Here is a 169,555-nt window from a genome sequence, read left to right as displayed (position 1 = left end):
ACGCAGGAGGATAGGGTGAGCGGCCTATTGGATGGCCGCCTAAGCAGTAAGCCTGATGTGTAGGCAAATCCGCACATCATAAGGGTAAGCTGTGATGGCGAGGGAAATGTTAGTACCGAAGTCCCTGATTTCACACTGCCAAGAAAAGCGTCTAGTGAGCAATCTGGTGCCCGTACCGCAAACCGACACAGGTAGGCGAGGAGAGAATCCTAAGGTGCGCGGGATAACTCTTGCTAAGGAACTCGGCAAAATGGCCCCGTAACTTCGGGAGAAGGGGCGCCTCGGTAGGGTGTTAAAGCCCGAGGGGGCCGCAGTGAAAAGGCCCAAGCGACTGTTTAGCAAAAACACAGGTCTCTGCGAAGCCGCAAGGCGAAGTATAGGGGCTGACGCCTGCCCGGTGCTGGAAGGTTAAGGGGATGGGTTAGCGCAAGCGAAGCTTTGAACCGAAGCCCCAGTAAACGGCGGCCGTAACTATAACGGTCCTAAGGTAGCGAAATTCCTTGTCGGGTAAGTTCCGACCCGCACGAAAGGCGTAACGACTTGGGCGCTGTCTCGGCAAGAGACCCGGTGAAATCATAATACCTGTGAAGATGCAGGTTACCCGCGACAAGACGGAAAGACCCCATGGAGCTTTACTGTAGCCTGGTATTGGAACTTTGTGCATCATGTACAGGATAGGTGGGAAGCTGAGAAGCAGGGGCGCCAGCCTCTGTGGAGCTGTCGGTGGGATACCACCCTTGATGTACGGAGTTTCTAACTCGGCACCCTTATCGGGTGCGAGGACCATGCCAGGTGGGCAGTTTGACTGGGGCGGTCGCCTCCTAAAAAGTAACGGAGGCGCCCAAAGGTTCCCTCAGAATGGTCGGAAATCATTCGTAGAGTGTAAAGGCACAAGGGAGCTTGACTGCGAGACCTACAAGTCGAGCAGGGACGAAAGTCGGGCTTAGTGATCCGGTGGTTCCGCATGGAAGGGCCATCGCTCAACGGATAAAAGCTACCCTGGGGATAACAGGCTTATCTCCCCCAAGAGTCCACATCGACGGGGAGGTTTGGCACCTCGATGTCGGCTCATCGCATCCTGGGGCTGAAGTAGGTCCCAAGGGTTGGGCTGTTCGCCCATTAAAGCGGTACGCGAGCTGGGTTCAGAACGTCGTGAGACAGTTCGGTCCCTATCTGTCGCGGGCGTAGGAAATTTGAAAGGAGCTGCCCTTAGTACGAGAGGACCGGGGTGGACATACCGCTGGTGCACCAGTTGTTCCGCCAGGAGCACAGCTGGGTAGCTATGTATGGACGGGATAAGCGCTGAAAGCATCTAAGCGTGAAGCCCCCCTTGAGATGAGATTTCCCACAGAGTCAATCTGGTAAGACCCCTCATAGACGATGAGGTTGATAGGTTCGGTGTGGAAGTGCGGTAACGCATGGAGCTGACGAATACTAATCGGTCGAGGGCTTATCCACAATTAATCCACAAGCATACCTGCGTATCCAGTTTTCAAGGAATAACAAGGGGTGTCGGCATTTTGCCGGCATCCTTTTTGGCGTTTATCCAAAGAGTTGTCCACAGTTTGCACAGCAGGTTGTGACGAATCAGAACAATTTGAATAACCGCAACGAATCGATCAGCGCTATGATAGAGTGTGAGTGAAGATTGAAAATCGTAAGGAGGTCACCATAACAAACCGGCATGGTGGGCTGCCATCATGCACGAGGCCCAGGAGCACATCGAAATTGTGGGCATGGCGAACAGCTGCGATTCCAGTGAGACACTCATCCCCTATATCCGGGCACAGGCCGAGCAGGTGGAAGACGTTCATGCCGTGCATGATACCGTCGAAGCCGGTGGCTCCGAGGATGCCACCTACATGCTGCAGCGAGTTCAGGACAACGGCGGACTGGCCTCCTATCTCATGTTCGGGACGACGCTGGCTGCCGGCCACCACAACGAAAAATTCGACATCGACGAAAAAGTCATGGCCATCGCGATCCAAACATACGCGCTGTGCGCATTGAACGCGGACGACCTGGCGAAACGATAAACAGGCGAACGGCTCAGCGGGCGGTTTTCACGATGGGTCGTCAGCGGAGCGGTGTTCGTAATCATCGTAAATATCATCGAATATTGAACAAGGAAAAGCAAAGAAGCTGTCTTGCCGTCAACGCAAGGCAGCTTTTTTGCGCAGAAAAAGCGATCACCGAGGCAGGTTTGCAGGGACCGCCCAAAATGTGGGCTGACAAAAATCCCTTGACGCCTCTTCAAACGAGTTAATATAATAAAAACTATAACGTGCGTTAAAATAACGTTATATAAATGTTTCGTCACATATTTAGTTTCCATACACATAACATTGTTTAGGGAGGATGAAAGTATTATGGTGAAATTAGTGGCCGTATACAAAAAGCCGGAAGATGTAGAAGCATTCGATCGTCATTACTTTGAAGTACATGCTCCGCTTGCGGAAAAAATGCCTGGCCTGATCAAAATGGAAGTGAGCAAAATTTACGGCTCTCCAGCAGGCGAAAGCAATCTGCACCTGATCGCAGAAATGTATTTTGAAACTAGAGACGCACTGATGGAAGCGTTGTCATCTCCGGAAGGCCGCGCAGCCGGCAAAGACCTGATGGGCTTCGCAGGCAAAGTGGTGTCCATGCATTTCGCCGACGTGGTGTAAGCATGAGCAGGAAACAGTATCCTGACGAGCGCGAGCTGCACCGCAAGCATTACGATGAAATTTGCGCCAAGCTGGCACAGGACACGTTCGGGCAATTTCTCGGGATCAAGCTGATCGAGCTTGGCGAGGGGACGGCGACCGCCGAGCTGGTCGTCGGCGACCACATGCTGAATGCCCACGGAACCGCGCATGGCGCCGTTATTTTCTCGCTGGCTGATTTCGTGTTTGCAGCTGCGTGCAATTCTTATGGCAAAACGTCTGTCGCTTTATCCATGAACATCGGGTTTTTGGCTGCGGCATTAAAAGGCAACCGCCTCGTCGCCACGGCGACCGAGGAGAAGCGCAACAACCGGACAGCCTGGTACCGCATCCGCGTGGAGAGCGACGGCGAGCTGGTGGCTACGCTTGACGCGCTCGCATACCGCAAAAACGAGTATTTCGTTTCGCTTCCGGAAGAAGCGGAGTAGATGCATCATACAAAATGGAAAAGGGGTTCGGCGAGTAACGCGGCAGTATCCTTTTCCATTCTTTTTTCAGTTCTATCATCATCGATCTCTCGGCAGGTCATCGGGGAGGCTTATCATGGCAAACGTCAGCAACAATCGATTCAATCACTATCTCGGCATCGAGGTGCTGCATCGGGATGATCACGGGGCAAAAGTGGCGCTGCAAATCAGGCCGGAGCTGTGCAACAGCATCGAACATGTCGTGCATGGCGGCGTGACGGCCACGCTGGCAGATGTCGCGATGGGACACGGAGCCGCGCCGCACGTGGATGGCGTGCAGCAGTGCGTGACTGTGGAAAGCAAAATCCAGTATCTGTCCATGGCAAAAGGCAGCATGCTGACAGCAGAATCAAAGGTTCTGAAAAGTGGCAAAAGCATCATTGTGATGGAAGCGCGCGTTTTCTGCGACGGTCAGCTGGTCGCCTTCGCCACCGGCACGTATGCGCGGGTGAAGCCGAAGCAAGAGAAGGAAGCGTAATAGACAAGAGAAGCAAAGTGTGGAGTCTGGGAGGGTGGACGATGAGCATCAGCAATCAAGAGACCGTACGTTTGGAAATCAAGGGGCATCTCGGCATCATTACGCTGGCACGTCCCGATGAATTGAATGCGCTTAACTACGAGACGCTGGAGCGCTTGGGCGCGATCGTCGAAGAGCTGCGCCTGTCGAGCAAAGAGGTGCGCGCAGTATTGCTGCAAGCGGAAGGACGGGCATTTTGCGCCGGAGCGGACCTGAAAGAACGCCGCACGCTGACCGAGCAGCAGGTTCGCCGCAACGTTCGCAAAATTCGCGATGTTTTCTCAGCGTTGGAGCGGCTGCCGCAGCCGACAATCGCGTTGATCAATGGGTTTGCTTTTGGCGGGGGCTTCGAATTGGCGCTCGCTTGCGATTTCCGCTTTGCTTTGCGCGAGGCGAAGATGGGCTTGACCGAGGTGAGCCTCGGCATTATCCCAGGCGCAGGCGGCACACAGCGCTTGACTCGCTTGATCGGCCCGTCCAAGGCAAAAGAATTGATTTTGACCGCACGCCGGATCACGGCCGACGAAGCGTTTGCCATCGGCTTCGTGAACGGGGTAGCGGACAGCACCGAGCAGCTTGTACAGATGGCGAACTCGCTGGCAGACGAGATTTTGGCGAATGCGCCGCTGGCGGTTTATCAGGCGAAAGCGGCGATTGACCGGGGCGCGAGCGTCGATTTGCAGACCGGTTTGGATATCGAAACGATGTGTTACGAGGTAATTATTCCGACAAAAGACAGGCTTGAAGCATTGGAAGCGTTCCGTGAAAAACGAAAGCCAGTCTATCGCGGCGAATAGCCGGCATCCCGGAAAAGACCAAAAGACAGGGGGAGTATGGAATGATTTTCAACAAGGAAATGGAAACGCTGTCACGTCAAGACATGGAGGCTGTGCAGCTGGAACGTCTGCAATCGACGGTGAAGCGTGCATACGAGCGCGTGGCTTTTCATCGAAACTCGTTTGATCAAGCAGGGGTAGGGCCGGACGACATCAAATCGCTGGATGACCTTCGCCGTCTTCCGTTCATGAAAAAGACGGACTTGCGTGAAAATTATCCGTTCAACCTGTTTGCCGTCGACATGAAGGATGTGGTGCGCATTCACGGCTCATCCGGCACGAAGGGCAAGCCTACGGTCGTCGGCTACACCAAAAAAGACATTGAAAACTGGTCGGAGATCGTCGCTCGCGCCATCTGCAGTGCGGGTGGACAGCCTGGGGACGTGTTCCACAACGCGTATGGCTACGGCTTGTTTACTGGCGGACTCGGCATTCATTACGGCATCGAGCATCTGGGCGCCATCGCCGTACCGGTGTCCGGCGGCAATACATCCCGCCAAATCACATTGATTCAGGACTTCCAGCCGCGCGGATTGGCAGGAACGCCTTCTTACATTTTGAATATCGTCGAAGAAATGAAAAAAATGGGCATCAACCCGCGTGAAACAAGCATCAAGTACGGCATTTTCGGCGCCGAGCCGTGGTCGGAGGAAATGCGCAAGCAGCTCGAAGATGAGCTGGATATTAAAGCGGTCGACATTTACGGATTGAGCGAGGTCATGGGACCAGGCGTATCGATCGAGTGTCATGAGGCGCAGGATGGCCTGCACATCGCTGAAGATCATTTCCTTGCCGAAATCATCGATCCGAAAACAGGCGAGGTGCTGCCGTACGGAGAGGAAGGCGAGCTGGTATTCACCTCGCTCACGAAGGAAGCGTTCCCGGTCATCCGGTACCGCACAGGCGATATCGCGTCCCTGAATCCCGAGCCCTGCAAGTGCGGGCGGACAACCATGCGGATGTCGCGGATCAAAGGCCGCGTCGACGATATGCTGATCATCCGCGGCGTCAACGTATTCCCGACCGAAATCGAATCCGTGCTGCTTACCTTCAAGCAGCTGGCGCCGCACTATCAGGTCGTGATCGAACGCGACGGCGCACTCGACCGTTTCGAAGTGCATTGCGAGCTGACGCCGGAATACGCCAAACAGCTTGCCGAACAAGACAGCACCGCCAGCCAGTCGGCATTGGTGAAAGAGATCGGCCATATGATCAAAAATACGCTGGGCGTTTCCGTTGTGCTGCGCGTACTCGCGCCGAATTCGCTTTTGCGCAGTGAAGGAAAAGCGATTCGCATCGTCGACAATCGGAACAAGCCGCAAGCCATCTGATCGTTAGGGCTTAAAGGAGAAAGGTGTGAAAACGAGCATGGCCTATGAATTCATCACGGTCTCAATCGAGGATGCGATCGGCATCGTCGCGCTCAATCGGCCGAAGGTATTGAATGCGCTCAATCTGGCGCTTGTCGACGAACTGGTGGCGGAGCTGGAGAGGCTCGACCGCGATCCGGCGATTCGCGTCATCGTCCTGACGGGGAATGACCGTGCGTTTGCAGCAGGCGCCGACATCAACGAAATGGCAGAAGAATCAGCCATCTCCATCATGCAAAAAGACCAGTTCGCTGTATGGGACCGGATGCGTCTGATCTCCAAGCCGATCATCGGTGCGGTCAGCGGGTTCGTGCTCGGCGGCGGCTGCGAGTTGATGATGAACTGCGACTTGATCGTCGCTTCGGAAACCGCGGTCATCGGCCAGCCGGAAATCAAGCTCGGCGTCATGCCGGGAGCGGGTGGCACACAGCGGCTGACCCGCGCGGTCGGCTTGCGCAAGGCGATGGAGATGCTTTTGACCGGCGAGCCGATCAAAGCGGATGAAGCGCTGCGCTACGGACTGGTCAACAAGGTGGTGCCGGTGGAAATGTACCGAAAGGAAGCGGTGCAGCTGGCCAAACGGATTGCCGCGCAGCCGCCGCTCGCTGTGCAGGTGATCAAAAAAACGGTGCACAAGGCGGACGATTTGCCGCTTGATGAAGGCATGGATTATGAACGCAACGCCTTCTATCTGCTGCTCGCAAGCGAGGATCGGCAGGAAGGGATGAAGGCGTTTTTGGAAAAGCGCAAACCCCATTTTACCGGGAGATAGGAGGCAGTCATGTTTGAGACGATTACGTATGAAGTGACCGATCGCGTCGCCGTCATCACGATGAACCGCCCAGATAAATTCAACGCATTCACCGAGCGGATGCACAAGGAGATCATCGAAGCGCTCAAGCAAGCGCAAAAAGACGAGGAGGTCCGCTGCATCCTGTTCACCGGAGCGGGCCGCGCATTCAACGCAGGCCAGGACTTGGGCGATGTCATCGGCCAGGAGGTCGATTTCGGCGGATTTTTGCGCGAGCGCTACAATCCGATGGTGCTGCAGTTCCAAAAGACGGAAAAGCCGATCGTCGCCGCGATCAACGGGGTTGCGGCAGGCGCGGGGATGAGCGTCGCCTTGGCGTGCGACCTGCGCGTCATCTCCGCGAAAGCCTCGCTGGTCAACGCATTCGTCAACATCGGGCTCGTCCCGGATTCCGGCGGGTGCTACTTTTTGCCGCGCATCGTCGGGCTGGGCAAGGCGCTTGAACTGGCGATGCTGGGAGAAAAAATCACGGCGGATGAGGCGTACCGCATCGGCCTGGTCAACCAGGTGCTCCCTGCCGAAGATTTTGCAGAACAGGCGCTGGCCTATGCGCGCAAGCTGGCGAGCTTGCCAACCAAAGCCATCGGGCTGATCAAGCGCACCATGTACAAAGGCTTGCAGATGGATTTGGAACAGACGCTGGAATACGAGGCCTATGCCCAGGAGATCGCAGGCAAGACAGCGGATCACAAGGAAGGGGTCACCGCGTTCATCGAAAAGCGCGCGCCTTTCTTCACCGGGCAGTAGCTGCCAAAGGAGGTTGCCACAATGGAAATTACGACAGTCGGCGTGATTGGCGCCGGAACGATGGGGGCAGGCATTGCCCTCGTTTGTTCCCGCCGCGGCTATCAGGTGCTTTTGCTTGATGCCAATCAGGCTGTTTTGGATAAAGCGAATGCGTATTTCACGTCCACGCTGGAGCGGGATGTGGCCAAAGGGAAAATTACGGAAGCACAAAAAGAGGAGACGCAAAAGCGGATCACGCCCGTATCTGCGATGGAGCGGCTTGGCGATTGCGATGTCGTCATCGAGGCTGTCCCTGAACGGCTGGACTTGAAAAAGTCGATCTTTACGTCGCTCGCGCAGCTTTGCAGAAGCGACGCGCTGCTTTTGAGCAATACGTCCTCGATTTCGATAACCGAAATCGCCGGCGGGCTGCCGCATCCCGAACGGATTCTCGGCTTCCACTTTTTCAATCCGGCTCCGGTCATGCCGCTGGTCGAGGTCATTCGCGGGATGAAGTCGGGCGAGGAGGAAGTGCAGCGTGCCTATCGCTTTGCCGAGGCGCTCGGGAAGGTGCCGGTGCTGGTGACGGACACGCCTGGCTTTATCGTCAACCGGATTGCGCGTCCTTATTATAATGAAGCGCTGCGCATTTTAGGCGACGGCGTCGCGGACGTGGCCAAAATCGACCGGATCATGAAGCGGGCGGGCGGCTTCAAGATGGGGCCGTTTGAGCTGCAGGACATGATCGGCATCGACATCAATTTTGCTACGACCGAGTCGGTGTACAGCGACTTTTTCCAGGAAGGACGATTCAAGCCGAGCCGGATTCAGCAGCGGATGGTGCAGGCGGGCAGCTTGGGCAGAAAGACGGGTGAAGGTTTCTATGACTACAACAAGTAAAGCGATTTTGCTCGCGGGTGAGGGACCGCTGTATCCCGAGCTGGAGCAATTGATCACCGCGCACGGGTATCGTGTCGTGTCGGTTGAAGAAGCGGAGGCAAGCGAGGTCGGATTGGCGCTGGAAGTGACCAATGGCGATCTCGCTGCCAAAAAGGAGCGCGTCCGCGAGCTGGATCAACTGCTGCCTGCCTATGTGCCGATCGTGGCGACATCGCTTGCCATTACGGCGACAGAGGTGGCGGCGTGGACTGCGCATCCGGAACGCGTCTGCGGTTTCGGCACCTTGCTGCCGCTTGCCGAACGCGAGCTGTTTGAAATCGCGCCAGCTTTGCAGACGGAGGAACCGATTCTTTCGCAAACCGTGACGTTTTTCCAGTCGCTCGGCAAAGAGACCGAGATTGTGGACGATGAAGTGGGACTTGTGTTTCCGCGCATCCTGTCCTTGATCATCAACGAGGCGGCGTTCGCCCTGATGGAAAAGGCGGCGACCGCAGCCGACATCGATACCGCGATGAAAAAAGGCGTGAACTATCCGTACGGGCCGCTGGAATGGGCCGACCGGATCGGACTGGACGAAGTGTATGCGATCGTTCGCGGCCTGCACCGCGATTTGGCCGAAGAGCGATATCGTCCGGCGCCGCTTTTGCGCAAGCTGGTATTGGCCGGCCGAGTGGGGAAGCGCAGCGGACGGGGCTTTTATGTTTATGAGAATGAGGGTGACGCAACATGACGTACGCAAGAAAAGACGTATATGTCGCAGCGGCGGTTCGCACGCCGATCGGCAAGCTGGGTGGCAGCCTGAAGCACGTGGCCAACGATGAGCTTAGCGCGATCGTGCTTGATGCGGCTTTGAAGCGGACGCATGTGCCAGGCAATGAAGTGGATGGCGTCATCATGGGCAATGTCGTGTCGGCAGGGCCTTTCATTAATATTGCACGCGTAGGCTTGCTCAAGGCCGGTTTGCCGGAAAGCGTGCCGGGCTTGACCGTCAACCGGGTTTGCGCATCCGGTTTGGAGGCCGTCAATCTGGCGGCGCAATCGATCCAGGCCGGGCATGCCGAGGTGATGCTGGCAGGCGGCGTGGAAAACTTGACCCGTGCGCCTTATATCATGGAAAAATTCGAGCAGCCGTTTCAGCGCGGCGGCCAGACGCTGATGGAATCGTTCGGCGGACCGCGTTCCGCTCCGGTCGCGATTTACGGCGAGCTGACGATGGGCGACACGGCGGAAAACGTCGCGGAGCAGTTCGGGATCAGCCGGGAGGAGCAGGATCGATTCGCGGTGGAAAGCCACCGCCGCGCGATCGCAGCCATCGATGCAGGCCGGTTCAAGGACGAGATCGTGCCGGTTCACATCCCGGGGAAAAAAGGCGAAACCATCTTGTTCGATACAGATGAATTCCCGCGCCGCGATACGTCGATGGAGAGCTTGGGCAAACTGAAGCCGGCTTTCCGTAAAAACGGCACGGTCACCGCAGGCAATTCGTCGGGCATCAATGATGCAGCGGCAGCGCTCGTTTTGATGAGCGGCGATGCGGTGCAAAAATACGATGCCAAGCCGTTGGGACGGGTCATCCATTTTGTTGGCGCAGGCGTCGATCCGCGCGTGATGGGCATCGGGCCGGTCGCTGCGGTTCGCAAGCTGCTGGCAGAGGTCGGGATGAGCGTGGAGGAAATCGATCTGTTTGAGCTGAACGAAGCGTTCGCGTCGCAGTCGCTCGCCTGCATCCGCGAGCTGGGGCTCGATCCGGAAAAAACCAATGTCAACGGCGGAGCGATCGCGCTCGGCCATCCGCTCGGCTTCAGCGGGGCGCGGCTGTTGGGCACGATCCTGTATGAATTGCGGCGCCGCAAGCAGCGCTACGGCATTGTCACCTTGTGCATCGGCGGTGGACAGGGACTCGCCACACTGGTCGAAGCGATGCCGGAATCATAACAAGCCAACGAAAAGAAAAGCATGATTTGCCCACATGCTGCGGCCAGAGACGGGCCCAAACGCATCGTGGCGATAGATGGAGGGAGCAGGAGATGAAGACAGCTGTTATTGTTGATGCGGTGCGCACGCCGATCGGGCGGCACGGAGGTGCGTTGAAAGATGTGCGTCCGGACGATCTGGCCGCGCATGTGATCGCCAAGCTGCTGGAACGCAACGCGATCGATCCGCTTTTGATTGACGATGTAATCATGGGCTGTGCCAACCAGGCGGGGGAAGATAACCGCAATGTGGCGCGGATGGCATCCCTTTTGGCGGGGCTGCCGGTGGATGTGCCGGGCGTGACGGTGAACCGGCTGTGCGGCTCGGGGCTGGAAGCGGTGAACCAGAGCGCCAACGCGATCAAAGCGGGCGCAGGCAAGGTGTACATCGCGGGGGGCACCGAGAGCATGACGCGCGCGCCGCTCGTGATGATGAAGCCGGGAGCGGCGTTTGCACGCGGCAATCAGCCGCTGTACGACACGACATTGGGCTGGCGCATGGTCAATGAAAAGCTGGATGCGATGTATCCTGCCATCAGCTTGGGCGAGACGGCGGAAAATGTGGCAGAGCAGTACGGGATCACCCGCGAGATGCAAGATTTGTTCGCGCTGGAAAGCCAGCAAAAATACGCTCGTGCGCAAGCGGCTGGCCTGTTCGCGTCCGAGATCGTGCCGGTCGAGCTGCGCGGCAAAAAGGGCGAGGTTACGCTTTTCGAGCACGACGAGCATCCGCGTCCGCAGACCACGCTCGAGCAACTGCAAAAGCTGAAGCCCGCGTTTAAAGCGGACGGCAGCGTGACGGCGGGCAACTCTTCCGGGATCAATGACGGCGCGTGCGCGCTTTTGGTCATGGAGCAGGAGACAGCGGAACAGGCGGGCCTGAAACCGCGCGCGCGCATCGTGGCATCCGCCGTGGCAGGCGTCGATCCATCCGTGATGGGAATCGGTCCGGTTCCAGCCATTCGCAAGCTGCTGAAGCAGGCAGGGCTGACCGTGGCCGACATCGATTTGTTCGAAATCAACGAGGCGTTTGCGTCCCAGTCGGTTGCCAGCGTGCGCGAGCTTGGCATCGATCCGGAGCGGGTCAATGTCAATGGCGGCGCGATCGCGATCGGCCATCCGCTTGGCGCGAGCGGGGCGCGGATTTTGACGACTCTGCTGTATGAGATGGAGCGCCGTGGCGCGCGCTATGGCGTGGCGGCAATGTGCATCGGCGTTGGTCAGGGAATCGCGACATTGATCGAACGGGTGTAGGGAAGGGGGCGCCAAGCCTTGAAAAACGGACTTTTGCCAGGGGTGGAAGCGACCGTGCGGATCACCGTGACGGAAGCGATGCTTGCCGCCTTTGATGGAGAAGTGATTCATCCGGTCCTCTCGACGGTCAGCATGATCTACCATATGGAAAAGGCAGGGCGCGCCGTGATTTTGCCGTTTTTGGAAGAAGACGAGGAAGGCTGCGGCTTCGCGGTCGAGATCAAGCATGTCGGCCCGGCGGTGATCGGTCAGGAGGTCGTTTTCCGCGCGGTCTGCACGGAGGTGACCGACACCCGCGTCGTCTGCGAAGTGACGGCCCATACTGCGCTGGGCCGCGTCGGCTACGGCTCCTTTACCCAAGCGCTGTTCAAAAAGGAAGACATGAAGCGGCGCATCCAGGACTTGCAAAAGCAGGTCGAAGCAACGCGGTAGCACAGGAGAGTGACAAATCCTTGTCCAACCGTCAAAACAAATTGACTTAGGCTGGCTGGCTTCATTATAATGACGTACGAAATACGTCACATATCTTTCGCATCATATGAGCTGGAGCGATTTCACTCAATTGCGAATTCGTGTGAATCGATCTGGGGGTAAATGTACCATGAAACCGCAATCCATGTTGTTCACCATCTACGGTGAGTATGTCAGACATTACGGAAGTGAAATCTGGATCGGCAGCCTGACCAAGCTGATGGGTGAATTCGGACTGTCGGAGCCGGCTGTCCGCGCGGCGATTTCGCGCATGCTCCGCCAGGGCTGGCTGGATTCGCGCAAAGTGGGCAACCGCAGCTATTATTCGATGTCAGCACGGGGGAAAAACCGGCTTGAAGAAGCCGCCGCCCGTATTTATAAAGTGGAAGCGGCCGACTGGGACGGCCGCTGGTGCATCGCCAGCTACAATATTCCGGAGGAGCGCCGGGCTCTGCGCGACCAGCTGCGCAAAGAATTGTCGTGGATGGGCTTCGGCATGCTCACGACCAGCACGTGGATCAGCCCGAACAATCTGGCCGATCGCGTGAAGGAGCTTACCGAGTCCTATGACATCAAGGACCATGTGGAAATTTTTTACGCCGAGCATCTGGGCTGGAGCAATCCGAAGGAACTGGTGAAAAAGTGCTGGAACCTCGATGAGATCAATGACGCCTACAAAAGCTTCATCGATGTCTATCGCCCGCAGTACGAGCAGATGGCGGAAGATTTGCGCCAAAACAAGGACGTCGCGGACAGCTACTGCTTCGTGGAAAAGACCAAGCTCGTCCATGAATACCGCAAATTTTTGTTCATCGACCCGGACTTGCCGCAAGAGCTGGTGCCCGAGCTGTGGCTCGGCAAAGAGGCAGACCAGCTGTTCCAAGATTACTATGCCTTGCTGAATCCAGGTGCGGTCCGCTTTTTTGAAGATGCTTACGAAGTCGCGCCCGAGCAATAAGCCATTTGAATCACAGAGAAGAGAAAGCTCCGACCATGCCTGCATGAAGCATGTGTCTGGAGCTTTTTTCGCGCGAACAAGATTCATCCTGTTTCGCATCCACACGGTAAAATCAGCCCAAAATGAAGCAAATGACCGCCTATTGCGATTTTATATAACGTTATGTTATTATTACGTTACAGAAACGTATTATAATAATACCATAACATAAATCGTATCAAAGGGGGCAGGAGCATGCAGATCCAGACAGACATGAGGGAACTGACGGACAATGAAAAAATGGAAGCGTTTTTAGCCCGGATCGATCGCGGTGAAAAGATCGAGGCGGACGACTGGATGCCGGACGATTACCGCAATCAGCTGATCAAGCTGATCTCCATGCATGGCATCAGCGAAATTATGGGAGCGCTTCCGGAAAAGGAATGGGTGCCAAAAGCGCCGACGCTGCGCCGCAAGCTGGCGATCATGGCCAAGGTGCAGGATGAGATGGGACACGGGCAGCTCCTGCTGCGCGTAGCGGAAGATTTGATGGCGCCTTTGGGCAAAAATCGCGAAGACTTGCTGAACGACCTGTTTACCGGAAGACTGAAATTCCACAACGTGTTCCATATGGAAGCGCCGACGTGGGCCGACGCGGGCGTAATCGGCTGGCTGGTTGACGGAGCGGCGATCATCACGCAAACGATGTCGCTCGATTCGTCCTATGCCCCGTACGCGCGGGCGCTGCACCGCATCTGTGCGGAGGAAAAATTCCACGCGCAGCACGGCGAGAGCATCGTGCTCGAACTGGCGGAAGGAACGGCTGCGCAAAAGCAGATGCTGCAGGACGCCGTCACCCGCTGGTGGCCATCGCTGCTGATGTTTTTCGGACCGCCTGAAGACGGGCAGATTACCAGCAACCAGCAGCTGAACATGCGCTACAAAATCAGAACGCAGACGAATGAAGAGCTGCGCCAGGCTTTCTTGAGCAAATATGTGCCGCGGATTTTCCACCTTGGCTTGACGCTGCCGGATGAGACGATTCATTTTGATGAAGCGGCGAACAAGTGGGTGTATCAGCAGCCTGACTGGAATGAATTCAAGCAGATCGTCAAAGGGAACGGACCTCGCTCCAGCCAGCGTCTGCGCTTGCGGGAGATGTCCTATGAGGAATCAAAATGGGTGCGGGATGCCATCCTGGCATACGGCCGCGTCGCAGGGTAGGTGAAGAACAATGAGCAACCAGGTGAATCCGAACGAGTCGTTCTTGATTTTTGAAGTATTTAGTCAGAAGAATCCCACTTCCTCATTTGTTCACCAATTCAGTTTGCTTGCACCGAACAAGGAAGTCGCGATGACGATGGCGCGGGAAAACTTTTTGCGGCGGGAGCCGTGCATCAACCTGTGGGTGGTGCAGCGCGAGGACATTCACGTCCTGCCGGTGGAGGAGCGTCCGCTTTTGCAGCGGCTGGACAACAAGAGCTATCGGGAAACAAAGGGCTACGGCGATTTGCAATCCAGATGGCGCGCCCATAAAGAAGAGTACGAAAAACGCATGAAAAATGCGGAAAGCGGCAGCTAAGGGGGCAGGGATGATGAACGCTTACTCATTGGTGGAAACGGTCGAACAAGCAAAACAAAATCCCGACTACGCAAAAGCGCTGACGGAGCTTTTGTTTCAATTGGCAGACGATGATTTCATTTTGGCGTACCGGGGCTCGGAATGGCTTGGACTTGCGCCGCATATAGAAGAAGATGTGGCCTTTTCCTCCATGTCGCAGGACATGATGGGCCATGCGGTGATGTTTTACGAGATGCTCGAGGAGCTGGGCATGGGCAAAGCGGATGATTTGGCCCAGCTGCGCGGGCCGGAGGCATTCCGCAACGCGATTTTGGCCGAGCGCAAAAACGGCACGGGCGATTATTTGGCGGAGCCGCACTATGACTGGGCATACGCGATCGTGCGCAGCTATGTGTACGGGCTGTTCAAGCAGGCGCGCCTCGATGCGCTGGCGAAATCGTCCTACGTGCCGCTCGTGCATGCCAGCCGGAAGATGAAGACGGAGCACCGCTACCATCTGATGCACTGGCAAGTATGGATGAAGCAGCTGGCCAACAGCACACCGGAGGCGCGCGAGAAGCTGGAAGCGGCAATCGCGAGCGTGTGGGCGGACGCGGGCGAGCTGAGCAGCCTCGGGCCAAGTGCGGATGACATCGTGCGCTTCGGGCTTTTGGCTGATGAAGCGACGCTGCGCAAAGGGTGGCTGGCGCAGGCGGCAGCGGCTTTCGCACAGATCGGCATCGCGGCGCCGGGCGAGCCGGGTGTGCCGCAGCAAAACGGACGCGGCGGCGAGCATACCGCCGATTTGGCTCAAGCTTTGCAAACATTATCGGAAGTGTATCGTATCGATCCAGTGGCCAATTGGTAAAGGGAGGTGAGCCGTAAAATGGCATACGAAACGGCAGCTATGTTGGAGAATGCGTGCTGGAGGCTTCTGGAAGAGGTGAAAGATCCGGAAATTCCCGCGATCAGCATGGTGGAGATGGGCATGATCCACAAGGTCAGCGCGAATGACGGCGTCGTCGTCGTGGAGGTTTTGCCTACTTTTGTCGGCTGTCCCGCACTGGAAATCATGAAGAAAAACATAGAGGACGCCCTGGGTCCTGTTGAAGGAGTCAAGGAGGTTCATGTCCGGTTTGTCTATGATCCGCAATGGACGTCAGATCGGATATCCATAGAAGGCAGAGGGAAGCTGCGCAGCTTCGGCATCGCGCCTCCCCCGCTCGACTACAAAGAGGGCGATCCGTGGGAAGTCACTTGTCCGTACTGCGATTCGCCATACACGAAAATAGAAAATCTTTTCGGGCCGGCAGCCTGCCGCAGCATCCTGTACTGCCGCCATTGCAAAAATCCGTTTGAGGCATTAAAGCCCATCTATTAAAAAGCGGGCAGCGAAAACGAGCAGCGTAAATCGAAAGGAGCGATTCTAGTGGATCAGGTAAAACAAATGTATATCAATGGAGAATGGGTTGCAGCTGAAAGCGGCGAAACCCTTTCCGTCACCAATCCGGCAACAGGCGAAACCGTCGGCGTCGTCACATTCGGCGACAACCGCGATGCCGCAAAAGCGATCGATGCGGCACATGCAGCATTTGCCAGCTGGTCGCGCCTCACAGCGAGAGAACGCTCCAAATATCTCTACAATCTCTATGAACTCGTGCGCAACAGCCGCGATGAGCTGGCCGGCATCATTTCCGCGGAAATGGGCAAACCGCTGCGCGAAGCAAAAGGCGAGGTGCTGGGCGCTGCGGACAACTTCATGTGGTATGCAGAGGAAGCGAAGCGCGTGTACGGCGAAACGATTCCGTCCTCCGTGCCGAACAAACGCATCATGGTGCTCCGCCAGCCAGTCGGCGTCGTCGGCGCGATCACACCGTGGAATTTCCCGGTGAACATGGTTGCGCGTAAGATCGCACCGGCATTGGCAGCAGGCTGCACGGTTGTCCTGAAACCAGCGGAAAGCACACCGCTGTCTGCAATCCGCCTGTTTGAGCTGATCGAGCAAGCCGGCTTCCCGAAAGGCGTCGTCAACCTCGTCATCGGCAAACCGGAAGCAATCGGCCAGGAATTCATCGATAATCCGAAGCTTGGCAAAATCGGCTTCACCGGCTCGACCCGCGTCGGCAAGCTGTTGATGGAAGGCGCTGCGAAACAGGTCAAGCGCGTCAGCATGGAACTGGGCGGTCATGCGCCGTTCATCGTGTTCGATGACGCCGATCTGGATGCGGCGGTCGAAGGCTTGTTTGAAAGCAAATTCCGCAACTCCGGCCAAATGTGCATCTGCACCAACCGTCTGTATGTTCAGGAAGGCGTAGCGGACGCATTCACGGAAAAATTGGTCGAACGATTGAAAAAAACGAAAGTCGGCGACGGCCGTTTGAAAGATACCGAGATCGGTCCATTGGTCAACGAGCGCGCGCTGGCGAAAGTGCTGGAGCATATCGAGGATGCGAAAGCGAAAGGCGGCGTGGTGGCTGCGGGCGGCAATCGCCTTGTAGATGGCGACTATGCCAAAGGCTTCTATTGCGAGCCAACCGTCATCACGGATGTAACCGGCGACATGAAGATCGCCTACGAAGAAACGTTCGGACCGGTAGTGCCGCTCATCCGCTTCAGCGACGAGAAAGAAGTCGTGAAGCTGGCGAACGATACGCGCTACGGCTTGGCAGCGTATGTGTATACGCGCGACAATGCCCGCTGCTTCCAGATGGCCGAGCAGCTCGAATACGGGATCGTCGGCATCAATGACGGCTCCCCGACCCAAACCCAAGCGCCGTTTGGCGGCTTCAAGGAAAGCGGCATCGGGCGCGAAGGCGGCCATTTCGGCTTGGACGAATATTTGGAAACCAAATTCGTTTCGTTCGGCGTGTAGCTCAATCGAGTCAGATACAGCCAGTGTGTTCCCGGATTTACCGGGTCGCACTGGCTTTTCTATTTTACAAAAAAAGGATCTACCTCAAAGGAGGTACGGGTCATCGCTGGCGATATTTTTTGGCGAGTAGGCGAAAGTTCTAACTTTGGTTAGGTTTTTTTTACACCCCGTTCTGATAGGATGTACGCGAGTCTTTGAAAGATGGGGGAGAGATACATGGCGGGAAGAAGGACAGATCAGCCGCTGCTGGCAACATACATCAAGATCATGTTGGCATTTTTCATCGCCTTTTCGGGATGGGCAATCGTTTTTGTAAACTTGGCGCAGCCGGCAAAGGCAGCGACAGGCGACGGGACCCCGGCGAATCCGTATATCATCACGACGGCGGAGGAATTGGCGAACATCCGTACGAATTTGAGTGCGTCGTACAAGCTCGGCGATGACATCGATTTGAGCGACTTTAGTGAGGGAGAAGGCTGGGAGCCGATCGGTTCTGAATGGACATACCATCATCGGGCTTACGATCAACCGCCCGGAAGCAACGGGGCCTGTCGGGTTGTTTTCCGTTTTGAAAGGCATCGTCACGAATTTGGAGCTGAGGAATGTATCCATCACAGGGGGCAGTAGCGTAGGGGCGCTTGCAGGGGAAACCGAATGGCTGGAGCCCAGCCCTGATCCGGGGCCAGTCGCCATTCTGAGCACGATCTCGAATGTTAAGGTATCCGGTCAAGTAACGGGAGACTCAAGTGTCGGAGGGGTGATCGGCGCAGCGAGCAATGCGCGGATCGAGCAGGTTCAATCCTTTGCGCGTGTAGTCGGAATGGAGAATGTGGGAGGAGTTGCAGGCAGTCTGTCAGATTCCGTGCTTAGCCAATCGATGGCAGGCAGCCTCGTCAAGGAAGCGGATGAAAATCAAGGCACCAACTTGGGCGGCCTTGCAGGAAGTGTGATGAGGTCTACGATCAGCACATCGATGGCAGGAGGAGACGTCGTCGGAAAACAGTGGGTAGGCGGTCTCGTTGGCAGGATGATAGAAGGCTCGGTTTTCGACAGCTATGCAGTCGGCGATGTTACAGCCGACAATCAGGTAGGCGGTCTCATCGGTCAGGCGGATTTCATGGAGATTAGGAACGCTTATGCTGCCGGAAAAGTGTTTGCCAGAACAGGTTCCCTTGTCGGCGGATTGGTGGGCAAATCCAACGATGCGCTTGTTCAAGACTCTTACTGGGATAAAGATACAACCAACCAGAATAGCGATGGAAGTAGAACAGAAGCAGGCAAAACCACAGCCCAAATGCAAACATTTGATCCGGAAGGTATATTCAAAGACTGGGATGGGGACAACATATGGTTTTTCTACAATGGCGACTACCCGTTCCTGCCAATTTTCAATCCAATTATGAATCTGCAGGGCATTGATGACGAACTGGAACTGGAAAAAGGAGCCACAGAAAAGGTTGACGATGTTTGGGCGATGCATCGAAACGAGCACTCCTATGACATCAGCGGCAAGTACAAGCTGGTGTCCGACGATCCAAACATCGTGGAAGTAGACGGTAACAATTTGGTAGCCAAAAACTACGGTACCACAACCGTCCATGTCCAATATCACGGCTTTGACCAAACGATCACCGTCACGGTCCTGTCGCCCGGCATGCCGGACCCGACACCGTATTATCCGGTGAGCGAAATCAAGTTCGAGCAAAAAGACGTGACGGTGAACGAGGGTGACGATGTGATCGTGCTGCGTCCCGTGATCACGCCATCGTATGCGACGAATCAGACGGTGAGATGGAGCAGCAGCGACCCGGACATCGCGGACGTGGATCAAAACGGGCGCGTGAAGCTCGGCCGCCCTGGGGTCGCGACCATTACGGCGACGACAGCGGACGGCGGCAAAGCGGCGGTCATCAAAATCACCGTCGTCGCGAAGAAAACGGTAGTCAAGCTGATCCCGTCGGAGCGGGTGCTGGTGGTCAAGCCGAACCAGACGGCTCGTTTTACCGTAACCGCGTTGTATGACAATGACGAAAAGCAAAACATTACGCAGGATAAACAGACGGCCTATGAAAGCAAGTCCAAGGACATGAAGTTCCGCTCCAGCCGGATCAAAGTCGGTTCAAAAGAAGGAACCACATCGTTTACGGTCACGTACCAGAATAAAACGATTACGATTCCCGTGATCATTTCCAAAATCAGCGTGAAGAGCGTGGCAATCAGCGATGCGCCTGCTGCGTTGAACGTAAAGGATACACAGCAGCTGAAGCTGATCGCGACCTTATCGAACAAAAAAACAAAGGACGCTGCGGAAGATGCCACCTGGACGACCAGCGATCCGAAAGTGGTTACCGTAAGCGATACAGGTGAGCTGGAAGCGGTCGGCGCAGGGAAAGCGACCATTACGGCCGTTTATGGCGGCAAGAAGACCAAAGCGGAAGTGAAAGTGACCGCTTCAACCAAGCTGGACAAGCTGCAGATCAGCAAGCGTACGCTGCGGATGGCTCCGCAAGAGACCCAGCAGCTAACCCTGACAGCGCTCTATACGGACGGTACAAAAGCGGACATCACGAAAGAGGCGACATGGAAGGTTGCGGACGAGGCGATTGCGAATGTGGAGGCAGGACTGATCACCGCCAAGTCGGCAGGGACGACCAAAATAACCGTGACTTATGAAGAGAAAAAGCTCACCATCAGCCTCATTGTGAAATGATGGGAGAAAAGAGAAGTGCCAGCGAGGAACCAGCCAAATGAAAGGGCTGGTTCCTTTCGCATGTGACGAATCTTCGACCGGCATGTTATCATGACTTATTCAAGATTATTTTTTCGAGTCAGCAGGGATTGTGTTAGAATAGGTTGGGGTGAATCAACGGATGGCAGAAAAATCGCTAAGGGACCGGATCATCGAATCGTCGCTGCGACTGTTTGAAGAGTACGGGTACCACAAAGTGACGGTAGATCAGATTGTGAAAGCGAGCGGCACGTCAAAAGGAGGATTTTATCATAATTTCAAGTCGAAAGACGAACTCCTTTATACCGTTCACGATCACTTCATATCGTATGTGCTGGAAAAAGGGCAGCAGGCGTACCAGACGTTTGCCACGCCAACGGAAAAGCTGGACGCAATCATTCGTTCATTTGTCATGATGATCGACCTGTACCGCTCGGAAGTCACGGTCTTTTATCAGGAAAGCTCTTATCTCGCGCCAGAGTATTTTTCCTTGATTGAGGAAAAGCGCGATCACTATAAGGGAATTATGTTCAAGGTCATCCAGGACGGGATCGACTGCGGGGAGTTCCGCCAAGAGCTGCCGGTGCCGATCATGGCCATGGCGATCTTCGGCATGATCAACTGGATATACAAATGGTATCAAAAGACGGGACGCTACTCGATCGAAGAAATTGCCGTCATTTACTCCGATATCATTCTCAAATCGATTCTTACGCCAGAAACGATGAACAAGCCTGAGTATTCGCGATTCTTTTTGACCTCCAGCGACATCAACATCGCACCTGTCTAACGGCAGGTGCTTGCTTCGTCCCTTTTGGCCTGGTACAGAAGGGATTTTTTACCATGCTTCATCCAAAAGGAGTGATACGATGAAATCGAGAGGCGCTTTGCTCATTCTCGCTTTTTTCATGGCTTCATTAAACTTGCGCCCGGCGATCACTTCAATCGCTCCCTTGCTGGAGACGCTCAGGGACCAGCTGGCGATGAGCGCTTCGGTGGCAAGCCTGCTGACATCGATTCCGGTCTTTTGCATGGGCATCTTTTCGCCGATGGCCGCTGCGCTCGGGGCGCGCTTCGGCATCGAGCGGGTCATCGGCTGGTCGCTGGCGCTGATTGGCGTCGGGACGGCGCTTCGCTTTTTCACGCATTCCACCTTCTTCCTGATGGTGACCGCTTTTGTCGCGGGCCTTGGCATCGCCTCGGCAGGCCCGCTGCTTTCCGGCTTTATCAAGCGCTATTTCCCGACACGGGTGCCGACGATGATCGGGTTGTTTTCCGTCGCCCTGACGATCGGCGCATCGCTTGGCTCCGGTCTGGCAGCTCCGTTCCAAAGCCAAACCCATTCCTGGCAGGGGGCGCTGGCGGTGTGGGCGCTGCTGGCCTTCATCGCGGTCCCGATCTGGTGGATGTCGCTGCGGCGCGCAGGCGGGCGCGGTGACGGGAATGCCGCTTCTGCCCAGACAGCCAGCTTGCCTTGGGGACAAAAAAAGGCGTGGCTTCTGACGCTGTCCTTTGGTTTCATGGCCATGATGTTTTATTCGATCACGGCCTGGCTGCCGCCGATCATCGAAGGCTTGGGCTACAGCAAAGTGTACGCGGGCAATGTGCTCACGCTGTTCGCTTTGGTGCAGGTGCCGGTCAGCCTGTTCCTGCCGGCATTGCTCAAACGCTATCCCGCGCGATTGCCGTGGATGCTGCTCTGCTCCGCCTTTGAGCTGGTCGGGCTTTCCATGCTCTATTTTTCCGTCGCTCCATGGATTGCGGCGATTGTCATCGGGATCGGGGCGGGAGCTTTGTTCCCGCTGAATCTGCTGCTGCCGATCGACGCCACGACAAACGGGCAGGAAGCGGCCAGTTGGTCGGCGATGACACAGTCGGCAGGATATGTGATCGGCGCGGCGGGCCCGCTCATTCTGGGGTGGATTCACGATGCGACACAGAGCTTTTCCATGGCGGTTGTCGCCTTGATCGCACTCGTGGTCATCATGATCGTCATCCAGCTGATCGCCGTGCCGCGCCATGATGGGCAGCGGGAGCGAAAAGCTGCATAAAATCGCAAGTAAAAAAACAGGTGCCGAGATAAAAAGGCGCCTGTTTTTTTGCATCGGGAATGATTAATCTTGCGAATTGCTGGTACTCTTCTCTGCTTCCATATTGGATAAGCGGCGTTGAAAGCTCTCCTGCCAATTGGCTTCGATTCTTTCGGCGGCAGCGTCAAAGTTTTTTTCTTTTAACGAAAGAATGATTTGTTTATGTTCTTCAACCGACTGTTCAACCCCGGAAATACCGTTGAAGTAGGTAATTTCATAACGGCGCAGCTTTTTCTTCAACCCTGCCAGCACATGAATCAGCTCTTCATTTTCCGATAAATCGATGATCACCTGGTGAAAGCGAGCATCGTGGTGCTGGGCGCCAAGCGCATCCCCCTGCTTGATAGCCTGGTCCAGTTCTTCATTAATGGCTTCCAATTCCTCGATGTGCTCGTCCTTCATATTCGCTTTGGCAAAGGAAACAGCAAGCTTCTCCAGCGTCCAGATAATCGGATAGAGGCGATAAGCCTGGTTGCTATCAACGGGAGCAACCTGTGTCCAGCTGTTCGCTTTGCTTTGAATCATTCCTTCCTCTTCCAGTCGCAACAGGGCTTCACGAATCGGCGTGCGGCTTGCCCCTAACGCCTCCGCCAAATCTTGATCTTTTAATCGGTCACCCGGCTTTAATACGCCGCTAATAATCCACTCCTGAAGCTGATGATATACCTGCTCACGAATGGATGAGCGTTTAACTTTTTTGGCATGCTCCAAGATCAAATGATACGCCTCCTTCTTAGTAACGCCTGAATGTAATATATCACGTACAATTTGCAGGTTTCAATATGGGACAATTCGATCAAGCGGCCAAGTTGACAGAGAATCATTCGTTTGGGTAGAATGTAATATATTACATACCAGCATTTCGTTTTTTTACTGCTTTTACTCACATGATGCACGGATTCAATTTGAAACAGGGGGCATGCAAATGGTAGACAGCACTTCATTCAAGTACATCCCAAATAAACAAGCGCGTTCAAGCGAAACCGAGCACCTATCCGTACCTTTTATGAACGAAGAAGTGATTGGGAAGGTCAGAAGCTTTCACAAGCGTTTTCCCGAATACCAGGTGACGCCGCTGCACAGTTTGCAAGCATTGGCACGCAGGCTGAACGTTCAGAATATATGGATAAAGGACGAGTCTTACAGATTTGGCCTCAATGCTTTTAAAGTATTGGGCGGCTCCTATGCGGTTGGAAAGTATGTAGCCAATAAACTGGGCATGGATATTTCGGAGCTTTCCTTTGAGAGGTTGAAGTCGAGAGAAATGAAAGAGAGATTGGGCGAAATTACTTTTGTTACAGCGACGGACGGAAACCATGGCAGAGGGATCGCGTGGGCCGCAAGCCAGTTGGGACAAAAATCAGTCGTGTTCATGCCCAAAGGCTCATCCGAAACCCGTTTGAACAATATTAAAAAAGAAGGCGCACAAGCTTCGATCACCGATCTGAATTATGACGATTCTGTCAAGTTGGCCAAGTATTATGCTTGCGAGAATAACGGGGTATTGGTACAGGACAGCTCCTGGGATGGCTATGAAGAAATCCCCACCTGGATTATGCAAGGATACTGTACCCTCATTGACGAGACGCTTGAACAGCTGGAAAAAGAGGGGGCTGAGTGGCCGACGCATGTGTTTTTGCAAGCAGGGGTTGGCTCCTTTGCGGCAAGCGTGCTTGGCTATCTCATCATGAGGATGGGAAAAAACCGGCCGATCACGACCATCGTGGAACCGAATGAAGCGGCATGTATTTATAAATCCGTTGAAGCAAATGACGGAAAGCCTCATGCGGTAACGGGTTTCATGCCCACCATTATGGCCGGCCTCGCCTGCGGAGAGCCAAGTACGGTCGCTTGGGGGCTTTTACGCGATTATGCAGACATGTATATTTCCTGTCCGGATTATGTGTCGGCAAAAGCCATGAGGATGCTTGGCAACCCATTGCCTGGAGATCCCCGTGTCATTTCCGGAGAATCTGGCGCGGTCGGATTAGGCGTTCTCAGTCTGATTCGGGAGGAGCAAGCATTGCACCAAATCGCTTCACAGCTCCACATCGATGCGGATTCGAGAATTCTCATCATCAGTACCGAAGGCGACACAGATCCCGAGGGATACCGAAACATCGTATGGGACGGCATGTATCCGTCTTTTTAATCGGGAACCCCCGCCAACTTACATCAGGACCGGATCTGGCAGCCGGAGCAAATGGATTGGCAGACGTGATCGGAAAACTTGCGAGCGAACGCGAAACATAAACGCCGCTTTTGGCAGATCAGCATGACCGGAATTCCTGAAGAAACAAGGAGTTCCGGTCTATTTCTTCAGGATCACGTAACAGCAAAGTCTCCACCCGGAACACAGCTAAGTCTTTAGACCTATATCAGACCAACTGGTCGGTCTGATAAAATGAAGAGAAGAATTAGGTGAATACTAGGTGAATGATGAATAGGAGTGAGCTGGCTTGTTTAAAATCCATGAAATTCGCGAAATGATTAAACTGGTGGATCAATCTTCCTTGCAGGAATTCGAGGTTAAAAGCGACGAGGTGCGCATTTATATGAAGAGAGGGGTCGCGGTTTCGCCTGTTTTCGTGGAAGAGACGGCAAGCGTAGCTGCTCCGGCTGTCGCACCGGCCCCAAATGCAGCCGCGCAAGCGCCAAGCGTACCTGCGGTTGAGGTGAAACCTGCGTCTGTGCAGACAGCAGCTGCCCAAACCGGGCAACCGGCAGCAGCAGCTCCAGCCGCTGTGGATTTGCACAAAATCACATCGCCGATGGTCGGGACGTTTTACCGCGCGCCGGAAGTGGGCGCCGCGCCTTATGTGCAGCCAGGCGACCAGATTAACCGCTCGACGGTTGTCTGCATCGTAGAAGCGATGAAGCTGTTCAATGAGATCGAAGCCGAGGTTGATGGCGAGATCGTGGAAGTATTGGTGGAGAACGGACAATTGGTTGAATACGGTCAACCTCTTTTTCTGGTGAAAGCACGATAAATAGGCGAGAAGGAAAGGGGAGGACGGCCGATGATGTTTCGGGATTTTTCCAAGCCGACGTATGAAGAATGGAAGGCGCGGGCCGAGAAGCTTTTGAACGGCGCTTCATTTGAGCAAAAGCTGGTCACACAAACGTATGAGGGAATCGCCATCCAGCCGCTGTATCGCGGCGAGGATACGCAAAGCCTGCCGCACATGGAAAGCGTTCCCGGCGCTGCGCCTTATGTGCGCGGCACAGACGAGCTTGGTTACGCTTCCAAGCCGTGGGCGATAGCGCAGGAAGTGGGCGCAGCGTCGCCGGAAGCTTTCAACCAGGCGGTGCGTTACGATTTGGAGCGGGGGCAGACGATGGTAAATGTGCCGCTGGACCGGGCATCATCCGCCGGAGTGGACGCCGATCAGGCCGAGGCGGACCAGCTCGGGCAGGGGGGCGTTTCGCTCTCTACGCTGGCTGATGTCGAGCAGCTGCTCGCAGGCATCGACCTTGGGCAGACGCCGATCATGGTGCAGGCTGGGAACGCGGGATTGGCGGTCTTGGCCATGGTGGCAGCCCATTTGCAAAAATCCGGACAAGGGACGGCGCAATTGCGCGGCGTGGTAGGTGCAGACCCGTTGGGCGAGCTGGCGCGGGCAGGCGCGCTGTCCGGAACGCTCGCGGAAGCGTACGATGCGATGGCTGACGCGACGCGCTGGGCGATTGCACATGCGCCTGCGCTGCAGACCGTTTTGGTGCAAGCGAATCCGTATCATGACGGCGGCGCAAGCGCGGTGGAGGAGTTGGCGTTTGCGCTGGCGACAGGCGTTGCGTATTTGCGCGAGCTGGATGCCCGCGGCATCGAGATCGACGATGCGGCACCGCGCATGCGTTTTTCATTTTCGCTCGGCTCACACTTTTTCACGGAAATCGCCAAGCTTCGCGCGGCACGGATGCTGTGGGCCAAAATCGTTGAGGCGTTCGGCGGCAATGAACAGGCGCAAAAGCTGTCGATCCATGCGCGCACATCCGCCCGGACCAAAACCGTCCATGATCCGTACGTCAACATGCTGCGCGGCACAACCGAAGCCTTCGCCGGCGTCGTCGGCGGGGCCGACAGCCTGCATGTGTCCCCATTCGATGAAGCGATTCGCCCTGCAGATGAATTTTCGCGGCGGATCGCCCGCAATACGCAGTTGATTTTGCAAAATGAAGCCCATCTGACAAAGGTGGCCGATCCGGCTGGCGGATCATGGTATATCGAAGCGCTGACCGACGAGCTGGCCCAAAAAGCGTGGGCGCTGTTCCAGGAGGTAGAGGCAGCGGGCGGCATGGCGCTGGCGCTGCAAGCCGGACTGCCGCAGGAAAAAGTGGCTGCGATCGCAGCGAAGCGCGCGGCTAACATGAGCAAGCGCAAGGACAAAATGGTCGGAACCAATGTGTATCCGAATTTGCACGAGGCGGCCGTACCTGTGCTGACGGACGAAGAGCTGGCAGCGATTCGGGAAGAGCGGCGCTCTGCAGTGCAAAAGCAGCGGGCAGCCGCAGATCGGTCGGTGCTTGCGGCAAAGCTCGCATCTTATCGTTCGGCGGTTGCAAGCCGGAACGCAGAGAACGTGATGGAAGCGGCGATCGATGCCGTTTCGCACGGTGCCACGCTGGGCGAAATCGTCCGTGGCGGCGCTGTTCCGAGTCATACTGGCACGACCGTGCAGCCGATCCCGCTGCGCCGCGATGCCGCCGCATTCGAAGCGCTGCGGGCCAATGCCGAGCGCTACAAGCAAAAGCACGGCAGCTACCCGCAAGCCTATATCGCCAAGCTCGGCACCGTGTCCCAGTACAAAGCGCGCGCGGATTTTTCCACCGGATTCGTGGAAGCGGGCGGTTTTCAGGGGATTCAAGGGCCAGGGTTCACAGAGGTGGAAGCGGCGGCAGAAGCCGCGCTTGCATCGGATGCCAGCCTCGTGGTCATCTGCTCGCACGACGAGCTGTATCCTGAGCTGGCGCCTGCATTCGCCTCGCTGATCAAGGCCAAAAATCCGCAGCTGACGGTCTGGCTCGCCGGACGTCCGGCACCGGAGCAGGCCGCCGTATACAAAGCGGCAGGCGTCGATGATTTCATTTACATGGGAGCGGACTGCGCGGGCCTCTTGGCGCGACTGTCCCGGCAGAAAGGAATAGGGCTATGAGAAAATCACCTGATTTCACGTCAATTCCATATCAGAGCGCCGTTTCTGCTGAGTCGCCTGCGCGCGCGGCGCAAACATCGTCCGTCTGGAACACGCTGGAGCAAATTCCGGTGAAGCCGGTTTATACGGCAAAAGATACGGCAGACCTTGAGCATATCGGCTTTTTGTCCGGCATTCCGCCCTTTTTGCGCGGCCCATACCCGACGATGTATGTGAACCAGCCGTGGACGATCCGCCAGTATGCCGGCTTTTCCACGGCGGAAGAGAGCAACGCGTTTTACCGGCGCAACCTGGCGGCGGGGCAAAAAGGCTTGTCCATCGCATTCGACTTGGCGACGCACCGCGGCTACGACTCGGATCATCCGCGCGTAGTCGGCGATGTCGGCAAAGCGGGCGTTGCCGTCGACTCCATTTTGGATATGAAAATTTTGTTCGATCAAATTCCGTTGGATCAGATGTCGGTTTCGATGACGATGAACGGCGCTGTGCTGCCGATTTTGGCGTTTTACATCGTCGCGGCGGAGGAGCAGGGCGTGCCGCAAGCCAAGCTGACCGGTACGATCCAGAACGACATTTTGAAAGAATACATGGTGCGCAACACGTACATTTATCCGCCGGAAGCATCGCTGCGCATCATCGCCGACATTTTTTCCTACACGGCCGAGCATATGCCGAAGTTCAACAGCATCAGCATTTCCGGCTACCACATGCAGGAGGCGGGAGCGACCGCCGACATCGAGCTGGCGTACACGCTGGCGGACGGACTGGAATATGTCCGCACCGGGATCAAGGCGGGGATCGACATCGATTCGTTCGCGCCGCGCCTTTCGTTTTTCTGGGCGATCGGCATGAACTACTTCATGGAAGTGGCGAAAATGCGCGCAGGCCGTCTGCTTTGGGCCAAGCTGATGAGCGAATTCAAGCCGAAGAGCGAAAAGTCGATGGCGCTGCGCACGCACTCGCAGACGTCCGGCTGGAGCTTGACCGAGCAAGACCCGTTCAACAACGTCGCGCGTACATGCATCGAAGCGATGGCAGCTTCCATGGGCCATACGCAATCGCTGCACACCAACGCGCTCGACGAAGCGATTGCACTGCCGACGGATTTCTCCGCGCGCATCGCCCGCAACACGCAGCTGTATTTGCAGGATGAGACAGGGATGTGCAGCGTGGTCGACCCGTGGGGCGGCTCCTATTATGTCGAGTCGCTGACAAATGAGCTGGTGGAGCGCGCATGGGCGCACATTCAGGAGGTCGAAGCGCTGGGCGGCATGACCAAGGCGATCGAGACCGGGCTGCCCAAGCTGCGGATCGAGGAAGCGGCGGCGCGCAGACAGGCGCACATCGATTCGGGCAAAGAAGTGATCATCGGGGTCAACAAATACCGCTTGGAAAAAGAAGAGCCGCTGGACATTCTCGAGGTGGACAACGCGGCGGTGCGCGAAGCGCAGATTCAGCGTCTGGCCGAGCTGCGGGCGAACCGCGATGAAGCGCGGGTGCAGGCAGCGCTTGGTGCCATCACGGAAGCGGCGAAAAGCGGCGAGGGCAACCTTCTGGCGCTCGCGATCGAAGCGGCGCGTGCGCGCGCGAGCCTCGGCGAAATTTCGGATGCGTATGAAAAAGTGGTGGGACGCCACAAGGAAGTGATTCGTTCCGTATCCGGCGTGTACGGATCGGAATACGGGGAGGACGAAGCCGTGGAAGACGTGCGCAAGCTTGCGGATGAATTCGAGGAGCGCGAAGGTCGCCGCCCGCGGATCATGATCGCCAAGATGGGGCAGGACGGCCATGATCGCGGCGCCAAGGTGATCGCGACGGCTTTTGCCGATCTGGGCTTTGACGTCGATATCGGACCGCTGTTCCAGACGCCGGAGGAAGCAGCACAGCAAGCGGTGGAAAACGACGTGCATGTCGTCGGGATGAGTTCGCTTGCGGGCGGACACAAAACATTGCTGCCGCAGCTTGTCGAAGAGCTGAAAAAGCTGGGACGCGAGGACATCATGGTCGTGATCGGAGGCGTCATTCCGGCACAGGATTATCAGTATTTGCGCGATCATGGCGCAGCCGCCATTTTTGGGCCGGGAACGGTGATTCCTATCGCGGCGCGCAGCGTCATTGAAGAGATCAACCGCAGGCTAGAGGCCGAATAATGCGCCGCCGCCTGACGGTAGACGAATACGTGGAAGGGGTGCTCGCCGCCAACCGGACGATTTTGGCCCAGGCGATCACGTTGGTGGAGAGCAACGCCCCCGCCCACATGGAAACGGCGCAGGAAGTGCTGAACCGCCTGCTGCCGCATACCGGCAACTCCATCCGCGTCGGCATCACAGGTGTGCCTGGCGCAGGCAAAAGCACGCTGATCGACACGTTCGGCACGATGCTGTGCGACCAGGGACATCAGGTCGCGGTGCTCGCGGTCGATCCGAGCAGCACGGTGACGCGCGGCAGCATTTTGGGCGACAAGACGCGGATGGATGCCTTGTCGCGCAACCCGCGCGCATACATCCGGCCATCGCCGGCGGGCGGGTCGCTCGGCGGGGTCGCCCGCAAAAGCCGGGAGACGATGCTTGTCTGCGAAGCCGCCGGTTTCGATGTGCTTTTGATCGAGACGGTCGGCGTCGGGCAAAGCGAGGTAACCGTCCGCTCGATGGTCGATTTTTTCCTTTTGCTGATGGTAACTGGCACAGGCGATGAGCTGCAGACGATGAAAAAAGGCGTCATCGAGCTGGCTGATGCCATTTTCGTCAACAAGGCGGACGGTGCCAACAAGTCGCTTGCCTTGGCGACGAAAGAACAGCTGAACCAGATGCTGCACTATTTGCAGCCCGCGACCGAAGGCTGGGAAAGCCGTGCCATGACCTGTTCGGCTTTGACAGGCGAGGGTGTCGGCGACATTTGGTCGGTTATCGGGGAGTTCCGCGAGGCGACCGAAAAGTCGGGGATGCTGCAAAAACGGCGGCAGGCGCAGGCGGTCGCGTGGATGAACAGCATGGTGCAAGATTCGCTGTATGCCCGCTTTTACGCGCACCCCGGCGTGAAGCAAGCGCTGCCCGCGATCAGGCAAGCCGTGGCGGAGGGAAATCTCTCGGTCACGCTGGCAGCGAACCAATTGATGAAGATCTTTGAGGCAGGTGAACCGTAGATGAGCGTGATTTACGAAAAAATTGATGAACTGATGGACCGAAAACGGAAGGTAGAGCTTGGCGGTGGAGATGCCCGCATCGATGCCCAGCACAACCGTGGCAAGCTGACCGCGCGCGAGCGGATCGACCTTTTGCTCGATGACCATACATTCGTGGAGCTGAATCCGTTTATTCAGCACCGTGCAACCAACTTCGGCATGGATAAGCTGGAAGCGCCGGGCGAGGGCGTCGTGACCGGCTACGGCAAGATCGACGGCCGCATCGTCTACGTTTTTGCCCAGGATTTCACCGTTTTCGGCGGCGCTTTGGGCGAAATGCACGCGATGAAAATCGCCCGCATCATGGACCTCGCCGCGAAAAACGGCGCCCCGATCATCGGACTGAACGACTCCGGCGGCGCGCGGATTCAGGAAGGCGTCGTGTCATTGGACGGCTATGGGCACATCTTTTACCGCAATTCCATCTATTCCGGCGTGATTCCGCAAATCTCCGTCATCATGGGGCCGTGCGCGGGCGGCGCCGTTTATTCTCCGGCGATCACCGACTTTGTGTTCATGGTTGAGGGCACCAGCCAAATGTTCATCACCGGGCCCAAAGTCATTGAAACCGTCACCGGCGAAAAGATCACCGCCGAAAATCTGGGCGGAGCCAATGTCCATGCGAGCATCAGCGGCGTCGCGCATTTCACCTCGCCGTCCGAGCCGGAAGTGTTGGCGGAAGTGCGCCGCTTGATCAGCTTTTTGCCGCAAAACAACGAGGAGAAGCCGCCGGTAGTCGCGTACGACGACTTGAACGACTGGCGTGAACAGCTGACCGACCTCGTCCCGGTGGAAGGCACCAAAGTGTACGATGTGCGCAAAGTGATCGCCGAAATCGTCGACCACGGCGATTTCATGGAGGTCCAGCCAAATTTCGCGAAAAACATCATCGTCGGATTCGGGCGCATCGACGGGCATAGCGTCGGCGTCATCGCCAACCAACCGAAGGTCATGGCAGGCGGCCTCGACATCAATTCGTCCGACAAGCTGTCCCGCTTTATCCGGTTCTGCGATTCGTTCAACATCCCGCTGATTACGTTCGAGGACGTGACCGGCTTTTTCCCCGGCATCAATCAAGAGTATGGCGGCATCATCCGCCACGGGGCCAAAATCTTGTACGCCTATTCCGAGGCGACCGTTCCGAAAATCACCGTCATTTTGCGCAAGGCGTACGGCGGCGCTTATGTGGCGCTCAACTCCAAGGCGATCGGCGCGGACATGGTGTACGCCTGGCCGAATGCGGAAATCGCCGTGATGGGCCCAGAGGGCGCGGCCAACATTATTTTTGCCAAGGAAATCGAGCAGAGCGACAATCCGGCGGCCACCCGCGCGGAAAAAATCGCCGAATACCGCAGCATGTTCGCCAATCCGTACGTCGCAGCGGCCAACGGTATGGTCGACGACGTCATCGACCCGCGCGAGACGCGCAAAAAGCTGAAGGAATCGCTTGAAATGCTGCGCAACAAAAAGGAAAGCCGCCCTGCGAAAAAGCACGGCAACATTCCGCTGTAGAGCACGGACCAAGAAAGGGGAGCCGTCTTTATGTTCAAAAAGGTACTGATCGCCAACCGCGGCGAAATCGCCGTCCGCATCATCCGGGCATGCCGCGAAATGGGGATCGCCACAGTCGCCGTTTATTCGGAACCGGACCGGGAAGCGCTGCATGTGCAGCTGGCTGACGAAGCATACTGCATCGGGCCAGCGCCATCCAAGCAAAGCTATTTGAACATGGCCGCGCTGATCAGCGTCGCCGAACGTACAGGTTCGGACGCGATCCATCCGGGCTATGGCTTTTTGGCGGAAAACGCGGCGTTCGCGCAGGCGTGCGCCGACAACAACATCATCTTCATCGGCCCTGAGCCGGACGCCATCACGCGCATGGGCGACAAATCGATCGCACGGCAAACGATGAAGGAAGCGGGCGTCCCGACCGTCCCTGGCACCGAAGGACTCATCGAACGCGAGGAAGAAGCGGTCGCCATCGCGGATGAGATCGGCTATCCGGTCATCATCAAGGCGACGGCAGGCGGCGGCGGAAAAGGCATGCGCGTCGCCAACAACGAGGAAGAGCTTGTTTATTCGCTCCATCAGGCGCGCAAGGAAGCGGAAGCCGCGTTCGGCAACGCTGGCGTGTACATCGAGAAGTATTTGGAGGAGCCGCGCCACGTGGAAATCCAGATCATGGGCGACAAGCACGGCAACGTCGTCTACCTCGGCGAACGCGACTGCTCCATCCAGCGCCGCCACCAGAAGCTGGTCGAGGAAGCGCCATCGCCCGCGCTGACGGAAAAGCTGCGCAAAGAGATGGGCAAGGCTGCGGTTGAAGCGGCCAAAGCCGTGAACTACCACGGCGCCGGCACGATCGAATTTTTGCTGGACCGGCACGGCAAGTTTTATTTCATGGAGATGAACACGCGCATTCAGGTCGAGCATCCGGTAACGGAGATGATCACCGGCATCGACCTGATCCGCGAACAAATCAGCGTCGCAGCAGGCAAGCCGCTGTCATTCGCGCAAAAAGACGTGAAGATCAACGGCTGGGCCATCGAGTGCCGGATCAACGCGGAAAACCCGGCGAAAAACTTCATGCCATCGCCCGGCAAAGTGGAGTTTTATTTGCCGCCCGGCGGGTACGGGGTGCGGGTGGACAGTGCGGTCTATTCGGGCTATTCTATTACCCCGTTTTACGACTCGATGGTCGCCAAGCTGATCGTCTGGGGCAAGGACCGGGAGGAAGCGATCCAGCGGATGAAGCGGGCGTTGGATGAGTTTGTGATTGAAGGTGTGAAGACGACGATTCCGTTTCATCAGCGGCTGTTGGAGCATGAGCTGTTTGTGGCGGGGGATTTTCATACGAAGTTTTTGGAGAGCCATCCGGTGAGGGTGGAGGAGTAGGGGGGAAAGAGGATGAGGGGCAAACGCTGGCTGTGGGGGCTGGCGTTTGTTTTTTTGTTGTTGGGGAGGGGGAGATTTCAATTACTGTAAGCAACCGGGACCTTTCATTGATTTTGAAGAGCATGCAGTTGCACGAATCGTGTATGATTCTCTACTTCCGGATGGGCATCCCGAGAAGCGGGGATGGATTAGTCAACATCAGTGGTTACTGTATTATAAATTGAGGTAACAATGAGTATACTAATTCTGTATACTGGAAAGAGGTGGGGAGCATGATTTTGACTGAGGCGAGACAAGAGCATCGAACGGAAACCATGTGCAAATGTGGAACGATTGCTAAGTTGCGTGTAGGAAGTCATGCTTTCTATATCGGTCATAAGAAAATTACCGTCCATAATGTACCTCATTTTTATTGCGCGCACTGCAATAAAGCAATATTTGACTCAAACACGGATATGACTTCAATCCTTAGACATGCTTTTCTTAACAATATGGATGAAGTTGACTGGGAGACCCGGGCATTGTATGTCTAATAAAGAGTGATAAACTGTCATTGGAGATCCACCACAAGTTGAGGTGGATCTTTTTGTACTGATCAAATTCTTATCCAGTATATGGGCAATCGCGGCTTAAGCCAAAAGCGTGGTGTAGCCAGGGTTTCTAATCAGCAGGTTTGCCGTGAGCCATAGCACTGGTATAGCCAATGCTTTTAGATGCGTCAAATATTATATTTGATGGAGCGACTACTAAAAATTAAGGATTTTAAGATATTGTTCAAATACTCGCAATCAGCTTTGCGGTGTTTGTTGTCATATAGTGGGCCTTATTACAAGTGACGGAAAATATTTTACAAAATTCGGATAACCTTTCTCATCCATACCACACACAACACAAAAAGCCCCATTTTGGCAAGGGGCCTTTGACTTGTCTATTCACATAACCGCATTTTTGCCACCAAACGCGCCTACTTCATCTTCGCCGCATCAGAAGTTTTCTAAAACAATTTTTCCAATTGTCCGCCTAGTTTCCAACTTCTCGTGCGCGAGACGCAGGTTTGCTGCATTGATCGGCTCTAGTCGTTCAGTCACCGTAGTTTTTATTTTTCCATCATCGATGAAGTGCGCCAGTTCATTCAGCAATTCGTGTTGTTTGATCATGTCTTTGGTATGAAACATGGACCGTGTAAACATGAACTCCCATACAAATGTTACACTTTTAGAAAACAGCAAGTCCATTTTCAAGCTCCCTGCCCAAGTTGCCTTGTTTGTAGGAACGATAGAGCAAATTTTCCCTTGGGGGGCAATAACTTCCGCCATATTTTCAAAATGTTGAACAGTATCATTCAAGCAAAAGATATAATCTACGGTGTCAATACCAACTTCCTTGAGCTGTGGGTGAAAAGGGTTGTTGTGGTTGATGATAAAATCCGCACCGAGGCTTTTGACCCATTGAATTGACTCTGGACGGGAAGCAGTACCGATGACGGTCAAACCTGCTAGTTTGGCAAGTTGAATGGCGATCGATCCTACTCCTCCAGCTGCACCGATAATCAGAATGTTTTTGTTTTCATTTGCGTCTAAGCTAATTCCTAAACGATCAAACAGGCCCTCCCATGCAGTTATCGAGGTAAGCGGCAATGCGGCGGCGGCAGCGAAATCCAAACTTCTTGGCATATTTCCCACAATTCGTTCATCAACCAAGTGAAATTCACTGTTACTGCCTGGTCGAGACACACTACCCGCATAAAAAATCTTGTCTCCAGGTTTAAACAATTGGCAGTCAGGACCAACTTGTTCGACGATTCCAGCAGCATCCCAACCCAAAATTTTCGGTGATTCGGCTTCGTAGTTATGTTTTTCGCGAACGCCTACGTCTGCAGGGTTGACAGAGATTGCTTTTACACGTACAAGCAATTCGCGGCCTGCAGGTTCCGGTTTATCCAGGTGCAGGTCAACAAGGCTTTCCGGATTGGATATGGGGAGGTATCGGTAAGCGCCGACAGCTTTCATCTTTTGGTGAGTATTCATGGGACATTCATCCTCTCAAATAGGAAATGTTGTACAGTTGCATTGTAAATCGACTCAATTACTTAAAGTAAGTACGCAGATTTTTATGGTATAGTATGAAAAATCAAACCATGGGGGGGATAAACTGATGGGAGACCGAAGAAACAAATATGGAGTGAGTCCGGATATGCAAGCATGTCCGGTTGAAACAACGCTGGATGTTATTGGTGGAAAGTGGAAGGGGATCATTCTCTATCAGCTCTTGGACGGAACGAAAAGATTCAATGAATTCAGGCGCCTTAATCCGGGGATTACACAGTTTATGCTCACATTGCAGTTAAGAGAGCTTGAGCGGGATGGCATCATTCATCGCGAAATATATAAAGAGGTTCCGCCAAGAGTGGAATACTCCCTTACTGATTTCGGAAGGACTTTGGAACCGATCATTATGGCAATGAAAGCATGGGGGGAGTCTTACAAAGTGCGGCTTGACGAAAATCGAACGATACAAGGGAATGATGAAATAAAATAATTTAGCGAGGTGATATTTAGGATGGATAAGAAGCATATCCGTACAGAGGTAGAAAAGGCAAAGCAACATCTTGAGGATGGAAAAGAAAATTTTGCTTTAAATATGTTTAAAGAATTATGCTACAAGTATCCAGATTCCAGTGAAGTATGGCTTGAACATGCTTAGCTTTAGATGGTCTCTCAAAGGAAGACGAGGCTTTTCCAAATTATCAAAGAGCGTTAGAAATTGGATTAGAACACGACCAAAAACGTATCGCATTGCCTTTACCATAGTCGGGGATCTGTACCCACCGGAATCAAGAGGGAAGTTCATGGGCTTGTTCAGCGATGTGTTTTCTATCTCCAGCATTCTCGGGCCGGTACTCGGCGGAATGATCTCCGAATACTTAGGCTGGGGTTGGATTTTTTTCATCAACCTCCCGATCGGTATTCCGGCCATTTACCTTATGGCTGCTGCTTGGAAAGAAAGCAAGCGCTATACGAGGCGATCCATCGATTGGGCCGGTGTTGTCACGTTCAGCATCTCTATCGTCTCTCTTTTACTGGCGCTGGTTCTAAGCGGGGACTCACCAACCATTATCGCCTTGTTCAGTCTAAGCGCTCTCTTTCTTGCTTTGTTTATATGGATCGAAACGAAGGCGGAAGAACCGATGCTACCGCTTCATCTATTTAAGATCCGCGTCATTGCTTTCGGAAACATTGCCGGATTTTTTATGAGCGCCGGAATGTTTGGTGCGATTGCGTTCATTCCTCTTTTTGCCCAGGACGTGATGGGAGTGAGCCCTACCTATGCCGGTTACATCCTGATACCGCTCATGCTGTCCGTAGTCGTTACTACGACAATAGGCGGAAGGTTGATGAGCAAGGTCTCGTACCGGACCATTCTCGTTCCCAGCATGGCTCTAATGGCAATCGGATTGGGGATGCTCGGTGGGATGACGGTTGATCCGACTGCGTTGCAGCTGGTCTTGTACATGATCATTACGGGACTGGGCATGGGTGCGCTGTATCCGGTAGTCGGCACTGCTGCACAAAGTGCAGTGGAGCCTGGAATCCGGGGTGTCGCTACCTCTTCCTCTCAATTTTTCCGGTCTATCGGAGGAACGATCGGAGTCAGCGTGCTTGGCAGTTTGCTAACGCAGCGAATGGTTGCAGGTGGAGCCGAAACAGATTCTAGAGTGGTGCTGAGCCATGCCTTGAATAGTGTCTTCCTGGTTGGGCTCGGCTTTGTCATTATCGCTCTGGTTGCCTGCTTCTTGATGGGAAATGCGAGATTAGTTCCAAAAGTTAGCAAAGTGAAGCAAAGGGCTTGAAAATACATTGTGTCAAATCCAGGTCGTGCAGATATTTCACGGAACGGATTGGTGTCCGTAAGATCGGTCTCTTCGTAAAATATGTTTAGACTGACCCAATAAATGAAACAGCGGCGGACTAAATTGTCTAAGAATGCCGCTGTTTTTTATTGAACTAAAGTCATCCGTTAGAGCGCAATTGTTGAACGGGTCTTCATTCATGGAAAAGTGAAACTCGCTTTAAACTGAGTGCACACCGGCACTCCCAGTCGAAGTCTATCAATTGCTTGAGTTAAGGCTCAAAACTTATCAAAATCGATATAATCAGCAATTGAAGATAACTGCCTGTTAGTTTAATGCCCGCTGCCAGTCTACAACTTTAATCGCTGGGTTGACGCTGGCTTCTATTTTGGTCTGGCTGGCTTAGGTTTGCATACACGCCCTAAGAGAATAACTTACTGCTTTTTGTTTTTCTTGCCCTAAAGAAAAGAACCCCAAGCGAATATTAATCCGTTGGAGTTAACATGAAACTGTATAATAAACGCTTACTTCTCTTTTAGAAGGAAATCGAAACGGGTTTGAAAAATAGATTTATTGAAATCTCAAAATGCTATATTTTAAATTATTCTACTGTTTGAAATGGTTTTGTTTGAATTACTTTCATCATTTTCATCCGAGCAAATCGCTCATCCAAATTATTTTCAAGTATCCATTCATGATGTGTTTCCGCAATCATTCGCCTATTCTGGGTAGAAAGACCTTCCCATTCAAAATCTACAGAAACAGTTATCGTATGATCAGCATTTTCTGTAACGGATAAGTTTTTCGGATAATGTCCGCTTTGTTTTACTTGATTAGAAATGGTCGTGAGCCATTCATTAAATCCTTCTAGTGTATTAATTTTTGAAGTTGTGCTTAAATCCAACTCAAAGTGATCAGCTAATAGTTCTTGAAATTTATCGCTGTTCACAGATGCTGTTTCCATTAAATATAACCAATAATGCATAAATGATTTTGCACGATTTTCAGCATAGGCAGATTGAAATTGTGGATTTTCCACCGTACCTGTAGGTTCTAAATGAACTTTTGTAAAAAGAGGCAAGTCATTGTCTCTAAGTCTCAATGTTGTGGAATAATGAATTTTATAGCTATACCTACTATTATCTGGACGTATATTTTGATAAAGAATATCTGCTTCTAATGAAAGTTCCTCATCATTCAACTGTTTGATTGTTGTGTGCTCAACATGATGTGCATTTTGCCATCCTTCAAACATTTTTAATCGCTCTTCAATTCCCAGTTTCCCTTTCAAGGTTCCTGCTTGTGATAAAATTTCTACGTCACTCGCCAAAATATCTAACTGATTATCAACACGTGCTTTGTTAAGTGGAACTTCATATACTTGATACCAACGATAGTATTGGGTTAATGCTAGATGGTTATTTTGAATCATTTTAAATTTGTCCATTTTTCTACGAATCCTTTCTTGTTCTCGTTACATATGGGTAAATGGGATCTCTTAATAGGAATTCATACGTTTCACCGTTTACAATGCCTACAACCTTTGTGCTGTCATAAAGTTCTAGCATAAATCCAGCCATTTCCTTCGCAGTATGAAACTTGGGAACTACACCTTCATATTGGAATTCATCTGCATCTATAGAACGTTTACCAAATTCCGTTGCAGTTGCAGCAGGAGCTAGAACTTTCGCTTGCATGGCTGACCCATTTTTTTTCAATTCATGTGCTAAACCTTCTGTAAAGGCACTTACATAGAACTTTGTCGCGCAATAGGTCACAGCATCAGCAACGATTAAGTATCCGCCTCCAGATGAAACATTGATGATTTGCGTTCCTTCAACCTTTGCATAATCTCGTACATAAAGTGAGGACAGAATGGTTAATGCCTCTATATTCAAGTGGAGCATCGTCTCGATTTTATTTAAGTTTTGTTCCCCTACAGAAGCAAAGTTTCCAAAGCCAGCATTGTTAATCCACGTTTCGATCTGATAATTGCGAATACTTTCGTAAAATTCATAAACGTTTGCTGTGACAGATAAATCAACAGTTCGAATGATAATATCCAGTTCTGAATTGATTTCTGTCAACTTCGACTTTAACTTTTCCAATTCTTCCGTTCTGCGGGCTGCTAAGATCAAATTTTTTCCTCGAGACGCAAAAGCAAGAGCTGTTTCATACCCAATTCCTGAACTTGCACCTGTGATAACTGTATATTTCAAATGAATTCCCCCTAAATTTTATTCATTTCGTTTATTGTGATCGATCAGTGAGTTGATTATACTGATTAGAGTAAACTCTAAGTCAATATGAAATTCAGTGTGGAGGTTTTCATGTTTACGATTGGGGAAGTGGCAGAAATTATGGGAATAAGCACGCATACATTGCGATATTACGAAAAGGAAAATATAATTGTTCCCGTTCGGGATGATAATGGGGACAGACGATATGATGATTCGCATCTGAAATGGCTACAATTTGTTATCAAGTTAAAAGAAACACAAATGCCCATCGCGAAAATTAAGGCGTATGCTTCGTTGGCTTTAGAGGGGGAACATACCACTCAAGAGCGATTAAAGCTACTAGAAGAACATAAGGACTCTATTAAGAAGCAAATTAGAACTTTACAAGCTGCGGATGAGATGCTTGAACATAAAATTGCCGTTTACAAAGATTTTATCAGTGAACGAGATTAGATGCAGGCTCTATAAGGGGGATCGCCACATATCCATGAGGGGTTTAAGCCCGCTGCCAGTCTGCGACTTTAATTTTAACGAAATGATAATCGCTGGGTTTACTTCTTTAGGGAAGGGTCGTACACTGTACGTTGTACACAGTAACCAGTCGATGATAGTACAAACGTAACCAACCTTGTTAATACAGACTTGAAACCACACTTAGAAGGCTTATTCAACTTGTTTTCAGTTGGAGTGAGCTTTTTTTGCATGCAAAAACGAAACACCCAAGCCCGGTCCCTAACCCCCAGGACCGGGCTTATTCACTTCTCCCCCACAATAAGCAAAACTTATCATCGTCATAAGCGATTCTGATTGCTCATACCCCCTTCCTGTGGTAGTTTTAATTCAAATAAAACAAAGTATATAAGTTTACTCGGAATAATTCCGTCCTATGCGAGGTGCATATTGTTGGTACTCAAGGTGACAGACAGTCCATTTAGTCAGGAACAAGTGGAGCTACTGAATCGGTTGCTACCCACGCTTTCGGGAGTGCAAAAGGTTTGGCTGAGCGGTTATCTTTCGGCTCTTTCCCAAGCGGAAACAACGGTGGCCGCCGGGGTTCAAGCGGCTTCACACGCAAATGCAAGCGGGCAAGTCATTTCCAAAGAGGTGACCGTGCTTTTCGGCTCCCAATCCGGCAACAGCCAAAAGTTGGCCAAAAAGCTGACCGGCAAGCTCCAGGAGCAGGGCTTTTCCGTAACGCTCTCTTCGATGAGCGATTTCAAGACGAACACGTTGAAAAAGGTGCAAAACCTGCTCGTTGTGGTAAGCACGCACGGCGAAGGCGAACCGCCGGATAACGCCATCTCCTTCCACGAATTTTTGCACAGCAAGAGAGCGCCTCAATTGGAAGGCCTGCGGTTTTCCGTGTTGGCATTGGGCGACACCTCTTATGAATTTTTCTGCCAAACCGGCAAAGAGTTCGACAAGCGGCTGGAAGAACTCGGAGGCAAGCGCCTGACGCCCCGCGTCGATTGCGATGTTGACTACGACGAGCAGGCCACTTCGTGGATCAACCAAGTCCTGGCTGCTCTCGGTGAAGCGTCGGCAAACCAGGTCGCAGCTACAAGCATTAGCGGCACAGCGACCTTAATCGGAACACCAACCGAAACCGAATACTCCCGGTCGAACCCGTTCCAGGCTACCGTGCTGGAAAACCTGAACCTGAACGGTCGCGGATCGGATAAGGAGACGCGCCATCTGGAAATCTCCCTGGAAGGGTCCAATCTTACCTATGAACCGGGCGATTGTTTGGGCATCTACGCCAAAAATCATCCGCGCCTCGTCAGTGAGTTAATTGATGCGATGGGTTGGAAGCCAGAAGAGCTTGTACCGATTCAGAAGAACGGGGAAGAACGCCCATTGGAAGAGGCGCTCACGAGCCATTATGAAATCACGGTTCTCACCAAGCCTATTCTGGAACAGGCGGCAAAGCTTGTTTCCGGAAACGGGCTGCAGGAGCTGCTTGCGGAAGGACGGGAGCAGGAGCTGCGAGAGTATGTCCGCAGTCGTGATTTGCTGGATCTGGTTCAAGACTACAACCTGAAGGGCGTGTCTGCCAAAGATTTCGTCCCCATTCTCAGAAAGCTGCCGCCGCGCCTCTATTCGATCTCCAGCAGCTTGCAGTCCTACCCGGACGAGGTGCATCTGACAATTCGCAAAGTTCAATACGAGGCGCATGGACGTGAGCGGTACGGCGTATGTTCGAGCTATGTCGCAGACCGTCTGGAAGCAGGGGAAACGCTGCCGGTCTTTGTGCAGAACAACCCCAACTTCAAGCTTCCGGCTAATCCGGATACTCCGCTGATCATGATCGGACCGGGCACCGGTGTCGCGCCATTCCGCGCCTTTCTGGGGGAACGCGAAGAGCTTGGGGCGCAGGGCAAGACGTGGCTTTTCTATGGCGACCAGCATTTCTCCACAGATTTTCTCTATCAGCTGGACTGGCAGCGTTGGCTCAAAGAAGGCGTGCTGACGCGCATGGATGTCGCATTCTCTCGCGATTCGAGCGAAAAGGTGTACGTGCAGCACCGGATGCTGGAGAAGAGCAAGGAGCTTTACCAATGGCTGCAGGATGGAGCGCACGTATACGTATGCGGCGACGAGAAAAAGATGGCGCACGACGTCCACGCCGCCTTGATCGCCATTCTCCAGCAAGAGGGTGGGCTTGACGCAGAGGAAGCTGTCGCCTATTTGAAACGGCTGCAGCAGGAAAAACGTTATCAGCGAGATGTGTACTAGGATTGATCATAGATAGCGAGAGGAGATATGAAGCATGTCAGAAAATCATTTGCTTTCGCCAAACAGTGCTCCTCACAGCGATGTCGAGGATATTAAACGCCGAAGCGATTATTTGCGGGGAAGCCTGGCGGAAACGCTGAAAGATCGAATTACAGGGTCGATCCCTGAAGACGATAACCGTTTGATGAAATTCCATGGCAGCTACATGCAGGATGACCGGGATTTGCGCAACGAACGGCAAAAACAAAAGCTGGAGCCGGCCTACCAATTCATGGTGCGCGTGCGTGCGGCAGGTGGGGTTGTCACGCCTGGGCAATGGCTCATGATGGACGATATTGCCCAGCGGTTTGCCAACGGGACGATTCGCTTGACGACCCGTCAGTCTTTCCAGCTGCATGGCGTCATCAAGTGGAATATGAAAAATGTCATCAAAGAAGTAAACGATGCTTTGCTGAGTACACTGGCTGCTTGCGGGGATGTGAACCGCAACGTCATGTGCAACCCGAATCCGTACCAGTCAGACGTGCATGAACAGGTGTACGAATGGGCCAAAAAACTGAGCAACCATCTGGACCCACGGACCCGCGCCTATTATGAAATTTGGCTGGATGAAGAGAAGGTAGTTGACAGTCTGGAAGCAGAAGAGCAAGAACCGATCTATGGCCCCGTCTACCTGCCGCGCAAGTTCAAGATTGGGATCGCGGTTCCGCCTGCCAACGATGTGGACGTTTTCTCTCAGGACCTGGGCTTCATCGCCATTCATGAGGAAGGGCGGCTGCTGGGTTTCAACGTTGCCGTCGGCGGCGGAATGGGCATGACGCACGGCGATCCGAAGACGTATCCGCAGGTGGCGCGGGTCATCGGATTCATTACGCCGGAGCAACTGCTGGATGTCGCCGAGAAAACGGTCATGATCCAGCGAGACTACGGCGATCGTGCGGTGCGGAAGCATGCCCGGTTCAAATATACGATCGACGACCGCGGTATCGAATGGTTCATCCACGAGCTGGAGCAGCGTCTTGGCTGGAAGCTGGAGGAGACGCGGGCCTATCATTTCGAGCATAATGGCGACCGCTACGGCTGGGTGAAAGGGAGCGACGACAACTGGCATTTTACCCTTTTCATTCAAAATGGCCGCGTGAAGGACGAGGACAACTACCGTTTGATGGCGGGCCTGCGGGAAATCGCCAAGGTGCATACCGGTGATTTCCGCCTGACGCCGAATCAGAACCTCATCATCGGGAATGTCACCGGCGAAAAGAAACAGGAAATCGAACAGCTCATTCAACAATATGGGCTTACCGACGGCGCTTCCTATTCCGCGCTGCGAAGAAACTCCATGGCCTGCGTTTCGTTGCCGACATGCGGATTGGCGATGGCCGAGTCGGAGCGCTATTTGCCGACGCTGCTGGATAAGCTCGAGCTGATCTTGGATGAGGCGGGCTTGCGCGATGAGGAGATCGTCATTCGCATGACAGGCTGCCCCAACGGATGCGCGAGACCTGCCCTGGCGGAAATCTCCTTTATCGGGAAGGCAGTCGGCAAGTACAACATGTATTTGGGCGGCAGTTTCACCGGCCATCGCTTGAACAAGCTGTATCGCGAAAACATCGGAGAGGCGGAAATTTTGGCGGAGCTGCGGCCGATCTTGAACCGTTACGCGAAGGAACGGGAGGAAGGCGAGCATTTCGGAGATTTCGTCATCCGGGCGGGGTATGTGAAAGAAGTGAAGTCGGGACTGGATTTTCATAGCTAAAATGGTTGGTTAATCAAGCACCGTTCAGCCTGATCACCAACCGGAATCCAAAAAGGAGCTGCCTCTTTTCAAAGCGGGCAGCTCCTTTTCGGTACCAAAATCTTCGATCGCCAGTCAGCCTCTCACAGCCGGAATCACCCACTCTTTGATCAATGTCCACCGATCGCGAGGAGCCATGACGAATTCAGATGCAATTGCGACGACCAGGTCTTTTTCTGGAATGCAGCAAATGACGTTACCGCCATCGCCCATTGCTAGGTATGCAAAAACGCCGCCCTCTTCGCGTAACCACCATAAATATCCGTAATGATGGTGGTTCATGGCGGTAGATTCGTCAATCCATGCCTTCGGGATCACCTGATGATTGTCCCACATGCCGCCGTTCAGATAGAGAAAGCCAAAACGCGCCATATCACGGGGAGTCAGCGTCAGCCCCCATCCTCCTGTGGAGTTGTTGTTTGGGTCTTTCACCCATCCCCTAACCTTTTCCCGAATAAATCCTCAAATCCGAATGATTCCATTTCATAATCCGGGATTTGCTTCATGCCGATGGGAGCAAATAAACGTTCGTTGGCAAACGCACGGGCACTTTTTCCTGTGCTGCGAGTGATGATCGCTGAAAGCAGATGGGCCCCTGCGGTGGAGTATTTAAACGTTCCAATCGTCCCTTTTTGGCCCAGCCTATCAAGCGTATACGTTACCCAGTCGGGCTGCATACACATCTTGTCCAGCGGTTCTTGCCAGTCTTCAAAAGGGTAAGGGGCGGTCATGGTGAGAAGATGGCGTATGGTGATGTCGCGTTTCTGCCGATCTGCAGCAGCGGGAACGTATTCGGGGAAAAAATCAAGCGCCTTCTGGTCTACGCTTTGTATACATCCTGCATCGATGGCAATGCCAATGAGGGCAGACAAGACGCTTTTCGTTACAGACGCCACATGGAGCGCATCATCCGGGCCATAGCCGTGATCATATCTTTCGTACGCCACATATCCATTTCTCACTACAACAATGCCGGTACAATTGCTGTACGCGGATTTTATCACCGGTTCAAGCTGTGAAAGCTTTTCATGGTCCATTCCCAAGGCTGCCGGGTCTGCGGATTGCCATTCAGTGGTTGGCCAGTAGTTTCTTTGCATGATAACTACCTCCTGCAATGCGTTTTTGTTTCATGAGCGGCTATTTTTTCTTTACAGGAAAATACACCTCCGTAACAATGTCCTCGGGAACGGCGGCTTGACGATGGTCCGTTACATATACTTCATAGGGCGATTTCACCAACTCGTATCCTTCATGTTCCGTCCATTCCCTCAGCTTGGCGTATACCGATGTCAATTCTTGATAGGAACCTTGTAAAACCGAACGCGCGCACAGTTCGCCAGGTACATCTCGCGTTCCTTTTACCCTCTCTTTTATCGGGATGGCAAACTCTGTATCATTGCCGGCAGGATCGTATTCCTGGCTGTGATAAAAAGTCATTGGCGTACCAAGCAAGGTGAGTTTTTCATTCGCAATCTTTTCATACAGCCTGCCAAAATGCTTTTCATACCCTGCAGCATAGTCATCCCTGCTCATCCTTTGACGGATTGAAAGGAGAGTCATCGGCTTGGTTTCAACAAGTTGTACATCGATTTGGTCAAGGTATGACATAATGGAAATGCCTTTCTCTACCTGTAAAATATCGCCGCTCATTTGTTTCAAGGTATCATCAAGAGCATTCCGTTTTTCCTGGATTTCATGCCTCTTGCGAATAAGGGCAGAACGAAGCTTCTCTTCTGCTTGATCCGCTTCCCATTCCAGAATGGTTTTGATTTCTTCCAAAGAAAAATGGTAAGATTTCAAACGGTTGATAAAAAGCATTCTTTTTAACTGCCGGATGGAATAATAGCGATAGCCGTTTTCCGGGTTAATCTCATCCGGAGTGAGTAAGCCCATTTCATCGTAATAGCGAAGCGTTTTTGTAGAGACTTCACATATCTTGGAGAATTCTCCAATCGACAGCAAGAAGACACCTCCTACATATATCTCGATTCGCTACTTTGTTCCATTTCTACTGTACACTTTCCCCCAAGGGAAAAGTCCACTGCAAAATACCGCAAAAACAACTGCCCAAAAGGAGCACAACCACATGGAAATAGGCCTCAGCACATTTGTAGAAACCACACCCGATGTCCAGACCGGTGAAGTCATCAGCCATGCGCAGCGCCTGCGCGAAGTGGTCGAGGAGATTGTACTGGCGGATCAGGTCGGGCTCGACGTCTTTGGCGTCGGGGAGCACCACCGCAAAGATTATGCGGCATCCTCGCCTGCGATCGTGCTGGCAGCTGCAGCCACACAGACGAAACGGATTCGGCTGACAAGCGCCGTGACGGTGCTTTCGTCCGCCGATCCGGTGCGTGTTTTCCAAGATTTTGCGACGCTTGATGCCGTATCGAACGGGCGAGCGGAAATTATGGCGGGACGCGGCTCCTTCATCGAGTCGTTTCCGTTATTCGGCTATGACCTGGACGATTATGACGAGCTGTTTGACGAGAAGCTGGCGCTGCTTTTGAAAATTCGCGAGTCGGAAAAAGTGACGTGGACGGGCAAGCATCGACCGGCGATTCACAATCTGGGGGTTTACCCGCGGCCGGTCCAGAATCCGCTGCCTGTCTGGATTGGCAGCGGCGGAAATGCGCAATCTGCCATCCGCGCAGGCATCCTGGGCTTGCCGCTTGTGCTTGCGATTATTGGCGGGCGGCCGGTGCAGTTTGCCCCGCTTGTCGAGCTGTACAAAAGAGCGGCAGCCCAGGCCGGACATGATCCGTCCACGCTGCGCGTTGCGTCGCATTCGCACGGCTTCATTGCGGAAGACACGCAGACGGCTGCCGACACGTTCTTCCCATCGACCCAGCAAGCGATGAACGTGCTGGGCCGCGAGCGCGGCTGGGGGCATTACGACCGTTCCAGCTTTGACGCGGCGCGCAGCTTTGAGGGCGCGCTGTACGTGGGCGATCCGAAAACCGTTGCCGAGAAGATCATCCATCTGCGCAAACAGGTGGGCATCACGCGGTTTATGCTGCACGTTCCTGTCGGCACGATGCCGCATGAGCACGTGATGAACGCGATTCGCCTCTTGGGTACCGAGGTGGCACCGCGTGTGCGGGAGGAAGTTGCCAAGTGGGAAGCTTCCGCGAAATAGAAGCGCTGTGCTGAAAATGAAAAAGCAAAGACCCCTCGTACCATACAAGGGGTCTTCGCTTCATTAAAACGGAATCCGCTCGGAATCAATCTGATACCCGTGCGCTGCTGCCCACTCCACAAGCCCGTTCCAAAACGCTTCGCATGCCGACACGATTTGCTCCGGTTCCGCCAGCTTTCCGGACATGACCATCTGTGCCACGCGGTCGTAGCCGGCCGGACGTTCAGGCAGCGTGACTGCCTCAGGCAGCACCATGGCACCGGTCGAGTACAGGTGCCGGTTGTGCAGGGGGACGTGTTTGGGATGCATGTGCATTCCTCCTGATCAGATGTCAGTGCTTAGTATGATTGTAGGAAATAAAAAAACATTTGGCAAAAGTTGCATATGCCAAATGTTTTTCAGCTGTTCTTAGTGAGCCGCAGCCCCGAGCATTTCTTGCATATCTGTCTGCGCGTCGCCAATCAGTTTGATCGCAAACAAGTCTTGCAGCACTTGCAGCACCCCTGGTTGAATGAACTCCGGCAATTTCGGCCCGATGCGGATGTCTTTGATGCCGAGGCTGAACAAGCCGAGCAGGATGGCTACCGCTTTTTGTTCAAACCAGGAAAGCACGATGCTGACAGGCAATTCATTGACCTCGCACTCGAACGCTTCTGCGAGTGCAGCGGCGATTTTGATCGTCGATACGGAGTTGTTGCATTGCCCCAAATCGATATAGCGAGGGATAGTGGTGCCCGGCACGGTGCCGTAATCGACATCGTTGAACCGGAATTTGCCACAGGATGTCGTGAGAATGACCGTTTCTGGCGGCAGCGATGTTGCCAATTCGCGGTAATAGTCGCCGCCTTTGCCCGGAGCGTCGCAGCCGGCGATGACGAAGAAGCGCTTGATATTGCCTGCCTTCACGGCTTGAATGATTTCAGGTGCGATACCCAGCACGGTTTCATGATGGAAGCCGGTCGATAGCGTTTGCGTCGATTCGATCGAAGCTTCGGGAAGCGCGAGCGCCTTTTCGATCAGCGGGGTAAAGTCGTCGTTCTCGATCTTGGTCACATGCTCCAGGCCGGCAATGTCATACGAGAAGAAGCGGTCGGCATAGCTGCCTTTGATCGGCATGACGCAGTTGGTCGTCGCCAAAATCGCGCCCGGGAATTCTTCAAACAGCCGTCTTTGGTCGTACCACGCCTTGCCGATGTTTCCTTTCAGATGAGGATACTTCCGCAGTTCAGGGTAGCCATGGGCAGGCAGCATCTCGGAATGGGTGTAGATGTTGATTCCTTTGCCTTCCGTCTGTTTCAACAGCTCTTCCAGGGCAAACAGGTTGTGACCAGTAACGACGATGCATTTTCCTTCAATTTTGTTTTGTGTTACCGTAATCGGTTGTGGGACGCCGAAATGTTCCGTATGCGCCCGATCCAGCAGCTCCATCACTTTGATCGCTGCTTTTCCCACCTTCATCGCCATTGCCAAGTGTTCGTCCAGATTAAAATTAACGTTGGTCAAGGTGAAATAGAGCGCTTCCTGTGTAATGCCATCCACTTCTGGATCGATATATCCAAGCTGTCGGGCATGGGTCGCATAAGCAGCGATGCCTTTCAGCGCAAAAATGATAGTGTCCTGAATACTTGCAAGCTCTTCGTTCTTTCCACAAACGCCAACAACCTTGCAACCACCTGTTGGAGTCTGTTCGCATTGGTAGCAAAACATGAGACCATCACTCCTCGTTTTCTGATTTCGCCTTGAGTATAAAGAGAAAAATCGGAGGAGGATGTGAGGTAAATCACACACGATGTGACAGAAAAGAAAATTGTGGCGGGACGGGGTCTTGAGGAGCTGGCGCATGTGTGCCGGCATGGTAAAACAAAACGAGTGATCCTGATCACAGACAAAACGGCGTCCCGTGCGGTAGAGTAACGATAAGAGAATAAAGTAAAGAAGAGGTGCACATATGGAAATGCCAGCGCATACGACGACGCTTTACCAGTTGGTTGGAGGAGAGGAGACGGTATCGCGATTGGTACAGGCTTTTTACCCGCGCGTGTATCGGCATCCGGACCTGGCTCCGCTGTTCGAAGGCGAGATGGCGGAGATCATGCGGAAACAGCGAATGTTTTTGACGCAATTTCTCGGCGGGCCGACCTTATACAGCGATGAATTCGGCCCACCCGCCATGCGCATGCGCCACATGCCGTTCCCGATCACGCCGGAACGAGCGGTGGCCTGGTTGGCCTGCATGAAGGAAGCCATGGATGAGATCGGGCTGGACGGAATGGGCCGCGACCTTTTTTACGGCCGGCTTAGTCAGGTGGCGCAGATTATGGTGAATACCGGAAGCGATGGAACCAGACCGTGATAGTGCGAACGATACAATAAAAAGAGAAACCATCCGCAGATGATTTCTCTTTTTTTTACCCATTTTTGGTGATGAATGTGCTCGGCATCACTACCGCGACGACTTCCCCGCGGGCGCAGAGGGTATCGCCGGCAAACACTTCGGAATGAACCTTCCATCGCTTCGGATGGATTTCTTCCACGGTGCCCAGCACTTTGAGCGGAACGTCCTGTGGCGTCGGTTTCAGAAATTCCACATTCAACGTGGCCGTGACAAATCGGGGCGGTTCCGCACCGTCACCGATTTCATGCCCGTTTTTGCGGTGCAGCGCCAGTGCGGCAGAACTGGTTCCATGGCAATCGATCAATGAGGCGATCAGTCCGCCATAGACGAACCCTGGAATCCCCATGTGCTTCTGCTCGGGCGTATAGATCGTCACCGTTCGTTCGCCTTCCCAGCTTGTCCGGAAATGATGCCCGTCTTCATTGAGTCGGCCGCAGCCGTAACACCAGGCAAAATCGTCAGGATACGTATCTTGAATCGCTTTTGCTGCGCTTTCCTGCATCGGCTTTTCTCCTTTGTTCATTATTTGTAAATTTCTGACTATATTGTACCACTGGAATGACAATCCGTCACGAAGGTTTCGAATCGATTGACACTTCTGAGAAATGCGGATAGAATGGCTCCGATTCCATCAATCGAAATGTTCGATCGTTTATCCTAAAACAGAAGGGCGGTTCATACGTCATGTCGCATGCACCGAATGCCGAGGCGATCAAAAGCCAACCATCGATTGCACAGCGGTACATCGATTCACCGGAAAAGCAGCAGCGGCTGTACAAGCGGACGCTGCTGATCATCGTGATTTCCCAAATTTTTGGCGGAGCCGGACTTGCCGCAGGCGTCACGGTCGGAGCGCTCCTCGCACAGGAGATGCTGGGGACGGAAAGCTATGCAGGAATTCCGTCTGCACTGCTCACGCTTGGTTCCGCTGCGGCCGCACTGCTCGTCGGGCGGCTCTCCCACAAGGCGGGGCGCCGCCTGGGACTCTCGGCAGGATTTTTCGCTGGCGGCATCGGGGCGGTCGGCGTGATTCTCGCGGCGGTCATGAACAATGTCTGGCTGCTGTTCGCCTCGCTGCTTGTGTACGGCGCAGGCACAGCGACCAACCTGCAAGCGCGCTATGCGGGGACAGACCTGGCGCAGCCGACACAGCGGGCGAAAGCGGTCAGCGTCGCCATGGTCTCGACGACGTTTGGGGCTGTAGCGGGCCCGAACCTCGTTGAGGTCATGGGGCGATTCGCCACTTCGCTCGGCATCCCGGCTCTTGCCGGTCCGTTCATTTTAGGAGCGGCCGCCTTCCTGTTGGCGGGTCTCGTCTTTGCGCTGTTCCTCCGGCCAGACCCGCTGGTTATTGCAAAAGCCATCGCAGAAGCGCAGAAAGCGGACCAAAAGGGCCAGGCCGCCGCGCAGCATGCTGGCACGCTGTCCGGCAACAAACGCGGGATCATCGTCGGTGCCACCGTCATGATCCTGACCCAAATCGTCATGGTCGCCATCATGACGATGACGCCGGTTCATATGAAGCATCACGGGCACGGGCTTGGAGACGTCGGCCTGGTCATCGGCATCCATATCGGTGCGATGTACTTGCCGTCGCTTTTGACCGGCGCTCTCGTCGACAAGATCGGTCGCATGACGATGTCGTATGCGTCCGGCGGGATCTTGCTTGCTGCCGGGATCACCGCCGCTTTTGCCCCTGCCGATTCTTTGCCATTGTTGATCGCGGCGCTGGCGCTGCTTGGGCTCGGCTGGAATTTCGGACTGATCAGCGGGACCGCGATCATCGTCGATTCGACCGATCCGTTAACCCGCGCCAAGACGCAAGGAACGATCGATGTCTTGATTGCGCTGGCCGGAGCATCCGGCGGCGCGCTTTCCGGCATGGTCGTCGCCCATTCCAGCTATGCCACCCTGGCGCTTGGCGGAGGCTTTCTCGCGCTGTTGCTCGTCCCCGTCGTCGTGTGGTCGCGCAGCAGCAGGAAAGCGGGCGCATCGGCTCACGTGTCGTCGTAACACTAACCGCCAGGCAAAAAAACAAAAGCCCGTTTTACCACACAGATGTTTCGTGGTTGAACGGGCTTTTTTCTCGCAACAGACGATTCCTATTCCTTGCTCAACGCATCCAGCGCCATAACGATCATATCGTTGAACGTGGTTTGGCGTTCTTCCGCCGTCGTTTCCTCGCCGGTGAAAATATGGTCGCTCACCGTCAGGATCGACAGGGCATGCGCGCCGTATTTTGCGGCCAGCGTATACAAGGCGGTCGTTTCCATCTCGACAGCCAGCACGCCGTAAGTCCCCAGCTTCTCGACCATTTCCATGCTGTCGCGGTAGAACACGTCCGCCGACAGCACATTCCCGACGCGAATCGGCATCTTGTTGTCCATGCCGGTCTGATACGCTTTTTGCAAGAGGGCAAAGTCCGCGCATGGCGCATAGTCGAATCCCGGGAAGTTGTTGCGGTTGATATTCGAATCGGTGGAGGAGGTCATCGCGAGAATCACATCGCGCACCTTGATGTCTTTTTGAATCGCGCCGCAGGAGCCGACGCGGATCAAATTTTTCACGCCGTATTCGCGGATCAGCTCATTGACATAAATCGAGATCGACGGAAGGCCCATGCCTGTCCCTTGCACGGAAATCCGTTTCCCTTTGTATGTGCCGGTAAAGCCGAGCATCCCGCGCACGGTATTGTAGCACGCGGCATTTTCCAGAAACGTCTCCGCAATGTATTTGGCGCGGAGCGGGTCACCCGGCAGCAGGATGCTTTCGGCGATTTCGCCTTGTTTCGCATTGATATGAACGCTCATAATGGTATGGCCGCGTGAAGGAAAGCAATGCCTGCGCGCGACCATGTACACCTCCTTGAAATGGATTGAATGACGTTACGATGCATGCTCCCGCGCCTTGGATGGGGATGTGCGGGTGATGGAAAACCATGCGCACAGCAGGGCGAGCAGCGTGATCAGGCCGCCGACGACCGCGTTATGCGAGACGGAATACTCGTTGATGACGAATCCGCCGATGGAAGAACCGAGCGCAATCCCCAGGTGCAGCGCAGAATTGTTAAGCCCTTGCTGGATGTCGGACGTTTCCGGAGCCGTTTCGATCAGATACGATTGCTGTGCTGGCGTGAGCGCCCAGCTCAACGCGCTCCAGATCATCATGACCAGAATGAAAAGGGGCATCGAAAACGTAACGGTCGGCAAGAGGAACAGGATCAGCGTAAAGAGTGAGACGATGACCAAAATGCTTTTCTTCGACCCCCATTTGTCCGCTGTCCAGCCGCCGATTCCGCCGCCCAGCACGGCGGAGATCCCGAACAGGAAGTAAAACAAGCTGATCCAGGTCGCATTGATATGCAGCGTGCTTTGCAAGAAAGGCGTCAAGTACGCGTACAGCGTCAAATGCCCCGTCAGGAAAAACAGCGAGGTGAGCTGCGCCGACAGCATTTTGGCGTTTTTTAAGGTACGCAGCTGTTGGCGCAAAGGAATGACAGGCTTTGGTTCCATTTTATCCATAAAGGCGTAAATGCCTAACATGGAAAGCAGCGTCAGGATCGAAATCAACAGGAAAATCACTCGCCAGCCGAAATGGGTACCGATGACCAGTCCGATCGGGATGCCCAACACCAGGGAGGCGCTGATTCCCATGAAAATCACGCCGATCGCACGGGCGCGGAACTCCTCCTTCACGAGGCTGGAAGCCATCGTCACGCAAAGGATGATCAAAAGCGAGCCGCTCGCTGCCGAGATGATGCGGGAGATCATCAGCATGGAAAAAACAGGGCTGAAATACGCGACGATATTGCCGCATAAAAAGATCAGCAGCGTCCATAAGCATAAGGCTTTTCGCTCGATTTTGGCGGTCAGCGTGAGCAAAATCGGGGAGGCGATCGCAAATACCAAAGAAAAGACCGTGATCAGTTCGCCCGCCTGACTGATGGAGATGTCAAACTGGCTTGCCACCTGATCCAAGATGCCGCCGATGATCAGCTCAACCATGCCGACGACAAACGAAGCGATGGCCAACATATATACACGAAAATTCATACAAAGCAACCTCCTTTCCTGCGAATTTCGAAATCATTCTATGTGGTTACCACTAACATAGTAACCTTATTCACGACCATTGCACAAGAGTATTTTTCGAAAACGGAAATATTTTTCTCTGGAACTTTTACATAATTTCATAAACTTCGCTGTATCCAGCCAAAATGATTTTGATAAAATAATTTAATATGACTTTTTTTCATAGGGGAATTGTATGGAGACGGATAAATTGAACAAAGTAATCGAGGCTGCCAAGCTTTATTACTTGCTTGATTATAACCAGCATGAGATCGCCAAGCGTCTGGGCGTGTCCCGGCCGACCGTATCGAGGCTTTTGCAAACCGCCAAAAATGAAGGGATCGTGCAAATCCAGATCAGGGATGCGGCAGGGGATATTCAAAATTTGTCAAATGAACTTGAACAAAAGTTCGGGTTGAAAAAAGCGATCGTGGTTTCGATCCCGCAGTACGAGAACAACATCATCAAAAATTTCATTGGCGAAAAAGCGGCGGCATACCTCATGGAAATCGTGAAGGATGGTGACATCATCGGGGTGACGTGGGGCACGACGCTGTATCATGTCGCCATCGAGCTGAAGCAAAAGTTCGTCAACGATGTGAAGGTCGTCCAATTGAAAGGCGGCGTCAGCCACCTGGAGACGCACACGTACGCATCTGAAATTCTTTATCATTTTGGAAAGGCTTTCAACACGGCCCCGCTCTATTTGCCGCTGCCGGCGATCGTCGACCATGTTGTGGTCAAGCAGGCGATGGAGGCGGACCGCCACATCCGCAAAGTCCTCGAGATGGGGAAGCAGGCAAATATCGCGATGTTCACCTGTGGGCCGATCATGTCGGAATCGCTCTTGTTCCAGCTCGGTTATTTCACCGAGCAAGATATGGAAATGCTGTATGCCAAAGCGGTTGGCGACATCTGCTCCCGGTTTTTCGATATGGACGGAAACATTTGCAATGAAAGCCTGAATGAACGGACGCTGGGCATCGAGCTGGATGAGTTCAAGAAAAAGGAGTATTCCATTCTCGTGGCCGGGGGTCCGCAAAAAATCGAAGGAATTTATGGCGCACTCAGGGGCGGGTATGCGAATGTGTTGATTACCGACCAATACACGGCGCAATTTTTGCTCGACAAGGAGAGAAACCGCTCCACATAAGGAAGCGTGCCGACCAAACCGCCGAGCGATCGCGTGAGGGTAGATTTTTCCTTCCCTGCTGCATAATTCCATCCCAATTTCCCATGATATTCAGTGAGAGATTGGGATTTTTTCGTATTCCCTTGCATCGCGTGCTGCCATGATTTTCCAACTGTTGGGCGTTGCTTTACATTTGTTCGGATTATAATTTACATTTGTTCAAATCGTGTGTTATAGTTTTCCTCGTAAAGTTTCTAGGTGTGCGATTTTCCTGAATTGTAAGCGTTAACGCTTACTGATCATAAATGCTGGAGGGCGTTAGCATGAGAATGGTTGATGTCATCGAAAAAAAGCGGAACGGTCATGAGTTGACCCAACAAGAAATTCAGTTTTTGATCAAAGGCTATACGAACGGCGACATTCCTGACTATCAAATGTCCGCTTTTGCCATGGCTGTATACTTCCAGGGAATGACCCAGGCAGAGCGGGTTTATTTGACGGAAGCGATGGTGCAGTCGGGCGACCAGATCGATCTTTCCCAAATTGACGGGATCAAGGTGGACAAACACAGCACCGGTGGCGTCGGCGACACGACCACTCTCGTGTTGGCTCCGCTTGTCGCGGCACTCGGCGTTCCTGTCGCCAAGATGTCCGGACGCGGGCTCGGCCATACCGGCGGAACCATCGACAAGCTGGAAGCCGTACCCGGATTCCACGTTGAAATTACGAACGAAGAGTTCATCAAACTGGTCAATACGAACAAGATCGCGGTCATCGGCCAAAGCGCCAACCTCACGCCAGCGGATAAAAAGCTGTATGCGCTGCGCGATGTGACGGCAACGGTCGACTCGATTCCGCTGATCGCAAGCTCCATCATGAGCAAAAAGATCGCGGCGGGCGCGGATGCGATCGTGCTCGACGTGAAAACCGGAAGCGGCGCTTTCATGAAAAGCCTGGAAGATGCAGAAGAGCTGGCAAAAGCCATGGTGGACATCGGCAACGGCGTTGGACGCAAAACGAAAGCGATTATCTCCGATATGAGCCAGCCTTTGGGCTTCGCGATCGGCAATGCGCTGGAAGTGAAGGAAGCGATCGACACCTTGCAAGGAAAAGGGCCGCAAGATTTGCATGAGCTGAGCCTGGCTCTCGGCAGCCACATGGTGATGCTGGCAGGGAAAGCACAATCGCTTGAAGAGGCGCGGGCGATGCTCGAAGAAGTGATGAAGAACGGCAAAGCGCTGGAAGCCTTCAAAACATTCTTGTCCTCGCAGGGCGGAGACGCTTCCGTCGTGGATGATCCGTCCAAGCTGCCAACCGCTCGCTATTTGATCGAAGTGCCGGCGAAGCAGGCGGGCTACATTTCGGCGATTACGGCTGAAGAGGTGGGCATCGCCGCGATGATGCTGGGCGCAGGACGCGCAACGAAGGAATCCCAGATCGATCTGGCGGTCGGCATCGTGCTCCACAAAAAAGTCGGCGACGCCGTGCAAGCGGGAGAAGCATTGGTCACCATCCACAGCAACACGGAAGATGTGGCGGAGGTCATGGAAAAAGTCTACGGCGCATACAGGATCGTCAACGAAAAAGTGGCAGCACCTACGCTGATTTATAAAGAAATTCAATAAAAAGTGCCCAGGGGAAAGGATGAATACACATGAACGTTGATTTGGCGAGAATGATTGACCACACGTTGTTGAAAGCGACGGCAACCGAAGAGGAGATCGTGAAACTGGCGGAGGAAGCGAAGACGTATCAGTTTGCCTCTGTTTGCGTGAACCCGACATGGGTGAAAACCGCCGCAGAGGTATTGAAAGACACGCCGCAAGTGAAAGTTTGCACCGTGATCGGCTTCCCGCTGGGAGCGACCACGACAGAGGTGAAAGCATTCGAAACGACGAATGCGATCGCAAACGGGGCGACCGAGGTTGACATGGTGATCAACGTCGGCGCGCTGAAAGACAAAAAGTACGATCTCGTCGAAGCCGACATCAGGGCGGTTGTCGAGGCGGCAAAAGGGAAAGCACTGACCAAGGTGATTTTGGAAACCGCGCTGTTGACCAAAGAGGAGATTGAAAAGGCGAGCCAGCTCTCCGTGCAAGCGGGCGCTGATTTCGTCAAGACATCCACAGGCTTTTCTACGGGCGGAGCGACTGTGGAAGACGTCGCGCTGATGAGAAAAACCGTCGGGCAAAAAGCGGGCGTGAAAGCGTCCGGCGGCGTTCGCAGTTTGGAAGACGCACTGGCTATGGTTGAAGCGGGAGCGACCCGCATCGGAGCGAGTTCCGGCGTGTCGATCATGAAAGGTCTGACATCTACTTCCGAATACTAGGCGCAAGCAACAGCAGGGAATCGGGAAGGCCGCGATATGCGGGTCCCTTATTTCCTGCGCTCAAAATTGACGCAAGACTGGGTGGAGTTAACGATGGATATCAACATGCTGGTCAATCAGGCGATCGAGGCGCGCAAGCAAGCCTATACTCCGTATTCCAACTTTCAGGTCGGTGCGGCGCTGATCACCAAAAACAAACGGCTGTATCTGGGCTGCAACGTAGAAAACGCTTCGTACGGGTTAAGCAATTGCGCGGAGCGGACGGCGATTTTCAAAGCCGTGTCCGAAGGGGAATCGGAGATTGAAGCGATTGCCGTCGTAGGCGATACAGACGGACCGATTTCTCCATGCGGCGCGTGCCGGCAAGTGCTCGCCGAGTTCGCGACCGAAAATACGCGCGTGTTTTTGGCAAATCTAAAAGGGGACGTGGTGGAAACTTCGATTGAGGAGCTGCTGCCCGGGTATTTCTCGTCCAAGGATCTCCTGAAATAAAGGTTTTCTAAAAAGCGGAATCATAAAACAAAGAGTGGATAGCATCCAAGTGGAGGCAACATGAGTTACTTACTATCGATAGCTGGATTGCTGATTGTGTTTGCCCTGGCCTTGCTTGCGAGCAGTGATCGGAAAAAGATTAAGGTAAAACCGCTTTTGATCATGGTCGTAATCCAAATCGCCTTGGCAGGGCTGCTCTTGAATACCCAATTTGGGCTGATCTTGATCCAGGGGATCGCCGAGGTGTTCAGCCAATTGCTGAAATACGCCAATGAAGGGGTATCGTTCGTGTTTGGCGGAATCGCCAACGAAGGGGCGTCCCCGTTTTTCCTCAACGTGCTGCTGCCGATCGTCTTCATTTCGGTTTTGATCGGGATTTTCCAGCACCTCAAAATTCTCCCGTTTCTCATGAAAGGGATCGGCCTCTTGCTCAGCAAGATCAACGGCATGGGCAAGCTGGAGTCGTATAACGCGATTGCGTCCGCGATGGTCGGGCAGTCGGAAGTATTCATCACGGTGAAAAAGCAGCTGGGTGCGCTGCCTGCGCATCGGCTGTATACACTGTGCGCGTCCGCCATGTCCACCGTCTCGATGTCGATCGTCGGCGCTTACATGACGATGATCGAGCCGAAATACGTGGTGACGGCAATCGTCATCAACCTGTTCGGGGGCTTCATCATTTCCTCGATCATCAATCCGTACACGGTCGATGATCGCGAAGATATTTTGATCGTGCAGGATGAAGAGAAGCAAACCTTCTTTGAAATGCTCGGCGAGTACATTATGGACGGATTCAAGGTCGCGATTATCGTCGGCGCCATGCTGATCGGGTTCGTCGCTTTGATGGCGGCGATCAACCATACGTTCGAGCTGATTTTCGGCATCTCGTTCCAAACGATCATGGGCTACATTTTCGCGCCAATCGCGATCATCATGGGCATCCCGACGGCGGAGGCTGTTTCAGCCGGCGGCATCATGGCGACCAAGCTGATCACCAATGAGTTCGTGGCGATGATGGACTTGACCAAAATCGCGTCCACCTTCAGCCCGCGCGCGCTCGGGATCATTTCCGTCTTCCTCGTTTCGTTTGCCAATTTCTCGTCCATCGGGATCATTGCGGGAGCGGTGAAAGGGCTGAACGAGAAGCAAGGGAACGTAGTGGCGCGCTTTGGTTTGAAGCTGCTGTATGGCGCCACGCTGGTCAGCATCTTGTCGGGAATCATCGTGAGCATCGTTTTATAATGGCTTGATCGCCGGAAACGCTTTTGAAAAAGCAATTCCTCTTTCCAAGATGGAACTGCTTTTTCTTTTTTTCGGCGAACGTAAACTATGATGGCGGGAGAAGGGAATCAGTATGGGACAGGTAGGCTTGCTGCTGTCGGGGGCGGCGCTTTTTTTAAACAGCTTGGTTTTAATGGGCAGAGCAAACGGCAAGAGCGTCGGCGTGTTTAATCTTTTTGTCGGTTTCCTGCAGATCGTTATCCCGTTTTACTTGATCGTGGTATCTGACCAAGCCAACTGGACGGTCTACGGGTACGCCGCAACCTTTTTGTTCGGCTTGACCTATCTGTATGTCGGTTTCACGGCGTGCATGGGGCTCGCAGGGAACGGTCTGGGCTGGTTTTCGTTGTGGGTATCGGTTATCGCCGTCGTGTACGCGGTGGTCGCAGCTCTTCATTTCAAAGATACCGTAAGCTCGCTGACGTGGTTTATGTGGGCATTTTTGTGGCTGCTGTTCTTTCTCGGCAATGCGCTTGGGAAACGGATTGACGGGTACATCGGAAAAGTCGCGTTCGTCCAGTCGTGGGTGACGCTGACCGCGCCGTCGCTGCTCGTGCTGACCGACGTGTGGGGAGCGCCGATTGTACAGCGCTTGTGGACGTATGTGTTGCTTGCGTCGATCGTGTATTTTCTGTTTGCGCTGCGCTCGGTAAAGAGAGCGCAGGGTGAGGGACGCGGTGATGGAACAAGTGATAGAGCGGCTCAGCCAACCGGAGAGACGAACATATAAGGTAGTAAGTCAAGGAGAACAGCGGTAGCTTGGAGAGAGACGAATCCCAAGACTGCCGCTGTTTCTTTTCTTTGGAAGGGTTTTTACCCTCATAGGGAGGCATTCCATGCCTGTGAGGCGCGGGGGCCGGTTCGAAGTGAGGCGCGGGAATACCCGCGCCGCTCACACGTTTTGCGCCTTTGCTTTTTCCACTCCTCATGAGCGTGGGACACCCGCTTCCACAGCTCATCCTTTTCCAGATCGCTATAGGCGACGAGATGCTCGCCGAAAACATCGCCCAGAACAGCCAGCCACTGCGATTTCGTCTGCAGCTCGGTCTTGTGGACGCCATCCTGGTCACGCTTGCTCCAGACGCAGCCTCTCAACTCATTGCTGCCGGTCGCATGCCGGTGGCGGATGAGAAACAGATTGATCCAGGGCGACTCGGCATGGTGGCTGTAATACGCATGCTTTGGCTTGAATTCTTCCAATGACTCCACAATGTCAGGGGCAAAATCAACGCCTGCATAATTAGCGAGCGGGTCGTGTTCCAAGCGCCAGCCATTGGCGGCTACGCCCGATTCCATTACCTTGTAGCGCAGCGGAGCATGCTCATACGTGCCGAAACGCAGTGGAAGAGGCTCGTAAGGCATGTCACCAAGCCCCACATCGACAATCCAGCGGTCTTCCTCCTGATCTGCACCGGCCAGGTTGACGGTCAGGCCAAGGTGGAACGAATTGATGCGCGGCTCGGCCCCGAGCGGCTGGACGCCTGCCCGATGCATCGAAACGTTGTATCCCAGGGAACGGAGAAGCGAGCTGAACGCTCCGTTCAACTGGAAACAATATCCGCTTCTCCCTTCCAGAATGAGCCGGATGGATTCTTCCGCATCCATCCCGGCGGGTTTTCCGGCAAAAATATCGATGCATTGCCACGCAAGGGTTTCTACATGGGCTTTGTGCAGGGCAAACAAGTAATCCTTGGTCGGTTCGTGCATGTCGGAGATACCGATTCGCCGCAAGTAAGCGGCAAGCTCTTCTTTTGTCATTTGGTACATGGCATATCACCCCTTGTTTTACGCGATCCTGTTTTTTCCAAAACCTGTAGTCTCATTGTAGAAGGGGGAGCGGTTTTCTACAATCTGAAAAAGGTCATCTGTATCGATATAGATCGGGATGAAACGGAAAAGAATGACATGCCGGCGCAGCATGTTTATCAAGCGGGGAAATTTTTTTTCTAATATTCCTTTACAAGAATATTCCTGTCGTGGTATATTGAATTCAGAAAGAACAAATGATAACCGTAACAAATGATGAAGCGGTGAAACGCTTCAAAAAAGGAAAGCGACGTCATGGACCCTACAACATTTAGCGCCTTGGCTGAACCGAACCGCTTTCGCATGGTAGAGCTTCTGCGTGACGGCCCGCTCACAGTAGGGGAGATTGCGGGACGGTTAGAATTGCGCCAGCCGCAAGCCTCAAAGCATTTGCGCGTCCTGCTTGAAGCAGGAATCGTGGAGGTGGAGGCCGATGCCAACAGGCGGCACTACAAGCTCCGGGCTGAACCGTTTTTAGCGATGGAGGCATGGCTTGAAACGTACCGCAGCACGTGGGAGGAACGATTCGACAATCTGGAGCGTTATCTTCAGCAGCTGCAAGCAAAAGAGGAGAAGGACAAGTAAACACTCACACTCAGGAGGGGGTTGGCGATGACGAGCAAAATGATTACCAAGGTTGATGGGCAGGAATTGACACTGGAGCGTGTGTTCCGTGCACCTCGCGAGCTGGTGTTCAAGGCGTTTTCCGAGGCTGAGCATCTGAAAAACTGGTGGGGGCCACGCGGCTGGACGCTCACCGTATGCAACATCGATTTTCGCCCAGGCGGGGTTTGGCATTACTGCATGAAGTGCATTGATAAAAACCAAGGGGATTTTTACGGATTCGAATCTTGGGGCAAAGGCGTCTATCAGGAAATCGTCGAGAATGAGAAGATCGTGTATGTCGACTATTTCTCAGATGCGGAGGGCAACGAAGCGGAAGGGATGCCGTCGTCGCACATTACCCTGATTTTTGAAGAGTATGAAGGCAACACGAAGCTCATCAACCGTGCTCGCTACGCATCTCCGGAAGCGCTCAAAACCGTTCTCGATATGGGAATGGAGCAAGGCATTACGGAAACCTGGGATCGTCTGGAGGAGCTTGTGGTATCGCTGCGATAACCTATTCGCATGGACCGTGAAAAAAGAAAGACTCGCATTTCGTTGGAAGACGAAGCGGGTCTTTCTTTTTTGGCGTTGGTACGGTGGGTATTTCATACAAATACTCCTTTGGGGAGAGGTACATGTTTGGTGTTCAAGGTAACTTGGATAGCATGTACGATAGCATGTACTTTTTGTGTAGGTCGGCATAACGAACGGAAGATTGAACGAAACGAGAAGGGATGGGGAAGATAGGCATGCGTGTGGGAAGGGTATTTCAAAAAAGATCGTTGCTGCGCATCGTTTTGATCATTGCAATGCTCGCCAGCGGCTGTTTGGGCGGGAGGATGCAGACCGCATCGGCGGCGGATGTGCAAGCCGAGCTTTTGCATCATTTTGATATTTTTAATACGGATATGAATGGACAAAGAGGGCCAATGACCGTCAGTTCCTACTTTTACAGCGAAGATGGCAGCACGGTGGTGAGAGGAGCTGCCAGTCTTCCGCCAAAGGTGAAGTGGGCGGCTGTCGAAAGGTACTACCACCCGAATTATCCCACTTTAAGCGCTGGCTTGCGTTACATGTACTGCCGCAACGGGGTGATCAGCAGCACGAGCGATGCCGGCCAGGTGCCTGCAGACGCGACTTGGGTCACAATTAGTGATTTTTACATGCTTGATGATCCCATCTTTCAGCAATCATATCGCTATTCTGTCGATGGCGTATCTGTACAGCAAGGTTCCACGGTTCCCAACGATGCGGTCTGGGCTACCCTTGCCGGTTTTATGGAGAAATATGGTTCATGGCCAAAAAATCAGTATTATCAGCCATACACGGCAGACGTCAACGTTTTGCCCAAGATTACAAACACGCAGCTTTCCTCCACTGGGTCCAATCCGCAGTTTGCAAAAGCGGGCGATCAAATCAACTTGACATTCTCTGCGAGTGAGCAGCTCCAGGCAAGTCCGACCGTCACGATCAATGGCAAGACAGCGCAAGTGGACGCCAGCGGTGATCAGATCACCTGGACGGCGCATGTGCCTGTTGATGCAGGGATGGCGGAAGGAAAAGTCGGGTTTACGATCAATTACACGGATTTGCAAGGCGGAGTAGGAACGCCGGTTACAGCCTCCAAGGATTCATCCGGAAAAAGCGTACTGATCGACAAGACGAGTCCGGTGCTTTCCTTGACGGCAGCCCCGCAGACCCCGACGAACGGCGATGTGACGGTCACGATTTCGACGACGGAAACGGGAAGCGGAGTCGCGAGCCTGAAATGGGCGAACGGGAATCAGAATGCCGCTTATTTTTCGGCAAATGGCACGGCGCTGGGAGGAACGACGTTTGCCGCGACTGCCAACGATACGTATACCGTTTTTGTCCAAGACAAAGCGGGCAACACGGCTGTAGAGACCATCGATGTGACGAACATTGACAAAGTTGCGCCGACGATCACGCTGAGTGCGTCGCCGGTTGGAACGACGGCCGGGGATGTCACCGTTACGGCGACGATCGCGGACAGCGGCAGCGGCGTCATCGCGAAGAAATGGGCGAGCGGAGATCAGAATGCCGCCTATTTTGCCGCGAATGGAACGAGCTTGACCGGAACGACGTTTGACGTGTCAGCGAACGGGACGTATACGGTTTATGCCAAGGACGCGGCAGGGAACGAGACGGTGCAAACCATCGCCATCGGAAACATTGACAAGAACGCGCCGGTGATTTCGCTGAGCGCATCGCCTGTCGGTCCGACCAACAGCGATGTGACGATTACCGCGACCATCACAGATGATGGAACCGTCGCCGAGAAAAAGTGGGCAAACGGCACACAAAGCGCAGCCTATTTCGCAACGAACGGAACAACGCTTACGGGAAGCAGTTTCGTTACGGCGGTGAACGGAACGTACACGGTATTCGCCAAAGACGCAGCGGGGAATACAGCAGTGAAAACCATTACGGTCAGTACGATCGATAAAGTTGCGCCATCGATCACATTGAGCGCGGCGCCGACCGGTCCGACGAACGGCGACGTGACCATTACGGCAACCATTACCGACAACGGCAGCATCGCGGAGCAGAAATGGGCGAGTGGGGATCAGAATGCGGCGTACTTTGCGGCGAACGGGACAAGCTTTACCGGAACGACGTTCGCTGTCTCGGCGAATGGCACGTACACCGTATTTGCCAAAGATGCAGCAGGGAATACAGCGGTCGAAAAAATCCCGGTTAGTACGATCGATAAAGTTGCGCCAGCGATTACATTGAGCGCAGCGCCGACCGGTCCGACGAACGGTGACGTGACGATTACGGCAACCATTACCGACAACGGCAGCATCGCCGAGCAGAAATGGGCGAGTGGGGATCAGAATGCGGCTTACTTTGCGGCAAATGGGACGAGCTTCACCGGAACGACGTTTGACGTGACAACGAACGGGACGTATACGGTTTATGCCAAGGACGCGGCAGGGAACGCGACGGTGCAAACCATCGCCATCGGAAACATTGACAAGAACGCGCCAGCGATTGTACTGGACGCATCACCAACCGATCCGACGAATGGTGACGTGACGATCACGGCGACCATCACCGACAACGGCAGCATCACCGAACAAAAATGGGCGAGTGGGGATCAGAATGCCGCGTACTTTGCGGCGAACGGGACGAGCTTGACCGGAACGACGTTTGACGTGACAGCGAACGGGACGTATACGGTTTATGCCAAGGACGCGGCAGGGAATGAGACGGTGAAAACCATCGCCATCGGAAACATTGACAAGAACGCACCATCGATTACATTGAGCGCAGCGCCGACCGGTCCGACGAACGGTGACGTGACCATTACGGCAACTATCACCGACAACGGCAGCATCGCGGAGCAAAAATGGGCGAGTGGGGATCAGGATGCTGCGTACTTTGCGGCAAATGGAACGAGCTTTACCGGAACGACGTTCGCTGTCTCGGCGAATGGCATGTACACCGTATTTGCCAAAGACGCAGCAGGGAATACAGCGGTCGAAAAAATCCCGGTTAGTACGATCGATAAAGTTGCGCCAGCGATTACACTGGACGCATCACCAACCGGTCCGTCGAATGGTGACGTGACGATCACGGCAACCATTACCGACAACGGCAGCATCGCCGAACAAAAATGGGCGAGCGGTGACCAGGATGCCGCATACTTTGCGGCGAACGGAACGAGCTTGACCGGTAATACATTTACGGTAGACACAAACGGAACCTACACGGTCTACGCGAAGGACGATGCGGGCAACGAATCGGTCGAAACCATCGCCATCACTAACATCGATAAAGACGGACCAACCATAGCCCTTGTTGCAAGTCCGACGCAGCCGACAAACAGCGACGTAACCATTACGGCAACCATTACCGACAACGGCAACATCGCCGAACAAAAATGGGCGAGCGGCGACCAGAATGCCGCATACTTTGCGGCGAACGGAACGAGCTTGACCGGCAATACATTTACGGTAGACGCAAACGGAACCTATACGGTCTACGCGAAGGACGATGCGGGCAACGAATCGGTCAAAACCATCGACATCACTAACATCGATAAAGACGGACCAACCATAGCCCTTGTCGCAAGTCCGACGCAGCCGACAAACGGCGACGTAACCATCACAGCAACCATCACCGACAACGGCAGCATCGCTGAACAAAAATGGGCGAGCGGTGACCAGAATGCCGCGTACTTTGCGGCGAACGGAACGAGTTTGACCGGCAATACATTTACGGTAGACGCAAACGGAACCTATACGGTCTACGCGAAGGACGATGCGGGCAACGAATCGGTCGAAACGATCAACATTACCAACATCGATCACGAAGGACCGACCATCACGCTCGCTGCAACCCCGACACAGCCGACGACGGGAAATGTCACGATAAAGGTTACGTTCACAGCAGGCCTGACCGACCTGGCCGTGAAAAAGTGGGCAAGCGGCGATCGGGACAAAGCGTATTTCGCCGCGAACGGAACCGCTTTGGATGGAGACTCGTTCCGTGTCGTAAATAACGGCATGTATACGGTCTACGCCAAAGATTTGCTTGGCAATGAAGCAGTAAAAACGATCAATGTGACCAATATTCAGCATCTGCCAGCATACTATCCCGTCACAGGCGTTTCGCTGGATCAAACCAGCTTGACCATGCAGGAAAACGGCGATTCGATCACGCTGCATGCGACAGTCGCACCGAACTACGCGACGAACCAGCAAGTACGTTGGACAAGCAGCGATGAAAAAGTCGCAGCGGTTGACCAAAATGGCGTGGTGACGCCGCTTCAAGCCGGGGCTGCGATCATCACAGCAAGAACGGTCGATGGCGGCTTTACGGCAGAAAGCAAAGTGACGGTCGAGAAAATCAAACTGCTCTCGCTTGAGCTGGATGATGAAAGCATCTTGCTCAAACCGAACAAAAGCGCTCGTTTCAACGTATATGCCGTCTACTCAGACAAAACTCGTGAAGAGATCACCCGAAGCAAAGAGACGCAGTACGAGGTCGACTCATCAGTGGTGACGGTTCGTTCCGCGCTCATCCGGGCAGGGAAAAATGAAGGGGAAGCACGCGTGACGATCAGCTATGGCGGGCTTTCGAGGGAACTGCTGGTTGTGGTGGGCAAAAAGCAATTGAACGAGCTGAAGCTGCCAGCCGAGCAGCTTCAACTGGAGAGCGGCGAAACGGCACAGCTGAAGTCGCTGGCGATCTGGTCCGATGAAGAAGAGCAGGATGTTTCCGAATCGGCCATCTGGTCTTCCTCCGACGAAACCGTTGTGGAAGTGGAGCAAGGCAAGCTGATTGCGCACGAACCAGGAAAAGCCACGATTACGGTAAGCTACGGCGACAAGAAAGCATCGATTGAAGTGGAAAGCATGGATGCTCGCAAAGTGCGCCGTATCACGGCCGACCGTTCCAGCCTGAACCTGAAGGAAGGAACCACGCGCCAACTGACGCTGACCGCGACGTACACCGATGGCACCAAATCCGCGGTGACGGACAAGGCAGAGTGGACAAGTGCGGATGAGGCGGTGGCAAAAGTGGAGCAGGGCATGATCGAGGCGGTTTCGCCCGGGACTACGACAGTGACTGCAACGTATCGCGGCAAATCGTACAAGATCAAAATCACGGTGAAATAGCATTGCTGAAAAACTGGCATCGGGCTGTCCCGGGTGCCAGTTTTTTTTATGGCAGCAAGAAAATCGATGATTGTTCCGCCCGATTCACCAGAGTCAAATGATAGAATAGAGACAGTGTCACCTTAAAAACAGCGACACGATGTACGAGCTACTGACCGTTCGGACATACTGGAGAAGATAGATCGTGGAGAGGTGAGTGCGATGTTGGCTGTCATGGAGCAGACGGAAAACGGATATATCGCCCGATTTGAACGTCATCTGCCGCACCCGGTCGAACAGGTGTGGGCGATGCTGACGGAAAATGATAAGCTCGCACAATGGTTTTCCGAGCTGCGTGTTGACGCTCTTCGGGTAGGCGGGGTGATCAAGTTTGGCATGCCGGATGGGACGTTTCTGGATATGGAGATTTTGGATCTGACGCCGAATTCGGTTTTGGCCTATACCTGGGGAGAGGACCGCGTCCGCTTTGAACTGCAGAAGGAACATGCGGGATGCCGCTTGACGTTAATCGAAACGATTCATCAACCGACTCCCCATACGCCGAAAGATTTGGCTGGCTGGCATGTCTGCCTGGACGTTATCGGCGCGCTGCTGGCTGGCAAGACGATCGAGTCTCGCAAAAGCGAATGGGAAAAGGTTTATCCACGCTATTCCGAGCTCATCGATACCCTCACACAAAACTAATACGTGGAAAAGACGAGAACCGCCCGGAATACGGCGGTTCTTTTCCTTTTCAGGAACCTCGCTATTTTTTCAAAATCTTGTCCGCCAGGGTCGGAAACAAGCTCACACGTATCCGCCGTTCACGCGCAGTGTCTGACCCGTGATCCACCGGGCCTCCTGACTTGCCAAAAATACGACGACGCCTGCAATATCATCGGTTTCGCCAAGCCGTCCGAAGGAGTTCAGTTTCGTCAGTGCCTCGATTTGCGCCTCGCTTTTTCCTTGGGTAAACAGCTCGGTGTTCACCGGACCAGGGGCAACCGCATTGATCGTGATGCCCTTTGGCCCCAACTCCTTGGCGAGCTGACGGGTGAATTGCTCCACAGCGCCCTTGGTCCCGGCATACAGGCTGTACTGCGGAAACATTGCCCCCGCAATGGAGGTGGAAAAGTTGATGATGCTTCCGCCCGCAGACATGTGCAGGGCAGCTTGCTGGCAGGCGAAAAATGTCCCTTTGACGTTGCTGTCGAACGAGCGGTCATAATCTTCTTCGGTGAAGCTCTCAAGCGGCTTCATCATCATGATCCCGGCGTTGTTCACCAGGATGTCGACTGTTCCGAATGCCAGCAACGTTGTCTCGAACAGTTTTTTGATATCGGCGACACGACCAACATCCGCCTGGACGGCAATTGCCTCGCCGCCCAGGCTGGTGATGCCGGCCACGACTTCTTCGGCTTTTTCCGCATTGCTGTTGTAATTGACAACGACTTTGGCGCCTTCCGCGGCGAAAGCCTCCGCAATTGTCCGGCCGATCCCCCGGGATGCCCCAGTAATAATCGCTACTTTACCCGATAATTTCTTTTCCATGCTTGATGCCTCCTATTTCGCAGGTCTTCTACGACTGCTTTCTTCCTACACTGTAATGCACCGTCATATGGTTCACAAGAAGGCACTTTTATCTCAGGTAGTTACCTGCAAGTAAGTCGCTCGCACAATGCGCTCCTGTGATACGATAAGGAAATGCGGGAAAAATAGAGGCGAAAGGGAGCGGAACAGCCGATGTTTTTGGATGCATTGCGGAAAGATCCGAATTATAACGAAGAAGATATCGATTGCTATATTCATGTCACGACAACGATTCAGGTGATCGGCGGCAGGTGGAAAATGCTCATCCTTTGGCATTTGGAAGAAGGACCGAGACGCTTCAACGAACTGGGCCGACTGATTCCGGGCGTATCGCAAAAGATGCTCACCCAGCAGCTGAAAGAATTGGAGCAGGACGGCGTCATTGAGCGGAAGGTGTATCCGGAAACGCCGCCACGGGTGGAGTATGTGATGACCGACTACGGGAAGACACTGCGGCCGATTTTCGATACGATGTATGACTGGGGCGTAATTCACCGCAAGCGCCTCTCCGGCGAGAAGGAGACGTAAAGGTAAAAAATCCGAGTGACGTCAATGCGGCTATGCTCTGGATGACGGGAAGCCTTTGGGGACGCGGCTGGGAGCATGTGCTCGCCGTGCTGCCCTGGATCATGGTGTTTTTGCCGTTAGCGATTTTGCTCGCCAGACGGCTCGACGTGCTGGCATTGGGGGACGATGTGGCGGAAGGGCTGGGCGAGCGGATTACGGTTTTGCGCATGCTCTTGCTTGCGGTATCAATCGCCTTGGCAGGTGCTTGCGTGTCCGCGGTTGGATCGATCGGATTCGTCGGTTTGCTCGTACCGCATATTGCCAAGCGTCTGACAGGAGGAATGCATGGCGTCCTCATCCCTGTCGCCGTAATGGTAGGCGTTGCGCTGGTGATGGCAGCGGACTGCCTCGGGAGGGCGATCTTGCCGCCGATGGAAATTCCGGCAGGCATCGTGACAGCCATGATCGGAGCACCGTATTTTCTTTATTTGCTCAAGAGGGAGAGGCGCAGGTAATCAACTGCAGCAAGGTTATTGGCTTTTTTGCATTTTCACATCCCGCTTAAGCCAACCGAACAGCACGATCCCCAGCATCCCCCCGAAAAAATTGAGGATGATGTCATCCACATCAAAGCTGCCGACATGCCAAATGATCTGGGCCACCTCGATCGAGGTATTGACGAGCAGAAGGAGCACCGAAGCCAGCATGGGCCGCCGGGCAAAGCGGATGCAGGCGGGAATCAGGAACCCGAGCGGAATAAACAACACAATATTGCCGAACAGATTGGCGGACCAAATCCAGAAGTTGAAGCGATGCGCCTGGCTGATGTACATGCCGATCGTTTGAAACGGTATGATGTTGTACTTATAGCCGTCGAGAAAGCCGCGGTTGCGGATGAACAATAGATCAAAGAGAAATGCGAGATAGCCGGCACTCATCAACAGGAAGAGGAGCCGGGCTCGCCAATTTTTTACCGTCAGAGCTGCATTCATTTTCATCATGACCTCGCTTGCTTGTATATCAACTTCCAGTAACAGTATAAAGTGAAAAACTTTACAAAGCGGAAAGAAAAACTAAAGAAAAACTAAAGATGTGGAAACATCCGGCGAGATGACTCGTAAACAAGGAAAAGGGAAGCAGGGGGTGGATGAGGTGTTCGAGGAAATAAACCAGCAATTGGCGGACTTGAAGCTGCGCATACGACAGAAGCTGAACTGGGAGCACAATGTGCAGCAGATGCGCAGCCAGCATAAACAAGAGGCTGATAAGCGAGACCGACTTTTGCAAAAGCTGCGTAACGAACAGCAGGATGTTGACCGGCTGACGGGGATTTCGTTTGGCGCATTTTTTTACAGCATGATTGGAAAAAAAGAAGAGAAGCTGGCAAAGGAGAAGGAAGAGCTTTTGCAAGCCCGCTTAAAATATGAGGTCACTGCAGATACGGTCAAGGAACTGGAGGACGAAATTCAAGCGCTGGAAGAGAAGTTGCACATGGTTCACGATCTGGAGAGCGAGATGGCGGAAAAGCTGGCGCATAAAGAGCGCTTGATTTTGGCATTACGCCCGGAGCTGGGAACGCGGTTACGTGAGCTGACACATCGTGAAACCGATTTGCAAGCCCATCGGAAGGAAGTGCAGGAAGCGATCGTGGCGGGGCGTTCGGCTGTCGCTTATCTCGACAGAGCAATCAAGCAGCTTGAATCAGCGAGTTCATGGGGAGCATGGGATATGCTTGGCGGCGGAATGATCTCGACAGCGATCAAGCACAACCGGATCGATGAAGCGCGATCCGCCATCCATAGCGCGCAAAAAAGCTTGCGAAAATTCCAGCAGGAGCTAAAAGATGTCCAGCGGGAAAGCGCCATCCGCATCGACATCGGTGACATGCTGACATTTGCGGATTTCTTCTTTGACAATATCATCACGGACTGGATCGTGCAGGACCGCATTTCCACATCGCTTGCGCAAGCGAGGGAAAAGCGAAAAGAGGTGAGCGCGCTGATCGGCAAGCTGAACGAGCAGGCAGCGATGGCAGAAAAAGAGCTTGGGCAGACCCGGCAGGCATGGCTGGATTTGATTGAAAATACGGTATGAAAGAAAAAACAGGCCATCTGCACGGGACAGACGGCCTGTTTTTCATTGACAGCGGCTCACGCGTTATTCCAACACGCTCGCGATAAACGACTCCAGGTAAGTCAGATCTTTGATTTTTGCATTGCATGCGGCGCTGTCGATGCACATGTAGTTGCCGACCGCTTTGTAATAATCGGCGTACTTGGCATTTTTGGTCTTGGTGATCGCGGAAAAAAGCGCGACTTCTGCGACACCGTTGCACAGCGAGCATACGTTTTTCTTGTTCGTGGCTGTAAATCTGCCTTCTATGCCAACGATCTGGTTGTTTTGCTCATAAACAAAAAACATTTTGCTAGTGGCAATGTCAATCCACCCGATATACGTAAGCGCGGTGTAATTGAGTGCATCCAGATTCGGAGTCTTGAGTTTTTTGTTCTTCGGAAACAGCTTCTGGATCTGCTTCTCCGTCACTTTCGGAAAGCTGGACAAATACGGCGTCAAAGATGTGACGAACTCCTGGAATTCCTCCGTCTTTTTCAGCGCAAGAAGCGGAGCGAACAACTGCTTCTGCTCATTCGTCATGTCCGAAAACTGCTCGAAGATTTTCGCTTGCGCGCCGTAGCGCGCCGCTTCGATGACCTTTGGATCGGATACGGTCATGAGCGTAGACTGCAGGTTTTTTACCTGCTGCTTAATAAAGTTAAACTGGTGATTTTTAATGAACGGCGTATTCATGTGATTCCCTCCATGTAGACATAGTCGAATTGAAGCTTCGAGTCTGTCTTTGATCGGAGGCGATCATCACAAATGGAGGAAACGCCCCCTAATCAAAGAAGCGTTTCGCGTATCGAGCAAACCAATGTTTTACAAAGCATGGTTATCATTCACCCTCTTACCCTTTGATAGTAGCATCATATAAAGAGGCGGCGAACGATGTCAAGGGGAGAGAAAGGAAACGATGCAGCGGAATTTACTTTTCACCGGTTTGAACAGCGCGTTTGCACAGACAAAAATCAAATGCAGACCCGACACAGGGAAAGAAGCTCAAAAGCTTGGCTTTTACCGACAGCAAGGTGAAAATCAATTTTTTTGAGAGGAAAGTGTTGAAGCTACAAGCGATCTGAAGGGACATCCGGTTCATTCGAAATCACCAATTTCGACAATCAGTAGTGCTCAGTCAGCCCGCCTGTTCTATGGTACAATAAATGACATGTAACCAAAGGGAGAGTGTAGGGATCATGACAAAGCCAAAAGTCGGCATCATCGGGCTCGGCGCAATCGGGTTCGAGATGTTAAAAGAGTTCCATGCCAATCCTGATGTGGAAATCGGAGCGGTCTGCGATGCGAATGGGGACCGGGCCCAACAGGTAGCGCGCGAGTTCAACATCCCGGCTGCCTATACGGCGTATGCCGACCTGCTGGCAGATCCGGCGATCGAGAGTGTCTATATCGGCGTCCCGCCTGTTTATCATTGCGAAATCGCCGTGGCTGCATTAGCCGCGAACAAGCACGTTCTCTGCGAAAAGCCGCTGGCGAATTCCGTCGGCGAAACCGTGCGGATGGTTGAAGCGGCTGGCAAGGCCGGAAAGATTCATGCGATGAATTTTCCGCTGAACTATACGACGCCTGTGCGCGAATTCGCCCGTTTGGTCGACGATGGCTACTTGGGCGAGCTGCGCCGCGTGGAGATCACCCTGCAATTCCCGGAGTGGCCGCGGGCCTGGCAGCAAAATGACTGGATCGGCAAGCGGGAGCAAGGCGGTTTCGTCCGCGAGACGGCGCCGCATCTGCTGCAGATGATCCAGCGGGTGTTCAAGGAGCTGCCGGAGCTGCATTACAAGCATACGGAATATCCCGACGATCCGGAATTGTGCGAACGCGGCATTGTCGCACACTTGCAGATGAGGAACGGAGCGATGGTGATTTTGCGCGGCGGCAGCCATACGGCAGGCGAGCAAAAAGTGGAGCTGATGGCGTTCGGGACAAAGGGCGTGCTTGCTTTGACCAACTGGGACGACCTGTACGGAGCGCAGGGCAGCGAGCCGATGAAGCTGCTCGCGAGCGGCGGGGAGTACGCACAGGAGCTGATCTCCCAGTTCGCGGCGGCGATGCGCGGCGAACCGGCCGAACTGTACGATTTCACGGTAGGTCATCAGGTGCAGCAATTGCTGGAGGAGCTGCTCGCCTAAGCGAAAGAGCAGCTGGAGGGAGTTGGGATGCCAGGGGCGTCCCACCCTTTTTTTCATTTACCAGAGGAAAGGAGCAGTTTTCATGAAAGACGAGTTCATCAGAAAAGCCGATGCTGGCTCTGGGCAAAGGGTTCCGCATTTACTTTGTTCAGAGCCGAACCGATAAGGAAGCCGGAACGCTTTGCTCATCTATATACCGAATCTGTGATATAGATAGGAGCAAACGGACATGAAATACCAAAATGCAAGCACGATTTTGCCGAAAGAGCTGCTTGCCCGCATTCAAGATTATGTGCAAGGCGGCTATTTGTATATCCCCGTTCGCCAGGAAAAAAAGAAGCGATGGGGCGAGCGGACGCGCGCCAAAGAAATCATGCGGGAGCGCAACGAGGCCATCGTGGAGGCGTATCGCCAAGGTCATTCGGTAAAGGCGCTTGCAGGGCGCCATTTTTTGACGGAGCACAGCATCCGCAGAATTATCCGTGACAACGCCTGTGTACAATCTCAAGACTGACTCGAACGCGAACTTTCCAAACGACGGCACAGGGTCTATGCTGACGTAAAAACGAAAGTTGAAGGAGGGAGCAGGATGAGCTGTGTGCATTTGCTCGACATCCGCTTTGCACATAACGGAATCGAGCAGGTTATTACACCGGTATTGCTGCGGGATGAAGCGGAGACGATCCTCGTTGATTGCGGCTATCCGGATTTTTTGGGACTGCTGGATGAGGCGGCACGTCGGCACGGCATTCCGCTTGAGGCGGTGACGAAGGTGATCGTCACACACCAGGATCTCGACCACGTCGGCTCGCTTGCGGCTTTGAAGAGGATGCATCCGCATATTGAAATCATCGCGCACGAGATTGAAGCGCCTTATCTCGCCGGGATAAAAAAATCGCTGCGACTGGCACAGGCCGAAGCGATGCTTGATGTGCTGCCCGCTGAAGAGAAACCGAATGGACAGCAATTTATCCGCTTGCTGCAATCGCTCGAGCCTGCCGTGATCGATCGGACGGTCAGCGATGGCGAGCGCTTGCCATGGTGCGGCGGGATCGACATCGTTCACACGCCCGGCCATACGCCAGGGCATCTTTCACTGTATATTCCGGCAAGCAAAACCTTGATCGCAGGAGATGCCGTCGTCGTTGAAGAAGGCAGACTTGAGATCGCCAACCCGCAGTTTGCGCTTGATTTGGAAGCGGCGCTCCGCTCTGTCCGACGCTTATTGGACGATGAGATCGAACACATCGTCTGCTATCACGGCGGAAAGTATACAAGCGATGCCGGGCAGGGGCTGCGCGATCTGCTGAGCCGCTATGAGTTTGGCTCATAACGACGCATTTAAACTAACATGCGCGCATCGTTCGATCAGGGTCGTATCAATTCTCCCCTATACTACGAATACATTCAGTTTGTGAGATGGGGGAGAACAAATGGAGACAAGGGGAAAAGAAGCAAGTGATCAAAGGCGCTTTCGGCAAGGGAGGGGCTGGCGATGAATCCGTTTTTGTATGCCATCCTGGTGATTGTGACGACATCGTTGATGGGCTCGTCCTTTGCAATCGGCAAGCTTGGACTGGCTTACCTCTCACCCTTGCTGCTGGTTGGCTTTCGCTTCACCATCGCTGGCGTTCTGATGGCGCTTTGGGTATATAAAAAGCCAAAACCGTCCTCGCTGCAGGACTGGTCGCGTATTTTTCTGATCGGCTTTTTCCAGACGGCAGGCGTGATGGGCTGTATCTTTTTGAGTCTGCGCACGATCACGGCAGGAGAGTCGTCGATCCTGACCTTCACGAATCCGCTTCTGGTCGTCCTGCTCGGTACGATTTTTCTGGGCAACCGGTATCGGGTGGCACAGTGGATTGGCGTGATAAGCGGATTTCTGGGGGTGTTCATCACGCTCGGCTTCCACTTGCAGCTGACTACAGGCACACTGTTCGGTCTGGGCTCGGCGATTTCCTGGGCGATCGCGACGCTATTGGTGAAGCGGTGGGGCCAGCGTTTTCAAATTTGGGTGCTGACCGCATACCAGATGCTGGTTGGCGGCTTGCTGCTGCTGGTGATGGGTGTGACGCTGGAGACGCCCCGGCTGCTGATCACGCCATCGTCAATCGGCATCGTGCTGTGGCTTGCGATCATGGCCTCGATCGTGCAGTTCGCCGGATGGTTTTATTTGCTGAAAATCGGCGATCCCGGCAAAACGAGCGCCTTTCTCTTCCTGGCCCCATTTTTCGGCGTATTGTCCGGGTGGGTGATTTTGGGCGAGGTCGTCCAATGGTATGTGTATGGCGGCGGGCTGTTGATTTTCGCCGGGATTTTTTTGGTAAACTGGACGGCTGCCAAATCGAAACGGCAGCATCCGCTCCCAGTGCAAAAAGAAGCCTGACACAGGCCGATCCGCAAAAAATGGGCTATCCGTGCAAGAGCATACGCCTCTAGCAGTGGATAGCCCTTTCTCTTTTTTCAAGAAGGAAGCACCAGACCGAACTCAGCGGCGAAGCCTTCGCGTCCCGCTGCTGTCAGGCGTGCGGCCCGGCCAGCAGACTGCCGTTCGATCCATTTCAGCGCAAACAGCCGATCGGTCAGCGATGCGCCCAAGCTGCCGGCCAAATGATGCCGCCGTTCGCTCCAGTCGAGACACTGGCGGGCAAAATGGCGGCGGCTTTTCGGTTTTTCTTCCACATTCACGCCGAAATCATGCAGATGGCGCTTGCCCTCTGGACGCAGCACGAAATCGCGGCCCGATTCCTCCATGTACTCCAACGCGAGCAGCCTTTCCGTCAGCGCGACCCCGACAGTGCCGGCCAGATGGTCATAGCAGGTGCGGCAATACTGCAATTGCTTCAGTTGGTCCGATTCGCGCAGGGAACGGACGGGGGCCGGATTGGCGATGACAGAAAGCGCCTCGAGCGCATGAGCGACATCGGGGCTCGCCAGCCGATAATATTTGTGCCGCCCGTACGACTCGCAAACCAAAAGCTGGCCTTCTACCAATTTCGCGAGGTGGGAGCTGGCGGTTTGCGGGGTGATGCGGGCGCAGCGGGCCAGTTCGCTCGCGGGCAAAGCTTTTCCATCTATCAGATTGATCAGGATGGCAATGCGTGAAGGATCGCCGATCAACGCGGCAATCTCCACAAGATTGGGACTGGAATACATCTTCAGACCACCTCCATACATAATTCGATAGTAAACGAATGATGACTGTTATGCAATCCAGATGTTTACATGTTCCTTTTCCGGGTATATGCGTAAGTACAGTTCCATTCTTGCTAAGATTTTCCGAATTGCTATTATTATCTAGGGGGCTTGTGTGGCGGTATCACATGGTGCTTCCATACCGTTGATCTTTTGTGAGAGCGAGGAATTTCTAGTGGAGCATATTCATGGCTCGTACGATTGGGTACTTGTCGTTTTTTCATATGTCGTTGCAGTGGTTTCATCTTATACCGTTCTTGATTTGGTCGGGAGAATCAGCACGTCCAGCGGAACCAGCCGGTTGAATTGGCTACTTTTCGGCGCCATTGCGATGGGCATGGGGATCTGGTCCATGCATTTTGTCGGCATGCTTGCTTTTACATTGCCGGTTCCCATCCCCTATGACCTCCCGATCGTCACGCTATCGGTTTTGATCGCGATCATCGCATCGTTCATTGCGCTGTATGTGGTCGGCCGCGAACAGGTTACGCTTCTGCAGCTGCTCGGCGGGGGGATGCTGCTTGCCTCCGGCATAACGGCGATGCATTACACCGGAATGGCTGCCATGCAGGTCGACATCACGTATGATCCTGTCTTTTTCCTGCTATCGATCGCGATCGCCATCATCGCTTCGATCGCGGCGCTGTGGCTGTCGTTTTATTTCAGAAGAGATATGGGCGGCAGCGCGGTATGGAAAAAGTTGGGTAGCGGGTTGATCATGGGGGCGGCGATCGTCGGCATGCATTACACGGGAATGATGGCGGCGCACTTCCATCTGGGAGAAAAATCCGGACTGTCCACCGGCATGGTGCTCGATCAAAAATGGCTCGCCTATCTGATTGCGGGCGGCACGCTTTTCACGTTGGGCTTGTCCTTGTCGGGTATTTTTGTTTCGCGGCGGTTCTCGCAAAAAGATGGGCAAATCAAGGCGAAGACCGAGGAGATTTACAAGATCAATCAAGAATTGCGCCAGCTCAATGACAATCTGGAGCAGTTGGTGAAGGAGCGGACCGCACAGCTGGAGCGCGCGCATGACGAGGCGATCAAAGCGAATCGGATCAAGAGCCAGTTCCTCGCCAACATGAGCCATGAGCTGCGGACACCGCTCAACGCGATTATCGGTTACAGCGAGATGCTGATGGAAGAGGCGGAAGAGATGGGCGAAAAGATGTTCGTCGATGATCTCGGGAAAATCCGCAAGTCGGGCAAGCATTTGCTGGCGCTGATCAACGACATTTTGGACATTTCCAAAATCGAGGCAGGCAAGATGGAGATTCAGCTGGAAGCATGCAGTCTGGAGTTGCTGGTGCAGGAGGTCGTCACGACGCTGTCTCCGCTGCTCGACGCGAACGGCAATCAGCTGACGACCCAGTGCGAAAACAGCGAAATCGTCACGGACGTCACGAAATTGCGGCAGATTTTGATCAATCTGCTGGGTAATGCGAGCAAATTCACGAAAAACGGCACGATCAGCCTGCGTGTTTTGAAGCAACAAAAGGGGCAGCAAGCAGGGGTGTCTTTTCAAGTAACAGACACGGGGATCGGCATGACGCCGGAGCAGATGGCGAATTTATTCCAGCCCTTCACGCAGGCGGATTCGTCCACCACGCGAAAATTCGGCGGCACCGGCCTGGGGCTTGCGATCAGCAAAAGCTTTTGTACCATGCTGGGCGGTACGATTGAGGTGGACAGCGAATTCGGCGTGGGAAGCACATTCACGTGCTGGCTGCCTGCCAACGCAAAGCGGGCCCAAGTGGCACAACATGCGGAGCATGGCGGAAGCGAGGAGCCTGTTGGAGCGGGCATCCTGTGATCATCATAGGGGAAAAGAAACCAAAAATCATGGAGGAGCAGATCGTTACCTGATCTGCTCTTTTGGTATGCAAAAACGAGTGATATTCTCAAAAATGAAATCTATCGTTTCATGAGACAAGCGCCTTTCCGTGCTTTGCCTGGGTGGAAATCACTGGTACAGGAATTGCTTGTTACAAGGACATGCATGTGCACCACAAGCCAGGGAAGGAATGAAAGCTAGATGCTGACGATTGCGCGAATTACGACGAGCGGCGAAATTTTTTGGTGTTCATCGAATTGGCCGTATGTAACCGGGTTTTCGTTCCTCAAAACGATCGGGAGCAAAGCCCCGGAGCTGCTGCCTGGCTATGAATTGCATTTATCGCACCAGGCGCAGAGCGTTATTTTGTCAAAACGAAAGCTGTATGTCCACACGTTTCAATTGGCCGACTCGCAAGTGCTGATTCTGGAAGATCGCGAGGACAACGGCTCCGCCGGGCTCATCACAGCAGGGCAGAACGGGGCGGGCGCAGGCTTTCCGCAGGGGATGAAGCCCGGGGAAGGAAATTTGCTGTTCGATTTGCCGAGTCCGGGGATGAAAGGGGTCATCGCCAGCATCGCCAAGGTCGCCGCCACCGACATGACCGTGCTGATTCACGGAGAGACGGGCGTCGGCAAGGAAGGGATCGCCCGGCTGATTCACGAGTCGAGCAAGCGGCGCTACGAGCCTTACGTCATCCTGAACTGCGGGGCGATTCCGGAAACGCTGATCGAATCGGAGCTGTTCGGCTACTCCCCCGGGGCATTTACAGGCGCTGACCGCACGGGGAAAAAAGGGGTATTTGAGGAAGCGGAGGGAGGGACGCTGTTTTTAGACGAGATCGGGGAGCTTCCGCTTGCCTCGCAAGTCAAGCTGCTGCGCGTCCTCCAGGAGCGTTCCTTCAAAAAGATCGGGCAGCCGCGCGCGATCCAGGCGGACGTCCGCATCATCGTCGCCACCAATCGCGACCTTGAGGCGGAGGTGGCGGCAGGACGCTTTCGGGAAGACCTGTACTACCGTCTTTGCGTCGTGCCGCTCACGATACCGCCGCTGCGGGAGCGGACGGAGGACATTTATCCGCTGCTGCAATTTTTCCTGAAAAAGTTTACGGCAAAATACGGACTGAGCAGAACTTTGTCACCACGGGCAATCCGTTCATTGATGAGCTATTCGTGGCCGGGGAATATTCGCCAGATGGAAAACATGATGGAAAGACTGGTCGTGATGGCAGAGGAGGAAGAGATTACATTGGCTGATTTGCCTGTGTCGGTCCGCGAACAGGCGAGACAGCAGGAATTCGCGCAAGAGAGCGGGCCTGCGGATGCGGATGGTCAGGAGGAGAAGCCGATCAAGATTCATAAAATTCTCCCGCTAAAGGAAGCCACCGCGATTGTGGAAAAGGAGCTGCTGCAGATGGCCCGCGAACGATGCGGCTCCACGTACGAAATCGCCGCGATGCTCGGCGTTGACCAATCGACGATATCGCGCAAATTCAAGCAATTATCGGAATGATGCGAAATTGCATGAATCCATCAATTATTCAGTAAAGTAATGCATGTGTGCACGCTTTTTGTTCTCATTTTTGATAATAAACAACTCATTTTTGAAAAATCCGAAAGAAAACCTTATTCCTATCGCTTTTTCAATTTTTCGATCATTCTGGCACGCTACTTGCTATTTGAGTAGGGCAGGAATGATTTTTTTACTGTAGATGCTTTTACAAACAATGGGGGGAAACAGATGAAGAAGATGCAAGCAAAAACAAAATGGCTTTCCGTACTATCCAGTGTGGCAGTATCCGCGCTTTTGCTCACGGCATGTGGCGGCGGCAGCCAGACGGCCGGCACACAGCCGCAGCCTGACGCTTCCGCTGGCGGCAATGCAGGAGACGCAAAAGACAAGTTCAAAGGCCAATCGCTGAACCTGCTCACATGGGAAGGCTATGCCGATCCGAAGTTCACCAAGGCTTTCGAGGACAAGTACGGCGTCAAGGTAAATCCGACGTATTTCGCCTCGAGCGACGAGCTGCTCGCCAAGCTGAAAGCGGGCGGCGGCGATACGTATGACATCATCTCGCCGTCGACGGACGTGGCAGAACTGCTGGTGCAGTCCGACATGGTCGAACCGATCGACACGTCCAAAATCAGCAACTACAACGAATTGAATGAAACGCTGCGCAATATGAAAGATGTGCAAAAAGACGGCAAACAATACGGGCTGCCGTTCGCCTGGGGACCTGACTATCTCATCTACGATGCGGACGTGGTGAAAGAGGAGCCGAAATCATGGAGCGTTTTCTGGGACCCGCAGTATAAAGGGAAAGTATCGGTTTACGATGACATCTCCAACATTTATATGATCGGCCAGATGCAAGGCTTGGACAAAACCGACAAAGGCGCGCTTTACAACATGACGCCGGAGCAGTTGCAGAGTGCCAAGCAGAAGCTGATCGAGCTGAAGCCAAACGTGCGCAAATACTGGACGACAGCGGGCGAGCTGAACGACCTGTTCGCCAATAAGGAAGTGGCGCTTGCGGTAGGCTGGCCGCTCACGGTTTCCGAGGTGAACAAGAAAGGCCGCAACCTGAAGTGGACGATTCCGGATGAGGGCGCGACCGGCTGGATCGACCGTCTGATGATCGTCAAAGGCTCCAAGCACCGCGAGTTGGCTGAACAGTATCTGGATTACATCGCCAAACCGGAGCCGATGGCACAGGTGGCGGAAGTGACCAACTACAGCGTCGCGAATGCAAAAGCCGCTGAATTCATGTCCAAGGAGCTGCAGGAAATCACCTACATCAACGACATGGATAAGCTCTTCTCCAAAATCAACTTCTGGCAGTATGTAAAAGAACGCGCTGCCTACAACGATATTTGGACTGAGGTCAAGACGAACTGATCGGTATTTGACGCAAAAGGCCTGGCCATAGGCTGGGCTTTTTGTACAGATAAGACTTCCATGCCGCGAGCAGCGACATGAAAGTCTTATCCAGTATACGTGCAACCGCGGCTCCTCCAAAAAGCATGGCGGAGCCAGGTTTTCTACTCTATGTGACCAAGAACCACAAGGAAACGACAAAGATCCATGAGGAGGGTGTGGGAGATGTACGAAGTGGAACGAAACGAGGCTGGGACAACCGCCCCAATCTCCTCGGAACAAACGGTTCGCCGGCCATGGCTGAAAAAAATGGCTGGGAAAAACAACAAGCTCTTGCTGCCGCTTTTGCTTCCGCCGGCGATTTGGTTGTTCATGTTTTTGTTCATGCCATACTTCAACCTGTTTACATACAGCTTCTGGAAGCCGGGGCCGTTTGATGTCATCAAGGAGTTCAATCTGGCGAACTACACCAAATTTTTCACCGCCACGACAGGCGGGCAGGCGCCTTACAAAGTTTTGCTCGATACGCTCGAGCTTGCCGTCATGGTGACGGTCTGTACCGTGTTGATCAGCTTTCCGCTGGCCTATTACATCAATTTTAAAGTGACGCGGATGAAACAGGTCGTGTACATGCTCGTGATTATTCCGCTGTGGGTGAGCTACATCGTGCGGGCCTATTCGTGGAAAATCATTTTGGGAACAAACGGGATTTTGAATTCCGCCTTGATCTGGCTCGGCGTCACCCATGAGCCGCTTGATATTTTCCTGTACAGCAAAATCTCGGTCATCATCGGGATGGTGCACATTTATACGCCATTTGTGCTGATGCCGATCTATACAGCGCTGGAGCAAATTCCGCGCAACCTGATGGAAGCCTCCAAAGATTTGGGCGCCAACCGCTGGCAAACGTTTTCCCATGTCGTACTGCCGCTGTCACTGCCAGGCATGATCGCCGGAGCGACGTTTGCGCTGGTGCTTTCGATGGGCGACTTCCTCGCGCCGCAGCTTCTGGGTGGTCCGGGCAGCAGCACGATGATCGCCAATATCGTGCAGCAGCAATTCGGTACGTCCAACAACTGGCCGTACGGTTCAGCCATCGGCATCATTATTCTGCTTTTGGTACTGGTCATTCTGGAAGTGACGGGCCGGGCCGAGAAGCGCTATTCCACACTCGATTCGTCACAAGTCAGAGGGAGCAGGTGAGTTGGTACTATGACAGGACGATTGAATTTGAATCTGATCACAAAACTGTTGGGGCTGTTTTCGTTTCTGGTGCTGGCCTTCCTTTACTTCCCGCTCTTGGTCGTCGTCGTGTACTCGTTTAACGCCGACAGCATCAACAGCTTTCCGATGACAGGGGTCTCGCTCAAATGGTACCAGGAGATGGCGCAAAACAAGGCGTTGATCGAGGCGCTGGGCCATTCCGTGACGGTCGCTTTGATCAGCACCACCGCTGCGGTTCTGCTCGGTGTGCCGGGCGCATTTGCGATGGATCGCTTCAACTTTGTCGGGAAAAAGGTGTTTGAGCGCATCGTTCTTTTGCCGCTGATTTTGCCGGGGATTTTAACCGGGGTGGCGATGCTGAGCTTCTTTCAGGAGCTGGGGATTCAGCAATCGATGCTCGCTGTGGTCATCGGCCATTCCACGTTTTTGATCGCGATCGTGATGCCGCAAGTCTATGCGCGCCTGAAACGGATGGACCGCTCCATCGAGGAGGCGTCCGCCGACCTGGGTGCCAACCGGTTTCAAACATTCTGGTATGTGATTTTGCCCAATATCCGCACGGCCCTGATCGGCTCTGCACTGCTCAGCTTCACACTGTCGCTCGATGAAATCCCCGTCACCTTTTTCCTCAACGGGGTCTACAGCACCTTGCCGATCCAGATCTGGGGGATGACGCGCAATGGATTTTCACCTGAAGTGAACGCGATCTCGACACTTGTGTTCATCACTTCTTTGCTATTCATCATCATTTCCACAAGATTGAACAACAGAGAGGAGTAGAGTATCCATGGGAGAGCTGGCGATCCGCCTGGAGGGCGTCAACAAACGCTTTGGCGAAAACCATATTGTCAAAAATTTGGATTTGGAGGTATATCGCGGAGAGTTTCTTACGCTGCTCGGTCCGAGCGGCTGCGGGAAGACGACGACGCTGCGCATGATTGCCGGGTTTGAACATCCGGATTCTGGCATGATTTTGCTGAACGGCAACAATGTCGCAGGTTCTCCGCCGAACAAGCGCGATGTGAACACCGTGTTCCAAAACTATGCGCTGTTTCCGCACATGACGGTCAGCCAAAACATCGGGTACGGCATGAAGCTCAAAGGCGTGCCTGCCGATGAAATCAAGCGGCGTGTCAATGAAGCGCTCCGCATGGTGCAGATGGAAGCATTCGCCGACCGCAAGCCGCGTCAAATGTCGGGCGGGCAGCAGCAGCGGGTGGCCGTCGCCCGCGCGATCGTGAACAAGCCGACCGTCCTTTTGCTGGACGAACCGCTCGGCGCGCTCGACTTGAAGCTGCGCAAGCAAATGCAGTTCGAACTCAAAGCGCTGCAGCAAAAGCTCGGCATCACATTCATCTATGTCACGCATGATCAGGAAGAAGCGCTCACCATGTCCGACCGGATCGCCGTCATGAACAACGGCCAGATCGAGCAGATCGATACGCCGAGCGTGATCTACAACCGTCCGGCTACACGCTTTGTCGCCGACTTCATCGGGGAAACCAACCTGCTGCACGGTACGCTCGACGCCAATTTGGGCAAAGAGCTGAAAGTCTCGATTGAAGGCGTCTCCTTTACGTTTGAAAAAGGGGATGCGCCTGTCACAGGCCGCGATGTCTTCATTTCCATCCGTCCCGAACAGGTCAGCATCAAGCGGCAGCGCGCAGAGGACGAGGCTTGTCTCGTCGGCCGCGTAACCGAGCATGTCTTCATCGGTTCGTTTTACAAAACGGTCGTTACGCTGCCGACCGGCGTGGAAATGGTGGTGGCCCAATCGGCTGCGCAGGGCGAGCTTGCGCATCAGGGCGATGAAGTGTATTTGACGTGGGAAAACAGCAAGGCGGTTGTTTTGGCAGGCTGAGATTTGCGCCAATCAGTAATCCGGGCACTTTCGCAAGCAGAGGTTGCCCGGCTCTTTTTCGATATAACTATCAGAAAAATAAAATTTTTCGAAAAAATATCAGGGGGCAGTTACTCATGAGAAGCATCCTCGGACAAAACTTGAAAAAAGCAGCGTCTATCGCGCGGGAGGCGAACGAGCGTAACGTCAGCGTCGATCAAGTGATTGCCGAACGAATGGAAAAAGCGATTTCCCGCCGCGACTTTTTGAAAGGAACCGCCTTGGTGGCTGCGGCAGTAGCGGTCCCGCCGGCGTTGTGGAACATGGGGGCCTCGGCAGCGAAAGCGGAAGCGAAAACGTCGCAAAAAATCGTCGTGGTTGGTGCTGGCTTGGCCGGTTTGACGTGTGCCTACCGGTTAAAGACGAAAGGGATCGAGGCTGAGGTGTACGAGGCAGCGAAACGGGTCGGCGGCAGATGCTACACGCGCCGGGGCGACTTTGCTGACGGTCAGATTGCCGAGCATGGCGGCGAGCTGATCGATACGGAGCATCAAGACATCCGCAAGCTGGCGAAAGAGCTTGGCCTGACGCTTGATGACCTGCCAGCATCCGAGCTTGCGGGCACAGAAGAAATTTACTACATCGACAACGCCCCGTATTCGCTGCGTGACATCGCGAGCGATTTCCGGCAAATTTTGCCGATCATGGAGCGGGATGCAAAGGATGCGGGGGACTATTCGTATGCGTCATCCAACGCCCGGGCCCAGGAGCTGGACCGGATGTCGGTCGCCGACTGGATTTCCGGCAATGTTCCCGGCGGCTTGAAATCGCGCATGGGCAGACTGCTGCGCGTTGCATTTACAGCCAATTCGGGTGCGGAAATCGAAGAGCAAAGCGCCCTGATTTTGATGGAGACGTTTGGCGCATACAAGCCGCACGGCAGCGTGTCGTTTACCGGCAGCTCGGATGAGCGCTTCCACGTGCGCGGCGGCAACGACCTGATTCCGACCCGCATGGCCGAAGCGCTGAAAGGGCAGATCAACACCGAGCACGAGCTGATTGCCATCAAAAAGGAGAAGGACGGCGGGTACAAACTGACGTTCCGGACAGCCGGAGCGACGAAAGACGTGAAAGCGGATCAGGTCGTTCTCGCGCTGCCGTTCTCCATCCTGCGTTCCTCGGTCGATTTCAGCCTGGCCGGATTCTCCCGACTGAAGACACGGGTCATACGCGAACTCGGGTTCGGCTCCTGCTCCAAGCTGAACGTCCAGTTTACCGACCGCCACTGGCGCACGCTCGGGCTAAACGGATCGAGCTATGGGGATCGTGGCTATGCCAACGTGTGGGAAGTGTCGCGGAACCAAGCCGGACAAGCCGGCCTGATGGTCAGCTTCACCGGCGGCGACATCGCCAAAACATTCGCGAACGGCGATCCGCAAGCCCATGCAAAAACCTTGCTGGACCAATTGGAGCCGGTCTTCCCGGGGATCACCGGCAAATGGAACGGCAAAGCGACGGTGGACAACTGGCCCAGCTACAAATGGACGAAAGGCGCCTACTCGTACTTTGGGGTCGGACAATATACCCAATTTTACGGGGCAGCCGCGGAGCCGGAGGAAAATTGCTATTTCGCCGGTGAGCATACGGCCGAGTATTACGGTTTTTTGAATGGCGCGGTGGAATCGGGCGAACGGACGGCACAGCAAATTTTGCAAAGCAAAAACGTCGCGAAGCAGGCTTAAAGCTGAATGCGGAAGGAGTGAAGAACGTTGAGTGCGATCGGTATCCCCGGTTTGATCGTGATGTTCCTTTTGGCGCTGCTCCTGTTTGGCCCGAAAAAGCTGCCACAGCTCGGCCGGGCGGTTGGGCATACGCTGAAGGAGTTCAAGCAGGCGACGCGTGGCCTGGTGCAGGATGAAGGAGCGGATGTACAACCGGAAAAGAAAGCGTGAGGGCAGAGGGCAGGCCATCAGCATCACGAGCACCTTACGCACATACATGATCGATGATCCTCTAGGAACGTTCCTGGAGGATTTTTCTTTGTTTTGCGGGGAGGGGTGGTCATTTTGTTATGGTTTAATCATCAATTAATTGGGTACATAGTAATAGAAATCAAATAAAAGGAGCTCGATACTCCATTATCCATCCAGAATAGTCTGCTGTTTTTTTGGATAACAAATGCCAGCAAGGCAAGACTCCATGCATCGTTGCAAAATCTACATACAGTATTAGGAGGATGAACATGAATACTCTTCAGCAAGCGATCTCCCTCGGCCCTGTACTCACCAAAATATTCCACGATGAAGATTTTATGGTGGCCATAACCGATACCGAAAAATATGTATACTACTCACCTTCTAAATCACTGAATGCCCCTATTACAATCGGGCAACCATTCTTGGACTACGACTTATTTGGCATGATTAAAAAAGCTCGAGACCGGGTAGAACAAATCTCCCCTCCGGAGTATGGGCCACCTTTCAAGGCAATCGGCTATCCGTTGTTTGATGAAAGAGGAGAATGGATCGGCTGCCTTGGTTTTGGCATCAGTTTGCACAAGGAATTCATCACCTCCCACGCCGAGCAGCTTTCCGCTACCATACAGGAAATATCAGCTTCAGCGACAGTGAATTTGCAAAATACACAAAATATGGACCAGGTGATTTCCTTCATACATAGTGTTGCGCAGCAGTCGAATTTACTTGGCCTGAACGCTGCCATAGAGGCTGCGCGGGCTGGGGAATACGGAAAAACGTTTTCGGTTGTCGCCTCCGAAATACGAAAATTATCACATCATTCTGAAGATGCTTCCAAAAAAATCGGTCATTTCCTAGAAGAAATGAAAAGCTCGATCATCGGCATGTCCAACAGCTTGCGTGACATCAGTCAATCTTCTAATGAACTGGCGGTCCATTCGGAAACATTTTCAAAGCTTACAGGCGAATTGGATCAACTTAACGTCAGGTTGAACAGTTTCATAACCGATTTGCTCAAACAGAACGAGACTAAGGGCAAAATGAAATAAACGAGGTAGCAGCGTGATCCTTTTGGCTGACTTTAAAAAAACCTTGATTTCTCAAGGTTTTTTTGTCGTTGGGAATTCTAGGTAGTGCGAAACAATTTCAAATCAGCTTCTCGTCTGAACGGCCAATCCACGAAAGAAACATTCTCGAAATTAGGCAGATCCATCATCGATATAACGAAAAAAACTCCCCAATGGGGAGCTGCGGAAGCTACTGGCGTTTTGCTCGTCGTGGCCGGCGTAGAAGCTCACCCGAGCAGTTCGGGCAAACGGCATTCATGTCATCCGTGCAATCTTTGCAAAACGTACATTCATAGCTGCAGATGTAAGCTTCCTGGTCAGGCTCGACTCGTTTCTGGCATTTTTCGCAGCATTCTCTCATTTCCAATCCCATTGCAATCAATTCCTTTCGTATTTTCAGTATCGTAATCGTAGAGAATCGCTGCCTGATTGTGAAGAGACAGATTGCAAGGGGAACCATCAGGACAGAACGGATAAACGCTGGCGTATGCCCATACCGGATGGTACACTCTTTTCAGGCAAAGCAGCATGGGGAGTTGAGAGATTGATTGCCAAAAAAGTAATCGCATCGTTGCTTGTGATTTTGTTTCTTTCATCGGGTTTTGCGGTTGCAGAAACCTCCTCCTCAAAAACGACTTATGATGAAATCTATGAAAAGTACAGCCATGTGAACCAAGGTAAGCAAAAAGGTTATGGAGACATGACTGATAACGAAAAAAAGGCAATTGATAAAACAATGGATAATGTAACCGAGCAAAATAAAAAAATTATTGAAGCAAAAGAAAAGTGGGTAGCTGCAGATAAAGCAGGCGACGTAAAAGGAAAGCAAGAAGCTGAAAAAGCAGCGAAAGAAGCAAGAGAAAAGGGGGGGACGATCGATAAAGACGAAAAACTAGATAAAGTGAAGGAACGTGAAAAAGAATTAAATGATAAGATTGATAAAGCTAAGGAAAAATGGAAAGAAGCAGACAAGATTAAGGACCCGGTAGAGCGGCAGAAAGCAAAAGATGCTGCACATGAGGAAGCGAACAAATATAGATCAGAGGGTGGTACTAGGCCATAATAGAATACAAAAAAGTATTCTTTTACTAAGGGGAAAATGATGAACAGACGTAAGGTATTTATGATTGCACTTCAGATTCTTTCAATTTCATTTTTGTTATTTGGGTGTTCAACTAGTAATTCATCACATGGAAATGTTGAATACCTTATGTACAAAGATAATGAACATCATTTTTCGATTAGCTATCCGAGTACATGGTCAATTGATAGCAAACAGCCAAATGTAGGAGTCATGTTCGATTCTCCAAAAGAGAATGATCAAGATCTGTACACTGAAAATGTAAGTGCTGGTGTTTTTTCTTTACCAACCGAGGCTACTTCCCCGATAGAAAACTATGTTGATGGAATGATTGATACGATAAAGAAACAAACACCTGAGATGAACATGATTAAAACTTCAAGCTTAAAGATCAATAATGTACCTGCTATTCAGATTATTTATACTGCAAAACGTGACAATCTGGACCTCGCTTATAAAGTTACGTATCTATTAAAGGGGAGAGTTGGTTACATTATTGTCTTTACTTGCTTAAATGGCGAAATAGATAAATTTTCCCCTGTAGTTGATACTATGATTAACTCTTTTGTTATTACAGATTAACCAAAGTTAAGGAATTGCGCAGCGACCGATGAAAACCCGGCGATTTGGAAGAAGGCGGCGACACGATCGGCTTGGAAGCAGAAGTAAGAGCGGAATTGAACAATTCCCGTTCAAATGATGAGAAAGAGGAGACGGAGCAATTCGTCCCTCTTACTTTTTTGCGATGCCGGGGGCGGGTACGCAAGGCAATCATGAATAAATGGTTACAATCTTCCTCCTGTGTTGCTAACACCTTCCATAAAACATTACAATTTATTGAAAAGACAATATATATACGAATGGGGAGAACGATGTGTCGATCGCGAAAAAAATAACCATCACCTTTACCATTATTTTGGTGATGTTTGCCGCCCTAGGTTCCTATCTGTACATAGAGTCGCTAAACCAGTCTGAAACTACCACGACGATGGAATCCAGGACGTTGCGTTCAGCCCTTTTGGCGGAAGAAATGAAGCTGTCGGTCGTCCAGGTTCAGCAATGGTGGACTGATATCAGTGCGACACGGGGCAAGAACGGACTTAACGACGGAATGGAGAAGGCAAAAACTTACGCCGATCTTTTTCAAAAACAACTTGCTGAAATGAAACGGTTGAATCCTGAAGATGAGGGGCGGCTTCAGGAAATGGAAAGCGCCTTTCAAACGTATTATGAAACGGGTCAAACGATGGCACGCGCCTTCATTGAGGGAGGGTACGACGCGGGGAATCGGTACATGGGGGACTTTGACAAACGAGCAGAAACGATCAACCAGGAAATGGACGTCTTCCGTAAAGAAAAGATGGATGGAATTACAGGAGCAGTCAGTGACATTCAAGATTCGATTGAAATGTCCAATCAGCTGATCATTCTCTTTTTTGTGGTCGTCCTGAGCACAGCCGGATTTTTATCGATTTGGTTGAGCCGTTCCATCGTCAGACCTCTTCGCAGCTTGTCCCAGACGGCCATGGTTATTTCTCAGGGAAAATTGAACCAGGCTGTCGCTGTTCATTCCCAGGATGAAGTGGGGCAATTGGCGCATTCGTTTGAACAAATGCGTGAAAATCTCCACATGTTGATCCAGGGTGTGAAAGAAACGGCGGATGAATTGGCGATGGCTGCCGGGCAGTTATCGGAAGGGGCAGAACAGACAGCGGAATCCTCCAAGCAGATCGCCGAATCGGTTCAGGAAATTGCCGAAGGCGCCAAAAGACAGTTGGACCGATCAGAAGAAAGTGCGCATAGCATGAGGGAAATGAATGGCGGGATTGAAATGGTCGCCGCGTCCTCCTCGTCGGTCGCTGACCTGTCCTCGGCCATGTCGAGTCTGGCAAAGGAAGGAAATGAAGCCGTTACGAAGGCAGCGGATCAAATGGGGCAAATTGACCTTACTTTCCAGCAAACAGATGCGCTGGTCCAGCAGCTGGATACGTGTACAGCGAAAATTGTTGAGATTCTTCGCGTCATGAACGCGATCACCTCGCAGACCCAGGTTTTGGCGCTGAATGCATCGATTGAAGCCGCTCGAGCGGGTGAACATGGGAAAGGATTTGCCATTGTGGCGGAGGAAGTGCGGAAACTGGCTGGAGAGTCACAGGAATCATCCGCACGCATCGCCGATTTGGTAGATGATTTAAGGAGCAATATGGCGACGGTTGTTACCTCCATGAAACAAAGCAGCCATGAGACGCAATCCGGAATCGAGGTCGTGAATGAAGCCAACACCATTTTTGCAACGATACGCCATACCATCGTTCAAGTGAACGACCAAATTCAGGAAGTATCCGCATCTGCAGAGCAGATGTCAAGCAATACGGAGCAAATGAACGATGCCGTGTTGCTCATGAAACAAATAGCGGAAAGAGCCTTCAGCAAGGCAACCAGCGCTGTTCATTCCGTGAATAACCAGCTTGTTTCTGCTGAAGAGGTAGCCCGTTCAGCGGATCGGCTGAATCGGGAAGCCATAAGGCTACAGGGGATGGTCAGCAGGTTTGAGGTGTAGGGCTGTATTCTGGCGTTGCGAAGGGAATGGAGAACCGTCCGGGTTTAAGCCGCGGCGGTTGGTATGAGCCAGCCCCGTATTCTAAATTTGAACCTACACCAGGTCTTAACCAGTACAAAATTATTAGTGAATGGTCTATGACAACAGGACCGTCCGATTCTGGAGATGGAATCACAGCAACTGGCAATCCCAAATAATCTTATTTCGTTGGTGTTGTTGAACGATTAAAAACAATAAGCTTAAAAGGTAAAATTGTTATCAGTGGTAATGGCTATTACACTGGATCTTGGAGAGAACTGTAAAAGCAACATGCATTTACATCTAAAGCACTTGTGAGTATAACGATTTTAAAGCCCTTCTCGAACGAGAGGGGCCTTACTGTGTTTAGTAGATAAGAATGGTTATATAGCTCCGCCCCACCGACCTCTACCGATTATCAACTTTCTCCGGATACGAATCATAAATCATCATCCGATACCCCGCTATCTGCTCATAATTCGTCCCGGGCTTGCCGTAATTGCAGTATGGGTCGATGGAGATGCCGCCGCGCGGGGTGAATTGGCCCCAGACTTCGATGTAGCGGGGTCCATCAGTTCGCAATCCTCGTGGAGGTCGCCGTGAATTCGGAAGCTGAACAGGTACAGTTTGAGCGATTTGCTTTCGACCATTTTGATGTCGGACACATGAATAGTCCATAGACAGATTCAATATGACGTTGAGAGACTTTACGAAAATATTACGGCAATCCGGATAGACGCTGAAATCTGTTTCGCATAGACGGCAGCGAACGGGAGGTTGAGTCCGTCTATGGATGTATGTATCTGTCGGAAATTTTAGAAAATGGTATTGTTTAAAACTCAAATATATCACGTGATGATACAGACCTAGCCTATAAAATAACCTAGTTCAATTCCCTTATGATAGCGAATCGACGGTTTTCGCTAAAGCTCCCCTGACGATGGCTCGCAACAACATATGAAAAGGCACGTCGACTTTGCTCTATGGAGTTAGTAAACTCTTACGGAGCCTTGAGTACGATGTGCTCGGGTGTGTTCGCTTTTCGGTGGCAATAATGAACCTTTGACTCTCACCAATTTGTAAAACTCTCTTTCTAGCTGCAGCAAGTGCATGTCGTAAATGACAGACTCAAGAATGGATTACACAAACTATCTGGTGATGTTCCTTGCGAGCAGGTTGCGGTGACAAGCTTCACTCGTCCCGGGATGATAAAATCTACCTCCATTCCAGGCTGAATGACTTTTGTAATCGTTTTACCTTTGGCTAGATGAAAGGTGAAAGTGATTGAACAATCAGAATTAAAATTAGATAACCTTGCAACTGCATTTTTAACGGGTTCTACTGTAGCGTCAAATAATGTGAAGGTTCCGCCGTTGCAAGTCTTGAAAACAAGAGGAGAAGGTAGGCTTCAAGCGAGAAAGTTGTACTGCCCGAGAGAGATTATCCAATTTGTTCGGAAAAGAATTGAAGCTTAGTAAATGTAGCGATTTTGATCAGCATATTAAAAACGGAAAACCGCTTGTTTTGTGAGTTTTTTCATAGCACCACTTTCCACAATCTGCTATAATTCCCACTAGAACAAAAAATGGATAGGGTTTGTGTCGATGACTGATAAGCAATTGGAACATCCATATTTTCAATACGAAGCGTTCCGCTCATTCTTTGCCCTGGAGGAGAATCTGCAGCACAGTCAAGAGTTTATCGGCTTGTTGCAAAAATTCACGCGCCTTGATTATAACGATGGAGACGTGATTTTTCGGGAAGGCGATGTGGGGGATTCTTTCTATTTGATTGAACGAGGAAACGTAGAAATCATCAAAGAAAGCGAACAGCGGAAAGTGATTAACTCCTTGCAAACGGGGGACTATTTTGGCGAATTGGCCTTGATTACGGGGAATCGGCGTGCAACCAGTGTCGAGTGCAGGGGAGAGACGACGGTTTTTCGCTTGTCCAAAACGGATTTTGAAAAATTGACAGTTCTTTATCCGCGCATTCATGGGATTTTGCTCAACAAGCTGTACGATCACTTAAAGGGCTCCTATATTGAGTTGGAAAAGAAGTCGAAAGAATTGGAAGTTTCCTTTCATGAACGGGTTCAGTTGGGGTTCATTTTTATTAGCATGGTGCTGGGAATCAGCTTGTACTCGTTTGTAATCCGAATTTTTCAAGGGAATATGATTCAGGGGGAGTATGCGGAGCTGATCAACTTTACTGTGACCCGCACATTGGATGTCGCAGCGTTGCTGGTGATCGTCAGCATCGTTGTGAAGAGCAGTCTGCCGATGTCTAGTTTTGGCTTGACGTTTACGAACAGCAAACGTGCGGTCATTGAGGCGGTGGGTGTCTCACTAGTGGCGATGGTCGTGTTAACCGGGGTGAAGTGGTTTTCGCAGAAAAACGGATTCAACTGGTTTGGTGATGGGCCGATGATTTCGTTCTCTTTATTTGATTGGACGTATGTGACGTATTTGGTAGTGGCACCATTGCAGGAATTCATCGCACGGGGTGTTCTGCAAAGTTCGATCGAGCGCTTGATTGCGAGAGGGAATCAGGTACTCTGGGCGGTACTGGTGACCTCGATTATTTTTGGCGCCATGCACTTGCACACTTCGGTGAAACTGGCAGTGGCGGCCATTCTGACGAGTTGGCTCTGGGGCTGGATGTATACAAGGCACCGCAACATCGTCGGCGTGGGGCTCTCTCATTTTATCATCGGCAATTATGCAGGTTTACTAGGCTTCTGGAGCAACTTATAGACGGGAATTTTCAAAAGGAGAACGAAAATGCTTTCATCGCTCTACTGGTTTTCGATTCGGGCAGGTTTTTTGTTTGTGAGTATCCTGTCTGCATTTACTGTTGGATTGCTGGCGTACCTGTTAGCTCCATTGTTCAGCTACATGTATTTTAATGATTGGCGTTTTTGGAAGCATCATCGCAGATTCATTCCGGGTTCCTTACATATGTGGCATATTCTTTTTCGATGGATTACGGATAAGGAGTACCGTTCGATGTCGGCACAGGCATTCACGGATCAGCCGATGACTTCGCCCGATTTGACCAAAGTCAGAGTGGCACAAAGCTGGACAACCGGCCAGCAGGATTGCGCGATGTGTGGACGATGCTGCAACAAGATTGGGTGCCCGTTTATGGACAAAACAACGATGCGCTGCGCTTCTTACAATTCGGTATTTTGGCGGTATTTCAATTGTGGGCGATACCCGGAGACACAAAAGCAGATCGCCTATTACGATTGCCCGAAATGGGAAATGATTCAGGGGCTGGACCATAAGTAGAAATAACTACTCATGGGCGCGGCCCCTTTTTTTGGTCGATAGGAATTTATAAAACTCCTGTCGACATAAGTACAACTAAGGCTCAGTGGATTGTCAACAGTAAATCAGACAACTATTTTAAGGGGTTCTTGGCGATCCTGAACAGGCGTCATATAGCCTAATGTCCCGTGAATGCGATGCTTGTTGAACCAATTAACGTAACCGTACAATTCCAGTTTCAGATGACGAAGACTATGGAAGTTTATCTGGTTCACGAACTCTGTTTTTATGATTTTGTAGGTGGCTTCAGCCATAGCGTTATCGTATGGACAGCCTTTCGTACTTAGGGATCGGCCGATTTCAAACGTCTCCAGAAGTTCGTCTATCTTTTGATTTTTAAATTCGCTGCCACGGTCAGTATGAAACCACTGAATCTGACGTAAATCGCCTTTGACGCTCGCAAAAGTACGAGAAATCAGAGCAGCGTCCTTATTTGGACCTGCACTATGACCAATGATCTCTCGATTGAACAAATCGACCAGCACACAAATGTAATGCCATCGGTTCTGAACCTTCACATAAGTCAGATCGCTGACAACGAAACGTTGGGCTTCCTCCTGCTCGAACTCACGGTCCAGAACATTCCCCGTAGTTGCTTCATTAGAAGCGATTTTATAGGGTTTATATTGAGCCACAGTGTAGGTGGAAACGAGCCCTTGCTCCTTCATGATCCGACCCATTCGACGTCTGGAGACGACGAATCCGCGTTCCTGGAGCTTGACTTTGATCTTTCGTGTACCGTAAGCTTTTCGATTTTTTAACTCACTATAATTAGCACTTAGAATTTTGGGGACGAATTGGGGACGAAAACCGTCCCCAAGGGCAAAAAACGACTAATTATGAACGTTGCGCAAACAAGAAGAATCCTTATACATCAAGGGTTCTTCCGTACTTACCTCTACCGATTATCCACCTTCTCCGGATACAGATCATGATTCATCATCCGATACTCCGCCATCTGCTCATATTTCGTCCCGGGCTTGCCGTAATTGCAGTATGGATCGATGGAGATGCCGCCGCGCGGGGTGAATTTGCCCCAGACTTCGATGTAGCGCGGGTCCATCAGTTTGATCAAATCGTTCATGATGATGTTTACGCAATCCTCGTGGAAGTCGCCGTGGTTGCGGAAGCTGAACAGGTACAGCTTGAGCGATTTGCTTTCGACCATTTTAATATCCGGCACATAGCTGATGTAAATCGTGGCAAAATCAGGCTGGCCGGTCATCGGGCAAAGGCTCGTGAATTCCGGGCAGTTGAATTTGACGAAATAGTCGCGGTATGGATGTTTGTTGTCAAACGTCTCCAGCACGCTCGGATCATACTGGTAGTTGTAGGCGGTATTTTGGTTGCCGAGCAATGTCAGGTGTGACAAGTCGCGGGATTGGTTGTTCGTGTTTTCATTCATCGTCGTTTTATCTGTCATGGCGCATACGCTCCTCATTCATGTTCATTCGCAAAAAATCGCTCAGACGCCGCGTTTGTTGCCCCACATTAGCGCATGCAGCTGCGGCAACACTTTGACGTCGTTCATGTCGCTTTGGGCCATGGTCCGGTCGATCAGCCACTCGAATTTGGCCAGCAGCTGATTGCGCAGCGCTTCGTCGTCCGCGAGATGGACGTCATCATTGCCGACCTGCAAAAAGAAGGGCACCTGCGGGTAACGGTGGTGGATGGTCCGCGCATGCTCGAAATCTTGCTCATCGAACACGACAACCTTCAGGCTGAACGGATTTTTGCGCGGGTTGGCCGTCAGTTTTTCAATCATCGCGTCCAGGAGGGAAAAGTCGGTGGTCATGCCGGAGCTTGGCGGCTTGGGCGAAATCGTGACCTCGTCGATCTCGAGCAGCCAGTCCTGCCACTTGGTCCCTTGCGTTTCGATGGCGGTGCGGATGCCGTTTGCATGCAGAAGTTCCACCAGCTCGCCGATGTTTTTGATTAGGGCGGGATTGCCTCCTGAAATGGTCACGTGTGAAAAACGATCCTGGGCAAGCTCGCGCAGCTCGACCAAAATGTCTTCAGGCGACAGCTGGCGGATTTGGTCCTGCGCCGTGCCGTCCCACGTAAACGCGGAATCGCACCAACTGCAACGGTAGTCGCAGCCAGCGGTGCGGACGAACATCGTTTTTTGCCCGATCACCATGCCTTCCCCTTGAATCGTGGGGCCGAAAATTTCCAAAACCGGAATGTTACTCACCGTACATCCACTCCCGTCTTGCTTCGGCATAGCTCGTCGGCGTTTCGAACAAGCGGACGAATTCGACGCGGTTTCCGTTTGTCAGCTGGCTTTCCATTTGCTCGAAAATCCAGACGACCATGTTTTCCGCTGTCGTGTTCATCAAGGGGAGCGTTTCATTCAAGTACCGGTGGTCGAGATGGATTTCAATGTGTTCTTTCCAAATCTTTTTAATATCGCCAAAATCGATCACGATCCCGATGTCGTCGGCGTAACCGCTGATGCCGAACACGACTTTGTACGTATGACCGTGCAGATTTTTACATTTTCCTTCGTAGCAGTGCAGATGGTGGGCGGCGTCAAAGGTGAATTCCTTGCTGACCAGCACCCGTTTCTTGTGATATTTCAGCTGCTCTTTTTGAATGTCTGTGCCGAATTTTTGCAAGCCTTCCACAATGCGAAAATCGTAGAAACCACTCATTTACGCATTCGCCCCCTGACGTTCGGCCAAATACGAGACAAGGCCGGCTTTGCGCAGTTTGCAGGCCGGGCATTCGCCGCAGCCGTCGCCGATGATGCCGTTGTAGCAGGTGAGCGTTTTTTCGCGCACATAGTCAAAAGCGCCCAGCTCATCCGCCAGCTTCCACGTTTCGGCTTTGTTCAGCCACATAAGCGGGGTGTGGATCACGAATGAATAGTCCATCGACAGATTCAACGTGACATTGAGAGACTTTACAAAAATGTCGCGGCAATCCGGATAGCCGCTGAAATCTGTTTCGCAGACGCCGGTCACCAGATGGCGGGCGCCCGCCTGTTTTGCGTAGACGGCAGCGAACGAGAGGAACAGGAGGTTGCGTCCGTCCACAAATGTAGAAGGTAGCTCGCCTTCCTTTTGTTCAATCGCCACATCGTCGCGGGTGAGTGCATTGGGGGCCAATTGATTCAGCAGGCTCATGTCCAAAATCGTGTGCTTGACGCCTTGCTCGGCGGCAATGGCGCGTGCGCATTCGATTTCCTGCTTGTGGCGCTGCCCGTAGTTGAAGGTGAGCACTTCCACCTCGCCAAACTGTTTTTTTGCCCAGAACAGGCATGTCGTGCTGTCCTGTCCGCCGCTAAAAACAACAACGGCTTTTTCTTGCTTCATTCTCTCCATCTCCTTTTCGTTTGAACGAAGAAAGAGAGTTCTTGAACGTGCGACCGCATGCGGCCGTGTCCACCCTAGTGAAAAACGTCTTTCGTGGTTCTCGTGAAAAACGTTTTTCAGAAAAAAACAAAACAATACCAAGGGCATTGTTTTCCTTAGTTTTTTATAGAGGGAGTTCGCGAACCTCTCCCATGCATGGCGCATGGATGTCTTCTGAAATTGTCGTCAGGCAGATGCCAGACGTTCCTCATTATACTACAGCGAACGGCAGGCTTGCCAATGGTTAATTACGGTACAATTGCCCCGTTGACAATCACTGGAAATGGCAGTATTTGTTTCTCATTTCCATCATCACGCTCGTGACGGTGCCGTTTTTTCGCAAATGGCTGCCTCGCGAGGAAACGCGGCCAGGTTCGTTCGATTTCCCGGGAGCTGTTTTGCTCGCAGGGACGGTCGCTTCCTTCATGCTCTGCATCACGCGGTGGAACGGCTGGTTTTTGCTGGTCAGCCTGCTCTTGCTTGTGCTTTTCACAGTCCGCATGCGAACAGCAGCGCAGCCGTTTCTTCAGCTGCCGCTTCTGGCCAATGCCCCGTACAGAAGCGCCCTGATCACCTGCTTTCTCGTTTCCGGAGCATCCTTTGCGATCTTGCTGGTCACGCCGATGATGCTGCACAACGTGGCAGGCCTGGAAACCGGCATGATGGGACTCGTGATGTTCCCGGGGCGATGAGCGCCGCGCTGCTGGGACGGTACGGCGGAAAGTGGGCCGACCGCAAAGGCAGCCTGTTCGTCCTCTTCATCGGGCTGTTGCTGATGATGCTGGGCCAATTTGCTCTTTCTATCGCAAGCGGACACGTGGCATGGATTGTCGCCGCCTGCCTTGTGCTTGTGAATGTCGGGATGTCGTTTTTCCAAGTCTCGACGACAAAAGTGGTGTCGACGACATTGCCTGCTGGCCAGACGGGGGTGGGATTGGGGATTTTTTCGTTGACGAACTTCATGGCAGGCGCCGTGAGCGGTGCGGTGATCAGCAAAATGATCGATCATACGGGTACGGTGTCGCCGTTCAATCCGCTTGCGGTTCCGGGAGCCGCTGCGATTTACAGCAATGTGTATTTTGGCCTGATCGCAGTCACCGCGCTCGGCGCATGGATTGTGTATGCCGTGTTCGGACGAAAGCGGGCAAAAAGGAAAAGGCTTTCTGGTGGAGAAGCCAAAGCCCATTAAAAAAGTCAGCTCCAACCATGCAGGCGCTCCGTTGCGGGAGTGCCTGTTTCTCTAGAAGGAAGGCAATCGTCTCCCAATGTTTGTGAGTTTTTTGTGAGCAAGGGGTGTTATCATGAAGGTGAGGCTAGAGTGAGCGGAGGGAGACTCTTTTTTGAACGCAAGCATGCATCGCAAACTTTTCGGTATCGGCATCATCTTTTTGCTCTCGATCGCCATTTTCGTGGGTATCTATAACCAAACCATACCTTATGACCATACGCCATCGGCGAAGCACGGTGTGCTGGACTTGACACAGTGGGATTTTCAGCAAAAAGGGATGGCTCCCCTTGACGGCGAGTGGGAGTTTTATCCGGGGAAACTGCTGGAGCCTTCCGCGTTCCGTGAAGGGAGAAGCGGTCCGCCTTCCTATATTCGCGTGCCGGGCCCATGGAAGGGTGGAGCCGCCCAAGGCGATTCGTACAGCCGAAAAGGTTACGGCACCTATCGCTTGAAGGTGATGTTGCCAAATTCGATGACCGATGAAATCGTGGGGCTCAAAATGCGCAGTATCCGCATGTCCCATCAGCTGTTCATCAATGGAAAGCTGGAGGGCGCGAGCGGCAAGCCAGCTGTTGAGAAGGCCGAACACGTCCCCGGAAATACGCCGTATGAAGCATTTTTTTATCCCGGCGGCAAAGAAGTAGAGATCGTCATTCCGGTCGCCAATTACATGTTCATTACGGGCGGGATCGTCAATCCGATCCAGTTCGGGCTGCATCAGAATATCGCCAAAGTAAACAGCATCCAGGTCGGGGCTGACATCGCCACGACGTTGTTCCTTTTGCTGCTGGGCTCCTACCATCTCGGGTTTTATTTTTTGCGCATGAAGGAGCGGACCTATTTGTACAGCGGTTTCTACATGGTTTGCCTGGGGCTGTACGAATCGATTTATGGGGAGAAGATCGTGCTGCAGCTTCTTCCCGGCCTACCGTTTGAGTTCGCCTACAAATTGCAGGATGCGAGCATGTATGCGAGTGCGGTGCTGCTATTGATGTTCTTTCAGTCGATCGACCAGCGCCTGCTCTCAAGCCGCAGCCTCCGGCGGATCAATATGCCGATCACGGTCTTCATCGCTGCCATCTTGCTGCTGCCCTATTCGGTTTATTCCGAAATCAAAGTGCCGTTTTTGTTTTACATCACGATTGCCCATCTCTTCATGCTGATTCGGATGATCTATTTGTATATCAAACACCGCCTGGAGTCGTCCGCTACACAGCAGGAGCTTTTGCTTTGCATCGGTTCAAGCGGATCATTGATGGCTTCGCTCGTGATCGGCTCCATGTATGCGGATAATATGATCTTGACTGACATGTGGAGCAAAATCGCGGTTGTCTGCTTCATCACGTTCATGAATATTTTGCTTGCAGTCCGGTTCAACACCGCGTACGAGCAGACGGAAGTCCTTTCGCGCCAATTGGCGGTGTCGAACGAGCTGAAGGACGAATTTTTGGCGAACACGTCGCACGAAATGAAGACGCCGCTCCACGGAATCCAAAACATTGCGACTTACCTGCTGGAAAGCGGGGAAGACCCGTTATCGCCCAAGCAAAGCCAAAATTTGCGGCTTATCAAGGATACGTCGATCAAGCTGTCGATGCTGATCCATGACCTGATCGATGTGACGCGGCTGAAGCACGGCGAGTTGCGGCTTTCGCCTACAGTGGTGGATGTGCGGGTCGTAACGCAGATGGTGTTCGATGTGCTGCGCTTCGAGCTGGCTGGAAAAGATGTCTGGCTGGACAACCAGGTGGGCGATCAGGTGTGGGTGTTGGCAGACGAAAACCGGCTGCGCCAAATTATGTACAATCTCGTGCACAACGCAATCAAGCATACCGACCAAGGCTCCATTACCGTGAAGGCGAGCGGCGCCGATGGCATGGTGACGGTTTCGGTTGAAGATACAGGGACAGGCATTGCGCATGACAAGCATGAGGCGATTTTCGGCTATTTTGAACAGCTGGACCAGCCGCTGCCGCGCGATGGATACACCAGCATGGGAGTCGGCTTGTACATCAGCCGCAAGCTGGTCGAGCGAATGGGAGGCGAAATCAAGGTGGCGTGGTCCCAGGTCGGAGAAGGAACGCGCATGGCCTTTACGCTGCCGGTCTCACCGGTGCAGCCAGCCGATCAGGAAATCGCTGCGGCAACGGTGAGGGCAACGAACGATGGCCGGCACGATGCATCGCTTGATTTCGATGGGCAGCATGGGCAGACGATCCTGGTCGTAGATGACGAGGCCACGAATATCCACGTGCTCGTGACGATTTTGAAGCAGTATCGCTATAACGTCATCACCGCTTTTTCCGCTAAAGAAGCGCTCGACAAAATGCAGATCCACCCACGGATCGATTTGATCATCCTGGATGTCATGATGCCCGGCATGTCTGGCATCGAGCTGTGCCAGCAGCTGAGGCAGCAGCATTCCATCCTCGATTTGCCGATCTTGTTTGCGACGGTCAAAGATACGCCGCACGACATCGCGCTCGGCTATCGGGCGGGTGCGAACGATTATCTGACCAAGCCGTTTGACGCGAAAACATTGATCGCGCGGATTCAGACGCTGCTTGCGATGAAAACCTCGATTCGAGACGCCATTCAACATGAACAAGCGTTTCATCAGGCGCAAATCAAACCTCATTTTCTGTACAATGCCTTGAGCAGCATCATTGGGTTCTGCTATATGGATGGGCAAAAAGCAGCCTATTTGCTCACGATGCTTAGCCAGTACCTGCGTTTTATTCTCGACATGGACCGCAGCAAACTGTTTGTGACCCTTGAGCGGGAGCTTGATCTGGTCGAAGCCTATGTGGAAATTGAAAAAGCGCGCTTTGGCGATCGCTTCGCTTTTACGTGCAGTGTCGATGAAAGCCTGCTGCAGGCAGAAATTCCTTCGTTAAGCATCCAGCCGTTTGTTGAAAACGCGATACGCCACGGGCTGTTTGAAAAAGAAGGAAGCGGCGAGGTGACCTTGACGATTCAGGCGGAAGAGCGGCAGATCGTAATCGAGGTCGCGGATGACGGCATCGGCATTCCTGCTGAGGTGCTCGCTCTCTTGTCCAAAGGTGAACGCAAAAAAGAAGGCGACGGCGGGATCGGCGTCGCCAATATTCGCCGTCGCCTCGAGGCCATTCCGGACGCCAGCCTGACCATTCGTTCAGAGCCGGGGAAAGGGACGAAAGTGACGATGACGTTGCCTTATGACAAAGACAGGCGCGATGATTTTGCCTGATTCTCGAATTGATGAAATCCGTACTCGGGCAAAATCGGCGCAAGTGGAGGGAATGGGTGGAAAATGCAGCAGGACGGCTGCGAAAAAACGGATAATGTCACCCGAACGAAAAACAGGGCCGTGTGCTGCTCAAGCAGACTGCCCTGTTTTTATATGCGGCTGTCATGACACCTTGCTTACATTCGACTCTTTCAATGGTTCTGACTTCCGAAGCCGCAAACTCATAAAAACCAGAGCTACTGCAATGACAGTGAGGAAAATCCCCAGCAGTCGAAAGCCGGCGAAACTGAACGTACCGCCCATAATGATGCCGGTCAACAAGGAAGATAAAATGGTCCCCAAATATCTCGATGTATGGAAGAGTCCGGAGGCTACACCGGTCAATTCTTTTGGAGAGCTTTGAAACAAAGCTGCCTGCATCCCAACGGCGTTCAGCCCGTTGCTCATACCGAATGCAGCTAATGCAAAGGTCACGCTGATTACCGGTGAAGCTTGATTCAATGTCACGATCCACACGGAACCCACTGTCATGAGGATTGCGGATGTCACCAATGCGGGGCGCGGCCCTGATTTATCGATCCATTTTCCTGCCAGCGGAGAAGCGATGAGCGAGCTTGCGCCCAAGGTTAGCATGAGAATCCCTGTATGGAACTCGCTGACATGACGCACCATTTGCAAATAAGACGGAAGCCCGAAAAAGAGCGCGTAAAAAAGCAGGTTCACGAGCATGAATTGGACGTTGACCCACATCATGGCAGGATAGTTGGCGAATGTACGCAAAGGAATAAAGGGTGACACCGCTTGTAACTCGTGCCGTACGAAAGCCCCCAGTGCCAAAAGCCCGATCAACCCGACAATGATATGCCACCATGAGACATGTCCGTACGATTTTGCCGACAGTAAACCAACAAGCAGCGCAACCAGCCCCACGGTGAAGAGCAGAATACCCGATACATCGATCACATCCCACCATTTACGAAAAGACATGCCCCGTGCGACGGCTCCTGCCGGTTCGCCCTTTGGAATCATCCGCCATGCAAATAGAAAGCTCGCGACCACGAACGGAATATTGACGATAAAGATCGCTTGCCAGTCCCACCACTGGATCAAGACCCCGCCAGCAAAAGGCCCAATGGCTGCCGCTCCGGATAAAAAAATCGACAAAACAGACAGCGCAGTCGCTTGTTTCTCCGTAATATGAATGCGCACAATCGCCATTCCGACCGCCACCAGCATACTTGTTCCGATGGATTGCACGATGCGGGACACGATGAGCCACCCGAAATTTGGCGATAGTGGAGCAAGTAAAGAGGAAACAAAGGAGACAACAAGCCCTGTCAGAAATATTTTCCGTGGCCCGAATAAATCACTGGCCTTTCCCATCACAGGTTGAGCGATCGCGCTTGCAATGTAAAAGGAAAAAATAATCCAGGAAACAACCGTAAAATCGAGGCGGTACACATGTTGCAGCCTTGCGATCGCAACAGAAATCATCGAGGAATTCAATGGGTTCAATAAGATCCCCAGTCCAACGGCTATCATCAACCACTTGCTGCGAGCATTCATGTTTGATTTCCCCCTAACGTGTTTTGATGATAGCTTATTTGAAATTTTTTATTTACTCCAACGCATTTTAAGTTATACATTTATTGACTATAAGGAATGAATGGAGAGTGTGAAATGGAACTTCTTCAGCTGCAATATTTTCTAGCGGTAGCCCGCTTGGAGCACGTGACCGAAGCTGCGCGGTCGCTGCATGTGACGCAATCGTCATTAAGCAAAACGATTCAACGCCTGGAGGACGATCTGGGGGTTCCTCTCTTCGACCGAACCGGGAGAAAACTGCGGCTAAATGAGTTCGGAAGCAGATTCCTTCGCCGCGCGGAACGAGCATTGTTTGAACTGGAGCAGGGGAAGCAGGAGATTCGCGATATGACCAGCCCGGAACATGGCACACTCGAATTGGCGGTGACGACCGCAAGCGCGTTGCCGAACATCCTGCGAGAGTTTCGGAAAAAGCGGCCTTATGTCCACTACCATGTGCAAATGCTGAGCATGCAGGAAATGGTGACACGCCTTCATCGAGGAGAGGTCGATTTCTGTTTATCCTCGCCTCCGATCCAAGAGGATGATATTGAATGTCAAATCGTGTTCATCGACCCGATACTCATTGCCGTTCCAAAAGGGCATCGGCTGGCGAACCGAAGCAGCGTATCCTTGATCGACTTAAAGGATGAATGGTTTGTCGGTGTAAAAAAAGGCTACGGGATTCGCGATTTCGTGGACGCTGCATGCCAATCGGTTGGTTTTTTACCTACGTATGTGTATGAGGGAGATGAACCCGCAAGGCTAACCTCACTTGTGGAAGCCGAACTTGGCATCGCCTTTATACCGAGCACAGCGAGGAATCCACGCGGAGATATTCATTATCTCCAAGTAGAGAATCGCGAGTTTGTACGGGAAATCGCTTTACTCTGGCACAAGAGCAGGTACATTTCGCGGGCTGCTCTGGAATTTCGTGAGGTTGTTGTGGAATATTTTGAGACGATAGCAAAGCTTCGGCAGTAACGGGCCGAGGCTTTTTTCGCATGTCGTCATGTTGTGCGTAACATGCTGTTGACAGGACACTAAATGGTGTCGTATTATCGACGTGACACCATTTAGTGTCCGATTAGGGAATAGCTATTTGGAAAGAGTGGAACTTGAATCAACCAATTGATGAGGAGGAAAAAAATAAGCAAGATGATCGGTGCGGAAACAATCGCGAGAGCAGGAATCCACCCCCGAGGAAAAACAATTGCTTATTGGACCGTCACATTACTGCTTGCAGTATCCATCCTGTAAGGAGGTGGTGAAAGTAACGGCTGTCCCTTCGTACCACCCTAGAAGTCTCCTGCAGAGAAATACGATTTTGGAGGGAGTGTTGTGAGTGAGAATACCCCTTTGCGGGATGTGTTTGACGCGATTGCCGATCCAACCAGGCGCCGATTGATTCGTCTGTTGGCAGAGGCGGAGGAGATGCCGCTTCATGAATTGACGGCACAGTTTCAAATGGGCCGTACAGCGGTTTCCAAACATTTGGCCATCCTGAAAGAGGCCGGACTGGTGCTTGATCGAAAAGTCGGCAGAGAAACGCGATTTAGGCTAAACGCATCACCACTCCGAGAAGTTCAAGATTGGTTAGGTTTCTACAGCAAGTTTTGGAGTGCGAATCTGTTGCGCCTGAACCAACTATTAGAGGAGGAAGAAGAATGAGTTTAACATTATCCCTGGATTTTCAGTACAAAACATCGATTGAGAAGCTTTGGTCCGCTTTAACCGATTCAAACAAACTTGCCAAGTGGGTGGTCAATATCCACAACGGTCAGGCGATGGAAAATGATTTCAAGCCCGTCGTAGGACACCGTTTTCAGTTCCGCACGCAGCCGTCCGAATATTGGGATGGAATTGTTGACGGCGAAGTGCTGATTGTGGAGGCACCAAACCGGTTGTCCTATACGTGGGCCAGTGGAGGAGAGAAGCACACGGTCACCTGGACGCTGCAGGAAGTAGGCGACGGAAAAGTTAACCTTCACCTCGAACAAACCGGAATCTCCAATGAACAAGCACTGGGTGGAGCGAAGTATGGCTGGAGTAAATGGTGCGGTGAGCTTGGAAACGTGTTGGAACAATCGTAACAATTTCAGAGCAAGGAGCTGCCGGAGCAAGGCCGGTGGCTCTTTTTTTCCAAAAATTCCGTTCTTGAAATATTGTTTCACATCATATAGATCTCTTATGAAATGAAACCAACCTTTTCACGCTGATCGCGATCTGAATTTTCTGTCTAAAAAACCGGGACACGCGGCCGTTCTTGCGCCAGCTTTCCCGGGGGAAGAGCCGTGCATCTATGAACAAAGGGGGCGTAAATCATGAAAAAGGCAAGCGGCGGTTTTTTGGCGACCGTGATGGCGTTATCGCTCGGACTGGCGGCGTGCAGCGGTGGCGGAGGAGGCGGCACCGCCACGACAGAGCCGGCCAAAGGAGACGGGGCGGCAGAGAGCAAAGAAGTCAACCTGACGATGACGAGCTGGCGCGTCGAGGATGTGGAGGGCTACAAAAAGATCATCGCGGCATTCGAGGCTCAAAATCCGGGGATCAAGATCAGCTTCAAGCCGCAAAAAGCGACGGAGTACAACACGATCCTCAATACGGCGCTGCAAAGCAACAGCGCGGCTGACATCATCCAGCTCCGTCCCTATGCGACCGGGATTGCAATCGCTGACGGGGGCTTTCTGGAGCCGCTGGACGGGGTGAAGGGACTCGATGCGATTCCGAAAGAAGCGCTCGACTCGGCACGCGGCAAGGACGGCAAGGTGTATGGTGTTCCGCTCTCGCTCAACTCCACGCAAATCTACTACAACAAGAAAATTTTCGCCGATAACGGGCTTTCGGAGCCGAAGTCGTGGGATGAGCTGATCGCCTTGGCCCAAGCGTTGAAAGCGAAAAATATTACTCCGTTCGCCTTTGGAGCCAAGGAGAGCTGGCTGCTTTCGCTGTCCCACGGGGTCATCGCGCCCGGCACCTATAACGGCAACGCGTTTGTGGAAAAGATGCTGAAGGGCGAGGCCAGCATGACGAGTCCGGAATACAAGGCGTCGATCCAGCGAATGAAAGATTTGACCCCGTATTTCCCCGATCATTTCGTCGGGCTGGATCTGAACGACATCCGGGCGCTGTTCGCGACGGAAAAAGCGGCGATGTTCATCAACGGAAGCTTTGAGCTGGAAGTCATCCAGAAGATGAATCCGAATCTGCAGATCGATTTCTTCCCGATGCCGACCGATGACGGCAAGCAGGTGATCACGACATGGGTGGATGGCTCTTATGCAGTCAATGCCAAATCGCCGCATAAGGCCGAAGCGCTCAAGTTCATGGAGTTCATGGCGACCCCGGCATTCGGCGAGCTGTTCGCCAATACGTTCAAACGGATCAGCGCGATTCCCGGCGTGAAGGTCGACGATCCGCTCGTCAGCAAGATGGCGCAGCTGTCCGATTCGATTTCGACACCGTATGCAGCACTGGTCCACTTCAGCGGCGGCGACCCATCGACGAAAAAAGTGATGGAAAACGACCTGCAAGGCATGTATTTGGACAAAATGACGCCGGAGCAGGTAGCCGACGACCTGCAAAAATCGCTGGAAACATGGTTTAAACCGAGCAAATAGTCACACGCTTCCGTTTCCCTGCTTTTGCTTCTGAAAGGTGGTGAACCGCTGCATGCCTGTACCCGCAGCACAGCATGCCAAACGAAAGGGCAGGTGGCTCATCCACCTGTTTCCGCTGCCCGCCCTGCTGGTCTATGTTTTGTTCGTAATCTATCCGATCTTTTCTGCATTTCGCTACAGCTTGTATGAGTGGAAAGGGCTGACACAGGGAGCTTTTATCGGCTTGGTCAATTTCGTCAAGCTATTCGGGATCGAGCCGTACAACTCGATGTTTTGGAACGCGTTTCGGCACAATCTGGTCTATTTTGCCGTCGAGATGGTCGTGCAAAACGGCCTCGCCTTTTTGCTGGCGTTCATTCTGTATCGCAAAGTGCGCGGGGCAGGCTTTCTCAAAACGGTGTATTTCTTTCCCCGCCTGCTGTCGGTGATCGTCGTCGGTTTTTTGTGGAAGCTCATGTTAAATCCGAATTACGGCGCGCTCAATACGATTTTGGCGAAGCTGGGGCTTGCGCAATGGGCAAAGCCGTGGCTGGGCGACCCGGACACCGCCTTGGTGGCGATTATTTTGGTCAACTGCTGGTTCGGCCTTGGATTCGCTGTACTGATCTTTCTCGCCGGACTCCAGGCCATCCCGGAGGAGGTCGTCGAGGCGGCCCGGATCGACGGTGCGAGCGGACTTACGCTAACTCGCAAAATCATCGTGCCGATGTGCATGCCGGCGATCACGATCATGACGGTGCTCACGTTTATCCAGTCGTTTGAAGCGTTCGAGCTGGTGTATGCGATGCAGGGCTCGATGGGCGAACCGTTTTATTCCACGGATACGATGTCGGTCTATTTTTACCGGCTGGCATTCGGCAGCTCGGGCGGCGGCGATACGGTTTCCATCGGATTGGGTTCAGCGCTGGCGGTGGTGATTTTTTTCATCGTCGCATCGGTTTCCGCCGCCTTTCTGTATGTGATGCGGCGAAAAGAGGTGCAGCATTGAGGAAGGGGGGGAGCGGATGAAAACCGGCATCGGCACCCGTTCGTTTTTTTACCTGATCGCCTATTTGTTTGTGCTGGTGATGGCGTATCCGATCGTTTTGATGGTCCTGTCGTCCTTTAAGTCGACGGCCGAGATTTTCACCAGCCCCTTGTCGCTGCCGGACGTGTTCAGTCTGGAGCCGTACCGCAAGTTGTGGGAGCTGGTTCCGTTTCAAGACTATATCTGGAACAGCGTGTTTGTCAGCGTGGTCACGGTTGCACTGATTCTTTTGTTTTCCTCCCTGGCTGCGTTTTATTTGGCCCGCTTTTCTTTTGCCTGGAGCGGTTTTCTCTCCTTCTTTTTCCTCATCGGCCTGATGATTCCGCTGAAGCTGGGCATCGTGCCGCTGTTCATCCTGATGAAAAACATCGGGCTGACCAACTCGCTCTGGTCGCTGATCCTCATCTATACGGCGAGCGGCATCCCGATTTCCGTCTTCATCCTGACGGGCTTTTTCCGCACGCTGCCGATCGAGCTGGAAGAGGCGGCGCGCATGGATGGCTGCAACCATTTTCAAGTGTTTTGGCGCATCTTGCTGCCGTTGATCCGCCCGGCACTGGGAACGGTGATGATCATCAACTTCATCTCCGCGTGGAACGATTTCTTTTTCCCGCTCATTTTCATTCAGGATGAGGCCGCGAAGACGATTCCGATCGGGATGCTCGGTCTGTTCGGGGAGTACGAGGCGGATTGGAGCATGATTTTTGCCGGTTTGACGCTGTCCTCGCTGCCGATGATCGCGGTGTTTCTGGTGGCCTCCAGGCAATTCATGGAGGGGCTGACCGCAGGTGCCGTCAAGTGAATGGGAACGGTTTGCTGCGACGTGTTCAAGGGAATGGAAGAGATGAGTGGAATAAGAGGAGTGAATGATTGCATGCGTTTGCAACGAACATGCAATCATACAGGCAAATCAGGAAGAAAGCGGTGTCGGCATGTTAAATGGAGGTCTCGTAGGCTTGCAGGCGATTTTGGATGAATTGAAGCCGTCGGAGCGTAAAGCGGCGGAATATATATTGGCTCACCCTGAAGAGGTGGTGGAGCTGTCGGTTCAGCGTGCCGCCGAGCGGAGCGGCGTGTCGGAAGCGACGCTGGTCAGGCTGGCGCGTTCGCTCAACATGAAAGGGTTCCAGGAATTGAAGCTGCGCATCACAGGCGATCTGAACAAAACGACGGCTGCAGGCAGCTATCAGGAAATCATGATCGACGGCCCGATCGAGGCGATCATGCAGGCGGTCAGCTGGAACAACACGCAATCGATCCAGGATACGCTGTCCGTCCTTTCGCGCGACGAGGTGAAGCGGGCGGCAGATGCGCTGCTTGCGGCACGCAAGATCGACGTATACGGCGTCGGGGCGTCGGCCGTCATTGCGGCGGATGTGAAGCAAAAATTTTCGCGGGTCAACATGTGGTGCGAGGCGCACGCCGATTTTCACAGCCAGCTGACGTCGGCCACCGGCTTGACCGGGCGGGATGTCGCTTTCGGCATCTCCCACTCGGGACAAACGGAGGACATCATTCAATCGCTCGGCGAGGCGAAACGGCAGGGAGCGACGATCATCACGTTGACCAAATTCGGCCCATCGCCCGTAGCGGAGCTGGCCGACATCAAGCTGTTCACCAGCTCGGTCGAGCAAAGCATCCGCAGCGGCGCGATGGCATCGCGGATCGCGCAATTGAATGTGATCGACATCCTGTTCATTACGACGATCAGCCGCAGCCCCGAATCCGTCATTCCCGCGCTGGAAAAATCGCGGCTGGCGGTGAGCCGGACGAAACGATCCTCTTCCGGGGGAGGAGCTTAGAGGAGGACTGTGGGATGGATGACAGACTGGAAGACTTGTCGACAGAATCACGCAATGAGCAGACACGGCAGCTGGATACGCTATCGATCATGCAAATCCTCCAATTGATGAATCGGGAAGAAAAAAAAGTGCCCCATGCGGTGGAACGGGCCCTGGAGCAGGTGGCCGCCGCCGTCGCATGCGTGATTGCGGCTGTGGAAGCGGGCGGGCGACTCTTTTATTTCGGCGCGGGGACGAGCGGCCGGCTGGGCATTTTGGATGCAGCGGAATGTCCGCCCACGTTCGGCACCCCGCCTGAGCTGGTGCAAGGCATCATCGCGGGCGGAGCCGCTGCGATCATGCGGGCGATCGAAGGGGCAGAGGACGATGAGCAACTGGGGCGGCGCGATGTGCATGACAGCGGGGTTACCGCACATGATGTCGTGGTGGGGATCGCTGCAAGCGGCAGAACCCCTTATGTCATCGGCGCTCTGGACGCGGCCCGCAGGATCGGTGCGAAAACGATCGCGCTCTCTTGTGTGGAGCAAGGGCTCATCAACCAGCATGCTGATTTGGCGATCAAGGCGGTCGTGGGCGCGGAGATCGTGACCGGCTCGACGCGCTTGAAGGCGGGGAGCGCGACCAAGCAGGTGTTGAATATGCTGACCACCGCCGCCATGATCAAGCTGGGCAAAGTATACGGCAACCTGATGGTCAACGTGCAGGCGACAAACAACAAGCTGCGCGAACGGGTGAAACGGATCGTGATGGAGGTGACCGGCGTCACTTACGAGGAGGCGGAAGAGCTGGCCCAGCAGGCGGACGGGGACGCGAAAACCGCGATTTTGATCAAGCTGACCGGCAGCAGCGCGGAGGAGGCGAGGCGGCTTTTGGCGGCGACGCAAGGGCGGCTGCGCGAGGCGATTGAGTTGCTTGGCTGAGAAAAGAAAGGGATGCTTTGTCGCTGTTCGCAAGCTTTTTGCTTGACAGTGGCAAAATATCCCTTTTATACTTGTGGGAAGATTCTGCCAACGTTGGCATAAAGCGATTGAGGAATGAACATGAACCGATTTACGATTAAAGATGTAGCGGCCAAAAGCGGGACGTCCATCCGCACGGTTTCCCGCGTCTTAAACAGCGATCCCCATGTAAAAAAAGAGACGAGGGAGCGCGTGCAGGCGGTGATCGACGAGCTCGGCTTCAAGGTAAACATCGCAGCCCGCAGCTTGCGCGACCGCAAGTCGAACCAGATTGTCGTTTTTGCCGACCGGCGGACGAATGCTTTTTTGGGCGGCTTCCACAATGAGGTCGTGCTCGAGCTGCACCGCGAGGCCAAAGCTCAAGGCTATCGCATGGTCGTGTCCGTTTCCTCGCCGGAGCAGTTCGAAGAAGACGAGAATGACGGATTTTATTTGGTGCAGCACGGTCTGTGCGATGCCGCCATCCTGTTCGATCCGCATGAAGGGGACCGGCGCGTGCACTATTTGCGCGAACACCGCGTGCCGTTTGTCGTGCTCGGACAGGACAAAAGCAGCTACGAAACGTCCTACGTCGGCCTCGACAACCGCGCTGCAGGCTACATGGGAGCCAAATACCTGCATGAAAAAGGCCATATCACTTTCGCGCTGATTCTTGGCAGCGAAGCATCCGGCGTCAATCAGGACCGGGCGGAAGGCTTCCGTGCGTACCAGCGGGAAAAAGGCTTGGACAACCAGGTGCTATTCGGCTTGACCAGCATCGATTCGGCGTATCAAAAGACGCAAAGTCTGCTCGAAGCCAGGTCGGTCACGGCGATTTTTGTTTCCGGCGACGAGCGTGTGGTGGGCGTATACCGCGCGATCCAGGAAGCTGGGCTGCAAGTCGGGCGCGACATCGGCGTGCTCGGCGTCGACGATCTGGAGATGGGGCGTTTTCTGCTCCCGGCACTGACCTCGCTCGTACAGCCCAAGCAAGAGATGAGCAAGCTGGCGCTGCAGATGATCATGGAGCAGCTGCAAGAGGAAGAACGCGCGGTCAAGCGCGTCCTGTTCGTCCCGACGATTGCCGAACGAGAATCGGTCTAAATTTTTTTCGATCGTTTTGCCAACGTTGGCAAAAATGCAAAACGACAACAAAGAACCGCTCGCCCGATCCAGTTGCACGCATTTATAAAAGGAGGAATTCATTCATGAACACGAATCTTTTCCAGATCCACGATGAGGTAAAAGCGGCATTGGCCGAGGGCAAGGCGGTTGTCGCCCTGGAATCGACGATCGTTTCGCACGGAATGCCGTATCCGGATAATGTGAAAATGCAGCTGGAGGTTCACGAGCTGATCCGCGAGCTGGGAGCGGTTCCGGCGACGATCGCGCTGATGGACGGACGCATTTGCATCGGGCTTGACGATGACCAAATCGAGCGGCTCGGGACTGCGCAGGGTGTCGTGAAAACGAGCGTGCGCGACATCCCCCGCGTGCTATCCGCCAACCAAATCGGCGCGACAACCGTAGCGGCCACGGCCTATGCGGCTGATCAGGCAGGCATTCGCTTTTTTGCCACTGGCGGATTGGGCGGCGTTCATCGTGGCGCGGCAGAGACGTTCGATATTTCGGCAGATTTGCCGGCATTGGCACAATATGACGTATGCGTCTTCTCCTCCGGGGTCAAGTCGATTTTGGACATCCCGAAAACGTTGGAATATTTGGAAACCTCCGGCGTTCCGGTCTACGGCTTCGAGACAGATCGTTATCCTGGCTTTTATGTGCGCGATTCCGGCCAGCCGATCGAATCGGTCGATGCGGAAGGGCTGGTCGCGCTGCTGCGAACGAAGGAGCAGCTGGGCTTGAAGCATTCGGTAGCGGTGGCGGTGCCGATTCCGGCAGAGCATGAGCTGGACCGTGAAAAGATGGAGGCGACGATCCACACAGCGCTGAAAGAGGCTGACGCAGCCGGAATCGCGGGCAAACCGGTCACGCCGTTCCTTCTGTCCAAGATCAAGGAAAGCACAGGGGGCACGAGCCTCGCCTCCAACATCGCCTTGATGAAAAACAATGCCGCTGTCGCAGCGAAAATCGCGGTGGCGTTCCATGCGCGATGATTACCGTCGTCGGTGATTTGCTGGTAGAGATCCTGGTGCGAAAAGGCCAGACGCGCTACGCTACCGACACGGAAGGCACGGTCGACATGCGGCCGGGCGGGCAGGCGCTCAACGTCGCCAGCTGGTGCGCGCGAGAAGGCGCCGACACGAGACTGATCGGAAAAATCGGCCGGGATGTATTCGGCGACTACTTGCTCGAAAAAGCGACAAAAGCGGGTATTATCTGCGAGCTTGTACGTGATGAGCAGGAGGAGACAGGGCGCAACGTGATTTTGATCGATCGCGAGACAGGCGAGCGGTCGATGATCCCGGATCGCCGCGCCAATCTGCTGCTTGGCCCCAAGGATGTCGACGCCGCCGGAATCGGCCGCAGCGCTCTCTTGTATTTGTCCGGCTACAGCCTGTTCGACGAGCAGCTCAGGCGAACGGCGCTTCATGCCAAGGCTGCGGCCTTGGCGCACAGCGTTCCAATCGCGCTTGACCCCAGCTCGACCTTTCATTTGCGTAAGTTAAAGGAGCTGTTTTTGCAGCAGCTTCCCGGCGTGACCTTCCTGTTCCCGAATTACGAGGAAGGAGCGCTGCTCACCGGACAGGAGGAGCCTGAAGCGATTTTGCGCGAGCTGCATCGTCATGTCCCGGTTCCCGTGCTGAAGCTGGGCAAAGACGGGTGCATTCTGCCAGACGGGGATACGGTTGTCAGACTTCCAGCCCCCAAGGTGAATGTGGTGGACACGACAGGCGCAGGCGATTCTTTTGCAGGCAGTTTTCTCGCCGCCTACAGCAAAACAGGCGACCCGCTTGCAGCGGCCGCGCGCGCGATTGAAGTGTCTGCCCATGCGGTGACGCAAGTGGGGGGAAGCGGCTGCGGTTGAACGCAAGGGACTGGGGGAGCTGGCGGCTTTTCAGGAGGGAAGATCGCTTGCATACAGCGCATGGAGCGAGGCGATCTCCGCGATCATCCGCTGTCTCAGCTCAAGCGGCTCGATGATCTCCAGCTGTGCCCCGTAGCCGAGCGCCAGCTCACAGGCCGATTCCAGCGTGTGGAACTGGACCTGTGCCAAGATCCAGCCATTTTTTGCAGGAGCGGTATGGATCAGCTTGACGTACCGTTCCTGCTGAAGGCGGGGAAGCAGCTTTTCGTGGAAGCGCACGGAAGCCGGATAGACAGGCAGATTTGCCTTGAACTGTGCCGTAGAGGTGTCCCAAAAGGAAGCGAGGTCGAAATCCGCAGGCCGCGTAAACGTTTCGTCCAACAGCTGCGCACGTATGAGACGCGAAATCCGGTACGTGCGAATGTCTCCCTCCACCTGTGCGACCAAATACCAGACGCTGCGCTTGGCCACGAGTCCCAGCGGCTCGACGACCCGCTCCACCAACGCATCCTCGCGTCGATACGTCATGGCGAGCTTTCGGCCTGCCCAGACCGCATCCTGGACGGTTGCCAGCAGCGGCACCTCTTCATCCGATTGATGCCAGCCCGCGCCATCGATATGGAGCCGTTCCCGCACTTGCTCGGCATCGCGCCGCACAGCGGTCGGCGAGGCGGCCACCAGCTTTTGGAACGCTGCGTCAAAAGCTCCGCGCATGCCCAAATCGCCGAGCTGTGCCAGCGGAGCCGCCAGATGCAGGGCGCGAATCTCTTCCCCTGTCATGCCTGTCAAATTCGTCCGAAATCCTTCCGCCAGACACCAGCCCCCCGCCGAGCCGCGTTCGGCATAGACGGGAATGCCAGCAGCGCTGAGCGCCTCCATATCCCGATGAACGGTCCGCTCCGACACTTCCAGCCGCTCTGCCAACTGGCGGGAAGACAAGCGTCCATGATTTTGCAGCAGCAATAAAATGCTCAACAACCGCTCCGCTTTCACCCAAAAGCCCTCCATCCCTGTTCTGTTCCTTTCGACCAAGCGTAAAACTATTTCTACTCTACCATTTTTATTATGACAGCACTTGTCATATATGATCCTGTACACTGTGGGCATGATTAGAAAACCTGACTACGCCAAGTTTTTTGGCGGGGCCGCGGTTGCACTTATCTGTATGAAAAAACAGGAGGTATTCTCTCATGACAAAACCTTTGGCAGGAAAAATTGCAGTTGTGGCCGGCGGAACCCGTGGTGCAGGCCGGGGCATTGCCGTCGCGCTGGGCGAAGCCGGGGCGACCGTGTATGTGACAGGACGCAGCGTGCGCGGCAGCCAGTCAGATTTGCAGCGAAGCGAAACGATTGAAGAAACGGCAGAAATGGTGACTGCAGCGGGAGGAACCGGAATCGCAATGCGCGTCGACCACACGCGAGAGGAGGAAGTGCGCGAACTGTTCGCTCGGGTGAACGCGGAACAGGACGGACAGCTCGACATCCTGGTCAACGACGTGTGGGGCGGGGAGCAGCTGTACGAGTGGGGCAAACCGTTCTGGGAGCAATCGCTTCCGAACGGACTCTTGATGCAGACGCGCGGCATCCATTCCCACCTCATCACCAGCCATTACGGCGCGCCGCTCATGATCGCCAAAAAACGCGGGCTGATCATCGAAATTACGGACGGCACCGACTACCGTTACCGGGGCAATCTGTACTACAGCCTGGCCAAAATTTCGGTGATTCATCTGGCGAAGGCGATGGCCGCAGAGCTGCGCCCGCACAATATCACGGCGCTGTCGCTGACGCCGGGTTTCTTACGCTCCGAGGAAATGCTCGACCATTTCGGCGTCACGGAAGAAAACTGGCGGGATGCTGCCAAAATCGATCCGAATTTTCTTCAATCCGAAACGCCCGCTTACATCGGCCGCGCCGTAGCCGCGCTCGCTGCCGACCCGGATGTGGGTCGCCATTCGGGCAAAGCGCTCAGCACCTGGGGCTTGTCCGACGAGTACGGCTTCACCGATTATGACGGCAGACGCCCGCATTGGGGAAGATATGCGGAGGAGCAAGGCTTTTACCGGGAGGAAGAAGCGTAGTAACAGGGCTTGGAAAAATCACTCTCCCGCTGGGGAAGGGTGATTTTTTAACGGTAAAAAGAGAGAAAAGTCGAAAAATTATTATTTACATTTGTCAGAATCATTTGCTATCATCTGAATTGTCGACAATTTGCCAATCAAACGAGCGAGGAGCAGCGCATGAAATCAGACAAGATTATCAATAACGCCCTGTCCAACCTGATCAAGGAGCGGATCGTCGAAGACCTCGTCCTCGGCAAAATCAAATCGGGCGAAAAATTAGTCGAAGCCAAATACGCAGAAGAATTCGGCACCAGCAGAGCCCCGATTCGCGAAGCCTTTTATTTAATGACACTGGAAGGCTTCGTGCAAAAAATCCCGCGCAAAGGAACGGTCGTCAAAGGCTACACGCCGGCGGAAATCCGCGATTTGCTGGAAATCCGCAACTATTTGGAAGAGCTTGCCCTGCAGCGTCTGTTTGAAAAAGACAGCAGCAAGCTGACCGCGCGGATGGAGACCATCATCGGCAAGATGGAGCAGGCCGGCCACGATGTGAAGGAATACGCAGCGCTCAATTACGACTTTCACTTCCAAATGATTTTGGCGAGCGAGAGCGATGTCATCAAAAGCATATACGAACGCTTGGGCACGCCGCTTCGCTCGTACCAAACGGTTTCGTTTTTGGAGGAGCGAAATATCAAAAAGTCGCTGGAAGAGCACAAGCGCATTGTGCAGCTGCTGAAGGACGGAAGTCTCCAGGAGGCAAGCCGGCTGCTCGCCAAGCATAACAAAGACGTGTTTACCCGCATTGAGAAATATGTGAGTCCCACATAATCTCATTTTTTTCTCTATAAATGTCGACAATCGACCGAATTGCACTTGAGGAAGTGAGACTCCACAGCCGGATTGGGAAATGAATAGCGCTTCAATACCATTGAACTTGAAGGAGGAAGGAAGGATGAAGGAAAGAATCAAGGCAAGATTTCGCGAGTTGGCAGGGATGGTAGGCGTTTCGGGCGCGGAGCAGGAAGTGGTCGCCTATTTGCAGGAGCAGCTGGCCGCAGTTGCCGATGAGGTCAAGGTCGACCCGAGCGGCAACGTGATCGCCGTCAAGCACGGTTCGAGTCCGGGACCGAAGCTGATGGTGTGCGCGCATTCCGATGAAGTCGGCTTTTGCGTCAAAAATATTTATCCAAACGGGTACATCGCCTTTGACAAAATCGGCTATGTCTCCGATCAATTGCTGCTGGGGCGCAAGGTGTGGATCACGAGCAAAAAGCTCCCCGGCGTGATCGGGATCAAGGCGGGCCATCTGCAGACGCCCGAGGAGAGCCGGCAGGTCAAATCGATCCGCGATTGCTACATCGATGTGGGCGCTTCCTCTCGTCAGGACGTGGAAGCGATGGGTATCAAGATCGGCGATCCGATCGTGTTGCAAAGCGACTTCATGGAAATGCACAATCCCGACCTGATTTCGACCAAATCCGTAGACAACCGGATCAACTGCGCGATCGTCATCGAGCTGTTCCACCAATTGAAGGACACCGCGTTTGCCGGAACGCTGTACGGGGTCGTGACAGTGCAGGAGGAAGTGGGGCTGCGCGGCGCGACGATGGTCGGCAACCAGCTCGAACCCGACTACGCGATCGTGCTCGATACTATCCCTGCGGGCGATACGCCGGACATCGAGACGGAGAAAGTGCTTCCGGTCTATCTCGGCAAAGGCCCGGCATGCCCTGTGGCGGATGCGGCTGGCGGACACTTCACGTACATTCATCCAAAGGTGCGCGCGATGATCGAGGAGCAATCGGAAAAAGCGCAGGTGCCGGTACAGTACCTGACGCTGATCGGCGACAGCTACACGACCGATGCCGCCAATTTGGCAATCGCCGGAAAAGGCATTCCGGTCGGAGTGGTGGCCACCCCGCGCAGATACTCGCATTCCCCGATCGAACTGGTCAATCTCAATGACGCGGAAGGCGTGCTCAAAATCGTGAAAGGCATCGTCACCGATAACGGACAGAAAGAATTGGGCTTTCTCTGATACGCGTTTCAAAAAAGCCAAGAAAAAATAGCATCGGATAAGGGGGCAATGAGATGAAAGTCACCCATCTTCTTTCGCTTGTTCCGTTTATCGGCATGGTGTTCGCCTTGCCGCTCGTCGACCGGGTGGAGCCGTACGTGCTCGGGATGCCGTTCAATCTATTTTGGGTCGTGCTTTGGGTGGTGCTCACCTCGGCCATCATCGGGCTGATTTACTTCATCGACCCAGCCAATCGGGGAGGTGAGGCGGAATGAATGCTGCGCTCGGTGTCATTTTCGGATTTTTGCTGCTCTCCCTTGTCATCGGCCTGTGGGCCAAACGGGGCAAAGAGATGAATCTGGAGCAATGGAGCGTCGGCGGACGCGGGTTCGGCGCAGTCTTCGTCTTCCTTCTGATGGCGGGTGAATCGTACACCACGTTCACCTTTCTCGGGGCCAGCTCCTGGGCGTATGGAAAAGGCGGGCCCGCGCTCTACATCATCGAATACCTTAGCCTTGCTTATGTGCTGATCTACTGGTTGTTGCCCGCGATTTGGAAATATGCCAAAGAGCACAAGCTCGTCTCCCAATCCGACTTTTACGCCGCGAAATACAAGAGCCCGCTTTTGGGCGTACTGGTCGCCATAATCGGCGTCGTTTCGATGATCCCGTATATCGTCTTGCAGTTAAAAGGCTTGGGCATCATCGTCTCCGAGGCATCCTACGGTACGATTTCGCCGACAGCCGCGATCTGGATCGGGGTCATCGCTGTCACGGCTTATGTCATGGTATCCGGCATTCACGGCTCGGCATGGACCGCCGTCGTCAAAGATTTTCTCATTTTCGGCGTCGTGCTGTTCATCGGCATTTACCTTCCGATTCATTATTACGGTGGCTGGCAGCCGATGTTCGAGCAGATCAATGCGACCAAGCCCGGCTTCCTCACTATCCCGGATGTCGGACTGAGCTACTCATGGTTGATGTCGACCGTCCTGCTCAACGTGCTGGGCAGCAGCATGTGGCCGCACCTGTTCGTCGGGGCGTACACCGGCAAAAGCGCGAAAGTCTTCCGCAAAAATGCGATCGTCAACCCGCTGTATACGCTCATGATCCTGTTCGTGTTTTTGGTCGGCTATGCCGCCATCGGGCAGGTGCCGGGACTGAAGGGCGCGGATACCGACCTCGCGCTGCTGCGCCTGTCGATCCAATCGTTCGATCCATGGTTCGTCGGCCTGATCGGTGCCGCCGGATTGCTCACCGCCCTCGTGCCCGGCTCCATGCTGTTGATGGTCGCAGCGACATCGTTATCCAAAAACGTCTACAAAGTAGCGGTGCCGAACGCCACGGAAAAACAGGTAACCTACCTGGCGAAAGCCCTCGTCCCCGTGATCGCGCTGATTTCCGTCTACTTTACTTTTAATGGAGGAAACTCGATCGTCACCCTCCTGCTGATGGGCTACAGCTTTATTACTCAGCTCGCACCCGCTGTGTTTTTCAGCTTCTTGAAGCAAAACTTTATTACCAAGCAGGGGGCGGCTGTTGGAATGATCTGCGGGGTGATCACGGTTGCTTATATTACGGTTACCGGAACGACGGTTGCGACTTTGTTTCCGACGCTGCCAAGAGTGGTGCAAGATTTGAATGTGGGGATTGTTGCGTTGGTGGTGAATGTGGTGGTGATGGTTGTGGTAAGCCTCTTGACTCGGAGTGCGGTGGCGGTGAAGGAGCGGCCGCAGTCGGTGTGAGGGATTGATCGATTTGCTGGACGGATGCCTTTGTGCCGCACTAAAAGTGAAAGGAGTGACAGATCATGCTGGAATCCATCTTTGCCCGTCTCGATGAGCTGTACCCCGAACTGGTGGCGTTTCGTCGTGACTTGCACATGTATCCCGAGCTGTCTTTTCAGGAGGAAAAGACCCCACAAAAAATTGCCGATTACCTCGGCGCACTGAAACTGGAAGTTCGGACAGCTGTTGGGGGACGTGGCGTGGTTGGGCTGCTGCGTGGAGGAAAGCCCGGAAAAACCGTCGCCCTGCGCGCCGATTTCGATGCCCTCCCGATCCAAGACGAGAAAGACGTGCCCTACAAATCGCGCATCCCCGGTGTCATGCACGCATGCGGACATGACCTGCACACAGCTGCATTGCTAGGCGTCGCCAAAGCATTGAGTGAAAACAAGGATCAGCTCGCAGGCAATGTCGTTTTTATCCACCAGTTCGCAGAAGAAACCATCCCTGGCGGGGCCAAATTCATGATCGAAGACTGCTGCCTGGATGGTGTGGATGTCATTTACGGCGCTCATGTCGCTTCCGATCTGCCTGTGGGCAAGGTAAGCGTAAAGGAAGGCTACATGATGGCGGCAGGTGATTCGTTTGAGATCGAGATTCAGGGAAAAGGAGCGCACGGCGCCACCCCGCATCTGTCGGTCGATCCACTTGTGACCGGCAGCCAGCTGGTTATCAACCTCCAGCACATTGTCAGCCGCCGTGTCGATCCGCTCAAGCCTGCGGTTGTGACAGTCGGAACGCTGGAGAGCGGCAAAGGATACAACGTCATCCCGCACAGCGCGAAAATGACCGGAACCGTCCGAACTTTCGACGCAGACGTGCGCGACCTTATTGAAGAATCCATCGGTCAGATCGCCAAAGCTACATGCGAAGGTGCTGGCGCGACCGTGCGCTACGAGTACCGCCGCGGGTATCCTGCCGTATGGAACCACCCGGAGGAAACAAGGCGAGTGGAAACACTCGCTGCCAAGCTGGTCGGAGCAGATAGCGTCGAAACGATGGCTCCTGTCATGGGCATGGAAGATTTCGCTTACTACCTGCAAAAAGTGCCGGGCACGTTTTTCTGGATAGGCGGACGCAATCCCGAGATTGAGGCAATTTATCCGCATCATCATCCAAAATTTGATGTGGATGAACGGGCGATGCTGCTGATTGGGAGGTTGTTTGTTTCGGCGGTGGTTGATTATTTGGGGGAGGGGCGAGAGGGATTCGTGGTTGGGGAGTAACTGCTGGTAATATAGGAATGTTACGGGATTGGCCAACTGGTCAGATTAATAGAGTTGATAGGCAAGTGTATTTCGAGATGTAGGATAGAATGGTCAGAGATACAAAAGCCGTTGGCCGAAACTGGGCTAGCGGCTTATCGTTTGTGAATCCGGGGATAAGAAGAAGGAGCATATGGATTTTTATGGAACAAGGTAGAGTGTAAACAAAAAATACGAGGTGGAGAAATAGTGGCGTCCAAAGAAGAAGCCTTGTACCACAAATACGCTCGGGTAATGGTGAAAGCAGGCAACGAACTTTATCTGCCTATCGGATCGGCAAAAGAGTTCATTGAGGATTGTACCGCCCGTTCTTTGACTGTCACCGGTGTGGATTTATTTTCTCTAAGGGACGATATGACGTTTGCAGTTGCCCCCATATCGTCTATTGAATCATCTAGCATTTTGACTAAAAGCAATTCATGGGCTGCGAACGTAAACCAGTGTAATTGTTTTATCCTCGAGACGGTGAGCAGGAAAGAAATCATGGAGCGGGTGACGCATTGTATTTTCGTGGTTATATCGGAAGTGGAGTATGCAACGATGGAAACTTCGATGTATGAATAGAAAGCGAGAAGTGCCGAAAAGGAGTGAGTTTTATGGCGTCTATGATGTGCAAATGTGGTCATGTGCTTTCGGATACTCTCGCACCCAATGTTGTGCAATTAATTGTTTATACAGACAAGCAGTGGGATGCCATCATTCAGCACGACCCGATCGATCCTTTGCAGATTCCCAATCCCACGTATGATGTATGGCATTGCGTCAGGTGTGATAGGGTTTATTTGTTCGATTGGAAGTATGGTAAGGCCGTGAAAACCTATGTGGTAGACCGGGAATAGGCGATCCCAGTTTATCAAGAGAGGAGATGCTATGAAATGAAGAGACTGCAGTGTCCTTGTTGTGGCAATTTTACGATAGAAAGCGAGGATGAGGTTGTTGTTGAGATTTGCGAAGTATGTTATTGGCAGTTTGATGTTGTAGTACATGATATGCCCGATAGGAACATAGGCGCGAATAAAATTTCCCTGAATCAAGCTAGAGCGAATTACAAATTATTCGGGGTTTGTAAGGTACCATTCAAACATATGGTTCGAGAACCACTTGAAAAAGAACTGCCAAAAAATAATAGGGGATAGCTGTTTAAGAGGGTGAATAATGGTGAAGGTTTTTGGTGATAAAAACGTATTCGCTATTCGATATGAGTTCGTAACAAATCCTTTTAACGAAATAAGTTTAATTGGGGAAACATGGGGGCGATTTGAATTAATTGTTCAAGGGATACATGTTTGTGAATATAGGAGAGGGAGCAGTATAACGACTTATCAATGGAATTTGATGTATATAGTAGAATGGTTGATTGAAAATTTGAAGCATATAGTAAGTGATGAACTATTTCCGCTACCTGTGAAAGGACAAAACTCGCTTGAACTTTTGGATAACTGTTTGCTTTTTGAATCAGATAATGATGTTGAATTGGACGTATGGTTCGATACGAAGCAAGATTGGGAGTTTAAACACTCTTGGTTTTCAAGTAGAGCAGGGTCTTTTCTGCCATACGTATTTTTCAGAAGGGTTAACGATAAAGTTGAGATTGCTTGGAATAATGAATCAATCTATTCCTCGGAGGCTATCTCTTTTCTACATCCGAGTGGAATAGAATATGTTCCTTTAGATATATTTGATTCAGTAGTCAAAAATTTTATTGAAGATTTTTTTGATAATCTCATGCTTATTACGAAACACCAAAGAGTTGTCAATGAAATGTACCAAAAACTTTAATGAAGAGGTAAGAATATCTAACACTCCTAAATATGCTGAAACTATAATCGTGCTAGTAAAATACAAGGCGTCAAATAGATGGTTTGTTACGGATAAAGAACTGTGGTTTTTAGATTTGCGAAAACTGGCAAAAGCCTTCAAGGAAAAAGGGTATGAAATTCATAGTCCCGATGATTTCTCAGACAGATTTGATATGGCAGTGGTGAATGAGGATAACGCGGAGGGCTTTCTTGATAAAATTAGCGATTACGAGGCTGAAACAGAAGAACTTGTGAGGATCTTAAAGGAGGGGCTGTATGGTCATATAACGGATATGTTTCCGTCTCTCTATGTAGATTTTGATGGTAAAGAGTTAATATCCTATTATCCTGAACCTGCTTCTTATGAATATTATGTACCAGATGGATGGGCGGGGAAATATGAACCGTTTTTGGAGAATATCCCAGAAGACTGTCGTTATTGGATTTCCCATGGTGGGGATGGATTTAAAGAAGACTAACGGTTAATCAGGCGGTGGTGTAGAAACCACTACTAAATGATAGTGAGCGGATCGAACGGTGGTAGTTGGTGGCGCGGCTTCGCTGATCACCTTTTTATGATTAGATCAAAGATGTTGTACAAAGAGAGTAGAAACGGCGAACTACCTTCCATTACAATAGTAGAATTTACTGGGGTTGAAATAAAACAGTAGAACATATTTCTAATGCTACAAAAAAAGAGCGCCTTTGCGCTCTATTTCTTTTCATTGGCATCCCCAACAATAAACCATATTCCAAGTTGTTCCGAGGTCATGATGGTGTATTTCATACCATTTCTAATCGTCTCGTTGTGAAGACCCATTATACCTCCTTCTCCGCCAATTAGGCCAAGGTCTTCTAGAACTGCTCCCCGTTCGTCAGGGGGTAATTCGGGGTTAGTTGATGCAATCATTAGTGAAATGCCGAGCATAATGTCTGCCCCGGATTTAAACGAACCATCACCAGTTCCGAGTAAAGTAATATCTCTAATGCTTCCGTCCTTCTTGTTTACAGTACCAAGGAGTGCAAGATTTTTTGTGAATTTGTACTGAAACGTATCTTGTGCATCTCCTTTTTCTACTGTTATCTTGCTTATCTTTAAGTCGATTTTATTATCTTTGGCAACTTTATTAAAAGCTTTTTGAAATTGCTCAGGGTTCATACCAATTGTTCCTGGAATCTCATTTTTTGGCTTATCAGGCTCTTTAGCTGGCTCTTGCTTCACTTGTGTTGATACTGGGGTAGCCTCAGTTGTTTGTGGTTCTGCCGCCTGAGTTGCTTGTTCTGAGGTAGCTGGAGATGTAGTCTCTGGTGAAGTCTTTTCTGGTTCAGTGGACTCTTGAACTGACTTTGAATCTACTTTGTCTGAAGCCTCGTGATTATTGCTTGGAGATAAAATTAAAGCAAAAATAAAAATGATAAAACAAGCACCTGATAATTTTAGGTGTTTTTTAGCTTGTCCGGTTTTTCTTAATGCGGCGATTAATGACAAAACTAGAAAAACAAAAATACAAACGAAACTAAGTAATCCTATAAATACCCACATAATATCCCCCTGATTTTGAATGTCTGGTTAATTATACCTGACACTATTTGGGGTATACTGTCAAAATTTGTCGATAAAATAATAAAAAAGACATATTTTTCAACAAAAGTATGAGATTTAATTACTAGAAGGTTAATTGATACAAAAATCGATTATATTGCTTTCGATTTAATTTCACTGATTATCAAAGAAACATCATTTGAATTTTCAAGCCAAGCAAATTACAATGTTACCAACATTAGGTTATTTTTGGCAAAAAGAAACGCCATCCATCAAAATCAGAAAAAAAGCTGACATTTGCAATTCACGTGAAACCATCGGCCTCCTGATTGACATGTTCTGCGAACGACAATAGCTGGGCTACCATCAAACAATGATCGGGTAAAAAGGCTAATTCGGTTCTTGAATGGCCTTTTTCTTTTGCCAGCCAATCACGTCGCGTAAGCGGAAAGGGGGGCGTCAGGCACAGTGTTACACGAGTGAAGCGCATCAGCAGAAAGGATGAAAAAACGTGCTTACCACATTCAAAAAATTCATTGCAGGCGGCGCACTTCTTGCACTCTTCTTTACTTTCCCTCTCCCATTCCCGGCTCCAGCCGCTTACGCTGCGGGCACCGCCGTGCCGGAAAAAGCGCCGACTACATACGACATCCCGACGGTGATCCAGCGCACCTCTCCGAGCGTGGTCGCGATCATCGGGAAACCGGACCAGCTGGACAAATCGGATCGGTTCAATCTGGCCCATGGAACAGGAGTAGTCGTGAAGGCGGACGGCTGGATTGTGACCAATGCCCATGTGGTGAAGGATATGTCCAATCTGACGGTCGTCACGCTTGACGGCAAGCAGTACGACGGGAAAGTGACGAACATGGACGAAGAAAGCGATCTGGCCTTGGTCAAAATCGCGGCGACGGGTCTCGCGCCAGCCAAGTTCGCGGCGAATTACACAATGAAAATGGGCGAAACGGTCGTGGCCATCGGGACGCCGATTTCCTTTTCGCTGCGGAATTCGGCGACGTCTGGCATCATCAGCGGGGTGAACCGCTCCGTCAATTCCACGTACCGCCTGATCCAAACCGACGCAGCGGTCAATCCGGGCAACAGCGGCGGTCCCTTGGTGAATATGAAAGGGGAAGTGGTGGGCATCAACTCGCTCAAATTCGCTTCCATCGGGATCGACAACTTAAGCTTCGCGATTCCGGCGGATACGGTGCAATATGTGCTGCATCATTTCTTCACGTATGGAAAAGTCAAACGGCCGTATTTCGGGGCCGAGCTGGAAGAAAGCTGGGCAGCGGTTGTCGGCTTGCCGACGAAAGAACCGCTGCACGTCGTGCGGGTGGAAGAAGGCTCTCCGGCTTCACTGGCAGGTATCAAAGCCGGTGATGTGATTTACTCCATCAACAACCAGTCGATTACGACGATTGTGGATTTTAACGAATTGCTGAAGAAATATTTGCCAGGCCAAAAAGTCGAGATCATGACCCAATCGAACGGGGATCTGATCAAACGTAGCGTGACTTTTGCCGAAGAGAAGAAATAACAGATACATTGGGGGCTTAGTATGTTGCGTGGATTGAAAAAAATGACGGGTACACTAATTCTTGTACCACTGCTTTTGAGCACCAGTCTGGCTTATGCCGATACGGCGACATCCGGAAGCATCGATGTCCGCCTGAAAGTCGGCCAAGAAAACATCACCGTCAACGGAAGCGCGTCTACCATTGAAAAACCGTATGTGGTCAACGGCACGACGATGATTCCGCTCAGCATCATCACCAACTCGTTCGGAGCGACGCTCCAGTGGGATAACCAGACGCAGACCATTGAGCTGTCGGCTGGCGCGAAGACGGTCACGCTGAAAATTGGTGACAAAAATGCGAAGCTGAATGGAAAACCGTTGGTGCTGGCGGTCGCACCCGAGCTGAAAAACGGGAAAACGATGGTGCCGATCACGCTGGTTTCGCAGTTTCTCGGTGCGAGCGTAAACGAAAACAAGCAGACAGGGGAAATCAGCATCCACGGGGCTTCCTCGCAAACGTCCGCTCCGGCAAAAAGCACGCTGGATTCCGACCAGGGGAAAACCAAAATCGGCGACAGCTACTTTGGCTGGTCCATGAAATACCCGACTGGGCTCATCAAAGGCTACCAAAGTTTCAAAGGGGATTACGTCAGCTTCAATGACAGCAAAGAGACGTTCTGGCTGAGCGTCAGCGTGCTGGAAAACCAGCCGGAAAACCTGTCCAACGACGGGCTGCTGAAGCTTTTGACCAACAATTCTTACGACACGATCCTTTCCAAAGAGTATGTTGAAAAAGACGGACAGTCCTACGCCCGCTCCGTTACGAGGGATGAAGATGGCTACATCGGGGAAAACCGCGCTTACCGGAAGGGCGACAAAGTTTTTGAAGTCAGACTGACCGTCAGCGAAGAAGCGGACTTCCACAATCCGCTCAAATACAAAAGCTACAAAGATTTGCTGGACAGCTTTACCCTCAATTTTGACAAACAGGATAAAGCCATCAAGGACCTGTCCAATGTCGAGAACGGGTACCGCTGGTTCGACTACAAAGATTATGGTCTGAAGATCAAGGTGCCGGCTGACTGGGAGCAGAGCGGCAGCGATGGCTCCGCTACTTTCCAGAATGATGAAGAGAACCAGTGGATTTCGATCAAGGTGACCTCCATCGCGGACAATGAAAAGCTGGATGATTGGGTAGCCCGCCACGAGAAGATGTACCGGAATTTGTTCAATGAAAAAGCGCTCGAGGTCGATCGCAACATCGTGACATCGACGGTGGCGGGCGTGACGGCGCGCGAGCGAAACTATGTCACGTTTGATGGCGAGGAGCATTATCCGCAGCACCATATTTACTTGTTCAAGGGAAAATACAAATTCTATATTGAAATCGGTTATGACAAAACGCAAGATGCAGCGAAAACGCAAGAGAGATTGAATACGATCATCCGCTCCATCTCGATCGATGAGCAAAAGATGAATCAGTCTCTCGGCTTCATTCAGGACGATGATCTAATCGACCGGGACAAAGTGGCGACGATCAAAGACCCGAAATACAAATACTCGATCGATATTCCGGAATATTGGGAAGAGGACCGTTACAGCAACAACAACAACCCAAATCTCATCGGCAAAACATACAATTTTGAAGGTTGCATCTTCAATCTTTACGTATTCCAGGAAAACTTTACGAATTCCGAGAGAACGTTCTCTTCCATTTTCCAGCAGGAAGCGAGAACCAACCCGAATTTCTCTCTTTCGGAAAACAAAAAAGTCACGCTTTTTGGTGAGAACGCCCATAAATATGTCATCAAAGGCGAAGAAAGCAACATCGAGTATGAGCGAACCATTTACATCTTCCAAAAAGGCAAGTACACGTATTACATCGGTTGGGCGCTGCGAGATGCCTATAAAACGGATGCTACGGTGCAACGGCTGGAAAAGGTACTGAATTCGTTTAAGGTGCTGGAATAAACCGAATAAGGGAAATCGCTCATTAAGCAATCCAACGAGAGATAGCAACTGATACAAAACACCAGCGAGAAAAGAGCCACCCAACTCTTCTCTCGCTTTTCTTTTCGACACCTACCTGCCCTCATCCATCATCTTCCTTAGCTTCCGATACACCGTATTGCGCCCGATCCCCAACATCCGCGCGGTTTGCGAAACATTCCCGCCCGTCTTCAGCAGCATGTCAACGATGGCATTGCTTTCTTTCGTTGGTGGCTCCGCATGAACCAGCATTTCCTCCTCCGGCACTTGAAACCCCGATCGAATGTACTGTGGAAAGCAGGGGACATCGATCTCCCCGTTTTCCGAAATGAACGCTGCCTCGCGCAAGGCTGCGGCGAGCTGACGGACATTCCCGGGCCACGGATAATGGGCGATCAATCGCTCGGCAGATGCGGTCAGCGAGAGCTTGCCTTGGTGATGCAGCTGTCCTTCCATTCGGCTGAGCAGCAGCTTTGCCAGCTCCAGCCGGTCCTGTCGCTCGCGCAGCGGCGGGAGGATGATTTGCACCCCTTGCAAACGGTAAAACAAATCGGCACGGAAGGTGCCTTCCTGCACGTTTTTCCACAGATCCGCATGCGTGGCCGTAATGATCCGCACATCGACGTGGACGGGCTTGGTGCCGCCGATGCGTGTGACGGTGAAGTCTTGCAGCACGCGCAGCAGCGCCACTTGCATATCGAGCGGCATTTCGGCGATCTCATCGAGGAAGAGGGTCCCGCCGTGGGCCTGCTCCAGCTTCCCCGGCTGGCCGGTCTGCTTCGCTCCGGTGAAGGCGCCCGGTTCATAGCCGAACAGTTCGCTTTCCAGCAAGCTTTTTGGCATGGCGCCGCAGTTGATCGCGACGAACGGCTTGCTTGCGCGCGGGCTGGCGAGGTGGATAGCTTGGCTGACGATGTCTTTTCCGGTGCCGCTCTCGCCGGACAGCATGACGGTGTAATCCGTCGCAGCTGCCCGCTTGGCAAGCCGAATTGCGGCCTGGAACTTGTCGTCGTTGCCATAAATTTCATCAAAAGAGTAAATCGCGGTGCCGCTGCGCGCTGCTGGTTTTGCTTTCGGTTTCGCGGCCCCCTGTATGGCGAGCACGGGCGGTCGCGTATCGACCAGCATGGAGGCGAGCCAACGGTTGGGACCATTCGCTCCGTTATCTTTGCTGCGCAAGCGCACGGGATCGGATGAGATGGAGCCTGGTGGACGGTGCAGCAACGGCTCGATGTCAGCGAGCAGGTCGGTCAGCTGGACGTGCCCGAACAGCTTCTTGTCCCCATTCAGCAGCTGCTGGGCTTCCCGGTTGCCACCGATGACCGCGCCGTCCTGATTGATGGCGATGAGCGCATGACGCTGCGCATTTTCTTCCGGATACAAGGAGATGACCGCCTGGCGGTCCGGACGATGGATGAGGAGCCAATCTTCAATTTTGCGCGCCATCGTGTCGACCATCCCGAGCAGCGACGGGTGGTAATGGGTCGAGTGACCGCTCAGATCGAGGACAGCGAGCAATTCGCCGTACGGATCGAAGATGGGGGAGGCGGCACAGTAGAGCATATGGTTGGAGTCCAGGTAATGCTCCTTGCCAACGACGGCAAGCGGCTTTTTTTCAATGATGACGGTGCCGGCGGAGTTGGTGCCCCGCACTTGCTCAGACCAGCAGGCTCCCCGGCGCACCTGGATTTTTTCGGTATCTTTCAAAAAGGCGGGATCGCCCTTGCTTTCGAGGATATAACCGGATGTATCGCAAAGTACGACGACCGAGTACGAGGTTTTCAGCCAGTGTGCCAAGTGCTCCATGGTCGGATCGATTTTTCTCATGAACTCTTCTTTTTGCTCCCGATACTGACTGAACTGGGCTTCTTCGAGGATGGCATCTTTGGCAGTCAACGCGTTTACACCATTCATGCGGCTTCGTTCCCACGACTTTTTCAACAGGACGCTAGCAGGCTCCAGCAAGCGATTCACTCCTCGGGAAAGAAATGAGACAATTCCATTTTATATTACCACAATTTTCTAACAATGGAGCAGTCGTCTCGAATTGATGGAGCAACTGTTCCATTTTCCGCTGCAAAAAGGCAAGTGAATCGCTTGTTTGTAAGCGTTTTCCACTTGGCACGGAACATGCTTTTCTCTATTGGCGTACGCAGTTCATGCAAATCAAAGGAGGAGAGCAGGATGGCAGAAACGGTGAAAGTCGGGTTGGACCCCCGCGTCGGCGCATTTTTGGCCGGCGGTCCCAAGAAATTGTTTATCGGGGGGGAGTTCGTGGAATCACTCTCCGGCAAAACGTTTGAGACGGTCGATCCGGCGACGGGCGAGGCGATCACGTCCGTGTACGAGGCGGATGAGGCCGATGTGGACCGGGCGGTGGAGGCGGCGGAGCGCGCGATGCAGGGCGTTTGGGCAAAAGTGACGCCAAGCGAGCGCGGACGGCTGCTGTGGAAGCTCGCTGACCTGATGGAGGAGCACGCGGAAGCGCTGGCACAGCTGGAGACGATCGACAACGGCAAACCGGTCAGTCACGCCCGCGCGGCCGATGTGCCGCTCGCGATCGATCATTTCCGCTACTATGCCGGATGGGCGACGAAGGTGTCAGGCGAGGTGATCAACAATTCGGCTGGTCCGAACATGCTGACGTACACGCGCCGCGAACCGATCGGCGTCGTCGGGCAGATCATCCCGTGGAACTTCCCGCTCTTGCTCGCCGCCTGGAAATTGGGCGCAGCGCTCGCGACAGGCAATGCGGTCATTTTGAAAAGCGCAGAGCAGACGCCGCTTTCTGCCATCTATCTCGCGGAATTGATTCAAAAAGCGGGTTTTCCGGATGGCGTGGTCAACATCATTACCGGCTATGGACCGACAGCCGGGGCCGCGATCACGAATCACCCGCGCATCCGCAAAGTGGCTTTCACCGGTTCGACAGAGGTCGGCAAGCTGATCATGCAGCAGGCGGCCGGCAACCTGAAGCGCGTCTCGCTTGAGCTTGGGGGCAAGTCGCCGAACATCATTTTCCCCGACGCCGACTTTTCCAAAGCGATTCCGGGTGCTTTGATGGGCATTTTTTTCAACCAGGGGCAGGTGTGCTGCGCGGGTTCGCGGCTGTTCGTGCATAAAAAGGTGTACGACAACGTGCTGGCGGACATGACGAGCTACGCGTCCAAAATGAAGCAAGGGAACGGGCTGGATGAGTCGACGCAGATCGGGCCGCTTGTCTCGAGCGAGCAGTTCGCGCGCGTCTTAAGTTACTTGCAAAAGGGGCGGGAAGAAGGGGCGATCCCGCTTACCGGCGGGGAGCCGCTGGATCGGGCGGGCTATTTTGTCCCGCCGACGATTTTCGCCGATGTGCATGACGGGATGACGATTGCGCGGGAAGAGATTTTTGGCCCGGTGGTGGCCGCGATGCCGTTTGACGATGAAGCGCAGGTCGCCGATGTGATCCGCCGCGCGAACGATACGGAATACGGCCTCGCCGCAGGCGTCTGGACGACCGATATTCGCAAGGCGCACAAAGTCGCGCATGCGCTGGAGGCAGGAACGGTCTGGGTCAACTGCTACAATGCGCTGGATGCGGCGGTGCCGTTTGGCGGCTACAAACAGTCCGGGTATGGTCGCGAAATGGGTTCGTACGCATTGGATCTGTATACGCAGGTGAAAGCGGTGTGGGTCAATCTCGAGTAGGATCGTTTCAAAACCAAGGGGGATGAAAAGATGAGAGCAGCGCAAATTATCGAGCAGCAAAAACCGTTGCGGATCGGCGAGGTACCCGATCCGACGCCGGGACCGAAGGACGTGATCGTCCGGGTGGAAGCGTGCGGGGTGTGCCGCAGCGACTGGCACGCCTGGATGGGGGATTGGGATTGGATCGGGCTGAGTCCGAAGCTGCCGATCATTCCGGGCCATGAGATGGGCGGTGTGATCGAAGCTGTCGGAAAAGAAGTGAAAAACTTCCGCGTGGGCGACCGCGTCACGACGCCTTTCCACGAAGGCTGCGCACATTGCGCCAATTGCTTGAGCGGGCATTCCAACCGGTGCGATAACCTGGCGATTTTCGGCTTCAGCTACGATGGGGCGTATGCCGAATACGTCCGTGTGCCAAACGGCGATTTCAACCTGATTCGTCTGCCCGATGAGGTCGATACGTTGACCGCCGCAGCGATCGGGTGCCGGTACATGACAGGCTACCACGGTGTCGTGCGCGGGAATGTTCAGCCGGGGAACTGGCTGGCGGTGCACGGGGCAGGCGGCGTCGGGCTGTCTGCGGTGCAGGTCGGCAATGCGGTCGGGGCGATGGTCATCGCGGTCGATGTGGATGACGCCAAGCTTGAGAAAGCGAAGGAGGAAGGAGCGGTGGCGGTCATCAACGCCCGGAAGGAAAACGTCACCGAGGCGATCAAGGAAATTACCAAAGGCGGGGCACACGCTTCCATCGACGCGCTCGGCATCCGCGACACGATCCTCAACTCCGTGCTCTGCCTGCGTAAAGGCGGACGCCACGTACAGATCGGCCTGACCACGAAGGAGGAAGGCGGGATGGTCGGCCTGCCGATCGATGCGATCACGGCGATGGAGCTGGAGATCGTCGGCAGCATCGGCAATCCGCATGCGGCCTATGACGGCCTGCTCACCATGATCGCCAAAGGCAGGCTGAATCCGGCGTCGCTCGTGTCCCGCGAGGTCGCGCTTGATGACGTGACTGGCATTCTCGATGAGATGACGCATTTTCGGACGTTTGGGTTTAATGTCATTACGAAGTTCAGATAGTGGAAAGGAGGAGCGCCATCGGACGCTCCTCCTTGCTCATTCCGCCAACCGGTCGCAATACACATGCATCGCTTCGCGCAAAAATGCCGCCAGCCCCGGATGATGCTTATCGATGTTTTTGGTAAACCGTTCATCCTGCACGTACAAATCGCCCAATCCGCGAAAAATCTCCGGCGTGCAGTCGTAAAAATTGGCGGTGATGTGCTCTCTTAGCCGGGCGACGGCCGCTTGCACCTGCGGGTCGGCGGGGCCGTTCGGCATACCGGCGATGACCTGCTGATAAATGTCGTTCCATTGGGCGTTAATGGATGCCCAATCGTCTTTGGTATAAGCGGAGGTCCGCTTCTCGCTCTCATCCACAATCTCTTTGCCGTACAGGCGGCGCGCCTCATCGGCGTACGTTTCCCGATGCTTCTCGATCTCTTCCATCGAGAAACCGTCGAACATTTTGTTCGTTTCCATTTTGTTTCCTCCCTCGATTGATTCAATGGTTTTGTCTACGGTGCGGATCATTTCCTCCAGCCGCCGCTTCTTTTGCAGCAGCAGCTCTCGATGAGACTGCAGGGCATGTTTGCGGTCGAATGCGGGATTGTCCAGAATCGCTTTGATTTCCTGGAGATTGAAGCCGATCTCTTTGAAAAACAGGATCTGCTGCAGCGTTTCCAGATTCTCATCGGTATAGAGCCGGTAGCCGGACGGCGTGGTCGAATCCGGCTTCAACAGGCCGATCTCATCATAATGATGGAGCGTGCGCACGCTGATGCCGACCAGCTCGGCTACGGCTTTTACTTTGTATGCCATCTCATCACCTCCACAAGTAGAGCGTACGTTATCACGTTGCGTGAGGGTCAACAGGAGTTTTTGTCTAGTATAAGCGAATCCGCTGCCGTGGTGAAATGGTGCAGCAGGAGGCGCTTTAGTGCTGCCATCCTTTGTATGATTGTTGACACAGTCCACTAAATCAGCTATCGTGATTGTTGACAAAGTCCACTAAAAAGGAGGGCGATCCTGTGAGGGAAACGGATCGGGTCATCGCCGATATTCGGCGGTTCAACCGATTTTATACCAATTTGCTCGGTGTGCTGGATAAGCATGTTCTCGCTACCGGCTATTCCTTTACCGAAGCGCGGGTCATCATCGAGATCGGGATGAGGGAGACATGCATCGCAAACGAGCTGGTTCAGCTGCTGGACATCGACCGCAGCTACATGAGCAGGATCATCGCCAAGCTCGGCAAAGACGGGCTGATCAGCAAGGAACAATCGCCCTCGGACAGCCGGACCAGCCTGATCCGGTTGACGCCAAAAGGAGTGGCGCTCTACGAGCAGCTGGACGTGAAATCGGATGAGCAGATCATCCGCTTGCTGCGGGGATTGTCCCCAAACGAAATTCAGGAAATACATGCAGCCATAGTCATGATTCACCAAAAGTTGAGCAGAGCGGGAGAGGATGTCAACTACCCACCACTTAGGCTAACGCCTTGAAGTGGGGGCTTGTAACTACCCAATAGTGCGAGCGTCTGACGACTCCTATCTTTTCTCACTCATACGAGCGTGGTGTTACCATAGGCAGGTTGACAGCTGCCCAACTACACAAGTCATGCTTGTGTAGTCACTCCAACGATGTACTCAATTCCTTTTCGCTGGAGATTCATAGCGCCAATGCGGTCGTCATTTGATCGATACCCGCACGTTTTACAGCAGAAGGCATGTTTTTTCTTATCGCGGTTGTCCTTCTCCGTGTGTCCGCATTTCGGGCATGTTTGCGAAGTATAGCTTGGGTCAACCACAATGACCTTGGAACCAGATCGTAGTGTTTTATATTCCATCATCTTGCGTAATTGGTAAAATGCCCAAGAGACCGTTTCATAGCGGTCTTTGATTTTCACACGTTCGGTGGCTTGGCGAACACCTGTCAAGTCTTCTACTACAAAGAGGGTATTTGCTCCATATCGTTCAACGAGTGCCTTTGATACCTGATGGTTCACATCCGTCATCCAACGGTTTTCTCGTTGCCCAATTCGCTTCAACTTTCTGCGAGCAGAAGCTGTACCTACTTGTTGCAGTTGTTTGCGCATGTGCTTGTAGTTCGAACGCTTATCCTTGATGGGTCTTCCTGTAAAAAACAATGATTTCCCTTGAGAGTCGTAGCTGACCGCAACAAAGTTGATGCCCATGTCCACACCGACAACTTGGTTGATGGTATGGTCGGAAGGTTCTTGCATTTCTTTTGTCATGGGGATATGCAAAAATAACTGGCCGTATTTATTTACCAGTTTTGCCGTACCAAACGACCAGGAACCGTCAAAGTATTGCTCCATTCCTTTCCTTTCGAATGGTACCTTCACACGACCTTGAAGCGTGTTAATCGAGAATCGCCCTTGCGTGAGAGAATAATCTCGATTCCACACAAGATCGTATTCAGGTTTCCGAAAGTGTATTTTTGTCCAGTCATGACCGTTGCTTTTCAGGGACTGGTAGCGAGCAAGTACCGTTTTCATAACCGATTGTGCCATTTGAGAGCGTAAAAGATAGACGGAACGCAACCGTTCATAGGTCATTTTGTGTAATTTCGCTTGTGCTACCTGCTTTAGTTCGAACACAAGAGAAGATACGTAATTGCAGCCAGCACGGTAAGCATCAAGTGTTTGTTTCAGTAATTCAATCTGTTCAGATGTTGGATTGATCTTGATTTTCGCTGTCATTGTCATTTTCATGTCTTGTCACCTCGCTTTCACTAAGAAAAGTATACCATGCTAGTTAGTGGAAATTTATCCAAGAAAGGAGTAGCAGGAGAAAAATTCGGACAACGGAACAGGCAAAAGCCTGTCCTTGGCCGAAGCGCATTTCTCCCCCACCTATAGAGGTAGGGGTCTCCTGCGCTAATACCGATGAAATGATACGGTTTGAAAGCGATTATACCGAAGGCGCCCACGAGCACATTTTGAAGCGGTTGGTGGAAACGAATGAGGAGCAGACATCCGGATACGGGGTCGATCCGCACTGTGAAAGAGCGAGAGAATTCATCAAAAAGGCGTGCGATGCGCCAAATGCGGATGTTCACTTTTTAGTTGGCGGAACGCAGACCAATATGACGGTCATCGCCTCCATTTTGCGTCCGCACCAAGGGGCCGTGACCGCTGCTACGGGCCATATCGCCGTACACGAAACGGGAGCGATCGAAGCGACTGGGCATAAGGTGCTCCCTGTGCCGAGCGCGGACGGCAAAATCACGGCGGAGCAGGTCAAGGAAGTATACGATGCCCACTGGAACGATGTGACACACGAGCATATGGTACAGCCGGGACTGGTGTACATTTCCCACCCGACGGAAAATGGAACCACCTATACGAAAGCGGAACTGGAGGCATTGAGCAGAGTGTGCCGGGAGTGCGGACTGCCTCTGTTCATGGATGGCGCCCGTATGGGGTACGGCCTGGCTGCACCGGATAGCGACCTGTCGTTGGCCGAGATCGCCAAGCTGTGCGACGTCTTTTATATCGGCGGGACCAAAGTCGGCGCTTTGCTGGGAGAAGCGGTCGTTATCGTGAACGACGCCCTGAAAAAAGATTTCCGGTATATGATCAAGCAGCGCGGCGGTATGCTCGCAAAGGGCAGATTGCTGGGCATCCAGTTTGAAACGTTGTTTGAAGACGGCCTGTATGTGGACATCGCCAAGCATGCGGTCGATTTGGCGATCATGATCCGGGATGCGTTCGCCAAGAAAGGTTTTTCGTTCCGCTACGATTCCACCACCAATCAGCAGTTTCCCATTTTGCCGGATGATGTGCTGGCGAAACTGAAAGAAACGTATTCCTTTTCGTTTTGGGAGAAATTCGATGATTCGCACAGCGTGGTGAGATTTTGCACGAGCTGGGCGACCAAGCGGGAGAATGTGGAGCGGTTAGTTGCGGATATTGAGGCGTTGTGATGGGGAGTTTTGAAGTAACGCAATACTAGAGGAGTTTGGGATTGCGATGCTTTGTCATATACTGAACAGATCGGGTGGATAGTAAACACAACAAAAGGTACAGTGTTCAGGGGAAGGAAATGAAGTAAACTAGAAGAAAAACGTCTGGGGGAAGGTGAGTCGAAATGGGGCAACAAAAAGAGTACGAGAAAGAAGAGAAGAACGAAGAATATGAGTTTGAAAAAGAATTAAACACGGAAGCGCTGGATGTTGTGAAACGCTTGTATGACAAGACCTTCAAGGATTTGGTTGATAGATGATTTTTTTAACCAAAGAAACTGCAATTGAGATCAACAGACAGATGATAGAAGAGTACAGTAAGGGAGAGATGGTAGGAGTAAAGGATGAAGCTTTGCTTGAAAGTGCCATTCATCGGCCCCTGCAAACAATGTTTGGTGAATCACTTTATAAGGACATATTTGATAAGGCAACCGCAATATTTGAATCCATTGCGAAAAATCATGTGTTTCAAAATGCAAATAAACGAACCGCTTTCGCATGCATGGCCTACTTCTTGTTTATTAACGGTCATGTGCTGGTGATGAATGAAAAGAAGGCGGCAGATCTAACGGTAGGATTCGTGGTCGGTGAGTTAACTTTCGAGGAGGTCTCACAATACATTAGAAAAAACTCTTATTACAAAAGTAAGTAGCCGTATGAAACTTCTCGGTAACAAGCGTCTGAATGGTCCGCATGCCAGTGTGTATCGCCGCGCTTTTGTTCTTCATGCGCGAGTCTTTCCTTTGTTAAGGTTAGTTATCAATCATTCGTTGAGTTGTACGATAGGGAATAGACTTTGAAATGCACGCTACAAAAACAGCACCGCGCCCACTCGCTGCGGTGCTGTTTTGCATTTCACCTCTATGATGTAATCAACCCAACATACTGCAGCCCGTGCGTAATCCCGCCCTCATCCACATGCCTGGTGATGTAGTTGGAGAACGGCTTCAAATCGTCATGCGCGTTGCCCATCGCGATCCCCATGCCGACAAAGCTGAGCATTTCCTTGTCGTTGAGACCGTCTCCGAACGCAACCGCCTCTGCCGGCGACAGGCCGAGGTAGCGCAGCAGCGCCTCGATCCCTTGCGCTTTGGAGCCGCCTTTTGGGAACACATCGATGGATACATGGTGCCAGCGGATGAACGAAAGGGAAGGGAGTGACTGGTGATAGCGGTCTTCTTCAGCAGCAGGACAGTAGAGCAGCGCTTGAAAAATGTCGGCTTCCTTCCAGAAATCGGGACGGCTTGGCGGCATCGGCACCTTTAAGTGATCGAATGTTTCGATGATATACGGATGCTCTGCGTGGGTGGAATAGCTTTCCTGGCTTCCCTGCAAGACGAGCGGATGCCCAAGCTCTGCGGCGAGCTGCCGGAATGCTTCCATATCAGCCTGCGGAATATGGCGAGCGTAAATCGGCTTGCCTTTGTAGACAACATAGGAGCCATTAAAGCAGACGAACGAATCAATCCCGCATTCCTTGGCGATATGCGTGAAGTAATACGGGGCTCTGCCTGTTGCGATGACGACTTCCACCTGCTGTTCCTTCAGTTTGCGGATCGCTTCGATGGTGTCCTGCGGAATGTGCTTGTCGTCATTAACCAGCGTGCCGTCAATATCAAAAAAGACAATTTTGTAAGCCATGCAAGGTCTCCTTCTCCGAGATGTTTTTTTATCTATCTCGATCTCCTATCTTTCATGAGTATACCACGCCAAAATAAGCCGCGGGTATGTGGCAAGCGAAATAATTGCGTGCCGCAGGAGGAAGGTTTTTCCTGGATATTGTGGAAAAGGAATTCCCATACAACTGCGATGCACGACTCTATACGATACGCACGGGCTGGTGAAAGGATGAAAAAACGGATCGATGTGCTCTACCAAAAACTGCTGGATCTTGGTCCCGGGAGCAGGAGCAGCGCGAGTCAGCTCGCCGACCTATTAGGGCTTGGCCGTGCCAATGTGAGCAGCGATCTCAATGCGCTGTGGAAGGCAGGCAAAATTGAAAAGATCGAAGGGCGCCCCACGCTGTTTTTTGCCAAGGCGCCGCAAGAATCGCTTTACCGTGCGGAAACGACGCTGGACAAGCTGGCGCGCACGAACAAGAGCTTGCTGACCCCGATCGAGCAGGCGAAAGCGGCGGTGCTCTATCCGCCGCGCGGGATGCACTGTCTGATCCTCGGCGAGACGGGCGTGGGCAAATCGTCCTTTGCGGGACTGATCCACGCGTATTCCATCGATATTGGACGGCTGGGGGCGAGCGCGCCTTTTGTCGTGTTCAATTGCGCGGATTACGCCAACAATCCGCAGCTGTTGATCAGCCAGCTGTTCGGGGTGAAAAAAGGGGCGTATACCGGGGCGGAGCACGACCGGAAAGGGCTGTTGGAAAAGGCGGACGGCGGCATCCTGTTTTTGGATGAAGTGCACCGGCTGCCTGCGGAAGGGCAAGAAATTTTTTTCACCTTCATGGATAAAGGGATTTTCCGCCGGATGGGCGAGTCGGAGGTGGAGCGGACGGCACAGGTGCAGATCATCTCCGCGACGACGGAGACGCCGGAGTCGAGCTTGCTCAAAACGTTTATCCGCCGCATCCCGATGATCATCAAGCTGCCTTCGCTGGTGGAGCGGGGCATGGAGGAGCGCTTCGGCATCATGATGAACATTTTCCGCGAAGAAGCGTGCCGCCTTGAGCGGGAGATCCAGATTTCGGCCAGCGCGATCCATGCGTTTTTGTCCTACCATTGCCCGAACAATATCGGTCAGCTGAAAACCGATATCCAGCTGACGTGCGCGAGCGCCTACGCAGAGTTCATTTCGCTGAAAAAAGAGCAGCTGAAGGTGACGGTGCAAGATTTGCCGCACCATGTGAAGCAGGGGCTTTTGCTTGCCAAGGAACAGAAAAAGGCGCTCGAGGAGCTGGTCGGAACCGACCGCAAGTGTGTTGTCGTGCAGCCTTCGGAGGAGAGCTTGTTTTGGATCGAGGGGGAGACGGACGAGCCTGCGGACAGCGTCTACAATAAAATCGAGCAAAAAATTCATGAGCTGCGCAACCAGGGCGTCAGCGAGGAAGAGCTGGAGTTCGACATCGAACAGTATTTCACGCAGTTCATCAAGGGCGTTCATCAGCGGATCAACAAAGAGGACATGGCGCGCATCATCGATCCGGTGATCATCAATCTGGTGGAAGACATCGTCCGGTACGCCGAGGCGCGGCTCGAGAAGGTGTTCAGCCAGAAGGTAATTTATGGGCTGGCGCTCCATATTCAGACATCCAAGGAGCGGCTCGCCCAGGGAAAGCAGCTCGTCAACCGCCATATCAACGATGTGCGGGTCAAATACAAGCGCGAATTCGCCGTAGCGCTGGAATGCGTGCGCATGATCGAGGAAGCGCTCCTGATGGATTTGCCGATTGGCGAAGCGGGCTATCTCACGATGTTTTTCGTGCTGGACGAAGAGAGTCAAAACGAAGAGCGCGAGACGGTCGGGGTGCTGGTCATCACGCACGGTAGCGGCGGAGCGACCGCGATGGTCGATGTGACCAACAGGCTGTTGGTGACGGATTATGCCAAGGCGCTGGATTTGCCGCTGGAAGAGGACGCGATGAAAATTTTGGAGCAGGCGACGGCCATGGCGCGCGAGATGTGCGGGCCTGCCGGACTGTTGCTGCTGGTCGATATGGGGTCGTTGCTCGGGTTCGGCGAAATCATCGCGACCGAGCTGGGCATCCCGGTTCGGGTAATCTCGATGGTCAGCACGCCGCATGTGATCGAGGCGACACGAAAGGCGATGCTGGGCCATTCTCTCGATGACATTTACCGCGATGTGATCAGCGTTTCGCTGCTGCAGCCAGGTCAGGCGATCCGGGAAACGCCCCGGCGTACGGCACCGTCGCTCGCGATCGTGGCGGCGTGCCTGTCGGGAGAAGGCAGCGCGCTGTTTTTGAAAAAGCTGCTGGAGTCCCAGCTGCGCTACGATGACCAATTGCTCACCTTCCTCCCGCTGCAATTGATGGACAAGGCCGAGGCGCGCAGGCAGCTGAAAAAAATCAAGCAGGAGCGGAAGGTGCTCTGCGTCGTCAGCAATTACTTGCTGGACAAAGATTTGCGCTGCTACGGGATGGATGACGTGATCAACGGAGAGGCGTTAAAAGACATCCAGCAGATGATCGATCTGGAGGAAGCCTACGCCAAAATGGAGGAGACGCTCCGGGAGCATTTGCGCCGCGTGGACGGACAGGCTGTCTTGCGCGATGTCAGCGCCTGCGTGGCACGGATGGAGGAGCATTTGCAGCAAAAGCTCGATTTCGATACGAGAATCGGCGCCTATCTGCACATGTGCTGCCTGGTGGACCGACTGAAGGGCGAGGCTGCATCGATCGTCTGTTCCGAAAAGGAAACGATTTTGCGCAACAACAAAAAGCTGTACAAGGTGGTGCGGCACGAGCTGCAGCCGCTTGCTGACGAGTACGAGATCAGCTTTTCCGACGATGACATTTGCTTCATCATGGTGATCTTTTTAAACAGTAAAACACTAGCGTGATTAGTGTTTTATTTTTTTCATTTCGTTTACGAAAAACAAAACACTAAAGCGCTTACATCAAACAGTATGAAGGCGGTGTCGTGAAACGGGAGCCGCATGACGCATTCCTGCGAGAAAGCGCCTTCATTTTGGTGTTTTGGCATCCGAATTGCTTTGATTTTCCAACAAGTACGTGGGGAAAGGAGGGATGCGGGATGAACATATTGCTTTGCTGCTCTGCGGGGATGTCGACGAGCCTCTTGGTGCAAAAGATGAAGCAGGCAGCGGACGAGAAGGGCATGCAAGTGAGAATTTGGGCGGTAGGCGCCGAGGAGGTGAGCCAGCATATCGCCGAGGCGGATGTGCTGCTCCTTGGCCCGCAGGTTCGCTACAAACTGACCCAGATGAAAGAATTGGCAGCGGCTCGGGGGATTCCCGTCGAGGTGATCAGCACGATGGATTACGGGACGTTAAACGGCAAAAAAGTGTTGGAATTTGCGCTCAGCCTGAAAAAGTAGAGGAGGGTGAGTATGTCGGGATATCTTTCATTCATGGAAAACCGCGTCATGCCGGTCGCTGGCCGGATCGCGGAGCAGAAGCATTTGCAGGCGATTCGCGACGGAATTGTTTTGACCATGCCTTTGTTGATCATCGGCTCTATTTTCCTCATCATCGGCTTCATACCGATTCCTGGTTACAGCGACTTCATGGCAGGCATTTTCGGGGATCAGTGGCTCACGAAGCTGCTGTATCCGGTCAACGCCACCTTCGACATCATGGCTTTGGTCGTCAGCTTTGGCGTCGCTTATCGGCTGGCGGAAAAATACAAAGTCGATCCACTGTCGGCCGGAGCGATCTCGCTAGCCGCTTTCCTCTTGGCGACTCCGTACACTTCGATGTTCACGCCAGACGGGGCGGCTACGGCGATCAAGGTGACCGGCGTGATTCCCGTTGCGCTGATGGGCAGCAGAGGCTTGTTCGTGGCGATGATTTTGGCAGTCCTGTCGACGGAAATATACCGCAAGATCATCCAGAAAAAAATCGTCATCACGATGCCGGACGGCGTGCCGCCAGCGGTTTCCCGCTCTTTTGTCGCCCTGATCCCGGCCTCGGTCGTGCTGATCGTCGTCTGGCTGCTGCGCATCCTGATCGAAAACACCACGTTTGAAAGCATCCATAACATCGTGTCCGACGTGCTGTCGGGGCCGTTGAACGCACTCGGGAGCAGCCTGATCGGCGCGATTGTGGCGGTTTTGCTGATTCAACTGCTTTGGTCGGTCGGGATGCACGGAGCCACGATCGTCGGCGGGGTCATGAGCCCGATCTGGCTGTCCTTGATGGACCAAAACCGCGCCGTATTCCAGGCGAATCCGGCGGCTGATCTGCCGAATGTCATCACGACGCAGTTTTTCGATATGTGGGTACATGCGGGTGGGTCAGGGGCCACACTGGCTTTGGTCGTGCTGATGATCACCCGGGCGCGCAGCCAGCAGATGAAGCAAATCGGCCGCCTTTCCATCGGACCTGGTCTGTTCAACATCAATGAGCCGGTGACATTCGGGATGCCGATCGTGATGAACCCGCTGCTGATCATTCCGTTCATCGTCACGCCGATCGTGTTGGTCATTGTCAGCTATGCCGCGATGAAGCTGGGGCTGGTCGCGAAGCCGTCCGGCGTGGCCGTTCCGTGGACGACACCGCCGATTATCAGCGGCTATTTGGCAACAGGCGGAAAAATCTCGGGCAGCGTGCTGCAGCTGTTCAATTTCGTGGTCTCTCTGGTCATTTACTACCCGTTCTTCCGGCTGTGGGATAAGCAAAAGCTGCAAGAAGAAAAGAACGCGCAAGCCGGGTCTGCGAACAACACGGCATCGCTGTAATGACCGGAACCGATGGGAGCTGGCACATGAAGCTGATTGTGAACGCGGATGATTTCGGCTATTCAAAAGGTGTGAATCTTGGGATTGTGGAAGCGCATGCGGAAGGGATCGTCACATCGGCGACCATGATGGTCAACATGTATGCCTTCGATCATGCGGTGCGTCTGGCTGCAGCCCATCCGGCGCTTGGGATCGGGATTCACCTCGTGCTGACGTGCGGGTACCCCGTGACGGATCAGGCGAAAACGTTGGTAGATGCGGACGGGCGGTTTCGCCGGGGACAGGAGCATTTGGACGCGGCCGATCCACTCGAGGTCGAACGGGAGTTCACGGCGCAGATCGAGCGCTTTTTGGCAAGTGGGCTTGTGCCGACACATCTGGACAGCCACCATCATGTGCACGCCCATCCCGGTATTTTGCCCGTCGTACTGAGGCTTGCGGAGCGCTACCGGCTGCCGATTCGCAATCCGTGGACTGCTGCGCCGCAAATGAGGCCGGCCGATCGGAGGATTACGACGACCGAAGCGTTTTCCCACCGCTTTTACGGCGATGGCCTGACGGAAGCGACTCTGCTTGCGATTGTGGAAAAGCTGGCGGACAGCGCGACCGCCGAGATCATGTGCCATCCTGCTTATCTGGATGCGGAACTGCTTGCGGGCAGCTCTTATGCGCTGCCCCGGACGCGGGAGCTGCAAATTCTGACATCGGCGGCGGTAACGTCATTCATTGCAAAACGACAGATACCATTGTGCACGTTTAACGATATCGGATAGGTGGAGATCCATGTGGAGCATACGGACGTGATTTTTCAATTGATCTTGCACGGGGGGAATGCGCGCAGTCTCGCGATGGAAGCGATCGCGCTGGCAAAAGGCAAAGACGTGGCGGCTGCGCGGCACAAGCTCAGCTGCGCGGCGGAAGAACTCAGCCGTGCGCATCATCACCAGACGACCTTGATCCAGAGAGAGGCGGCGGGCGAGCAGACGCCGATCAGCATGCTTCTGATTCATGCGCAGGATCACCTGATGAACGCCATGACGATCAAAGAGCTGGCGAGCGAATTCGTCGATCTGTACGCAGCGCTTCACGCGGAAAAGGAGGCGAGCGTATGAACGGAATCAAAATTGTCACGATCGGCGGAGGTTCCAGCTATACGCCCGAGCTGGTCGAGGGCTTCATCAAGCGGCATGCCGCGCTGCCGGTCCGCGAGCTGTGGCTGGTCGATATTCCCCAAGGAGAGGAGAAGCTGCGGACCGTCGGAGCATTGGCAAAGCGGATGGTCGAAAAGGCCGGTGTGCCGATCGAGGTCCATCTGACGCTGGACCGGCGGGAAGCGCTGGCCGGTGCGGACTTCGTCACCACACAGATGCGCGTAGGCTTGCTCGACGCGCGGATCAAGGATGAAAAAATTCCGCTGAAGTACGGGGTGATCGGCCAGGAAACGAACGGGCCGGGCGGGTTGTTCAAAGGCTTGCGGACCATTCCGGTCATTTTGGACATTTGCCGCGAGATGGAGGAGCTGTGCCCGGATGCGTGGCTGATCAATTTCACCAATCCGGCGGGAATGGTTACGGAGGCGGTGCTGCGCTACACCGACAGGCGCAAGGTCATCGGCCTGTGCAACGTGCCAATTGGCATGAAAATGGGTGTAGCCGCGCTGCTCGGCGTGGAGCAGGAGCGGGTGCACATCGATTTCGCCGGGCTCAATCACATGGTGTTCGGGCTCGCGGCGTATGTGGATGGCGAAAATGTCACAGCGCAGGTGATCGACAGGCTGACGGATGAGCAGGCGGGCATGACGATGCGCAACATTTTCGATCAAGGCTGGGACAAAGATTTTCTCAAGGCGCTCGGTGTGCTGCCGTGTCCGTATCACCGCTACTACTACCAGACCGATCTCATGCTGGCACATGAGCAGGAGGCGGCGCAAAAAGACGGGACCCGCGCCGAAGTCGTCAAAAAGGTGGAAGCGGAGCTGTTTGAACTGTACAAAGACCCGAATCTCGCCATCAAGCCGCCGCAACTGGAACAGCGGGGCGGCGCGTATTACAGCGAGGCCGCCTGCAATCTGATCGATTCGATCTACAACGATCGGCGCGACATCCAGCCGGTCAATACCCGCAACAACGGCGCGATCGCGGGCATTCCGGGCGAGTCCGCAGTCGAGGTCAACTGCGTGATTGCCAAGGAAGGGCCGATCCCGCTCGCAGTCGGCGAGCTGCCCGTCCCCGTCCAAGGGCTTGTGCAGCAGATCAAATCGTTTGAGCGCGTCGCCGCCCAGGCAGCCGTGACCGGCGATTACCGCACGGCACTGCTCGCCATGACGATCAATCCGCTCGTCCCCTCCGACGCCGTCGCCAGACAAATTCTGGATGAGATGCTGGAGGCGCACAAAGAGCATTTGCCCCAGTTTTTCAAGCCGGTTTCATAGGCAAAAAAGGAGGGATGGCATGATCCGTTTTACAGTCAAGGTGACGACGAGCGGCGGCTTGCACGCCCGTCCGGCATCGGTGCTGGTCCACAAGCTCGCGCCCTATGCCTCAGCAGTGACGATTCGCCACAACCATAAGCAAGCCAACGGCAAAAGCATTCTCAGCGTCATGGCGCTGGGGGCCAAAACGGGCGAGGAGATCGAGATCGAGGTGGAGGGGGCGGATGAAGAACAGGCGGCACAATGCATCCGCGAGTTGTTTGCGCATGATTTCGCCGGATAGGTGGCAGCGTTCGCATAGAGAGCCTGCGGGCATCAACCAAAGCCAATCGCCGATGGAGAGCGATTGGCTTTTTTCCGGGCGGTGACCACCGTTGTTATGCAGGACAAACCCGCACAGCCCATCCTGTTCCCTTTTGCGGTATAATGAGACTATTGAAAAAATATGCAAACAGGCGGGTGGAGCTGGTGGAAAAAAGAGAACCGATTGAGCTGGGAAATGGGATTCATTTGATCGACGGGTTTGACATGGGGGAGCCGGGCAGGACCGGGTCGTACGTCATCGAGGCCGAGCAGCTGACGATTGTGGAGACGAGCGCCAGCCCGTCCGTCCCGTATATTTTGGCTGGACTCGAACAGCTGGGGCATCGGCCCGAGGATGTGCGCTACATCATCGTGACGCACATTCATCTGGACCATTCGGGGGGCGCGGGACTTTTGCTGCAGCATTGTCCGCACGCGCAAGTCGTCGTTCATCCGAAGGGCGCGCGGCACCTCGTCGACCCGGAACGATTGATCGCCAGCGCCAAAATGGTGTACGGTGACTCGTTTGACCAATTTTTCGATCCGATCGTGCCTGTGCCGCAAGACCGCGTCATCGTCAAAGCGGATCAGGAGACGCTTGCGATCGGTCCTGGTCGCACGCTGACCTTCCTCGATACGCCCGGACATGCCAACCATCATTTTTCGATTTACGATCCGGTTAGCAAAGGCATCTTTACCGGCGATACGCTTGGGGTGTACTATCATCAGCTGCGAGACGTCGGCTTATCGTTCTTTTTGCCGTCCACGTCCCCGAACCAGTTCAATCCCGAGGCGATGGCGGCCGCGATCGAACGTGTCAAAGCGCTGCAGGTGGAACGAATCTATTTTGGCCATTTCGGGATGAGCGAAGAGCCGAAAGAGGTGTACCGCCAGCTGTATGCATGGCTGCCGCGCTTTGTGGAGATGGCGCAAACGGTCGCGGAAGAAGGCGGGGATTACAACGCATTGAGCGCGCGCATGACGGAGCAGATCACCGAGGCGCTCGACGCGCAAGGCGTGGCGCTCGATCATGTCGTTTACAGCATTTTGCCGATCGATATGGATGTGTGTGCGATGGGCTTGCTGGACTACATTCAGCGGCGGCCCAAAGCGTAGCCGGTGCGAAAGTGAGGGGGCAATCAACTGTGACAGAGGACTTTTATTGCGATGAAGTGTTGAGCGGAAAAACGCCGGTGCAAAAAGTAATGGAAACCGATCGGGTGCTCGCTTATTACCACACTCGTCCGTTTTATGAGGAGCATATCGTCGTCATCCCGAAGCGGCACATTCGCTCGCTGCTGACACTAGAAGAAAGCGATTCGGGGCTGTTGCTGGAAATGCTGGACATGGCGAAGCAGGTGGCCGCACAGGTCGTCGAAGCGAAAGGCGCCTGCCGGATCATGACCAATCTTGGCGACTACCAAGACTCCAAGCATCTGCACTGGCACGTCATCTTCGGCAAGCAAATCCGCGAATAGCTGCGAATAAACGCGACAAGAGGGACAAGCTGTTGCAAAAGGGGCTCGACCGCTGATGGAAACATCGGCAGGGGGAGCCTTTTTTTTGCGGCCAAACAGCGGGAGCAGTCTTTCAATTCGGCCGAATCCGTACAGGCGTGCCAAGCGGAACCATCCGGCCCAGCTCATTCACATCCTGATTGAACATGCGAATGCAGCCGTGCGAGACATAGTGTCCGATGGAAGCTGGATTGTTCGTGCCGTGGATTCCGTAGTGCGGCTTGCTCAGTCCCAGCCACAACGTGCCAAAAGGCGAAAGAGTACCGCCCGGATGGGAAAACGGATAAGGTACTTTGCTCACGATCGTAAAATCTCCCCGCGGCGTCGATGTGGCGATTTTTCCGAGCGCAACGGGATACGTGCGGACAAGCTTGTCGCCGTCAAACAATTCGAGCCGAAGCCGGGAGAGGGAAATTCTGATCGAGTAGGCGGGCATGGTCATCACCTCGTTCCGGTTTGAAAGCAGGAACTACAGCATATGCGGGAGTGTGGGCAAGGGTTCGTTAAAATGGGGACAGCTTTGATCCGCCGAACATTGGCGGCACGCCCGGATGCTTGTCAAGCTGAAGCAACATGGGTATCATCAGGAGACAATCAACGAACGGGAGCTGAAGACATGAAACCGGATCTGCGGCAATTGCTCATGGTGGCAGAAAGGCTGGAAAACAGCGGAATTGAATATACGCTGGGAGGGAGCGGTCTTTTGTTTTGTTTGGGGCTTACACAATCGGTGCGGGATTGGGACTTGATGACGGACGCACCGAAAGAAGCGGTGATGGCGGCGCTGGGCTCGCTGCCGGTCAAGGAGATTACAAGCGGCGATTATCCGTATGCCAGCCAGTACAAGCTGCTCATCCATCATGATGCGCCGCAAGTGGAGCTGATCAGCCGCTTCGCCATCTATTCGGAAGCAGGGTTGTGCACATTGCCGCTCGCAGCGGACATGAGCTGGCACGGGGTTCGGGTAAGCAGTCCGGAAGTCTGGTATGTGGCATACGCCTTGATGAAGCGAACAGAGAAAGCGGGGCTTCTGCTCGACTATTTACGAGTCCATGGGGTACGGCATGACGTAATCCGCCAGCTGCTGGCTGAGCCTTTGCCGGGCGAAATAGTCCAGGTGCTGCAAGAGCTTAGGAGCTTGAGTCCGTTTGATAAAAATCGTTGCGGCGATGCAGCGAGTAGTACGAGTAGATGATGCCGGCTGCCCTGCCTTTTGGCGTGCGCGAATTGACCTTGGACTGCAAGCATTCCAGCAGTTTTTTGTCGCAGCTTTTGGAGAAGTAGCCTTTTTTTTCGTAGCATTTGTCATGCTTTTTGCAACAGTTGTCGACATCATCGATAGGGTCATCGGGCCCGCTGCAGCCAGGACCGCACCAGTTGCCATACAAGCAGGGGAAGAGTTTCCTGCGTTTGTTTTTGCCCATGGGACCGCTCCTTTTGCGTGATCTGTACCTTTACCATATGCAGAATGGAGCAATTTTGCAGCAGGCATATCGGGAAACCAGAAGATTCCTAACGAGATTTATACACAAGATTCATAAAAAGTATCGTATGATAAAGGTGTGACTGTGAGAATACGCTACCCTACAGCACAATTCCACTGTTTTTTGGAAAAACTTCGAAAAAGGCGGGATACGTGATGCCAGTGGTGAAACCGAAACCAGAGCACCCATGGAGAAGGAACTGCATCATCAAGCGGGAGGTTAGTCAGCATATCAATCAGTCCATCACGAATGCGCGGGTTAATTCCAACAAGGTAGGCGGAGGCTTGCCCTCATGGAATGGCAGGAGGTAATGCCCGGCGCCCGGGTGCAACCATGACAGAGGAAACAAAAAGAAAACTGACGCCGCAAGCAGAGGGCGTCAGTTTGTTGTTTGTTCGGCAACGAAGGAACGGTCGATCAACCAGGAGATGTTCATTTTTTTCGCTTGGGGAAGGCTGGCTTCCGCTTGCAGCGCTTGGGTAATCGATTCTTCGGATAAAGTGAGCGGCTTGTGCGCGAGCTGTTTGCTGTGAGCTTGAAAGTCACGAACGGCTTCCCCGATCGCGGCCGGTTCACTGCGCACCATGTCTGGCTGTGTCACCAGCACCCATGCGCGGTTCTGGGCATCCACACTACCGGCGACGATGACGATTGGCTCGCCTTTGAGATAGTGGGTGACGGCGCTGTCGAGCGAGACGTAAGCGAATTGGAGCTGTCCGGCAGCAAGCGAAGCGATCAGCTCGTCACTCGTTCGTGCAGCCGTCTGCTCGTCTTTTGGGGAATCTTCTGCTGTATGAAAAGGGGAATCGGCTTGAATCCCTGCGTGCATGAGTGGTACGGTTTGCGTTTTTGTGGAAGAAACGGCATAGGAGCAGCCGAAGAGAATCAACAGGGCAACAACCAGTGAAACGGTATAAGGAATTCTCCATCTGCGCATCGATTATCACACCCTTAATTCCTATTAAACAGATATGAATTATGTATGTTTGAATTATCGTACGAGCGAAAGCACTTTGTCAAGAAACGAATGTAATGTAGGCTACGAACATGGGGGAAGACGCGTTCATCTGCAGATTGAAAAAACTGAAATGAACAAAAGTTCGTGCGAAAACACCAGAAAAGGCAAGCATCCCACTAGGGAATAAGGTGTTGAAAAAGCTGTTTGACAAAACATCTTCTCAAAATGGGTAAAAGTTGTATAATGAAGAGAACAAGAAAAATGGTAAGGATTCGCACCGCGCTATCCATAACGGTTCATAAAGGGGATGCCATGATTACGCATTTTCACGAAGCGATGTCGCAAAAGACCAAGAGCGTGAAATATTTGTATCGCTTGATCCATAAGCATGGCCCTGTGTCCAAAAGCGCCTTGATCGAGCTTGCAGGGATGAAGCCGTCCACGTGTGCACGGCTGATCGAAGAGCTGCTTGCGCAAGGGCTGATCATGGAGAGCGGGTTGGGAGAATCGAGCGGGGGACGCAAGCCGCTCATGTATGCGATTCGGCCGGATGTTTCCTACGTCATCGGCGTGGATGTCTCGCGCCTGCATATCAAGCTGCTCTTGATGGACTTGTCGCTTGCAGTCGTCGGGGAAGCCAAGCTCCCCTTGGATCAGGACAGCACACCCGATGCTGCCATTGCGTTCATCGAGGAGCAGATCGAGCGATTGCTGGCCCGGCATCAGCTGGACGCAAGCCGGGTTTTGGGCATTGGGGTGGGGGCTGTCGGTCCGCTTGACCGCGAGCAGGGCGTGATGACGGGGCCGCTGCAATTTCCCGGGCCGAATTGGCGCGATGTCCCGATCGCAGCCAGGCTGCGCGAGCGCTTTTCCATGCCCGTTCTGCTGGACAACGGGGCGAATACCGCTGTTTTGGGAGAGTATTGGAGCGGCCTATGGAAAGAGGTAGACAGCGTTGTTTATAATTTAACCGGGATCGGCATTCGCTGCGGCGTGCTTGCCAATGGGCAGGTGGTGCGCGGTCCGGTCGATATGGAAGGAACATACGGCCATATGGTAGTTGACATCCATGGGCGCAAATGTTCGTGCGGCCAGTTCGGTTGTCTGGAGGCGTACAGCACCTTGCCGGCCATTCGCGATGAAGTGATCCGCCACCTGAAACGTGGAAAACCATCGCTCATCGCTGCTCGGGTAGCAGATGATGAGGAGATTGAGCTTGCCGATATTGCGTGGGCGGTGGCGAACCGGGATGCGCTTTGCTGCGAGGTCGTGAAAGATGCGGCTTACCATTATGGCATCGGCCTCTCCAACATGATGTATCTGATTCACCCGGAAGTGATCATTCTCGGTGGAGCGCTTGTGACGGAAATGAATCTGTTTTATGAGGTGGCTACGCAAACCGCGTTGCAGCGGGCTTCCATCGTGCCCGGCTACCAGGTCAGATTCAGCCGGGGGACGCTTGGCGAACGTGCAGTCGCCGTCGGAGCCGGATGCATGGTGATCAATCATTACCTTGAATAAGGAGGACGGCGATGACGAGCAGAATGGAATGGACAACATTATGGCATATTTTCATTGCCTTTCTCAAAATCAGTCCGGTGACGTTCGGCGGCGGGTATGCGATGATCCCGCTCCTTGAGCAAGCGTTTACAGAGAAAAAGAAGTGGATCAAAAAAGAAGAAATCGTCGATATACTGGCTTTTTCGCAAACGGTGCCAGGTTCGATCGCGGTGAACGCCGCTACGTTTATCGGGTACCGGCTGGCAAAAGTGCCAGGAGCCGTCGCGGCTACGCTCGGCATGGTCATTCCGACATCGGTGATCATCGTGCTCTTGGCCGCGCTGTTTTTGGGCTATCAGCATCTGCCGGTCATTCAGTCCGCCTTTTTGGGCATACGGCCCGCCATTGTCGCGTTGATTTTTTATGCGGCGGTCAAGACGGGCAAGGCGGCGATCGCCGATACAATCACGGTCGCTCTTGGAGCGGCTGCCCTGATCGTTCTCCTCTTTGTACCGATACACCCTGTCTTTGTGCTTCTGGTAGGGGCGGTGATTGGCATTTTGCTTGGACGCAGCAAAAAAAAGAAGCAGAACGGCGCTGCCTCGGATGAAGCGGCCAAGAGGGAATACACGCAGGGGAGATAACAATCATGCTATGGGACTTATTGCTCGCTTTTGTGAAAATCGGGTTCGTATCGTTCGGCGGCGGCTATGCGATGATTCCTGTCATCGAATATGAGGTGCAGCGGCACGGATGGCTGACCACGCCGCAATTCACCGATGTGATCGCGCTGGCCGGGATGTCGCCCGGACCGCTCGCCACCAATGCGGCGGTGTTCGTCGGCTACAAGACGGCAGGCATACTCGGCGCTATCGTTGCAGGAGTCGGCATTTCGCTTCCGTCGTTTTTGATCATCATCCTGCTCTCGCTCTACCTGGCGCGCATTTCGCAGCATCCGCTGCTGCAATCGGCCTTTTATGGACTGAGGCCGATGATCACCGGGCTGATCTGCTATGCCGCCATCCGTTTCGCCGTCCAAAATGAAATCATCGGCGGCGCTGGCGGGTTCGATGGCGCCGGTGTGCTCATCATGCTGGGGGCTTTGGCGGTGCTCATGTTCACGAAAATTCATCCGGTATTTGTGATTTTGCTGTCAGGAGTGGCGGGCATCGTGATTTACTCATAGGTGAGGGTGCCCACCTTTTTCCAAAAACCAATCCGTTGACAAACAATTCGGAATCAAATAAGATAGCGCTAGTAGATAGTAGCCATTAGCGATTTTCGATTTGCGATTCAATCCATACGTGTTTCACGGCTTTACCACTGGCAATAGACTTCAGCAAGGACCCAAAAGCATAGCGAAAGCCCATAGCGATTAGTTGATAGGGGGCTATACCAGGAAACGATGGTTTCGTTTCTTCGGTGTAGCCTCTTTTTGCGCTTTTTGACAAACGAGAGGAGAATGACGGATGGCAATTTTATTGGATGGCAACAGTCTGACACTGGAACAGGTGGCAAACGTTTTGTACCGGAACGAGAAGGTGCAAATTTCCGAACAGGCGTGGGAGAACGTGAAGAAAAGCAGAAAAGTGGTTGAGGAAAACGTACAGCGCGGCAATGTGATCTATGGCATCACCACCGGGTTCGGCAAGTTCAGCGATATGGTGATCTCGAGCAGCGACACGGAAGAGCTGCAGCTCAATCTGATCCGCAGCCACGCGGTTGCAGTCGGGGAGCCGTTTCCGGAAAAAGTGAGCCGAGCGATGCTTTTATTGCGTGCGAATGCGCTGGCAAAAGGATACTCCGGGATTCGCCGGGAGACGCTGCAGCTTCTGCTCGATTGTCTGAATCACGGGATTCATCCGGTTATCCCGAGCCAAGGCTCGCTTGGGGCGAGCGGCGATTTGGCACCGCTTTCGCATTTGGCGCTGCTTTTGGTGGGCGAAGGCGAAGCCATTTATCAAGGAACCAAAATGTCCGGGGCGGACGCGCTGAAACAGGCAGGGCTTTCACCGATCCGCCTGCAGGCGAAGGAAGGGCTCGCGCTGATCAACGGGACGCAGGCGATGACGGCTGTAGGCGTGCTCGCATACCTGGAGGCGCAGGAGCTGGCGCTGACAGCGGACAAGGTTGCGGCGATGACGCTGGAATCGCTTTGCGGGATCGTTGACGCATTCGCACCGGAATCCCATCAGGTGCGGCCGTACCCGGAACAGCAGGATGTGGCTGCGCGAATCTTGTCTTACGTGGATGGCAGCCAATTGACGACGCGGCAGGGCGAGATTCGCGTGCAGGACGCGTACTCCTTGCGCTGCATCCCGCAGGTTCACGGGGCCATTTATCAAGTTTTGCACTATGTCGAGGAGAAGCTTTTGATCGAGATGAATGCGGCGACGGACAATCCGCTCATCTTCTCGGACAGCGGCAAAGTCATTTCCGGCGGCAATTTTCATGGACAGCCGATCGCGTTTGCGATGGATTTCCTCGGAATCGCCATGTCGGAGCTTGCCAACATTTCCGAACGCCGGATCGAGCGACTGGTCAATCCGCAGCTGAATGACCTGCCGGCATTTTTAAGCCCTGATCCAGGCTTGCAATCCGGTCTGATGATCACCCAGTACGTGGCAGCGTCGCTCGTTTCCGAAAACAAGACGCTGGCGCATCCGTCCAGCGTGGATTCGATCCCATCCTCCGCGAACCAGGAGGACCATGTGAGCATGGGGACGACCGCAGCGCGCCATGCGTATCAAATCATCCAAAACAGCCGCCGTGTCCTCTCCATCGAGGCGATCTGCGCCGCGCAGGCCGCACACATTCGCGGAGCGGAAAAGCTGGCACCGACGACAAAAGAGCTGTACAGCCAGATTCGCGCGATCGTGCCTGTGATCGAAAAAGACCGCAGCTACGCCAAAGACATCGAAAACGTGGCCAGCTGGATCAAGGAAAAGCATGCGGCGCAGGGTGTGGCTCAGCCCGCATAGGCCAAGCCCCGGCTCAGCCCGTATAGCAAATCGATTGCACGAAAAAACATAAGGGGGCTCGCGATGGACACCTGTTCGCACGGGACCATCGCGAGTCAGACAAAAGGGGGAGAGAGCGTATATGATCAAAACGGACGGCAACCAGAATGAGCTGAAACGCACCATGAAAAGCAGGCACCTGTTCATGATTTCGATCGGCGGGGTCATCGGAACAGGGTTGTTCCTCGGTTCAGGCTATACCATCAATCAAGCGGGTCCGGGCGGGGCGATTCTCGCGTATATTCTCGGAGGACTGCTGATGTATCTGGTCATGCTTTGTTTGGGGGAACTGTCTGTAGCCATGCCGGTCGCTGGCTCTTTTCAGGCATACGCCAGCAAATACATCGGACCGGCCACCGGATTTACCGTCGGCTGGCTGTATTGGCTCAACTGGGCGATGACGGTCGGCATCGAATTCACCGCAGCCGGGTCGCTGATGAAACGCTGGTTCCCCGAGACGCCGATCTGGATTTGGTGCGTGCTGTTCGGCTTGCTCCTGTTCCTGCTCAACGTCGTATCGGTGCGCTTTTATGCGGAAGCGGAATTTTGGTTTGCAAGCATCAAGGTTGTCACCATTCTGTTGTTCATCATCATCGGGGGCGCTTCGATGTTTGGCCTCATCCACTTTGGTAACGAGCCAGCGCCGATGTTTTCCCACTTCACCGATGACGGCGGGCTTTTCCCGAACGGGGTGACGGCTGTTCTGTTGACAATGATCGCCGTAAACTTTGCGTTTCAAGGCACGGAGCTGGTCGGGGTCACGGCCGGAGAAAGCGAAAATCCCGAGAAGGATATTCCGAAAGCGGTCAACAACACGGTTTGGCGCATCCTGTTCTTTTACGTGATCTCCATGGTCATTTTGGTCGGATTGTTCCCGTGGCGGGAGGCCGGTCTTTTGGAAAGCCCGTTTGTGGCGGTTTTTGAGAAAATCGGGATTCCGTATGCTACAGACATTATGAATTTCGTGCTGCTGACGTCGGTATTGTCGGTGGGCAATTCGGGATTGTATGCCGCGAGCCGCATGCTGTGGGGAATGTCGCGCAACAAGCTGGCAAGCCCATTTTTAGGCAAGCTGACCAAAAACGGCACGCCGCTCAACGCGCTGCTCATCACGCTTGCCGTCGCCTGGCTGTCGCTATTGTCGAGCGTGGTTGCGGAAGATACGGTCTACCTCTGGCTGCTGTCGGTCGCAGGGATGGCGGGTGTTGTCGTATGGATGGCGATCGCCGCATCGCAGTTCATGTTTCGAAAGCGCTTTCTCGCGGGCGGCGGCAAGCTTGAGGAGCTGAAATACCATACGCCGCTTTATCCGTTCGTGCCGATCGCGGCGTTTCTGATCTGTGCGGTCATCTTGGTCAGCCTGGCGTTCATCCCTGATCAGCGGATGGCGATCTACTGCGGGGTGCCGTTCACGGTTGGATGCTATCTCTTCTATTTTGTGAGACAGCGGAAAAAGACGCACCTCGAGCTGCTTCAGACAAAAGAGGCGAAATAATCGCATCGAGGCAGGGAACGCGCAGATTGCTTCCTTCAGGCAGAACGGTAAAATAGACATATCGCATAAAAGGTATGAATCCATATCTGAATCTGTGTGAAGAGAAATGGGTGAGATGAAGCCAATGGCATTGAAAAAAGAGCATCGGATCGGCCGTCATGCAACATTGCTGGTTTTGGCTGATGACGAGAGCGAACAGCAGGCATTGATCAATGGGCTGGAGTGGAAGTGGTGCAGCGGCAAGGTCGGGTCAATGGAGGCGCAAAAGGTCGTCGCCGCCATCGAAACCGCCGCCAAGCAGCATGGCATCATCCAAAATGACGTGTACCGGGAAGCTCACGCCCTCTATCATACGATCATGGAAGCGCTGCACGGCATCACGAGGGGCCAGATGCAGCTCGGCTCGATTTTGCGGACGGTCGGGCTGCGATTCGCCATCGTGAGGGGCAATCCGTACGAGAGCGAAGCGGAAGGCGAGTGGCTGGCAGTCGCGCTGTACGGAACGATCGGGGCGCCGGTAAAAGGGCTGGAGCACGAAACATTGGGGCTGGGCATCAATCATATTTGAAAAAATGGACGTGGAGAAGCGGTTGCGCAGGCAGCCGCTTTTTATAATGGGGGAATCACCAAAATCGTCTGTTTGAATACGATTGGTATATGAATAAATCAGTGTGTACACTTGCTGGATTTGTTTTGTCCTAAAGGGTGAAGCTTACGAATGATAGCTTACAGTGTCACCTCACACCGATATGCAGAAGCGAATTATGTTAGGTGGGAGGAAGAATAAATGGAAAATAGCATGGTACCGCAAAATTCAACAAGCAAGACAAACAAGAAACCGTCAACCGATAATTCAACAAGCAAGGCAAACCAAAAACCGTCAACCGGAAATTCAAACAACAAGGCAAACAACAAAGCGAATAACAAAGCAAATAACAAGGCAAACCAGAAACAGTCATGCAATGATTCATGGCTGGCAGGCAATAATTTAGAAATCATTGTGGCCTTTCTTCTTTTAAGTGGAAAGCTAAGAGTAGATGCTGTTCAATTGTTTAGACAAGCCACGATGATTGTCAGCTTAACAGGAAAGTACATGACATTGGGCGATTTGAACAATACGAATGTAGATAACTTGCTGAAATTTCTTAACGATCATGGAAATTTGACCGTGGATGAGATTTTTGAGGCGCTTAAAAAGAAAATGGGGAATGGATAAATGTGGTTGAAAGTGAAAAGGAGGCATTCAAGATGAATCATAATTTTAATGGAGAGCTTTTCTCGGAATCAGTATTGGTCATTCTTTTCGTTGCATTACTGTTGTTTGGCTCCACGGATATAATTGGTCTTTCCGCTCAACCAACAAAACCCTAGAAATCTAGTAAATACATGTCTGTTATGCCAGGTACACTGAGTTCATAAAAGCAGCGGCAGTCTAAGACTGAGTTCTTAGCCAGCCGCTGCTTCATTATTTATCCCGACCCCCATCAGCCAGCAGCGAAAAAAACGCTGGATTTTTCTAGGTGATTTATGTAAAATGAATCCACAAGATGAAACTTAGTTTCGTCAGATGAAACAAAGATGGAGATGATCACGATGTCTTTCACATTTTCCGGAATCGACCACATTCAACTCGCCGCGCCTGAGGGATGCGAAGCGGAAGCGCGCCGGTTTTTCGCCGATCTGCTGGGCTGGCCCGAAATCCCGAAGCCGGAGATTCTGCGCAAGCGCGGCGGCGTATGGTTCCAATGCGGGACCCATCAAGTCCACATCGGCGTACAGAAAGACTTTGTTCCCGCCACCAAGGCGCATCCTGCCTTCCACGTGGAAAAGATCGACCAGCTGCGGGCTTACTTGCTGGAAAAAGGCTTGCCGGTAATCGACGACGATGCCCGTGCGGACGAAGGCGTCTCGCGGTTTTATTTGAACGATCCGTTTGGCAACCGGCTTGAGTTTTTGGAATGGCTGTAACCATCAGCCTGCGGCGGTTTGAGCGTACATCTTTCCGATAAGAGGTGGTTTGTGATGGACAGCAAAGAACGGTTTTCCAATCGCGTAGATACGTACGTCAAGTATCGTCCGAGCTATCCGCAGGAAGCGATCGATTATTTGTATGAGACGATCGGCCTGCGTCCCGACAGCGAGATTGCGGACATCGGGGCGGGTACCGGCATTTTTTCGCAGCTTTTGATCGAACGGGGGAGCCGCGTCATCGCCGTCGAGCCGAACCAAGCCATGCGCGAGGCGGCTGTGGACATGCTTGCCGATGAACCGGGTTTTCGCGTTGTTTCGGGAGCGGCCGAGGCGACGGGGCTGGCAGACTCGTCCGTCGACTTCATCGTCTGTGCCCAGGCGTTCCACTGGTTTGACCGGCAAGCGGCGCAAGCGGAATTCCGGCGGATTTTGAAGCCGGGCGGGAAAGCGATTTTGATCTGGAATTCACGGCTCACGCATGGCACGCCGTTTCGCGAAGGCTATGACAAGCTTTTGCACACATTCGGGACCGATTATGAAAAAGTCGGCCACAAAAACATTTCACCGGAAACACTCCGCGCCTTTTTCAAAGGTGGGGACATGCGGGAGGCGCGCTTCACCAACTCGCAATCGTTCGATTTCGCCGGACTCAGCGGACGGCTGCTGTCGTCCTCGTACAGCCCGACGCCCGGGCATCCGAATTATGAGCCGATGATGGCGGAGCTGCGCAATCTGTACGAAGCGAATCAACAGGACGGGCTCGTATCGTTTGACTATGAGACGAAAGTGTTTTGGGGCGAGGTATAAAGGAGAACGGCGATGCCGACAGGCGCACTGCGAAAACGCGGTGCGCTTTCTTGCGCGAGTTACTGAAATTATATTTCAAAAAATAACAAAATGTTTGATATTTTATTTTAGGTGTGTATAATTCAAATTGTAGCTATTATTCTGAAATAAAATTTCAGCAGTTGACCGGGCCTGTTTTCGTAAGCGCTTTACTACGCAGGAGAAACCAAAAAGGGGGTTCATTCCGATCAGCAGAGCATTGGAAGAACAGATCGATTCGTTTTTGCAAAAAGCAGTGGCGGAGGGACACATTCCCGGAGCCGTCCTGCAAGTCGCACATCAGGGCCAGCTGCTGTATGAAAATGCGGTCGGCTATCGCGCCTGCTTTCCCGAAAGGCTGCCGATGCAGCTCGATACCGTTTTCGACCTCGCCTCGTTGACAAAGGTGGTGGCGACGTTGCCTGCCGCCCTGCAGCTTCTGGAGCGGGGGCAGATGGCGCTGGATGATCCGGTCGATTCCATCATTCCGCAGTTTGGACGGCATCATGCGGAAAAAGTCCGGATCGGTCACCTGCTGACGCATACTTCCGGGCTTCACGCCGACTTCACCTTTGACCCCTACACCATGACAAAAGAGCAGATGCAGGCGGCGATCTGTCAGCTTGATTTGTTACATACGCCGGGAGCGAAGGTCATTTACAGCGATCTTGGCATGATGCTGCTGGCGCATGTCATCGAGGCTTTGACCGACATGCCGTTTGACCGCTATGTTCGCCAAGCCATTTTCGAGCCGCTGGAAATGGAGGAAACGTGTTTCAATCCGACTTTTGCACAGGAACGCTATGCTGCGACAGAGTTTTGTCCAAGGCGCGGCGTCTATAAAGTCGGAATCGTCCATGACGAGAAGGCCGATGCGATGGGCGGCGTCAGCGGACATGCCGGCCTGTTTTCAACCGTCGCCGATCTGTCGCGCTACGCCTGCATGTGGAAGCATGACGGCCTGTACCGGGGAAGGCGCATCTTGTCCAAAACGGCGATCCGCACGGCACGGCGCAATTTCACCGCGTTTGATGCGGAGCATCGCGGTTTGGGCTGGTTGCTGAAAAGTCCGACCGGCCCCAGCTCAAGCGGGGACTTCATGTCGGCGGAAGCGTACGGCCATACCGGCTTTACGGGAACGAGCATCTGGTTCGATCCGCAGGTTCATCTGCATGTGATTATGCTGACCAATCGCGTCCATTTCGGCAGGCACGACCATATTTTGCGATTGCGTCCGCGACTGCATAATTTGATTCGCGCAAGCTTGTCATAAGTATTTTAATTATTTCGAAAATAACAAGGGGGTTCGTTCTGTATGAAAAAGAGGGGTCTTTTCACCACAATCGGTTTTCTCGGCCTGTCCGCTGCGCTCGTTTTGTCCGGCTGTTCCAGCAAGCCGGCGGCTTCCGGCGATCAGGTCGAGCTGTTTTTAGGCTACGATTCCGATCCGCCGACCAAGAAAAAGATGGAGGAAATCATCGCCAAGTTCGAGGCATCGCACACGAACATCAAGATCAAGACCGAAACCGCTCCCTATGATGACTTCTACAAAAAATTGACGACGCAAATCGCGACAGGTACGGCACCTGACGTCTGGCAAAGCGACGGAACGAAAGTGTTCGGCTATGCGGAGCGCGGGGCACTGCGCGACATCACCGATTTCGTCAACAAAGAGATCAGCAAGGATGACGTGTACGGGATCGATTTCGGCAAAGATTCCAGCGGCAAATACTGGGCGGTTCCACAAGGCATTCAGGTGGGCGTGCTCTATTACAACAAAGACTTGTTCGACAAAGCCGGCGTTCCGTATCCAACCGCAGACTGGACGTGGGACGATCTGAAAGCGGCGGCGGCCAAGCTGACGCTCGATGCGAACGGCAAAAATGCGGACGACCCTGCGTTTGACAAAAAAGCGGTCAAGCAGTACGGCTTCACCTTCTTCGGCAGCTCGCGCGGCGCCTTCAACATTTTGAAAGCGTACGGCGGCGGGGTGCTCGACCCGAGCATGAGCAAGTCGATCATCAACTCGCCGGAAAACAAAAAAGCGCTGGAATGGATGGTAGACGGGATGAAGCGCAAGCTGTTCCCGAATCCTTCCGAGCTTAAGGCGTTCCAAAGCAATTTCAAGGTGTTCCTGAGCGGAGCGGCTGCGATGCAGATCGACATTTACGCAGCGACGACCTCGATGAACGATGCGGGGCTTAACTACGATGTCGCGCCATTGCCAAAAGGTCCGGACGGCAAGCGATTCGCGCCGGTGATCGCCAACTCGTGGGTTATCAACAAAAAAGCCGACGATGCCAAAGTCAAGGCGGCGGAAGAGTGGATCAAGTTCTGGGCGACGAACGACGAGGCGCAAAAAGAATGGGCGCAGGTCGGCGAAGCGGTGCCGGTGAAAAAATCGGTGGCCAACTCCGATATGTTCCTGACGAAAGCGACCAAGCCGGACAGCAAAAAAGTGTTCCTCGACAGCCTCGAATTCGCCGGCACGATCGACGCCAACGCGGTGTTCGCCGAGTGGTACAAAGTGTTCAGCGACAATTTGACCGACCTGTTCATGGAAAAAACCGATGTGGACACCTTCATGTCCAAAACGGACCCTGAACTGCAAAAAGTGCTGGACGATTTCTACAAAAAGCAAAAATAGCTTGTAAAAAGGGTGTGAAAACCGACCATGCTTGAGCTTGAAAAGGAAGGACGACCGCAGCCTGTCATCAAAAAAAAGCGAAAGTGGTTGGACAGTGAGGGGAGATGGGGGCTGTTGATGGTCTCCCCTTATCTACTCAACTTCATTGTTTTCGTGCTGGGCACATCGCTCGCTTCGATCTATTTCAGTTTTTCTGACTATGACATGCTCAATCCGCCGGAATGGACCGGGCTTGCGAATTACGAGAAGCTGTTCCAGGACCCGCTGTTTTACAAGGCGCTGTGGAACACCGTCTACTTCACCATCCTCTATGTGCCGGCCAAAACGTTTTTGGCGCTGATTCTCGCTGTCGCGCTGAACCAGAAGCTGAAAGGGCTGAAGTTTTTCCGCATCGCCCATTTCCTGCCGGTCATCTCGTCGTGGACGGTGATCGCCTATGTCGCGGATGCGATTTTCAATACGCGGATCGGTTTCGCCAATGCGCTCTTGGCCAAGTTCGGCTTCGCGCCGCAAGACTGGCTCGCCGATGAACGCTGGGTCATCCCGGTGCTGGTGCTGGTCGCGATCTGGAAAAGCGTCGGCTACATGATGGTGATTTTTTTGGCGGGTTTGCAGGGGATTTCATCCGACATGTATGAGGCGGCCAGTATCGATGGGGCGAGCGCGTGGCAAAAGTTTTGGAAAATCACCGTGCCGATGATTTCCGGCACGACATTTTTGGTCATCATCCTCAACACCATCTATTCGTTCCAAAACTTTGAGCAAATCTTCGTCATGACGGGCGCATCGTCCGAAGCGGCGTCCACCGGCGGGACCAAAAACGCCTCGCTGGTGCTGATGCTGTTCATGTACCGCGAAGGGTTCAGCTTTTTCAAGATGGGATACGCCTCGGCCATCGCCTGGGTGCTGTTCATCATCTTGTTCCTTATCACCTTGGTTCAATTCAGGCTGCAGAAGAAATGGGTTCACTATGATTGAGTGGGCACAAGGCAAATCTGAAAGGAGGCAGCCATGCGCAAGCGATTTTCCTACAGCAAGCTGCTGGGCTACATCGTCGTTATTTTCAGCACGCTGGTGATGATCGTTCCGTTTTTGACCACCGTGTTCAACTCGCTGAAAACATACAAGCAATACATGGCGTTTCCACCGGAATGGCTGCCTGATCCGGTGCGCTGGAGCAACTATACGCAGGTGTGGGAGCAGGCCAATTTCAACGCCTATACGTTCAACAGCGTATATGTCGCCATTTTGTCCGTCATCGGGGCGATCTTGTCGAGTTCGATGATCGCCTACGCGTTTGCGCGGCTGCGCTTTCCGTTTCGCGATACGCTGTTTCTGATCGTGCTTGGCACGATGATGATCCCGGGCATCGTGACGATCATCCCGCAGTTCATCATTTTCAAAAACCTCGGGATGGTCGACTCGCTGACGCCGCTGTGGTTTTTGGAGTGGCTGGGTCAGCCGTTCGCCATCTTCCTGCTGCGCCAGGCGTTTCTCGGCATTCCGGCGGAATACGAGGAAGCGGCAAAGCTCGATGGCTGCAATCCGTTTCAAATCTACTGGAAAATTTACTTGCCGATGGCGAAGCCGGCCATGGCGACCCTTGCCGTATTCACCTTTATGGGCAAGTGGAACGAAATTTTGTCACCGGTAATTTATTTGGTGTCCGAAGAAAAATTCACGCTGCCGGTCGGCATCATGTCGCTCGCCGGGCAGTTCAAAACGAATGACCAGCTGCTGGTCGCAGGGGCGTTGATCAGCCTGGTGCCGATCTTGATCGTGTTCTTGTTTGCGGAAAAGTATTTTGTGGAAGGCTCCAAAACATCGGGGCTGAAATGAGCGGAAGCATCGTAAGGATGAAAGAAAGCTGGTGGCAGCATGAAAATGGTAGCATGGGACAGGGCGTATTTGGGCGCATTGTGCCAGCTGTGGAATCAGGAGCTGGGGGAGCGCTTTCCGATGCGCGAGGAGCTGTTTGCGCAAAACAGCTTCGATGATGCCAATGTACTGGCAGAAGGCTCGTGGATTGCCCTCGATGCAGATACAGACCGCGTAATCGGCTTCGTCGTGGCAAAGAGCTGGCAGGAGCAAGGGCTGTCGGTGCGATTCGGCAAAGGAATCGGCTGGATTCAAGTGCTGCTTGTCGCCCAAAGCGAGCGGGGCAAAGGCATTGGGCGTGAACTTTTGGCGAGAGCAGAGCGGGCGCTCATCGCGCATGGCGCGCAAAAAATTTGGCTCGGCCGCGATCCGTATCATTACTTTCCGGGGATTCCGGAAGAATCGCCTGAGGTCAAAAGCTGGTTCGAGCACCAGGGCTACACATTGACGGAGCCGCTCGAAAACGATCTGCTGTGCCGGTATGAGGAGGGGCAGCCTTTCGCGGTGCCGATGTTTGCGGACGCGCGGTTCCGGTTGGCAGAGCGAGCGGATGAGAAAGCTCTGCTGCGGTTTCTGCACCGCTGCTTTCCAGGTCGCTGGGAATATGAAGCGATTCATTATTTTCGGCGCGGCGGCATGGGCAGGGAGTTCGTCGTGCTGGAGAAAGAGGGCGAGATCATCGGGTTTTGCCGGATCAATGATGCGCACTCGCCGTTCATTGCCCAAAATGTATACTGGGCAGAATTGATGGGCGAGCGGTACGGGGGGATCGGTCCGCTCGGCGTCGATCCTGCACATCGCCAGCAAGGCTACGGGCTGGCTGTCGTGCAGGCGGGCATCGCTTTTTTGCGCGAACGCGGGGTGAATCGTATCGTGATCGACTGGACCACGCTCGTCTCCTTTTATGAAAAGCTGGGCTACTGCAGCTGGAAGCAGTATGCGAAATATAGCAAGGACGTCAACTGAGTGAAACAGAGAGCGAGGGATTGGCATGCGAGTCGTAGCGGGAATCGATGGAGGCGGGACGAAAACGGAGTGCATGCTGGCTTGTCTGGAAACAGGAAAGACGGTGACGGTCACCGGAGCGGGCTGCAATCCGCTGATCACCGGTTACGAGCGTCTGGCACAGACGGTGCGCGCGCTGCTGGAAGAAGCGCTCCGGGAGATGGGGCTGCCGTTTGGCGCGATTCAGGCGATCTGCCTGGGCGTGGCCGGAGCGGGGCGGCTGCAGGAGCAGGAGCGAGTGAACACAGCTGTGCGGGCGATGCTGGCAAAAGAGGGGATCGGTCCGAATGTCCCCTGCCTCGTGCTGCATGATGCCGACATCGCCTTGCGCGGTGCGCTCGCGCCGGAGCAAAAGGCGGGAATCATCGCGATTGCCGGAACTGGCTCGGTGGCATACGGGGTGGATGCAGGCGGTACGCGTTACCGCAGCGGCGGCTGGGGCCATCTTTTGGGCGACGAGGGGAGCGGCTACGCGATCGGCCTCGCCGGTTTGCAGGCGGTTTGCCGGGCGTATGATCGGCGCGGGGAGCCGACGCTGTTGACCCGTACCGTGCTTGCGCAATGCCAGCTGGCCGATCCGCAGGAGCTGATTCCTTATTTGTATACGAACCCTTTGGAAAAAAGCGAGATTGCCCGATTTGCGAAATTGGTCATCGAGGCAGCGGAAGCACGCGACCGCGTGTCGATCGGCATTTTGACCAAGGCAGCAGATGAGCTGATCCTTCATATAGAAAGCTTGCGTGCCCAGATGCAGGGACACGCTGACGGAGAGGAACGCTACCCGGTGGTTGTGGCAGGCTCCATCTTTGCGCATAGTCCGTTCATCAAGGAGCGGTTTGCGGAACAAATGACGGTGCGAAAGCTCGGCGTTTTTCAGGAATCGAACGGTTCGCCTGTGGAAGGGGCTGTCCGGTTTGCCAAGGAACTGGCCGGAGCTGATGGCGGGGAGGAGAGTGACCATGCTTAACGGAGGACTGCTGCGCATCCGCGAAGGGCTTCTGCAAATCAAGCCTGCAGAACGCAATGTTGCCCATTATATATTGGAAAATCCGGCGGAGGTCGTCCGGCTGTCGGTGAAGGAGCTTGCGGAAAAGAGCAGTTCCAGCCAGGCCGCTATCACGCGGATGTGCAAAAATCTCGGGCTCGATGGCTTTCAGGAGCTGAAAATACGCATCGCCGGCGATTTGCAGCTATCCGCGCAGACGGATGAAGATTTCAAGGAGATCCGTTCGTCCGACAGCTTGCCGACGCTGATCGAGTCGGTGTCGATCAATAACATTTATTCGATTCGCGAGACGTTGAAGATACTGGATGAAACGAGCGTGCAGCGCGCGGTCGAGGCGCTCACCCGGGCGAAGCGGATCGATTTTTTCGGTGTCGGCGCATCGCAGCTGATCGCGCTTGATGCCCAGCAAAAATTCATGCGGATCAACAAATACTGCACCGCATTCGCCGACTCGCACCAGCAGCTGACGGCCGCGGTAACGCTGACGCAAGACGATGTGGCGTTCGGAATCTCCTATTCCGGCGAAACGAGACAAGTGATCGCGGCGATCCGGGAGGCAAAGGCGCTGGGGGCGACGACCATCGGGCTGACCCGCTTTGGCAACAATCCGCTGTCCAACCTGGTCGATATTTGCTTGCCGGTCGTGTCGCGGGAATCGGATATTCGCAGTGCGGCGACATCGTCGCGCATCGCCCAGCTGAACATCATCGATATTTTGTTCATGGGCGTCGCGGCGCAAAATTACGAGCAATCTGTGCACTACCTGCGCGAGACGCGCCATGTTGTGCGACAGGAATTCCATAAGACTTCATTTTGAATGGGTTTTTCGAGAGGAGCCATTATGACAGACCTGGATCAGCTAGTAACCGAATCGCGGAATGAGCGAACCAAGCAGCTGGATCAAAAAACGACGGAAGAAATCTTGACGATCATCAATGAGGAAGATCAGACTGTGGCCTTGCAGGTGCAGAAAGCAATTCCTGAGATCATCCCGGTGGTCGAGCAGATTGTGGCTTCCTTCAAGCGAGGGGGGCGGTTGTTCTACGTAGGAGCGGGAACGAGCGGACGGATCGGGACGCTTGATGCCTCGGAATGCCCGCCTACGTACAGCACGGACCCGCAGATGGTGAGAGGATTGATTGCCGGCGGGCAGGAAGCGGTTTTTCGCTCGGTCGAAGGCGCCGAAGACGATGAGGAGCTGGGAATTGCCGATATTGCGCAAAACCAGGTGACCGCAAGCGATATTGTCATCGGCATTACGGCAAACGGCGGAGCGCCTTATGTGATCGGGGCATTGAAGGAAGCGCGGAAGCGGGGAGCGGCCACGGTGGCGTTCGCCTGCAACCGGCAAGCCGTCATCAATGACTATGCGGATATGCGCATCACGGTTGAGGTCGGGCCGGAGGTTGTAACCGGCTCGACGCGGATGAAGGCGGGAACAGCGCAAAAGCTGGTGCTCAATATGTTGACCACGACGGCGATGATCAAGCTGGGCAAGGTGTATGACAACCTGATGGTCGACATGCAGCCGCTCAACGCCAAGCTGACGGAGCGGGCCAAACGGATCATCCAAACGGCAGCGGATTGTACGCGGGAAGAGGCGGAGGAGCTTTTCACCCGATCGGGCGGGCATCCCAAGGTGGCGATCGTGATGCATCGCTGCGGCGTAAACCGCGAGCGTGCTTTGGAGCTGCTTGCGCAAGCGGACGGATTCGTTCAGCGGGCAATCGAACAGGGGTTATAAAGGAGGCGTGCAGTCGTGGAGCTTTCACAGATGACAGTGGCGGAAAAATTGGGACAGATGGTGATGTGCGGTTTTCATGGCGAAACATGCGATGAGCAGCTGCGTGCCTTGATCACGCGCCAGCATGTGGGCGGGATCATCTATTTTACCCGGAATGTGGTTGCGCCCAAGCAAATTCACGAATTGTCCGCCGCGCTGCAGCAGGCCGCCATCGAGTCGAACGGCATTCCGCTTTTGATCGCCACCGACCAGGAAGGCGGCATGGTTACGCGAATCAAAAGCGGCGTTACGCCGATCCCGGGGCAGATGGCGCTCGGGGCTGCGGGAGACGAACAGGCAGTCAGACAGCTGGCTTGCATCAGCGGCAGCGAGCTGCGTCATCTGGGAATCAACATGAATCTTGCGCCATGCCTGGACATTCAAAACAATCCGCGCAATCCGGTGATCGGGGTGCGTTCGTATGGCAGCGATCCGCAGCGGGTTGCGCGAATGGGCGCTGCGGCAATCGCAGGGTATCAGGAAGCGGGAATCGTCCCTGTCGTGAAACATTTCCCGGGACATGGCGATACGTCGGTCGACTCCCATTTGGCCGTTCCGACCATTCCGCACGATCTGGCGCGTCTGCGCGAGCGGGAACTTGTTCCGTTTGTGGAAGCGATCACGTGTGGGGCGGATGTAATCATGACGGCACACGTACTGTTTTCCGCGATCGATGGCACCCTCCCGGCTACACTTTCCAAGCCGGTGTTGACCGGTCTGTTGCGCGAGCAGTTGGGTTTTGACGGCGTGATCATGACCGACTGTATGGAAATGAAGGCCATCGCCGATACGTTTGGAACCGAAAAGGCTGCCGTGATGGCCGTTGAGGCAGGGGCCGACATCGTCTTGATCAGCCACACTTATGCCGCACAGCTGGGCGCTCTGCAGGCGCTGCATGAGGCGGTGGAGGCAGGGGTGCTGACGGAGGAGCGGATCGACCGCTCTGTCAGCCGGATTTTGCATATGAAGAAAAAGCGGGGCGTTATGCCTCCGCCTTTGCCGTGGGTGGACGCGCAGGAGCAGTTGGAACGGCCGGAAGCGATCGCCTGTGCCAAAGCGTTGTCTGCGAAAAGCATCACGGTTGTGCGGGATGAAGCGCGTTTGATTCCGCTGCGAAAAGAGGAGAGCGTGCTGGTCATTTATCCGAAAAGCGCCGTCACGACCGGTGCGGATGAGCGCATCGAAGCAGCGCAGTCGCTTGGCGAACAGCTCGCGCGCTACGGGTATCGCGTCATCGAGACGTGCATTGACGCCAACCCTACGCTGGCAGAAATAGAGGCCGTGCTGGCAAAGAGCAGGGAAGCGGAGCAGCTGGTTGTCGCCACCTACAATGCGCAAAACTATCCGGCACAGCTGGAGCTTTTGCAGCTGCTCACCACCTTGCACGGAGCAAAAAGGCTTGTCGCCGTAGCGCTGCGCAATCCGTATGACGCGAGAGCAGCCGAGCAGATCGGGACGTATGTAGCCGCATACGAAAGCAGCCCGCTCGCGCTGGAGTCGCTTGCCCGCGTTTTGGCAGGGGAGCAGGAGGCTGTCGGCACGCTGCCGGTCTGGCTTGAATGAATTTGACACGAGCAAAGAACCGTTGTCTATCGGGGCAACGGTTTTGTGGCATCGGGCTGCGAGCGAAATGATCGCTCGCTTTTTCTTGTATAACGAAAACCCCCAGTTCGACTGGGGGTTCCAGAAAGCTTATAGCTATAAGTGGTGATCCTTTGAACTCGATGATACCATGAGAACTGGTCTGCCAACCGCTCACATGAAATCAAGGAGGACAAAGGATGGACAACAGCAGTTTAGCACACACAAAATGGAACTGCAAATACCATATTGTATTTGCTCCAAAATACCGTAGACAAGTAATTTACGGCAAACTAAAACGAGAAATAGGAAAAATCCTTCGGGAACTATGTGAACGAAAAGGAGTAGAAATTGTTGAAGCGGAGGCCTGCGTGGATCATATCCACATGCTGGTAAGCATCCCTCCCAAATTAAGTGTGTCGGAATTCATGGGCTATTTAAAGGGGAAAAGCTCACTTATGATTTTTGATAAGTTTGCAAACATGAAGTATCGATACGGAAGCCGACAATTTTGGTGCAGAGGATACTATGTGGACACGGTAGGTCGAAACAAAAAAGTGATTGAAGAATACATTCGAAACCAAATGGTGGAGGACAAGAATTATGAACAATTAACGATGAAAGAGATGATTGACCCGTTTACGGGTGAGTCAGTAAAAAAGGGCAGGTAAAGTAGCCCTTTTAAGGGCCAGCCTGTGGTAGCACGCGGTTGGCAGACTTTCAGTGCGCCTTGGAGGCGCCCGCTTGCAACATGCCCTTATAGGGCTAATGGAAGCCACCGGCTAAGCCGGTGGTTATGACTTTCTTACAAGAATGAAAGGTAAATGTAAGCTAGATCAATGGCTCCTCCTCCGCGAACCCGGTACAGTGAATACATGCAAAACGAACGAAAAGCGGAGGAAGAATCAATGAAATCAGCAGTGGTTGAATGTAAAAACGTCCAAAA

163 protein-coding genes, 1 rRNA gene, 5 pseudogenes and 1 riboswitch (2 of these 170 cut by a window edge) are annotated in these 169,555 nt (G+C 53.3%); of the genes and pseudogenes, 136 read left to right on the top strand and 33 right to left on the bottom strand.

Going from position 1 to position 169,555, the window contains the following annotated elements; all coding sequences use genetic code 11:
- The 24 genes from ACTID9_RS23535 to ACTID9_RS23420 all read left to right on the top strand — a co-directional run.
- Window positions 1-1,458 (top strand): 23S ribosomal RNA (locus ACTID9_RS23535); it begins 1,471 nt to the left of the window's first position.
- A 242-nt stretch (window positions 1,459-1,700) separates the two neighbouring features.
- Window positions 1,701-2,036, top strand: a complete 336-nt coding sequence (locus ACTID9_RS23530) for a M20/M25/M40 family metallo-hydrolase (RefSeq protein WP_441067282.1) — start codon at window positions 1,701-1,703, stop codon at window positions 2,034-2,036.
- 333 nt (window positions 2,037-2,369) lie between these two features.
- The gene (locus ACTID9_RS23525) at window positions 2,370-2,669 is read left to right on the top strand and encodes an EthD family reductase (RefSeq protein WP_441067281.1); all 300 of its coding nucleotides are present in this window, start codon (window positions 2,370-2,372) and stop codon (window positions 2,667-2,669) included.
- A 2-nt stretch (window positions 2,670-2,671) separates the two neighbouring features.
- Entirely contained in the window at window positions 2,672-3,136 is a 465-nt protein-coding gene (locus ACTID9_RS23520; RefSeq protein WP_441067280.1) for a PaaI family thioesterase, read from the top strand.
- A 115-nt stretch (window positions 3,137-3,251) separates the two neighbouring features.
- Window positions 3,252-3,653, top strand: a complete 402-nt coding sequence (locus ACTID9_RS23515; protein ID WP_122918307.1) for a PaaI family thioesterase — start codon at window positions 3,252-3,254, stop codon at window positions 3,651-3,653.
- 41 nt (window positions 3,654-3,694) lie between these two features.
- On the top strand, window positions 3,695-4,489 hold the full coding sequence (locus ACTID9_RS23510) for an enoyl-CoA hydratase-related protein (protein ID WP_441067279.1): 795 nt from the start codon (window positions 3,695-3,697) through the stop codon (window positions 4,487-4,489).
- Window positions 4,490-4,530: 41 nt separating this feature from the next.
- Window positions 4,531-5,859 (top strand): phenylacetate--CoA ligase PaaK, encoded by a 1,329-nt coding sequence (gene paaK, locus ACTID9_RS23505; RefSeq protein ID WP_441067278.1) that lies wholly within the window; start codon window positions 4,531-4,533, stop codon window positions 5,857-5,859.
- 37 nt (window positions 5,860-5,896) lie between these two features.
- Window positions 5,897-6,670, top strand: a complete 774-nt coding sequence (locus ACTID9_RS23500; protein WP_441072719.1) for an enoyl-CoA hydratase-related protein — start codon at window positions 5,897-5,899, stop codon at window positions 6,668-6,670.
- Between the two features lie 9 nt (window positions 6,671-6,679).
- A complete protein-coding gene (locus tag ACTID9_RS23495; protein WP_441067277.1) occupies window positions 6,680-7,456 on the top strand; it encodes an enoyl-CoA hydratase-related protein in 777 nt (258 codons plus the stop codon).
- 21 nt (window positions 7,457-7,477) lie between these two features.
- Complete coding sequence (locus ACTID9_RS23490; RefSeq protein ID WP_441067276.1) at window positions 7,478-8,335, top strand: 3-hydroxyacyl-CoA dehydrogenase family protein; 858 nt, start codon at window positions 7,478-7,480, stop codon at window positions 8,333-8,335.
- Entirely contained in the window at window positions 8,319-9,065 is a 747-nt protein-coding gene (locus tag ACTID9_RS23485; RefSeq protein WP_441067275.1) for a 3-hydroxyacyl-CoA dehydrogenase family protein, read from the top strand. The genes ACTID9_RS23490 and ACTID9_RS23485 overlap by 17 nt, the downstream gene beginning before the upstream one ends.
- Window positions 9,062-10,270, top strand: coding sequence for a thiolase family protein (locus tag ACTID9_RS23480; RefSeq protein WP_441067274.1), 1,209 nt, complete (start codon window positions 9,062-9,064; stop codon window positions 10,268-10,270). The genes ACTID9_RS23485 and ACTID9_RS23480 overlap by 4 nt, the downstream gene beginning before the upstream one ends.
- A gap of 92 nt (window positions 10,271-10,362) precedes the next feature.
- A complete protein-coding gene (locus ACTID9_RS23475; RefSeq protein WP_441067273.1) occupies window positions 10,363-11,562 on the top strand; it encodes a thiolase family protein in 1,200 nt (399 codons plus the stop codon).
- Between the two features lie 18 nt (window positions 11,563-11,580).
- On the top strand, window positions 11,581-11,994 hold the full coding sequence (locus ACTID9_RS23470) for a thioesterase family protein (RefSeq protein WP_441067272.1): 414 nt from the start codon (window positions 11,581-11,583) through the stop codon (window positions 11,992-11,994).
- 169 nt (window positions 11,995-12,163) lie between these two features.
- Entirely contained in the window at window positions 12,164-12,991 is an 828-nt protein-coding gene (paaX, locus tag ACTID9_RS23465) for a phenylacetic acid degradation operon negative regulatory protein PaaX (protein ID WP_441067271.1), read from the top strand.
- Window positions 12,992-13,225: 234 nt separating this feature from the next.
- On the top strand, window positions 13,226-14,194 hold the full coding sequence (paaA, locus tag ACTID9_RS23460; protein ID WP_441067270.1) for a 1,2-phenylacetyl-CoA epoxidase subunit PaaA: 969 nt from the start codon (window positions 13,226-13,228) through the stop codon (window positions 14,192-14,194).
- Window positions 14,195-14,204: 10 nt separating this feature from the next.
- Entirely contained in the window at window positions 14,205-14,552 is a 348-nt protein-coding gene (gene paaB / locus ACTID9_RS23455; protein ID WP_441067269.1) for a 1,2-phenylacetyl-CoA epoxidase subunit PaaB, read from the top strand.
- Between the two features lie 13 nt (window positions 14,553-14,565).
- Window positions 14,566-15,399 carry a 1,2-phenylacetyl-CoA epoxidase subunit PaaC gene (gene paaC / locus ACTID9_RS23450; RefSeq protein ID WP_441072717.1) on the top strand — a complete coding sequence of 278 codons (834 nt, stop codon included), beginning with the start codon at window positions 14,566-14,568 and terminating at the stop codon, window positions 15,397-15,399.
- Between the two features lie 18 nt (window positions 15,400-15,417).
- Entirely contained in the window at window positions 15,418-15,912 is a 495-nt protein-coding gene (paaD, locus tag ACTID9_RS23445; protein ID WP_441067268.1) for a 1,2-phenylacetyl-CoA epoxidase subunit PaaD, read from the top strand.
- Window positions 15,913-15,960: 48 nt separating this feature from the next.
- Window positions 15,961-17,403, top strand: a complete 1,443-nt coding sequence (locus ACTID9_RS23440; RefSeq protein ID WP_441067267.1) for an NAD-dependent succinate-semialdehyde dehydrogenase — start codon at window positions 15,961-15,963, stop codon at window positions 17,401-17,403.
- A gap of 216 nt (window positions 17,404-17,619) precedes the next feature.
- Entirely contained in the window at window positions 17,620-18,030 is a 411-nt protein-coding gene (locus tag ACTID9_RS23435; RefSeq protein WP_441067266.1) for a hypothetical protein, read from the top strand.
- A complete protein-coding gene (locus ACTID9_RS23430) occupies window positions 17,960-20,113 on the top strand; it encodes an Ig-like domain-containing protein (protein ID WP_441067265.1) in 2,154 nt (717 codons plus the stop codon). The genes ACTID9_RS23435 and ACTID9_RS23430 overlap by 71 nt, the downstream gene beginning before the upstream one ends.
- A gap of 160 nt (window positions 20,114-20,273) precedes the next feature.
- Window positions 20,274-20,921: a TetR/AcrR family transcriptional regulator gene (locus ACTID9_RS23425; protein ID WP_441067264.1), complete on the top strand. Its 648-nt coding sequence runs from the start codon at window positions 20,274-20,276 to the stop codon at window positions 20,919-20,921.
- A 79-nt stretch (window positions 20,922-21,000) separates the two neighbouring features.
- Window positions 21,001-22,182, top strand: coding sequence for an MFS transporter (locus ACTID9_RS23420; protein WP_441067263.1), 1,182 nt, complete (start codon window positions 21,001-21,003; stop codon window positions 22,180-22,182).
- Window positions 22,183-22,245: 63 nt separating this feature from the next.
- Here the strand turns inward: ACTID9_RS23420 and ACTID9_RS23415 are convergent, their stop codons facing one another.
- A complete protein-coding gene (locus tag ACTID9_RS23415; protein WP_441067262.1) occupies window positions 22,246-22,932 on the bottom strand; it encodes a GntR family transcriptional regulator in 687 nt (228 codons plus the stop codon).
- A 214-nt stretch (window positions 22,933-23,146) separates the two neighbouring features.
- On the opposite strand from ACTID9_RS23415, the gene dpaL reads away from it, so the two are divergent.
- The 8 genes from dpaL to ACTID9_RS23375 all read left to right on the top strand — a co-directional run bounded on the left by dpaL (window position 23,147) and on the right by ACTID9_RS23375 (window position 33,983).
- The gene (dpaL, locus tag ACTID9_RS23410; RefSeq protein WP_441067261.1) at window positions 23,147-24,373 is read left to right on the top strand and encodes a diaminopropionate ammonia-lyase; all 1,227 of its coding nucleotides are present in this window, start codon (window positions 23,147-23,149) and stop codon (window positions 24,371-24,373) included.
- A gap of 307 nt (window positions 24,374-24,680) precedes the next feature.
- Entirely contained in the window at window positions 24,681-25,211 is a 531-nt protein-coding gene (accB, locus tag ACTID9_RS23405) for an acetyl-CoA carboxylase biotin carboxyl carrier protein (RefSeq protein ID WP_441067260.1), read from the top strand.
- A gap of 30 nt (window positions 25,212-25,241) precedes the next feature.
- Window positions 25,242-27,374, top strand: a complete 2,133-nt coding sequence (locus ACTID9_RS23400) for a methylmalonyl-CoA mutase family protein (protein ID WP_441067259.1) — start codon at window positions 25,242-25,244, stop codon at window positions 27,372-27,374.
- Window positions 27,371-29,524, top strand: a complete 2,154-nt coding sequence (gene scpA, locus ACTID9_RS23395; RefSeq protein WP_441067258.1) for a methylmalonyl-CoA mutase — start codon at window positions 27,371-27,373, stop codon at window positions 29,522-29,524. Before ACTID9_RS23400 ends, scpA begins: the two co-directional genes overlap by 4 nt.
- A complete protein-coding gene (gene meaB / locus ACTID9_RS23390) occupies window positions 29,524-30,516 on the top strand; it encodes a methylmalonyl Co-A mutase-associated GTPase MeaB (RefSeq protein WP_441067257.1) in 993 nt (330 codons plus the stop codon). The genes scpA and meaB overlap by 1 nt, the downstream gene beginning before the upstream one ends.
- Window positions 30,517-32,067: an acyl-CoA carboxylase subunit beta gene (locus tag ACTID9_RS23385; protein WP_441067256.1), complete on the top strand. Its 1,551-nt coding sequence runs from the start codon at window positions 30,517-30,519 to the stop codon at window positions 32,065-32,067.
- Between the two features lie 30 nt (window positions 32,068-32,097).
- The gene (accC, locus tag ACTID9_RS23380) at window positions 32,098-33,450 is read left to right on the top strand and encodes an acetyl-CoA carboxylase biotin carboxylase subunit (RefSeq protein WP_441067255.1); all 1,353 of its coding nucleotides are present in this window, start codon (window positions 32,098-32,100) and stop codon (window positions 33,448-33,450) included.
- A gap of 272 nt (window positions 33,451-33,722) precedes the next feature.
- Window positions 33,723-33,983, top strand: coding sequence for a YgiT-type zinc finger protein (locus ACTID9_RS23375; protein ID WP_441067254.1), 261 nt, complete (start codon window positions 33,723-33,725; stop codon window positions 33,981-33,983).
- Between the two features lie 450 nt (window positions 33,984-34,433).
- On the opposite strand, the gene ACTID9_RS23370 is transcribed toward ACTID9_RS23375, so the two are convergent.
- Entirely contained in the window at window positions 34,434-35,477 is a 1,044-nt protein-coding gene (locus ACTID9_RS23370; RefSeq protein ID WP_441067253.1) for a zinc-binding alcohol dehydrogenase family protein, read from the bottom strand.
- 127 nt (window positions 35,478-35,604) lie between these two features.
- Between ACTID9_RS23370 and ACTID9_RS23365 the strand changes: the two genes are divergently transcribed.
- From ACTID9_RS23365 to ACTID9_RS23355, 3 genes are all read left to right on the top strand, one after another.
- The gene (locus ACTID9_RS23365; protein WP_441067252.1) at window positions 35,605-35,988 is read left to right on the top strand and encodes a winged helix-turn-helix transcriptional regulator; all 384 of its coding nucleotides are present in this window, start codon (window positions 35,605-35,607) and stop codon (window positions 35,986-35,988) included.
- A 21-nt stretch (window positions 35,989-36,009) separates the two neighbouring features.
- Entirely contained in the window at window positions 36,010-36,153 is a 144-nt protein-coding gene (locus ACTID9_RS23360; protein WP_441067251.1) for a hypothetical protein, read from the top strand.
- Between the two features lie 145 nt (window positions 36,154-36,298).
- Window positions 36,299-37,300 (top strand): MFS transporter, encoded by a 1,002-nt coding sequence (locus tag ACTID9_RS23355; protein WP_441067250.1) that lies wholly within the window; start codon window positions 36,299-36,301, stop codon window positions 37,298-37,300.
- Between the two features lie 601 nt (window positions 37,301-37,901).
- Here the strand turns inward: ACTID9_RS23355 and ACTID9_RS23350 are convergent.
- On the bottom strand, window positions 37,902-38,747 hold the full coding sequence (locus tag ACTID9_RS23350) for a hypothetical protein (RefSeq protein ID WP_441067249.1): 846 nt from the start codon (window positions 38,745-38,747) through the stop codon (window positions 37,902-37,904).
- A gap of 4 nt (window positions 38,748-38,751) precedes the next feature.
- Window positions 38,752-39,519, bottom strand: coding sequence for an SDR family NAD(P)-dependent oxidoreductase (locus tag ACTID9_RS23345; RefSeq protein WP_441067248.1), 768 nt, complete (start codon window positions 39,517-39,519; stop codon window positions 38,752-38,754).
- A gap of 111 nt (window positions 39,520-39,630) precedes the next feature.
- Between ACTID9_RS23345 and ACTID9_RS23340 the strand changes: the two genes are divergently transcribed.
- From ACTID9_RS23340 to cysI, 3 genes are all read left to right on the top strand, one after another.
- Window positions 39,631-39,993 (top strand): MerR family transcriptional regulator, encoded by a 363-nt coding sequence (locus tag ACTID9_RS23340; protein WP_441067247.1) that lies wholly within the window; start codon window positions 39,631-39,633, stop codon window positions 39,991-39,993.
- Window positions 39,994-40,443: 450 nt separating this feature from the next.
- Window positions 40,444-42,276: an assimilatory sulfite reductase (NADPH) flavoprotein subunit gene (locus ACTID9_RS23335; protein WP_441072715.1), complete on the top strand. Its 1,833-nt coding sequence runs from the start codon at window positions 40,444-40,446 to the stop codon at window positions 42,274-42,276.
- A 34-nt stretch (window positions 42,277-42,310) separates the two neighbouring features.
- Window positions 42,311-44,032 carry an assimilatory sulfite reductase (NADPH) hemoprotein subunit gene (cysI, locus tag ACTID9_RS23330; RefSeq protein ID WP_441067246.1) on the top strand — a complete coding sequence of 574 codons (1,722 nt, stop codon included), beginning with the start codon at window positions 42,311-42,313 and terminating at the stop codon, window positions 44,030-44,032.
- Between the two features lie 114 nt (window positions 44,033-44,146).
- Here the strand turns inward: cysI and ACTID9_RS23325 are convergent.
- Window positions 44,147-45,168: pseudogene (locus ACTID9_RS23325) on the bottom strand (serine hydrolase domain-containing protein).
- A gap of 40 nt (window positions 45,169-45,208) precedes the next feature.
- Window positions 45,209-46,033 carry a MerR family transcriptional regulator gene (locus ACTID9_RS23320; RefSeq protein ID WP_441067245.1) on the bottom strand — a complete coding sequence of 275 codons (825 nt, stop codon included), beginning with the start codon at window positions 46,031-46,033 and terminating at the stop codon, window positions 45,209-45,211.
- A 124-nt stretch (window positions 46,034-46,157) separates the two neighbouring features.
- Here ACTID9_RS23320 and ACTID9_RS23315 point away from each other — a divergent pair, with 124 nt between their 5' ends.
- Window positions 46,158-47,210, top strand: a complete 1,053-nt coding sequence (locus ACTID9_RS23315) for an LLM class flavin-dependent oxidoreductase (protein WP_441067244.1) — start codon at window positions 46,158-46,160, stop codon at window positions 47,208-47,210.
- Between the two features lie 63 nt (window positions 47,211-47,273).
- Here the strand turns inward: ACTID9_RS23315 and ACTID9_RS23310 are convergent.
- Window positions 47,274-47,504, bottom strand: a pseudogene (locus ACTID9_RS23310) (kanamycin nucleotidyltransferase C-terminal domain-containing protein); the annotation flags it as partial.
- Between the two features lie 114 nt (window positions 47,505-47,618).
- Window positions 47,619-48,917 carry a hydroxylamine reductase gene (hcp, locus tag ACTID9_RS23305; protein WP_441067243.1) on the bottom strand — a complete coding sequence of 433 codons (1,299 nt, stop codon included), beginning with the start codon at window positions 48,915-48,917 and terminating at the stop codon, window positions 47,619-47,621.
- Window positions 48,918-49,158: 241 nt separating this feature from the next.
- Here hcp and ACTID9_RS23300 point away from each other — a divergent pair, with 241 nt between their 5' ends.
- Window positions 49,159-49,563, top strand: coding sequence for a globin domain-containing protein (locus ACTID9_RS23300; protein ID WP_441067242.1), 405 nt, complete (start codon window positions 49,159-49,161; stop codon window positions 49,561-49,563).
- Between the two features lie 55 nt (window positions 49,564-49,618).
- Here the strand turns inward: ACTID9_RS23300 and ACTID9_RS23295 are convergent, their stop codons facing one another.
- On the bottom strand, window positions 49,619-50,107 hold the full coding sequence (locus ACTID9_RS23295; protein ID WP_441067241.1) for a PaaI family thioesterase: 489 nt from the start codon (window positions 50,105-50,107) through the stop codon (window positions 49,619-49,621).
- Window positions 50,108-50,289: 182 nt separating this feature from the next.
- Here ACTID9_RS23295 and ACTID9_RS23290 point away from each other — a divergent pair, with 182 nt between their 5' ends.
- On the top strand, window positions 50,290-51,618 hold the full coding sequence (locus ACTID9_RS23290; protein ID WP_441067240.1) for an MFS transporter: 1,329 nt from the start codon (window positions 50,290-50,292) through the stop codon (window positions 51,616-51,618).
- 89 nt (window positions 51,619-51,707) lie between these two features.
- Here the strand turns inward: ACTID9_RS23290 and deoD are convergent, their stop codons facing one another.
- Both deoD and ACTID9_RS23280 read right to left on the bottom strand, forming a co-directional pair.
- A complete protein-coding gene (deoD, locus tag ACTID9_RS23285) occupies window positions 51,708-52,415 on the bottom strand; it encodes a purine-nucleoside phosphorylase (RefSeq protein ID WP_441072713.1) in 708 nt (235 codons plus the stop codon).
- Between the two features lie 75 nt (window positions 52,416-52,490).
- The gene (locus ACTID9_RS23280; RefSeq protein WP_441067239.1) at window positions 52,491-53,657 is read right to left on the bottom strand and encodes an MFS transporter; all 1,167 of its coding nucleotides are present in this window, start codon (window positions 53,655-53,657) and stop codon (window positions 52,491-52,493) included.
- Between the two features lie 214 nt (window positions 53,658-53,871).
- Here ACTID9_RS23280 and ACTID9_RS23275 point away from each other — a divergent pair, with 214 nt between their 5' ends.
- From ACTID9_RS23275 to ACTID9_RS23250, 6 genes are all read left to right on the top strand, one after another.
- A complete protein-coding gene (locus ACTID9_RS23275) occupies window positions 53,872-54,828 on the top strand; it encodes a sugar-binding transcriptional regulator (protein WP_441067238.1) in 957 nt (318 codons plus the stop codon).
- Window positions 54,829-55,130: 302 nt separating this feature from the next.
- Window positions 55,131-56,432 carry a pyrimidine-nucleoside phosphorylase gene (locus ACTID9_RS23270; protein ID WP_441067237.1) on the top strand — a complete coding sequence of 434 codons (1,302 nt, stop codon included), beginning with the start codon at window positions 55,131-55,133 and terminating at the stop codon, window positions 56,430-56,432.
- Between the two features lie 29 nt (window positions 56,433-56,461).
- Window positions 56,462-57,136, top strand: a complete 675-nt coding sequence (deoC, locus tag ACTID9_RS23265; protein WP_441067236.1) for a deoxyribose-phosphate aldolase — start codon at window positions 56,462-56,464, stop codon at window positions 57,134-57,136.
- Between the two features lie 93 nt (window positions 57,137-57,229).
- The gene (locus tag ACTID9_RS23260; protein WP_441067235.1) at window positions 57,230-57,628 is read left to right on the top strand and encodes a cytidine deaminase; all 399 of its coding nucleotides are present in this window, start codon (window positions 57,230-57,232) and stop codon (window positions 57,626-57,628) included.
- 60 nt (window positions 57,629-57,688) lie between these two features.
- The gene (locus ACTID9_RS23255) at window positions 57,689-58,870 is read left to right on the top strand and encodes a NupC/NupG family nucleoside CNT transporter (RefSeq protein ID WP_441067234.1); all 1,182 of its coding nucleotides are present in this window, start codon (window positions 57,689-57,691) and stop codon (window positions 58,868-58,870) included.
- Window positions 58,871-58,982: 112 nt separating this feature from the next.
- The gene (locus tag ACTID9_RS23250) at window positions 58,983-59,639 is read left to right on the top strand and encodes an AmiS/UreI family transporter (RefSeq protein ID WP_441067233.1); all 657 of its coding nucleotides are present in this window, start codon (window positions 58,983-58,985) and stop codon (window positions 59,637-59,639) included.
- 89 nt (window positions 59,640-59,728) lie between these two features.
- Here ACTID9_RS23250 and ACTID9_RS23245 read toward each other — a convergent pair whose 3' ends face one another.
- Entirely contained in the window at window positions 59,729-60,676 is a 948-nt protein-coding gene (locus ACTID9_RS23245) for an arylamine N-acetyltransferase family protein (protein ID WP_441067232.1), read from the bottom strand.
- A 294-nt stretch (window positions 60,677-60,970) separates the two neighbouring features.
- On the opposite strand from ACTID9_RS23245, the gene ACTID9_RS23240 reads away from it, so the two are divergent.
- The 4 genes from ACTID9_RS23240 to ACTID9_RS23225 all read left to right on the top strand — a co-directional run bounded on the left by ACTID9_RS23240 (window position 60,971) and on the right by ACTID9_RS23225 (window position 67,656).
- The gene (locus ACTID9_RS23240; protein ID WP_441067231.1) at window positions 60,971-61,300 is read left to right on the top strand and encodes an ArsR/SmtB family transcription factor; all 330 of its coding nucleotides are present in this window, start codon (window positions 60,971-60,973) and stop codon (window positions 61,298-61,300) included.
- Window positions 61,301-61,327: 27 nt separating this feature from the next.
- Window positions 61,328-61,837 (top strand): SRPBCC domain-containing protein, encoded by a 510-nt coding sequence (locus ACTID9_RS23235; RefSeq protein ID WP_441067230.1) that lies wholly within the window; start codon window positions 61,328-61,330, stop codon window positions 61,835-61,837.
- Between the two features lie 236 nt (window positions 61,838-62,073).
- A complete protein-coding gene (locus ACTID9_RS23230) occupies window positions 62,074-66,972 on the top strand; it encodes a beta strand repeat-containing protein (RefSeq protein WP_441067229.1) in 4,899 nt (1,632 codons plus the stop codon).
- A gap of 201 nt (window positions 66,973-67,173) precedes the next feature.
- Window positions 67,174-67,656 (top strand): SRPBCC family protein, encoded by a 483-nt coding sequence (locus tag ACTID9_RS23225; RefSeq protein ID WP_441067228.1) that lies wholly within the window; start codon window positions 67,174-67,176, stop codon window positions 67,654-67,656.
- 102 nt (window positions 67,657-67,758) lie between these two features.
- On the opposite strand, the gene ACTID9_RS23220 is transcribed toward ACTID9_RS23225, so the two are convergent.
- Window positions 67,759-68,502 (bottom strand): SDR family oxidoreductase, encoded by a 744-nt coding sequence (locus tag ACTID9_RS23220; protein ID WP_441067227.1) that lies wholly within the window; start codon window positions 68,500-68,502, stop codon window positions 67,759-67,761.
- Window positions 68,503-68,694: 192 nt separating this feature from the next.
- On the opposite strand from ACTID9_RS23220, the gene ACTID9_RS23215 reads away from it, so the two are divergent.
- Both ACTID9_RS23215 and ACTID9_RS23210 read left to right on the top strand, forming a co-directional pair.
- Window positions 68,695-69,069, top strand: coding sequence for a winged helix-turn-helix transcriptional regulator (locus tag ACTID9_RS23215; RefSeq protein WP_441067226.1), 375 nt, complete (start codon window positions 68,695-68,697; stop codon window positions 69,067-69,069).
- Window positions 69,021-69,563: a FecCD family ABC transporter permease gene (locus ACTID9_RS23210; protein WP_441072711.1), complete on the top strand. Its 543-nt coding sequence runs from the start codon at window positions 69,021-69,023 to the stop codon at window positions 69,561-69,563. Before ACTID9_RS23215 ends, ACTID9_RS23210 begins: the two co-directional genes overlap by 49 nt.
- A 15-nt stretch (window positions 69,564-69,578) precedes the next feature.
- Here the strand turns inward: ACTID9_RS23210 and ACTID9_RS23205 are convergent, their stop codons facing one another.
- On the bottom strand, window positions 69,579-70,049 hold the full coding sequence (locus ACTID9_RS23205; protein ID WP_441067225.1) for a VanZ family protein: 471 nt from the start codon (window positions 70,047-70,049) through the stop codon (window positions 69,579-69,581).
- Window positions 70,050-70,200: 151 nt separating this feature from the next.
- Between ACTID9_RS23205 and ACTID9_RS23200 the strand changes: the two genes are divergently transcribed.
- Window positions 70,201-71,142 (top strand): hypothetical protein, encoded by a 942-nt coding sequence (locus tag ACTID9_RS23200; RefSeq protein ID WP_441067224.1) that lies wholly within the window; start codon window positions 70,201-70,203, stop codon window positions 71,140-71,142.
- Between the two features lie 63 nt (window positions 71,143-71,205).
- Here ACTID9_RS23200 and ACTID9_RS23195 read toward each other — a convergent pair whose 3' ends face one another.
- Entirely contained in the window at window positions 71,206-71,856 is a 651-nt protein-coding gene (locus ACTID9_RS23195; protein ID WP_441067223.1) for a FusB/FusC family EF-G-binding protein, read from the bottom strand.
- Window positions 71,857-72,359: 503 nt separating this feature from the next.
- Here ACTID9_RS23195 and ACTID9_RS23190 point away from each other — a divergent pair.
- The 4 genes from ACTID9_RS23190 to ACTID9_RS23175 all read left to right on the top strand — a co-directional run bounded on the left by ACTID9_RS23190 (window position 72,360) and on the right by ACTID9_RS23175 (window position 75,696).
- On the top strand, window positions 72,360-73,310 hold the full coding sequence (locus ACTID9_RS23190; protein WP_441067222.1) for a Gfo/Idh/MocA family protein: 951 nt from the start codon (window positions 72,360-72,362) through the stop codon (window positions 73,308-73,310).
- 229 nt (window positions 73,311-73,539) lie between these two features.
- Window positions 73,540-73,824, top strand: coding sequence for a CD3324 family protein (locus tag ACTID9_RS23185; RefSeq protein WP_441067221.1), 285 nt, complete (start codon window positions 73,540-73,542; stop codon window positions 73,822-73,824).
- Window positions 73,825-73,899: 75 nt separating this feature from the next.
- Window positions 73,900-74,643: an MBL fold metallo-hydrolase gene (locus ACTID9_RS23180; RefSeq protein ID WP_441067220.1), complete on the top strand. Its 744-nt coding sequence runs from the start codon at window positions 73,900-73,902 to the stop codon at window positions 74,641-74,643.
- 162 nt (window positions 74,644-74,805) lie between these two features.
- Window positions 74,806-75,696 carry a DMT family transporter gene (locus ACTID9_RS23175; RefSeq protein WP_441067219.1) on the top strand — a complete coding sequence of 297 codons (891 nt, stop codon included), beginning with the start codon at window positions 74,806-74,808 and terminating at the stop codon, window positions 75,694-75,696.
- 77 nt (window positions 75,697-75,773) lie between these two features.
- On the opposite strand, the gene ACTID9_RS23170 is transcribed toward ACTID9_RS23175, so the two are convergent.
- Window positions 75,774-76,466, bottom strand: a complete 693-nt coding sequence (locus ACTID9_RS23170) for an ArsR/SmtB family transcription factor (RefSeq protein ID WP_441067218.1) — start codon at window positions 76,464-76,466, stop codon at window positions 75,774-75,776.
- 154 nt (window positions 76,467-76,620) lie between these two features.
- Here ACTID9_RS23170 and ACTID9_RS23165 point away from each other — a divergent pair, with 154 nt between their 5' ends.
- The 9 genes from ACTID9_RS23165 to ACTID9_RS23125 all read left to right on the top strand — a co-directional run bounded on the left by ACTID9_RS23165 (window position 76,621) and on the right by ACTID9_RS23125 (window position 87,305).
- Entirely contained in the window at window positions 76,621-78,318 is a 1,698-nt protein-coding gene (locus tag ACTID9_RS23165) for a sensor histidine kinase (protein WP_441067217.1), read from the top strand.
- Between the two features lie 222 nt (window positions 78,319-78,540).
- Window positions 78,541-79,851 (top strand): sigma-54 interaction domain-containing protein, encoded by a 1,311-nt coding sequence (locus tag ACTID9_RS23160; protein ID WP_441067216.1) that lies wholly within the window; start codon window positions 78,541-78,543, stop codon window positions 79,849-79,851.
- Window positions 79,852-80,079: 228 nt separating this feature from the next.
- Window positions 80,080-81,237 carry an ABC transporter substrate-binding protein gene (locus tag ACTID9_RS23155; RefSeq protein WP_441067215.1) on the top strand — a complete coding sequence of 386 codons (1,158 nt, stop codon included), beginning with the start codon at window positions 80,080-80,082 and terminating at the stop codon, window positions 81,235-81,237.
- 204 nt (window positions 81,238-81,441) lie between these two features.
- Complete coding sequence (locus tag ACTID9_RS23150) at window positions 81,442-82,419, top strand: ABC transporter permease (RefSeq protein WP_441067214.1); 978 nt, start codon at window positions 81,442-81,444, stop codon at window positions 82,417-82,419.
- A 9-nt stretch (window positions 82,420-82,428) separates the two neighbouring features.
- A complete protein-coding gene (locus ACTID9_RS23145; protein WP_441067213.1) occupies window positions 82,429-83,220 on the top strand; it encodes an ABC transporter permease in 792 nt (263 codons plus the stop codon).
- A 7-nt stretch (window positions 83,221-83,227) separates the two neighbouring features.
- Complete coding sequence (locus tag ACTID9_RS23140) at window positions 83,228-84,301, top strand: ABC transporter ATP-binding protein (protein ID WP_441067212.1); 1,074 nt, start codon at window positions 83,228-83,230, stop codon at window positions 84,299-84,301.
- 116 nt (window positions 84,302-84,417) lie between these two features.
- Window positions 84,418-86,022, top strand: a complete 1,605-nt coding sequence (locus tag ACTID9_RS23135; RefSeq protein ID WP_441067211.1) for a flavin monoamine oxidase family protein — start codon at window positions 84,418-84,420, stop codon at window positions 86,020-86,022.
- Between the two features lie 27 nt (window positions 86,023-86,049).
- Window positions 86,050-86,232, top strand: a complete 183-nt coding sequence (locus tag ACTID9_RS23130; RefSeq protein WP_441067210.1) for a twin-arginine translocase TatA/TatE family subunit — start codon at window positions 86,050-86,052, stop codon at window positions 86,230-86,232.
- A gap of 284 nt (window positions 86,233-86,516) precedes the next feature.
- The gene (locus ACTID9_RS23125; RefSeq protein ID WP_441067209.1) at window positions 86,517-87,305 is read left to right on the top strand and encodes a methyl-accepting chemotaxis protein; all 789 of its coding nucleotides are present in this window, start codon (window positions 86,517-86,519) and stop codon (window positions 87,303-87,305) included.
- Window positions 87,306-87,513: 208 nt separating this feature from the next.
- Here ACTID9_RS23125 and ACTID9_RS23120 read toward each other — a convergent pair whose 3' ends face one another.
- A complete protein-coding gene (locus ACTID9_RS23120) occupies window positions 87,514-87,696 on the bottom strand; it encodes a DUF1272 domain-containing protein (protein WP_441067208.1) in 183 nt (60 codons plus the stop codon).
- A gap of 171 nt (window positions 87,697-87,867) precedes the next feature.
- Here ACTID9_RS23120 and ACTID9_RS23115 point away from each other — a divergent pair, with 171 nt between their 5' ends.
- The 3 genes from ACTID9_RS23115 to ACTID9_RS23105 all read left to right on the top strand — a co-directional run bounded on the left by ACTID9_RS23115 (window position 87,868) and on the right by ACTID9_RS23105 (window position 90,964).
- Entirely contained in the window at window positions 87,868-88,386 is a 519-nt protein-coding gene (locus tag ACTID9_RS23115; RefSeq protein ID WP_441067207.1) for a hypothetical protein, read from the top strand.
- A gap of 36 nt (window positions 88,387-88,422) precedes the next feature.
- Complete coding sequence (locus tag ACTID9_RS23110; protein WP_441067206.1) at window positions 88,423-88,986, top strand: PsbP-related protein; 564 nt, start codon at window positions 88,423-88,425, stop codon at window positions 88,984-88,986.
- Window positions 88,987-89,278: 292 nt separating this feature from the next.
- The gene (locus ACTID9_RS23105; RefSeq protein WP_441067205.1) at window positions 89,279-90,964 is read left to right on the top strand and encodes a methyl-accepting chemotaxis protein; all 1,686 of its coding nucleotides are present in this window, start codon (window positions 89,279-89,281) and stop codon (window positions 90,962-90,964) included.
- Between the two features lie 426 nt (window positions 90,965-91,390).
- Here ACTID9_RS23105 and ACTID9_RS23100 read toward each other — a convergent pair.
- Together ACTID9_RS23100 and ACTID9_RS23095 are read right to left on the bottom strand one after the other, a co-directional pair.
- Window positions 91,391-91,656 (bottom strand): annotated as a pseudogene (locus tag ACTID9_RS23100) (preQ(1) synthase); the annotation flags it as partial.
- Window positions 91,657-91,714: 58 nt separating this feature from the next.
- Window positions 91,715-91,834, bottom strand: a pseudogene (locus ACTID9_RS23095) (hypothetical protein); the annotation flags it as partial.
- 752 nt (window positions 91,835-92,586) lie between these two features.
- Here ACTID9_RS23095 and ACTID9_RS23090 point away from each other — a divergent pair.
- Together ACTID9_RS23090 and ACTID9_RS23085 are read left to right on the top strand one after the other, a co-directional pair.
- Window positions 92,587-93,738, top strand: coding sequence for a cyclic nucleotide-binding domain-containing protein (locus ACTID9_RS23090; protein WP_441067204.1), 1,152 nt, complete (start codon window positions 92,587-92,589; stop codon window positions 93,736-93,738).
- 252 nt (window positions 93,739-93,990) lie between these two features.
- Complete coding sequence (locus ACTID9_RS23085) at window positions 93,991-94,275, top strand: hypothetical protein (protein ID WP_441067203.1); 285 nt, start codon at window positions 93,991-93,993, stop codon at window positions 94,273-94,275.
- A gap of 104 nt (window positions 94,276-94,379) precedes the next feature.
- Here ACTID9_RS23085 and ACTID9_RS23080 read toward each other — a convergent pair.
- The 5 genes and pseudogenes from ACTID9_RS23080 to queC all read right to left on the bottom strand — a co-directional run.
- A pseudogene (locus ACTID9_RS23080) lies at window positions 94,380-95,072 on the bottom strand (IS3 family transposase); the annotation flags it as partial.
- A 140-nt stretch (window positions 95,073-95,212) separates the two neighbouring features.
- Window positions 95,213-95,737: a preQ(1) synthase gene (queF, locus tag ACTID9_RS23075; protein ID WP_441067202.1), complete on the bottom strand. Its 525-nt coding sequence runs from the start codon at window positions 95,735-95,737 to the stop codon at window positions 95,213-95,215.
- Between the two features lie 42 nt (window positions 95,738-95,779).
- Complete coding sequence (gene queE / locus ACTID9_RS23070) at window positions 95,780-96,508, bottom strand: 7-carboxy-7-deazaguanine synthase QueE (protein ID WP_441067201.1); 729 nt, start codon at window positions 96,506-96,508, stop codon at window positions 95,780-95,782.
- The gene (gene queD / locus ACTID9_RS23065; RefSeq protein WP_122918630.1) at window positions 96,501-96,968 is read right to left on the bottom strand and encodes a 6-carboxytetrahydropterin synthase QueD; all 468 of its coding nucleotides are present in this window, start codon (window positions 96,966-96,968) and stop codon (window positions 96,501-96,503) included. The genes queE and queD overlap by 8 nt, the downstream gene beginning before the upstream one ends.
- On the bottom strand, window positions 96,969-97,631 hold the full coding sequence (gene queC, locus ACTID9_RS23060) for a 7-cyano-7-deazaguanine synthase QueC (protein ID WP_441067200.1): 663 nt from the start codon (window positions 97,629-97,631) through the stop codon (window positions 96,969-96,971). It lies immediately after the preceding gene.
- A 149-nt stretch (window positions 97,632-97,780) separates the two neighbouring features.
- Window positions 97,781-97,824: riboswitch (PreQ1 riboswitch) on the bottom strand.
- Between the two features lie 139 nt (window positions 97,825-97,963).
- Between queC and ACTID9_RS23055 the strand changes: the two genes are divergently transcribed.
- The 3 genes from ACTID9_RS23055 to ACTID9_RS23045 all read left to right on the top strand — a co-directional run bounded on the left by ACTID9_RS23055 (window position 97,964) and on the right by ACTID9_RS23045 (window position 102,127).
- A complete protein-coding gene (locus tag ACTID9_RS23055) occupies window positions 97,964-98,362 on the top strand; it encodes a hypothetical protein (RefSeq protein WP_441067199.1) in 399 nt (132 codons plus the stop codon).
- The gene (locus ACTID9_RS23050; RefSeq protein ID WP_441067198.1) at window positions 98,359-98,859 is read left to right on the top strand and encodes an MFS transporter; all 501 of its coding nucleotides are present in this window, start codon (window positions 98,359-98,361) and stop codon (window positions 98,857-98,859) included. Before ACTID9_RS23055 ends, ACTID9_RS23050 begins: the two co-directional genes overlap by 4 nt.
- Window positions 98,860-99,010: 151 nt before the next feature.
- The gene (locus tag ACTID9_RS23045; RefSeq protein ID WP_441067197.1) at window positions 99,011-102,127 is read left to right on the top strand and encodes an ATP-binding protein; all 3,117 of its coding nucleotides are present in this window, start codon (window positions 99,011-99,013) and stop codon (window positions 102,125-102,127) included.
- 162 nt (window positions 102,128-102,289) lie between these two features.
- Here the strand turns inward: ACTID9_RS23045 and ACTID9_RS23040 are convergent, their stop codons facing one another.
- Window positions 102,290-103,693, bottom strand: a complete 1,404-nt coding sequence (locus ACTID9_RS23040; protein ID WP_441067196.1) for an MFS transporter — start codon at window positions 103,691-103,693, stop codon at window positions 102,290-102,292.
- Between the two features lie 114 nt (window positions 103,694-103,807).
- On the opposite strand from ACTID9_RS23040, the gene ACTID9_RS23035 reads away from it, so the two are divergent.
- The 11 genes from ACTID9_RS23035 to ACTID9_RS22985 all read left to right on the top strand — a co-directional run bounded on the left by ACTID9_RS23035 (window position 103,808) and on the right by ACTID9_RS22985 (window position 114,087).
- Window positions 103,808-104,695, top strand: a complete 888-nt coding sequence (locus ACTID9_RS23035; protein WP_441067195.1) for a LysR family transcriptional regulator — start codon at window positions 103,808-103,810, stop codon at window positions 104,693-104,695.
- A gap of 357 nt (window positions 104,696-105,052) precedes the next feature.
- Window positions 105,053-105,382, top strand: a complete 330-nt coding sequence (locus ACTID9_RS23030; RefSeq protein ID WP_441067194.1) for an ArsR/SmtB family transcription factor — start codon at window positions 105,053-105,055, stop codon at window positions 105,380-105,382.
- Window positions 105,379-105,804: an SRPBCC family protein gene (locus ACTID9_RS23025; RefSeq protein ID WP_441067193.1), complete on the top strand. Its 426-nt coding sequence runs from the start codon at window positions 105,379-105,381 to the stop codon at window positions 105,802-105,804. The genes ACTID9_RS23030 and ACTID9_RS23025 overlap by 4 nt, the downstream gene beginning before the upstream one ends.
- 231 nt (window positions 105,805-106,035) lie before the next feature.
- Window positions 106,036-107,331 carry an ABC transporter substrate-binding protein gene (locus ACTID9_RS23020; RefSeq protein WP_441067192.1) on the top strand — a complete coding sequence of 432 codons (1,296 nt, stop codon included), beginning with the start codon at window positions 106,036-106,038 and terminating at the stop codon, window positions 107,329-107,331.
- 52 nt (window positions 107,332-107,383) lie between these two features.
- Window positions 107,384-108,319: a carbohydrate ABC transporter permease gene (locus tag ACTID9_RS23015; RefSeq protein WP_441067191.1), complete on the top strand. Its 936-nt coding sequence runs from the start codon at window positions 107,384-107,386 to the stop codon at window positions 108,317-108,319.
- A 16-nt stretch (window positions 108,320-108,335) separates the two neighbouring features.
- On the top strand, window positions 108,336-109,160 hold the full coding sequence (locus ACTID9_RS23010) for a carbohydrate ABC transporter permease (protein WP_441067190.1): 825 nt from the start codon (window positions 108,336-108,338) through the stop codon (window positions 109,158-109,160).
- Between the two features lie 130 nt (window positions 109,161-109,290).
- Window positions 109,291-110,160 (top strand): MurR/RpiR family transcriptional regulator, encoded by an 870-nt coding sequence (locus tag ACTID9_RS23005; RefSeq protein ID WP_441072710.1) that lies wholly within the window; start codon window positions 109,291-109,293, stop codon window positions 110,158-110,160.
- A gap of 14 nt (window positions 110,161-110,174) precedes the next feature.
- Window positions 110,175-111,080 (top strand): N-acetylmuramic acid 6-phosphate etherase, encoded by a 906-nt coding sequence (gene murQ / locus ACTID9_RS23000; protein ID WP_441067189.1) that lies wholly within the window; start codon window positions 110,175-110,177, stop codon window positions 111,078-111,080.
- Between the two features lie 120 nt (window positions 111,081-111,200).
- Window positions 111,201-112,202 (top strand): LacI family DNA-binding transcriptional regulator, encoded by a 1,002-nt coding sequence (locus tag ACTID9_RS22995; protein ID WP_441067188.1) that lies wholly within the window; start codon window positions 111,201-111,203, stop codon window positions 112,200-112,202.
- Between the two features lie 104 nt (window positions 112,203-112,306).
- Window positions 112,307-113,215 carry a pseudouridine-5'-phosphate glycosidase gene (locus tag ACTID9_RS22990; protein ID WP_441067187.1) on the top strand — a complete coding sequence of 303 codons (909 nt, stop codon included), beginning with the start codon at window positions 112,307-112,309 and terminating at the stop codon, window positions 113,213-113,215.
- Window positions 113,212-114,087, top strand: coding sequence for a carbohydrate kinase family protein (locus ACTID9_RS22985; protein ID WP_441067186.1), 876 nt, complete (start codon window positions 113,212-113,214; stop codon window positions 114,085-114,087). Before ACTID9_RS22990 ends, ACTID9_RS22985 begins: the two co-directional genes overlap by 4 nt.
- Window positions 114,088-114,117: 30 nt before the next feature.
- Here the strand turns inward: ACTID9_RS22985 and ACTID9_RS22980 are convergent, their stop codons facing one another.
- Window positions 114,118-115,080, bottom strand: a complete 963-nt coding sequence (locus ACTID9_RS22980; protein ID WP_441072708.1) for a helix-turn-helix transcriptional regulator — start codon at window positions 115,078-115,080, stop codon at window positions 114,118-114,120.
- Window positions 115,081-115,277: 197 nt separating this feature from the next.
- On the opposite strand from ACTID9_RS22980, the gene ACTID9_RS22975 reads away from it, so the two are divergent.
- The 10 genes from ACTID9_RS22975 to ACTID9_RS22930 all read left to right on the top strand — a co-directional run bounded on the left by ACTID9_RS22975 (window position 115,278) and on the right by ACTID9_RS22930 (window position 123,499).
- The gene (locus ACTID9_RS22975) at window positions 115,278-116,168 is read left to right on the top strand and encodes an SDR family oxidoreductase (RefSeq protein ID WP_441067185.1); all 891 of its coding nucleotides are present in this window, start codon (window positions 115,278-115,280) and stop codon (window positions 116,166-116,168) included.
- Window positions 116,169-116,327: 159 nt separating this feature from the next.
- Window positions 116,328-116,981: a GntR family transcriptional regulator gene (locus ACTID9_RS22970; RefSeq protein WP_441067184.1), complete on the top strand. Its 654-nt coding sequence runs from the start codon at window positions 116,328-116,330 to the stop codon at window positions 116,979-116,981.
- Window positions 116,982-117,105: 124 nt separating this feature from the next.
- Window positions 117,106-118,191, top strand: coding sequence for a M42 family metallopeptidase (locus tag ACTID9_RS22965; protein ID WP_441067183.1), 1,086 nt, complete (start codon window positions 117,106-117,108; stop codon window positions 118,189-118,191).
- Window positions 118,192-118,244: 53 nt separating this feature from the next.
- Window positions 118,245-118,445: a DUF3311 domain-containing protein gene (locus ACTID9_RS22960; protein WP_441067182.1), complete on the top strand. Its 201-nt coding sequence runs from the start codon at window positions 118,245-118,247 to the stop codon at window positions 118,443-118,445.
- Window positions 118,442-119,914, top strand: coding sequence for a sodium:solute symporter family protein (locus ACTID9_RS22955; protein ID WP_441067181.1), 1,473 nt, complete (start codon window positions 118,442-118,444; stop codon window positions 119,912-119,914). The genes ACTID9_RS22960 and ACTID9_RS22955 overlap by 4 nt, the downstream gene beginning before the upstream one ends.
- Before the next feature lie 65 nt (window positions 119,915-119,979).
- Entirely contained in the window at window positions 119,980-121,182 is a 1,203-nt protein-coding gene (locus ACTID9_RS22950) for a M20 metallopeptidase family protein (RefSeq protein ID WP_441067180.1), read from the top strand.
- A gap of 228 nt (window positions 121,183-121,410) precedes the next feature.
- Window positions 121,411-121,785: a hypothetical protein gene (locus ACTID9_RS22945; protein WP_441067179.1), complete on the top strand. Its 375-nt coding sequence runs from the start codon at window positions 121,411-121,413 to the stop codon at window positions 121,783-121,785.
- A gap of 311 nt (window positions 121,786-122,096) precedes the next feature.
- A complete protein-coding gene (locus ACTID9_RS22940) occupies window positions 122,097-122,357 on the top strand; it encodes a CPCC family cysteine-rich protein (RefSeq protein ID WP_441067178.1) in 261 nt (86 codons plus the stop codon).
- A gap of 19 nt (window positions 122,358-122,376) precedes the next feature.
- Complete coding sequence (locus ACTID9_RS22935) at window positions 122,377-123,000, top strand: DUF5984 family protein (RefSeq protein ID WP_441067177.1); 624 nt, start codon at window positions 122,377-122,379, stop codon at window positions 122,998-123,000.
- Entirely contained in the window at window positions 122,978-123,499 is a 522-nt protein-coding gene (locus ACTID9_RS22930; protein ID WP_441067176.1) for a hypothetical protein, read from the top strand. The genes ACTID9_RS22935 and ACTID9_RS22930 overlap by 23 nt, the downstream gene beginning before the upstream one ends.
- A 233-nt stretch (window positions 123,500-123,732) precedes the next feature.
- Here ACTID9_RS22930 and ACTID9_RS22925 read toward each other — a convergent pair whose 3' ends face one another.
- Window positions 123,733-124,563 (bottom strand): hypothetical protein, encoded by an 831-nt coding sequence (locus tag ACTID9_RS22925; RefSeq protein WP_441067175.1) that lies wholly within the window; start codon window positions 124,561-124,563, stop codon window positions 123,733-123,735.
- Between the two features lie 511 nt (window positions 124,564-125,074).
- Between ACTID9_RS22925 and ACTID9_RS22920 the strand changes: the two genes are divergently transcribed.
- Complete coding sequence (locus ACTID9_RS22920) at window positions 125,075-126,106, top strand: S1C family serine protease (RefSeq protein ID WP_441067174.1); 1,032 nt, start codon at window positions 125,075-125,077, stop codon at window positions 126,104-126,106.
- A 21-nt stretch (window positions 126,107-126,127) separates the two neighbouring features.
- Window positions 126,128-128,056 carry a stalk domain-containing protein gene (locus ACTID9_RS22915; RefSeq protein WP_441067173.1) on the top strand — a complete coding sequence of 643 codons (1,929 nt, stop codon included), beginning with the start codon at window positions 126,128-126,130 and terminating at the stop codon, window positions 128,054-128,056.
- A gap of 111 nt (window positions 128,057-128,167) precedes the next feature.
- Here ACTID9_RS22915 and ACTID9_RS22910 read toward each other — a convergent pair whose 3' ends face one another.
- The gene (locus ACTID9_RS22910; protein WP_441067172.1) at window positions 128,168-130,048 is read right to left on the bottom strand and encodes a sigma-54-dependent Fis family transcriptional regulator; all 1,881 of its coding nucleotides are present in this window, start codon (window positions 130,046-130,048) and stop codon (window positions 128,168-128,170) included.
- Window positions 130,049-130,258: 210 nt separating this feature from the next.
- Between ACTID9_RS22910 and ACTID9_RS22905 the strand changes: the two genes are divergently transcribed.
- Window positions 130,259-131,761 (top strand): aldehyde dehydrogenase family protein, encoded by a 1,503-nt coding sequence (locus ACTID9_RS22905; protein WP_441067171.1) that lies wholly within the window; start codon window positions 130,259-130,261, stop codon window positions 131,759-131,761.
- 30 nt (window positions 131,762-131,791) lie between these two features.
- Window positions 131,792-132,844 carry a zinc-dependent alcohol dehydrogenase family protein gene (locus ACTID9_RS22900; protein WP_441067170.1) on the top strand — a complete coding sequence of 351 codons (1,053 nt, stop codon included), beginning with the start codon at window positions 131,792-131,794 and terminating at the stop codon, window positions 132,842-132,844.
- Between the two features lie 36 nt (window positions 132,845-132,880).
- Here ACTID9_RS22900 and ACTID9_RS22895 read toward each other — a convergent pair whose 3' ends face one another.
- On the bottom strand, window positions 132,881-133,645 hold the full coding sequence (locus ACTID9_RS22895; RefSeq protein WP_441067169.1) for a MerR family transcriptional regulator: 765 nt from the start codon (window positions 133,643-133,645) through the stop codon (window positions 132,881-132,883).
- 209 nt (window positions 133,646-133,854) lie between these two features.
- Between ACTID9_RS22895 and ACTID9_RS22890 the strand changes: the two genes are divergently transcribed.
- Window positions 133,855-134,328: a MarR family winged helix-turn-helix transcriptional regulator gene (locus ACTID9_RS22890; protein ID WP_441067168.1), complete on the top strand. Its 474-nt coding sequence runs from the start codon at window positions 133,855-133,857 to the stop codon at window positions 134,326-134,328.
- Between the two features lie 113 nt (window positions 134,329-134,441).
- On the opposite strand, the gene ACTID9_RS22885 is transcribed toward ACTID9_RS22890, so the two are convergent.
- Window positions 134,442-135,560, bottom strand: coding sequence for an RNA-guided endonuclease InsQ/TnpB family protein (locus ACTID9_RS22885; RefSeq protein ID WP_441067167.1), 1,119 nt, complete (start codon window positions 135,558-135,560; stop codon window positions 134,442-134,444).
- A gap of 179 nt (window positions 135,561-135,739) precedes the next feature.
- On the opposite strand from ACTID9_RS22885, the gene ACTID9_RS22880 reads away from it, so the two are divergent.
- The 3 genes from ACTID9_RS22880 to ACTID9_RS22870 all read left to right on the top strand — a co-directional run bounded on the left by ACTID9_RS22880 (window position 135,740) and on the right by ACTID9_RS22870 (window position 137,465).
- Entirely contained in the window at window positions 135,740-136,774 is a 1,035-nt protein-coding gene (locus ACTID9_RS22880) for a threonine aldolase family protein (protein ID WP_441067166.1), read from the top strand.
- 164 nt (window positions 136,775-136,938) lie between these two features.
- Window positions 136,939-137,073, top strand: coding sequence for a hypothetical protein (locus ACTID9_RS22875; RefSeq protein WP_441067165.1), 135 nt, complete (start codon window positions 136,939-136,941; stop codon window positions 137,071-137,073).
- A complete protein-coding gene (locus tag ACTID9_RS22870) occupies window positions 137,070-137,465 on the top strand; it encodes a type II toxin-antitoxin system death-on-curing family toxin (RefSeq protein WP_441067164.1) in 396 nt (131 codons plus the stop codon). The genes ACTID9_RS22875 and ACTID9_RS22870 overlap by 4 nt, the downstream gene beginning before the upstream one ends.
- A gap of 209 nt (window positions 137,466-137,674) precedes the next feature.
- Here the strand turns inward: ACTID9_RS22870 and ACTID9_RS22865 are convergent, their stop codons facing one another.
- Entirely contained in the window at window positions 137,675-138,454 is a 780-nt protein-coding gene (locus ACTID9_RS22865; protein ID WP_441067163.1) for a Cof-type HAD-IIB family hydrolase, read from the bottom strand.
- A 207-nt stretch (window positions 138,455-138,661) separates the two neighbouring features.
- Here ACTID9_RS22865 and ACTID9_RS22860 point away from each other — a divergent pair, with 207 nt between their 5' ends.
- From ACTID9_RS22860 to ACTID9_RS22820, 9 genes are all read left to right on the top strand, one after another.
- Window positions 138,662-141,346 carry a sigma 54-interacting transcriptional regulator gene (locus tag ACTID9_RS22860; RefSeq protein WP_441067162.1) on the top strand — a complete coding sequence of 895 codons (2,685 nt, stop codon included), beginning with the start codon at window positions 138,662-138,664 and terminating at the stop codon, window positions 141,344-141,346.
- Between the two features lie 194 nt (window positions 141,347-141,540).
- The gene (locus ACTID9_RS22855; RefSeq protein WP_441067161.1) at window positions 141,541-141,843 is read left to right on the top strand and encodes a PTS sugar transporter subunit IIB; all 303 of its coding nucleotides are present in this window, start codon (window positions 141,541-141,543) and stop codon (window positions 141,841-141,843) included.
- Window positions 141,844-141,855: 12 nt separating this feature from the next.
- A complete protein-coding gene (gene celB, locus ACTID9_RS22850) occupies window positions 141,856-143,205 on the top strand; it encodes a PTS cellobiose transporter subunit IIC (RefSeq protein WP_441067160.1) in 1,350 nt (449 codons plus the stop codon).
- 26 nt (window positions 143,206-143,231) lie between these two features.
- Window positions 143,232-143,978, top strand: coding sequence for a chitin disaccharide deacetylase (chbG, locus tag ACTID9_RS22845; RefSeq protein ID WP_441067159.1), 747 nt, complete (start codon window positions 143,232-143,234; stop codon window positions 143,976-143,978).
- A gap of 6 nt (window positions 143,979-143,984) precedes the next feature.
- Window positions 143,985-144,317 (top strand): PTS lactose/cellobiose transporter subunit IIA, encoded by a 333-nt coding sequence (locus ACTID9_RS22840; RefSeq protein WP_441072707.1) that lies wholly within the window; start codon window positions 143,985-143,987, stop codon window positions 144,315-144,317.
- Entirely contained in the window at window positions 144,314-145,636 is a 1,323-nt protein-coding gene (locus ACTID9_RS22835; RefSeq protein ID WP_441067158.1) for a 6-phospho-beta-glucosidase, read from the top strand. Before ACTID9_RS22840 ends, ACTID9_RS22835 begins: the two co-directional genes overlap by 4 nt.
- A gap of 19 nt (window positions 145,637-145,655) precedes the next feature.
- Entirely contained in the window at window positions 145,656-145,919 is a 264-nt protein-coding gene (locus tag ACTID9_RS22830) for an HPr family phosphocarrier protein (RefSeq protein WP_441067157.1), read from the top strand.
- A 185-nt stretch (window positions 145,920-146,104) separates the two neighbouring features.
- The gene (locus ACTID9_RS22825) at window positions 146,105-147,055 is read left to right on the top strand and encodes an MBL fold metallo-hydrolase (protein ID WP_441067156.1); all 951 of its coding nucleotides are present in this window, start codon (window positions 146,105-146,107) and stop codon (window positions 147,053-147,055) included.
- 29 nt (window positions 147,056-147,084) lie between these two features.
- Window positions 147,085-147,417 carry an HIT family protein gene (locus ACTID9_RS22820; RefSeq protein WP_441067155.1) on the top strand — a complete coding sequence of 111 codons (333 nt, stop codon included), beginning with the start codon at window positions 147,085-147,087 and terminating at the stop codon, window positions 147,415-147,417.
- A gap of 112 nt (window positions 147,418-147,529) precedes the next feature.
- On the opposite strand, the gene ACTID9_RS22815 is transcribed toward ACTID9_RS22820, so the two are convergent.
- Window positions 147,530-147,892 carry a L,D-transpeptidase gene (locus ACTID9_RS22815; RefSeq protein ID WP_441067154.1) on the bottom strand — a complete coding sequence of 121 codons (363 nt, stop codon included), beginning with the start codon at window positions 147,890-147,892 and terminating at the stop codon, window positions 147,530-147,532.
- A gap of 180 nt (window positions 147,893-148,072) precedes the next feature.
- Here ACTID9_RS22815 and ACTID9_RS22810 point away from each other — a divergent pair, with 180 nt between their 5' ends.
- Window positions 148,073-148,651: a hypothetical protein gene (locus ACTID9_RS22810; protein WP_441067153.1), complete on the top strand. Its 579-nt coding sequence runs from the start codon at window positions 148,073-148,075 to the stop codon at window positions 148,649-148,651.
- Window positions 148,605-148,901: a hypothetical protein gene (locus ACTID9_RS22805; protein ID WP_441067152.1), complete on the top strand. Its 297-nt coding sequence runs from the start codon at window positions 148,605-148,607 to the stop codon at window positions 148,899-148,901. Before ACTID9_RS22810 ends, ACTID9_RS22805 begins: the two co-directional genes overlap by 47 nt.
- 418 nt (window positions 148,902-149,319) lie before the next feature.
- On the opposite strand, the gene ACTID9_RS22800 is transcribed toward ACTID9_RS22805, so the two are convergent.
- Window positions 149,320-149,877, bottom strand: a complete 558-nt coding sequence (locus tag ACTID9_RS22800) for a hypothetical protein (RefSeq protein ID WP_441067151.1) — start codon at window positions 149,875-149,877, stop codon at window positions 149,320-149,322.
- Between the two features lie 282 nt (window positions 149,878-150,159).
- Here ACTID9_RS22800 and ACTID9_RS22795 point away from each other — a divergent pair, with 282 nt between their 5' ends.
- The 21 genes from ACTID9_RS22795 to ACTID9_RS22695 form a co-directional block, all read left to right on the top strand.
- Window positions 150,160-151,419, top strand: a complete 1,260-nt coding sequence (locus tag ACTID9_RS22795; RefSeq protein WP_441067150.1) for an ROK family protein — start codon at window positions 150,160-150,162, stop codon at window positions 151,417-151,419.
- 11 nt (window positions 151,420-151,430) lie between these two features.
- The gene (locus ACTID9_RS22790) at window positions 151,431-152,042 is read left to right on the top strand and encodes a chromate transporter (RefSeq protein WP_441067149.1); all 612 of its coding nucleotides are present in this window, start codon (window positions 151,431-151,433) and stop codon (window positions 152,040-152,042) included.
- Window positions 152,043-152,047: 5 nt separating this feature from the next.
- Window positions 152,048-152,584 (top strand): chromate transporter, encoded by a 537-nt coding sequence (locus ACTID9_RS22785; protein WP_441067148.1) that lies wholly within the window; start codon window positions 152,048-152,050, stop codon window positions 152,582-152,584.
- A gap of 283 nt (window positions 152,585-152,867) precedes the next feature.
- Window positions 152,868-154,379 carry a histidine ammonia-lyase gene (gene hutH / locus ACTID9_RS22780; protein WP_441067147.1) on the top strand — a complete coding sequence of 504 codons (1,512 nt, stop codon included), beginning with the start codon at window positions 152,868-152,870 and terminating at the stop codon, window positions 154,377-154,379.
- A 121-nt stretch (window positions 154,380-154,500) separates the two neighbouring features.
- Window positions 154,501-155,913 carry an amino acid permease gene (locus tag ACTID9_RS22775; RefSeq protein ID WP_441067146.1) on the top strand — a complete coding sequence of 471 codons (1,413 nt, stop codon included), beginning with the start codon at window positions 154,501-154,503 and terminating at the stop codon, window positions 155,911-155,913.
- A 124-nt stretch (window positions 155,914-156,037) separates the two neighbouring features.
- Window positions 156,038-156,481 (top strand): hut operon transcriptional regulator HutP, encoded by a 444-nt coding sequence (gene hutP / locus ACTID9_RS22770; protein WP_441072705.1) that lies wholly within the window; start codon window positions 156,038-156,040, stop codon window positions 156,479-156,481.
- 219 nt (window positions 156,482-156,700) lie between these two features.
- The gene (locus tag ACTID9_RS22765; RefSeq protein WP_441067145.1) at window positions 156,701-157,129 is read left to right on the top strand and encodes a hypothetical protein; all 429 of its coding nucleotides are present in this window, start codon (window positions 156,701-156,703) and stop codon (window positions 157,127-157,129) included.
- A gap of 32 nt (window positions 157,130-157,161) precedes the next feature.
- A complete protein-coding gene (locus ACTID9_RS22760) occupies window positions 157,162-157,284 on the top strand; it encodes a hypothetical protein (protein WP_441067144.1) in 123 nt (40 codons plus the stop codon).
- 222 nt (window positions 157,285-157,506) lie between these two features.
- Entirely contained in the window at window positions 157,507-157,881 is a 375-nt protein-coding gene (locus ACTID9_RS22755) for a VOC family protein (protein ID WP_441067143.1), read from the top strand.
- A 54-nt stretch (window positions 157,882-157,935) separates the two neighbouring features.
- A complete protein-coding gene (locus ACTID9_RS22750; protein WP_441067142.1) occupies window positions 157,936-158,691 on the top strand; it encodes a class I SAM-dependent methyltransferase in 756 nt (251 codons plus the stop codon).
- Between the two features lie 238 nt (window positions 158,692-158,929).
- On the top strand, window positions 158,930-159,982 hold the full coding sequence (locus ACTID9_RS22745) for a serine hydrolase domain-containing protein (RefSeq protein WP_441067141.1): 1,053 nt from the start codon (window positions 158,930-158,932) through the stop codon (window positions 159,980-159,982).
- Window positions 159,983-160,024: 42 nt separating this feature from the next.
- Window positions 160,025-161,356, top strand: coding sequence for an ABC transporter substrate-binding protein (locus ACTID9_RS22740; protein WP_441067140.1), 1,332 nt, complete (start codon window positions 160,025-160,027; stop codon window positions 161,354-161,356).
- A gap of 27 nt (window positions 161,357-161,383) precedes the next feature.
- The gene (locus tag ACTID9_RS22735; RefSeq protein ID WP_441067139.1) at window positions 161,384-162,334 is read left to right on the top strand and encodes a carbohydrate ABC transporter permease; all 951 of its coding nucleotides are present in this window, start codon (window positions 161,384-161,386) and stop codon (window positions 162,332-162,334) included.
- A 33-nt stretch (window positions 162,335-162,367) separates the two neighbouring features.
- Window positions 162,368-163,195: a carbohydrate ABC transporter permease gene (locus tag ACTID9_RS22730; protein ID WP_441067138.1), complete on the top strand. Its 828-nt coding sequence runs from the start codon at window positions 162,368-162,370 to the stop codon at window positions 163,193-163,195.
- A 39-nt stretch (window positions 163,196-163,234) separates the two neighbouring features.
- Window positions 163,235-164,200, top strand: a complete 966-nt coding sequence (locus ACTID9_RS22725; RefSeq protein ID WP_441067137.1) for a GNAT family N-acetyltransferase — start codon at window positions 163,235-163,237, stop codon at window positions 164,198-164,200.
- Window positions 164,201-164,225: 25 nt separating this feature from the next.
- A complete protein-coding gene (locus ACTID9_RS22720) occupies window positions 164,226-165,206 on the top strand; it encodes an N-acetylglucosamine kinase (RefSeq protein WP_441067136.1) in 981 nt (326 codons plus the stop codon).
- Window positions 165,199-166,062 carry a MurR/RpiR family transcriptional regulator gene (locus tag ACTID9_RS22715; RefSeq protein ID WP_441067135.1) on the top strand — a complete coding sequence of 288 codons (864 nt, stop codon included), beginning with the start codon at window positions 165,199-165,201 and terminating at the stop codon, window positions 166,060-166,062. Before ACTID9_RS22720 ends, ACTID9_RS22715 begins: the two co-directional genes overlap by 8 nt.
- 24 nt (window positions 166,063-166,086) lie before the next feature.
- The gene (gene murQ / locus ACTID9_RS22710) at window positions 166,087-166,989 is read left to right on the top strand and encodes an N-acetylmuramic acid 6-phosphate etherase (protein WP_441067134.1); all 903 of its coding nucleotides are present in this window, start codon (window positions 166,087-166,089) and stop codon (window positions 166,987-166,989) included.
- A 15-nt stretch (window positions 166,990-167,004) separates the two neighbouring features.
- The gene (nagZ, locus tag ACTID9_RS22705) at window positions 167,005-168,591 is read left to right on the top strand and encodes a beta-N-acetylhexosaminidase (protein ID WP_441067133.1); all 1,587 of its coding nucleotides are present in this window, start codon (window positions 167,005-167,007) and stop codon (window positions 168,589-168,591) included.
- A gap of 218 nt (window positions 168,592-168,809) precedes the next feature.
- Window positions 168,810-169,280, top strand: coding sequence for an IS200/IS605 family transposase (tnpA, locus tag ACTID9_RS22700; protein WP_441065058.1), 471 nt, complete (start codon window positions 168,810-168,812; stop codon window positions 169,278-169,280).
- 237 nt (window positions 169,281-169,517) lie between these two features.
- Window positions 169,518-169,555: the 5' end (the start) of an ABC transporter ATP-binding protein gene (locus ACTID9_RS22695; RefSeq protein WP_441067132.1), read on the top strand. Its footprint extends 730 nt past the window's final position; 38 of the gene's 768 nt are visible here — the first part of the coding sequence; it begins with the start codon at window positions 169,518-169,520; its stop codon lies beyond the right edge, outside the window.

It is taken from the genome of Brevibacillus fluminis (assembly GCF_052072235.1).
Lineage (GTDB): Bacteria > Bacillota > Bacilli > Brevibacillales > Brevibacillaceae > Brevibacillus_D > Brevibacillus_D fluminis_A.
This window is presented reverse-complemented; position numbering and strand designations above follow the sequence as displayed.

Excerpts from the sequence above, each read along its gene's own strand:
- ACTID9_RS23500 (WP_441072719.1), top strand. The coding sequence starts at position 5,897 with ATGGCCTATGAATTCATCACGGTCTCAATCGAGGATGCGATCGGCATC.
- ACTID9_RS23225 (WP_441067228.1), top strand. The coding sequence starts at position 67,174 with ATGTTGGCTGTCATGGAGCAGACGGAAAACGGATATATCGCCCGATTT.
- ACTID9_RS23005 (WP_441072710.1), top strand. The coding sequence starts at position 109,291 with ATGTTAAATGGAGGTCTCGTAGGCTTGCAGGCGATTTTGGATGAATTG.
- ACTID9_RS23260 (WP_441067235.1), top strand. The coding sequence starts at position 57,230 with ATGGATATCAACATGCTGGTCAATCAGGCGATCGAGGCGCGCAAGCAA.
- ACTID9_RS22990 (WP_441067187.1), top strand. The coding sequence starts at position 112,307 with ATGAACACGAATCTTTTCCAGATCCACGATGAGGTAAAAGCGGCATTG.
- ACTID9_RS22855 (WP_441067161.1), top strand. The coding sequence starts at position 141,541 with ATGAACATATTGCTTTGCTGCTCTGCGGGGATGTCGACGAGCCTCTTG.
- ACTID9_RS23420 (WP_441067263.1), top strand. The coding sequence starts at position 21,001 with ATGAAATCGAGAGGCGCTTTGCTCATTCTCGCTTTTTTCATGGCTTCA.
- ACTID9_RS22905 (WP_441067171.1), top strand. The coding sequence starts at position 130,259 with ATGGCAGAAACGGTGAAAGTCGGGTTGGACCCCCGCGTCGGCGCATTT.
- paaD (WP_441067268.1), top strand. The coding sequence starts at position 15,418 with ATGGCATACGAAACGGCAGCTATGTTGGAGAATGCGTGCTGGAGGCTT.
- ACTID9_RS22800 (WP_441067151.1), bottom strand. The coding sequence starts at position 149,877 with ATGCGCAGATGGAGAATTCCTTATACCGTTTCACTGGTTGTTGCCCTG.
- murQ (WP_441067134.1), top strand. The coding sequence starts at position 166,087 with ATGACAGACCTGGATCAGCTAGTAACCGAATCGCGGAATGAGCGAACC.
- ACTID9_RS22955 (WP_441067181.1), top strand. The coding sequence starts at position 118,442 with ATGAATGCTGCGCTCGGTGTCATTTTCGGATTTTTGCTGCTCTCCCTT.
- ACTID9_RS22835 (WP_441067158.1), top strand. The coding sequence starts at position 144,314 with ATGAACGGAATCAAAATTGTCACGATCGGCGGAGGTTCCAGCTATACG.
- ACTID9_RS22760 (WP_441067144.1), top strand. The coding sequence starts at position 157,162 with ATGAATCATAATTTTAATGGAGAGCTTTTCTCGGAATCAGTATTGGTC.
- ACTID9_RS22790 (WP_441067149.1), top strand. The coding sequence starts at position 151,431 with ATGACGAGCAGAATGGAATGGACAACATTATGGCATATTTTCATTGCC.
- ACTID9_RS22895 (WP_441067169.1), bottom strand. The coding sequence starts at position 133,645 with ATGGCATACAAAGTAAAAGCCGTAGCCGAGCTGGTCGGCATCAGCGTG.
- ACTID9_RS22725 (WP_441067137.1), top strand. The coding sequence starts at position 163,235 with ATGAAAATGGTAGCATGGGACAGGGCGTATTTGGGCGCATTGTGCCAG.
- hutP (WP_441072705.1), top strand. The coding sequence starts at position 156,038 with ATGGCATTGAAAAAAGAGCATCGGATCGGCCGTCATGCAACATTGCTG.
- paaC (WP_441072717.1), top strand. The coding sequence starts at position 14,566 with ATGAACGCTTACTCATTGGTGGAAACGGTCGAACAAGCAAAACAAAAT.
- ACTID9_RS23340 (WP_441067247.1), top strand. The coding sequence starts at position 39,631 with ATGTTTACGATTGGGGAAGTGGCAGAAATTATGGGAATAAGCACGCAT.
- ACTID9_RS23245 (WP_441067232.1), bottom strand. The coding sequence starts at position 60,676 with ATGTACCAAATGACAAAAGAAGAGCTTGCCGCTTACTTGCGGCGAATC.
- ACTID9_RS22785 (WP_441067148.1), top strand. The coding sequence starts at position 152,048 with ATGCTATGGGACTTATTGCTCGCTTTTGTGAAAATCGGGTTCGTATCG.
- ACTID9_RS23250 (WP_441067233.1), top strand. The coding sequence starts at position 58,983 with ATGGGACAGGTAGGCTTGCTGCTGTCGGGGGCGGCGCTTTTTTTAAAC.
- paaB (WP_441067269.1), top strand. The coding sequence starts at position 14,205 with ATGAGCAACCAGGTGAATCCGAACGAGTCGTTCTTGATTTTTGAAGTA.
- ACTID9_RS23110 (WP_441067206.1), top strand. The coding sequence starts at position 88,423 with ATGATGAACAGACGTAAGGTATTTATGATTGCACTTCAGATTCTTTCA.
- cysI (WP_441067246.1), top strand. The coding sequence starts at position 42,311 with ATGTCAGAAAATCATTTGCTTTCGCCAAACAGTGCTCCTCACAGCGAT.
- ACTID9_RS22735 (WP_441067139.1), top strand. The coding sequence starts at position 161,384 with ATGCTTGAGCTTGAAAAGGAAGGACGACCGCAGCCTGTCATCAAAAAA.
- ACTID9_RS23195 (WP_441067223.1), bottom strand. The coding sequence starts at position 71,856 with ATGAATACGCCGTTCATTAAAAATCACCAGTTTAACTTTATTAAGCAG.
- ACTID9_RS22870 (WP_441067164.1), top strand. The coding sequence starts at position 137,070 with ATGATTTTTTTAACCAAAGAAACTGCAATTGAGATCAACAGACAGATG.
- ACTID9_RS23020 (WP_441067192.1), top strand. The coding sequence starts at position 106,036 with ATGAAAAAGGCAAGCGGCGGTTTTTTGGCGACCGTGATGGCGTTATCG.
- ACTID9_RS23370 (WP_441067253.1), bottom strand. The coding sequence starts at position 35,477 with ATGAATACTCACCAAAAGATGAAAGCTGTCGGCGCTTACCGATACCTC.
- ACTID9_RS22755 (WP_441067143.1), top strand. The coding sequence starts at position 157,507 with ATGTCTTTCACATTTTCCGGAATCGACCACATTCAACTCGCCGCGCCT.
- ACTID9_RS23215 (WP_441067226.1), top strand. The coding sequence starts at position 68,695 with ATGTTTTTGGATGCATTGCGGAAAGATCCGAATTATAACGAAGAAGAT.
- queD (WP_122918630.1), bottom strand. The coding sequence starts at position 96,968 with ATGAGTGGTTTCTACGATTTTCGCATTGTGGAAGGCTTGCAAAAATTC.
- meaB (WP_441067257.1), top strand. The coding sequence starts at position 29,524 with ATGCGCCGCCGCCTGACGGTAGACGAATACGTGGAAGGGGTGCTCGCC.
- ACTID9_RS22950 (WP_441067180.1), top strand. The coding sequence starts at position 119,980 with ATGCTGGAATCCATCTTTGCCCGTCTCGATGAGCTGTACCCCGAACTG.
- scpA (WP_441067258.1), top strand. The coding sequence starts at position 27,371 with ATGAGAAAATCACCTGATTTCACGTCAATTCCATATCAGAGCGCCGTT.
- ACTID9_RS22875 (WP_441067165.1), top strand. The coding sequence starts at position 136,939 with ATGGGGCAACAAAAAGAGTACGAGAAAGAAGAGAAGAACGAAGAATAT.
- ACTID9_RS22810 (WP_441067153.1), top strand. The coding sequence starts at position 148,073 with ATGAAACCGGATCTGCGGCAATTGCTCATGGTGGCAGAAAGGCTGGAA.
- ACTID9_RS23140 (WP_441067212.1), top strand. The coding sequence starts at position 83,228 with ATGGGAGAGCTGGCGATCCGCCTGGAGGGCGTCAACAAACGCTTTGGC.
- ACTID9_RS23150 (WP_441067214.1), top strand. The coding sequence starts at position 81,442 with ATGTACGAAGTGGAACGAAACGAGGCTGGGACAACCGCCCCAATCTCC.
- ACTID9_RS22930 (WP_441067176.1), top strand. The coding sequence starts at position 122,978 with ATGAAATGTACCAAAAACTTTAATGAAGAGGTAAGAATATCTAACACT.
- ACTID9_RS23235 (WP_441067230.1), top strand. The coding sequence starts at position 61,328 with ATGACGAGCAAAATGATTACCAAGGTTGATGGGCAGGAATTGACACTG.
- ACTID9_RS23120 (WP_441067208.1), bottom strand. The coding sequence starts at position 87,696 with ATGGGATTGGAAATGAGAGAATGCTGCGAAAAATGCCAGAAACGAGTC.
- ACTID9_RS23290 (WP_441067240.1), top strand. The coding sequence starts at position 50,290 with ATGTCGCATGCACCGAATGCCGAGGCGATCAAAAGCCAACCATCGATT.
- ACTID9_RS22940 (WP_441067178.1), top strand. The coding sequence starts at position 122,097 with ATGAAGAGACTGCAGTGTCCTTGTTGTGGCAATTTTACGATAGAAAGC.
- ACTID9_RS23515 (WP_122918307.1), top strand. The coding sequence starts at position 3,252 with ATGGCAAACGTCAGCAACAATCGATTCAATCACTATCTCGGCATCGAG.
- deoC (WP_441067236.1), top strand. The coding sequence starts at position 56,462 with ATGAACGTTGATTTGGCGAGAATGATTGACCACACGTTGTTGAAAGCG.
- ACTID9_RS23300 (WP_441067242.1), top strand. The coding sequence starts at position 49,159 with ATGGAAATGCCAGCGCATACGACGACGCTTTACCAGTTGGTTGGAGGA.
- deoD (WP_441072713.1), bottom strand. The coding sequence starts at position 52,415 with ATGAGCGTTCATATCAATGCGAAACAAGGCGAAATCGCCGAAAGCATC.
- accC (WP_441067255.1), top strand. The coding sequence starts at position 32,098 with ATGTTCAAAAAGGTACTGATCGCCAACCGCGGCGAAATCGCCGTCCGC.
- ACTID9_RS22775 (WP_441067146.1), top strand. The coding sequence starts at position 154,501 with ATGATCAAAACGGACGGCAACCAGAATGAGCTGAAACGCACCATGAAA.
- ACTID9_RS23040 (WP_441067196.1), bottom strand. The coding sequence starts at position 103,693 with ATGAATGCTCGCAGCAAGTGGTTGATGATAGCCGTTGGACTGGGGATC.
- ACTID9_RS23125 (WP_441067209.1), top strand. The coding sequence starts at position 86,517 with ATGAACATGAATACTCTTCAGCAAGCGATCTCCCTCGGCCCTGTACTC.
- ACTID9_RS22720 (WP_441067136.1), top strand. The coding sequence starts at position 164,226 with ATGCGAGTCGTAGCGGGAATCGATGGAGGCGGGACGAAAACGGAGTGC.
- ACTID9_RS22975 (WP_441067185.1), top strand. The coding sequence starts at position 115,278 with ATGACAAAACCTTTGGCAGGAAAAATTGCAGTTGTGGCCGGCGGAACC.
- murQ (WP_441067189.1), top strand. The coding sequence starts at position 110,175 with ATGGATGACAGACTGGAAGACTTGTCGACAGAATCACGCAATGAGCAG.
- ACTID9_RS23495 (WP_441067277.1), top strand. The coding sequence starts at position 6,680 with ATGTTTGAGACGATTACGTATGAAGTGACCGATCGCGTCGCCGTCATC.
- queC (WP_441067200.1), bottom strand. The coding sequence starts at position 97,631 with ATGAAGCAAGAAAAAGCCGTTGTTGTTTTTAGCGGCGGACAGGACAGC.
- ACTID9_RS22765 (WP_441067145.1), top strand. The coding sequence starts at position 156,701 with ATGGAAAATAGCATGGTACCGCAAAATTCAACAAGCAAGACAAACAAG.
- ACTID9_RS23155 (WP_441067215.1), top strand. The coding sequence starts at position 80,080 with ATGAAGAAGATGCAAGCAAAAACAAAATGGCTTTCCGTACTATCCAGT.
- ACTID9_RS22880 (WP_441067166.1), top strand. The coding sequence starts at position 135,740 with ATGATACGGTTTGAAAGCGATTATACCGAAGGCGCCCACGAGCACATT.
- ACTID9_RS23425 (WP_441067264.1), top strand. The coding sequence starts at position 20,274 with ATGGCAGAAAAATCGCTAAGGGACCGGATCATCGAATCGTCGCTGCGA.
- ACTID9_RS22915 (WP_441067173.1), top strand. The coding sequence starts at position 126,128 with ATGTTGCGTGGATTGAAAAAAATGACGGGTACACTAATTCTTGTACCA.
- ACTID9_RS23160 (WP_441067216.1), top strand. The coding sequence starts at position 78,541 with ATGCTGACGATTGCGCGAATTACGACGAGCGGCGAAATTTTTTGGTGT.
- ACTID9_RS23050 (WP_441067198.1), top strand. The coding sequence starts at position 98,359 with ATGAGCGCCGCGCTGCTGGGACGGTACGGCGGAAAGTGGGCCGACCGC.
- ACTID9_RS22970 (WP_441067184.1), top strand. The coding sequence starts at position 116,328 with ATGAAATCAGACAAGATTATCAATAACGCCCTGTCCAACCTGATCAAG.
- ACTID9_RS23170 (WP_441067218.1), bottom strand. The coding sequence starts at position 76,466 with ATGTATTCCAGTCCCAATCTTGTGGAGATTGCCGCGTTGATCGGCGAT.
- ACTID9_RS22740 (WP_441067140.1), top strand. The coding sequence starts at position 160,025 with ATGAAAAAGAGGGGTCTTTTCACCACAATCGGTTTTCTCGGCCTGTCC.
- ACTID9_RS23180 (WP_441067220.1), top strand. The coding sequence starts at position 73,900 with ATGAGCTGTGTGCATTTGCTCGACATCCGCTTTGCACATAACGGAATC.
- ACTID9_RS23230 (WP_441067229.1), top strand. The coding sequence starts at position 62,074 with ATGCGTGTGGGAAGGGTATTTCAAAAAAGATCGTTGCTGCGCATCGTT.
- ACTID9_RS22885 (WP_441067167.1), bottom strand. The coding sequence starts at position 135,560 with ATGAAAATGACAATGACAGCGAAAATCAAGATCAATCCAACATCTGAA.
- ACTID9_RS23270 (WP_441067237.1), top strand. The coding sequence starts at position 55,131 with ATGAGAATGGTTGATGTCATCGAAAAAAAGCGGAACGGTCATGAGTTG.
- ACTID9_RS23435 (WP_441067266.1), top strand. The coding sequence starts at position 17,620 with ATGGCGGGAAGAAGGACAGATCAGCCGCTGCTGGCAACATACATCAAG.
- ACTID9_RS23520 (WP_441067280.1), top strand. The coding sequence starts at position 2,672 with ATGAGCAGGAAACAGTATCCTGACGAGCGCGAGCTGCACCGCAAGCAT.
- ACTID9_RS22715 (WP_441067135.1), top strand. The coding sequence starts at position 165,199 with ATGCTTAACGGAGGACTGCTGCGCATCCGCGAAGGGCTTCTGCAAATC.
- dpaL (WP_441067261.1), top strand. The coding sequence starts at position 23,147 with ATGGTAGACAGCACTTCATTCAAGTACATCCCAAATAAACAAGCGCGT.
- ACTID9_RS22865 (WP_441067163.1), bottom strand. The coding sequence starts at position 138,454 with ATGGCTTACAAAATTGTCTTTTTTGATATTGACGGCACGCTGGTTAAT.
- ACTID9_RS22730 (WP_441067138.1), top strand. The coding sequence starts at position 162,368 with ATGCGCAAGCGATTTTCCTACAGCAAGCTGCTGGGCTACATCGTCGTT.
- ACTID9_RS22925 (WP_441067175.1), bottom strand. The coding sequence starts at position 124,563 with ATGTGGGTATTTATAGGATTACTTAGTTTCGTTTGTATTTTTGTTTTT.
- ACTID9_RS23485 (WP_441067275.1), top strand. The coding sequence starts at position 8,319 with ATGACTACAACAAGTAAAGCGATTTTGCTCGCGGGTGAGGGACCGCTG.
- ACTID9_RS23090 (WP_441067204.1), top strand. The coding sequence starts at position 92,587 with ATGACTGATAAGCAATTGGAACATCCATATTTTCAATACGAAGCGTTC.
- ACTID9_RS22815 (WP_441067154.1), bottom strand. The coding sequence starts at position 147,892 with ATGCCCGCCTACTCGATCAGAATTTCCCTCTCCCGGCTTCGGCTCGAA.
- ACTID9_RS23510 (WP_441067279.1), top strand. The coding sequence starts at position 3,695 with ATGAGCATCAGCAATCAAGAGACCGTACGTTTGGAAATCAAGGGGCAT.
- ACTID9_RS22960 (WP_441067182.1), top strand. The coding sequence starts at position 118,245 with ATGAAAGTCACCCATCTTCTTTCGCTTGTTCCGTTTATCGGCATGGTG.
- ACTID9_RS23350 (WP_441067249.1), bottom strand. The coding sequence starts at position 38,747 with ATGGACAAATTTAAAATGATTCAAAATAACCATCTAGCATTAACCCAA.
- ACTID9_RS23135 (WP_441067211.1), top strand. The coding sequence starts at position 84,418 with ATGAGAAGCATCCTCGGACAAAACTTGAAAAAAGCAGCGTCTATCGCG.
- paaX (WP_441067271.1), top strand. The coding sequence starts at position 12,164 with ATGAAACCGCAATCCATGTTGTTCACCATCTACGGTGAGTATGTCAGA.
- ACTID9_RS23315 (WP_441067244.1), top strand. The coding sequence starts at position 46,158 with ATGGAAATAGGCCTCAGCACATTTGTAGAAACCACACCCGATGTCCAG.
- ACTID9_RS23355 (WP_441067250.1), top strand. The coding sequence starts at position 36,299 with ATGGGCTTGTTCAGCGATGTGTTTTCTATCTCCAGCATTCTCGGGCCG.
- ACTID9_RS23175 (WP_441067219.1), top strand. The coding sequence starts at position 74,806 with ATGAATCCGTTTTTGTATGCCATCCTGGTGATTGTGACGACATCGTTG.
- ACTID9_RS23220 (WP_441067227.1), bottom strand. The coding sequence starts at position 68,502 with ATGGAAAAGAAATTATCGGGTAAAGTAGCGATTATTACTGGGGCATCC.
- ACTID9_RS23255 (WP_441067234.1), top strand. The coding sequence starts at position 57,689 with ATGAGTTACTTACTATCGATAGCTGGATTGCTGATTGTGTTTGCCCTG.
- ACTID9_RS23525 (WP_441067281.1), top strand. The coding sequence starts at position 2,370 with ATGGTGAAATTAGTGGCCGTATACAAAAAGCCGGAAGATGTAGAAGCA.
- ACTID9_RS23490 (WP_441067276.1), top strand. The coding sequence starts at position 7,478 with ATGGAAATTACGACAGTCGGCGTGATTGGCGCCGGAACGATGGGGGCA.
- tnpA (WP_441065058.1), top strand. The coding sequence starts at position 168,810 with ATGGACAACAGCAGTTTAGCACACACAAAATGGAACTGCAAATACCAT.
- ACTID9_RS23385 (WP_441067256.1), top strand. The coding sequence starts at position 30,517 with ATGAGCGTGATTTACGAAAAAATTGATGAACTGATGGACCGAAAACGG.
- ACTID9_RS23360 (WP_441067251.1), top strand. The coding sequence starts at position 36,010 with ATGGATAAGAAGCATATCCGTACAGAGGTAGAAAAGGCAAAGCAACAT.
- ACTID9_RS23185 (WP_441067221.1), top strand. The coding sequence starts at position 73,540 with ATGAAATACCAAAATGCAAGCACGATTTTGCCGAAAGAGCTGCTTGCC.
- ACTID9_RS22995 (WP_441067188.1), top strand. The coding sequence starts at position 111,201 with ATGAACCGATTTACGATTAAAGATGTAGCGGCCAAAAGCGGGACGTCC.
- ACTID9_RS22830 (WP_441067157.1), top strand. The coding sequence starts at position 145,656 with ATGATCCGTTTTACAGTCAAGGTGACGACGAGCGGCGGCTTGCACGCC.
- ACTID9_RS23480 (WP_441067274.1), top strand. The coding sequence starts at position 9,062 with ATGACGTACGCAAGAAAAGACGTATATGTCGCAGCGGCGGTTCGCACG.
- ACTID9_RS23025 (WP_441067193.1), top strand. The coding sequence starts at position 105,379 with ATGAGTTTAACATTATCCCTGGATTTTCAGTACAAAACATCGATTGAG.
- paaK (WP_441067278.1), top strand. The coding sequence starts at position 4,531 with ATGATTTTCAACAAGGAAATGGAAACGCTGTCACGTCAAGACATGGAG.
- paaA (WP_441067270.1), top strand. The coding sequence starts at position 13,226 with ATGCAGATCCAGACAGACATGAGGGAACTGACGGACAATGAAAAAATG.
- ACTID9_RS23015 (WP_441067191.1), top strand. The coding sequence starts at position 107,384 with ATGCCTGTACCCGCAGCACAGCATGCCAAACGAAAGGGCAGGTGGCTC.
- ACTID9_RS22985 (WP_441067186.1), top strand. The coding sequence starts at position 113,212 with ATGATTACCGTCGTCGGTGATTTGCTGGTAGAGATCCTGGTGCGAAAA.
- queF (WP_441067202.1), bottom strand. The coding sequence starts at position 95,737 with ATGACAGATAAAACGACGATGAATGAAAACACGAACAACCAATCCCGC.
- ACTID9_RS22795 (WP_441067150.1), top strand. The coding sequence starts at position 150,160 with ATGGTAAGGATTCGCACCGCGCTATCCATAACGGTTCATAAAGGGGAT.
- ACTID9_RS23145 (WP_441067213.1), top strand. The coding sequence starts at position 82,429 with ATGACAGGACGATTGAATTTGAATCTGATCACAAAACTGTTGGGGCTG.
- ACTID9_RS23400 (WP_441067259.1), top strand. The coding sequence starts at position 25,242 with ATGATGTTTCGGGATTTTTCCAAGCCGACGTATGAAGAATGGAAGGCG.
- hutH (WP_441067147.1), top strand. The coding sequence starts at position 152,868 with ATGGCAATTTTATTGGATGGCAACAGTCTGACACTGGAACAGGTGGCA.
- ACTID9_RS23085 (WP_441067203.1), top strand. The coding sequence starts at position 93,991 with ATGTCGGCACAGGCATTCACGGATCAGCCGATGACTTCGCCCGATTTG.
- ACTID9_RS23530 (WP_441067282.1), top strand. The coding sequence starts at position 1,701 with ATGCACGAGGCCCAGGAGCACATCGAAATTGTGGGCATGGCGAACAGC.
- ACTID9_RS23190 (WP_441067222.1), top strand. The coding sequence starts at position 72,360 with ATGACAAAGCCAAAAGTCGGCATCATCGGGCTCGGCGCAATCGGGTTC.
- ACTID9_RS23295 (WP_441067241.1), bottom strand. The coding sequence starts at position 50,107 with ATGCAGGAAAGCGCAGCAAAAGCGATTCAAGATACGTATCCTGACGAT.
- ACTID9_RS23275 (WP_441067238.1), top strand. The coding sequence starts at position 53,872 with ATGGAGACGGATAAATTGAACAAAGTAATCGAGGCTGCCAAGCTTTAT.
- ACTID9_RS22750 (WP_441067142.1), top strand. The coding sequence starts at position 157,936 with ATGGACAGCAAAGAACGGTTTTCCAATCGCGTAGATACGTACGTCAAG.
- hcp (WP_441067243.1), bottom strand. The coding sequence starts at position 48,917 with ATGTTTTGCTACCAATGCGAACAGACTCCAACAGGTGGTTGCAAGGTT.
- ACTID9_RS23205 (WP_441067225.1), bottom strand. The coding sequence starts at position 70,049 with ATGATGAAAATGAATGCAGCTCTGACGGTAAAAAATTGGCGAGCCCGG.
- ACTID9_RS22900 (WP_441067170.1), top strand. The coding sequence starts at position 131,792 with ATGAGAGCAGCGCAAATTATCGAGCAGCAAAAACCGTTGCGGATCGGC.
- ACTID9_RS23240 (WP_441067231.1), top strand. The coding sequence starts at position 60,971 with ATGGACCCTACAACATTTAGCGCCTTGGCTGAACCGAACCGCTTTCGC.
- ACTID9_RS23375 (WP_441067254.1), top strand. The coding sequence starts at position 33,723 with ATGATTTTGACTGAGGCGAGACAAGAGCATCGAACGGAAACCATGTGC.
- ACTID9_RS22965 (WP_441067183.1), top strand. The coding sequence starts at position 117,106 with ATGAAGGAAAGAATCAAGGCAAGATTTCGCGAGTTGGCAGGGATGGTA.
- ACTID9_RS23365 (WP_441067252.1), top strand. The coding sequence starts at position 35,605 with ATGGGAGACCGAAGAAACAAATATGGAGTGAGTCCGGATATGCAAGCA.
- chbG (WP_441067159.1), top strand. The coding sequence starts at position 143,232 with ATGAAGCTGATTGTGAACGCGGATGATTTCGGCTATTCAAAAGGTGTG.
- ACTID9_RS22935 (WP_441067177.1), top strand. The coding sequence starts at position 122,377 with ATGGTGAAGGTTTTTGGTGATAAAAACGTATTCGCTATTCGATATGAG.
- ACTID9_RS23475 (WP_441067273.1), top strand. The coding sequence starts at position 10,363 with ATGAAGACAGCTGTTATTGTTGATGCGGTGCGCACGCCGATCGGGCGG.
- ACTID9_RS23010 (WP_441067190.1), top strand. The coding sequence starts at position 108,336 with ATGAAAACCGGCATCGGCACCCGTTCGTTTTTTTACCTGATCGCCTAT.
- celB (WP_441067160.1), top strand. The coding sequence starts at position 141,856 with ATGTCGGGATATCTTTCATTCATGGAAAACCGCGTCATGCCGGTCGCT.
- ACTID9_RS23035 (WP_441067195.1), top strand. The coding sequence starts at position 103,808 with ATGGAACTTCTTCAGCTGCAATATTTTCTAGCGGTAGCCCGCTTGGAG.
- ACTID9_RS22860 (WP_441067162.1), top strand. The coding sequence starts at position 138,662 with ATGAAAAAACGGATCGATGTGCTCTACCAAAAACTGCTGGATCTTGGT.
- ACTID9_RS23280 (WP_441067239.1), bottom strand. The coding sequence starts at position 53,657 with ATGAATTTTCGTGTATATATGTTGGCCATCGCTTCGTTTGTCGTCGGC.